This is a genomic window from Pseudomonas sp. LBUM1664, from assembly GCF_059695895.1.
Genome location: NZ_CP166791.1, coordinates 284403 through 511630, shown reverse-complemented (window position 1 = coordinate 511630; position 227228 = coordinate 284403). Strand labels below are relative to the sequence as shown.

Below are 227228 nucleotides of genomic sequence, written 5' to 3'. Positions count from 1 at the left end.
GACCGGAGTCTGGCCGGTGTGGAAGCTGTGGGACTTGGCCCAGCCCAGGCCGAAGCGGATGCTCAGGCTGCCCATTTTCGCCGCCGCATCGACTGCGCCCGGGTCTTCGGTAACGTAGAGGCCCGGGATGCCGATTTTGCCGGCGACGCGCACCACCCCCATCAACGAGTTGAGTACAGTGGCCGGGGCTTCGTGCTTGGCGCCTTCATGGCCGTGACCACGGGCTTCGAAGCCCACGGCGTCGACGGCGCAGTCGACTTCCGGTTCGCCCAACAGCTCGGCGATCTGTTCGTGCAGTGGGGTGTCCTTGGACAGGTCGGCGATTTCAAAACCCTGGGCCTTGGCGTGGGCCAGGCGGATCGGGTTGACGTCGCCGATGATGACCACCGCCGCACCCAGCAGGCGAGCAGAGGCGGCAGCCGCCAGGCCAACCGGGCCGGCACCGGCGATGTACACGGTGCTACCAGGGCCCACGCCAGCGGTGACGGCGCCGTGGTAGCCGGTAGGCAGGATGTCGGACAGGCAGGTCAGGTCGCGGATTTTTTCCATGGCCTTGTCGCGGTCCGGCAGCTTCAGCAGGTTGAAGTCCGCGTACGGCACCAGCACGTATTCGGCCTGGCCACCGGTCCAGTCGCCCATGTCCACGTAACCGTAGGCACCGCCGGCACGGGCCGGGTTGACGGTCAGGCAAACGCCGGTGTGTTGCTCCTTGCAGGAACGGCAGCGCCCGCAAGCCACGTTGAACGGCACCGACACCAGGTCACCGATTTTCAGGTTCTCGACGTCGCTGCCCTTTTCGATCACTTCACCGGTGATTTCGTGGCCCAGGACCAGACCAGTCTGGGCGGTGGTACGGCCGCGCACCATGTGCTGGTCGGAGCCGCAGATGTTGGTGGAAACCACGCGCAGGATGACACCGTGCTCAATCTTCCTGCCGCGCGGGTCCTGCATTTTGGGATAGTCGATTTTCTGTACTTCGACCTTGCCGTTGCCGAGATACACGACACCACGATTACCAGACATGCTTTCACCTCGCTGTTGTTTTTATGAAACTGCGTTGCCCAGGCAGGCAGCGCGTTGAGTGCTCGGGTTAGTGCTTGTGTCTTGTGTCTTGTTTCTTTGTTGTCTGTAAGTGCCTGCTCGCGATGTCGTTCTAAAGAACGACAGTACGATTGGCGTTCAGAAATACCCTTCTTTCAATGTGATACCCCACGGCCCGGGCCAGGGTGAGCCCTTCGATATCCCGCCCCTTGGCGATCAGGTCTTCGGGGTAGTGGCTGTGGTCCACCACTTCCACGCCCTGGGCGATGATCGGGCCTTCGTCCAGGTCGTTGTTGATGTAGTGCGCCGTGGCACCCACCAGCTTCACGCCTTTGTTGTAGGCCTGGTGATACGGCTTGGCGCCCTTGAAGCCCGGCAGCAGGGAGTGGTGGATGTTGATCGCCTTGCCGTCGAGCTTGCGGCACAGCTCCGGCGACAGCACCTGCATGTAGCGGGCGAGGATCACCAACTCCGCGCCCGTGTCTTCGATCACCTGCCACACCTGCCGCTCCTGGGCCGGTTTGTCGTTTGGGTCCAGGGGGAAATAGTAGTAGGGAATCTGGTGCCAGTCGGCCAGCGGCTTGAGGTCCGGGTGGTTGGACACCACGGCCACCACGTCCATGGACAACTGGCCGATGCGCTGGCGGTAGAGCAAGTCGTTGAGGCAGTGATCGGCCTTGGACACCATGATCACGACTTTGGGCCGGTAGTTGGGCGCGGTCAGTTCGAAGACCATGCCAAAGGCCTCGGCACGCCCGGCCAGGCCCGCGCGAAAGTTCTGCTCGTCAAAGCCTTCGGGCTGGCGGAATTCCACGCGAATGAAAAAACGCCCCGAGAGCCGGTCGTCGAAGGAATGGTGCTCGGTGACGTAGCAGCCCTGCTCGAACAGAAAGCGGGTCACCGCGTCCACCGTGCCGAGCACGCTGGGGCAGTCGGCAGTCAAGATCCATGTGTCTGGGGCGCGGCTCATTGCGGTGACTCCTGTTCAAATTTAACTGGGCAATCGAAGACCAGTGAACCCCTGTGGCGAGGGAGCTTGCTCCCGCTCGACTGCGCAGCAGTCGCCTAATCTTAGGGCTGCTTCGCAACCCAGCGGGAGCAAGCTCCCTCGCCACAAGAGCCGGGCTCGGCTATGGGCCTTGTGTTTCAGGCCTGCACGCTCAAGCCATATTCAGCCGCCGCATCCTGCAACCACAGCCACCAGTAATCGGAGAAGCTGCGGCGGATCACCAGTTCCCAGGTGTCTTCGCCGGTGTGGCGGATCACCAGTTGCGACTTGGCGAACACCGTGCCCACGGCCTTGCCCACCGGGAAGTTACTTGGGTGTACATCGTAGCTGGTGGATTTCATCAGCACGTCGCGCACGTTGGGCCCGGACAGTTCGAGGATCTGCTGACCGCCGCTGACGTTGACGATCTGGATGTGCAGATCGCCCAAGGCTTCGCGCAGGTTTTTCTCGGCGGCAAACTCTTCACCTCCCGGAACAACCAGCAACCACTCGTCTGGGCCGAGCCATTGCAGGCTGGTTTCACCCTTGACGATGACGGCCAGCGCGCCCGGCAGTTCCAGGCCCAGGGCCTTGTGCACGCCGGCGGCGAACGCCGGGTCGTGACCATCGCCACGAAGGGTCAGGTGGCCCAGGAGTTTTTTCTCGCGCACGGTCACACCGGCATTCTTGCGGCCCTTGCCGGCCAGGCTTGCGAGGTCGGCATGGTGCAGCGACGACTCGGCCTTGGCCCCGGTGGTTGGGCGTTGTGGGTACACGTTGACTGCGGTCATATGGAGCACCTGTCTTGAATTCTGCTTTGACCTGGCGATGCGTGGGGCTGTGGGAGCATGGCTTGCCCGCGATGAACGATAACGCGGTCTAACGGCTACCGTGTCGCCTGCATCGCGAGCAAGCTTTGCTCCCACACGCCCCGATCCACAGGGCCCAGGTATTAAATATTCTGCCGATCCCCCTTCGGATCGAAGAACACCGAAGAAACAATCTCTGCCTCAATCACGCTGCCGTCGGCCAGCGGCGCGAAGACTCGCTCGCCCAGGCGCTTGAGGCCGCCCTTGACCACGCCCATGGCAAATGAATAGCCCAGGGAGTTATGGGCGTAGCTGGAAGTCACATGGCCAACCATGGTCATCGGGATCGCCTGCTTGGTGTTGAACACCAACTGCGCGCCTTCTGGCAGCCAGACATTCGGGTCGATCGGCTTGAGGCCCACCAGTTGCTTGCGCTCTTCACGCACACAATCTTCGCGGTTCATGCCACGCCAGCCGATCCACGAGAACGGTTTGGTACGGCCTACGCACCAGCCCATGTTCAAGTCGTCGGGGGTCATCGAGCCATCGGTGTCCTGACCGACGATGATGAAACCCTTCTCGGCCCGCAGCACGTGCATGGTTTCGGTGCCGTACGGGGTCAGGTTGTACTGCTTGCCGGCCTCGACGATCTGCTCGAGCACGCCCATGGCGTAGTCGGCCTGCACGTTGATTTCGTACGACAGCTCACCGGTGAACGAGATACGGAACACCCGCGCCGGCACGCCGCCCACAGAGCCTTCTTTCCAGGTCATGAACGGGAAGCCGTCCTTGTCCAGGTCGATGTCGGTGACTTCGCTCAGCAGCTTGCGGCTGTTGGGCCCCGACAGGGTCATGGTCGCCCAGTGGTCGGTGACCGAGGTGAAGTACACCTTCAGGTCCGGCCATTCGGTCTGCTGATAGATCTCCAGCCATTGCAGCACGCGCGCCGCGCCGCCAGTGGTGGTGGTCATCAGGAAGTGGTTGTCCGCCAGACACGCCGTCACGCCGTCGTCGAACACCATGCCGTCTTCTTTGCACATCAGGCCGTAACGGGCCTTGCCCACATCGAGCTTGGTCCAGGCGTTGCTGTAGATACGGTTAAGGAACTCGCGGGCATCCGGGCCCTGGATATCGATCTTGCCCAGGGTGGAAGCATCCAGCAAACCGACGCTGTCGCGCACGGCTTTGCATTCGCGCTTGACCGCCGCGTGCAGGTCTTCGCCATTCTTGGGAAAGTACCAAGGACGCTTCCACTGGCCGACGTCTTCGAATTCAGCGCCGTTTTTCACATGCCAGGCATGCAGCGCGGTGAAGCGCACCGGTTCGAAGATGTGCCCGCAGTGCCGGCCCGCCACCGCGCCGAAGGTCACCGGCGTGTAGTTCGGACGGAACATGGTGGTGCCCATCTGCGCGATGCTCACGTTCAGCGAACGGGCCGCGATGGCCAGGCCGTTGACGTTGCCCAGCTTGCCCTGATCGGTGCCGAAGCCCAGCGCGGTGTAGCGCTTGACGTGTTCCACCGACTCGAAGCCTTCACGGGTGGCGAGCTCGATGGCGGCGGCGGTGACGTCGTTTTGCAGGTCGACAAATTGCTTCGGCGCCCGTGCAGTGGTTTTTTCGTGAGGCACCTGGAACAGCGCCAACGTCGGTTCTTCATGACGGCTCAGGGCTTTGGGCAACACACCCTCCACCGCTTTGAAGCCGGCTTCGCTGGCCGCGCGCACGCCGCCCTCGAAACCATCGGCCAAAGTATCGCCGAGGCTGTAGACGCCATTCACGCCACCCACACACACGCGCTTCTGCGGCGCTTCGCCCGGTACGAAACCGAGAATATCTTCACGCCAGATCGGCTTGCCGCCCAAGTGCGAAGCCAGGTGAACCACCGGGCTGTAGCCGCCGGAGCTGGCCACCAGGTCGCAGTCCAGCCATTCGCCGGGGCTGGTGACTTTGTGGGCCTTGACGTCAATGGCGGCGATGCGCGCCGCTGTGACGCGCTTGCTGCCACGGGCCTCGATCACGGCGCTGCCGGTAAGAATGCGGATGCCTTTGGCGCGCGCCTCTTCCACCAGCGCACCGCGCGGGTTGCTGCGGGCATCGGCGATGGCGACCACTTGCAGGCTGGCGTCGAGCCAGTCCAGGGCCACGCGATAGGCGTGGTCGTTATTGGTGGTCAGCACCAGTTTCTTGCCCGGCGCCACGCCGTAGCGGCGCACGTAGGTGGATACCGCGCCGGCCAGCATGTTGCCCGGCACGTCGTTGTTGCCGTAGACCAGCGGCCGCTCACAGGCGCCGGTCGCCAGCACCACGCGCTTGGCGCGGACCCGGTTGATGCGCTGGCGGACCTGGCCAATCGGCGCACGGTCCCCGAGGTGGTCGGTGAGGCGCTCGTGAATGGTCAAGAAGTTATGATCGTGATAACCGTTCACCGTGGCGCGAGGCAGCAGCAGCACCTCTGGCATCGACTTGAGTTCAGCGACAACAGCGGCGACCCATTCGGTCGCCGGCTTGCCGTCCAGGCTTTCGCGGGAATCGAGCAGGCTGCCGCCGAACTCTTCCTGCTCGTCCGCCAGTATCACCCGCGCACCGCTGCGGCCAGCCGCCAATGCAGCGGCCAGCCCCGCAGGGCCAGCGCCGACAATCAGCACGTCGCAGTGACGGTTCATGTAGTCGTAGGTGTCCGGATCGTTCTCGGTCGGCGAGCGACCCAGGCCTGCGGCCTTGCGGATGTACTTTTCGTAGGTCATCCAGAACGATTGCGGGTACATAAAGGTTTTGTAGTAGAAACCCGGCGGCATCAGCTTGCCGCCGACCTTGCCGAGAATGCCCATCATGTCGTTGTTCACGGTCGGCCAGCCGTTGGTGCTGGTGGCGACCAAACCTTGATACAGCGCCTGTTGCGTGGCGCGCACGTTCGGGATTTGCGTGGCTTCGGTGGCGCCGATCTGCAGCACCGCGTTCGGCTCTTCGCTGCCGGCGGCGAAAATGCCACGCGGGCGGGAATACTTGAAGCTGCGACCAATGATGTCGACGCCGTTGGCCAGCAGCGCGGCGGCCAGGGAATCGCCTTCGAAGCCTTTGTAGGTCTGGCCGTTGAAGGTAAAGCTCAGCACTTTGTTGCGGTCGATCCGTCCGCCGTTGGACAGGCGATTGATCTGGCTCATACCTTCTCTCCCAGAGCCTGTGCGGCCGCTTTCGGACTGTCAGCCTTGTCGGTGAATTGCGGCTTTTGGCCGATCTTGTAGGTTTCGAGAATCTCGTAGGTCAGCGTGTCGCGGGTGGCGTTGAAGTATTGGCGGCAACCGGCGGCGTGAATCCACAGCTCGTGGTGCAGGCCGCGCGGGTTGTCGCGAAAGAACATGTAGTCGCCCCACTGCTCGTCTGTGCAGGCGTTCGGGTCCAGCGGACGCGGGATGTGCGCCTGGCCGGATGCATGGAATTCCTCTTCGGAGCGCAGCTCGCCGCAGTGAGGACAGAAGATATGCAACATAGGGATTTCTCCTGTTAGTGGGCGACAGCGGCAGCGCCGTGTTCGTCGATCAGAGCACCGTTGTGGAAACGGTCGATGGAAAACGGCGCGGCCAATGGGTGCATTTCACCCTTGGCCAGGCTTGCGGCAAACACGTTGCCCGAGCCCGGGGTGGCCTTGAAGCCGCCGGTGCCCCAACCGCAGTTGAAGAACATGTTCGGTACCGGCGTCTTGGAGATGATCGGGCAGGCGTCCGGCGTGGTGTCGACGATGCCGCCCCACTGGCGGTTCATGCGCACCCTTGAGAGCACCGGGAACATCTCGACGATGGCCTGGATGGTGTGTTCGATCACCGGGTACGAGCCGCGCTGGCCGTAGCCGTTGTAACCGTCGATACCGGCACCGATCACCAGGTCGCCCTTGTCGGACTGGCTGATGTAGCCGTGCACGGCGTTGGACATGATCACACTGTCGATAATCGGCTTGATCGGCTCGGACACCAGCGCTTGCAGCGGATGGGATTCGATCGGCAGGCGAAAACCCGCGAGCTTGGCCATGTGCCCGGAGTTACCGGCGGTCACCACACCGACGCGCTTGGCGCCGATGAAGCCTTTGTTGGTTTCCACGCCGATGCACACGCCGTTTTCCTTACGGAAACCGATCACTTCGGTCTGCTGGATCAGGTCCACGCCCAGGGCGTCGGCGGCACGGGCAAAGCCCCAGGCCACGGCATCGTGACGGGCCACGCCGCCGCGACGCTGGACGGTGGCACCCATCACCGGGTAGCGGGTGTTTTTTGAGCAATCGAGGTACGGAATTTCGTCGGCCACTTGCTTGGCGTTGAGCAATTCGCCGTCCACGCCGTTGAGGCGGTTGGCGCTGACCCGACGCTCGGAATCACGGATGTCCTGCAGGGTGTGGCACAGGTTGTAGACGCCACGCTGGGAGAACATCACGTTGTAGTTCAGGTCCTGGGACAGGCCTTCCCACAGCTTCATCGCATGTTCGTACAGGTGGGCCGATTCGTCCCACAGGTAGTTGGAGCGCACGATGGTGGTGTTGCGCGCGGTGTTACCGCCGCCCAGCCAGCCCTTCTCGACCACGGCCACGTTGGTGATGCCGTGTTCCTTGGCCAGGTAATAGGCGGTCGCCAGACCGTGTCCGCCACCGCCGACGATGACCACGTCGTAGACCTTTTTCGGGGTCGGCGTGCGCCACATCCGCTGCCAGTTTTCGTGATGGCTGAGAGAGTGTTTGAAGAGGCCGAAGCCCGAATAGCGTTGCATAGTCATTACTCCAAAACCGACTCAGCGATAAACCGGGAAGTCCGCGCACAGAGCTGCCACTTGCTGGGCGACATTGGCCTCGACATCGGCGTCGCCGAGGTTGTCGAGGATGTCGCAGATCCAGCCGGCCAACGTGACGCACTGGGTGACCTTGAAGCCGCGGGTGGTCACCGCTGGGGTGCCGATGCGCAAGCCCGAGGTCACGAACGGCGATTGCGGGTCGTTCGGCACGGCGTTCTTGTTGACGGTGATGTGGGCGCGGCCCAGGGCGGCGTCGGCGTCCTTGCCGGTCAGGCCCTGACGGATCAGGCTGACCAGGAACAGGTGGTTGTCGGTACCGCCGGACACTACATCGTAGCCGCGCTTGATGAACACGCCAGCCATGGCCTGGGCGTTATCGATCACTTGCTGCTGATAGGCCTTGAAGCCTGGTTCCTGCGCTTCCTTGAAGCACACTGCTTTGCCGGCGATTACGTGCATCAGCGGGCCGCCCTGGGCACCCGGGAACACCGCGGAGTTGAGTTTTTTCTCGATCTCTTCGTTGGCCTTGGCCAGGATCAGACCGCCACGGGGGCCGCGCAGGGTTTTGTGGGTGGTGGTGGTGACCACGTCGGCGTAAGGCAGCGGATTCGGATACAGACCGGCGGCGACCAGACCGGCAACGTGGGCCATGTCAACGAACAGCAGGGCACCGACCTTGTCGGCGATCTGGCGGAAGCGTGGGAAATCGAGGGTTTTGGAGTAAGCCGAGAAGCCGGCAACGATCATTTTCGGCTTGTGCTCGACCGCCAGGCGCTCGACTTCGTCGTAGTCGATCAGGCCGGTGGTGGTGTCGATGCCATATTGCACCGCGTTGTAGAGCTTGCCCGAGGACGACACCTTGGCACCGTGGGTCAGGTGACCGCCGTGGGCCAGGCTCATGCCCAGGAGGGTATCGCCGGCCTGCAGCAAGGCCAGGTACACCGCGCTGTTGGCCGAAGACCCGGAGTGCGGCTGGACGTTGGCGTAATCGGCGCCGAACAGTTGCTTGGCGCGCTCGATGGCCAGGGCTTCGACTTTGTCGACGTGCTCGCAGCCACCGTAGTAGCGCTTGCCCGGATAGCCTTCGGCGTACTTGTTGGTCAGGCCGCTGCCCTGGGCCTGCATCACACGCTTGCTGGTGTAGTTCTCTGACGCAATCAGCTCGATGTGATCTTCCTGGCGTTGCTCTTCGGCGTTCATCGCCGCCAGCAGTGCATCGTCGTAACCCTGGATCTGGTCTTGCTTGCTGAACATCGCGTCTCTCCCAGCGGCGGCGGTGCGCCTTTCGTCTCGGTGAGGCACTGACCATTCGGTCGTGCCCTTTGGATGCGATGGTATGGCCGGCGCAGGCAGGTCAAATGCCTATGGACGCCACGCAAAGGTGCGTTTACGACATGCGTTCAAAGAGTCGGGGAGCAAGGCCTGCGGGATAGCACCGTGGGAGCAAAGCTTGCTCGCGATCCAGGCACCTCGGTTCATGGGAGAGCGCGTCGCTTTCATCGCGGGCAAGCCTTGCTCCCACAGGCTTTGTTCCCAAAATGCTGCTCCTACAGGGTTATGCGGCGATCTGGCGAACCGCGAGCAATATCAGGAAATGCGCGGGATAAAGGCTGTAGGCCCAGCGCCGCATCGCCGGGGGTTGAATGCGACCGACCTGTCGCAAAAGCAGCATCCCCAACAATGGCGCAAACAGACAAGCCAGCAATCCCCACAACGCCACCGCATTCCCCAGCCATGCCGCGCCATACAGCACCCGCCATTGATTGGCCGCCAGGCACACCAGCCCCGGCAACAACGCGAAATACCCTGGCCGGCGAAACACCAGCAACATCGCCAGCGGCAGCAGCACGCCGAAAAAACCAAACATCAACCGCGACGAAAACAGCGCCGCCAGCAGCAACGCCCCCACCGCCAGGCATCGCGCTTCCAGGGTCGGTGTCTGCCAACTGCGCGCCACCAGCAACCCCAGGGCCAGGGTCGGCAACACATTCAAGGTGGCGGGCTGGGGAAAAAATAGCCGGTAGGGAATTTCGCTCACGGCGCTGAACAACAGCAACCAGCCCAGATACCGCCAAGGGCTGGCGCTGGCCCCGGTGCGCGCCAGATTCGCCGCCATCGCCAGGCAGAACCACGGGAACGCCAGGCGACCCGGTACGTACAGCCAATCAACGGAGAAACCGACATATCGCAGATGATCGAGCACCATCGCCAACAGAGCCAGCCACTTGAGCAGGTCCAGGGCACCGTCGCGCCGGCTCATGTTTCCAGCGGCTCGATGACTTTGTCGCTTTCTGACAGAAACATCCGGTGTGTTCCCTCGCTAATCTTGGGTAAAGTGCGCACCACTATCGACCACGGCGTTGTGGACCCAAACACGCCGAACCATGGAACTCCCCACCCGGGAATTCCGCCAGGGAACTCTTTACCCAGGACTCTCTACTTAAGGAGCAAGGCCATGACCGACAAGAGTCAACAGTTCGCCAGCGACAATTATTCCGGCATTTGCCCCGAAGCCTGGGCCGCCATGGAAGAGGCCAACCAGGGCCACCAACGCGCCTACGGCGACGATCAGTGGACCCACCGCGCGGCGGATGATTTCCGTGCCTTGTTCGAAACCGACTGCGAAGTGTTCTTTGCGTTCAACGGCACCGCGGCCAACTCCCTGGCGCTGTCCTCACTGTGCCAGAGTTATCACAGCGTGATCTGCTCGGAAACCGCCCACGTCGAAACCGACGAATGCGGCGCACCGGAGTTCTTTTCCAACGGTTCCAAGCTGTTGGTGGCACGCACCGAAAACGGCAAGCTGACCCCCGAGTCGATCCGCGAAATCGCCCTCAAGCGCCAGGACATCCACTACCCCAAGCCGCGGGTTGTCACCCTGACCCAGGCCACGGAAGTCGGCAGCGTCTATACGCCGGAAGAAATTCGCGCCATCAGCGTTACCTGCAAGGAGCTGGGGCTGAACCTGCACATGGACGGCGCGCGGTTTTCCAACGCCTGCGCCTTCCTCGGCTGCTCCCCGGCGGACCTGACCTGGAAAGCCGGCGTGGATGTGTTGTGCTTCGGCGGTACGAAAAACGGCATGGCGGTGGGTGAAGCAATCCTGTTCTTCAACCACGACCTGGCCGTAGACTTCGACTACCGCTGCAAACAGGCCGGGCAACTGGCCTCAAAAATGCGCTTCCTCTCCGCGCCCTGGGTCGGCCTGTTGCAGAACGCCGCCTGGCTCAAACACGCCCGCCACGCCAACCACTGCGCCCAATTGCTGGCCCAGCTGGTCAGCGACATTCCTGGCGTGGAACTGATGTTCCCGGTCCAGGCCAACGGCGTGTTCCTGCAACTCTCGGAACCGGCCATCGCCGCCCTCACCGCCCGCGGCTGGCGCTTCTACACCTTCATCGGCAAGGGCGGCGCACGGTTCATGTGCTCATGGGACACCGAAGAAGAGCGCGTGCGGGAGTTGGCGGCGGATATCCGGGACGTGATGGCAGGCTAGAAAAGCCGAACCCAGGTCTGTCATGCCCCTGTGGTGAAAGGAGCTAACTGTGGGAGCAAAACTTGCTCCCACAGTAGGTGCTCACCGATACAGAAAGATCAAAACTCGATCCGCACATCCCCCTTCGGCACGCTGCAGCACGACAGGATGTAACCCTCGGCCTCGTCGTCTTCGGTGATCCCGCCGTTGTGCTCCATTTCCACCTCGCCACCCAATTTCAAGACCTTGCAGGTTCCGCAGATGCCCATGCCGCAGGCCTTGGGGATCATCAGGCCAAGCTTGGCAGCGGCGGCGTGTACGGTTTCTCCCGGTGCGACGCGGATGCTCTTGCCCGTGGCGGTGAATTCCACCAGGTGCAAGTCCGCCGCGTCGACCTCGGGGGCGTCCGCGGCTTGTTCGGCCTGTTCCACAGCGTCGGCGCGGGCTTCAGGTGGCGTGGCGCCGAAGGATTCCTCGTGATAGCGCTTCATGTCGAAGCCATTAGCCTCCAGCAAGCGCTTGACGGCGTTCATGTACGGCGTCGGGCCGCAGCAGAACACTTCGCGCTCCAGGAAGTCTGGCGCCATCAGCTCCAGCATCTTGTGGTTCAGGTAGCCGCGATAACCGGCCCAAGGCTCGCCCAGGCCATGCTTTTCGCAGATCAGGTGCAGGCTGAAGTTGTCGATCCGCGACGCCATGTGTTCCAGCTCGCGGTGGTAGATGATGTCTTTGGGCGAGCGGGCGCTGTGGATGAACACCATGTCGACATTGGCGTTGGTGTCGTAATACCAGCGAGCCATGGACATCACCGGAGTAATGCCGACGCCACCGCTGAGGTAAAGCACCTTGGGGCTTGAGAAGTCGATGGCGTTGAACAACCCCACCGGCCCGTGCACCGCCAGCTCCTGGCCTTCGTGCAGGGTGTCGTGCAACCAGTTGGAAACCTTGCCCCCCGGTACGCGCTTGATGGTCACCGAAAAACTGTAGGGCACCGACGGCGAGCTGGAGATGGTGTAGGAGCGCATGACCGGCTGGCCTTCGATTTCCAACTCCAGGGTCACGAACTGCCCCGGCTTGAAAAAGAACATGATCGGTTGGTCGGCCATGAAGCAGAAGGTGCGCACATCCCAGGTTTCCTGGATGACTTTGACGCAACGTACGATATGTCGGCCATTGGCCCAGGTCTGGGTGGTGACCGGGTTCAGGAAATTATTGGACATGCTGATCTCCACGGCCGACTGTCGGCCTTCATGATGGCGATTGTGCGCAGGCGCCAGAACCGTCATTTACCTATCTGCGACATTCACATGCTTATCGCGACCAGCCCCCAACTACCGGGCCTTGCGCGTCGGGAACAGATTGGGCCATGTCGCCCATGGATAAGGTTGCGCCCCTGCGCGGGCCCACACTCGCCCCAACAGATAAACAAAGTTTTCTGCCTTGCGTAGCAACAACCGATTAGTCATTTTTCGCCGGCCACAAAGATGGCCATGAGGATAAAACGATGGACGTCACCACCACCCTGAGCCTGGGCGATCCGCTGGAACCCGCACGCAAGGCCACCGCACAGATGCTACAGGAGCGCGAGCGTACGTTCTCGCTGCCTCAACCGTTCTACAGCGACGAGCGTCTGTTCGATATCGACATGCAGGAAATCTTCCAGAAGGAATGGTTGATCGCCGGCATGACCTGCGAGATCCCGGCCAAGGGCAACTACCTGACCCTGCAGGTCGGCAAGAACCCGATCATCGTGATCCGCGGCGCCGACGGCGTGGTGCATGCCTTTCATAACGTTTGCCGCCACCGCGGTTCACGGCTGTGCACCAGCGACAAGGGCAAGGTCGCCAAACTGGTTTGCCATTACCACCAGTGGACCTACGAACTGGACGGTCGCCTGCTGTTCGCCGGCACCGAAATGGGCGCCGACTTCGACATGAAGCAGTACGGCTTGAAACCCGTGAACGTGAAGACCGCCGGCGGCTACATCTTCATCAGCCTGGCAGAGAACCCTCCGGCCATTGATGACTTCCTGTCGACCCTGACCCACTACATGGAACCCTACGACATGGAAAACACCAAGGTGGCGGTTCAAACCACCTTGATGGAAAAAGCCAACTGGAAACTGGTGCTGGAAAACAACCGCGAGTGCTATCACTGCGGCGGCTCGCACCCCGAATTGCTCAAGACCCTGCTGGAATGGGACGACGTCACCGACCCGCGGGCTGATCAGGCGTTCAAGGACCACGTAGCCGCTTCCGCCGCCGCTTGGGAAGCCGAGAAGATCCCTTACGCCCACACCAGTTTCGGCCTGCGTAACCGCATCGTGCGCATGCCGCTGCTCAAGGGCACCGTGTCGATGACCATGGACGGCAAGCAAGGCTGCGCCAAACTGATGGGCCGCATCAAGAACCCGGACCTGGGCTCGATGCGCATCCTGCACCTGCCACACTCGTGGAACCACTGCATGGGCGACCACATCATCGTGTTCACCGTGTGGCCAGTCAGCGCCCAGGAGACCATGGTCACCACCAAGTGGCTGGTGCACAAGGACGCGGTCGAAGGCGTGGACTACGACGTGGAGCGCATGCGCAAGGTCTGGGACGCCACCAACGACCAGGACCGTCGCCTGGCCGAAGAGAACCAGCGCGGCATCAACTCCACCGCGTACCAGCCGGGCCCGTACTCCAAGACCTATGAGTTCGGCGTGGTGAACTTCGTGGACTGGTACAGCGAGCGCATGCTCAACAACCTGGGGGCCGAACCTGCGTTGTACCTCAAGGGCGTTCCGGTCCAGGGCTGATAGCTAAAAGCATCGCGAGCAGGCTCGCTCCCACAGGAGATCTTTGGCGCACCGAAGATCAAATGTGGGAGCGAGCCTGCTCGCGATGGCGGTTTCATATTCACCCAACTACTGTGAAGACCACCGCACCGACCCATCCTCCCCATAAAACGTCTCGACTATCTCCTCCCCCACCAGCCGCACCTTCACATACCCGTTCAACACCCGCTCCGGATACACCTCATCCCCCGCCAGTTGGGTTTCCGACCACAACACCCGGACATGCCCGTTCAGTTCGCTGGTGGTGCCGTAGGGAATCGCCCCATGCCCGGCGCAACGCGCATGCAACCCGCCTTGAGGCGCGTAGCAGATGCCATTGTGCAGGTGGCCCCAATACCAATAATCGGGCTCACGCCCCAAGGCGTCGCAGACGGGTTGGTAGAGCGCAGTCTTGTTGTGCCCGGAAATGTCGAAGCCCTGGTGGTGACTGAGCACCATCAGTTTCTTGCGCTTGGGCAGGCTTTTCATCCAATCGATCTGTTGCGTGTTGAGCGTGCCGTCCATGTACAGGTTCATGGCGTCCGAGGCGTAGGCGCTGTCGAGGCCGATCACCAGCCAGTCGTCGTTGTACAAGGCAAAGTAACTGGTGCCTTGCTGCACCGGAAAACGCTTGGCCAATTCCTTGAAATAGCCGTGGGCGCCGCTGTACATCTCGTGGTTGGAATTGAGGGTGAACGAACCCTGCTTGCCCTGAGGCCAGCCAACCATGTCGACGTCTTCCTGGGAATGGGTCCCGGCGTAATACACATCACCCAAATGAATGGTGAAGTCCGCCTGTGCCAATTGCATCTGATTGGCCACGGCCACCGCCGGTGCGTGGCTGTCGAATGGCCCGGTGCCCCAGTCGCCGGCGATGGCCAGCACCACGTCGTTGTCCATTTTTACCAGTGCCGGGTTGGTCGCAAATGGTGCGTGGTGGCGCAGGTTCTCGATCCACTTGAGCAGCGCCTCGCTCCATAACAAATCCAGCAGTTCCCATTTGCGGCAGCCCAGCAAGGTGCCGTCCTTGAGCACCCGGGTCGGCAGTTCGTCCTCGCTTTGCGGCAAGGGCGTGGCGTTGCCGATCTTCAGGATCGACAGGCCGTGGGCCAGTTCCCACGGCACGGCCGGTTCGTCGTCCGGCAGGTCGCCGTGCTTGATGACGTGCTGCGCCTGGTCGTGGCCCCGTTGCAACAGCTTGACGATGGCCTGGAACTCTTCGGGCTCCAGCTCGTTGACCAGCTTTTTCCAGGACATTTCCAGCCGCGTGACGAGCCCGTGCAGGCGGACCTTGACCTTGTCGAACTCATGCTCCCAATGGTGCAGTAATGACATGTGAACGCTCCTTCGCAGTGCCCTGGGCTACAGGGTTTTCATGAATTCGATCAGGGCCCGTTTGTCGACGTCCGACAGCTGCGTGCCATACAGGTGGCCGCCGTTGTGGTTGCCTTCCAGACGGGTGTCGTATTTGAAATCCGCCGACGCCTTCATCTGCGCGCCGCGAGTGATAAAGCCGACCTTCTCCTGGTCGTAGATGTCGGAGCCGGTGTAGAACACTTGCGGACGTTGCTCCGGCGGTTGCAGCAGATCCCACAGGGTCGGCACCGAGCCGTTGTGCAGGTACGGCGCACGCAGCCAGATGCCGTCGGTGGGGGTGTTGCTGTAGCTCTGGGTCTTGCGGTAGGCGTTGAAGTCGAACGGCGGTTTCTTGAAGCCGTGGAAGGCCGTCACCAGGCCGGTGGTGAAGGAGTTCAAGCGATGGGGATCGGTGCCCAACTGGTCGATGTTGGTGGTGACCTGGCCCGTGTCGGTGCGGCCGAAGTCGTGGCAACCGGCGCAGTTCTTCTCCCAGATCGGTTTGCCCTGGGCGACTTTCGCCTGGTCCAGGGCGAACGGCCAGGTCGGCGCCTTATGGCCCAACAGCCAGTTGGTGACCCGGTTGAAACTCGGTGGCAACACCGATTGCGGCGTCGCGCCCACGGCCATGGCGGCGGCGTAGTTACGTTCATGGATGTCGTTGTTATTGCCGTCCCAGTGCAGGTACAGGGATTCACGAGGTTTCTGGTTCCAGACCTGTGGCAAGTCCACGGTGCCGATGGTGGAGTCATCCGGGAAGCCGAACACCACCATTTTGGTCGGGTTGAAGGTGTCAGTCCGCCCCGGGCCCTGGGCCGGGCGCAGTTTCTGCCAGGCGTAGGCCTGTTTCTGCTTGAGCAGCGCGCTCTTGGCCATCGGGATGATCAGGTAGCGGTTGTACAGCTTTTCAAAGAAGCCCAGCTGGAACTTGCTGTTGATCGCCGCCATCACCGCGTCGGGGGTGAATTTCGGGTCGCTGGCACAATCGTAGGCGAACCACTGGAAGGCCTGCAGTTGCAAAGTGTTGGCCGGCGCGGTGGCGACCGGAACCGCTACGTCACTGGCGTTGGCCCGGTAGGAGCCGGTGTGGCACAGGGCACAGTTAGGCTCCACGGTGGGATAGCCGAGTTGCCGCTTGGCCATGCCGATGGGCAAGTCGTTGCCGTTTTCATAGAGAAAACCGAACACTTCGTAGCCACCGGGCTTGGGCAGTTTTTCCGGACACATCTGTGGCAGTACGGCAAACAGGTAGTACGGGATTCGCGCCTCAATGCCCAGGCCGATGGCGGCGTATTTGTAATGGTCTTCGTCGGAAGCGAAATCCGGCTGCGGCACTTCTCGAATCATCTGATACCAGGTCTGGTAGCCGATGAAACCCAGCAGTAACACCACGACCAGCGTGCCGACCTTGAAACTGTGACTTTGCCAGCGCCGCGCCCAGCCTTCGCGCCACTCCCGCCAACCGGCGCAGAGCAACGCCAGTGGACGATTGGCCACCGGGCTGCCCAGGTACAGCAGCACGCCCAGTATCAGGAACATGCTCAGGTCGCCCATCAACATCGGTACGAACAACTGGCCCTGGTTGTTGGTGTTAATCAGGTAGATCCAGAACGCTACCGCCACCAGCCGCGACAGCACACACAACCACGAATGCACCACGAAGCGCGGCGCGTTGAAGCCCGAGGGCATGTAGAACAGGCTGATGCCCACCAGCAACATGCCGGTGTTTTCCAGCCAGGGATCGGACAGCACGGGCGGCAGACCGAGCATGGACGTCAGCAACGCCGGCGCAAACAGCGCCGGAATCGCGAAGACCATGTTCATGACAATGCCCACCCAGATGATGCGTTGGAACCAGCGGATGTAAGTGTTCATGGCATCCTTTTTCCTTATTCCTGACTCAGAGCAACGCTTTTGTGGCGAGGGAGCTTGCTCCCGCTGGGCCGCGTAGCGGCCCCAGGCTTCAAAAGCGACGACTGCTTCGCAGCCGAGCGGGAGCAAGCTCCCTCGCCACGGGTTAGTTGCTGTTTCAGCCGAGCGCGGTTTTCTCCAGGTGTTCGAGGATGATCGGGTACACATCCACCACCGCATCCTTGCCGAAGATGCAGTCGATGTGGCCGTAGCCCGGCACCTCGTGGCGGCTGAACAGTTGCGGGCCATGCAGGTCGCACAGCCGCTCGTAGGTCTTGAGGGTGCTTTGTGGCAGGTAGCACTGGTTGTCGGCGCCGCTGATGAAGCAGATCGGCAACTTCAGTCGGTCGAAATGCGGCATGTAGACGTCGTTGCCCTTGAAGTCCACCAGGTGCCCCTTGCGCACGATCAGCGCCAGGTGCTCGAAGGTGTGCATGTTCGACTCGCCGAACAACTCATGCAGGTTGTCGTGCAGGGTTTCGTTGAGGGTGTCGTGGCGGTACAGCGACGCGTACATGAAGGTGATGCGATGGCAGACCGGGTTGGTGCAGTAGCCCTGGGCCTCGATCCGGGCATAGCCGTTGAGGGCCTTGTCATAGAGTTTGTTGAACCAGTTTTCCTTGGTGTCGGCGTAGGCGGTAAGGGATTTGATGCCGATGGCGTCGAGCATCCCCGGCAGGTGCAGGCCGGCCTTCAAACCGGTTGCGGTGGCCACCACCGTATCGGCGGCGATCTGCGAGCAGACCACCGAGCGCACCCCTTGCAACCCTGCCAGCATCGACATGAAGAAGGTCGTCGCGCCGTAGCAATGCACCACGCACTGCACGTCACGGGCCAGGGTCGCCTGCTGGATCTGCTCGATGGCGGCCTTGAAGTCGTACTCGGCCACTTGGTCGCCGTTCCATTCATGCTTGCTGGCCGGCAGCAGAATACTGACCCGTAAGTCCAGCAGCCAGACGTCGTACTCGTGCTTGCACAGGTACTCCAGCAGATTGGTCTGGATGGTGTCGGTGGAGAAAATATTCGAGCCCACGCCCAGGCCATGCACCAGCATCACCGGGCCTTTGCTGCCCGCCTGGTACCGGGTCAGGCGCAGCTCGACGTTGTCTTCGGTCGGGAAGAAATGCACGGTCGGCGCCGGGGCATCCAGCGGCCGCTTGCTGCGGGGCGGCGCGTCGGGATTGAAGTAGACATCGCCGGCGAACACCCCGCCATAACTCTCCCACAAGATGCCGGCGAAGAACTTGCCGAACCGCGCCAGCGCCTCCACGCGCTCACGCTCGTTGCGCGCGTTGAGCACTTTCATGGTGGTCATTTGCTTGGCGAAGTCGGCGGGCAAAATGTGCATCACCCCCGAGCCGATCACCGCGCCGGTCTTGTCCGGCCCGCGATAAAGCGTGACATACAGGGTGCTGGTGTCGGGCCAGATGTTCAGCACACCGTCGTCCTCGGGCACGGTCTTGAAGGCGCTGAAGTAATAGTCGCTGCCGTCTACGGCAGTCAGTTTCATGTCGTAGTTCATGTGCCGCACGCCGACCTGTTCCTGGAATTGCTCGAACAGGTTGAACACCCCATTGCTGGCGACCAGCGGATCAGGCGAGAGCAACGGCGCGTCCAGGGTGCCCACCAGGGTCGCGGCGTGTTCCGGCTCTTTGATCAGCCGGTTGAGGTCGGCGGCGGTGATGGTCAGGGTGAACTCGATGGGCGAGTTGTCGGCCTTACCGAGCTTGGCCGCCGCTTCGTAAAGGGCGAGGTCGGTGCCCTGGGCCTGGGTGAAGGCCGTGGAAAAGTAGCCTTTCATGGTTTCGGTGAACTGCACGCCGAGGGTCGGCACCGCCACCGGTTTACTCGGGGCCGAGGGCAGCGTGTAATCGATCAGCCAACCACGATCGGCCGCCAGCAGCCCCATGTTGCGCTCGCTCACCGCCGAGATGGTCAACAGCGGGTTGACCGCCAGGGAGGTCGGGATCACCGCACCGTCGGTCACGTACAGGCCCGGGTAGACATCCGCACCGCTGGCACCACTGAACACCTGGCCCTTGTGGTTGACCACACCTTGCGTCGCGTCTTCCCCCATCACGCAACCGCCCAACGGGTGGACCGAAACGATGCTGTGTTTGAGCAACTTGGTCCAGATCGGATTCTCGACCCAGATCCCGCCCAGCGCCTTGGTGCTCTGGTGCAGGCGTTCATTGCCCAGGGTGACGTTTTCCTGCTCACCCACGCCGGGCCAGTCGATGCGCAACTGGTCCTTGCTGTCGAGCACCATGCGGCCCTTGCCGTTGTCGTGGCTCATGATCAGGTAGGTCTGCATGTTATGCAGCGCACCGTAGTAGGGGCCGCGCAGGAAACTCTCGGCTTCGCGCCCCTTGTACTTGAGGCTGGCACCGAAGCCGGTGTCAGTGGGCACGCCGATCATCCCGGCGAATGCCGCCATGCTCGGAACCATGGCCCTGCCGAGGGCGCCGGGAATCGAACCTTCCTCGATGACCATGCGGCTACGCCAGTCGCCCTCGGTGCGCATGTCGATGATCGAGGTGATGCACGGCCCCACCGGTTCCAGCTCCTTGGCCGAATGAGCGCCGAAACCGATGCCATTGATGGTCTGGTCGCAGCTGTGGCCGAACCCGAGGATGTCGCCGTTACCGCTCATGTGCTCGCCCAATTGGTTGGACATCGACAGGCCCTTGTCCCGGGAACGCAGCAGGATTTCGGTGGAGCCCAAAGTGCCGGCGGACACCACCACGATGTCGGCCCGCACAAACAGGGTCGGCGCCGAGAACAACTCGCGGCCGCTGTCCAGGTACTGGAAGTGCACGATCCAGCCGTCGCCGTCGCGCTCCAGATGCCGCACCTGGGCCTGGCAGAAAATTTCCGCGCCGTGGTTCCAGGCATCTGGCAGGTAATTCATCAGCGTGGTGTTCTTGGCCTTGTTGTTACAACCCGAGACGCAATCGCCGCAGCCGTTGCACGGCAATTGCTCGACGCCGACGTGGTTGAGGTTGTTGGGCAGTTTGTCGAACGTCACGTTGATCGGCGGCTTGTAGAAATGCGCACCTTGCTTGAGGTAATCGGCCGACTTTTTATGGGCGTCGAGCTTGGGCAAGTTCGGCTCCGAGGCCGGATAAGGGTTGGGCTTGAGCATTTCCCGGGCCCGCGCATAGCCTTCCTTGAGCAGCGTGTCGCGGTGATCACGCACCGCTTGCGGCCAGCGTGGGTCCTCGAACACACCGGGCTCCGGCTCCAGTGAAACGTTGGCATTGATTAGCGAGGTGCCACCCAGGCCGCAACCGACCACCACGTTCTGCTGGGCGTTGACGTGCAGGTCGAACAGCCCGGTGCGCGAACCGATGTGGCCATCCGGGTCATGCACCTGCAACTCCTCGGTGGCAGCCAACAGGGTGTTGGGGTACTCGCCGGGCTGCATCTCCCGGCCACGCTCCAGCAGACACACCTTGCGCCCGGCCCGGGACAGGCGCGAAGCGGCAATGCCACCGCCGTAGCCGGAACCGATGACGATCACGTCGTAATGCTCCTTGATTTCACTGATGGGGGTCGCGATCCGCGTCATGTTCAAGTCCTCTCAGGCAGATGGGGCAACTCTGCGGTTGCCTGCAAATCAACAGGCGCACGAACGCCTGGCCACTATCCCGTACGGGTTCGAGCGGCAGTCAACGGTGTTACGGGAAAACTCAGGCGCTATAGGCGAGCACGCTGATTGGCAGCGCGGCGATGGATGCGTTTGGGCAACAACGTTGGAGGCGTCGGGACGCACGTCACAGATGAAATTGGATGTGAGCGAGGGGGCGAGCTATCCATCATGCGTTCTCCCTGAACCTGACATGGATAAAGTGGCGATGTCCTTGTGCCATTGGAGTGAAGACAGGTGACAGACCCTCGTCAAGGCAGCGACTTAGAACTGTATGAAATTTGATCTATCGCGATTTGCGCTATGCCGGCTGTGGCTTGCAGCGTTTGGCGAACAAGTTATCCACATGACCACCCACAGCAAATGGGGACAAGTGTGTGCATGTCCGGCATGTTTCCAGCGGCAAAGTGAATAAAAACCGTGACTTATGAACAATCACGGTTTTTCCGGCCTATCGGTTGTTTTTTGATCAAACGCCTGCAAGCCTTGCCTGGCATGGCGTTTGGAGGAGAGCGAACACCTTATCCACAGAAGCACCAACAGTGTTTGGGGGTAATTCTGACGAATCTGTGGAAAACCGTCCCAGCACCGTGTCAATCAGGGTTTTGGGGGAGTTTCTTAGATAAAAACCGCGAATTGATCATTTAATGATCAACACCCTGAAGGCACCGCTGCGTATGGCTTGTAGCGGAGAGCGAACATCTTATCCACAGAAGCGCCAACAAAGATTGGGGGCAAGTTCGGTTGAAAATTCACAGAAAAAGCCAATAAAAACCGATAGTTAGTTTGATCATTTTTTGAGCGCAGGCCTGAAAGGCTTTATACGCGCGGGGTGTAGCGAGGGGCGAACAGGTTATCCACAGGCGCACGCACAGGGATTGTGGGTAAACACACATCCTCTGTGGGAGCGAGCAATCTTAGGACTAACGAACCACCCCTTCCTCAATCAGCAACTTGAGAATCGCCTCGGCCCCCGCCTCAGGGCTCACGCCCTTGAGCACCTGCCCGCCTCCGCCGCTGGCCTTGGCCGTGGCGGCTTTCATACGGTCGGCGCCGCTCTTGGCCTTGATCACTTTCAAGCGTTTGGGTCGTGGCTTGGCCGGTTGCAGGGTGGCCACCGCCAGCAAGGTGTCGTCGATCACTTGGACCTCTTCAGCCTGCAATGCCCCACGCCGGGCTGGGCCGTAGGCGCTTTGCCGGGGTTTAGGCGCGGCGTTATCCACCGTTGCCAGAAACGGCAAGCGTACTTTGAGGCGACGCCGTTGGCCGCGGGGCAAGGCTTGCAGCACCAGGGCCACGCCGCTGTCGATGGATTCGACCTGGGCCAGCCCCACCACCAACGGCCAGCCGAGGTTTTCCGCCAGCAGGAACGGCAGCATCCCTGAGCCCTCGCCGGTTTCCGCCTGGCTGCCGGTGAGCACCACTTGGGCACCGGCATCGCGCAGGTAATCGGTCAGGGCCGGCAGTGCGTCGGCCCCGATGGGGTTTTCCAATACATGGAGTTCGTCCAGGCCCATGCCCAAGTACGCGCGTAGAGCCGGTTCAGCGACATCACCGGCATGCAGCACTTGCAGGTCGTTGCCAGCCAGTTGCAGGCCCAGCTCCACGGCCCGGGCATCCTGCTCCGCGCGCCGAGGTCGACCGGAAGTGGGGTGGGCGCCGATGGACACGAGGCTGATCACTTGGGTACTCATAAACTTATCCTTTGCTTAAGCCGCATCGCGCTTGGCTTCGTTGCGGTAAGCCTCTACCGCCGCGATCAAGGCCTGGAGAATCGCCGCGCTGTCGCCGATCACCGACAGGTCCGCCCGTTTGATCATGTCGCACCCCGGGTCGAGGTTGATCGCCACCACCTTGTCGCAGGCACCGATGCCTTGCAGGTGCTGGATCGCCCCGGAAATCCCCACGGCCACGTAGACCCGTGCCGTAACCCAGGTGCCGCTGGCGCCGACCTGACGGTCCCGGGCCATGAAGCCGTCGTCCACCGCCACCCGCGAAGCGCCTTCGGTGGCGCCCAGGGCCGCAGCGGTCTGGTGGAAAAGTGCCCAGTCCTTGACCCCGTTGCCGCCGGAGAAAATGAATTCGGCCTCAGCCATTGGAATCGCGCCCGGGTCCACTGCCACGGCACCCAAGTCTTCGATGCGCGACAAGCTGCGGGCCACGCTTGTGGATAACTCCACCGGCAAGGCTTCGTGGCGGGTTTCGCTGACCGGCTCGGCGCATTCGGCCGCCGCCAGGATCAACCGCGCCAAGGGTCGGGCCAGGTCTTGCAGGCCGGCACCGGCACGGCCAATGCACGCCTCGTCCTTGACCTGCCAGACCCGCGTGGCCGGGCGTTCGCCCAGGGCCGCGGCAAAGCGTCGACCCAGTTCACCGCCACCGCTGCGACTGTCCGGCAGCAGCCAATGACGCGGGTTGAACTGGTTATCCACAGCCCGCAGGCCCTGGACCCGTTGCTCCGGTGCATAACCGTTGAATTCGTCACCGTCCAGCACCAGCAAACGGTCGACACCCGCCGTGGCGAAGGCATTTTCCTTGTGCTCGCCGAACACCACCGCCAGCACCGCGCCTTCCGGACCCGCAAGCTGATGGGCCAGGCCCAGCAGATCGCGGTCGTGGCTGCTGAGGCGGCCACCGACCATGTCCGGCACCACACTGATGTAGAACGCCGGTTGCAGCACCTGGTGCAACGGCAACTGCACTTCAGCGGCGGCGGTGCGTTTGGTCGCGCCGCCCTGCTGGGCACCGCTGCGGTCGATGCGCTTGATGCCGTTGGGGCCGATGAAACCCACACCGTGGACATTCTTGCGAATGACGCCGTTAGGCCCCATCCAGCTGTGCTGTACCGGTTGCATGGCCGCGTGCAGCGGGTGCAAGCGGTTGCGGGCGATCCACTCGGCGCGAGGGTCGCGGCGGATAACGTCGCTCATTAATGCACCTCCGCAGGTTCACGTTTGGCCGGGGTCGCGGTTTTGCTCGGGGCCGCGTCTTCGAGCAGGGCGTCGGCCACCAGTTCAGCGATGTCCTTAACCAACGGCCGGGGTTCAACCACGCCTTCGAGCATGGCGGTGCACTGTGGACAACCTACTGCCACCACCTCGGCACCGGTTTCACGGATGTCCTCCATGCGCATGTCAGGGATGCGCTGCTTGCCCGGGATGTCGGTGATCGGCGCACCGCCGCCACCGCCGCAGCAACGGGAGCGGAAGCCGGAACGCTGCATTTCCTTGACCTCGATGCCCAACGCACGCAGCACCTGGCGCGGCGCCTCGTATTCTCCGTTGTAGCGGCCCAGGTAGCAGGGGTCGTGATAGGTCACGCTGTCGCCCTTGTGCTGGCCGAGGTTCAGGGCACCGGCGTCGATGACTTCAGCCAGGTAGGTGCTGTGATGCTGCACCCGATAGTTGCCATCGAAAGCGCCGTATTCGTTTTTCAGCACGTGGAAGCTGTGGGGGTCGCAGGTGACGATGCGGTTGAAACTGTATTTGGCCAGGGTCTGGATATTGCGCTTGGCCAACAGCTGGAACGTCGCTTCGTCACCCAGGCGCCGGGCCACGTCGCCGCTGTCGCGCTCTTCGAGACCGAGCACGGCGAAGTCGATTTTCGCCGCCTTGAGCACTTTGACGAAGGCGCGCAGGGTCCGCTGGTTGCGCATGTCGAAAGCACCGTCGCCGACCCAGAACAGCACGTCGGTGGATTTCTTCTCGCTGAGCAAATTCAAGTTCAGGTCCGCCGCCCAGTTCATCCGCCCGCCCGGGGCGAAACCGCCAGGGTTGTCGGTGGCGATGAGGTTTTCCAGCACCTCGGCGCCCTTGTTCGGCGTGGCGCCTTTTTCCAGGGTCAGGTGCCGGCGCATGTCGACGATGGCATCGACGTGCTCGATCATCATCGGGCATTCCTCGACGCAAGCCCGACAAGTGGTGCACGACCACAGCGTCTCGGCGTCCACCAGGCCGCTGACGATCGGCTGATGGGGGTTGCCAGCATGTTCGCCCACAGGTTTGCCCCCGCCGTTAATAGATGGATAGGGGCTACCGGCAAATTTCGCATCGGTGCCGCCGGCCAGGCCGACGACCATGTCCTGGATGAGTTTTTTCGGGTTCAGCGGCTGGCCAGCAGCAAAGGCCGGACACGCAGCTTCGCACTTGCCGCACTGCACGCAAGCGTCGAAGCCGAGCAGTTGGTTCCAGGTAAAATCCTTGGGTTTCTCCACGCCCAGCGGCGCGGTGGGGTCGTTCAGGTCCAGTGGTTTCAGCCCGGTGGAGCGGCCGCCGCCAAAGCGCTCGGCACGACGGTGCCAGGCCAGGTGCAGGGCACCGGCAAAGGCGTGTTTCATCGGCCCGCCCCAGGTCATGCCGAAGAACATCTCCGACACACCCCAGAACACGCCCAGGCCCAACAGTGCTACCAGCACCCAGCCGCCGAAGTCAGCCGGCAAGATCCCGGCCACCGGCAAGGTCACCAGGAAAAAGCTGATGGAGAATGCGAACAGGCTCTTGGGCAGGCGCATCCACGGGCCTTTGGACAGGCGTGACGGCGGGTTGCGGCGACGCAGGGCGATGAAAATCGCACCGCTGAACATCAGCAGTGTGGCGAACAGCAAGGCATAGCCCAGGATGCGGTTCTGCAGGCCGAAGCCGTGCACCAGGATCGCCAGCACCGCCGCCAGCACAAAGCCGCCCGCCGTGGCGACGTGGGTGTTGGCGATGTATTTGTCCCGCGCTACCACATGGTGCAAATCCACCATGTAGCGCTTGGGGATGGCGAAAAGGCCGCCGATCAGGTCGACTTTTGACGGTCGGCCCCGGCGCCACATGTTCACCCGCCGCAAGGCGCCAAGGGCAGCAAGGCCCATGGCGGCAAACAGCAGGATGGGAAGAAGGGTGTTGAACATAGGTGAAGCTCCCAAAGACCTCAGGTCTTGCAGGCACAGAAACCTGGATGTCTTGCTCGATTCCTGTGGGAGCAAGGCTTGCCCGCGATGCAGTCAACTTGGTCAGTCAGATGCTGCGCGTCACATTTGTCGCGGGCAAGCCTTGCTCCCACAGGGTTATCCACAAGCCGTTAGAAATCCTTGCACAGCCGCAGGGCGTCGTAGATCGCGGCGTGGGTATTACGCTGCGCCACGCAGTCGCCGATGCGGAACAGCAGATAGCCATCACCGCTCTGCTCCAGGCACGGTTGGGGCTTGATCGCGAACAGGGCTTCGACGTCGATCTGGCCCTTGTTGCGCGAACCCTCCTTGAGCGCGTAGTAGATTTCTTCGTCGGGCCGCACGCCGTTTTCCACCACCACCTGATCCACCACGCGCTCTTCCTTGGCACCGGTGTATTCGTTCTCCAGCACCGCTACCAGCTTGTCGCCTTCGCGGTAGACCTTCTCCAGCATCATGTCCCCAGTCATGATCACTTCCTTGGGGTACATGCTGCGGTAGTAGGTGGGGAACGAGGTCCCGCCAATGGCAACGCCTGGCTTGATGTCGTCGGTGACAATTTCGACCTGGCTGCCCTTGTCGGCGAGGAAGTCGGCCACCGACATCCCGGTGAACTCACAAATGGTGTCGTAGACCAGCACGTTCTTGCCCGGCGCAACCTTGCCGTCGAGCACATCCCAGCTGCTGACCACCAGCCCTTCGGCGGCGCCCCAGTGCTCGTTCTGCTCCAGGTTCGGATGCCCGCCAACGGCCAGCACCACCACGTCCGGACGCAGGTCCATGATGGTTGCAGCATCAGCCGCCACGCCCAGGCGCAGGTCGACTTTCAGCCGCGCCAGCTCCAGTTGGAACCAGCGGGTGATACCGGCGATCTGGTCCCGTTGCGGGGCTTTCGAGGCGGTGGTGATCTGCCCGCCGATAAATTCTTTTTTCTCGAACAGGGTCACGTCGTGCCCACGTTCGGCGGCCACGCGCGCCGCTTCCATCCCGGCCGGGCCGGCACCGACCACCACCACCTTGCGCTTGGGCCCCGTGGATTTCTCGATGATGTGCGGCACGCCCATGTATTCACGGGACGTCGCGGCGTTCTGGATGCACAGCACGTCCAGGCCCTGATACTGACGGTCGATGCAGTAGTTGGCACCGACGCACTGCTTGATCTGGTCGATCTGGCCCATCTTGATCTTGGCGATCAAGTGCGGATCGGCGATGTGGGCGCGGGTCATGCCGACCATGTCGACGTAACCGCCCTCCAGGATCCGCGTGGCCTGGTTCGGGTCTTTGATGTTCTGCGCGTGCAGCACCGGAACCTTGACCACTTCCTTGATACCGGCGGCCAGATGCAGGAACGGCTCCGGTGGATAACTCATGTTCGGGATGACATTGGCCAGGGTGTTGTGGGTGTCGCAACCCGAGCCCACCACGCCGATGAAATCCAGCATGCCGGTGTCGTCGTAGTACTTGGCGATCTGCTTCATGTCCTCGTGGGACAAACCGTCTGGGTGGAACTCGTCACCGCAGATGCGCATGCCCACGCAGAAATCGTCACCCACTTCAGCGCGCACGGCTTTGAGGACTTCCAGGCCGAACTTCATCCGGCCTTCGAAGCTGCCGCCCCATTCGTCGGTACGCTTGTTGACCCGCGGGCTCCAGAACTGGTCGATCATGTGCTGGTGCACGGCAGACAGCTCGACGCCGTCCAGGCCACCGGCCTTGGCACGCTTGGCAGCGCTGGCGTAGTTGCCGATCACCCGCCAGATTTCTTCCGGCTCGATGGTTTTGCAGGTGGCGCGGTGCACCGGCTCACGCACGCCGGACGGTGACATCAGGGTTGGCCAGTTGAAGCCGTCCCAGCGCGAGCGACGGCCCATGTGGGTAATCTGGATCATGATCTTGGCGCCATGCTTGTGCATGGCGTCGGCCAGGTTCTGGAAGTGCGGGATGATCCGGTCGGTGGACAGGTTCACCGAACTCCACCATTCCTGCGGGCTGTCGATGGCAACCACCGACGAGCCACCGCAGATCGCCAGGCCGATGCCGCCCTTGGCCTTCTCTTCGTAATACTTCACGTACCGGTCGGTGGTCATGCCGCCGTCGGTGGCGTATACCTCGGCGTGGGCCGTGCTGAGTACGCGGTTGCGGATGGTCAGTTTGCCGATCTGGATCGGCTGGAACATTGCTTCAAAAGCCATGGCGCGATCCTCGACTTACAACGGCTTGACGATGAACAGGCCGTCGTCGTGGCCTTCTTCGGAACCGCCGTAGACCTGCTCGGCCACCGTGCGGATCGCACTGCCGCGGGCGGCGAGGATCTGGTCCATGGCGCCGGCGAACCAGCCGGTGAACATGTAGTCGACTTTACGCCCGACCTTGCCGTAGACGTAGACGAATGCCGAGTGTTCGAGCTTGACGCTGGCGGTGCCTTTGTCGAGGTCGATGTCCTGGATTTTGAACAGGCCCCAGCCGCGCTGCGACAGGCGCTTCATGTAGTGCTCGAACACCGCGACACCTTCCAGCCCGTGGCATTCGGCTTCTTTTTCACACCAGTGCCAGGCGGATTTGTAGCCAGCCTTGTAGAGGATCTCGGCGTAGACGTCAGCGCCCAGCACTTCTTCGATGCCCATGTGGTTATTGACGAAGAAGTGACGCGGCACGTAGAGCATCGGCAGGGCGTCGGAGGTCCAGACACCGGTTTCGCTGTCGACTTCGATAGGCAGTTGAGGGGCGATTTTGGCCATGGAAACTTGACTCCGGAAATTCGTGGTATTGCCCGCGGCGCAGAGGGCCGCGGGTCAAGGACTCAGTGATGCGGCGGCGTTTATTCGCCCCAGACGTCCTTCAGGACGTTGACCCAGTTTTCGCCCATGATCTTGCGCACCACCCGCTCAGGATGGCCGCGCTTGAGCAGCGTCTCGGTGAGGTTCGGGAACTCGCCCACGGTGCGGATGCCCAGGGGGTTGATGATCTTGCCGAAGCTGGTCAGACGACGGGCATAGCCCTTGTCGTGGGTCAGCATTTCGAAGAAGTCCTGGCCGTGCCCCTGGGTGAAATCGGTGCCGATGCCGATGGCGTCTTCACCGACGATGTTCATGGTGTATTCGATGGCTTCGGCGTAGTCGTCGATGGTCGAATCGATGCCCTTGGCCAGGAACGGCGCGAACATCGTCACGCCGACGAAACCGCCATGGTCGGCGATAAATTTCAGCTCTTCATCGGACTTGTTGCGCGGGTGTTCTTTCAGGCCGGACGGCAGGCAATGGGAATAGCAGACCGGTTTCTTCGACTCGAGGATGACCTCTTCGGAAGTCTTGGAGCCGACGTGGGACAGGTCGCACATGATGCCGACCCGGTTCATCTCGGCCACCACTTCGCGACCGAAGCCCGACAGGCCGCCGTCGCGCTCGTAGCAGCCGGTGCCCACCAGGTTCTGGGTGTTGTAGCACATCTGCACCACACCGACGCCCAGCTGCTTGAAGATCTCGACATAGCCGAGTTGGTCTTCGAAAGCGTGGGCATTCTGGAAGCCGAAGATGATGCCGGTCTTGCCTTGTTCTTTGGCGCGACGGATGTCGGCGGTGGTTTTCACCGGGATCACCAGGTCGCTGTTCTCGCGGATCAGTTTCTGGCTGGCCACGATGTTGTTGATGGTGGCCTGGAAACCTTCCCACACCGACACGGTGCAGTTGGCTGCGGTCAGGCCGCCCTTGCGCATGTCTTCGAACAGGTCGCGGTTCCACTTGGCAATGATCAGCCCGTCGATAACGATGCTGTCGGCGTGCAATTGCGCTGGGCTCATCAGGCAGTCCCCTTTTGTCAGCGATTCATGCGCCGAATCGTGTGCCGGCGCTTTGGGGCCAGCATATGCCTGAGGGCCGTGGCGACCGGGTGCAAAAACGACAGGGGAATTGCCGAAAGCGTCAATCACAGGTAAAGGACTGTGACTGGCCCACCCTACCCGTCTGTTCTTTACCCGGCGCTTGCGCCAGAATCCGCCATTACTGGCTTTCACTGGACTCGAGCGGCGGCGCAATGAAATCAATACTCCTGGCTTTGGCACTGATCAGCACCGTCGCACACGCGACCCAAGACACCGAACAAAACCCCTGCGACGCCGTGGAAAACGACGTCCAGACCCTGGCCTGCTCGGTCTACGGCAAAAACGCCGCCGAACAATTGCTCAGCGAAAACCTGCAGGGCCTCAACGAACGCCTGCAAACCCGCTACGCCAGTGACAAAGCCCAACTCAACGACATCACCACCAAGATCAAGACCGCCCAACAACTGTGGCAAAAACAGCGGGACGCCGACTGCGCCATCGCAGCCTTCCCGGCCAAACCCGGCAGCGAGGCCTACAAAATCGCCGAAAACGACTGCATGGCCCAGATGAGCGATGATCGATCGGAGTTTTTGGAGTCGATTGGGCAGGAGTGATGCGTCAGAAACCGCTTAGCACGGTAAGCTGCACGCACCACCGGTAAAGGGATTCACATGAAAATCTGCGGCATCGAAATCAAAGGCAGCGAAGCGATCATCGCCGTTGCCTCGCTGGATCAACAGGCGTTGAGCCACGTCGCGCTGAATACCAAGAAAATTGCCCTGGACGACGATGACGAAGCCGTCAACGTCAAGGCCTTTGCTGCCCAGGTGCGGGCGTTTGTGGCGGATAACGGTATCGAACGCATTGCCATCAAGAAGCGCAGCAAGAAAGGCGAGTTCGCCGGCGGGCCGACCACGTTCAAGATCGAAGGGGTTTTCCAGTTGCTGGAGGGCTGCGAGGTGACACTGCTGTCGCCGCAGACCATCAATGCACAGAACAAGAAACACGACTTCGCCCTACCGGCGACGCTGAACAAGTATCAGCATGAGGCGTATAAGGCGGCGTGTTCGGCGTTGGTGAAGAAATAAGCCCGACACAACATCCTAAGCAAAGCAGATCTCTGTGGGAGCGGGCTTGCTCGCGAAAGCGGAATTTCAGTCAACACTGATGTTGGATGTTAAGTCGCATTCGCGAGCAAGCCCGCTCCCACATTTGCCTTGTGTGTAGCCTGAAATCTTCTGTCAAACCACCTCCCGCCCATCCCCCTGCCGCCGCCGATCCTCTCGCGGGCAGCGCGCAAACCGTGCCCGATAACTGCGGGTGAAGTACGACGGTGATTCAAAGCCGCAGGCGATGCTCACTTCCAACACGCTCATGTCGGTTTGACGCAGCAGTTGCCGGGCTTTTTCCAGGCGCAGGCGCAGGTAGAAGTTGCTGGGGGTGTCGTTCAGGTGCAGGCGAAACAGGCGTTCGAGCTGGCGCCGCGTGACGTTGATGGACTCGGCCAGGGCCAAGGTGCTCAGGGGCGGTTCGCTGTGGGTTTCCATCTCGCCGATGACGTGCACCAGCTTCTTGTTGCGAATGCCGTAACGGCTGGCGATTTCCATGCGCTGGTGGTCTTTGCGCGGGCGGATGCGGCCGAGCACGAATTGTTCGCTGACCTGAATCGCCAGTTCGGCGCCGTGGGCCTGACCGATCAGATCCAGCATCAGGTCGATGGAAGCCGTGCCACCGGCGCAAGTGATGCGACGGCGGTCGATTTCGAACAGCTCCTGGGTCACGCTCAGTTGTGGATAAGACTCCTTGAACGCCTCGATCGCTTCCCAATGCAGGGTCACACGGTGTCCTTCCAGCAGCCCCGCCTCGGCCAGGACCACGCTGCCGGTGTCGATCCCGCCCAGGGTCACGCCTTCGTTGTCCAGCCGGTGCAGCCAGCGCTCCAATGCTGGGGTGGCGAACTTCAGCGGTTCGAACCCCGCCACCACCCAGGCCGTGGCGCCCTTCTTCAGCGGCTCAAGGGTCGCATCGGCGTTGACCGACATGCCATTGCTCGCCAGTACCGCCCCGCCATCGGCGCTCAACACATGCCAGCGGTACAACTCGCCGCGAAAGCGATTGGCGACCCGCAATGGCTCGATCGCCGAAATGAAACCGATGGCCGAAAAACCCGGCATCAACAAGAAGTAGAAATCCTGGGACATGGAGCGCACTCGGTTGGCGGGTCGCGTGCGGACCTTGATACCCCAGTTGCAAGGGCCGTTCAAGAGGACAGGTCGCTGCAGTGCAAGAGCGAGTCGCCGCAGTGCGCTTTGCCAAAGACCCGGCTGCGTAACTTGGCATCACCGGCGCGTAGATGCCGGACCCCATAACAATGATCTGCCGAGGACCCCGCCATGAAACGATTGATCAACTACTGCGTTCTTGCATTGAGCGGTACCACCTTCCTGGGCTCCGCCGCCATGGCGACCGAGCCCGCTACGTGCCAGAACGTGCGCCTGGGCGTGGTCAACTGGACCGACGTCATCGCCACCAGCGCGCTGACCCAGGTGATGCTCGACGGCCTCGGCTACAAGACCAAACAGACCAGTGCCTCCCAGCAGATTATCTTCGCCGGCATCCGCGACCAGCGCCTGGACATGTTCCTGGGCTACTGGAACCCGCTGATGACCCAGACCCTCACCCCGTTCGTTGAGGCCAAGCAGGTGAAGGTGCTGGAACAGCCAAGCCTCAAGGATGCCCGCGCCACCCTGGCCGTACCGACTTACCTGGCTGACAAGGGCCTGAAGACGTTCGCCGATATCGCCAAGTTCGAGAAGGAACTGGGCGGCAAGATCTATGGCATCGAGCCTGGCTCCGGCGCCAATACCCAGATCAAAGCGATGATCGCCAAGAACCAGTTCGGCCTGGGCAAGTTCCAGCTGGTGGAGTCCAGCGAGGCCGGCATGCTCGCGGCCGTTGATCGCGCCGTGCGGCGCAAGGAAGCCGTGGTGTTTTTCGGCTGGGCACCGCACCCGATGAACATCAACGTGCAAATGACCTACCTCACCGGCAGCGAAGACGCCCTCGGCCCGAACGAAGGCATGGCCACGGTGTGGACCGTCACCGCGCCGGACTACGCCCAGCAATGCCCGAACGTCAGCCGCCTACTGAGCAACCTGACCTTCAGCGCCGAAGACGAGAGCCGGATGATGCAGCCGCTGCTGGATCACAAGGATCCGCTCGAATCGGCCCGGCAATGGCTCAAGGACCATCCGCAAGACAAGCAGCGCTGGCTCGAAGGCGTGACCACCTTCGATGGCAAACCAGCCGCCGACAACCTGCAACTGACCAGCCACTGAACAAACGTTATCCCTCTGCGCAGCGCCAAGCGACTGCGCAGTGACTCACCTCGCCTGAAGGAACCCGCACCATGAACCACGACGTCATCATCACCTGCGCACTCACCGGTGCTGGCGACACGAGCGCCAAGAGCCCTCACGTACCGGTCACCCCGAAACAGATCGCCGCGGCCGCCGTCGAGGCCGCCAAGGCCGGGGCCACGGTGGTCCATTGCCACGTTCGCGACCCGCTGACCGGCAAGTTCAGCCGCGACGTGGCGCTGTACCGCGAGGTGATGGAGCGTATCCGTGAGGCGGACGTGGACATCATCGTCAACCTCACCGCCGGCATGGGCGGCGACCTGGAGATCGGTGGCGGCGAACACCCGATGGCGTTCGGTCCCAACACCGACCTGGTGGGCCCGCTGACCCGCCTGGCCCACGTCGAAGCGCTGTTGCCGGAAATCTGCACCCTGGATTGCGGCACCCTGAACTTCGGCGACGGCGACGCTATTTACGTCTCCACCCCGGCGCAACTGCGGGCGGGAGCCAAGCGCATCACCGAGCTGGGGGTCAAGGCCGAACTGGAAATCTTCGACACCGGTCACCTGTGGTTCGCCAAGCAACTGATCAAGGAAGGCCTGCTGGACAACCCACTGTTCCAGCTGTGCCTGGGCATTCCGTGGGGGGCGCCGGCCGACACCACCACCATGAAAGCCATGGTCGACAACCTGCCGGCAGACGCCGTGTGGGCCGGTTTCGGCATCGGCCGCATGCAAATGCCAATGGCCGCCCAGGCCGTGCTGCTGGGGGGCAACGTACGGGTCGGGCTGGAAGACAACCTGTGGCTGGACAGGGGCGTACTCGCCACCAATGGCCAACTGGTGGAACGCGCCGGCGAAATCCTCAGCCGCCTCGGGGCACGCGTGCTTACCCCGGCTGAGGGCCGCAAGAAAATGGGCCTGACCCAACGCGGCTGACCAGACACCTCCCCCTTGCTCCCACAGGGGATCTTCACTCTTTTCAGGAAATCACCATGAGCTTTATCACCGACATCAAAACCTTCGCCGCCCTGGGCAGCGGTGTGATCGGCAGCGGCTGGGTCAGCCGGGCCCTGGCCCATGGCCTGGACGTCGTGGCCTGGGACCCGGCGCCGGGTGCCGAGTCGGCGTTGCGCAAGCGCGTCGCCAACGCCTGGGGCGCCTTGGAGAAACAAGGCCTGGCACCCGGTGCCTCGCAGGACCGGCTACGCTTTGTCGCGACCATCGAAGAATGCGTGCGCGACGCCGACTTCATCCAGGAAAGCGCCCCCGAGCGCCTGGAGCTGAAACTCGAACTGCACAGCCAGATCAGCGCCGCCGCCAAGCCGAACGCGCTGATCGGCTCCAGCACTTCAGGGCTGCTGCCGAGCGAGTTCTACGAAGGTTCCATCCACCCGGAACGCTGCGTGGTCGGGCACCCGTTCAACCCGGTTTACCTGTTGCCGCTGGTGGAAGTGGTGGGCGGCAAAAACACCGCGCCCGAAGCAGTGCAGGCAGCGATGCAGGTGTACCAATCCCTCGGCATGCGGCCGCTGCACGTGCGCAAGGAAGTGCCCGGTTTCATCGCCGATCGGCTGCTCGAAGCCCTGTGGCGCGAGGCGCTGCACCTGGTCAACGACGGCGTGGCCACCACTGGCGAAATCGATGACGCCATCCGCTTTGGCGCGGGATTGCGCTGGTCGTTCATGGGCACGTTCCTGACGTACACCCTGGCCGGCGGCGATGCCGGAATGCGCCACTTCATGGCCCAGTTCGGCCCGGCGCTGCAACTGCCTTGGACCTACCTGCCGGCGCCGGAGCTGACCGAGAAACTGATCGACGACGTGGTGGACGGCACGCGTGAACAACTGGGCAACCACAGCATTTCGGCCCTGGAGCGCTATCGTGATGATTGCCTGCTGGCGGTGCTGGCGGCGGTGAAGGCCACCAAGGCCAAGCATGGAATGGCCTTCACCGAATAGTCCCCTGTGGGGGCGGGCTTGCTCGCGAAGAGGCCGGTACATCCGCTAAATATCTTGCGGCAGATACACCGCCTTCGCGAGCAAGCCCGCTCCCACATGAATCCCAATCTTCAGTTGGATTGTCATCATGCCCACCCTCACCACCTACCAAACCCGCATCCTCCCCGAATGGGTCGATTACAACGGCCATCTACGCGATGCCTTTTACCTGCTGATATTCAGCTACGCCACCGACGCCCTGATGGACGGGCTCGGCATGGACAGCCAGAACCGCGAAGCCAGTGGCCACTCGCTGTTCACCCTCGAACTGCACCTTAATTACCTGCACGAAGTGAAGCTCGACGCCGAGGTAGAGGTGCACACACAAATCATCGGCCATGACTCCAAACGCCTGCACCTCTACCACAGCCTGCACCTGTCAGGCGGGGACAAAGCGCTCGCGGGCAATGAACAAATGCTGCTGCACGTCGACCTGGCCGGCCCGCGTTCGACACCCTTCACCGAGCAAACCCTGGGCAAGCTCAGCGCACTGATCGAGGAGCAATCCGACCTGCCGCCACCGGCGTACATCGGTCGAGTCATCGCACTGCCATAAACGATCAGCAATCACGCGAGCAAAAAAATCCCCGATCAAGCCGTGACAGGATCGGGGCAGGTTGCGTGACTGGAGGAGCTGTCGCGCGAGGGTGACCAAACCATCGTGATTCAGCTTGAGGCCAGTGTGCCCAGTCCTCGCCTGTTCGAGTTAGCCGAAAACGACCTGTTCATAGGTATCCGGGCCATTGCGACAATTTGCCCTTGCCGCCGCTGCGGGTGGCTACCAGAATCGAGTCACGACCCCAATCCCTGAACAAGGAAAAGCGTCATGATGCACGCCGAATTGATCGACCAGGAAGACCTGTTGGGCCAGCTCAAGGCCCTGGGACTGCAGATACCCAGCGGCTCCACCGCCGAGCAGGCCTGCCAGTGTGCAGTGCGGGGATTGGACCAGGCCCGCGCCAATGAACTGCGCCTGATGGTCAAGAACATGTACACCAGCAGTGCGACCATCCTGCCGGCCGTGCGCCGGGCGATAGATAAGCAATTGTTACCGGCATTGGCGCAATACCAACAGAACCATAGCGCCTGATTGATCCCTTTCGCGAGCAAGCCCGCTCCCACATTTGACCGAGTTCTACCGTGAGAATACGGTCGAATGTGGGAGCGGGCTTGCTCGCGAATACAGGCGCCTCGGTCTAGAGCCTTACACTGGCAAACGTCGACTCATTACGCGCCTGGCTCAACGCCGACAGCGGGCCGGACAGCGGCGACAGCACCAAGGCCTGTGGCAGCGGCATCATCGCCACCTGTTGCGTGGTGTTGGAGCCTACGCGCTCGTCGCGCGGTGGAATGCCGAAGTATTCGCGGTAGCACTTGGAGAAGTGCGGCGTGGAGACGAAACCGCACACCGACGCCACTTCGATGATCGACATCGGCGTCTGCTTGAGCAGTTGCCGCGCACGAATCAGCCGCAACTTGAGGTAATAGCGCGACGGCGAGCAGTGCAGGTACTTCTGGAACAGGCGCTCCAGCTGACGCCGGGACACGGCGACGTACACCGCCAATTCGTCCAGGTCGATCGGCTCTTCGAGGTTGGCTTCCATCAGCGCCACGATTTCCTGCAACTTCGGCTGGTTGGTGCCGAGCATGTGCTTGAGCGGCACGCGCTGGTGATCCTGCTCGTTGCGGATGCGCTCATAGACAAACATTTCGGAGATCGCCGCCGACAGTTCACGACCGTGATCGCGGCTGATCAGGTGCAGCATCATGTCCAGCGGCGCGGTGCCGCCGGAGCTGGTGAAGCGGTTGCGGTCGAGGGTGAACAAGCGAGTGCTCATCGATACCCGCGGGAAAGCTTCCTGCATCGCCGCCAGGCATTCCCAGTGCACACTGCAATCGAAACCGTCCAGCAGGCCGGCGCACGCCAGGGCCCAGCTGCCAGTACAAACCGCGCCGAGGCGACGGGACTGACGGGCCTGGCCTTGCAGCCACGACACGTGTTCACGGGTGACGGTGCGCTGGATGCCGATGCCGCCACAGACGATGACGGTGTCCAGTGCCGGTGCTTTGTGCATGGAGGCGTCCGGGGTGATCTGCAAACCGTCACTGGCCCAGACCTGCCCACCATCGACGGTGAGGGTGGTCCAGCGATACAGCTCGCGGCCGGACAGCTGGTTGGCCATGCGCAGCGGTTCTACCGCGGACGCCAGGGAAATCAGCGTGAAATTGTCCAACAGCAAAAAGCCGATGGATTGAGGCGCACGGTTCTGGGGCTGGGCCCCGGAGTTGGACGTCGTCATCGCGGTATCTCCTCACACAAAGCGGGTGATGGCCTCAGGCGGAGGCTCTTGTTATTGCCATCGTTCTCTTGCGTGAGACGGGGCTTTATCGGGATAGAGCAATTGCCATGCCTAAAATTGAATGCGCGTTCAATAACTCCTGAAAACGACATCGCAGCCTGTCTATATAAGGCGCACATCGAGTACGGGTTATAAGCCTCATCAATGGCGGCAGGCACTTGCCACAGCGGTCTGTGAGCAGATCGGTAGCACTTGTGGGAACAGGGCTTCGGCGCTTGCGCAACGGGTATCACCACAGGCGCGGATGACGGACGGTAGGGCGGCATACCGCAGTTGAAGCGAGCACAGGCGTCTTGTCTGTTTGCGACGCGCTAAAAGGTGGCGCGTTTACCCGTTGGTGTTCATTTAGTGAGCAGTGATCGTTCCCACGCTCTGCGTAGGAATGCAGCCCGGCCTCAGCACTCCACCGCACTGACCGCCAACCCACCCCGCGATGTCTCTTTATATTTGTCATGCATGTCGGCGCCGGTATCGCGCATGGTGCGGATCACCCGGTCCAGCGAGATGAAATGCTGGCCATCACCGCGCAGCGCCATTTGTGCGGCATTGATGGCTTTCACCGCAGCAATCGCGTTGCGCTCGATGCACGGCACCTGCACCAGGCCGCCCACCGGGTCGCAAGTCAGGCCGAGGTTATGTTCCAGGCCGATTTCCGCCGCGTTGCACAGCTGCTCCGGCGTGGCGCCAAGAATTTCCGCCAAACCGGCCGCCGCCATGGCGCAGGCTGAACCGACTTCGCCCTGGCAACCGACTTCGGCGCCGGAGATCGATGCATTCTTTTTGCACAGGATCCCCACCGCCGCCGCCCCGAGGAAATAATCCACTACGTTGGCGTCGGTGACCGCTTCGCTGAATTTCATGAAGTAATGCAGCACCGCCGGAATGATCCCCGCCGCGCCATTGGTCGGCGCCGTGACCATGCGCCCACCGGCGGCGTTTTCTTCATTGACCGCCAGGGCGAACAGGTTGACCCACTCCATGGCGCTCAGGGTCGAGCCAATGACATTCGGCTTGTTCAGCTCTTGCAGGCTGCGGTGCAATTTGGCCGCACGCCGGCGCACATTCAAACCGCCAGGCAGGATGCCTTCATGCTTGAGGCCGTGCTCGACGCAATCCTGCATCGCCCGCCAAAGTTTCATCAGGCCACTGCGGATCTCCTCTTCCGGGCGCCAGACCTTTTCGTTGGCCATCATCAATTCGGCCACCCGCAGGTGGTGGGTGCGACACAGTTCGAGCAGTTCTTCAGCGCTGGAGAAATCGTAAGGCAGCTCGGTGCGATCCAGGTCCACCACGCCGCTGGACGCCTGGGCCTGATCGACGACGAAGCCACCGCCAACCGAATAATAGGTGTCACGGTGCAACTCACCGTTGTCGCCCTCGGCCACCAGCGTCATTGCGTTGGGATGGAACGGCAGGTTTTCATCGATCAGGCGCATGTCCCGGGACCACAGGAAAGGCACCGGCAAGCGACCGTCCAGCAGCAGAGTCTGGGTTTCGCGCAACAGCTCGATGCGGGTGCCAATCTGCGAAGGGTCGATTGCGTCCGGCCACTCGCCCATCAAGCCCATGATTACGGCGTTGTCGCTGCCGTGGCCGATGCCGGTGGCCGACAGGGAGCCAAACAACTGCACCTCGACCCGGCGCACATCGTGCAGCAGCGCTTTTTGTCGCAGGGCTTCAACGAACAGCGCCGCGGCGCGCATGGGCCCCACGGTATGAGAACTGGACGGGCCGATACCGATTTTGAACAGGTCGAACACGCTGATTGCCATTGCCGAGAACCTCCAGAACGAGCACATCCGGGCGCAGGAGCGCCCGGTGACGGAGCTGCTACGCTCAACGCCGGGATGGCCGCATCATCGGGCTTTTGCCCTGGCGTTCGACGTCTGACACCGACGCAATCATGCCCACCAGCGCCGCCCGGTTCTTACCCCGGTTTTACGCCGTTTTTTTGCGTATCAGGGGCCTGCCAAGGGCGGAAAAAATCTGTAAACGACGTCACCGACACTGGATGCGACCCTCCCTGTACTGGATACGACCCACCCTGTAGGCGTCAGATTTGCACTGGTACATGATCAGTTACGGCTCGTTTGCAAGGCCGCGTGTCAGAAGAGTGCCCACGCGCCACCAACCGCAACATCCATAAGCGCGGTTGTCCTGACCGGACACTGCCGATAAAACACCAGGAGTCCACCCATGAAAGGTTCCACGCCGTTGTTGTTGGCCGCCATGTTGAGTCTTCCAATGCTGGCCAACGCTGCAGAACCCGAACAATGCAGCACCGTTAACTTCTCCGATGTCGGCTGGACCGACATCACCGTGACCACGGCCACGACCAGCGTGGTACTCGACGCCCTGGGCTACAAGACCAAGACCACCATGATTTCCGTACCGGTGACCTACAAGTCCCTGGCCGACGGCAAGAACATGGACGTGTTCCTCGGCAACTGGATGCCGACCATGGAAAACGACATCAAGGCCTATCGCGAAGCGGGCACCGTGGAAACCCTGCGCGCCAACCTGGAGAACGCCAAGTACACCCTGGCGGTCCCCGAAGCCTTGTATGAAAAAGGTCTCAAGGATTTCGCCGACATTGCCAAGTTCAAGAAGGAATTGGACGGCAAGATCTACGGTATCGAACCGGGTAACGATGGCAACCGCCTGATCCAGAGCATGATCGACAAGAACGCCTTCGGCCTCAAGGACGCCGGCTTCAAGGTCGTCGAGTCCAGCGAAGCCGGCATGCTGTCGCAGGTCGATCGCGCCCAGCGGCGCAGCACCGCCGTGGTGTTCCTGGGCTGGGAACCGCACCCGATGAACACCCGCTTCAAGATGAAGTACCTCACCGGGGGTGACGACTACTTCGGCCCGAACTTCGGTCAGGCAACCATCTACACCAACACCCGCAAGGGCTACGCCCAGGAATGCAGCAACGTTGGTCAGTTGCTGAAAAACCTGGTGTTCACCCTGGACATGGAGAGCACGCTGATGGGCAACGTGCTCGACGACAAGATGAAGCCTGACGCCGCCGCCAAGGCGTGGCTGAAGAAAAACCCACAGGTGCTCGATACCTGGCTCGCTGGCGTGACCACCATTGACGGTAAACCAGGCCTGGAGGCCGTGAAAGCCAAGCTCGCCCAATAATTGCTTATGCCGGGCGGGTTCGCCCGCCCGGGCTGTTTATCCCTTGCATGCGGACGTTCACTACCATGCTCATTGATCAGAAAATACCCTTGGGCCAGTACATAGCGGGCTTCGTCGAATGGTTGACGCAACACGGCGCCAACACCTTCGACGCGATCGCCTTGTTTCTGGAAACGATGATTCACGGCGTGACGTTTGCGCTGACCTGGTTCAACCCGCTGGCCCTGATCGGCCTCATTGCCCTGCTGGCTCATTTCATCCAGCGCAAATGGGGCCTGACCGTCTTCGTCATCGCGTCCTTTCTGCTGATCCTGAACCTGGGTTACTGGCAGGAAACCATGGAAACCCTCGCCCAGGTGCTGTTCGCCACCCTGGTCTGCGTTTTGATCGGCGTGCCGCTGGGCATTGTTGCCGCGCACAAGCCGATGTTCTACACCCTGATGCGTCCGGTGCTCGATCTGATGCAGACCGTGCCGACCTTCGTGTACCTCATTCCTACCCTGACCCTTTTCGGTCTGGGTGTAGTCCCAGGTCTGATCTCCACGGTGGTGTTCGCGATTGCCGCGCCCATCCGCCTGACCTACCTGGGCATCCGCGACGTTCCAGACGAACTGATGGACGCCGGCAAAGCCTTCGGCTGCTCCCGTCGCCAGCTGCTGTCGCGCATCGAACTGCCCCATGCGATGCCCAGCATCGCGGCCGGTATCACCCAGTGCATCATGCTGTCGTTGTCGATGGTGGTCATCGCGGCGCTGGTGGGTGCCGACGGCCTGGGTAAACCCGTGGTCAACGCACTGAACACCGCCGATATCGCCCTGGGCTTCGAAGCGGGCCTGGCGATCGTACTGTTGGCGATCATGCTCGACCGAATCTGCAAACAACCCGACGCCAAAGTAGGGGGTGACGCATGAGCATAATCCGCTTCGACCAGGTCGACGTGATCTTCTCCAGGGATCCACGCGAAGCCCTCAAATTGCTTGACCAAGGCATGACCCGCAACGAAATCCTGAAGAAAACCGGGCAAATCGTCGGTGTGGAAAAAGCCAGCCTGGACATCGAGAAAGGCGAAATCTGCGTGTTGATGGGCCTTTCCGGCTCCGGCAAATCCAGCCTGCTGCGCTGCATCAATGGCCTGAACACCGTGAGTCGCGGCAAGTTGTTCGTCGAGCACGAAGGCCGGCAGATCGACATTGCTTCCTGCACACCCGCCGAGCTGAAGATGATGCGCACCAAACGCATCGCCATGGTGTTCCAGAAGTTCGCCCTGATGCCCTGGTTGACGGTGCGCGAGAACATCAGCTTCGGCCTGGAAATGCAGGGCCGCCCGGAAAAGGAACGACGCAAGCTGGTCGACGAAAAGCTTGAGTTGGTGGGCCTGACCCAGTGGCGCAACAAGAAACCCGACGAGTTGTCCGGCGGTATGCAGCAACGGGTCGGCCTGGCCCGCGCCCTGGCGATGGACGCCGACATCCTGTTGATGGACGAACCCTTCTCGGCCCTTGACCCGCTGATCCGCCAGGGCCTGCAGGACGAACTGCTGGAACTGCAACGCAAGCTGAGCAAAACCATCGTGTTCGTCAGCCACGACCTCGATGAAGCCCTGAAGCTGGGCAGCCGCATCGCGATCATGAAAGACGGCCGGATCATCCAGTACAGCAAGCCGGAACAAATCGTGTTGAACCCGGCGGATGACTACGTGCGCACCTTCGTCGCCCACACCAACCCGCTCAACGTACTCTGCGGCCGCAGCCTGATGCGCACCCTGGACAACTGCAAGCGCGTCAACGGTTCGGTGTGCCTGGACCCGGGCGGCGATTCCTGGCTCGACCTGGCCGAAGGCAACACCATCAAGGGCGCCCGGCAGAACGGCGCGGCGCTGGACCTGCAAAACTGGGTGCCGGGCCAAGCCGTCGAAGACCTGGGCCGTCGCCCGACCCTGGTGGACTCCAACATCGGCATGCGCGACGCCTTGCAGATTCGCTACCAGACCGGCAACAAACTGGTGCTTCACGATAACCAGGAGGTCGTCGGGATTCTGGGCGACAGTGAGCTGTACCACGCACTGCTCGGCAAGAACCTGGGCTAAGCCAACGCCAACAAAAACGCCGCGATCATCTCGCGGCGTTTTTGTTTGTGCGGGGTATCAAATTTGAAGAACTGTCCAGCAGGCTTGGAATGCTGACAACCGTGGCGAGGGAGCTTGCTCCCGCTCGGCTGCGCAGCAGTCGTAAACACAAACACCTCGGTATCCTGAAGCTATGCGATGCCAGGTTTTGGGGTCGCTTCGCAACCCAGCGGGAGCAAGCTCCCTCGCCACAAGAGCTGCGATTTCAACCAATCGGTAAGTGGGGCAGCCAACCGACGAGTGTTATAAATACATCCCGAAAAGCCCTCGCCCTGCACCGCGGGGATATCACGCCTTCTCAGCGTAGAAAATTTCGGTAAACAGCGACGTCTTTGTCGCAGAACTTATTCTTTGTTGATTGAACGTTCAATCAAAACAAAATAGACTGGCCTTCGTTCCGATAGACGAAATTCGTCCGCCGGATGGCCTAAGGAGATGTGCTAGATGCCCAAGGTCGGTATGCAACCCATCCGCCGCCAGCAATTGATCGAAGCCACGTTGCAAGCGGTCGATCAGGTCGGAATGGGGGACGCCAGCATTGCGCTGATCGCCCGTTTGGCCGGTGTCTCCAACGGCATCATCAGTCACTACTTTCAGGACAAGAACGGCCTGATTGCGGCCACGGCCCAGTATCTGATGAGAGTCCTGAGCGAGAACGTCACCGCGCGCCGTCAGGCGCTCAAGGACGCAAGCCCGCGGGCTCACCTGCAGGTGATTATCGAAGGCAACTTCGACGCCAGCCAAGTCAATGGCCCGGCAATGAAAACCTGGCTGGCCTTCTGGGCCACCAGCATGCATCACCCGTCTTTGCACAGGTTGCAGCGGATCAACGATCACCGTCTGTATTCCAACCTGTGTTGCCAGTTCCGCCGCATGTTGCCCCTCGATGAGGCCCGCAGCGCGGCACGGGGCCTGGCCGCTTTGATTGACGGTTTGTGGCTGCGCGGAGCGCTGTCGGGAGACGCGTTCGATACCGCCCAGGCGCACCGGATCGCTTACGAATACATGGATTTCCAATTGGCCAAATCAGGAATGTCAGAGCACACAGAACCGCTCGGCACCTGAACCGTCACCGACCTGCGTAGTCAGCTGTAAAGGACACGCCCGGTGGTTAAGCCAACCACTCATGCACTTGCGAGGACTTTATGGCCCGTTTCGAACTGCAAAAACTCTACATCGATGGCGCGTACAGCGATGCCAGCGGCGACGCCACTTTCGAAGCCATCAACCCTGCCAACGGTGAAGTGCTCGCCCAGGTGCAGCGAGCAACGAAAGAGGACGTCGAACGCGCGGTGGTCAGCGCCGAAAAAGGTCAGAAAGCCTGGGCCGCCATGACCGCCATGGAGCGCTCGCGCATCCTGCGCCGCGCCGTGGACATCCTGCGCGAGCGCAACGATGAGCTGGCGGCCCTGGAAACCCTGGACACCGGCAAGGCCTACTCCGAAACCCGCTACGTCGACATCGTCACCGGCGCCGACGTGCTGGAATACTACGCCGGCCTGGTGCCTGCCATCGAAGGCGAGCAAGTTCCGCTGCGCACCACTTCGTTCGTCTACACCCGCCGCGAGCCCCTGGGCGTGGTGGCCGGTATCGGCGCGTGGAACTACCCGATCCAGATCGCCCTGTGGAAATCCGCACCGGCCCTGGCGGCCGGTAACGCGATGATCTTCAAACCGAGCGAAGTCACCTCGCTGACCACCCTGAAACTGGCCGAGATCTACACCGAAGCCGGCGTTCCAGCGGGCGTGTTCAACGTACTGACCGGCAGCGGCCGGGAAGTCGGCACCTGGCTGACCGAGCACCCGCGCATCGAGAAAATCTCCTTTACCGGCGGCACCGACACCGGCAAGAAGGTCATGGCCAGCGCGTCGAGCTCTTCGCTCAAGGACGTGACCATGGAGTTGGGCGGCAAGTCGCCGCTGATCATCTTCGACGACGCTGACCTGGATCGCGCCGCCGACACCGCGATGATGGCCAACTTCTACAGCTCAGGCCAGGTCTGCACCAACGGCACTCGCGTATTCGTGCCGAGCCCTCTTAAGGCCGCGTTCGAAGCCAAGATCGCCGAGCGCGTAGCGCGGATCCGCATCGGCAATCCAGAAGACGAAAACACCAACTTCGGCCCGCTGGTGAGCTTCGCCCACATGGAAAGCGTGTTGGGCTACATCGAGAAAGGCAAGGCCGAGGGCGCGCGTTTGCTGTGCGGCGGCAGTCGCCTGACCGACGGTGAATTGGCCAAGGGCGCGTTCGTCGCCCCGACCGTGTTCACCGACTGCACGGACGAGATGACCATCGTGCGTGAAGAAATCTTCGGCCCGGTGATGAGCATCCTCACCTATGACACTGAAGAAGAAGTGATCCGCCGCGCCAATGACACCGACTTCGGCCTGGCCGCCGGCATCGTGACCCGCGACCTGAACCGCGCCCACCGCGTGATTCACCAGCTCGAAGCCGGCATCTGCTGGATCAACGCCTGGGGCGAATCCGCGGCCCAAATGCCGGTCGGCGGCTACAAGCAATCGGGCGTGGGCCGTGAGAACGGCATCAGCTCGCTGAACAACTTCACACGCATCAAATCGGTACAGGTCGAACTGGGCGATTACGCCTCGGTGTTCTAAGCCGGCGTCGCCTCTGAAGCCGCCATCGCGAGCAGGCTCGCTCCCACAGGAGCCCGCATTCCAATGTGGGAGCGAGCCTGCTCGCGATCGAGTGCAAAGCACTCGCCAGGCCTGACCACCATCAAAAGAGGGTGCATTTCATGTCCCAAGAATTCGATTACATCATCATTGGTGCCGGCTCGGCCGGTAATACCCTGGCGACCCGCCTGACCGAAGACGAAGGCGTCACCGTCCTGCTGCTCGAAGCCGGTGGCCCGGATTATCGCCTGGACTTCCGCACACAAATGCCCGCTGCCCTGGCGTTCCCGCTGCAGGGCCGTCGCTATAACTGGGCCTACGAGACCGACCCGGAGCCGCACATGGACGGCCGCCGCATGGAATGCGGGCGCGGCAAGGGCCTGGGCGGTTCTTCGCTGATCAATGGCATGTGCTACATCCGCGGCAACGCCCTGGACTACGACAACTGGGCCAAGCTGCCAGGCCTGGAAGACTGGACCTATCTGGACTGCCTTCCGTATTTTCGTAAAGCCGAAACCCGCGACATCGGCCCGAACGACTACCACGGTGGCGACGGTCCGGTCAGCGTGACCACGCCCAAGGCCGGCAACAACCCGCTGTTCCACGCCATGGTCGAAGCCGGCGTGCAGGCCGGTTATCCGCAAACCTGCGACCTCAACGGCTACCAGCAGGAAGGTTTCGGCCCAATGGACCGCACCGTGACGCCGAACGGCCGTCGTGCCAGTACCGCTCGCGGTTACCTGGACGTGGCCAAGAAGCGCTCGACGTTGACCATCGTCACCCACGCCCTGACCGACAAGATCGTGTTCGAAGGCAAACGCGCGGTCGGCGTGCGTTACCTGGTGGGTGCTGCTGATGAGCGCATCGAGGCCCGTGCCCGCAAAGAAGTGCTGCTGTGCTCCGGTGCCATCGCCTCGCCGCAGATCCTGCAACGCTCCGGCGTCGGCCCGGCCAAACTGCTGGAAAGCCTCGACATCCCGGTGGTCCACGACCTGCCGGGCGTCGGTGAAAACCTGCAGGATCACCTGGAGCTGTATCTGCAATACGCCTGCACCCAGCCGGTGTCCCTGTACCCGTCGCTGCTTTGGTACAACCAGCCAGCCATCGGTGCCGAGTGGCTGTTCAACGGCACCGGCATCGGCGCCAGCAACCAGTTCGAAGCCGGCGGTTTCATCCGCACCCGCCCGGATTTCGATTGGCCGAACATCCAGTATCACTTCCTGCCAGTGGCGATTAACTACAACGGCAGCAATGGCGTGAAAGAACACGGTTTCCAGGCGCACATGGGCTCCATGCGCTCGCCAAGCCGTGGCCGGATCCAGGCCAAGTCCAAGGACCCGCGCCAGTACCCGAGCATCCTGTTCAACTACATGGCGACCGAACAGGACTGGCAGGAGTTTCGCGACGGCATCCGCCTGACCCGCGAGATCATGCAGCAGCCGGCGCTGGACCCATTCCGTGGTCGTGAGATCAGCCCGGGTATCGAGGTGCAGACTGATGAGCAGTTGGACCAGTTCATCCGCGAGCACGCCGAAACCGCCTTCCACCCATCCTGCTCGTGCAAGATGGGCACCGACGACATGGCGGTGGTGGACAGCGAAGGCCGCGTGCATGGCATGCAAGGCCTGCGAGTGGTTGATGCCTCGATCATGCCGATCATCACCACCGGCAACCTGAACGCGCCGACGATCATGATGGCCGAGAAAATCGCCGACAAAATCCGCGGCCGCCAGCCCCTGCCACGCAGCACCGCACCGTACTACGTGGCCGGCGACGCGCCAGTGCGCGGCAAGCCCATGCGCGAAGTGGGGCCTATGGCTCAGTAAGACGCTACACCGCCATCGCGAGAAAGCTCGCTCCCACAGGGGATCTGCGGCGGACACAGATTGTGTGTTCGATAAGATCAACTGTGGGAGCGAGCCTGCTCGCGATAGCGTCCGCCCAGGCACCCCAGTATTCCTTTTCTACCTTGATCCCTCCCTCGCCCCGGCCTAATCTAGTGCCGCCGCGCCAATGTTCCCTCGCCGCACGTCGCTGCACCGCCACTCCATCCAAGGAGGTTTCATGTTCGATTTCCACCCCCAGCTCAAGCAGCGTTTTGCTGCCTTGCGCACGGGCGCTGAATTCTTTTCCCTGCGTTACGTGCGCGAGTCCAGCCAGCATTTGTCGGTACGCAAAAATGTCGCCGAGCCGCCCAGCCTGAGCCGCGACGAAGGGGTGATGCTCACCGTGCGGGTCAACGGCGTCGAGGCCTATGCGGCCACTAACGATTTGTCCCAGGCCGGCCTGCAAGCGGCGCTGGAGCGGGCCGGGCAACAAGCCCGCAAGCTTGGGCCTCATGCCCTGCTCGACCTGCGCGAGCAAGCGGTGTCCAGCGATCGAGCCGATTACTTCTCACCTCATTTCGATCAAGCCTTCGCGTCCCTGAGCGATTGCTACCAATTGCTCGGCGACGAATCGGCCTCGGTGCCCCAGGACGAGCGTCTGGTGAACTGGCAAGTCAGCATCGGCCTGACCCAGGTCGAGCAGATCTACCTCAACAGCGCCGGCGCCGAATTGCGCCAGGCCCAGCGTTTTATCTACCCGGCCCTGGATGTCACCGCCTTCGATGGTCACGACAGCCAGACCCGCACCCTGGGCCGCGAGAACTTCGGCCAGCAGGGTGGCTTCGATGTGATCAGCCGCTGCGGTCTGGTAGGCGCCGCGCCGAACATCGCCGACCAGGCCCTGCAGCTGCTGATGGCCCCGAACACCCCGCAAGGTCCGCGGGACCTGTTGCTGATGCCCGACCAGATGATGCTGCAAATTCACGAGTCCATCGGCCATCCGCTGGAGCTGGATCGCATCCTGGGGGACGAGCGCAATTACGCCGGCACCAGTTTCGTCAAGGCCAGCGACTTCGGGCACCTGCAATACGGTTCCAGCCTGTTGAACGTGACCTTCGACCCAGACATTCCCGAGGAGCTGGCCAGCTACAGCCATGACGACGACGGCACCGCCGCCAGCAAGCAGTTTCTGATTCGTGAAGGCCTGTTGCTGCGCCCGCTGGGCGGTGCGCTGTCGCAGTTTCGCGCAGGCATGGACGGTGTTGCCAACAGCCGCGCCTGCGGCTGGAACCGCCCGCCCATCGACCGTATGGCGAACCTGAACATTGAGCCGGGCGACCAATCCGTGGAGCAACTGATCAAGGGCATCGAGCACGGCGTGCTGATGCGCACCAACCGCTCCTGGTCCATCGACGATGCCCGCAACAAATTCCAGTTTGGCTGCGAGTGGGGTCAACTGATCGAAAACGGCGAGCTCAAAGGCGTGGTGAAAAACCCGAACTACCGAGGGATTTCCGCGCAGTTCTGGAAGAGCCTGCGCGCCGTGGGCGACGCCGGCACCTCCCAGGTCCTGGGCACGCCGAACTGTGGCAAGGGCGAACCGAACCAGGTCATCCGCGTCGGCCATGCGTCGCCGGCGTGCGTGTTCAGCAATGTTGATGTGTTTGGGGGAGACGCCTGATGAGCACCGTCGATAATCAGGCCGGGGCGTTCCAGACGTTGGTCGACTGGCTGCGCAATGCACTGCGCCAGCCCGAGCAGTTCACCCTCGGCTACGCCGCCGAGTCCTCGGCTTTCGTACGTTTCAACCATGGCAAAGTCCGGCAGGCCGGGCAGGTGCAACAGGCCAATGTCAGTTTCAAGCTGATCAACGATGGGCGCCACGCTGATTTGCAGATCACCTTGTCGGGCGAGGCCAAAACGGACGTCCAACGCCTCGCCGAAGGCCTGCAACAGCTGCGAGAAACCTTGCCGCTGCTGCCCCTCGATCCGTACCTGCTGCTCAACCACAACCACTGGCAGAGCAACAACGTGCAGGCTCATCCACTGCCGGAAACCGAACAGGCCGTGGCTGAAATCACCCGCGCCGCCGAAGGTCTGGACTTGGTGGGGTTCTATGCCGCCGGGCCCATCAGCCGTGGTTTTGCCAGTTCGTTGGGGGCGTTCGGCTGGCATCAGGCCAACAGCTTCAACTTCGATTTCAGCCTGTTCCATGAAAACGGTCAGGCCGTAAAAGCCAGCTACGCCGGGCATGAGTGGAGCAGCGAAGGCTTTGCCCGCCGCTTCGAACAGGCCCGCCAGCAACTGGCGTTCCTGGGCCGGCCGTTGCGTACGCTGCCGCCCGGCGAGTACCGCGCCTACCTGGCGCCGGCCGCGCTGGAAGAGATCATGGGGATGCTCAGCTGGGGCGGGTTCTCGGCGCGGGCAATCGCCAGCAAGCAAAGCCCATTGCAGAAGTTTTACGCCAGCGAAGCCTGCTTCAGCCCCAACGTGTGGCTGAGTGAGCAGGTCAGTGGCTCCTTGAGCCCGGCGTTTTCCGACGAAGGTTATCCGCGCGATGACCTGGCGCTGATCGCCAAAGGCACGGCCAATGCGCGGCTGATCAACTCCCGCAGCGCCGCCGAATACGGCCTCACTGCCAACGGCGCCAGCAGCGACGAGTACCCCACGGCGCTGGTCATGAACGAAGGCCTCCTGGAGCAGAACGACATCCTCCAGAGCCTCGGCACCGGGCTGTATATCAGCAACCTCTGGTACCTGAACTACTCGGACCAACCCGCTGCACGCCTGACTGGCATGACCCGTTTCGCCACCTTCTGGGTCGAGAACGGGCAGATCCAGGCGCCGGTCAGTACCATGCGCTTCGACGACAGTGTCTACAGCCTGCTCGGCGCGCAGCTCGAAGGCCTGACCCGGGAGCGCGAACTTCTGCTCTCGGCCAGCACCTACAGCCAGCGCGCCACGGCCTCAATGTTGTTGCCAGGGGCACTGGTCAAGCGTTTGACCTTGACCCTGTAAAAAGCATCGCGGGCAAGCCTTGCTCCCACAGAATGTCCACCGGTCTGTGTGGGAGCAAGGCTTGCCCGCGATGCAGCCACCACAGACACCCCTGACACAAAAAAAAGAGGTCCCATGCCCAACCGCGCACCGTTCGACGCCGTCACCGCCCGCTGGCTCCCATGGGTCGTGGCGATTGCCTTCTTCATGCAATCCCTGGACGGGACCATCCTCAACACCGCACTGCCCGCCATGGCCAATGACCTGGCAGAAAACCCGCTGCGCATGCAGGGCGTGATCATTGCCTACATGCTCACCGTGGCGTTGCTGATCCCGGCCTCGGGCTGGATCGCCGACCGCTTCGGCACCAAGAAAATTTTCTTCGGCGCGATCCTCTTGTTCAGCTTCGGCTCGCTGCTGTGCGCCTTGTCCAGCTCGTTGAGCATGCTGATCGGCGCACGGGTGATCCAGGGCCTGGGCGGTGCGCTGATGATCCCGGTCGGCAGGCTGGTGGTGCTGCGGACCTACCCGCGCTCGGAGCTGGTGCGGATCATGGGGTTCATCACCATCCCCGGCCTGCTCGGCCCGCTGATCGGCCCAACCATGGGCGGCTGGATGGTGCAATACCTGACCTGGCACTGGATCTTCCTCATCAACCTGCCCGTGGGGGTGATTGGCTGTTATGCCGTGTGGAAGTTCATCCCGGACCTGCGCGGCAGTGAGCGCACCCGGTTCGATGGCTTGGGCTTCTTGCTGTTCGGTTCGGCGATGGTGCTGATCACCATCGCCATGGAAGGCCTGGGTGAACTGCACCTGCCGCACTTGCGGGTGATGTTGCTGCTGTTCGGCGGCATGGCCTGCCTGGCCGCTTATTGGCTGCGGGCCGGGCACGTCGAGAACCCGCTGTTCGCGCCGTCGCTGTTCAAGACCCGGACCTTCGCCGTGGGCATTCTGGGCAACCTGTTCGCCCGCCTGGGCAGCGGCGCACTGCCGTTCCTGGTGCCGTTACTGCTGCAAGTGGCCCTGGGTTATTCACCGTCCCAGGCCGGGATGAGCATGCTGCCCCTGGCGGCGGCGGCCATGTTCGCCAAGTCCGTGGCCCGGCCGCTGATCGAACGCCTGGGCTATCGCATCGTCCTGACCGCCAACACGTTGGCCCTGGGCCTGATGCTGGCAAGCATGGGCCTGGTCAGCGAACAGACCCCGTACTGGCTGCTGCTGGCCCACCTGGCGGTGCTGGGGGCGGTCAACTCGTTGCAATTCACCGCGATGAACGCCGTGACCCTGATCGACCTGGACGACGCCAGCGCCAGCAGCGGCAACAGCCTGCTGTCGGTGGTGGCACAACTGTCCCTGAGCCTCGGCGTGGCCTGCGCCGGCGCCCTGCTCGGCGGCTTCACCGCCCAGGTTGGGAACGACGGGGTGGACACGGTGTTGGGCGCGTTCCAGTTGACGTTCGTGACGGTGGGGATCATGGCGATGCTGGCGGCGACGATTTTTTCCCAGTTGTCGAAGGAGGACGGGCGGCGCGCCAAGCGGCCGGATGAGCATATCGAGCATTAGAGACGCTTAGATCCACGTGGCGAGGGAGCTTGCTCCCTCGCCACAACAGCTCGTCCAGAACTTTCGAAGAAAGTGGCACGAGGCTGCTACACTGCGCGACATTTTGTTTTGCAGGCCAGTCCCGTGACCACCATTGCCACCGCTTTTAATACTTTGCCGCTGTCCGCCGCCATGCTGGCTAACCTCGAATCACTCGGTTATGCCCAGATGACGCCGATCCAGGCGCAAAGCTTGCCGGTGATCCTCAAGGGCATGGACCTGATCGCCCAGGCCAAGACCGGCAGCGGCAAGACCGCGGCTTTCGGCATTGGCCTGCTGAACCCGATCAACCCGCGCTTTTTCGGCTGCCAGGCACTGGTGATGTGTCCGACCCGCGAGCTGGCCGACCAGGTCGCCAAGGAAATCCGTCGCCTGGCCCGTGCCGAAGACAACATCAAGGTCCTGACCCTGTGCGGCGGCGTGTCGTTCGGCCCGCAGATCGCTTCCCTCGAGCACGGCGCCCACATCATCGTCGGTACGCCGGGGCGCATCCAGCAGCACCTGCGCAAGGGCTCACTGGTGCTCGACGGCCTCAACACGCTGATCCTCGACGAAGCCGACCGCATGCTCGACATGGGTTTCTACGACGCCATCGAAGACATCATCCAGCAGACCCCGGAACGCCGCCAGACGTTGCTGTTTTCCGCTACCTACCCGGTGGGCATCAAACAGCTGTCGTCCAAGTTCATGCGCAACCCGCAGCAAGTCAAAGCCGAGGCGTTTCACTCCGACGCGCAGATCGAGCAACGCTTCTACGAGATCTCCCCCGAAGAGCGCATGGAGGCGGTGGTCAAGGTGCTGGCGCATTTCCGCCCGGCCTCCTGCGTGGCGTTCTGCTTCACCAAGCAGCAAGTCCAGGAAACCGTCGATCACCTGACGTCTAAAGGCATCTCCGCTGTCGGCCTGCATGGCGACCTGGAACAGCGCGACCGTGACCAGGTGCTGGCAATGTTCGCCAACCGAAGCACCTCGGTGCTGGTGGCCACCGACGTGGCGGCCCGCGGCCTGGACATCGACGCGCTGGACATGGTGATCAACGTCGAACTGGCCCGGGACTCGGAAATCCATATCCACCGTGTCGGCCGTACCGGGCGCGCCGGTGAAAAAGGCGTCGCCATCAGCTTGGTGGCGCCGTCCGAGGCTCACCGCGCCCAGGCCATCGAGCAACTGCAGAAGTCGCCGCTGAGCTGGGACCAGTTGGACAACCTCACGCCGCAAAGCGGCGGCCCGCTGTTGCCGGTCATGAGCACCCTGTGCATCGGTGCCGGCCGCAAGGACAAAGTTCGCCCCGGCGACATTCTTGGCGCCCTGACCGGCGAGGCCGGCATCCCCGGTGCCCAGGTCGGCAAGATCGCGATTTTCGATTTCCAGGCCTATGTGGCCGTGGAGCGCGGGATCGCCAAACAGGCGCTGCAACGCCTGAACGATGGCAAGATCAAGGGACGGTCGTTGCGGGTGCGCATCCTGTAACCGATCACCTAAAAAAGAGAGATCAAACTGTGGGAGCGAGCCTGCTCGCGATGGCGGACTGTCAGACAACATCAATGTTGAATGTGCCGGCCTCATCGCGAGCAGGCTCGCTCCCACAATGGGTTTTGTGCTGACACATTAGAGGACACCGTTTTGCGCTCTACCGAAGTCGTGATCATTGGCGCTGGCGCCGCAGGGTTGATGTGCGCGCTGACCGCCGCGGGGCGCGGGCGGCAAGTGATGTTGCTGGACCACGCCAACAAGGCCGGCAAGAAAATCCTCATGTCCGGTGGTGGGCGCTGCAATTTCACCAATATGTACACCGAACCTGGCAATTTCCTCTCGCAGAACCCGCACTTCTGCAAATCGGCGCTGGCCCGCTACACCCAGTGGGATTTCATTGCCCTGGTGGCCAAGCACGGCGTGCCCTATCACGAGAAAAAGCTCGGCCAGTTGTTCTGCGATAATAAGTCCAGCGACATTCTTGGCCTGTTGCTGGATGAATGCGACCAGGCCGGCGTCAGCCTGCACCTGGACACCTCGATCCAACAGATCGAAAAAACCGAGGGCGGCTACCTGTTGCAAACCACCCTCGGGGCCATCACCTGCCAATCCCTGGTGATCGCCACGGGCGGGCTGTCGATTCCAACCCTGGGCGCTACCGGTTTCGGCTATCAAGTGGCCAAGCAATTCGGCCACCAACTGCTGCCGACCCGCGCCGGGTTGGTGCCGTTCACCATCACCGATCAGCTCAAGGCACTGTGCACCGAACTTTCGGGCACTTCGGTGGATTGTCTGGTGAGCTGCAACGACCAGAGCTTTCGCGAAAACATCCTGTTCACCCACCGCGGCCTCAGCGGCCCGGCGATCTTGCAGATTTCGTCGTTCTGGGAGTCGGGGGATGCGGTGCAAATCAACCTGCTGCCGGACCACGACGTGCCAGCCTGGTTGCAACAGCAACAGGCCGAACGCCCCAACAGCGAACTGAAAACCCTGCTGGGCGAGTTGTTCACCAAGAAAATGGCCACCCTGCTGGCCGATACCTGGTTCACCTCCAAACCCATGAAGCAATACACCCACGCGGAACTGGCGGACATTGCCGAGAAACTGGCGAGCTGGAACGTCGTCCCGGCCGGCACCGAAGGCTACCGCACCGCCGAAGTCACCCTGGGCGGCGTCGACACTCGGGAAGTTTCCTCCAAGACCATGGAATCACTGAAAAGCCCCGGGCTGTATTTCATTGGTGAAGTGCTGGACGTCACCGGGCATCTGGGCGGCTTCAACTTTCAGTGGGCCTGGGCTTCCGGCTACGCAGCCGCGCAATACGTCTAACCCAGCTCCCACAGTAGGTTGGTGGTGCATTTCGGAACATTTTTTGCGCTCAGATGTGATCGCCGCCATTGCGTCGGCGTCATTAGTGCCTCAATTTAGCGTCATCGCCCGTCAGGCCCGTGCACTTCATGTCATCGACCTCGTTTAGCCAGTCTCTGCGGCGCCTGTGGGCGCTGGATAAATTCAGTTATAGCGTGCGGGTGTTCATCGCCCTGACCGGAAGCATGGGGCTGTGCTGGTATCTGGATGAGATGGCGCTGCTGATCCCCCTCTTCCTGGGCATCATCGCCAGCGCCCTGGCCGAGACCGATGACACTTGGCAGGGGCGCCTCAACGCGCTGGCCGTGACCCTGGTGTGCTTCACCGTCGCGGCGCTGTCGGTGGAATTGCTGTTCCCCTATCCCGTCCTGTTCATCATCGCCCTGGCCTTGGCGAGCTTCGGCTTGACCATGCTCGGCGCCCTGGGCGAGCGCTATGGCGCGATTGCCTCGGCCACGTTGATCCTCTCGGTCTACACCGTGATCGGTGTGGACCAGCGCGGTGGTGCGCTCACCGATTTCTGGCATGAACCCCTGCTACTGGTGGCCGGTGCGGCGTGGTACGGCTTGCTCTCGGTGCTGTGGCAAGCGCTGTTTTCCAACCAACCGGTGCAGCAGAGCCTGGCGCGGCTGTTCCGCGAGCTGGGGCGTTACCTGAAACTCAAATCGTCGCTGTTGGAGCCCATCCGCCACCTGGACGTCGAAGCCCGACGCCTGGAACTGGCCCAACAGAACGGCCGTGTGGTCGCGGCGCTCAACGCGGCGAAGGAAATCATCCTGCACCGCGTGGGCAACGGGCGACCGGGATCGAAAGTCAGCCGATACCTGAAGCTGTACTTCCTTGCCCAGGACATCCACGAACGCGCCAGTTCTTCCCATTACCCCTACAACGCACTGGCCGAGGCCTTCTTCCACAGCGACGTGCTGTTCCGCTGCCAGCGCCTGCTGCGCCAGCAAGGCAAGGCCTGCCAGGCGCTGGCCGAATCGATCCAGTTGCGCCAGCCGTTCGTCTATGGCGACAGCTTCGCCGAGGCATTGAATGACCTGCACGCCTCCCTCGAACACTTGCGCATCCAAAGCAACCCGGCCTGGCGCGGCTTACTGCGTTCGTTGCGGGCATTGTCGGCGAATCTTGGCACCCTCGACCGCTTGCTCAGCGATGCGAGCAACCCCGACGCCCTGGCCGACGCCACCGACAGCAGCCTGCTGGACCGCTCGCCGCGCAACCTCAAGGATGTCTGGGTACGCTTGCGCACGCAGCTTACGCCCACCTCGCTGCTGTTCCGCCATGCCCTGCGCCTGCCACTGGCCCTGAGCGTGGGTTACGCCATGGTGCATATGATCCACCCGTCCCAAGGTTACTGGATCATCCTCACCACGCTGTTCGTTTGCCAACCCAATTACGGCGCCACCCGACGCAAGCTCGGCCAGCGGATCATCGGCACCGCCATCGGCCTGACAGTGGCCTGGGCGTTGTTCGATCTGTTTCCCAATCCGCTGGTGCAATCGTGCTTCGCCATTGCCGCCGGGGTGGTGTTCTTTACCAATCGCACAACCCGCTACACCCTGGCCACCGCCGCGATCACCATCATGGTGCTGTTCTGTTTCAACCAAGTGGGCGACGGCTACGGGCTGCTACTTCCGCGCCTGTTCGATACTTTGCTTGGCAGCCTGATTGCGGGGCTTGCCGTATTCCTGTTCCTGCCCGATTGGCAAGGCCGTCGACTGAACAAGGTGCTGGCCAACACGCTGACCTGCAACAGCATTTACCTGCGACAGATCATGCAGCAATACGCTGCGGGCAAGCGTGATGACCTGGCCTATCGGCTGGCCCGACGTAACGCCCACAACGCCGACGCCGCGCTGTCCACCACCCTGGCAAACATGCTGATGGAGCCGGGGCATTTCCGTAAGGAAGCCGATGTGGGGTTCCGTTTCCTGGTGTTGTCCCACACCCTGCTCAGCTACCTGTCAGGCCTGGGCGCCCACCGCGGTACCGAGCTGCCGGTGGAAGTACGCGAGTACCTGATCGACGGCGCGGGAGTGAAACTGGCCACGAGTCTGGACGAAATCGCCCAGGGCCTGGCGAGCAAACAATCGATCGCGATTCAGAGTGACGAAGAAGAAGCCTTGGCCAATGAACTGGAGCAGATGCCCGATGAAATCGACGAAGGCCAACGACTGGTGCAGACACAACTGGCGTTGATCTGCCGGCAACTGGGGCCGTTGCGCACGTTGGCGGCGCATTTGATCAAGGATACAAGCGAGGCTTGAGGGCCGTAGCGTTCAGGCCCTACATCCCATGCGCCTTCAGCAACCGCGCATAACTCCCATCCGCCTTCATCGCCGCAATCTCCCGATCGAACCCCGCCACGATCTGCTCATGCTCCGGATTCTTCAGGCTGACCAGAATGTGCAGGCTGTTTTCGCTCAATGGCTTGGGCAGGAACTCTACGGCGTTGCGCACCTTGGGCGATTCCCGAGCCAGGTAATAGCGGGCGACGTATTCATCTTCCAGGGTTAATTTCACGCGGTTGGCGGCGAGCATGCGTACGGCCATCGCGAAGTTATGCACAGGGACTTTCTGCATTTGCCCGTCTTCATCAAACGCCTTGGAGTAGGCGTAACCGCGAACCACGGCAATGGGATAGGCATACAACTGATGCAGGTCGTCGAACTGGATCGGTGCGTCCTTGCGCTTGATGAAGCGCACGCGGTTGAGCAGGTACTCCGCCGAGAACTGGCCCACATGGGTGCGCTCCTCGCTGTACCAGGCGTTGACCAGTACGTCATAACGGCCCTCGCTGATGCCCAGCATCGCCCGGGCCCAGGGCACTTGCTCGAAGTCACTGGCATAACCGGCCCGCGCCAGGGCGGTGCTGACAATATCGGTCGCCAAGCCACCATTGACCAGCGTCGAGTCGGTAAAAGGCGGCCAGCCATCGGCAACCAGGCGCAGTTTCTGCGCGCAGGCGTTGTGGCTCAGCAACAGCAACCCGATCAAAGCAAGAGCTCGATGCAATCGCGGCATGCTAAACATCCTTAAAGGGTGCAAAGCCCGGTGTGTTTTTTGCCGGCACTCAAGGGATATCCCCAGACATCCGGTCCTAACATTAGCTCATGGAAACCGCTGCACAGCACTGGATCGAAGATTACACAAAGAAGACAACGCCGCGACAAAGGAATGATGGCATTTTGGCCTTTGTCACAGATTTTTCGGTCGACGGAGAAAGAGACTTCCGCAGACAGCCCGCTTAATATCGGCATCAGGTTCTTCAGGAAATTCAAAAATGGATATCGATTGGGTCTGCAAACACCACAGTGACCTGAGCAAGGAACAGCTGTATGCCATTCTCAAGTTGCGCGCCGAAGTGTTCGTCGTCGAGCAGAACTGCGCCTACCCGGACGTCGACGGCCTGGATCTGGAGGGCGACACCTGCCATTTGATGGCCTGGCAAGACAATCACTTGGTGGCCTACCTTCGTTTGCTCGACCCGCACTCGCATAACAGTGACGTGGTGATCGGTCGCGTGGTCATCGCGCCGCAAGCACGGGGCAAAGGGTTGGGTCACACGCTGATGGAACAGGGCCTCAAGCAGGCCGAGAAGCACTGGCCCGGTACGTCGATCTCATTGTCGGCGCAAGCGCATCTGCGGGGGTATTACGGGCGGTACGGGTTTGAGGCGGTGGGTGTGGAATATATGGAGGATGGGATTCCACACATTGGCATGCATCGCCCGTAGGAGCTTCCGAAGGCTGCGATCTTTTGATCTTTCGCTTGGGACTCAACTGTCCCGGAAAAGATCGCAGCCTCGTTGCACTCGGCAGCTCCTACGGATATTCCAACACCGCTTTGATCCGCTGCAAGTTCGCCTCGATCCACCCCCGATCAATCGCCCCCCAATCGCGAATCCGATAACCCCCGGCATGGTTGCGAGCGCCCTCTTGCTGCTCGAACTCACACACGATATCCAGGTCCGCCAATGCTGCAACGGTGTCCTGGGCGGTGCGCCGCGGCATGCCGGTAGCCTCGGTGAGCGCCGGGACGTTGCTGGCCACGCCGCTGTCGATCAGGTAAGCCACATATAAACGACGATAGAAGCTGCTTTTGGTCTTGCTGACATCCATTCAGTCATTCCTTGTATTGTTGCAGATCCCGCCAGGTCAGGTACACCCGCAGGTCGAATTCCAACTGGTGATAGCCCGTCAGCATGTGCTCGCAGAGTTGGTAGAACGCCTTGTTGTGGTCTGATTCCTTGAAGTGGGCCAGTTCGTGCACCACGATCATTTTCAGAAACTCAGGCGCCGCGTCCTTGAACAGCGAAGCGATGCGGATTTCTTTCTTGGCCTTGAGCTTACCGCCCTGCACCCGTGAAACCGCCGTGTGCAGGCCGAGGGCACGGTGGGTCAGGTCCAGGCGGTTGTCGAACAGCACCTTGTCGATGGCCGGTGCGTTACGCAGGTACTGTTGCTTGAGCTCCAGTGCATAGCCGTACAGGGCTTTGTCGCTCTGGACCGGATGCCGGCCGGGATAGCGCTGGTGCAGGTAATCGCCCAACCGATCCTGGGCAATCAATTGCTGCACTTGTGCTTGCAGGGCGGCGGGATAGGCCTGGAGGTATTTGAGCGCGGTCATCGTTCGGTAACACAGTCACAAAAGACAGCCAGTGTAGCGAATTCAGGCCTGCACCGCGCTCCAGTCGAAAGGCTTGGCGAAGGCATTGGTGTCTTCGGCCACCAAGGGTCGCGCTACGAGGAACCCCTGCACATACTCACAGCCATGGGCCTTGAGCCACTGATATTGCTCCGGTGTCTCGACCCCTTCGGCGATCACTCGCAAGCCCAACTGTGTGCACAAATCGATCACCGAGGCGGCCAGCGCTGCATCCCGGTGCGAATCTGGCAGGCGGGCGATCAAATGTCGGTCGAGTTTGAGGGTATCGAGTTCAAGGTCGCGCAGATGCGCCAGTGAGCACGGCCCGGAACCGAAATCATCCAGCGCCACCCGTACCCCGAGGTGACGCAGCAGCCGCAGTTGCTTATGGGTTTCGTCGGGGTTGCGCATTAACGCATCCTCGGTCACCTCGACCTCCAGTTGCCGGGGCTTCAAGGCATGGCGCTCCAAGACCTGGCGCAATTCGGTCACCAGGTTAGGCATGCCGAACTGGGTGCTGCTCAGGCTCACCCCCAGCACCAGATCATCAGCAAATATCCGTTCCCAGACTTTGCGCTGGGCCGCGCTGCGATGATAAATCCAGCTGCCCAACCGGCTGATTAACCGTGCCTCCTCCAGCAACGGCAGGAACAGCCCCGGTGGCACATCGCCGACACTCGGGTGCTGCCAGCGCAACAGCGCCTCGAACCCACGGATTCGCCCATCGCTGATGCTCACCTGGGGTTGATAGACCATATTGAAGTCACGGTTCTCGATGGCCGAGCGCACGCTTTCTTCAAGCATCAGCCGTGAACGGGCTCGACCGTTCATTTCGTGATCATAAAAACGGTACTGCTGACGGCCGGCCCGCTTGGCTTCGTACATCGCAATGTCGGACGCCCGCAGCAAACCATCAAGATTGGCACCGCAGTCCGGATACGTCGCAATGCCGATACTGGCCCCCAGCGCCACGTCCATGCCTTCGATCTGCTGGCAGAGCGAAACCCGCTCGATGAGTTTCTCGGCAATCTTGGCCGCTTGCTCCGGGAGTTCCAGGTCCAGCAGGGCCGTGAACTCGTCACCGCCGAGCCGCGCCAGGATGTCGAACGGGCGCAGGCACGCCTTCAGCTGTTCCGACACCCAGCGCAATACCCGGTCTCCGGCGTCATGGCCCAGCGAGTCATTGACCCGCTTGAAGCCGTCGAGGTCCAGGTACAGCAGCACCCAGTTGCTTTCCAGCCGTTCGCTGCGCATCAGCAGGTTTTCTGCGGTCTGATAAAACCCCCTGCGGTTGAGCAAACCGGTCAGCGGGTCAGTGACGGCCTGGTATTCGAGTTGCTGGTGCAGGTGGCGAACCACCGACATGTCCTGAAGTGTCACCACCATGGCCTTCTGCTCCGAGGGCAGCGGCGCACAGGACAACGCCACCGACACCTGCTGGCCCGGCGCGGTGCGCAGCACAGCATCGTGCAAACGCCAGGTTTCGCCACGGCAATAAGCGGTATGGATAGCAGAATTGGCCCACTCGGGGATGTGCGGTTTCTGCAGGAAATCCAGGAACGGCCTTCCCTGCAACTGCTCAGCGGTGGCATTGAGCAGACGGCAGGTAGAAGGGTTCGCGAAGCGGATACAACCGTTCTCATCCACCACGAGGATCCCTTCAGCGGCGTTGTCCAGCACCGAGGCGTTGAAGGCCCTGGCGGCTTCCAGGTCCTGGCTCAGACGCTGCAAGGCCCGGCGATTGCGCTGATGCTCCAGCAACGCATGGACCTTGGGCTTGAGGATCTGCGGATCGAAGGGTTTGAACAGGTAATCCACGGCGCCACTGGCGTAGCCCTTGATCACCGCATCCTGGGATTGCTCATTGGCGGTCAGGAAAATGATCGGCGTAAGCCGCGTGCGCTGGCTGCCGCGCATCAGGCGCGCCACTTCGAAACCGTCCATGTCGGGCATCTGAACATCCAGCAAAACCAGATCGATGTCGTGTTCGAGCAGCAGATTAAGGGCCTCGATGCCCGAGGCCGCGGTCATGACTTTCCAATCCTGACGCTGCAACAACGCTCTCATGCTGAGCAGGTTTTCAGGGTAATCATCAACAATCAAAAGGACGGAACTATCTTCGCCAAGCGTTGGTTGCGCGCATTCCATGCTGCTTCTCTTATCGGGGCGCCACGTCCGTTTTGCGGCGCAAAGCGGACAAATACTGTGATCTCACTCTAGACCGGGATTGCAAAAAGCAGTAGGTGTCATCGCGCCATCATCAGACAAAGCCCGAAATAGCCGACTAACGGTCACCCACCTCGGGCACAGAAACTGCAACGACACCAACGTCGGGCAATTGACGTCAATCATCCGACGTTCGGACATCAAAATGTCTCCCTCTTGCGCTATCAATACGTTCGCAAAGCGCGAGCTAGAGCCTCTTGCTGGACGTTAATTATTTTTACCCCCTCTATAAGGAGCTGATCATGATCGATCTCGCCACCTGGAACTTGAGCATTCCCGAAGGCAGCCCTCCGGCGACCATCGCAACCTCTCAACTGGTGAATGGGTTCAAGGACCAATACTTCAACTCCGAATCCGGCACCCTGTTCTTCTGGACACCCGTGACCGGCGCCACGACTGACAACGCCATTTATCCGCGCAGCGAACTGCGGGAAACCTACAGCGACGGCACCCAGCACAATTGGTTGTACTCAGCGGCGGACAACAAACTGCGCGCGACCCTGACCGTCAACCAGGTGCCCAGCACCGGCAAGATCGTGATTGGCCAGATCCACGCCAAAAACAGCACAAGCCCCATGGTGAAACTGGAATACCAGTACAAAACCTACAGCTCTACCGGCAACATCGTCGCCAAGGTCCGCATGAAGCCCGACGACGAATCGGGCCAGGTCATCACCATCGCCACGGGGGTGAAACTTGATCAGTCCTTCTCTTATCTGATTCACCTCAGCCCTGCCGGCGCCCTGACCATTAACGCGGCCGGTTACGAGTGGGCCACCACTGTCGGCACCACCTGGAGCGACAAGCCGCTCTATTTCAAGGCGGGCGTGTACGTGCAGGACAACACCGGCTACACCAGCGAAGGTGGGAAAGTGACGTTCAGCCTGCTGGATATCGATCACAACCTTTGATCCGCTTCAAGGCGCCTCAGCAGCATGGAACGCTGCTTGCCCTGGCGTCTGAACGTCTTTGGCATGCGCCTCTCATGTGCCATCGAAAGCGGTAAAGCGACAGCTGTCATATCGCCATCGTTCAAAAAAAAATCGCACTTACCGACTAACGGTCGACCATCTCGGGCACCAAAGCGGCAAACACAACTCTGACGGACTGTTGACGCCAGCCCTCCGCCGGATGAACGCGAAAAAGTTCGATCCCGCCCCCTCTTGGCGTCTGCGAAAGCGCGTCCTAGAGCCTCCGGCTGTGGCGTGAATCATTTCTTCTGTACAGAAAGGATCCGAACATGGTCGATCTTGCAACTTGGAACCTGAGCATTCCCGAAGGCAGTCCGCCGAAAACCATCGAAACGCCTCGGCTGCTGGATGGATTCAAGGATAAATATTTCAATTCCGAAGGCAGCACGGTGTATTTCTGGTCACCGGTCACCGGCACCAAGACTGAAAACGCGATCTATCCGCGCAGCGAATTGCGAGAGACCTACAAAGACGGCACCTTGCGCAACTGGCTGTATCCCGATGCCGACAATCAATTGAGTGCAACCCTGGTCGTCAACCAGGTACCCAGCAGCGGCAAGATAGTGATCGGTCAGATTCATGCCAAGGACAGCAGCAAACCCATGGTGAAACTGGAGTACCAGTACAAGGATGCCAGCGACACCGGCAACATCGTCGCCAAGGTCCGCATGCACCCCGATGACGATGAGGGTCGGGTTATCACCGTCGCCACCGGCGTGAAACTTGATAAGTCCTTCAGTTACCGGCTCCACCTTGATCGTACCGGCGACCTGGGTATTACTGCGGCGGGTAATAGCTGGTACACCACCGTCAGCGCCAAATGGAAGGTCAAGCCGCTGTACTTCAAGGCTGGGGTGTACGTGCAAGACAACAGCGGCTATTCCAGCGAAGGCGGGAAAGTGACGTTCAGCAAGCTGGATATTGATCACAACACTTAAAAAGTGCTTCCGAAAATCTCGTAGGAATTCACCCACCGTGGCGAGGGAGCTTGCTCCCGCTGGGCTGCGAAGCAGCCCTCTCTTTTCGTTAGACCTGCCGCATGCCCCGGTTTTACGGCGGCTGCGCCACCGAGCGGGAGCAAGTACCCTCGCCACAGGGGGTTGTGGACGTCCTACAGGTCGGTTGTTGCCCCCAAAATCCCCTCCTATAGTTGGGTCCGTCTGCTGGCTTTGGTCAGCGGCAGGGTTTCGCAGCCCTAGTGAGTTAGAATCATATCCGTCAAAAATCGACATAGGCAATTCTTGCCTACGTTTGGCTTTTTATGGCGGCTGTGTGTGGGAGACCTTCGGGTCTGCCGAGTTCCTAACTCCTCGGTCTGCGAACCCGCACACGGCTGCCACCCAATTTGTTTCGCAGCAAACGGTGGCAAATACTTTTCTTGAGTTAGAGATTTGTCATGAAAACCGAACAATTGCTCAGCCGCTTCACCCCAATCGCCACCACCCAACCCATCCTGTTCATCGACAGCACAGCCCCACTGACCGAACTCCACGCTTGCGCCAGCGAGCGCCTGCATGCCACCCTCGATTACCTGACGCTCATGGCCTGTGCCACTTTGCGCGATTCGGCCGAAAACGACGTCAACACCATCACCAACATCGCCCGGATCATGGTTCAGGACATTTCCGATATATTTGGGGTGATTGAGCAGCGTGGGCTTGAGATGGGCCGTTGATATCAGATGCCCATCGTCTGGCTGCACCCGACCATTTAAGATACCCGCATCATCGACAGTCCCCATCTAAGGAAAACGCCGCTAAGAGCGGCGTTTCTCTTGAGCTTCATTGATGAGCCAAAAATTAAAAGCTTCCAGTTCAAAGTTAAATGAAAAGCATCGTCGCAATTTGCGTAACTTTGGTAATGGTATTTGGCGCTTAAATGTTTTTGTCGATGAAAGCGGCTATCTTCTCCTTTTTTTGGAATCCGAGCATAGAGGCTAAGAGTTGGCCGTTTTTGAATATTGCCAGATTCGGCACGGCATCAATCTGATAATATTTCGGGGTCTGATTAATGTCGATGCTCATCCAGTAGACATCCAGTCTTCCAGCATACTCTGAAGCGATTTTCGAGATACTAGGATCCATAAGTTGGCATGGACCGCACCACGGAGCCGTAAAGAAGACCAACACCGGAAGTTGGGACTGAAGCACTTTAGCTTCGAAATCATCATCAAGAGTGTATTTAAAATACCGACATATAGACCTCTATATCATATCGAACGGATATAGAAAAGGACGGATTTTAATTTATACAAATCAGCCCTCTTTTTCACAGAGTCTAGACCGCGCCCACCTCAAACACACCTGTAAGAACTAACAGTTCTTTAGATATTTTCGCGATAGAAAACCCGCCTCCAGCGAAAAAATGATCACCGGCATCAGCTCGCTATGTATATTTTTATCCTCCCATAATTACAAAAAAGCATAAAAAACTGTCGGATTTTACAGGTGAAAAAACCAGCACCTGTAGCTACCCTCATTAGACCAACATAATGAAACTGGGACCCCCCATTGCTTTTCACTTTATTTGTAACCCGACCCGCTGGCACTATGGCGCTATACACGGGCTATTTTTGAAATGGAGAACCTCATGAACGACGAAGAACTGACGCGAAAACTTGCCGCGTTACGAGCACAGCTAAACGACTTAGAAGCATCGGAAAAACCGGCGCTTGAAGAAGAATAAAGAATAGTAGAAGGCAAGCGGCGACTAACAGACCTCATACCCTCTTATACCTTGAAATACCTCGATAATAATTCGACAGAAGAAGATGAAGCAAAATTATTGATATCTGACTATAAAGCTGTGCGGGACGCCTACCAAATCCACGTTAATAATTTTCATAAAAAAAACGATGAACTCGCACAAAAAATCACCTCAATCGAACAACAACTCATCAAAATTTATGGCCACAGGCAAAAGCAGCCCAGCGCTCATGGTTAGTCAGCCCCATATAAAAACCCGCTTCACGCGGGTTTTTATATCTCTCAACGCGGGATACTTAATTTACTTAACGTTCACCTCACCTTTCAAATATCGCCGGTACATCGCTTCCAACAAGATCGGCTTGATCTTCGAAGCATTACCCGCAGTCCCAAACGCTTCATAACGAACATACACACTTCACACCAATGGCTTGCGCCTGAACCGAGGCGCAACCGAGTCATACAATGCGGCAAGCCGTCCAGCATCCCACTCCACCTGCATGCCCTTTAACAGCTCCCCCCCGATACAATGTCCATTGATGACTGGATAAGGGGACGAATTTATTAGTTTTGAGCAGCTTGGTCCTACTCATCATGCTCCACCAGCTCCGCGAGAGACATGAGGTCAATCCGCCTGTCGACGATTTCCAACGTCATCCCAAGCATCAACACGACCCGAAACAGGGTGTAAACCGCCATGTGTTCACCGGCCTCAAGACCAATAATCGTTTTACGGTTGCAGTTCGCTTTGTCGGCAAGCCGCTGTTGGCTATAGCCCTTCGCACGACGTAGCCTACGTATTCTCTCGCCAAGGTTTAGGATGATCAAAATGTTACCCATAGCGGACTTTTAAGGTGATCAATTTGATTATGTCCCTTATAGCGGACATTTCCACAGCACGTCTGCCAACCCCCAGGCAAATCCCGCGCATAAAAAAACCCGCACCACTCTGCGGGTTTTTTTGACACTTGAAGTTTAGTTAACCTTAGCGTTCAACTCACCTTTCAGATACCGCTGATACATCGCTTCCAACGAGATCGGCTTGATCTTCGAAGCATTACCAGCCGTCCCAAACGCCTCATAACGCGCAATACACACATCACGCATGGCCGTCACGGTCGCGCCGAAGAACTTACGCGGATCGAATTCGCTCGGGTTGGTGGCCATCAGGCGGCGCATAGCGCCGGTGGAGGCCAGGCGCAGGTCGGTGTCGATGTTGACCTTGCGCACGCCGTACTTGATGCCTTCGACGATTTCTTCAACCGGCACGCCGTAGGTTTCTTTGATGTCGCCGCCGTACTGGTTGATGATCGCCAGCCACTCTTGCGGAACCGAGGACGAGCCGTGCATCACCAGGTGGGTGTTGGGGATGCGCTTGTGGATTTCCTTGATGCGGTCGATGGCCAGCACGTCGCCGGTGGGCGGCTTAGTGAACTTGTAGGCGCCGTGGCTGGTGCCGATGGCGATGGCCAAGGCGTCGACCTGGGTTTTCTTGACGAAGTCGGCGGCTTCTTCCGGGTCGGTCAGCATCTGGCTGTGGTCCAGCACGCCTTCGGCGCCGATACCGTCTTCTTCACCGGCCATGCCGGTTTCCAGCGAGCCCAGGCAACCCAGTTCGCCTTCTACCGAAACGCCGCAGGCGTGGGCCATGGCGACGGTCTGTTGGGTGACGCGCACGTTGTATTCGTAGTCGGTCGGGGTCTTGCCGTCTTCGCCCAGGGAGCCGTCCATCATGACCGAGCTGAAGCCCAGTTGGATGGAACGCTGGCAGACGTCAGGGCTGGTGCCGTGGTCCTGGTGCATGCACACCGGGATATGCGGGAATTCTTCGATCGCCGCCAGAATCAGGTGACGCAGGAACGGCGCACCAGCGTATTTGCGGGCGCCGGCCGAAGCCTGGACGATCACCGGGGAGTCAGTCTTGTCAGCGGCTTCCATGATGGCGCGCATCTGCTCAAGGTTGTTGACGTTAAAGGCTGGGACGCCGTAGCCGAACTCGGCTGCGTGGTCCAGCATCTGACGCATGCTGATAAGTGCCATTGTGTGTGTCTCTCCCGGTCGAGGGTCGTTAATCGTGCCAGCCTGCCGGAGCGGCGGCGGCTATTCAAGTCATTGCGGATCGGGGGAGGCCCCGGTCTGCTTGTTCGGTGTTGCAAAAATCTTATGTCTTGCACAAATCCACATTGGATCTCTGTGAATCAAATCAATCCTGTTACTGCGCCTTACAGCCGCGGCCAATCAAGTCATTGGTGGCGACCCAGTACACCAGGCCTTCCTCGCCCTGGACGTGAAACGCCAGCATGTCATTGCTGTACAGCGAGCCCGATGCGCCCAGCTCTTGCTTCAGACGATAAACCTGATCGGCACCGCCGAGGCGCACATCGACTTCCTTGCGCGAGGCATCGGTGTAGCGCCAGAGCACTTTGGCCTCGCTGTCGCAGGTCCAGGTCGTCCAACCGCTCACCGGCTCGGACGAGTGCAACATATTCAACTGCGCACAACCGGCCAGCAATGCCAACGCCACAACGGCGATCAAGCCTTTCATCCGTATTCCTCGACCGACGGCGCACGCCGCCAGCCATGAGTTAAAGAGTCAGACCCGTCAAGGACAACCATGTTCCTTGGCCGGGGTTTGCGTCTCGTATTTGTCCTGGCCGTCCGGCCCCAAGCGCTTGTTCAGCACCGGGTTGGTCTCGGCCTGCCATTGGGCCTGGTAGCAGCCGTCTTCCGGCGTCGGTGTCGAGGGCTCCGGTGCCGTGGCCTTCGGGCTGCCAGAGCAGGCCGCCAGCATCGTAGTGGCCATTAGCAACGTGAACGTCTTGACCATCAGCACACTCCTTTGCCTGATCAACTAGCCTTACGCCTTGGCCCGGCTTTCCAGCACTTCCACGGCTGGCAGCACTTTGCCTTCGACGAATTCGAGGAACGCGCCACCACCGGTAGAAATGTAGGAGATCTGGTCGGCCACGCCATATTTGTCGATGGCCGCCAGGGTGTCTCCGCCGCCAGCGATAGAGAATGCACTGCTCTCGGCGATGGCCTGGGCCAATACCTTGGTGCCGTTGCCGAACTGGTCGAACTCGAACACACCGACCGGACCGTTCCACAGGATAGTCTGGGAAGATTTCAACAATTGGGCAAAGTTGGCTGCAGTTTGCGGGCCAATGTCGAGGATCATGTCGTCCTCAGCCACGTCGGCGATCAGCTTGACGGTAGCGACAGCGCTTTCAGCGAATTCCTTGGCAACGACGACGTCCACCGGCAACGGTACGCTGACCTTGGCGGCGATTTCCCGGGCAGTGTCCAGCAAGTCTGGCTCATACAGGGATTTACCGACCGGGTAACCGGCAGCGGCGAGGAAGGTGTTGGCGATGCCGCCACCGACGATCAACTGGTTGCAGACCTGGCTCAGGCTGTTGAGCACGTCGAGCTTGGTGGACACCTTGGAGCCGGCAACAATGGCCGCCATCGGCTGGGCCGGGGCGCCCAGGGCCTTGCCCAGCGCATCCAGCTCGGCGGCCAGCAGCGGGCCGGCGGCGGCAACTTTGGCGAACTTCGCCACGCCGTGAGTCGAACCCTCGGCACGGTGGGCGGTGCCGAAAGCGTCCATCACGAACACGTCGCACAGGGCTGCGTATTGCTGGGCCAGTTCGTCGGCGTTCTTTTTCTCGCCCTTATTGAAGCGCACGTTTTCGAACAGCACAACATCGCCGGCCTTCACGTCTACGCCACCCAGGTAGTCAGCCACCAGCGGCACGTCACGGCCCAGGGCGCGGCTCAAGTAATCGGCCACGGGCTTGAGGCTGTTCTCCGCCGAGAACTCGCCTTCGGTCGGACGGCCCAAGTGGGAGCAGACCATCACGGCCGCGCCTTTTTCCAGGGCCAGCTTGATGGTCGGCAGCGAAGCCAGGATGCGCGCGTCGCTGGTGACAACGCCGTCCTTGACGGGAACGTTGAGGTCTTCGCGGATCAGTACGCGCTTACCTTGCAGATCGAGGTCGGACATCTTCAACACGGTCATGGGTCGCAATTCCTGGGTAACTGTTTAGAGAGCAGGTTTGTTAGAAGCAGAAAGCAAAGTCGCTGTTTGCAGATAATGTTCAGCAACGTCCAGCATTCGGTTGGCAAAACCCCATTCATTGTCGAACCAGGCCAGGATGTTCACAAGGCGCGGGCCGGACACACGGGTCTGGCTGGCATCGACAATGGCCGAATGCGGGTCATGGTTAAAATCACAACTGGCATGAGGCAACTCGGTGTAAGCCAGAAGGCCTTTGAGCGGGCCACTGGTAGCGGCTTCGCGCAGGATCCGGTTGACCTCGGTGGCGTCGGTATCGCTCACGGTCTGCATCGTAATATCGAGGCAAGACACGTTGACCGTCGGCACCCGCACGGCTTTGGCCTGAATTCGCCCCGCAAGTTCCGGCAGCAGCCGCTCAATGCCGCGTGCCAGACCAGTGGACACCGGGATCACCGACTGGAACGCCGAACGGGTGCGGCGCAAATCTTCGTGGTGATAGGCGTCGATCACCGGCTGATCGTTCATCGCCGAGTGGATGGTGGTGATCGACACGTATTCCAGGCCAATGGCCTGGTCGAGCAGGCGCAACAGCGGCACGCCGCAGTTGGTGGTGCAGGACGCATTGGACACCAGCAGTTCGTCGCCGGTCAGGCAATCCTGGTTCACGCCGTAGACGATGGTGGCGTCCACATCCGCTTCGCTGGCCATCGGCTGGGAGAACAGCACCCGTGGCGCACCGGCCGCGATAAAACGCTGGCCGTCTTCGCGGGTGTGGTAGGCGCCGGAGCATTCGAGCACCAGATCGACGTCCAGGGACGCCCAATCAATGCCTTCGGGGGTGGCACTGCGCAGGACTTTCACGCAATCACCATTAATGTGCAGACAATCGCCCTCGACCCGCACTTCACCGGGAAACCGGCCGTGGGTGGAGTCAAAGCGTGTCAGGTATTCGATGCTGGCCATGTCGGCCAAGTCGTTGATGGCCACAATCTCGAACCCGGCCCTGGCCCCTCGTTCAAACAGCGCACGCAAGACGCAACGACCAATCCGGCCGTAGCCGTTGAGTGCAACTTTGTAGGGACGCGGTTGGGGCATGGGGTTCTCGATTACCGTGGTCAATCCTTCAGTCCAGTATTGCCTGAACCATCGCCTTCGCGAGCAAGCCCGCTCCCACATAGGATTGCGTTCCAATGTGGGAGCGGGCTTGCTCGCGAAGGCGACAGCTCAAATAACGCAACGTTGGATCAGTCTTCCAGCAGCTCTTCAGCCTGACCCAGAATGTTTTCCAGGGTAAAGCCAAACTCCTCGAACAGCGCCGGCGCAGGCGCCGATTCGCCGTAGGTGGTCATGCCGATCACGCGGCCTTCCAGACCCACGTACTTGTACCAGTAATCGGCGTGAGCGGCCTCGATGGCGATCCGGGCGCTGACCTGCAGCGGCAATACCGCCTGCTTGTAGCCGGCGTCCTGGGCGTCGAACACGCTGGTGCAAGGCATGGACACAACGCGCACGTTGCGGCCCTGCTCGGTCAGTTTGTCGTAAGCCTGGACGGCCAGGCCCACTTCGGAACCGGTGGCGATCAGGATCAGTTCGGGCTCGCCGATGCAGTCCTTGAGCACGTAGCCGCCACGGGTGATGTCGTCGATCTGGTCGGCGTCGCGGTTTTGGTGCTGCAGATTCTGGCGGGAAAAGATCAGCGCCGATGGGCCGTCGTTGCGCTCGATGGCGTATTTCCAGGCCACCGCCGATTCCACGGCGTCGCATGGGCGCCAGGTGTCCAGGTTCGGCGTGCAGCGCAGGCTCGCCAGTTGCTCGATCGGCTGGTGAGTCGGGCCGTCTTCGCCCAGGCCGATGGAGTCGTGGGTAAACACGAAGAGCACGCGTTTTTTCATCAGGGCCGACATGCGTACTGCGTTGCGGGCGTATTCCATGAACATCAGGAAAGTGGCGCCGTAAGGCACCAGGCCACCGTGCAAAGCCACGCCGTTCATGATCGCGCTCATGCCGAACTCGCGAACGCCGTAGTACATGTAGTTGCCGCTGGCGTCTTCAGCGCTGACGCCTTTGCAGCCTTTCCACAGGGTCAGGTTGGAACCGGCCAGGTCGGCCGAACCGCCCAGCAGTTCCGGCAGCAGCGGGCCGAAGGCGTTCAGGGTGTTCTGGCTGGCCTTGCGGCTGGCGATGGTTTCGCCTTTGGCCGCGACTTCAGCGATGTAAGCCGAGGCTTTTTCGGCGAAATCGGCTGGCAGCTCACCGCTGAGGCGACGGACCAGTTCATTGGCCAGCGCCGGGAACTCGGCGGAGTAGGCCGCGAAACGCTGGTCCCACTCGGCTTCGACCGCACGGCCTTTTTCCTTGGCATCCCACTCGGCATAGATGTCGGCCGGGATTTCGAACGGACCGTGGTTCCACTTCAGCGCAGCACGGGTCAGGGCGATTTCCTCGGCACCCAGTGGCGCGCCGTGGCAGTCTTCCTTGCCTTGCTTGTTGGGCGAACCGAAACCGATGGTGGTCTTGCAGCAGATCAGGGTCGGCTGCGCGCTCTTGCGGGCGGTCTCGATGGCGGTCTTGATTTCTTCCGGGTCGTGGCCGTCAACGTTGCGAATCACCAGCCAGTTGTAGGCTTCGAAGCGCTTGGGGGTGTCGTCGGTGAACCAGCCTTCGACTTCGCCATCGATGGAGATGCCGTTGTCGTCGTAGAAAGCGATCAGCTTGTCCAGGCCCAAGGTGCCGGCCAGGGAAGCGACTTCATGGGAAATGCCTTCCATCATGCAGCCATCACCGAGGAACACGTAGGTGTGGTGATCGACGACGTTATGGCCTGGGCGGTTGAACTGCGCGGCCAGGACTTTTTCCGCCAGGGCAAAGCCCACGGCGTTGGCCAGGCCTTGGCCCAGCGGGCCGGTAGTGGTTTCCACGCCTGGGGTGTAGCCGTATTCCGGGTGGCCCGGGGTGCGGCTGTGCAGTTGGCGGAAGTTTTTCAGGTCATCGATCGACAGGTCGTAACCGGTCAGGTGCAGCAGCGAGTAGATCAACATCGAGCCATGGCCGTTGGACAGCACGAAGCGGTCACGGTCGGCGAACGACGGGTTGCTCGGGCTGTGCTTGAGGTAGTCGCGCCAAAGCACCTCGGCGATATCCGCCATACCCATGGGGGCACCGGGATGGCCGCTGTTGGCTTTCTGCACGGCATCCATGCTGAGGGCACGAATGGCATTGGCACGCTCACGACGGCTGGGCATCGCTGATCTCCTGCGGGTATTGAAACGAGAATGAATAAAACGAAACTGAAAAAAGGCGAGCATTTTCCCTCACCCACCCGCCTCGGGGCAATGAAAGATAGTCATCCAGAGGCGTTTTTCCGGTGGATAAAGTCGCATTCGCCAGGTGAAACCTTTCCGCTGATGGATTGTAGAGTTAAGCACGTCCCGGGAAGTGCCATTTATCGAGCAATATCAAAACTTTTTGATATTGACCTTGCGATGATCCAGACCCCTCACTAGACTGCGGCCCTATGAACTTACGCGTGCCTTCCATTCGCCATGACGATTGCGATGAGCTGGCGGCCCTTTGCAAGGCCGGCGGCGATCCGTTGCGGCTCAATGTATTGCGCGCCCTGGCCAACGATTCGTTCGGCGTGCTGGAACTGGCGCAGATCTTCGGCATCGGCCAGTCTGGCATGAGCCACCACCTCAAGGTCCTGGCCCAGGCCGACCTGGTGGCAACGCGCCGTGAAGGCAACGCGATTTTCTATCGCCGCGCCCTGCCCCACACCGACCTGTTGGGCGGCAAGCTGCACGCCGCGCTGTTGGAAGAAGTGGACGAGCTGAACCTGCCGACCGACGTGCAGGCTCGCATCGCCCAGGTACACGGGCAGCGAGCCGCCGCCAGCCAGGACTTTTTCGCACGGGTGGCCGAGAAATTTCGCGCCCAGCAAGACCTGATCGCCGGATTGCCGCAATACCGTGAAAGCGTCGTGGCGCTGCTCGATAAATTGAGCTTCGAGCACACCGCCACGGCCATCGAAGTCGGTCCCGGCGACGGCGCTTTTCTGCCGGAACTGGCGCGACGCTTCAGCCAGGTGACGGCGCTGGACAACAGCCCGGCCATGCTCGAACTGGCACGTCAGCTGTGCGAACGTGAAGCGCTGGCTAATGTCAGCCTGCAGCTGGCCGATGCCTTGGATGGCCTGCATCTGCAGGCCGATTGTGTTGTATTGAACATGGTGCTTCACCATTTTGCTGCACCGGCCGATGCGCTCAGGCACATGGCCGGCCTGCTGCAACCAGGCGGTAGCCTATTGGTGACAGAGTTATGCAGCCACAACCAGAGTTGGGCCAAGGAGGCCTGCGGTGATCTCTGGTTGGGGTTTGAACAGGACGATCTGGCCCGTTGGGCCATCGCTGCGGGCCTCGTGCCCGGGGAAAGCCTCTATGTAGGCTTACGTAATGGTTTCCAGATTCAGGTCCGCCATTTTCAGCGACCGGCTGGCGACACTCACCATCGGTAACTTGTAGGAAAACATCGAGATGAGCGAATACTCCCTTTTCACCTCCGAGTCCGTGTCTGAAGGGCATCCGGACAAAATCGCCGACCAGATTTCTGATGCGGTGCTGGACGCCATCATTGCTGAAGACAAGTTCGCCCGTGTGGCGTGCGAGACTCTGGTGAAAACGGGCGTGGCGATCATCGCCGGCGAAGTCACCACTTCGGCCTGGGTCGATCTGGAACAGATCGTTCGCGACGTCATCCTGGGCATCGGCTACAACAGCTCCGACGTCGGCTTCGACGGCGCGACCTGCGGCGTGATGAACATCATCGGCAAGCAATCTCCCGACATCAACCAAGGCGTTGACCGTGCCAAGCCTGAAGACCAGGGCGCCGGCGACCAGGGCCTTATGTTCGGCTACGCCAGCAACGAAACCGACGTGCTGATGCCAGCACCGATCACCTTCTCGCACCAACTGGTTCAGCGTCAGGCTGAAGCCCGTAAATCCGGTCTGCTGCCTTGGCTGCGCCCGGACGCCAAGTCGCAAGTGACTTGCCGTTACGAAGGCGGCAAGGTTGTCGGTATCGACGCCGTTGTGCTGTCGACCCAACATAACCCGGATGTGTCCTACAAAGACCTGCGCGAAGGCGTGATGGAGCTGATCGTCAAGCACGTACTGCCTGCCGAGTTGCTGTCCAAGGACACCCAGTTCCACATCAACCCGACCGGCCAGTTCATCATCGGTGGCCCGGTGGGCGACTGCGGCCTGACCGGTCGCAAGATCATCGTCGACAGCTACGGCGGCATGGCCCGTCACGGCGGCGGCGCGTTCTCCGGCAAGGACCCATCCAAGGTTGACCGTTCGGCGGCCTATGCCGGTCGTTATGTCGCCAAGAACATCGTGGCCGCCGGCCTGGCCGAGCGTTGCGAGATCCAGGTTTCCTACGCCATCGGCGTCGCCCAGCCTACATCGATTTCGCTGAACACCTTCGGCACCGGCAAGATCAGCGATGACAAGATCATCAAGCTGGTCCGTGATGTGTTCGACCTGCGTCCGTACGCCATCACCACCATGCTCGACCTGCTGCACCCGATGTACCAGGAAACTGCAGCCTACGGCCACTTCGGTCGTACGCCAGAGACCAAGACTGTCGGTGGCGATACCTTCACCACCTTCACCTGGGAAAAAACCGACCGCGCCGACGCCCTGCGCGCCGCTGCCGGCCTGTAATACCCGCCGTCATGAAAAAGCCCCTGGCGACTGGGTCGTCAGGGGCTTTTTTGTACCTGGTGTTCCCATTCAGGTAACTGAAGCCATCCAAGGCTCTTGGGCTTGGAATTTATCTGTGGGAGCAAGGCTTGCCCGCGATACAGGGACATCCATCGAATTCAAGTCCGTCGCCCCACCAACAAAAACGAAGCCGCACTGGCCAACAGCCCCGCACACATCCGATTGAACAAACGCTTGCCACTGGGCCGGGCAAACAGCCGCCGTGCATAAACACCCATGTAGCAATACAACCCGATGGCAATGCACTCCAGCGCCAGGAACAGGCCGCCCAGTACAGCGAACTGCTGGGTGATGATGCCGGTGCGGTCGACGAACTGAGGCAGAAACGCGGTAAACAACAGGATCGCCTTCGGATTGCCGATTGCCACCAGAAACTCCTGGCGCGCCAGGCTGGTCATGCTCATCGAAGTGACCGCCACTTCGCTTGCGCCCTCTGGTTGCGCCCGCCACAACTGCACGGCGAGGTAGAACAGATAACCGGCACCGACCAGCTTGATCCCCAGGAACAAAAGCTCCGAGGTGTGCAGCACAGCCGTCAGCCCCACCGCCGCCAGGGCAATCATGATCGCAAATGCCAGCAGCCGCCCGATACCGCCGCTGCACGCCCGGACGAAGCCATAACGTGAAGCGTTGCTGATGGACAGCAGGTTATTGGGCCCCGGTGCCATGTTCAGCGCAAAACAGGCCGGAATGAAAACAGCGAGTGTCGTCAGGTCCATCGCGTGCACGCCTGGCAGAGTGGATTGAAGATCCATTCTGCACCGCCCCATGAGGGGTTCAAGGGACAGTTGCGCGGCCATATCACGCTGGACTGTACCGCCGCGACTTTGCCATCAGGCTTCGCAAAATCCGGTAACGCTCCGGGCCTCGCAGCTTCTGCGACAGTGACTAGCCTTCAAGCACACCACCAAGCAAGGATGCTTCGATGCTGCCGTTATTGCGTGCACTCGCCTGTTTAATATTCATCGCCCCCCCTGTCATAGCCGCGCCCTGCCCCGATTGGCCTACCGAGCGTGCCCAGGCCGAGATCAGCGCGCTGCAACAGCGAATCGACACGTGGGACGACAGTTATCATCGCCTCGGCCAGTCGCTGGTGGCCGATGAGCTTTACGATCAGTCCCGCACCCAACTGGGCCAATGGCGCAACTGCTTTGGCCTCGAGGCGCCGGGCGGCCCGTTGCGCACAGCCGGCGGGAAGGTGCCACACCCTGTGGCCCATACGGGGCTGAATAAACTGAAAGATGCTGACGCTGTGCGGGCCTGGCTAAGCGGTCGGGAGGACGTCTGGGCTCAACCGAAAGTCGATGGCGTGGCGGTGACCCTGGTCTATCACAAGGGTCACCTGCATCAGGCGATCAGCCGCGGTGATGGTGTTCAAGGACACGATTGGACCTGGGCTGCGCGCAAAATCAACGCGATCCCTCAACAACTGCGCCAGCCTTTGGACCTGACCGTCCAGGGCGAGTTGTACTGGCGGTTGATTGCCCATGTCCAGGCCAGCCACGGCAGTCTCAACGCTCGGGCAACCGTGGCGGGTCTGATGGCGCGCACGAACCTGACGGCGCAGGAGGCATCGAATATCGGCCTCTTTGTCTGGGACTGGCCTGAAGGGCCGGACACCCTGCCCGAAAGGATGACCGCGCTGAGTGAGCAGGGCTTCGCTGACACCCTCGACTACAACCAGCCTGTCCAGGCCTTGGTTGATGCCGAGCACTGGCGCGACCACTGGTATCGCACCCCACTGCCATTCGCCAGCGACGGGATCGTCCTGCGCCAGAGCCGCCGCCCACCCGCCGACCGCTGGCAGGCCCGGGCGCCGTTCTGGAGCGTGGCCTGGAAATACCCGTATGCCCAGGCCCTGGCCGAGGTGCGCAAGGTGCGCTTCAAGATCGGTCGAACCGGGCGCATCGCGCCCGTGCTGGAACTGGAACCGGTCATGCTCGACGACCGGCGGATTCGTCGGGTGAGCGTCAGCTCCCTCAAGCGTTGGGAGGAAATGGACATCCGCCCCGGCGACCGGGTCGCCATCAGCCTGGCCGGGCTGACCATTCCACGCCTCGACAGTGTTGTGCTGCGCAGTGTCGAGCGCCAAGACGTCAATGCACCCGCCGCGGCCGATTATCACTTCCTGAGTTGCTGGCAACCGACCCCCGGCTGCGAAAGCCAGTTCCTCGCGCGCCTGAACTGGCTCAGCGGCAAGCACGGGCTCGCCCTGCCCCATGTGGGCCCGGGCACCTGGGAAAAACTCCTGGCCGCCGGTCGACTCGACGGACTGCTGGATTGGTTGACCCTCGATGCCGCCGAGCTTGCTAACATTGCCGGCTTCGGCGAACGCAGCAGCGCCCGCCTGCTCGCCAGCTTGCACAGCGCCCGGCAACGCCCTTTCGGACAATGGCTCAAGGCCCTTGGCCTGCCGCCCTCCGGTGAGGCCAGGCTAGAGGGGCCGTGGCAGACGCTGGCAGGGCGCAACACCGAACAATGGCAAGCCGAAGCTGGCATCGGACCGGGACGCGCCGCGCAACTGAGCGCTTTTTTTCGCGACCCGCAAGTGCTGGCTTTGAGCGATGTATTACGCACTGCCGGGGTCGACGGTTTTTGACGCAAGCCCCGTGCAGTTGAACCCAAGGGGCAAACCTGCGTTCCAACAGCGCATCTGTACCGACCGCCCGCGAGTTTTTTACGGAGTTGCTATGAATTTCCTGTCACCTGTTGCCCTGCTGGTCTTATGCAGTGCCATGGCCGCCCCGTTGATGGCGGACGAGCAAGCGCCGGAGCTCACCGGCTGCGCGGCCAAGCGCCAAGGCATCATCAATCAGATCGAACTGGCCAAGAGCCGCGGCAATCAAGACCAGCAGGCCGGTCTAGAGACCGCGCTGAACGAAGTCACCACCCATTGCACCGACGCCTCCTTGCGCAAGGAGCGTGAAAACAAGGTGCTCGACGCCAAGCATGAAGTCAGCGAGCGTCAGGCCGACCTGGAAAAGGCCATGAAAAAAGGCGACCCGGAGCGGATCAACAAGCGCAAGGACAAACTGGCGGCCTCTCGCAAGGAGCTGCAGGAAGCGGTGGATGAGCTGGATAAGTAAGCTGCAAGCAGCAAGTTTCAAGCGGCAAGCTCAAAGCTCCACACTTGCAGCTTGCAGCTAAAAACTTGCAGCTGCTTCACATTCAATGATCCCGAAACTCTTTATGACAGGCGCTGCATGCATCTTCGACCTTCTGCACCGCTGGCCCCAGGTAGCTGGCTTTGTAGGGCTGGACATTGCTGGCGGTCACCAATTCACCGGTGGCGGCTTCAAGACTGCGGGCCAGCTCTTGGAAGCGCGCCTGTTTTTGCCAGACGTCCTCCCGGGCACTGGTGTGGTCTTCTTCGCGCACCTGAGGAAAATGTTTCCACGGCTCATGGGACAGCTGATCGAGTTTTACCGCGCCCTCGGCGAAGCGAGCACCCTCGAACGGAACACGGCCGCGCAACATGCCGCCCAACTCTTCGTTGGTCTTGAGCATCTGCTTGAAAATCGCCTTGCGCTGGCCCAGGGGAGAATTGGGATCGACGCCGCCACAGGCGGACAACATCAGGCAGGCCAGCACTGCCATGGAAAATCGTTTTACAAACATCTTGGCCTCGGGACAGGAAACGGCGGTTAGTATCCTCGGCTCATCGGCAAACACCAATGGCCCTATTAACAATACGGGTTGTTTGAGCGCCTGACAGCGTTCAAATGACTGCAAAGGAAATCTTCATGAACAGCCGCTTCAAGACCTGGCACAAAGGCCTGGCGTTGACCCTGCCCCTGATCGCACTGCTGGCCGGCTGCAATCGCGGCGAAAAGGTCGAAGCACCCAAGACCCATGCCGTCGCCACTTATGTCAGTGCGCCGTGGGAAGCCTTGCCGTCGGTGTCCGACGAAGACCTGCTGGCCGGTTTCGGTTCCTGGCGCAGCGCGTGCACCCGGCTCAAGGCTGACGCGACCTGGGGCCCGACCTGCGCGGCAGCGGTCAATGTGCCGCCGACCGCCCTGGATGTGCGCAATTTCCTGCGACAGAACCTGGACGTCTATGGCCTGCGCTCCGGAGACAACAGCCCCAACGGTCTGATTACCGGTTACTACGAACCGGTCTATCCCGGCAGTCTCACCCAGACCACCAGCGCAAACGTGCCGGTGTACGGCGTGCCGGAAGACATGATCATTGTGTCGTTGGACAGCATCTACCCCGAGCTCAAGGGCAAACGCCTGCGCGGTCGCCTCGAAGGCCGGGTGCTCAAGCCCTACGACGATGCAGCCACCATCGAAACCAAAGGCGTGAAGGCGCCAGTGATCGCCTGGCTGACGGACCCGATGAACCTGCAATTTCTGCAAATCCAGGGCTCGGGTCGTATTCGACTCGATGACGGCCGCCAGTTGCGCATCGGCTATGCCGACCAGAACGGCCACCCGTATCGCCCCATCGGGCGCTGGCTGGTTGAACAGGGTGAGCTGAAGAAAGAAGACGTGACCATGGGCGCCATCAGTGCCTGGGCCAAGGCCAACCCGAACCGGATTCCCGAGTTGTTGGGTAGCAACCCCAGCTACGTGTTTTTCAACCGCAACCCCGACAGCAACGAAGGCCCACGGGGCTCGCTGAATGTGCCGCTGACCGCAGGCTACAGCGTGGCGGTGGACCGCAAGGTGATTCCGCTGGGCAGCCTGTTGTGGCTATCCACGACGCGCCCCGACGGCAGCGCACTGAACCGACCGGTTGCCGCCCAGGACACCGGCGGCGCAATTGCCGGCGAAGTTCGGGCCGACCTGTTCTGGGGCACGGGTGAGGCCGCAGGACAACTGGCCGGGGACATGAAGCAGCAGGGACAGATCTGGATGCTGTGGCCCAAAGGCATGGCGTTGCCGCAAGTACCGCAGGTGGCGAATGCGGTCACCGCCAATTGATCATTCCCACGCTCGCGTGGGAATGCCTCTGGGGACGCTCTGCGTTGCGTCAGATCGAAACGAAGAAGAAACTCAAGATCAGCCCCACCCCCACGAACCACACCAGCGAACGCAGGGTCGCCCAGTCCGCCAGGTAGCAGATGATGTACAGCAGGCGACTGGTGATGAACAGCACCGCCAGCACGTTGATGGTCACCAGCTCGGCATTGCCGGCCAGGTGCGCAACGATCACCGCGGCGGCGAAAGCCGGGGTAATTTCAAAGCTGTTGAGCTGCGCGGCGTAGGCGCGTCTCGGCAACCCCTCGAGTGTTTCCAGAAAGGCTCGGGGGTCGTGGTTGTGCCGCAACCCGAATTTGCCGCCACCGAACTTGGCAATGGCGATGCACAGGTAAGGCAGGCAGATGGCAATCAAAATACACCACAGGGCAACCGTCATGACGCAGTTCCTTCTTTGAGTTTTATAGAAAATCGAGCATCAGGGTGCAGGTCAAAATTTCATCACCAGCATGCCCGTCAGCACCAGCCCGCAGGCTAAGAGCCGCGGCCGGCCAAAAGGTTCTTTCAAGTAGCGCATGCCGAACAGCACCACCAGGATCACGCTGATCTCCCGCAGCGCCGCTGCTTCGGCGATCGAGCCCAGTTGCATCGCCCACAGCACCAGAGCGTAGCTGAACAATACGCAGAATCCGACCGCCAGCCCCAGCCGCCACTGCTCGCGCCAGAACAGCAGGAACGCCGGCCGCCTGCTCACCAGTGCCAGTAAAGGGAACGGCCAGGCACTGAGCAGCGTAACCCAGACCAGGTAATCCAGCGGATGGGACCAGCGCCGTAGCGCATGGCCATCGATAAAGGTGTAACAGCCGATGCACAGACCAATCAGCGCCACCACCGGCAACATCGACCACGGCAACCGCTCGCCACCACCGCCCTGCCACAGCAGGCAAAGCATGCCGAACGGGATCAACAAAATGCCGATGATCTGGTGGGTCGTCAGTACTTCGCCGGCGAAGATCAACGTCAGCGCCAGCACCACCAGCGGTGACAGGCCGCGCATCAGTGGATAGACCAGCCCCAGGTCACCGACCCGATAAGCCTGGATCAGCAAATAGCGATACAGCAGCTCAAACACCGCCGACGCCACGATCCATGGCCAGATCTCCATCGGCGGCAGTGCTACGAAGCCCAGCACCACAGCGGCGAACAGCAACGCGACACTGTCCATGCACGCCACCACCAACAAACGCTCACCGCTGAACTTGATCAGCGTATTCCACGCCGCATGCAACAACGCCGCGACCAACACCAAAGCCGTTGCAAGCACGGCACGCTCCTTTTTCAGCCCCGCCCCACAGGTCAGCGGGCGATGAATTGATTCGCGATCCATCAGCAGCTGTTTATACTGCAAGCAACCACGCCGCACTCAGTTGCGCATACACCCATTCCAATAATTGCGCTGCTGCCCCGTTTCATTCGAATCGAGGCACCGGCCTGCGTATGCCTGATCAGAGCGTCAAGACTACAGACAGAGACCTTGCGCATGCCACTCGCTTTGCTTGCTTTGGCCGTCGCCGCTTTCGGCATCGGCACGACTGAATTCGTCATCATGGGGCTGTTGCCCGATGTCGCCCGCGACCTGGCCGTGAGCATTCCCCAGGCCGGGCTGCTGATTACCGGCTATGCCCTGGGCGTGGTGTTCGGTGCGCCGATCCTGGCGATCGGCACCGCCAACATGCCGCGCAAGGCGACGCTGCTGGGCATGACGCTGATGTTCATTCTTGGCAACGTGCTTTGCGCCCTAGCACCCAATTACGTCACGCTGATGGCCGCGCGGGTCATCACCGCGTTGTGCCACGGGGCGTTTTTTGGCATCGGTTCGGTGGTGGCGGCCGGGCTGGTGGCGCCGAACAAACGAGCCCAGGCCATTGCGATGATGTTCACCGGCCTGACCCTGGCCAATGTGTTGGGCGTGCCGTTGGGTACCGCGCTGGGTCAATACGCCGGCTGGCGCTCGACCTTCTGGGCGGTATCGGTCATCGGGATCATCGCCGCCATCGCCCAGTGGGTGTGGCTGCCCAAGGAAATCCCCATGGACAAGGCCAACCTGGCCAGCGAGTTCAAAGTGCTGGGCAAGGCCAACGTACTGCTGGCCCTGGGCATGAGCGTGCTGGCATCTACCAGTCTGTTCAGCGTGTTCACCTACATCGCGCCGATCCTGCAGGACATCACCGGTGTCAGCCCCCATGGCATCACCCTCATGCTGCTGTTGTTCGGTGTCGGCCTGACGGCCGGCAGCTTCCTCGGCGGTCGCCTGGCCGACCGACGCCTGTTGCCATCACTGGTGGGCATGGCCCTGGCCGTGGTGCTGGTGCTGGCCGCGTTCAGCCAGACCAGCCAGTCGGTGATTCCGGCGGCGATTACCCTGGTGCTGTGGGGCATCTTCGCGTTTGCCCTGTGCCCGATCCTGCAATTGTTGATCATCGACCAGGCCCACGAGGCGCCGAACCTCGGCTCGACCCTGAACCAGAGCGCGTTCAACCTTGGCAACGCGGCCGGCGCCTGGATCGGCGGCCTGGTGGTGGCCAGTGGCGCCGACCTGGCCGACCTGCCGTGGACCGGCGCCCTGGTGGGCGGGCTGACCGTGTTGACGGCGCTGTACTTTATTTATCGTCAGCGTCGCCAGGGCGCTCTGGTGGGTGTGGCTGACTAGGCGTACCGGTCTCGCTGCGCACCTGTGCGTGGCTGAGCAGTGCAAAGATGAAGCTGCCACCGATGATGTTCCCCGCCAGGGTCGGCGCGGCGAACACCATCCAGAAATCCCCCCACGACAGTTGGCCGGCAAACACCAGGTAGGACACTTCGGCCGAGCCGACGACGATGTGGGTGAAATCCCCGAGCGCCATCAGGTAAGTGATGAGGATGATGATCCACATCTTGGCGCTTTCCATGGACGGGATCATCCAGACCATGGTGGCAATCATCCAGCCGGAAATAATGCCCTTGGCAAACATCTGGCCGGTGTCGTTTTCCATGACCTTGCGGCCGATCTCCAGGAAGGCCAGGTCGGTGCGCTGGTCGAAAATCGGCAGGTGCAGCATCACATAGGCCACCAGCAACGTGCCGCACAGGTTGCCCACCAGCACGACCGTCCATAGCCGCAACAGCCGGCCGAAGTTACCCAGCGTGGGTTTGCTCATGATCGGCAGCACAGCGGTGAGGGTGTTTTCGGTGAACAGTTGCTGGCGGGCGAGGATCACCGCGAGAAAGCCTGCGCAGTAGCCGAAACTGGCGATGACCTTGAAGCCTTCGTGGTCCGGCAGCCGGGAATTGAGCAACCCCATCGCCATCAGCGACAGGCCCATGGTCAACCCGGCCGCCAGCGCCGACCACCAGAGGGCGGCAACACTGCGCTCCAGTTCCTGATTGCCCTGGGTGCGGATGATTTCATGCAGCACCGCAGCCCGCGGCGGCTGGTTGCGGTTGACGTCTTGCTTCTCCTGAGCCGAAAGGTCAGGGGTCTTGCCTTCTTCGTGGGTGTCCATACAGTTCCTGAACCGGTGGCGTGATGTACCTACGACACGCGCGCCTCGGAGCTGTTCAGTAGCAGCCCGATGTTCATTGGGACCTTGAACCGTCATCGCGAGCAGGCTTGCTCTCACAGGGAGGATTAGCGATGAACGCAAAATCTTGTAAACACCCCGGAAAAATGTGGGAGCGAGCCTGCTCGCAATGGCTGCGCCGCCGATCTCACTTGCTGGCTATGTCGTCCTGGAACTGATCCTTGACGTACCTGATCTCGGTCCGGCCGTGGGGCGCAGGCAGGCCGTCTTCCCCGAGATTGACGAAGACCATTTTCTCCACGGTCAGGATGCTTTTGCGGGTGATTTTGTTGCGCACTTCGCAGGTCAGGGTGATGGAGGTGCGGCCAAACTCGGTGGCGGTGATGCCCAGCTCGATGATGTCGCCCTGGCGCGAGGCGCTGACGAAATTGATTTCGGAGATGTATTTGGTGACCACACGCTGGTTACCGAGTTGGACAATGGCGTAGATCGCCGCTTCTTCGTCGATCCAGCGCAACAAGCTGCCGCCAAACAGCGTGCCATTGGGGTTGAGGTCTTCGGGCTTGACCCATTTGCGGGTGTGGAAATTCATGTTCACTCCTGGGGGGGCAGCTTCAAGTTTTAAGCTTCAAGCGGCAAGAAAGAGCTGTTCAGCTTTTACCTTGCAGCTTGCAGCTTGTCCCCTGCCCCTTGCAACTACCCGCTCAAAGCCAGTTATAATCGCCTCGCTTTTCCGGTCCCCGCTTTGGACCGTTCCCGCCACCTGTCCGAGGGGCGCTGCAGCAGGCTCGACCTGTCAGGCTCGGATGGGGCGTTGTTTGTACGGGTTTGCCCGCACGGACACTAAACGCACAACGGCGCCCATTCGCATACATTACGAATGGAGGCTCTTCATGAGCGCTGTTATCACGCCTGCAGATTTTACCGATTACAAAGTCGCCGACATGTCCCTGGCCGCCTGGGGCCGTCGCGAAATCATCATTGCCGAATCCGAAATGCCGGCCCTGATGGGTCTGCGTCGCAAGTACGCCGGCGAGCAACCGCTCAAGGGCGCGAAGATCCTCGGCTGCATCCACATGACCATCCAGACCGCCGTGCTGATCGAAACCCTGGCTGCCCTGGGTGCCGAAGTGCGCTGGTCGTCCTGCAACATCTTCTCGACTCAGGATCAGGCCGCTGCCGCGATCGCCGCTGCCGGTGTCCCGGTATTCGCCTGGAAAGGCGAGACTGAACAAGAGTACGAGTGGTGCCTGGAGCAAACCATCCTCAAGGATGGCCAGCCATGGGACACCAACATGATCCTCGACGACGGCGGCGACCTGACCGAGCTGCTGCACAAGAAATACCCGGCCGTACTGGACAAGGTCCACGGCGTGACCGAAGAAACCACCACCGGCGTACACCGCCTGCTGGACATGCTGGCCAAGGGCGAGCTGAAGATCCCGGCCATCAACGTCAACGACTCGGTGACCAAGAGCAAGAACGACAACAAGTACGGCTGCCGTCACAGCCTCAACGACGCTATCAAGCGCGGCACCGACCACCTGCTGTCGGGCAAGCAGGCACTGGTGATCGGCTACGGTGACGTGGGCAAGGGTTCGTCCCAGTCCCTGCGTCAGGAAGGCATGATCGTCAAGGTCTCCGAAGTCGACCCGATCTGCGCCATGCAAGCCTGCATGGACGGTTTCGAACTGGTTTCGCCGTTCATCGACGGGATCAACGACGGCACCGAAGCAAGCATCGACAAGGCACTGCTGGGCAAGATCGACCTGATCGTGACCACCACCGGCAACGTCAATGTTTGCGACGCGAACATGCTCAAGGCCCTGAAAAAGCGCGCCGTGGTCTGCAACATCGGTCACTTCGACAATGAAATCGACACCGCTTTCATGCGCAAGAACTGGGCATGGGAAGAAGTGAAGCCACAGGTGCACAAGGTTCACCGCACCGGTACCGGCAGCTTCGACCCACAGAACGACGACTACCTGATCCTGCTGGCCGAAGGCCGCCTGGTTAACCTGGGCAACGCCACCGGCCACCCGAGCCGCATCATGGACGGTTCGTTCGCCAACCAGGTCCTGGCCCAGATCTTCCTGTTCGGCCAGAAATACGCCGACCTGTCGCCGGCCCAGAAAGCCGAGCGCCTGACCGTGGAAGTACTGCCCAAGAAACTCGACGAAGAAGTGGCCCTGGAAATGGTCCGCGGTTTCGGCGGCGTGGTCACCCAGTTGACCAAGCAACAGGCTGACTACATCGGCGTCACCGTCGAAGGCCCGTTCAAGCCGCACGCTTACCGCTACTGATCGGCGCTGCCTCCTTGGGGGAACGGACCTGTGGGAGCGAGCCTGCTCGCGATGCAGACACCTTGATCTGACTGTCGGACCGAGGTGATGCTAATCGCGAGCAGGCTCGCTCCCACATAAGCCCGCTCCCACAAGGGATATGCAAGCCTTACCGGCCTACGAGTTTCCAAGGATATGACCATGTCCCAAGAACGTCGCTACAGCTTCGAGTTCTTCCCAACGAAGACCGATGCTGGGCATGAAAAGCTGATCGCCACTGCCCGTCAGTTGGCGAGCTACAACCCCGACTTCTTCTCCTGCACCTATGGCGCCGGCGGTTCGACCCGTGACCGCACGATGAACACCGTGTTGCAGCTCGAAAACGAAGTCAAAGTCCCGGCCGCTCCGCACCTGTCCTGCGTAGGCGACAGCAAGGATGACCTGCGCAGCCTGCTGGCCCACTACAAGGGTGCGGGCATCAAGCGCATCGTTGCCCTGCGCGGTGACCTGCCCTCGGGCATGGGCATGGCCAGCGGCGAGTTGCGTCACGCTAACGACCTGGTGAGCTTCATTCGCGAAGAAACCGGCGAGCACTTCCATATCGAAGTCGCCGCGTATCCGGAAATGCACCCTCAGGCACGCAACTTCGAAGACGATCTGCTCAACTTCGTGCGCAAGGCCAACGCCGGCGCCAATAGCGCGATCACCCAGTACTTCTTCAACGCCGACAGCTATTTCTACTTCGTCGAGCGCGTACGCAAGATGGGCGTCGACATTCCTGTCGTGCCGGGGATCATGCCGATCACCAACTACAGCAAATTGGCGCGCTTCTCCGACGCTTGCGGTGCGGAAATCCCACGCTGGATCCGTAAACAGCTGGAAGCCTACGGTGACGATACGTCCAGCATCCAAAGCTTCGGCGAGGAAGTCATCACGCAAATGTGTGAGCGTTTGTTGCAGGGCGGCGCACCGGGCCTGCATTTCTATACCCTTAACCAGGCCGAACCCAGCCTCGCGGTATGGAACAATCTCAAGCTACCGCGTTAATGACTTAATGCGGTGGTACAAAAAAGGCCTTGGCGAAAACCAAGGCCTTTTTTTCTACCAGGACATCAGGAGGATTGCAGTAGATGCCTATTGGTCACAGGTCTACGACCCCACAACTCATTTATCTGGTCTACGGGGCCGAGACTTATCACCAGGAAGCGCTCTTCAGCATCGCCAGCGCCTTGGCCGGCCTGCGCGAGACCCCGGGTGAAGCCCTGGATATCCAGGTGTTCACTGACAATCACGCGCCCTACGACGGACTGCCCGTGCGGTTGCGTGCCCTGGACGAGCAGACCCGCCAGGCCTGGATCGAGCCCCACGGGTATCACTTTCGTGCCAAGCATGTGGTGATGCAAAAGGTGCTCGAAGAGGCTGAACTGGCGTTGCTGATCGACACCGATACGTTCTTCCATTGCTCGCCCCTCGAACTGTTCCGCCGCGTTCAGCCAGGCACGTTGCTGTGCAATGCCTTCGGCCTGAGGTATGGCGCCAACCAGGACGCGGGGCTTTACCTGACCCTGGCCGACATCCTGCGCCAGCGGCAACTGGCAGACGACGACATGCCCTTGCTGAACTCGGGTGTCATTGGCCTCAACTGTGCGGATGCGGCGGTTCTGGATCGCTCGATCGCCCTGATGGATGAGTTATATCCCCTGGCCAAAGGAGCCTACACCCTGGAAGAGTTCTGCCTGTCAGTGGCGGCCTATCGCTCGGTGCAAGTGCGCGAATGCCCGGACCTGATCCACCACTATTGGAGCCGTAAACAGCTGTTCCGTGCCAAGACCAAGGCCTGGCTCGACAAACACCATGCCGCGCCCATATGCCAACAGGCCCTGGATGAAACCGGACAAGTCACCGCGATCCTGCCCCGACCGCCCACCTTGCAGCGCCTGGCCTATAAGTTCATCACCCTGGCGTTGCCTGGCCACAAACGGCAATTCATGCGCGAGATCCTCTACGGCTGCTACCGCCACACCAACCAGTTCGATCAGGCCTGTGCCCCGGTCTGGTGGGAAAAGGCCCTGGAGAACGTCGAGCACCGCCTGAAAAAGCCATTGGAAGACCATGAACTCAAGCGCTGGCTCAACCATCCGGTGATTCGCCTGGTGCTGGGCGAGCGTCGCGAAGCCATCTATCAGCACCTAATGCAGGCAAAAGGCAACTAAGCCGCGGGCCAGAGCGCTCTAGCTATTTGATGAGCTCTCGTCGTAACCTCAAGCCATGCCTGTCATTGCCCAGTTACTGACCGCCCTTCTTCTCTTGTGCCTGAGCATGGTTGCCCAGGCCGAGAAGTTGCGCATTGTCACCGAACCCTGGGCGCCCTATGTCTATGAAGAGAACGGCAGGCTCCTGGGCCTGGACTACGAAACCACGGCCATTGTGTTCAAACGCCTGGGCATCGATGTGGAATGGCAGTTCCTGCCTTGGAAGCGTTGTTTGGCGATGCTGGAACAGGGGCTGGCGGACGGTGCACTGGACATTTTTCACAGCAACGAGCGCGACGCCGTGCTGCTCTACCCCAGCGAACCGCTGTCGGAAGTGGAGTTCGTGATGTTCTACGCGAACGCCCGCCCCCATCCGTTTCGCACCCTGGATGACCTGGGCGGCCTGACTGTCGGCACCTCTCCCGGTTATCTGTATAGCCAGGCCTTCAGTGAGTCGACCTTGTTCAAGCGTGAAACGGCACCCACCCACGAAGCCAACTTCGGCAAGTTGCAACTGGGCCGGATCGACCTGCTTATCACCGACCGTCGGGTGGGCCGGCATGTACTCAAGCAAATGCAGTTGGGCGACCAGATCACCGAAAACCCCACAGTGGTGAGCCGTCAAAGCCAATACCTGGCCGTGCGCCGTCGCGCCGGGATGGATTTGCTGGTGCAACGCTTCGCCGCCGAACTCAAGCGTTTCAAGCGTGAACCGGCCTATGCCGAACTGAGCGCCCGTTATGGCGCCAGCCCGTTGGCAACACTGAAATAAACCGTTGAGCAGCAGGAAAGCGGCGCAAGGCGTTTGCTCTGTTATACTCCGGCCTTCCCGCCAGGCTCACGCCCGGACGCCCGGTCTTGCAAAAGGCATCCCGACACCGCTACAGCGCAGCTTCCAGCCCGCGCGAGCCTTGTCCGGACCTACCTTTCAGACTCGGCAGGACCGGACGGGATGACATCTTTTTATTGAACGTCATTCGCGCCAGGCAAGACTATCCCATTGGGCCAGGCCCTCACTAAAACAGGATTACTCATGTCCTTTGCTTCCCTCGGTCTCTCCGAGGCTTTAGTCCGCGCCATCGAAGCCGCCGGCTACACCCAGCCTACCCCGGTGCAACAGCGGGCCATTCCCGCCGTGTTGCAAGGTCGCGATCTGATGGTCGCGGCGCAGACAGGTACTGGTAAAACCGGCGGTTTCGCCCTCCCGATCCTGGAGCGGTTGTTCCCTAACGGTCACCCAGACAAATCCCAGCGTCACGGCCCGCGCCAACCTCGCGTGCTGGTCCTGACCCCAACCCGCGAACTGGCCGCCCAGGTGCACGAGAGCTTCAAGATCTACGCTCGTGACCTTAAATTCGTCAGTGCCTGCATTTTCGGCGGCGTCGGCATGAACCCTCAGGTCCAGGCCATGTCCCGTGGTGTCGACGTGCTGGTGGCTTGCCCCGGGCGCCTGCTCGATCTGGCCGGCCAGGGCAGCGTCGACTTGTCCCACGTTGAAATCCTCGTGCTGGACGAAGCCGACCGCATGCTCGACATGGGCTTCGTCCATGACGTGAAAAAAGTCCTGGCCCGCCTGCCCGCCAAGCGCCAGAACCTGCTGTTTTCGGCGACGTTCTCCAAAGACATCACCGACCTGGCCGGCAAGCTGCTGCACAACCCGGAACGCATCGAAGTCACGCCGCCGAACACCACGGTCGAGCGCATCGAACAGCGCGTATTCCGCCTGCCAGCCAGCCACAAACGCGCCTTGCTGGCACACCTGATCACCGCCGGTGCCTGGGAACAGGTCCTGGTGTTCACCCGCACCAAGCACGGCGCCAACCGCCTGGCCGAGTACCTGGACAAGCATGGCCTGCCGGCCGTGGCGATCCATGGCAACAAGAGCCAGAACGCTCGCACCAAGGCCCTGGCCGACTTCAAGGCCGGCGAAGTGCGCATCCTGGTCGCCACCGACATCGCCGCCCGCGGCCTGGACATCGACCAGTTGCCCCACGTGGTCAACTTCGAGCTGCCGAACGTCGATGAAGACTACGTGCACCGTATCGGCCGTACCGGCCGGGCCGGTCGTTCGGGTGAAGCGATCTCGCTGGTCGCGCCGGACGAAGAAAAGCTGCTCAAAAGCATCGAACGCATGACCAAGCAGAAAATTGCCGACGGCGACCTGATGGGTTTCGATGCCAGCACCATCGAGGCCGAGAAGCCTGAAGTACGTGAACGTCCGGACGTGCGCAACCCGCGCAACGCCCGTGGTCCGCGCGGCGACGGCCCGAATGGCACCGGCGGTGGCGGCGGTCGCAAGGACAAAGGCAAAGACAAGGGCAAGGAAAAATCGGCCAGCAATAGCAATGGTCGCGGCGAACGCCCAGCCCGTGAGCAAAAGCCTCGCGAAGGTACGCCGGCCCGTGAACAGCAGCGTCCGGCACCTCGCGCCGCATCTGATCGCGCCCCGGATGAGTTCCTGGACGACGATGTCGATAACTTCGGTAACCGCGTCGACTACGTGCCGCAGCAAAAACCGGCCCAAGGTCGCGGCCGCCGTCCGGGTGCTCCGGCACAAGGTACGGGGGCAGGTACGGGGGCAGGCGCAGGCGCTCCGCGCAGCGGCCAGCCACAGGGTCGCCAGAACGGTCCGCGCAACAGCAACGGCTCGTCCACCGGCACCCCGCCGGCCAAACGCAGCGGCCCGCGCAACGGCGCCCCTCGTGACGGCCAGGCCCGCCGCGAAGACACCCGCCCTCGCCGTCCGGCCCGTGAAGACCAGCCTCTTCAGGAGCCTGCAGTGCAGAATCCCCGTAGCAACCAGCCGCAGCCGAAGATCATGCACAAGGAATCGAAAGCCGATCGCTTCCCGACGCCTGAGCAACTGGATCAACTGCCGAGCCGTCCACGGGGCGAGAAACCAGCGTTGCTGACTCGCAATCGCTGATCGTTTCGCCGCAATAAAAAATGCCCCTGATCTTGCGATCAGGGGCATTTTTTTGTCAGGCGCGAAGCTTACTTCGCTTTGACACCTTCAAAGGTCACGTACAGTTCAACGGCGTCAGACTGTGGGCCCAGCTCTTTCTGCTTGCCGAAGTCGGAACGCTTGATGCTGGTAGTGCCCTCGAAGCCAGCACGATAGCCGCCCCATGGATCCTTGCCTTCACCCAGGAAAGTGGCCTTGACCACGATCGGCTTGGTCACACCCAGCAGGGTCAGGTTGCCGGTTACGTCGGCAGTTTCTTTGCCATCGGCATTTTTGCCAGTGGCCTTGACGCTGGTAGAGACGAACTTGGCTTCGGCGAATTTGCTGACGTCCAGGAAGTCCCCGCTGGCGATGTGCTTGTCACGCTCGGCGTGGTTGGTGAACACACTGGCGGTACGTACGTTGAACTCGATCTTGCTGTCTTCAGGCTTGGCGGCGTCGAAGCTGAACTTACCGTCGATATCCTTGAAGGTACCGGTGATGTAGCTGTAGCCCAGGTGGCTGATCTTGAAGTCGACGAAGGCGTGCTGGCCTTCCTTGTCGACCACGTAGTCAGCAGCCATGGCCTGGCCGGCCGACAGCAGAGCGGAACCGATTGCCAGAGCGGCGAGCGTCTTTTTCAACATGCTTTCTATTCCTTTGGAGTCGAGGTTGAACATCAGGCTTGGCGCCCCAGCATTCGCTTGAGGGTCGCGTCACGGTCGATAAAGTGGTGTTTCAATGCTGCCAACGCATGAAGGCCGGAGAAAATAACCAGCGCCCACGCCAGGTAAAGGTGAATCTGGCCGGCGACGTCTGCCTGATCGGGCAGTCCGGACACCAGCGCGGGGACTTCAAACAGACCAAACACCGGAATCCCGACACCGTCTGCGGTGGAAATCAGGTAACCGGCAACCATCACGGCGAACAGCCCGAGATACAGCGCGCCATGACCGAGCTTGGCGCTGACACGCGTCAGACGCCCGTAAGTCTCCAGGGTCGGAGGCGGCGGGCTGACAAAACGCCAGATCACCCGCAGCAACATGACCGCCAGCAATACCAGGCCGATGCTCTTATGCAGGTCCGGCGCGTCTTTGCGCCAGCTGCTGTAGTAGTCCAGGCCGACCATCCACAGGCCCAGCGCGAACAGCCCGTACACCACCAGCGCAACGCCCCAGTGCAAAACGATGCTGACCCAGCCATAGCGAGAAGAAGAGTTGCGTAGCTGCATTGCTCATATCCTGTGAAAACTGCGACCAAGACTAGCGAGTTATCTATCGATTTAAAGCGGAAATTTTCGCTTTGAAATATCGAGAAATACGATCATCAGTCTGGATGGGGTGGGTTAAGGAAAGATTAAAGGGGAAACGATGGGGGATGGCGAGGGGGTCAGGCAGCCTTTGGGTGCCTGTATGGGCCTCATCGCCAGCAGGCTCGCTCCCACAGGAGACCGCGTGGGGCCACCCCGCCGCCCAACATGTTTTTGCCATGCACTATATATGTATCGCCATTTCCGCTTTTACCCTTGATCAAATGAGCGTTCAACGACTCATAGAACGAGGTGAAAACATGGCTGTTCCTTACACTCCATTTCGAACCAGTGGCTCGCCGTTGCTGCCATCCAATCAAACAATGTCGCCGGGGCAGTACCTTCAGTCTCCAAGCGGACGATTTCGATTGATATTGCAGGATGATGGGAATTTGATCATTAAGGATGGCGAGGCTGTCGTCTAGGTTGCAGATGGCAATCAACGTTATAGCTCAACCTTGCATCCAAAAAGAATGCGGGAGCCCCTGCAATTTGTAATTGCCAATAGTGGCTTTCTTTACGATCCAGCGAGAAGGCGTGTATGGATTGCTGAAAGTACTCATAGTAGAGACAAATCACTTTGGTATAACGCTTGTATGACGATGCAGGATGACGGCAATTTGGTCATCTATGACAGACGGACCGGAAGTCTTTGCTGGGCCCGCTTTGGATTTGTTCCTGGCCGTTTTCCTAAGCCAAAGCGGGTCAAGGTCATATTTGAAGATGTGCCGATTCACACATGGAAATTTTCATTAGGACCTCTCTAACACCATTCACGACTCAGATATAAAAGCGCCGAATAGAAAAGCATCAATTGACTGAACACTCAGGCTTGTACGGATCCATTCGGCACTTATATGCCAGTTGAGGGTCATTTTTTGGAATCATCGGAATCGTTAAAGGATCTCTGCAATCGCCAACTACGCAACCAGACAGTGTGGTCAACATTATTATTGCTGCTAGTAATTTCATATGCTCTCCATTTTTTGAAGAGACTAGAGCGCAATACTTGGTGCGATCTATCATTTCCTTCCGACTCTTTTGTGGGAAGCATCTGATATATCGCTGATACGTGTAGGAGCAAGATCGGAGATCTGTGCAGCTTCAAGGCTCTACGCAAGCAAAACCAAATGCCTCATACCTGATAGATGAGCAAAAAAAAGCGCGGCCCGTGGGTCGCGCTTTTTTTTACGCCTGAACGTTACTGAGCCTCGGCCTCAGTGGTCGCCGCCGGCTTGGCCGCTGGCTTCTTCGCCGGTTCAGCCTTTTTCACCGGGGCCTTGGCCGGGGCTTTTTTGGCCGGGGTCTTGGCGGCCGGTTTCTTCGCCGGTGCCTTCTTGGCAGGCCCGGCTTTTACCGGCGCCACAGGCTTGGGCGCTTCCACCGGCGCAGGTGCCGGGGTTGGTACTGGAACAGGCGCCGGTGTTGGCGGAGCTACCGGTTCCGGAGCCTTGGTCGGTTCCGGCTTCTTATCGTCATCCGAGCCACCAAACAGGTTAGTAAAGAAGTTGCCCTTCTTCGCCGCCACCGCGCCGGCAGCTGCGGCCGTTGCCGCCGGAACGACCTTGGCCGGTTCAAACGACTTGCCCGCCGCCAGGTCTTCAACCTGGCTGGCCGCCCGCTGACCGCTGCGCAATGCGCCTTCCAGGGTGCCTGGATACAAGGTGTCGGTATGTTCGCCGGCAAAGGCTACACGCTGCAACGGCCGTTCCCACAGACGCCAGTACTTGCTGATCTGGCCCGGACCAAAGGCCAGGTACGCGCCGCCCATGGACGGGTCGGTACTGTAGCGGCGAATCTCATAACCGGTGAACGCCCCACGAGCCTGTGGATAAAACGCGTGCAAGCGGATCAACACCTGATCGACCATCTGCTTGTCGCCAAAGGCCTGCATCACCCGGGCGTTGTCGCCGGACAGGTTGATGACCACGTTGGCGCCGCCCTTCATGGCCGGCTCGATCCACATCATGCCCAGGCCGGCGTTACTGTAGATCTCGCCCGACATGCGCGCCTTGCTGTCCCAGACCGGCGTCTTGAACTTGAGCATGATCTGGTCGCGCCAACCGTAGTTGGTGCCCTTGATCGCGCCTTGGTGCTGGGCGTCCAGGGCCGGGGTCAACTGGATATTGTTCAGCGCCCGCAGTGGCACCGCCAGCACGACGTAATCAGCCTGATAGCCGACGCTGCCGACCTTGACGGTCACACCGTCCTTGTCCTGGGAAATGGCCGACACGGGCGAACTGGTCTTGATGGTCTTCAGCTGCTTGACGAAAGCCTGGGCCAGTACCGGGCTGCCACCCAGCAGGCGGGAGGCGCGCAGGTCGCGGTCGGACACACCACGATAGACCCGGGTCTGCTGTGCGAAATACAGCAACGACAGACGCGACGGTTCGTCATAGTGAGTGCGAATCTCCTGGTTCACCAGCTGCCGCGCGGTGGCTGGCAGTTGCAGACGGTCGAGCCAGTTGGCCACGGAGATCTGATCCAGCGAGTGCAACGTGTTGTTGGCCGCCGGGTTCTGCGGGTCTTCAATGGAACGCGCCAGGTCGTCCAGGGTGGTTTCGTAGCGCTTGAGGGCTTCGGCGGTGGCCGGCTGTTTGGTCGCCAGGTCAGCGGCGGTGAAATAGGTGCCGTCGATCAGATAGCTTGGGGTGCGCACGAATTCCGGGGCCGGCGTGGTACTCAGCTTGAAGGTCGAGACGTATTTGTTCAGCACCGGCTGAGTCTTTTCGTTGCCGATCCACTCACTGGTGGCCATGCCCGAGCGACCGCCCAGGCTCGGTTTGGCTTCCAGCAGCGTCACGGTCCAGCCTTTGTTCTGCAGCTCATAGGCCGCTGTGAGCCCCGCCAGGCCACCGCCGATGACGATAGCCGTCGGTTGCTTGTCCTTGGCCAGCGCCGAAACGCTGAACAGCCCTATCATCACCAGCGCACAGGCGCGCAGCCAACCAGCAGACATTCAACGAACTCCGGAGTAAACGTAGGTAACTTCAGTTTTTCGAGCCAGGCGGCCCTGAGAACGGCGAAGAATACGTCAGCCATCAAAGCGCCGCCAGCGGCGTCTATCGCCTCGTTCAAAGTAGGCGCAACGACACAATGGGTTGTCCACGGGGCCGTCATTGCATAGGCTTGCGCGATTGTTTTGCCCGCGCCCGCCGCGAGCCGCCTCGAGGAGACTGTTAATGGGCCTGAATAACCAGTGGATGCAACGCGACCTCGCGGTGCTGTGGCATCCCTGCACCCAGATGAAAGACCACGAACAGCTGCCGCTGATCCCCATCAAGCGCGGCGAAGGCGTATGGCTGGAAGACTTCGAAGGCAAGCGCTACCTCGATGCCGTCAGTTCCTGGTGGGTCAACGTGTTTGGCCATGCCAACCCGCGCATCAACCAGCGGATCAAGGATCAGGTCGATCAGTTGGAGCATGTGATTCTGGCCGGCTTCAGCCATCAGCCAGTGATCGAACTGTCCGAGCGCCTGGTAAAGATGACGCCCGCGGGCCTGACCCGGTGCTTCTACGCCGATAACGGCTCGTCCTGCATCGAAGTGGCGATGAAGATGAGCTTTCATTACTGGATCAATCGCGGCCAGCCCAATAAAAAGCGCTTCGTCACCCTGAGCAACAGCTACCACGGCGAAACCATCGCCGCGATGTCGGTGGGCGACGTGCCGTTGTTCACTGAAACCTACAAGGCGCTGCTGCTGGACACGCTCAAAGTGCCCAGCCCCGACTGCTACCACCGCCCCGAAGGCATGGGTTGGGAAGAGCATTCGCGCACTATGTTCGCCGCCATGGAACAGACCCTCGCCGAACACCACGACACCGTGGCCGCGGTGATTGTCGAGCCGCTGATCCAGGGCGCTGGCGGCATGCGCATGTATCACCCGGTGTACCTCAAGCTGCTGCGCGAGGCTTGCGACCGCTACGGCGTGCACCTGATCCACGACGAAATCGCCGTCGGCTTCGGCCGTACCGGGACGATGTTCGCCTGTGAACAGGCCGGCATCACACCGGACTTCCTCTGCCTTTCCAAGGCCCTGACCGGCGGTTACCTGCCGCTGGCGGCGTGCGTGACCACCGACGAGGTCTACAGCGCGTTCTACGACGACTACCCGACCCTGCGCGCCTTCCTGCACTCCCACAGCTACACAGGCAACCCCCTGGCCTGCGCGGCGGCCCTGGCGACGCTGGATATCTTCGAAGAAGACAACGTCATCGAAAACAACAAAGCCCTGGCCCAGCGCATGGCGAGCGCAACCGCGCACCTGGCCGATCACCCGAACGTGGCCGAAGTGCGTCAGACCGGCATGGTGCTGGCCATCGAAATGGTCAAGGACAAGGCGAGCAAAACCGCTTACCCATGGCAGGAGCGTCGCGGCCTGAGCGTGTTCCTGCATGCCCTGGAGCGCGGCGCGTTGCTGCGACCGCTGGGCAGCGTGGTGTATTTCCTGCCGCCTTATGTCATCACACCCGAGCAGATCGACTTCCTGGCCGAAGTGGCCAGCGAAGGCATCGACATCGCCACCCAGAACAAGGTCAGCGTGGCCGTGCCGAAGGATTTTCATCCGGGTTTTCGCGACCCGGGCTAGCCCCTGGGCCACCGCCATCGCGGGCAAGCCTTGCTCCCACAGTTGATCCACGTACTCCTGTGGGAGTAAGGCTTGCCCGCGATGAGGTCATCAGCGCCAACCCCAATCTTTTTTCTTGCAGAGATTCCACATGAGACTGTCCCGCTTCTTCATCGACGCCCCCCTGAGCCTCGGCGACCACGAGTTGCCTGAAGCGCAGGCCCACTACATCGGTCGTGTGCTGCGCATGGCCGAAGGCGATGCGGTGCAGGTGTTCGACGGCTCCGGCCTGGAGTTTCGCGGCACCCTGGCAGAAGTCGGCAAGAAACGCGTGCGGGTGCAGCTGGACGAGCAATTCGCCGGGCAGGTTGAATCACCGCTGGGCATTCACCTCGGCCAGGGCTTGTCCCGAGGCGAGCGCATGGACTGGGCGATCCAGAAAGCCACGGAACTGGGGGTCAGCGAGATCACACCGATTTTCAGTGAGCGCTGCGAAGTGCGCCTCAAGGACGAACGCGCCGACAAGCGCCTGTTGCACTGGCGCCAGGTGGCGATCAGCGCCTGCGAGCAGTGCGGGCGCTCGACAGTGCCGGTGATTCACCCACCGTTGCTGCTGGCCGACTGGCTGAAGCAGACCGACGCCGAGCTCAAACTGGTGCTGCACCCGGTGGCCGAACCGCTGGTCAGCCACGCCAAGCCCTCGACACTGGCGTTCCTGATCGGCCCGGAGGGCGGTTTGTCGGACGCCGAAGTCGAGCAGGCCAAGACCGCCGGCTACCACGCCGCCCGCCTCGGCCCGCGCGTGCTGCGCACCGAAACCGCGCCGGTGGTGGCATTGGCCGTGGCGCAGCAGTTGTGGGGGGATTTTTAAAGTCGAATGTAGAACTCATGTGGGAGCGAGCAGGCTCGCTCCCACAGCAGAGCAACGGTGCTCATGAGTTAGAGCACATAAAACAAAATCGCCACGAAGTGCAGCAGGCTGCCGGCGATCACAAACAGATGCCAGATGCCGTGGGCATGACGCAGCCGGTGGTCCAAGGCGAAAAAGATGATGCCCACGGTGTACAACACACCCCCCGTGGCCAGCCAGGTGAACCCGGTACTGCCCAGGGCCGCCAATAATGGCTTGATCGCCACCAGCACGATCCAGCCCATCACGGCGTAGATCACAATCGACAAGATCCGCGCTTCGGAACGCGGTTTGATCTCTTGCAAGATCCCGATCAGCGCCAGCCCCCAGACGGTTCCGAACAGGCTCCAGCCCCACGGCCCGCGCAGGGTTACCAGGCAGAACGGGGTATAGCTGCCGGCAATCAGCAGGTAGATCGAAAAGTGATCGACCTTCTGCATGATTTCTTTCTTGCGCCCGCGCACGCTGTGGTAAACCGTCGAAGCGCTGTACAGCACCAGCAAGGTGAACCCGTAGATCGCCACGCTGACGATCTTCCACGGATCGCCGGCCATCCCGGCAATCACCAGCAACCACACCGCACCGATAAACGCTGCGACCGCCCCCACCAGGTGAGTCCAGGCGTTGAGTCGTTCCCCGTGATACATCCAATCCCACCTCATATTCCGAAACAGATGCCAAGGCTCAGGCCTGGCGCTTCAAAGTGCAATGTTTTGCTATCTGTGGGAGCAAGCTTTGCTCCCACACCACAGGGCAGCATCCCATGGTGGATTGGGGCACAATCGGGTCATACAAATAAGAGTCCGCCCCATGCTGATCGACGAAGAATTGACCCTGAAAAAACTCGAGGTGTTCCTGGCCTTCATGCGCACCGGCAACCTCGCGCGGGCAGCGGCCGAGTTGCAGACCAGCAATGTCAGCGTGCACCGGGCCATTCACTCCCTGGAAAGTGCCTTGCGTTGCCCGTTGTTCAAGCACGAAGGCCGCAACCTCACGCCGCTGGAAAGCGCTTATGTGCTGGAAGAGCGGGCGCAGAAGCTGATTCAGGACGTGGTCGAAAGTGTGCGCCTGACCCGCGAAGCCGCCGGGTTCTCCGCAGAGCGTTTCAAGCTGGGCTCGCTGTACTCGCTGACGGTCAAGACCGTGCCGCAGTTGATCATGGGCCTGAAAATTCGCCGCAGCGAACTCAATATCGACCTGATCATGGGCTCCAACATCGACCTGTTGTACAAGCTCAAGAATATGGAAGTCGATGCCATCCTCGTCTCGCTGGACGACAGCGTCAACGACCCGGACTGCGAGCACATCGCGCTGTTTTCCGATGACATCTTCCTCGCCACGCCAGCGGACTCGCCCTTTGCCCAACGGACCGAAGTCGATCTGGCCGAGGTGCGCGACGAGACGTTTATCACCTTGACCCAAGGTTTTGCCACGCATCAGGACGGTATTCGGGTGTTCAAGCAGGCGGGGTTCGAGCCGAAGGTGGCAATGCAGGTCAACGACATCTTTACCCTGCTGAGCATGGTCAGTTCCGGGGTGGGCTATGCATTGCTGCCAGGAAGGATTGCGGCGGTGTATGAAAACCGGGTGAAACTGATCCCCTTGCAGGAACGGTATCGGTTGCAGCAGCACATCGGCGTGGTGTTTCTGAAGGCCAAGGAGCGCGATCCGAATTTGCTGGCGTTGCTTGCCGAATGCCGGATGTACGCTAATCGCCAGGCCACCTCATGATCGTTCCCACGCAGAGCATGGGAACGGTCAGTCAAGACTGAGACCTACCCCATCAACCCCCGCATGATCAGGAACAACAACGAAGGGCCCAGCAAACACCCCAGCGCCGTATAGAACGCCGCCGTCAGGCAGCCATACGGCACCAGCTTCGGATCCGTCGCCGCCAGGCCACCGGCCACGCCGCTGGAGGTGCCCATCAATCCGCCAAAGATCACCGCACTGCGCGGATTGTTGAGGCCAATCAGCGGCGCCACGAAGGGTGTCGCCACCATCACCAGGATCGCCTTGATCAGCCCTGCGGCAATGGACAGCGCCATCACCTCGGAACTGGCGCCAATCGCCGCGCCGGTGACCGGCCCGACGATGTAGGTCACCGCCCCGGCACCGATGGTGGTCAGGCTCACCGCGTCAGTGTAACCGAAGGCCATTGCGACCCCGACACCGGCGATGAACGAGGTGCCAACCCCGACAAACAATGCCAATACCCCAACGAAACCAGCGCGCTTGAGCTCCTCGATACTCACGCCGAATGCCGTAGCAACAATGGCAAAGTCCCGCAACATGGCGCCGCCCAGCAACCCAATCCCCGAGAGCAGTGGAATGTCCACCACCCCCTTCTGCCCACCGGTCATCGCACCACCGATGTACGACAGCACCAGCCCCAGCAGAATTGCGATGGCCGAGCCGTGCAGGCGACCCTTGGTGAAGGTGTCGCTGATCCAGTACGACACCCACATGGTGATGCCGACAATCGCAAAACCACTGATCAGGCCGTAGCCGGTAATCACTTTCATCATTGATTCGTACATGGCGATCACCCGACCGTCTTCACGGAAACATCGGCTTCAGGCCCTTTGTTGCCGATGCGCACCAGCACCGGCACCAACGCAAAGGCAATCACCACTGCCAAGGTCCCGGCCAGAATCGCCATCGGCCCACCTTTGAGCGCGCCATAAACGTTTTGCTGGGCCGCCATGGCGACCACGATCGGAATGTAAACCGCGCTCCAGAACTCCACGCCCGCCTCGGACTTACCCTTGAGCAGGCCGCGTTTGCTCAGATAGCTGCCCAGGCCGATCAACAGCAGCATGGCAATGCCGACGCCGCCGACGTTGGCCGGAACGCCGATCAATTTGCCCAGTAGCTCACCGATAAAAATACCCGCCAGGGTACAGAAGGCTAGAAATGCCACACCGTAAATAATCATTGTTGTAGTCCTCAAAGTGCATCGTCGAAGTTGTTGTTTTTGTGCTTCGCCAGCTTGAGTCGGTGGTCTAGGGTTGGCGGCTTCCCTCCTCACGCAACAGCGCCTGCAAGGTATCGAGCCGCGCACCGTCGAAGGCAATGACGGTGCCCTGCTCGAACACCCGGCGCGCCAGCCCGGTCAGTACCGCACCGGGTGGCAGTTCGATCTGCAGACGTACGCCACGCTCGTAAGCGCTTTGCACGGTGCCGCGCCAATCGACGACGCGGCACATGTTGAAGGCCAGGTCGTCGCGCAAGGCCTCGGTGTTAATCACTGGTCGGGCACGGCTGCCGCTGAGATAACCCAAGGCAGGCGCTTTCAACGGCACCTCGGCAAACGCTTGGGCCAATGTCCGGGCCGGTGTCTCCAGCAGCGGGCAATGGGACGGCACGCTCACCGCCAGCCGACACGCCTTCCCGGCCCCCAGGCTTCGGGCTTTTTGGGCGACGATGCTCATGGCCTCGTCGCTGCCGGCAATGACCACCTGGTTATCGGCATTGATGTTGGCCAGGTAGACCGGCGTTGTGTCGCTGTGCACCTGCACCAGCACATCTTCCACGGCCGCCAGGTCCAGGCCGAGGATGGCTGTCATGCCGTAGCCGTTGGGGTAGGCCTGCTGCATCAACTCTCCCCGCAGGCTCACCAGCCGCAACGCATCTTCGAAGCCCAGCGCACCGGCCACCACCGCCGCCGGATACGCGCCGATGGACAGCCCCGCCACGTAGTCCGGCGGCGGCGCCTGCTCCAGCAATTGACGAGACGCCGCCACGCCGGCGATCAACAAACACAGTTGCACCGCACGGGTCGATTGCAACGCTTGGGCGCTGTCCAGTTGCAGTACGTCTTCACCGAGCACATCACCCGCCTCGCCCAGGACTTGCGGCGCCAGGCCATGGAGCATGCCCGCTCGCTGCGCACCCTGGCCGGGGAACACCAACAGGCTGCTCACGCCACCTGCTCCAGCGTCAGTTGCCATGGGTCTATCACCAAGCGAGCCTGGAGATTGTCCTTGAGCAACACCCGACGCGCCGAACCGGCCCACTCGCGCAGGGCAACGGCGCCGCAGGGCGTTTGCAGCTGCATGTCCACGGCACACACCGAACCGTCCAGTTGCGCCAGCAAATCCCTGGCCTGAGCGCGATCCAGCGGTTGCGGCGTGCGCAGGATCAAATCCAGGTCGCTGCGCTCATGCAGCGCCTCGACGCCACTGGCAAGTTCGAACCCGGCGCTGCCGCTCACGCCCCAGACCCAACCGCTGGCATCCAGCAGAGCCCGAAGCTCGGCCAAGGCGCGCAAGGCCGGCAAGTCACGGCGGGATTCGATGTGGCAGAGATCTTCCGGGCGCACCCGGCGCTGGATCGCGGACACCGACATCGACGTGGCGTAACGTTGTTCCCGGGACGCACCTCGCACGCCCACCGCAACTTGCCCCGGCGCGGCCATCGCCCGCCGCACCACCACCGGTTGCCCGAGGCTGAGGAGCTCAGCGGCCCATGACGGCGCATCCGCCGGCAATGGCTGCGGGGTCAGCCCCCAGAGCAAGTCATGGGCGAGCAACACGCTCACCACTGTGCTCTCAGCAATTGGCGAACGGTGCTGGAGGCGGCTCGATGGGTCGCGCCCAGGCGGCTGCTCAAGTTCCGAGGTGCGCCGGCAACATCGTTGATCGCCTGTTGCAAGGCGTCGGTCACCCGCGCCAGATCGGTCACCGTTGGCTGTTCAATCTGCTCCACCGACAAGGTTTCCCACAACAGCCCCAGACTGGCGAAGCTGTCGATGTCATAGGCCATCGGCGGCACGCTGGCGGCCAGGGCCTCAAGCTCTTCGACACTGCGTAACGTCACCCGCGCCGCCGAAGCCTTGCCCATGGCGTGAACCATCACGCCCGGGTCGCGCAAAGCAATCAGCCGGTTGGCCTGGTAGCCGTGGGCCAGGAACGCCCCGGACATCGCCTTGCCCACCAGCAAACCGATCACCGGATGCCCGGCCAAACGGGCGCGGGCATAGCTGTCTGCCGCGCCGGCCAGCGCCTGATGAATGCCAAGCGCTTCTTCGCGTCGGCCGTAAGCTTGGCTCGGCACATCGACGATGGCGATCAACGGACGCTTGTTGGCCGCATCGCGGTCGGCTTCGATGGCGTCATCCACCGCTTTGGCCAGGCCCCAGCCTTCCAGCAAACCGACTTCGCCGTTGCGAGCCCGCGGGAAACGGCTATCGGGATCGGCGACGACGGCCAACAGGCGTACGCTTTGCTCCCCCAGTTTGATGTCAGCCACTTTCAGCGAAGCAGGCAATCCTTCCAACGGTTTGGCGCCACCGCTCAAGGCCTCGAACCAGTGCAAGCCTCTCAATGAATACGCACTCATGAACGTTCTCCCTGGTACAACTGGCGAACCGCCGCCGGTTCGATTTGCACCTCAGTGTCCAATCGAGCCAGGCGTTGCAGGAACAGCTCGGCCTGGCCGCTGCGGTGTTCGGCGGGCACGCCCAGGTGCAGCAACTGGCTGACCTGTTGGCGGATCTGCGTCACATCATCGGCCGCATAACGATCCACCAATCCCGTGGCGAAACGCTGCTCGCCGCCGGTCAGGCTCCAGATGAACGGTCGGTCGCGGGAGTCGTACTCGTCGATCCCTGCTTCCTGCTCGATCACTTGCGGGCCATTCAGGCCCAGCCGCGCTTCCTGGGTCACCAGCAGATAGCTGCACAACCCGGCGGCGATGGACATGCCGCCAAAGCATCCGACGCTGCCAGCCACCACGCCGACCACCGGCTGGTACTGGCGCAGGTCGACAATCGCCGAATGAATCTCGGCAATCGCCGCCAGCCCGAGGTTGGCCTCCTGCAAACGCACACCGCCGGTTTCCAGCAGCAGTACGGCGCGGGTTGGAATGCCGTTACGGTTATCTTCGGCGGCCAGTTCCAGCGCACCGGCAATCTTCGCCCCACCGACTTCGCCGAGGCTGCCACCCTGGAACGCACCTTCAATGGCGGCGATCACCACCGGCAGGCCATCGAGGCTGCCCTTGGCGATCACCACGCCGTCGTCACTTTGCGGCACCACGCCCTGGCGCAGCAGCCAGGGCGACATGATCCGCTGGAACGGGTCGAGCAGTTCACAGAACGAGCCGTCATCGAGCAAGGCTTTCGCCCGTTGCCGGGCGCCCAGTTCGACGAAACTGTGTTTATTGAGCAGCGCGGTACTGTCAGTCATGACCGATCTCCTCAAAGCCTTGCTCCAGGCGCAACCGCACCACGCCAGGGGTGGCGCCAAAATCGTGGATGTCGATTGCCATTGCAGGCGGTGTCTGGCCGTCGAACATGCGGGCAAACAGATGCAGCCAGCGTTGTTCGCTGCCGTTGACCGAGGTCTGCACCTGGATCGTCAGCTTGCCCGCCAGCCCCGGTTCGATCAGCACTTCCAGATCGCCCGAGCCGACGCAGCCCACCAGCGCCCGGCCCCGTGGCGGCTGCCCGGCGGGAAATTCAAAGGATAAGGTTTCCATCAGCACACTCCAGGGCAAAGGCCATCGCCGCGCTCGATGCGATCGAGGAACAGGCAGGCGGCGAGCAGATCGGCGGCGCCGCCGGGCGAGGCGTTCAAGGCAATCAGTTGTAGGTCGAGCCGGTGCAACTGGCGACGGCCAGCCAGGCTGGCACTGCCACCCGCGTCGAGCACCGCTTTGGCGCCGTGCTGCATGGCCTGCAGGCCTCGTTCGCCGGCGCGGTAGAGCACGCAGGTGTCGGCCAGGGTAGTCATAATGGCCAGCAAGGCATCGAGCCGGGCGTTCTGCTCACCCACACCCGCCGCGCGGCTACGTTTGAGTTGCGGCAGGGCAAGGCCGGTTACCGCCGGGAACGCCAGCTGCGCCTCTTCCCGGGCGCCGCGCACGCCGTAGCGTTGCGCCACTTGGGCGCCATGGCTCAAGGGTTGAGGGGCGTAGCGGTCGTTGAGCAAGGCCAGGCGTGCGGCTCTTAATGCGACGGCGCCTGGAGCACTGGATTCAGATTCCAGCGCCGCGGCAGCGACCAACAGGCCCAAGGCCCAAATCGCACCGCGGTGAGTGTTCACACCGCCCGTGGTGACGAGCATCGCCTCTTCACCCTCGCGGCCAATCCGCCCCAGGGCTTCGCGCAGGGGCAGGCCAATGTCGCCGCAATCAATGGCGGCTTGCGCCATTTCCTTGAAGGCCGGCCACAACGACAGCGCCGAGGCGTGCATCAGGCCCAGGTGCAAATCGGTATGAGCGCCGTTGCCGCGTCGGTCCACCAGGGCCGGTTTGGGGGACAGGTCGGCTTCGTCGATCAGCGCGTCCACCGCCATATCGGCCAAGCGATCGGCCAGAGACAAGCTTTTAGGTTGCAGGTTGAAGGCGTGCATTTACCAACTCCTGAACTTGGCGGGCGGGTTGTAGAGGCCACCGGACCATTCCACCAGATCGGCCACGCTCTTGGCGGCGAGCAACTCGCGGGTGGCGTCGGTGCGGCGAATGCCGAGGTCTTCAGGCAAGGCGATCAACCCTTCGCGGCGCATGCGCGCGGTGTCTTTCGGGTTGTGACGCAAGCCGATGGCGGTGACCCCGGCCACGGCTGCGATCATCGCCTGGCGTTCTTCCAGTGAGCGGGCCTTGTACAGGTAGGCGATGCCTTCTTCGGTGAGCAGGTGGGTGACGTCGTCGCCGTAAATCATGATCGGCGCCAGGGGCATGCCGGCTTTTTTCGCCACATCCACCGCGTCGAGGGTTTCGACGAAGGTCGGTTTGCCGCCCTCCTGGAAGGTCTCGACCATCTGCACCACCAGTTTCTTGCCACGCTCGAGCAGCGGCACCTCGCCGTCGCCGTGGCGCATGTCGAGCCAGGCCGGTGTGCCGTGACGGCGACCGCGCGGGTCGTGGCCCATGTTCGGTGCACCGCCGAAGCCGGCCAGTCGACCACGGGTGACGGTGGAGGAATGACCGTCGCCGTCCACTTGCAAGGTGGCGCCAATGAACAGGTCCACCGCGTATTGCCCGGCCAGTTGGCAGACCATGCGGTTGGAGCGCAGCGACCCGTCGCGACCGGTGAAGAACACGTCGGGCCGAGCAGCGATGTAGTTTTCCATGCCCAGTTCGGTGCCAAAGCAATGCACGCTTTCGACCCAACCGCTTTCGATGGCCGGAATCAGGGTGGGATGGGGGTTGAGGGTCCAGTTACGGCAGATCTTGCCCTTCAGGCCGAGGGATTCACCGTAGGTCGGCAGGATCAACTCGATGGCCGCGGTGTTGAAGCCAATGCCGTGATTGAGGGACTGGACGTTGTGCTTCTCGTAGATCCCGCGAATCGCCATCATCGCCATCAACACGTGCACGGGTTTGATATGGCGCGGGTCGCGGGTGAACAGCGGTTCGATGTAGAACGGCTTATCGGCCACCACCACGAAATCCACCCAGGACGCCGGGATGTCCACGCGCGGCAGGTCGCTGACGTCGTCCACCAACTGGTTGACCTGAACAATGACGATGCCATCGCTGAAAGCCGCCGGCTCGATCAGAGCGGGGGTGTCTTCGGTGCTGGGGCCGGTGTAGATATTGCCGGCGCGGTCGGCCATGAAACCGGCCGAGAGCACCACGTTAGGGATCAGGTCCACCACCAGACGGGCGTAAAGTTCGATGTAGGTGTGGATCGCACCGACTTCCAGCAGGCCATCTTCCAGCAATTGGCTGATGCGCAGGCTCTGGGTGCCGGCGAAGGAAAAGTCCAGCTTGCGGGCGATACCGCGCTCGAACAGGTCCAAGTGCTCGGACCGGCCGACGCTGGGCATGATCATGTGCAAATCGTGCAGCTTCGAAGGGTCGGCTTTCGCCAGGGAGCGGGAAAGAAAGTCCGCCTGCTTCTGGTTATTGCCTTCCAACACCACACGGTCGCCGGGCAGGATCAACGCCTCCAGCGCCGCAACGATCTTGTCGGTGGGCAACACCACGCCGTCGGCAAACCCCTTCACCAACGCAAGACGCCGCTGCTTTTCGCAGCGCCGCCGTGTCCATCGCGAGTCGGGGGATATTGTTGTTGTCATGACCACTCCACGGGTTCGCTGTCGTGGGGGTCACATTAGGAGTGTTGTGGGGAGGGCATCAATCAAGCTCAGTGATGAACTGTTACGGTTAGGGTAATAGTCTGCGAACACGGGCACATTGTGGGAGCGAGCCTGCTCGCGATGCGGTGGGTCAGCCAGCACCTATGTTGACTGACACTCTGCCATCGCGAGCGCTCCCACAAGGGTATGTAGTTGGATTCGAATTCTGTGGCGAGGGGATTTATCCCCTCGCCACAAGAACGCGTTCGACTTTAGCGCGGGTCGACAATGTCCAGCGCCCGATTTGCCAGCAACTCGCTGAGCTCGATCATCTGCTGGATGCCCAGGGCAAAATGCCGGGGCGAACCTTCAAGGTCGAAAGCCAGTTCGTTGAGCATGACATTGGCGGATGCGAGAGTTTCGCTGAGGTTGGCAAGGAGGCATTCGTTGTCGAGGCCATCCACGACGGCGAACAATTGGCCTGAGGGTTGTTTCTTTTTGTCTTGAGGTTTGGGATCGAGATAAAAGCTGAGCGCGCGTTCAGCGGCTTCATCGAGCTTCTGCGGGTCGAGACCGGCGTGGGCTGATGTGTTGTCAGGCTCAGGGGGATTGGGTGTAACTTTGAACATAGGTGACGCTCCGTTTACTGGTTGGAGCTGCCACGTTCGTTTCCAAGCGAATGGGTGGCAGCCGTACGCAGGTTGGAAAACCGGGGTAAACGAGCCCGGCAGACCCGAAGGCCTCCCGCGCACAGCCGCCATAACGAAAGCAAGGTCAAAAAACGACCGCCAGCATACGTTATGAAGGGCGCTTTTGCGCCGTCTACTTCGGGTTTCCAAGCCCGATCGCTGTATTTGCAGCGACGGGAAAAGGTTAGCGATAGCCCTTCCCACCCGGCAACCGCCAGAGCTCGTCGGAAAAATCTGCTTGAGTCAGGAAGTTTGTCCGACCATTCCCACACACCTGGTCGGCTGTCAGGCCGCCATCGCGAGCAAGCTCGCTCCCACACAGGTTTTGGTCGTTTATATGATCAGCGTCCACCGCCAATCTTGTGGGAGCAAAGCTTGCTCGCGATAGCGGTGGGTCTGCTTGCATCAATGCTGAATGTGCCGCCGTCTTCGCGAGCAAGCTTTGCTCCCACAGGTCCTGCTCAAACAAGTCTGAAGGGTGTACAGCCGCAAGAGCCAGGCCGGCTGTCAGGCCGCCTCGCGACGGACGTTGATCTCGGCGCCCCGTTAACCACGATGGCCGAACGCAGGTATTGCGTAGTGGGCATCCCGGCATGGATGCCGGGATAGCCGCGCAGGGCCATGGATGGCCCTTCGCGGCGGGCCCACGGAGCAATGCCTGCGTTCGGGCACACCGAGCCTAGGCGAGGTGCCGAGTGGTGGGGCAGAAGCGTTTTGCTTACTTTTGCGCTTCTCAAAAGTGAGCCGCCGTCAGGGCGGAACCCTAAGTAGCCGTTACCGCAGCAATGGATATGTACCCGGTCAACAAAATCCCGGCCGGCTGTCAGGCCGCCATCGCGAGCAGGCTCGCTCCCACAGTTTGATCGAAGTACAACCGGGAGAAACAGGTCGGCTATACGGTCGCCTCGCGGGCAAGCTCGCCCCCACATTGCAACTTCGTATGTCTCAGGGTTTGTGGTACTGAACCAACCCCGCGGCCACCACCAACTCCTCCAACGCCAACAAATCCGGCACTTTCGCCACATGCTCCCCCACCTGCACCGCCGCCTGTTCCAGCCCGCACAGCGGCACATCGACATAGCTCAGCTGAGCATCGAGCTTGTAGGAACGCGGGATGCCCTGCACCAGCAGCGCGATGAAGCGCAACTCCGGGCGCCCACCCAAGGCGTTAAGCACGACGATGTGCACGCGCTCGCCGATCACGGTTTTCTGGCCGCAAGCCGACTCGAAGCTCAGCAGCGGGACTTGCCGTTCGCGCCAGCTCACCCAGCCCAACAGCCACGGTGGGGTGTCCATATCGAACGTGCTGCTCTGATAATCGATCAGCTCGGCCACCGCCACGTTGGGCAAAATCAGGTGGCGGTCGGCCAAGGGCAGCAGCAGCCCGGTGAGGTGGCTGGTGCGATGCTCATGCATGGATTTTGCTCCAGTGGGCAATGCTGTCGAGCAGTACCGATTCCTGATACGGCTTGCCGAGGTAGTCGTTGACGCCGATGGCCATCGCACGGTCGCGGTGTTTCTGGCCGGTGCGGGAGGTGATCATGATGATCGGCATCTGCGCCAGACGCGGGTCCTGGCGCACTTGCATCGCCACTTCGAAGCCGTCCATGCGCGGCATCTCGATGTCCAGCAGCATCAGGTCTGGAGCGTGTTCGGCCAGCAACGCCATGGCATCCACGCCGTCCTTGGCGGTCAGTACGTGCATGCCATGGCGTTCCAGCAAGCGGCTGGTGACCTTGCGGACCGTCACCGAGTCGTCCACCACCAGCACCAGCAACGGCCGCTGATGTTCGCCCTCGCCTTCAGCCGGTGCCGGGCGACGCGGAGCCTGGCTGGGCAAGGCACGGATCGGCGCCAGCAGGTCGAGAATCAGCACCACCCGGCCGTCCCCCAGGATGGTCGCCCCGGACAGGCCCTGCACCGCCGAGAATTGCGGGCCGAGGCTCTTGACCACGATCTCGCGGGTCCCGGCGGTGGCGTCCACTTGCACCGCGATATGCCGCTCGTTGCACTGCATCAGCAGCACCGGCAAGGGTTGGTTCTGGCCCAATAGTTTGGGGCGGGCGCAGGTTTTCAGCAGCTCGCCCAGGTAGCACAGCTCGTAACGCTGCCCGGCGTAGGTGTAGGTCGGCGGATCAAGCTGGTAATGGCCGTCCAGCTCGGCGGGCAATACCCGAACGATGCTTTCGATGGTGTTCAACGGGATCGCGTAATGGTCTTCGTGACACTGCACCATCAACGCCCGGTTGACCGCCACGGTGAACGGCAGGCGAATGCGAAAATGCACACCCTGGCCCGGAGTGGAGTCGATGACCATGCTGCCGCCCAATTGCCGCACTTCTTCGTGGACCACGTCCATGCCGACGCCACGGCCGGAGATCTGGGTGATTTTTTCGGCGGTGGAAAACCCCGGCTGCAAAATGAACTGCAACACGTCACGGTCGCTCATGTCGGTGTCCGGCGCCAGCAAGCCACGCTTGATCGCCTTGCGTCGCACCGAATCCAGCGGCACGCCGGCGCCGTCATCGCGGATGTCGAAAATGATGTCGCCACCTTCCCGGGACAGGTCGAGGCTGATGCGTCCCCGTGCCGGTTTGCCAGCGGCGATGCGCACGTCGGCGGGCTCCAGGCCGTGGTCGACGGCGTTGCGCAGCATATGCTCCAGAGGCGCGGCCATGCGCTCCAGCACGTTGCGGTCCATCTCGCCTTCGGCATTGTCGACCACGAACTCCACGTCCTTGCCCAGCTCCTGCGCCACTTGCCGCACGATGCGTTTGAGGCGCGGCAGCATGCGCTCGAACGGCACCATGCGCGTGCGCATCAGGCCTTCCTGGAGTTCGGTGTTGATACGCCCCTGCTGTTGCAGCAGGTTCTCTGCGTCGTGATTGCTGTGCTCGAGGGTTTCCTTGAGATCGAGCAGGTCCGAGGCGGACTCGAACAACGCCCGGGACAACTGCTGCAATTGGGAATGACGGTCCATTTCCAGCGGGTCGAACTCTTCGTAACCCAGGCGCTCGGCCTCCACTTGCTGGCGACTGAGAATCCGCCCCTGGGTTTCGGTGTCCAGGCGTCGCAACTGGTCACGCATACGCTCGATGGTGGTTTCCATCTCGCTCAGGGCCACGCGCGCGTCGTTGACCTGCTGTTCGATGCGCCCACGGAAGATCGACGTTTCCCCGGCCAGGTTCACCAGGTCATCGAGCAGCTCGGCGGAGACCTTGACCATGTCCGCACCGTCATTCGGCACACCGGGCTCGGCTCTGGCGGGCGCCGGTGTCAGGGGTACAGGCGGGGCCGGAACCACTTCCGGCGCTGAGACGGCTTGGGGCGTCTCGCGGTCCTGCGGATGATTCACCGCCTGGATCTGTACGATCAACCGGTCAGCCAGCGGGCACGGTTGCCCGGCACGCACCGCGTCGAGCATCTGCGCCAGTCGGTCATGGCTGCTTTGCAACAAGGTGAACAGCGCCGGGGTCGGTTGCAGCAGGCCCGCCGACAGGCCTTCATAAAGGTTTTCCAACTCATGGGCCAGGTCGCCGATGGGCACGATTTCCACCATCCGCGCGCCGCCCTTGAGGGTGTGCAGATCCCGCAAAAGGGTTTCCACAGCCTGGCGGTTCGACGGTTCGTCCTGCCAGCGCAGCAGCGCCGCGCCGGAGCTATCAAGGATGTCGAAGCCCTCTTCGAGGAAAATTTCCAGCAGCTCGGGATCATGCCCGGCTGCATCGCTGGGGGTCGCCCCGGTCGCCTCGATTGCGTTCGGCTTGTCCTGACGGAAACGGCGAATGGCATCGATCAGCGCAACGGGATCGCCCAACGGTTGGCGCTGCTGCAACTGCCCGAGCAACAGGTCGAGGCGCTCGTGGCTGCTGTTGAGCAACTGCTCCAGTTCCTCGCTGTAGCTGTAGCGGCGATCCACCAGACCCTCATAAAGGTTTTCCAGCTCCTGGGCCAGGTCGCTCACCGGCCGGACATCAGCCATCCGCGCACCGCCCTTGAGGGTGTGCAAATCACGCTGCAACGAAGACAGTGGCGCTCCGTTGTCCGGGTCGTCCAGCCAGCGTTGCAGCGCCTGAGCGGCGCTTTCGAGGATGTCCTGGGCCTCTTCGAGAAAGATCGAGGCGATGTCCTCGTCCACTGAAGTATCGGCGGGGGCGGTGCGTTCGAGTTCAGCCGTCGCGTTGCCCAGTTCGCGGATGCTCAGGGTGCGGCTGCCGTCGCTGCGAATCAGACCCGTGGCCGCCGGGTCGAGGCTGGCCTCAAGCAAGCGACGCAGGGCCTGCACCCGCTCAGGCTGCGGATGCACATGCTGCCCGGCCGCCAGTTCATCGAGCATGTCGATCAGGGCTTCGTGGGCACGCTTGGCCTCCTGAAAAAATTCATCGCTGACCGCCAGGCTGCTTTCTTCCACCGCGCCATAGAGGTCAAGCAAGGCTTCGCAGAGTTCGTCGACCGGGTGCAAATCGGCCAGGTGCGCGCCTTCGCCCAGGGTGGTCAGCTCATCCAGCAACGCACTCAGTTCCTGGCCTTCAGGATGCTGCTGCCAACGCTGCAACAGACTTTCAGCGTCCAGCAGGATGTCCATGCCCTGGGCCAGGAAGTTGTTGATCAGTTGCGGATCGTGCTTGGTCCGCAACCCCTTGTCCGGCGCGCTGAGGACTGCTTGCAGGCGCTCGGCCAGCAGGGTTTGGGCTCGTTGGATCAGATCCTCGGCGCCCGGGATCGGCGCCAGCGGCTCGCTGTGCAACTGACGCAAGCCCAGGCGCAACAAGCCTTCGGCCTCCAGCAGCAGTTCGACCTCATCCAGGTCGAGGGTGATCAGGTGCACCTTGTATTCCCGGGCCAGTTGATCCATCGCACCGGCCAGCTCGGCAATCGGCAAAACGCCGGCCATGGATGCGCTGCCCTTGAGGGTGTGCAGGGCCCGTTGCAATTCGTCGCTAGCCTGCAACGGCAGGTGTTCGGCGGCCTGTTCGAGAAAGCGATTGAGGCTGGCGAGATGGCCCTGGGCTTCGTTGTCGAAGATCTTCAGCAGCAGCGGATCGAGGGCGGCCACGTCTTGCTCGTCTTCATCTTCCTCGGCGCTGCCCTTGGCAAGGGCATGGGCGCGGGCGGCCAGACGGTCGACGTCGTCGCGCTGACGCTGGCAATTGGCAGCGAACTCGGCCACCAGGGCCGGCAGCAATTGCACCGTGCTTTCTATCAACTGCCGGACCGAAGTACCCGGCTCGACGCTGCGTTCCAATACCCGGTTGAGCAGGTTTTCCACAGCCCAGGCCAGTTCACCCAGCACCAGCGCCCGGACCATCCGGCCGCTGCCCTTGAGGGTGTGGAAGGCCCGGCGCAGTTCGCTCAGGGCGCCGTGGTCGTCGGGGTGAGCGCTCCAGCGCGGCAGGTACTCGCGCAGGACGTCCAGCACTTCATCGGTTTCTTCGAGAAAGACCTCGCGCAACTCATCGTCCACCGGGCTTTCATCCACCGGCGGCGGCAGCAGGCTACCCGGCGTGCTCCTGGCCGGCGGGTTGACCGCCGAGACCGGGCTGGCCAGCACTTGGGCCAGCGACTGCACAGTTTGCGGGTCATCCAGCTCCTGCAAGTCCTGCATCACCCGGGCTTCGTTGGGGCTCAGCACATCGTCGAGCAACGGTACACGGGCTGCGTCGGGGAAATAACCGAGCTCACCCAGGCTCTGCTCGACCACGTCCAGCAAGGGTTCACCCGGCGTTTGCGGGTCTTCGCTCAAACGCTCCAGGTAGTATTCAAGACCGGTGATCACGTCGGCCAGGTGGTCGAGTTCTTCCCAACCTGGCTGGGCCTGGTCCAGCAGCAGATGTTCGCGGATGAAACTGTTGCACGCCTCCACCAGGCTGGCGGCACGGCTCAAGGGGATCATGGCCAGCGCGCCACGAACCTGGGTCAGCAGCGCCGGCAAGGCCTGCAAATGCTCGCTGTCCCAGTCGGCATCGATGTAATCGACGATCATGTCCTTGGCCTGTTGCAAGCAGGTGTGGGCTTCCTTGATGACGATCTGGTGGATCTGGGTCAGGTCGGTGGTGGGCAGGCGGCTTTCTTCGCGGCTCTCGGGCTCGACGGTGCCGACCATGCCGGCCAGGGTCGCCTCGACGTAAAGCAAGGCACCGGCGACGTCCATGAGGGTCGCATCATCAGGCTCGCGCTGGCCTTGGGCGAGGCTCAGGACCACTGCCAGTTGATCGATGATGACCTTGCGCGGCTGGCCAAAGCCGAGCACTGCCAAGGTGTCGGCGATCTGCCGCAGGGGCGCCAGCAAGCTGTCCAGTTCCGAGGCGTGCTGACGGTCGCTGCGCACGAACAGGTCCAGCCGTTCCTTGACCCGTACCAGCTCTTCGCAGAGCGCTGTGAGTACCGAGCGCATGGCATCGCGGTCGGGCCCGGCCAGGCGCGCACGTTCTTCGTCGACCATGGCGCTGTCGGGCAGCGCATCGTCCAGTGAGTAGCGTTCTTTCATGATCTGCATCTGCCCGCTGGGATGTTCGGCCTTGGCAATATAGAACAACAAGCTCTTGAGCAGTTGCGGCGGTGCCGGTTGGTTGATGCCTTGCATGCCCTGGTCCAACAGCCGCTTGAGTTCCTTGTCGGCTTGCTTGAACAGGCTGCGCAGCGCCGGGCTGTTGGCGATGCGCCCCTCGCGCATGCCTTCGACCAACGCCGAAGCCACCTGCCACAACGCATTGAGCGGCGCCCCGGCGCACAGCCCTTCCAGGCGAAGAAAGACCTTGGCCAGGTAACCGAGGTGGGTCGCGTCGTCCTGTTCGCGCAACAGGCCCACCAGGGCCATTTGCAGGGTCTGGCGCAGTTTACGCAAGGTGTTTGGCAAATCCGGCGGTTCGAGCCGTTTCAAGGCCACGTCACTGAGCAACGCGATATCCGGCAGCTCAGGACTGAACAGGCTGGTCTCCGACAACAGGCCCTCGCCCCGGGCACTGCGCAGGTCGTTGATCAGTGGCAACACCACCAGCGGTAAATCGCGGCGGGCACCTTGTATGCGGTCCAGGTAGATCGGCAGCTGTCCCAGGGCCTGCCTCAACAGGCTGATGGCTTCGTCGCGGTGGGCGATGCGGTTGTCCTGCAGGGCGGCGCACAGTTGCTCCATCTCTTCGGCCAGCAACGCCGCGCCATAGAACTCGACCATCTGCAGGCCGCCGTGCACCTGATGAATGCAGGCCAGGCATTGCCCGAGCGCATCCGACGCCTGCGGATCGTCCACCAGGCGGTTGAGGGCCTGATGGGCGTGCTTCAGCGTTTCGGCAATCTCGCCCTTGACCCATTCCAGGGCCACATAGTCGTGCCGATCACCCATAACCACTCCAAATCAACAATCATTGCCGAGGGCACAAAGCACCCCTGTGGGAGCAAGGCTTGCCCGCGATGAGGACGATGCGGTCCTTCCGCGACCGAGATGCCTGTTTCGCGAGCAAGCTTTGCTCCCACAACCCCCTCGCCACCGATAAGCTCCTGCACACACGCGCCCATCTACTCCTTGTCCTCATCAACAGCAGCCGCTGCTGCCGGCAAGGTAAAACCCGACACCGAGCGGCGCAGCTGGCTGGCCATTTTCGCCAGGTTGCCGATGCTTTCGGCGGTGGCGGTGGAGCCAGACGAGGTCTGCGTGGTGATCTGCTGGATCACGTTCATGGTCAGCGAAATCTGCCCTGCCGAGGTGGTCTGTTGCTGCGCTGCGTTGGAAATACTCTGGATCAACGCCGCCAGGGTCTTGGACACGCCTTCGATTTCTTCCAGGGCCACACCGGCATCCTGGGCCAGTCGTGCGCCGCGCACCACTTCGGTGGTGGTCTGTTCCATGGAAATCACCGCTTCGTTGGTGTCGGCCTGGATCGCCCGCACCAGGGTCTCGATCTGCCGGGTCGCCGCCGAGGAGCGCTCCGCCAGCCGCTGCACTTCATCGGCCACCACCGCGAACCCGCGCCCGGCATCACCGGCCATGGACGCCTGGATGGCGGCGTTGAGGGCCAGGATGTTGGTCTGGTCGGCGATGTCGTCGATCAGGCTTACAATATCGCCAATCTCCTGGGAAGACTCACCCAGACGCTTGATGCGCTTGGCGGTGTCCTGGATTTGCTCGCGAATGTTGTCCATGCCATGAATGGTGTTGTGCACCACCTCGTTGCCCTTGTTGGCGATTTCCACCGAGCGTTCGGCCACAGCCGACGACTCGGCGGCATTGGCCGATACCTGGTCGATGGACTGGGCCATTTCATTAATTGAAGTCGAAGCTTCGCTGATCTGCTGGGCCTGATGCTCGGAAGCCTGGGCCAGGTGCATGGCGGTGGCCTGGGTTTCCTGCACCGCGGCGGCGACCTGGCCGGCGGTGAGGTTGATGGTCGTCACCAGGTCGCGCAGTTGATCCACTGAGTAATTGATGGAATCGGCAATGGTGCCGGTGAAATCTTCGGTGACCGAGGCGGTGACGGTCAGGTCGCCGTCGGCCAGGTCTTCGATTTCGTCCAAAAGACGCATGATCGCATTCTGGTTGCGCTCGTTCTTTTCCGCGGTTTCGCGCAGTTGGCGGTTGGTTTCGCGGACCATCACCAGCCCGATCAGGATGATCGACATCAGCGCCAGCAGCCCCAGTACATAGCCACCGATGGTGTTAACCGAGCGCCCGCCGGCCAGGTTTTCGAAGGCCGTGGCCAGGTGCGAGGCTTCGTCCAGCAGGGTTTGCGACAGGTTGAAGATGTTGCCTGCCGATTCGCGGACCTTGAACAGCTCCGGCGAGGTTTCAAGGATTTCGTCCACCGAGCCCGAGACAAACTCGAAGAGCTCGCTGATTTCGCCCAGGCGCGCCCGGGCATCGCGGTCCTGGACCTGGGATATCTTCAGGGCCGGGTCACCTTGCACCATGCCATTGAGCACCTGACCGAAGCGCGCAGCGTCACGACCAAAGGTATCGGCGGCCTGGCTGGCGTTTTCGTCGCCCGCCAGCACGGTGTTTACCGCGCCGAGAATCCGTTCGGCCAACAGCGACTGGCGCTGGGCCATGGCCACCTGGGCGGCGGGCGCGCCGCGCTGCAGCAAGATTTCGACGACTTTTTCGTATTCGACCTGCAACTGCGGCACGGTTTCGGCCAAAGTCGCCGCCACCTGATGCAGCGACAGCACGGTCTGCTCACTGGACAGGATGGCATCGGTGTTCTTGAGCAGGCGCTCCCAGTCCAACTGCACGGCGCGCATTTGCGGGCGCAGGGTAGCGGGTGCCGGTGGCAGACCGGTCACCGGGTCGCCCTGCTTCAGGTAACTCCAGCGCTGGGCAAAATCGTTGCGCGCGTCGCTCAGCAACTTGAACGCCGCAGGCTTGCCAGCGGCGGCCTCGGTGGCGTTCTTGGCGATGCGCTGGGACAGCACCCGCAACTCACCGGCGTGGCCGATGTACTGCTTGTCGTAGGTGGACTGGGTGTTGAGGTAAGCGAAATTGGCGAACAGCAGCACGATGAAGACAATCAATGCGACGAACAGCACGACGATCTGCGAACGACTGCGCGACGCTTCCAGTGGCTTGCCTGTTTTTACTTTGATCATCGGTTCTCGCCTGTACTGCCCAATCCAACTCACTGCTGTTAACTGTAAGCAAGCCTTTGTAGTGCAGCCTGCTCAATCAGTGTGGCTCTGTGGGAGCAAGGCTTGCCCGCGATGAGAACAACCCGGTTTCTCGCCAACCAAGGCGCCGCCATCGCGAGCAAGCTTTGCTCCCACTGGCTCGCTCCCACAGGGGCCTGCATCTCGTTAAATCGCCACATCCATAAACCCCGGTGACCGCGTCAATGCAAACGGGCTGAACACCTGCCACTGCCGCTCGCCAGGAAACCGGCCTTTGACGAAGGCCGACTCCGGGCCATCCAGCTCGTCCATCAACGTTGGTTCCAGGCTGTCCTGGGCGAAATGCTGCAGCCCCAGGACTTCATCCACCAGCAACCCGGTGAACACCTCGTCGTGATCCACCACCAGCACCCGCCGCTGCTTGCGCACTGTCGACAGCTCATGGCCGAAGAAACCGCACAGATCCATCAATGGCAACAATCGCCCGCGCAGGTTAGCCACTCCGCGCACCCATGGCTTGACCCCGGGCAAATGCGTGTGACGCGGTTCGTGCAGCACTTCGCTGACTTCCCCCATGGGCGCCACGTACCAGCGTTCGCCCAAGCGAAAACCGATGCCGCTCCAGCTGTCGCGGTGGGTCGGTTGGGACGGCAGGTCCGCCCCCAGCAGCCGGCAGCGCCGATCGATCTGCAGCAGCAGCTCGAATGCGGTCAGAGAATGGCTCATGGCCGCGCCGTCAACCCGCCAGCACGTTGTTCAGGGTCTTGATCAGGGTTTCTTCGTCCACCGGCTTGGTCAGGTAGTCCTTCGCGCCCTGGCGCGTGCCCCAGACTTTGTCGGTTTCCTGATCCTTGGTGGTGATGATGATCACCGGGATGTGGCCGGTGTCCGGGTCCTTGGTCAACTGGCGAGTGGCCTGGAAACCGTTGAGGCCAGGCATGACGATGTCCATCAGCACCGCGTCGGGTTTTTCCAGGCGGGCCAGGGCCACGCCGTCGGCGCCGTTTTCGGCCTTCAGGACCTGATGGCCATGCTTTTCGAGCATGCCGGTCAGTTTGTACATTTCGGTCGGCGAATCATCGACGATCAGAATTCGTGCCATGGTGTTCCCCATTTTTGTTGACCCCAGGCCCGGTGGCCGAGCGTCATTAATTTGCCTGGTGCGGCTGGACAGCGGCAAAGCCCGGAACATGGGCCTGTATCGCGCCCAGCAGTTCTTCCTTGCTGAAAGGCTTGGTCAAAAACTGATCGGAACCGACGATGCGTCCCTTGGCCTTGTCGAACAGCCCGTCCCGGGACGACAGCATGATCACCGGCGTGGCCTTGAACGCGCTGTTGTTCTTGATCAGGGCGCAGGTCTGGTAACCATCCAGACGCGGCATCATGATGTCGACAAAAATAATGCCCGGATGATGGTCGGCAATCTTGGCCAGGGCATCGAAGCCGTCGATGGCCGTGATCACCTCGCAACCCACGTTGCGCAGTAAGGTCTCGGCGGTGCGGCGGATGGTCTTCGAGTCGTCGATGACCATGACCTTCAAGGCACTGGGTTGCTGCTGCATAAGGTGCTCTGCCATTGCCACTGCGAACCGATTTTTAACGCGTCAGGGTGATCGACAGCGCAAACCCTTGATGTTCAAGGCCCGCGCGTCACATGGCAGCCTTTTTAGCACAGTCTCCATCGCCGATCTATCGGCCGGGCGGCGCGGTGGTTTTTCCTTGACCGCGAATCCCCCGGGCGCCACTCTGACGCCACTTTTTCACGCCATCTGTGCCCATCAAATTTTCGAGGAACCAAGCCATGAGCGTACGCGTCGGCATTGTCATGGACCCTATCGCCAGCATTTCCTACAAAAAGGATAGCTCGCTGGCCATGCTGCTGGCCGCTCAGAAGCGCGGCTGGGAGCTGTTCTATATGGAGCAGCGCGACCTCTATCAGGCCGAAGGCCAGGCGCGGGCGCGGATGAAGCCGCTGAAAGTCTTCGCCAACCCCGAAAAATGGTTCGAACTGGGCAATGAAAGCGATGCGCCGCTGAGCGACCTGGACGTGATCCTGATGCGCAAGGATCCGCCGTTCGACATGGAGTTCGTGTACTCCACCTACCTGCTGGAGCAAGCCGAAAACGCCGGTGTGCTAGTGGTCAACAAGCCCCAGAGCCTGCGCGACTGCAACGAAAAACTGTTCGCCACGCTGTTCCCGCAGTGCACACCGCCCACCATCGTCAGCCGGCGCCCGGACGTGTTGCGTGAATTTGCCGACCATCACGGTGACGTGATCCTCAAGCCACTGGACGGCATGGGCGGTTCCTCGATCTTCCGTCACACCGCCGGGCACCCAAACCTGTCGGTGATCCTGGAAACCCTGACCTTGCACGGCAAGCAGCAGATCATGATCCAGGGTTACCTGCCGGCCATCATCGATGGCGACAAGCGCATCCTGATGATCGACGGCGAACCGGTGGACTATTGCCTGGCGCGTATCCCGGCGGCTGGCGAAACCCGGGGCAACCTGGCGGCCGGCGGTCGTGGCGAGGCGCGCCCGCTGACCGAGAAAGACCGCTGGATCGCCGCCCAGGTCGGCCCGACCCTGCGCGAGAAAGGCCTGCTGTTCGTGGGCCTGGACGTGATCGGCGAGCACTTGACGGAAATCAACGTCACCAGCCCGACCTGCATCCGCGAGATCGACAACGCCTTTGGCACTGACATCGGCGCGATGCTGATGGATGCCATCGAGAAGCAGCTGCACGCTAAAAGCTTCAAGCGGCAAGTTTGATGCAGCTTGTCGCTTGCGGCTTGAGGCTTGAAGCTAAAAACCAACATTGCGTTATCATGCCCGGCCTGTGAAACCCGCGATGTTGGTTTTTTTGCCATGACACTCCCGTCCGATCTGCCCCTAGAACTCGCCCACCGTGGTGTGCGCCCGGCTGATCGTCTCGGTTTTACCCTGTTCCTGGCGGCGCTTATCCACCTGGCCCTGCTGCTGGGCATCGGGTTTGCCACGGTCGACCCCAAGCAGATCAGCCAGACCCTGGAAATCACCCTGGCCACCTTCAAGAGCGAAACAAAGCCTGCGAAGGCGGACTTCCTGGCCCAGGAAAACCAGCAGGGCAGTGGCACCCTGGAAAAAAAGGCGATTCCAAAGACCACCGAGATCGCACCATTCCAGGACAACACGGTGCAGAAAGTCAGCCCGCCACCGTCGGCCAAGCCCGAAGTGCAGGAGACAGCGCCCAAAGCAGCCGTGACCACGGTGGCGCCAAAGGCGAAAAAGGCCCCGGTCAAGGAAGAGGTCAAGCCCGACCCCAAGCCCAAGGCCCCGGCGCCCACCTTCGACAGCTCCCAGTTATCCAGCGACATCGCCAGCTTGGAAGCCGAACTGGCCCAGGAACAACAACTCTATGCCAAACGCCCGCGTATCCACCGCCTGAGCGCTGCCTCGACCATGCGCGACAAGGGCGCCTGGTACAAGGATGAGTGGCGCAAGAAGGTCGAGCGCATCGGCAACCTCAATTACCCCGACGAAGCCCGGCGCAAACAGATCTACGGCAACCTGCGACTAATGGTCTCGATCAACCGCGACGGCTCGTTGTATGAAGTGCTGGTGCTGGAATCCTCCGGCCAGCCGCTGCTGGACCAGGCGGCCCAGCGGATCGTGCGCCTGGCCGCACCGTTCGCGCCGTTTACCGGGGATCTGTCGGACATCGACCGCCTGGAAATCATCCGCACCTGGAAGTTTGCCCGCGGCGACCGCCTCTCCAGTAACTGACCCACCGTCAACCCCTTGTGGGAGTGGGCTTGCTCGCGAAGACGGCGGTCCTGTCACAAAAGATCTATCGGATGTACCGCCCCCTTCGCGAGCAAGCCCGCTCCCACATTGGATCGCTGTCATTGGCCGGATCAAGGCATTTGCTGCACATCCCCAGCTTGTCAGTTCGCCCCTGCGCCGCCACACTAGTACCTATGAAAAACGTCAGCCCCACCTACCTCAAGCATCACTTCCTGATTGCCATGCCGCACATGGCCGATCCGAACTTTGCCCATACCTTGACCTACATCGTCGAGCACACGGCCAATGGGGCCATGGGGCTGGTGATCAATCGCCCGCAGGAGCTGAACCTGGCGGACATTCTTGAGCAGTTGCGCCCCGACGTCGAACCGCCAGTTCTGTGCCAGCACGTACCGATTTTCATCGGCGGCCCGGTGCAGACCGACCGCGGTTTTGTACTCCATCCCTCGGGGCCGACCTACCAGGCCACCGTGGACCTGGACGGCGTGTCGCTGTCCACGTCCCAGGACGTGCTGTTTGCCATCGCCGACGGCGTCGGTCCGCAAAGGAGCCTGATCGCCCTCGGCTATGCCGGCTGGGAAGCCGGGCAGTTGGAAGCCGAACTGGCTGACAACGCCTGGCTGACCTGCCCGTTCGACGCCGACATCCTGTTCAACACCAGCAGCGAACTGCGCCTGGAAGCGGCCGCCAGTCGGTTGGGGGTCAACCTCAATCTGCTCACCAGCCAGGCAGGACACGCCTGATGGCGCTGCGCTTGCTGCTGGGCTTCGACTACGGCACCAAACAGATCGGCGTGGCGGTTGGCCAAGTCATCACCGGCCAGGCCCGTGAATTGTGCACATTGAAGGCGCAGAACGGTATTCCCGACTGGAATCAGGTCGAAGCGCTGATCAAGGAGTGGAAACCCGACGCCGTGGTGGTCGGCCTGCCGCTGAACATGGACGGCACGCCAAGCGACATGTGCGCCCGCGCCGAAAAGTTCGCCCGCAGGCTCAACGGCCGCTACAACCTGCCCTTCTATACCCATGATGAGCGCCTGACCACGTTCGAAGCCAAGGGCGAGCGCTTGATGCGCGGCGGGCAGAAAGGCAGTTACCGCGACAACCCGGTGGACGCCATCGCCGCCGCCCTGCTGTTGCAAGGCTGGCTCGACGCCAACGCCGCCTTGTTTGAAACCTGATTTTTTGAGAGCGCCGCCAAGGCGCTTTCTTTTAGCGATAAACCGGGCCGCTCACCACCGGCCCGGGAACCTGAAGGAGCCAGCATGAGCCTGCCCAATCCTGCGGAACTGATTCGCCAGATGGCGATCCGCCTTGACACCTATCTGGCCAAACGGGGCATCAGCGAACCGCGCTACATCGGTATTCGCACCGGCGGCGTCTGGGTCGCCCAGGCCTTGCTCGAGGAACTGGGCAGCCAATCGCCACTGGGCACCCTGGACGTGTCCTTCTACCGCGACGACTTCAGCCAGAACGGCCTGCACCCGCAAGTGCGCCCCTCGGCCCTGCCGTTCGAGATCGAAGGCCAGCACCTGGTCCTGGTCGATGACGTGCTGATGAGCGGCCGGACCATCCGCGCCGCCATGAACGAACTGTTTGACTACGGCCGTCCGGCCAGCGTGACGCTGGTGTGTCTGCTGGACCTGGACGCCGCCGAGCTGCCGATCCGTCCGAACGTGGTCGGTGCGACGCTGACGCTGGCCGCCCACGAGCGGGTCAAGCTCTCTGGCCCGTCGCCGCTGCAACTCGAACTGCAAGACCTTGCCCTTTAACTGCCCTTGTAAGAGTCCATTGCGATGACGCCTCTCGAAACCAAGCGCCCGCTGCAGCTCAACGATCAGGGCCAGCTGCGGCACTTCCTGTCCCTCGACGGCCTGCGCCGCGAATTGCTGACAGAAATCCTCGACACTGCCGACTCGTTCCTCGAAGTCGGCGCCCGGGCAGTGAAGAAAGTCCCGTTGCTGCGCGGCAAGACCGTGTGCAACGTGTTCTTCGAAAACTCCACCCGCACCCGCACCACCTTCGAACTGGCCGCCCAACGGCTGTCGGCGGACGTGATCACCCTGAACGTGTCCACCTCTTCGGCGAGCAAGGGCGAAACCCTGCTCGACACCCTGCGCAACCTCGAAGCCATGGCCGCCGACATGTTCGTCGTGCGTCACGGTGACTCCGGAGCGGCGCACTTCATTGCCGAACATGTGTGCCCGCAAGTGGCGATCATCAACGGCGGCGACGGCCGTCACGCCCACCCAACCCAGGGCATGTTGGACATGCTGACCATCCGTCGGCACAAGGGCAGCTTCGAGAACCTGTCGGTGGCCATCGTCGGCGACATCCTGCACTCGCGGGTGGCCCGCTCGAACATGCTGGCCCTCAAGACCCTCGGCTGCCCGGATATCCGCGTGATCGCACCGAAAACCCTGCTGCCCATCGGCGTCGAGCAATACGGGGTGAAGGTCTACACCGACATGACCGAAGGCCTTAAAGACTTGGACGTGGTGATCATGCTGCGTCTGCAACGCGAACGCATGACCGGTGGCCTGCTGCCCAGCGAAGGCGAGTTCTACCGCCTGTTCGGCCTGACCACCGCCCGCCTGGCCGGGGCCAAGCCAGACGCCATCGTCATGCACCCCGGGCCGATCAACCGCGGAGTGGAGATCGAATCGGCGGTGGCCGACGGCCCACACTCGGTGATTCTCAATCAGGTGACCTACGGCATCGCCATCCGTATGGCCGTGCTGTCCATGGCCATGAGCGGGCAAACGGCCCAGCGCCAATTCGACCAGGAGAACGCCCAGTGAAGCTCAGCATTCTCGGCGCACGCGTGATCGATCCAGCCAGTGGCCTGGATCAAGTAACCGACATCCATATCGATGCCTGCAAAATCGTCGCCCTTGGCGCTGCTCCGGCCGGCTTTGTGGCCGTCGAGACCCTCGACGCCCAAGGCCTGGTAGCGGCTCCCGGGCTGGTGGACCTGAACGTCGCCCTGCGTGAACCCGGTTACAGTCGCAAAGGCAGCATCATCAGCGAAACCCGGGCCGCCGCCGCCGGTGGCGTGACCAGCCTGTGCTGCCCCCCGCAGACCAAACCGGTGCTGGACACCTCGGCCGTGGCCGAACTGATCCTCGACCGCGCCCGCGAGGCCGGCAACACCAAGGTTTTCCCTATCGGCGCGTTGAGCAAAGGCCTCGACGGCGAGCAGCTGGCAGAGCTCATTGCGCTGCGCGACGCCGGTTGCGTGGCGTTCGGCAATGGCCTGAACAGTTTTCGCAACACCCGCACCCTGTGCCGTGCCCTGGAATACGCGGCGACATTCGGCCTGACGGTCATCTTCAACTCACAAGATCATGATCTGGCCGAGGGTGGCCTGGCCCACGAAGGCCCGACCGCCAGTTTCCTCGGCCTGCCGGGCATTCCGGAAACCGCCGAGACCGTGGCCCTGGCCCGGGACCTGTTGCTGGTGGAGCAAAGCGGCGTACGCGCGCATTTCAGCCAACTGACCAGTGCACGCGGCGCGGCGCTGATCGCCCAGGCTCAGGCGCGCGGCCTGCCAGTCACCGCCGATGTGGCGCTGTACCAACTGATCCTGACCGACGAAGCGTTGATCGACTTCAACAGCGTCTATCACGTCCAGCCGCCGCTGCGTACCCGCGCCGACCGCGATGGCTTGCGTGAGGCAGTGAAGTCCGGGGTGATCTCGGCCATCTCCAGCCATCACCAACCCCACGAGCGCGATGCCAAACTGGCACCGTTCGGCGCCACAGAACCGGGCATCAGCAGCGTCGAACTGTTGCTGCCACTGGCCCTGACGCTGGTGGAAGACGGTTTGCTGGACCTGCCGACCTTGCTGGCACGCCTGAGCGCCGGCCCAGCCCAGGCGCTGCAACTACCGGCTGGGAAACTGGTGGTTGGCGCGGCAGCGGACCTGGTGCTATTCGACCCCGCCGCCTCCACCGTGGCCGGCGAAGCCTGGCGTTCCAAGGGCGACAACTGCCCCTTCCTGGGCCATAGCTTGCCCGGCATGGTGCGCTACACCCTGATGGATGGGCGGATCACTCACCAGGCCTGATACCGAGTCGCTCTTATCGCGAGCAGGCTCGCTCCCACATTGGATTTGAGGTGTTCACACATAATGTGTCACTGAAAATCCTGTGGGAGCGAGCCTGCTCGCGATGTAGGCGACTCGGTCCGGCTGATTTACTGAAAAGCCCCGCGATTCTGCGCATTACGAATCGAAACCTGGTCGTTCAGCGTCCAGAAGTCATAGAGCACCCCCAGGAAAAACACCCCGCCGGTCAGCAGGTAAATGATCCCACTGAGCCACTTGCCCTGATACATGCGGTGCACGCCCAACACCCCGAGGAACGTCAGCAGGATCCACGCCACGGTGTATTCGATGGGACCTGGGGTAAAACGCAGGTCCGCTTCGCGATCCATGGCCGGGATCAGGAACAGATCGATCAACCAACCGATGCCCAACAGGCCGAAGGTGAAAAACCAGATCGTGCCGGTAACCGGCTTGCCGTAATAAAAACGGTGGGCGCCGGTGAAACCGAAAATCCAGAGCAGATACCCGATGGCTTTACTGTGGGTATCGTGGGTGGCGTCCTGCTGATAGCTGTTCATGAATGACCTCTTTTGCCTCGATAGATAAATTTTTTGGGACTTTTTGTGACTTTTTCGTGTCTCGCCGACAAGCGGTCCTGGGCGACTCGATCCCGGGAAAGCCCCGTGATATGGGGCTTGTGTCGGACAATCGGGTCGGTTTGTCGCAATTACAAGGGTTTTAAGCAGGGTTTCGAATCGACAAACGGCCTCGGAAGGACAAAAAAAGCTGTTATAAAGTTGCGCGCTAACCTTTAAGAGCCCTGCCGAATGCGTCCATTTTTCAAGTCATGGCTAACCATTTGCCTATTATTGCCACTGGCCGCCCACGCCACCAATCGTGAGCAACGTCTTCCCAACGTCAACGGCTACACCTCGAAATCCCATGTTTCTGCTCCTTCGAGCAAAAACAAGCCAAGCGTCCAACGCTTGAGCACTGCCAACAGCAAGCTGGTTCCGCCGATGGCGACCAAGCAAAGCAGTAACGTGTTGAGCCGTGCCGTGAATGTCCTGGGCACACCTTACCGTTGGGGCGGCAGCAGCCCAAGTAAAGGTTTCGATTGCAGCGGGCTGGTGAAGTACGCCTTCAACGACGCCACCTTCGATTTGCCGCGCACCTCCAACGCCATGGCCGCCGGTCACGGCGAGAAAGTCGATCGCAAGGACCTCAAGCCCGGCGACCTGATTTTCTTCAAGCTCAAGAGCCGCCGGGTCAACCACGTGGCCATTTACCTGGGCAACGACCGCTTCATCCATGCCCCGCGCCGTGGCAAGTCGGTGACCATCGACACCTTGAACAAACCGTACTGGGACAGCCACTACGTGGTTGCCAAGCGCGTGTTGCCGAAAGAGCCGAGTGGGATGCGGGTGGTTCAGCGCTGATCCAAAGTGTGCATGGCCTCTGTGGCGAGGGGATTTATCCCCTCGCCACAGGTCACGCCGCTTACCCCTCTAGAAATTATCCGGCGTACGCGCCCTCTCCCGGGCATGTTCGCGGCTGATCAGCCCCTTGCTCAGCAAATCCTTCAAACACATGTCCAGTGTCTGCATCCCCAGCGAACCGCCGGTCTGGATCGATGAGTACATCTGCGCCACTTTGTCTTCGCGGATCAGGTTTCGGATGGCCGAGGTGCCGAGCATGATCTCGTGCGCGGCGATCCGCCCGCCGCCGACTTTCTTCACCAGCGTCTGGGATATCACCGCCTGCAGTGACTCCGACAGCATCGAACGGACCATGGACTTTTCGTCGCCGGGAAACACATCCACCACGCGGTCGATGGTCTTGGCCGCCGACGTGGTGTGCAGCGTGCCAAACACCAGGTGGCCGGTTTCGGCAGCGGTCAGCGCCAGGCGGATAGTCTCCAGGTCACGCATCTCCCCTACCAGGATCACATCCGGGTCTTCGCGCAGGGCCGAGCGCAGGGCCGTGGAGAAGCTTTGGGTGTCGCGGTGCACTTCGCGCTGGTTGATCAGGCATTTGCGCGGTTCGTGAACGAATTCGATGGGGTCCTCGATGGTGAGGATGTGATGGTGCTTGTGGCTGTTGAGGTAATCGATCATCGCCGCCAGGGTCGTGGACTTGCCTGAGCCGGTCGGCCCGGTCACCAGCACCAGCCCGCGTGGCGACTCGGTCACTTTACGAAATACCTCGCCCATCCCCAGGTCTTCCATGGTCAGGACTTTCGACGGAATGGTCCGGAACACCGCACCCGCGCCGCGATTCTGGTTGAAGGCGTTGACCCGAAACCGCGCCACGCCCGGCACGTCGAAGGAAAAGTCGGTTTCCAGAAACTTCTCGTAATCTACTCGTTGCCGGTCGTTCATGATGTCGTAGATCAGTTCATGGACCTGCTTATGGTCCAGCGCTGGCAGGTTGATCCGCCGTACATCGCCATCGACGCGGATCATCGGCGGCAGCCCGGCGGACAGGTGCAGGTCCGACGCCCCCTGTTTGGCGCTGAAGGCCAGCAGTTCAGTGATATCCATAGCGCTCCTCAATTCCAGTAGAATGCCGCGAACCTCAGACCCGCTGGCGCTTCTTTATGTCCACGATAGCAGACAACATAGCCCTGGTAGTTTCACGGATCCGCGCTGCGGAGCAGGCCGCCCAGCGCGCCGAACACAGTGTCCAGCTGCTGGCCGTCAGCAAGACCAAGCCCGCCCAGGCCCTGCGCGAAGCTTATGCCGCCGGCCTGCGGGACTTCGGCGAGAACTACCTGCAGGAGGCGCTGGGTAAACAGCTCGAACTGACCGACCTGCCCTTGATCTGGCACTTCATCGGCCCCATTCAATCGAACAAGACGCGTGCTATCGCCGAACATTTCGACTGGGTGCATTCCGTGGATCGTTTGAAAATTGCACAACGCCTGTCCGAGCAGCGCCCGGCCGAGTTGCCGCCGCTGAACATCTGCATCCAGGTCAATGTCAGCGGTGAGGCCAGCAAGTCCGGCTGCACCCCGGCGGACCTGCCCGCCCTGGCCAGCGCCATCTGCGCTCTGCCGCGCCTGAAGCTGCGTGGGTTGATGGCGATTCCCGAGCCGACCGAAGATCGCACCGCCCAGGATGCTGCCTTCGCGGCTGTGCAACGTCTACAAGCCAGCCTGGACCTGCCACTGGACACACTTTCCATGGGTATGAGCCACGACCTTGAGTCGGCCATTGCCCAGGGCGCCACTTGGGTACGGATCGGCACAGCCTTGTTTGGCGCCCGTGACTACGGTCAATCGTGAAGCATGGCCAATTCATCTCTCTATAAGGACCTGTCATGAGCAACACGCGTATTGCCTTCATCGGCGCCGGCAACATGGCCGCCAGCCTGATCGGCGGCCTGCGGGCCAAGGGTCTGGACGCTTCGCAGATCCGCGCCAGCGATCCGGGTGAAGAGGCCCGCACCCGGGTGAGCGCCGAGCACGGCATCGAAACCTTCGCCGACAACGCCCAAGCCATCGACGGCGCGGACGTCATCGTGCTGGCGGTCAAGCCGCAAGCGATGAAAACCGTGTGCCAAGCCCTTCGCCCAAGCCTCAAGCCCCATCAACTGGTGGTCTCGATTGCCGCCGGCATCACCTGCGCCAGCATGAACAACTGGCTTGGCGCCCAGCCGATCGTGCGTTGCATGCCCAATACACCGGCGCTGTTGCGCCAGGGCGTCAGCGGGCTGTTCGCCACCGCACAAGTGAGCGCTGCACAACGCCAGCACGCCGAGGAACTGCTGTCGGCCGTGGGCCTGGCGCTGTGGCTGGAGACCGAGCAGCAACTGGACGCCGTCACCGCCGTATCCGGCTCGGGCCCGGCGTACTTCTTCCTGCTGATCGAAGCCATGACCGCTGCTGGCGAGAAGCTCGGCCTGCCCCGGGAAATCGCCGCCAAGCTGACATTGCAAACCGCCCTCGGCGCCGCGCACATGGCGGTGTCCAGCGACGTCGATGCGGCTGAGCTGCGTCGTCGCGTGACCTCGCCGGCCGGCACTACCGAAGCGGCCATCAAATCGTTCCAGGCCGGGGGCTTCGAAGCCCTGGTGGAAAAAGCACTCGGCGCCGCCGCGCACCGCTCGGCCGAAATGGCCGAACAACTGGGCCAATAAGGAGCCATTCATGATTGGATTGAACACTGCAGCGGTCTACGTGCTGCAAACCCTCGGCAGCCTGTACCTGCTGATTGTGCTGCTGCGCTTCGTGCTGCAACTGGTGCGCGCCAACTTCTATAACCCGCTGTGCCAGTTCATCGTCAAGGCCACCCAGCCGCTGCTCAAGCCACTGCGCCGGATCATCCCGAGCCTGTTCGGCCTGGACATGTCGTCGCTGGTGCTGGCGATCCTTGTGCAACTGGCGCTGATGGCCCTGACCCTGCTGCTGACCTACGGCACCACCGGCAACCCGCTGCAACTGCTGATCTGGTCGATCATTGGCGTGACCGCGCTGTTCCTGAAGATTTTCTTCTTCGCCCTGATCATCAGCGTGATCCTGTCGTGGGTCGCTCCGGGCAGCCACAACCCCGGGGCCGAACTGGTAAACCAGATCTGTGAACCGGCCCTGGCCCCGTTCCGCCGCATCGTGCCGAACCTCGGCGGCCTGGATATCTCGCCGATCCTGGCATTCATGGTGCTCAAGCTGATCGACATGCTGGTGATCAACAATCTGGCGGCCATGACCATGATGCCGGAAATCCTGCGCCTGCTGATCTGAGCCAGGTGAGCTACTTTCGCTGGGACGGCGACGACCTGATTCTGGAATGTCACCTGCAACCGGCAGCCCGCAGCGACGAGTTCGCCGGGCTGCACGGTGATCGCCTGAAGATCCGCCTCACCGCCCCGCCGGTCGAGGGCAAGGCCAACGCCTATCTGATGGCGTTCCTGGCCAAGGCGTTCGGCGTGTCCAAGAGCCAGGTCAGCTTGATCAGCGGCGAGTTGAACCGGCAGAAGCGGGTGCGGATTCATTCGCCGAAGAAACTGCCGGAGCTGCCCGACCTGGTCCCCCGTCAGTGATCGTTCCCACGCTCCGCGTGGGAACGATCAATCAGCCCCGCCCTTTGCTTGCCGCTTGCCACAGCGGTCTTTAGACTTACGCCTCATTTCAACGAGAGCAGGGTCGATGCCAACTGCCTTTCCCCCCGATTCCGTTGGTCTGGTGACGCCGCAAATGGCGCATTTCAGCGAGCCCCTGGCCCTGGCCTGCGGTCGTTCGTTGCCAGCCTATGACCTGATCTATGAAACCTACGGCACGCTCAATGCCACGGCGAGCAATGCCGTGCTGATTTGCCACGCCTTGTCGGGGCATCACCACGCCGCCGGTTACCACAGCGTCGACGACCGCAAGCCCGGCTGGTGGGACAGCTGCATCGGCCCGGGCAAGCCAATCGACACCGACAAGTTCTTCGTGGTCAGCCTGAACAACCTTGGTGGCTGCAACGGCTCTACCGGCCCCAGCAGCATCAACCCGGACACCGGCAAGCCATTCGGCGCCGATTTTCCGGTGCTGACCGTCGAAGACTGGGTCCATAGCCAGGCTCACCTGGCCGACCGCCTCGGTATCGGCCAGTGGGCAGCGGTGATCGGCGGCAGCCTGGGCGGCATGCAGGCGCTGCAATGGACCATCACCTACCCGGACCGCGTGCGCCATTGCCTGGCAATCGCCTCGGCCCCCAAGCTGTCAGCGCAGAACATCGCCTTCAACGAAGTGGCGCGCCAGGCGATTCTTACCGACCCCGAGTTCCACGGCGGTTCGTTCCAGGAGCACGGTGTGATTCCCAAGCGCGGGCTGATGCTGGCACGGATGGTCGGCCACATCACGTACCTGTCCGACGACTCCATGGGCGAGAAATTCGGCCGTGGCCTCAAGAGTGAGAAGCTTAACTACGACTTCCACAGCGTCGAGTTCCAGGTGGAAAGTTACCTGCGTTACCAAGGTGAGGAGTTCTCCGGGCGCTTCGATGCCAACACGTACCTGCTGATGACCAAGGCGCTGGACTACTTCGATCCGGCAGCGAACTTCGACGATAACCTGGCCAAAACCTTCGCCAACGCCACCGCCAAGTTCTGCGTGATGTCGTTCACCACCGACTGGCGCTTCTCCCCGGCCCGCTCCCGGGAGCTGGTGGACGCACTGATGGCCGCGCGCAAGGACGTCTGCTACCTGGAAATCGACGCGCCCCAGGGCCACGACGCCTTTTTGATCCCGATCCCGCGCTACCTGCAGGCGTTCGGCAACTACATGAACCGTATAACGCTGTGAGGACGCCATGAGAGCCGATCTGGAAATCATCCAGGAATGGATCCCCGCCGGCAGCCGCGTGCTCGACCTGGGCTGCGGCGACGGAGAACTGCTGACCTGGCTGCGGGACAACAAACACGTCACCGGCTATGGCCTGGAAAACGACCCGGACAACATCGCCGAGTGCGTGGCCAAAGGCATCAACGTCATCGAGCAGGACCTGGACAAGGGCCTGGGCAACTTCGCCAGCAACAGCTTCGACGTCGTGGTCATGACCCAGGCCCTGCAAGCGGTGCATTACCCGGACAAGATCCTCGACGAAATGCTGCGGGTCGGGCGCCAGTGCATCATCACCTTCCCCAACTTCGGGCACTGGCGCTGCCGCTGGTACCTGGCGAGCAAGGGGCGCATGCCAGTGTCGGAGTTCCTGCCCTACACCTGGTACAACACGCCGAACATCCACTTCTGCACCTTCGCGGATTTCGAGGCGCTGTGCCGCGAACGCGAAGCCAAGGTTATCGATCGTCTGGCGGTGGACCAGCAGCACCGCCACGGGTGGGCCAGCAAGCTATGGCCTAATCTGTTAGGTGAAATAGGCATCTATCGGGTCAGCAGCCCAGGCCTTGCCGACTATCAGGTCGCGGTGTGAAACCCGGCCTTACCAGGAGCACAACATGAAACGTCTAGGTTTGTTTCTCATCACCGCGTGCCTGAGCCTCGGCGCCATGGCCGCCGATGTCATCAAGGGCGAGCGCAAGGAAGTGTTCGGTGACGTCACCGTGCACTACAACACCTTCAATTCGACGTTCCTGACGCCGGACATCGCCAAGGCCGCCGAGCTGATCCGCAGCAAGAACCAGGGCGTGATCAACGTTTCGGTGCTCAAGGCCGGCAAACCGTTGAGCGCCCAGGTCAGCGGCACGGTGAAAGACCTCACCAGCCAGAGCGTCCCGCTGAAATTCAAGCAGGTGACCGAGCAAGGTGCGATCTACTACATCGCCCAGTACCCGGTGGACCAGCAGGAAGTCCGCACCTTCGAGATCAAGGTGCAGACAGGCGACAAGACCAGCACCATCAACTTCAACCAGGAGCTGTTCCCGGGCCAATGATGAACCTTACTCAACTCGTATTGGCCAGCCACAACGCCGGCAAGCTCAAGGAACTCCAGGCCATGCTCGGCGGGTCGGTGCAGTTGCGCTCGATTGGCGAGTTCAGCCAGGTGGAGCCTGAAGAAACCGGCCTGTCGTTCGTCGAAAATGCCATCCTCAAGGCCCGCAATGCCGCGCGCATTAGCGGCCTGCCGGCGTTGGCGGACGACTCCGGGTTGGCGGTGGACTTCCTTGGCGGTGCGCCGGGCATCTATTCGGCCCGCTACGCTGACGGCAAAGGTGACGCGGCGAACAACGCCAAGCTGCTCGAGGCCCTCAGAGACGTGCCGGAAGCCGAGCGCGGCGCGCAGTTCGTTTGTGTGCTGGCCCTGGTCCGTCATGCCGACGACCCGCTGCCGATCCTGTGTGAAGGCTTGTGGCACGGGCGCATTCTCACCGAGGCCAGCGGCGAGCAGGGTTTCGGCTACGACCCGCTGTTCTGGGTGCCGGAGCGCAACTGCTCAAGCGCCGAGCTGGGCCCGGTGGAAAAAAACCAGTTGAGCCACCGCGCCCGCGCCATGGCCCTGCTGCGTCAACGCCTGGGCCTGCAATGATTGATGAGCCCCCCGCACCTCTGATTCATGGCGGTGCACAAACGCCTCGGGCGCCGCTGCCGGTGCTGCCGCCCCTGGCGTTGTACATCCACATCCCGTGGTGCGTACGCAAATGCCCGTATTGCGATTTCAACTCCCACACCGCCAGCCCGCAGCTGCCGGAAGAGGAATACGTCGACGCCTTGCTGGCCGATCTCGACCAGGATTTGCACGCGGTTTACGGCCGGGAACTGAGCTCGATTTTCTTCGGCGGCGGCACCCCAAGCCTGTTCAGCGCCCAGGCCCTGGGGCGGTTGCTCAAGGGGGTCGAGGCGCGGATACCCTTCGCCCGTGACATTGAAATCACCCTGGAAGCCAACCCCGGCACCTTCGAGCAGGAGAAGTTCGTCGCTTACCGGGCACTGGGCATCAATCGACTGTCCATCGGCATCCAGAGTTTCCAGCAGGCGAAGCTTGAGGCCCTGGGCCGCATTCACAACGGTGACGAAGCCGTGCGCGCCGCAGGCATGGCCCGGCAGGCCGGGTTCGATAACTTCAACCTGGACCTGATGCACGGCTTGCCCGACCAGTCCCTCGACGACGCCTTGAGCGATCTGCGCCAGGCCATCGCGTTGAAGCCGACCCACCTGTCCTGGTATCAACTGACGCTGGAGCCGAACACGGTGTTCTGGAACCAGCCGCCGACGTTGCCGGAAGACGACACGCTGTGGGACATCCAGGAAGCGGGGCAAGCGCTGCTGGCCGAGCACGGCTACGCCCAATACGAAGTCTCGGCCTATGCTCAACCCGGCCGGCCGGCGCGGCATAACCTCAATTACTGGAGTTTCGGCGACTTCATCGGCATCGGCGCCGGCGCCCACGGCAAGCTCAGCCATCCGGACGGGCGCATCGTGCGCACCTGGAAGACCCGCCTGCCCAAGGACTACCTCAACCCGGCCAAACGCTTCCTGGCCGGCGAGAAAACCCTGGCCAATGAGGAGCTGCCCTTTGAGTTCCTGATGAACGCCCTGCGCCTGACCGAAGGTGTCGAGGCGCGGCTGTACCCGGAGCGCACCGGGCTGCCCCTGCAAAGCCTGGCCGAAGGCCGGCGCGAGGCCGAACAAAGCGGGTTGTTGCGGGTCGAACCGTCACGTCTGGCCGCCACCGAGCGCGGACAGCTGTTTCTCAACGACTTGCTGCAGAAATTTTTGAGCTAATCACCCAAACAAGGAAATCGAATGGATCTGGTACTCGACCTGCTCGCCACCGTGTCCCGCTGGAGCCGCAGCAACCTGTCGGAAATCTCCCTGGCATTGGTAGGCTGCCTGCTGGTGCTGTTTGGCGCAGACATCAAGAGCTGGGTCGAACAACGCCTGGGCAGCATCGCCGGCGCCCTGCGCGTCCCGCTGATCGCCCTGCTGTGCATGATCGGCAGCGGCGCGGCCCTGATCTACGCCACTCCATGGGTCGTCCGGGGCTTGAGCCAGTTCAACAACTACAGCCTGGCGCCGGTGTTGTTGGTGGTGCTGGTGTTGATTGGCGTGGTTGCGGATCGCCGCTGAACCCGGCTACACCACAAAACAAATGTGGGAGAGGGCTTCTGTGGGAGCAAAGCCCTACTCCCACAGTTTTTATTGCGTGGTGCTTACGCCAACTTCTCGAACTTCAAATCCCAAACCCCATGCCCAAGCCGTTCGCCACGGCGTTCGAACTTGGTGATCGGCCGTTCGGCCGGGCGTGGCACGCACTTGCCGTCTTCGGCGAGGTTACGATAGCCCGGCGCGACGTTCATCACTTCCAGCATGTATTCGGCGTAGGGTTCCCAGTCGGTAGCCATGTGCAACACACCGCCGACCTTTAACTTGCTGCGCACCAGTTCAGCGAACGAAGCCTGGACGATACGGCGCTTGTGGTGGCGGCTCTTGTGCCATGGATCCGGGAAGAACAGCATCAGCCGGTCGAGGCTGTTGTCGGCCACACAGCGGTTGAGCACTTCGATGGCGTCGCAATCGTAGACCCGCAGGTTGGTCAGCCCTTGGGTCAGCACGCCATTGAGCAGCGCACCGACGCCCGGACGGTGTACTTCCACGCCGATGAAATCCTGTTCCGGCGCCGCGGCGGCCATTTCCAGCAGCGAGTGGCCCATGCCGAAGCCGATTTCCAGCGAGCGCGGTGCCGAGCGGCCGAACACCTGGTCAAAATCCACCGGCGCATCGGCCAGGGGCAGGACGAACCGCGGCGCCCCCTGGTCCAGGCCGCGCTGCTGGCCTTCAGTCATACGCCCGGCGCGCATCACAAAACTCTTGATGCGGCGGTGTTGGCGCTCTTCGCCTTCTTCCGGCAGGACAGGCGTGTCGTTCGATTCAGTCATCAATGGCTCTTACTTGATCAGACCATCCAGCGGCGAGGAGGCGCTGGCGTAAAGTTTTTTCGGCATGCGGCCGGCGAGGTACGCCAGGCGACCGGCGACAATGGCGTGCTTCATGGCCTCGGCCATCAGGATCGGTTGCTGGGCGTGGGCGATGGCGGAGTTCATCAGCACCGCTTCGCAACCCAGCTCCATGGCGATGGTGGCGTCGGATGCGGTACCGACACCGGCATCCACCAGCACCGGGATCTTGGCTTCTTCGAGAATGATCTGCAGGTTGTACGGGTTGCAGATCCCCAGCCCCGTGCCGATCAGGCCGGCCAGCGGCATCACCGCGATGCAGCCGATTTCCGCCAATTGACGGGCGATGATCGGGTCGTCGCTGGTGTACACCATCACGTCGAAGCCTTCCTTGACCAGGGTTTCAGCGGCCTTGAGGGTTTCGATCACGTTGGGGAACAGGGTTTTCTGGTCAGCCAGCACTTCCAGCTTCACCAGGTTGTGGCCGTCGAGCAGCTCACGGGCCAGGCGGCAGGTGCGCACGGCCTCAATGGCGTCGAAGCAGCCGGCGGTGTTCGGCAAGATGGTGTAGCGATCCGGCGGCAGGATATCCAGCAGGTTCGGTTCGCCCGGGTTCTGGCCGATGTTGGTCCGGCGTACGGCAACGGTCACGATTTCGGCGCCCGAGGCTTCGATGGCCAGGCGGGTTTCTTCCATGTCGCGGTATTTGCCGGTGCCTACCAGCAAGCGCGACTGGTAGGTACGACCGGCCAGGACGAAGGGCTTGTCGCTACGAACGATGCTCATGGGAAATCCTCTGTTGGGGTGAGGTTCTTGCGAAATGCTGTGAAGCCTGGGGTATTAGCCGCCGCCAATGGCGTGCACGACTTCCACCTGATCACCCTCATTAAGGGCAGTGTCGGCGTGCTGGCTGCGCGGGACGATATCCAGATTGCGTTCCACCGCGACGCGGCGTCCGGTCAGTTCCAGACGGGTCAGCAGGGCCGCAACGGTTTCACCATCGGGCAGTTCAAGGGGTTCGCCGTTCAACTGAATGCGCATGCCGGACGCCGCCATCATTTTTAGGGGCTGGCATTCTAGCCCGATCAGTCTGGGCGACCCAAGCCATTCGTCATGAAATGGACCGGCCAGTCAGCCCAGCCGCCAGGCGGCAAGCCCCAGGCACAGCCAGCCAATCAGGAATGCAACACCGCCAATCGGCGTGATGATGCCCAGCTTGCTGATGCCGGTGAGGGTCAGCAGGTACAGGCTGCCGGAGAACAACAGGATGCCGATCACAAATGAAATCCCGGCCCACGTGACGATGCGACCGGGAATGTGCGTGGCCAGCAGCGCGACGCCCAGCAACGCCAGGGTGTGCACCAGTTGGTAGGTGACGCCGGTGTGGAAAATCGCCAGGTAATCGGCGCTCAGGCGGTTTTTCAGGCCATGGGCGGCGAACGCCCCGAGTGCCACGCCTGTGAAGCCGAAAAAAGCAGCCAACATCAGAAAGCTACGCAGCATGAGAACTCCAATCAGACTCGGTGGACAGGGTCTGTATAATGGCCCGCTCGACGGGTTCGGCCAAGCCATCTCTATGCTGCGTTTATTGTTTCGACGTTTCGTTAAAGCCCTACTCTGGTTTGCCGTCGGCAGCGTTGTGCTGGTGCTGCTGTTTCGCGTGGTGCCGCCGCCGTTCACGGCGCTGATGATCGAGCGCAAGGTTGAGTCCTGGTTCGGCGGCGAGCCGATCGACCTGCAGCGAAACTGGCAACCGTGGGATCAGATCTCCGATAACCTCAAGGTCGCGGTGATCGCCGGCGAAGACCAGAAATTCCCTGAGCATTGGGGCTTCGACATCGGCGCGATCCAGGCTGCGTTTGCCCACAACGAGCGCGGCGGTTCAATTCGCGGCGCCAGCACCCTCAGCCAACAAGTGTCCAAGAACCTGTTCCTGTGGTCCGGCCGCAGCTGGCTGCGCAAGGGGCTCGAAGCCTGGTTCACCGCGCTGATCGAAGTGCTCTGGCCCAAACAGCGGATTCTTGAGGTGTACCTCAACAGCGTCGAGTGGGACGACGGCGTGTTCGGGGCCGAAGCAGCGGCGCGACATCACTTTCGCGTAGGCGCCGACGCCTTGTCCCGGCAACAGGCAAGTCTGCTAGCAGCTGTACTGCCCAACCCTCGGGTGTGGAGTGCCAGCCGGCCGAGTCCTTACGTGCTGCGACGGGCGAGCTGGATCCGGCAGCAGATGAGCCAGTTGGGGGGCGATAGTTATTTGCTGGAGCTCAATCATTCCCGGCGGGCGCCCTGGGCCCAATAGCCGGAACACCACACCCCTAATGAGGGAGCGAGCCTGCTCGCGATGGCAATAGATCATTCGACATCATCATCGACTGACCCGACGCTATCGCGAGCAGGCTCGCTCCCACAGGGGGGCGTCGAATTCAACATTGGGTACAAACAAAAACGCCCCGATCATCGCTGATCGGGGCGTTTTTTATTGGCAGTGACGCGGTCAGGCCGCAATCGACAACTTGAGCTTGTTCATCGCGCTTTTCTCAAGCTGACGAATCCGCTCGGCCGACACGTTGTACTTCTGCGCCAGGTCGTGCAGCGTGGCTTTTTCCTCGGCCAGCCAGCGCTGGTAAAGGATGTCACGACTGCGCTCGTCCAGCACTTCCAGGGCTTCGTGCAGGTTGGTGTTGGAGTTGTCGCTCCAGTCGGCGTCTTCCAGTTGACGCGCCGGGTCGTACCGGTGGTCTTCCAGGTAGTTGGCCGGCGATTGGAAAGCGCTGTCGTCGTCCGCTTCCGCAGCCGGGTCGAAGGCCATGTCATGGCCAGTCAGGCGACTTTCCATCTCACGCACTTCCCGAGGCTCTACGCCCAGGCTTTCTGCCACACGATGGACTTCTTCATTGTTCAGCCAGGCCAGACGTTTCTTCTGGCTGCGCAGGTTGAAGAACAGCTTGCGCTGGGCCTTGGTGGTCGCGACTTTCACGATGCGCCAGTTGCGCAGGATGAACTCGTGGATTTCCGCCTTGATCCAGTGCACTGCAAACGACACCAGACGCACACCCATTTCAGGGTTGAAACGCTTGACCGCTTTCATCAGGCCGACGTTGCCTTCCTGGATCAGGTCGGCCTGGGCCAGCCCGTAGCCGGAATAGCTGCGGGCGATATGTACAACAAAACGCAGGTGGGCGAGCACCATCTGCCGAGCCGCCTCAAGATCCTGCTCATAATAGAGACTCTCGGCCAGTTCACGCTCCTGCTCAGGCGTCAGCAATGGAATGCTGTTCACCGTGTGCACATAGGCCTCCAGGTTCGCACCCGGGACCAGAGCATAAGCAGGTTGCAAAGAAGTGGTCATACGAAAAAACCTCCGACTCACATAACTCGTGCAGTTCAGCACTGCGAAAATTGACCGGGAACCGTAGGACAAGTTCCCACAAAAAAAGAAAGGTCAATACGCGTAAAAAACACTATTTTGGCGCAAGCTCACGCAAGTGGCGTGCTACCGCAATCCATGCACCGATATAACCCAACAGCACCGCACCAAGCAAGAGCGACAGACCGTCGGCGACTGGCACGCCGGCCAGCGCAAAATCACTGCCGTACAAACCGGCCAGCCCCACCACCGCATCGTTCAGCCAGTCCAGGCCAAACGCCAATACACCCCAGGACAGAATCCCGGCACCGAAACCATACAGCGCCCCCATATAGAGGAAGGGTCTGCGTACATAACTGTCCGTGCCGCCGACGAGTTTAATCACTTCTATCTCGGTGCGGCGGTTTTCAATATGAAGACGAATGGTATTGCCTATCACCAAAAGTAATGCAGAAACCAGAAGCACCGTCAGACCGAAGACAAACCGGTCACCGAGCTTGAGTATCGCCGCAAGACGCTCGACCCAGACTAGATCAAGTTGCGCCTGCTGTACCTTCGGCAATTCGGAAAGTCTTTGTCTTAATGCTTCAAGGGTCGGCTTATCGACTTCATTCGGCGTCACCAGCACCACGCCCGGCAACGGGTTTTGCGGCAGCTCCTTGAGGGCTTCGCCCAGGCCAGACTGCTGCTGGAACTCCTCAAGGGCCTGCTCGCGACTGATGTATTCGGCATCGGCCACGCCCGGCATGGCCTTGATCTGCTCACGCAACGCCTGGCCTTCGCCCGACGTCGCGTCCAGCTGCAGGTACAAGGAAATCTGCGCCGCACGCTGCCAGGAGCCACCGAGGCGCTCCACATTGTTTAGCAGTAATGACAGGCCCATGGGCAAACTCAGGGCCACCGCCATCACCATGCAGGTAAAGAAGCTGCCGATTGGCTGCTTGCCCAGGCGCCGCAGGCTGTCCAGCAGGCTGGCGCGATGGCTTTCGATCCAGGCGCGAAACAACGTAGCGAAATCCGGGCCGTCATCATCGTGGCGCTTTTTCTTTTGCGGCTGCGGGTCAGAGGCTTTCGGGGCCACGCGTTCGGCCACTTTCGGGCTGCGAGTCGCACTCATACGCCAGCCTCCCCGTCACCGATCAATCGACCGCGTTGCAAGGTGAGCATGCGGTGACGCATGCGCGCGATCAACGCCAGGTCGTGACTGGCAATCAGCACACTGGTGCCCAAACGGTTGATGTCTTCGAATACGCCCATGATTTCCGCCGCCAGACGCGGGTCGAGGTTACCGGTGGGTTCGTCCGCCAGCAGCAAGGCTGGGCGGTGGACGATGGCGCGGGCGATGCCGACGCGCTGTTGCTGACCGGTGGACAGGTCGCCCGGGTACAGGTCGGTCTTGTCCGACAGGGCCACACGCTCCAGGGCCGAATCCACGCGCTTGTTGATCTCGGCCTTGGACAGGCCAAGGATCTGCAACGGCAACGCCACGTTGTTGAACACGGTGCGATCGAACAGCAACTGGTGATTCTGGAACACTACGCCGATCTGCCGTCGCAGGTAGGGGATCTGGGCATTGCTGATGGTGCTCAGGTCCTGGCCGGCCAGCAGCAGTTTGCCGGTGGTGGGCCGCTCCATCGCCAGCAGCAGGCGCAGCAAGGTACTTTTGCCAGCACCGGAATGGCCGGTGACAAACAGAAACTCGCCGCGACGGACCCGAAAGCTCAGCTCATGCAAGCCGACGTGACCGTTCGGATAGCGCTTACCGACCTGTTCGAAACGAATCATGAATGCTCCCGCTCGGCAAACAATGCCTGGACAAAGGGCTCGGCTTCAAAGGTACGTAAGTCGTCGATGCCTTCACCCACGCCGACGTAGCGAATGGGCAAGCCAAACTGCTTGGCCAGGGCGAAAATCACCCCGCCCTTGGCGGTGCCGTCGAGTTTGGTCAGGGCCAGCCCGGTCAGTTCGACGGTCTGGTTGAACTGCTTGGTCTGGTTGATGGCGTTCTGACCGGTACCGGCGTCCAGCACCAACAGCACTTCGTGAGGCGCGTCGGCATCGAGCTTGCCGATCACCCGGCGAACCTTCTTCAATTCTTCCATCAGGTTGTCTTTGGTGTGCAGGCGACCGGCCGTGTCGGCGATCAGCACATCAATGCCACGGGCCTTGGCCGCCTGCACCGCGTCGAAGATCACCGAAGCGGAGTCGGCACCGGTGTGCTGGGCGATCACCGGGATCTTGTTGCGCTCGCCCCACACTTGCAGTTGCTCGACCGCGGCAGCACGGAAGGTGTCGCCGGCGGCAAGCATCACCTTCTTGCCATCGAGTTGCAGTTTCTTGGCCAGCTTGCCGATGGTGGTGGTCTTGCCAGCGCCGTTGACGCCCACGACCAGAATCACGAACGGTTTGTTCTGCGAGGCGATCACCAGCGGCTGCTCCACCGGCCTGAGCATGTTAGTCAGTTCGCCCTGCAAGGATTTGTACAGCGCATCGGCATCGGTCAGTTGCTTGCGCGCGACCTTCTGAGTCAGGCTCTGGATGATCACCGACGTGGCCTCGACACCAACATCGGCGGTCAGCAGGCGGGTTTCGATGTCTTCCAGCAATTGGTCATCGATGACTTTCTTGCCCAGGAACAGGCTGGCCATGCCTTCGCCGATGCTGGCGCTGGTCTTGGACAGACCTTGCTTGAGGCGGGCGAAGAAACCGACCTTGTTTTCCTCGGCAACGGGTTCAGGCGCGACGAGGGCTGGCGCTTCAATAGGTACCGGTTCTGGTTCAGCGGCGGATTGGGCAGCGGCAGGCGCAACGAAAGCAGCGGGAGCTTCAGCGATCGGCTCTGGCGCTGCGACAGATTGCGTCGGCGCCGGAATCGGCGGGGTGACATGCGGTGCCTGTGCGTCCTCGACCAGCGCTACCGGCTCTTCCGCCACCGGCAAGGTCAGCCACGGTGTTGGCTCGACGGGCGGGGTCGACGGCCGTTCAGCCACCGGTTCGGCGACGGGCTCAGATTCGGGCTCGACCGGTTGCAGCACCGGCTCGGCAAGCTGCAGGACAATCGGCGCAGCCTCTTCTTCAACGACCGCCTCGGCGGCGGGCTCAGGCAGCGTTTGCGGCTGTTCGACGACGGTTTCCTGCGGCTTCTTGCGCAGCCATCCGAACAGGCCTTTTTTCTCGCCAGCCGCAGCTGGGGTCTTCTTGTCGTCGTTGGAACCAAACATGGAGGACGGCTATCTCACGGTAGCGACGCGCCACGGGGCGCCTCGGTGATAAATATTCGATGCTGAACAGACTGCGTTTCAGGCAGCTTGTTCACGCGCAACAGATTATCGAAATGTCCCCAGGACACCTCACAGTCGATTTTTTCGAAGGACTGGCACGGCATCGTCGGCGAAAACGCAGGGATCAACGAACAAACCCGATGTTTCTCCGGGGAACCCAAACTGCCCTGGGCCGACAAAAGGCCCGATAGGCGTGGCCGCCAGTAAAACGGACCGTTATCCTAGCACCCTCTTGCCCGCCGACGCTAAGACCTAGCGGGCAGCCCAACAGGTTTAAACACGAATGAATGCTCTTGCCCGCCGCGTTGCAGGCCTGCTGTTCAGCACAGTTTGTCTGCCCTTTTCAGCCTTGGCTGCCGACCCACAACCCACCCATGAATTTACCCTCGACAACGGCCTGAAGGTCGTGGTGCGCGAAGACCATCGTGCGCCGGTGGTGGTGTCCCAGGTCTGGTACAAGGTTGGTTCCAGCTATGAAACGCCGGGCCAGACCGGTTTGTCCCACGCCTTGGAACACATGATGTTCAAGGGCAGCGAAAAAGTCGGCCCCGGCGAAGCGTCGCTGATCCTGCGCGACCTTGGCGCCGAGGAAAACGCCTTCACCAGCGATGACTTCACCGCTTACTACCAGGTGCTGGCCCGGGATCGCCTGGGTGTTGCCTTCGAACTGGAAGCCGACCGCATGGCCAGCCTGCGCCTGCCGCCGGAGGAGTTCAGCCGCGAGATTGAGGTGATCAAGGAAGAGCGCCGCATGCGCACCGACGACAAGCCAATGTCCAAGGCCTACGAACGCTTCAAGGCCATGGCTTACCCGGCCAGCGGCTACCACACACCGACCATCGGCTGGATGGCCGATTTGGAGCGGATGAAAGTCGAGGAGCTGCGCCACTGGTACGAATCCTGGTACGCGCCGAACAACGCGACCCTGGTGGTGGTCGGCGACGTGACGCCGGACGAGGTCAAGACCCTGGCCCAGCGCTACTTCGGCCCGGTTGCCCGGCGCGCTGTGCCGACCGCGAAAATCCCCCTGGAGCTGGCCGAACCTGGCGAGCGCCAGATCACTTTGCATGTGCAGACGCAACTGCCAAGCGTGATGCTGGCCTTCAACGTGCCGAGCATCGCCACTGCGACGGACAAAGGTTCGGTCAACGCCCTGCGGTTGATCTCGGCCTTGCTGGACGGCGGCTACAGCGGCCGGATCCCGACCCAGCTGGAGCGCGGCGAAGAGCTGGTATCCGGCGGCTCGTCGAACTACGACGCCTACACCCGTGGCGACTCGCTGTTCACCTTGTCGGCGACGCCCAACACCCAGAAAAACAAAACCATGGCCCAGGCCGAGGCCGGTCTGTGGCGCTTGCTTGAGCAGTTGAAAACCACCGCTCCGACCGCCGCCGAACTGGAGCGCGTCCGTGCCCAGGTCATCGCTGGCCTGGTGTATGAGCGCGACTCGATCACCAGCCAGGCCACCGCCATCGGCCAGCTGGAAACCGTCGGTTTGTCCTGGAAACTGATGGACACCGAACTCGCCGACCTGCAAAGCGTGACCCCGCAAGATATCCAGAAGGCAGCCCAGCTGTATTTCACCCGCTCGCGCCTGAGCGTTGCGCATGTCCTGCCCGAGGAGAAAGCTCATGAGTGAGCGCAAATCATCGCGCCTGGCGCTGATCGGCCTGGTGTTCATCGCCCTGGCCGGGGCCCTGGCCTTCTATCTGTCCCCCACCACGGGTGTCACCGCCAGTCAGGCGTTGGATAACGCCAAGTCCGGCAACAAGCTGCAATCGCTGGCAGAACTGGACGGCAAAGCCCCCAGCCACCGCCGGCTCGATGTGCAAACCTGGAAAACCGCCGACGGCGCCAAGGTGTTGTTCGTCGAAGCCCGTGAGTTGCCGATGTTCGACCTGCGCCTGACCTTCGCCGCTGGCAGCAGCCAGGACGGCGATGCACCCGGTCTGGCGCTGCTGACCAACGCCATGCTTAACGAGGGCGTGGCTGGCAAAGATGTGGGGGCCATCGCCGAAGGCTTCGAAAGCCTCGGCGCGGACTTCGGCAACGGCGCCCTGCGGGACATGGCCCTGACTTCGCTACGCAGCCTCAGCGCGGCGGACAAGCGTGAGCCGGCACTGAAACTGTTCGCCGAAGTCGTCGGCAAGCCGACCTTCCCCGCCGACTCCTTCGCCCGTATCAAGAACCAGATGCTTGCCGGTTTCGAATACCAGAAACAGAACCCTGGCAAACTGGCGGGCCTGGAACTGATGAAGCGCCTGTACGGCGACCATCCGTACGCCCATTCCAGCGACGGCACCGCACAAAGCATTCCACCGATCACACTGGCGCAGATCCGGGCCTTCCATGCCAAGGCCTATGCCGCCGGCAACGCGGTGATTGCGTTGGTGGGGGACCTGTCCCGCGCTGAAGCCGAAGCGATTGCCAGCCAGGTGTCCGCCGCGCTGCCCAAAGGCCCGGCCCTGGCGAAAACCCCGGCGCCAGTGGAACCCAAGGCAAGCATCAGCCACATCGAATTTGCGTCCAAGCAGACCAACCTGATGCTGGCGCAACTGGGCATCGACCGGGACGATCCGGACTATGTGGCCGTGTCTCTGGGCAATCAGATTCTCGGCGGCAGTGGTTTCGGCACGCGGCTGATGACTGAGGTACGGGAAAAGCGCGGCCTGACTTATGGCGTGTATTCCGGCTTTACACCGATGCAGGCCCGCGGTCCGTTCATGATCAACCTGCAAACCCGTGCAGAGATGAGCGAAGGCACACTGAAACTGGTGCAGGACGTGTTCGCCGACTATCTAAAGAACGGCCCCACCCAGAAAGAGCTCGATGACGCCAAGCGTGAGCTGGCCGGCAGCTTCCCTTTGTCCACCGCCAGCAACGAGGACATCGTCGGCCAACTCGGCGCCATGGGTTTCTATGACCTGCCGCTGAGCTACCTGGAAGACTTCATGCGTCAGTCCCAGGCGCTGACCGTGGATCAGGTCAAGGCCGCGCTGAACAAACACCTGAGCACGGACAAAATGGTCATCGTCACCGCCGGCCCGACCGTGCCGCAAAAGCCGCTACCGGCCCCCACTGACAAACCTGCCGAGCAACCGCTCGGGGTTCCGGAGCACTAATGGCCCGCCCATCGAATTCCAGCAAGAAACCCGTCCACAACGGTGTAAACCAGTTGCGCATCATCGGCGGCCAATGGCGCAGCCGGCGCCTGAGCTTCCCCGACGCCCCGGGCCTGCGCCCGACGCCGGACCGAGTGCGCGAAACCCTGTTCAACTGGCTCGCGCCCTACGTGGCAGGCGCCCGGGTCCTCGACCCGTTCGCCGGCAGCGGCGCATTGTTTCTCGAGGCGTTGTCCCGTGGCGCCGCCATGGGCCAGGCGCTGGATGCCAGCAACCTGGCGGTCTCCAGCCTGAAAGAACACCTGGGCACCCTGCACTGCACAGTCGGCCAGGTACAGACGGCCGACGCGCTGCGCTACCTGGACAGCCAACCGGCAACCCCTTTCGACCTGGTGTTCCTCGACCCGCCGTTCAATCAAAACCTGCTGCCAGCGGTGTGCGCCTTGCTCGAAGAGCGTCAATGGCTGGCCGCAGACGCCTGGGTTTACACTGAAAGCGAGACCGCCCCATCCACGCTGGGCTTGCCGGGCAATTGGCGTCTGCATCGCGAGCAGAAATCCGGGCGGGTGTACTACGCATTGTGGCAACGTATGGCAGAGGCCGCTGACTGAACAGCTGGCCACTGCATCGAGAGTCATTGTGTCCTCTGTGCCTGAACCTTTTGTCCCCGCCCTGGGCCTTGGCAATCCACACCTGCAAACCTTGTGGGGCCCCCTGTGGCGTAAAACCCTGCACATCGCTCGCGAACGCGAGCGCCTGTGGCTTGAAGACGGTGACTTCCTCGACCTCGACTGGCACGGCCCCCACAGCGCCGATGCGCCACTGGTGCTGGTGCTTCACGGGTTGACCGGTTCTTCCAACTCGCCTTACGTGGCCGGCCTGCAACAAGCCCTCTGCAGCCAGGGTTGGGCCAGTGTCGCGCTGAACTGGCGCGGCTGCTCGGGCGAGCCGAACCTGTTGCCCCGCAGCTATCACTCGGGGGCCAGCGAAGACCTGGCCGCCGCCATTGCCCACCTTCGAGCCCGACGACCTTTGGCGCCGCTGTTTGCGGTGGGTTATTCACTGGGTGGCAACGTGCTGCTCAAGCACCTGGGAGAAACCGGCAGCGACAGCCAGTTGCAGGGCGCGGTGGCGGTCTCGGTGCCGTTTCGCCTCGACCAGTGCGCCGACCGCATCGGGCAGGGCTTTTCCAAGGTTTACCAGGCGCATTTCATGCGTGAAATGGTGGCCTACATCCGCAACAAACAACGCCAGTTCCAGCACGACGGACGCCACGAAGGCCTGGCGACCCTGGCGGCGCTGGGCTCGTTGGAAAACATGCGCACCTTCTGGGACTTCGATGGCCGGGTGACGGCACCGTTGCACGGTTTCTCGGACGCGGCGGACTACTACCGCCGCGCCTCCAGCCGTTATTTCATGGGCGAGATCACCACGCCGACCCTGGTCATCCAGGCCGCCGACGATCCTTTTGTATTTCCCCACAGCGTGCCCGAACCCGACGAGTTATCGGCATCTACCCAACTGGAGCTGCATGCGAAAGGCGGGCATGTAGGATTTGTCGACGGGACTTTTCGGCATCCGGGGTATTACCTGGAACGGCGCATCCCCACCTGGCTGACCGGCCTGGGCCAAACATAAACTCATCGTGGTGAGGGGATTTCTCCCCTCGCCACAAAGGTGACGGCTATTGGCCCTTCGCCACGCCCCGCTGCGGATCATTGATCCACTCGCTCCACGAACCCGCGTACAACCGCCCCAGCGGATACCCCGCCAGGCACAAGGCAAACAGGTTATGGCACGCCGTCACGCCGGAGCCACAATAGGCCACCAGTTCGGTCGGCGAACGGTTCTCCAGTTTTTCGGCGAAACGCTGCTTAAGCTGATCGGCCGGCAAGAAGCGCCCATCACCGCCCAGGTTGTCGGTGAATGCTGCGCACTGCGCCCCCGGAATGTGTCCGGCGATCGGGTCGATGGGTTCTACTTCGCCCTTGAAGCGCGGCAACGCCCGGGCATCCAGCAACGTCATGTCCGGTTGGCCGAGGCGTTGTTGTAGCGCTTGCGCACTGAGCAGCAAGGCCGCGTCCGGCGAACCGCTGAAAGTCCCGCGATGGCTCTGCGGCGGATCGAGGCTCAGGGGCAAACCGGCGGCATGCCAGGCCTTGAGCCCACCGTCGAGGAGATACACACCTTCGCGCTTGCCCAGCCATACCAGCAACCACCAGGCCCGGGCGGCATAAGCACCGGGACCGTCGTCATACAGCACAATGTCGCTGTCGTTGCCGATACCCCAGGCCTGGAAGCGCTCTATCAAGGCCTCAGGCTCCGGCAGCGGATGGCGTCCGGTCACGCCCTTGGTCACCGGGCCGCTGAAGTCCCGCTCGAGGTCCGCGAACGACGCATCGGCGATATGACCCTCGGCGTAACTGCGCTGACCGTAATCCGGGTCCTCCAGGGCGAAACGACAATCGAGTATGACCAGCCCGGGCTGTGATCGCCTCTGCTCAAGGGCTTGGGGGCTGATGAGTTGCGCAATGGGCATGGTGAGCTCCTGTGGCTAAATCGAGGGTCCAATCCTACTGCCCTTCCTCCAGGGTCTGGGCCAGCGGGACATAAAACTCTTTGAACAGCGCGTCCACCGCTTCGCGGGACTGATCGGTGACGAAACCGGCTTCCAGCACCAGGACCTGATACACACCACGCTTGACGGCCTGCTCACTCAGGTGACTGAAGTTTTCCCGCGTGGTGCACAGAAATCGCACCCAGGACGTGAGGATGATCCAGGCATTGAGGGTCAGGGACTCGATCTGCACCCGGTCCATCTTCAGGATGCCGGCGGCGACGAAGCCCTCATAGATCGCGGTGCCGTGAATCAGGCTGCGCTGGGAAAACCGTCGATAGCGCGCCGCAAGGTCAGGGTCGCTGTCGAGCAAATGTTCCAGGTCCCGGTGCAGGAAGCGGTAGCGCCACATCGCCGACAGCAGTTTCTGCAGATAGAAGCGCTTGTCCTCCACTGTGGCCGCTCGGCCCTGGGGCGGGCGCAGGAAACTGTCCACCAGGTTTTCGTATTCACTGAACAGCACGGCGATGATCGCCTGCTTGTTGGGGAAGTGGTAGTAGAGGTTGCCCGGCGACATATCCATATGGGCGGCAATGTGGTTGGTGCTAACGCTGCGCTCACCCTGCTGGTTGAACAGCTCGAGGCTGTTCTGCACGATGCGCTCGCTGGTTTTCATTCGTGGGGCCATGATTTGGGCTTTAATTCTACGAAGGCATTGAACGACATCTTACGACCTATCGGTCACAGGACATACCCATAGCCCGTTGCGGATGCCATTTGACTTTATAGAGCATAAGCTCTAGAAAACACCCACACTAATTATATCCGGTGCCCGACAATGCCTGCCGACGTTGCTTACCTGCACGAGTCCCAACAGCACCTGGACAAACTGCAATCGCTCTTCGAGGCCCAGCGCCAGGCCTACGCTATCCATCCGATGCCACCGGCCGAACAGCGCCGACAATGGCTAAAGGCACTGCGCGAAGTATTGAGCAACGAACGACAAGCCTTGATCGACGCCATCAGCCAGGATTTCAGCCACCGCAGCGCAGACGAAACACTGCTCGCCGAGCTGATGCCGAGCCTGCACGGCATCCATTATGCCAGTCGGCACCTCAAGGGCTGGATGAAACCCTCCCGGCGCAAGGTGGGCATGGCCTTCCAGCCGGCGTCGGCCAAAGTGGTCTATCAGCCGTTGGGTGTGGTTGGGGTCATCGTGCCTTGGAACTACCCGCTTTTCCTGGCCATCGGGCCATTGGTAGGGGCGTTGTCGGCCGGCAACCGGGTGATGCTCAAGCTCAGCGAGTCGACCCCGGCTACCGGGTTGCTGCTCAAGCAATTGCTGGCCCGGGTCTTTCCCCAGGACCTGGTCTGCGTGGTGCTCGGCGAGGCTGAGGTCGGCATGGCGTTTTCCAGGTTACCGTTCGATCACCTGTTGTTCACCGGCGCCACCAGCATCGGCAAGCACGTGATGCGTGCCGCCGCCGAAAACCTGACCCCGGTCACCCTCGAGCTGGGTGGAAAATCACCGGCCATCGTGTCCGTCGACGTGCCCCTCAAGGACGCCGCCGAACGCATTGCCTTCGGCAAAACCATGAATGCCGGGCAAACCTGTGTCGCCCCAGACTACGTGCTGGTGCCGCAGAACCGCGTGGGCAAATTCGTTGAAGCGTATCGCGAGGCGGTTCGCGGGTTTTATCCGACCCTGGCTGACAATCCGGACTACACCGCCATCATCAACGAACGACAACTGGCGCGGCTCAACGGCTACATCAGTGATGCCACCAGCAAGGGTGCGCTCTTGATCGAGCTGTTCGATCAAAGCCAGGGGCGGCGCATGGCCCACAGCCTGTTGCTCAACGTCAATGATGAGATGACCGTCATGCAGGACGAAATCTTCGGCCCGCTGCTGCCCATCGTGCCTTACGAGAATCTGGACCAGGCACTTGCCTACATCAATCAGCGACCTCGTCCGCTCGCGCTCTACTACTTTGGCTACAACAAAGCCGAACAGAATCGCGTACTCCACGAAACCCATTCCGGCGGTGTCTGCCTGAACGACACGCTGTTGCACGTTGCCCAGGACGACTTGCCGTTCGGCGGTATTGGGGCCTCGGGGATGGGGCATTACCACGGGCATGAGGGCTTCCTGACCTTCAGCAAGGCCAAGGGTGTGCTGACCAAACAGCGATTCAACGCCGCGAAACTGATTTATCCGCCCTACGGCAAGCCTCTTCAGAAGTTGATCCAGAAGCTGTTTGTCCGTTAACGAGCGTCTTCCCGGGTAATAACAATAATGAACCCAAGCCTCACCGACCCACCTGCCTTGTCACGGCGTGGCCTGCTGAAGTTCAGCCTCGGCGCCAGCGCCTTCCTGGCCACCGTAGGGCTAGGGGCGAGCCTGAGCGGTTGCTCGCCAAGCCAACCGGCCAGCGGCCTGGTGGCCTTGCGTGACGGCGATCTGCCGTTTTTACGCGCCGTCATTCCGGTAATGCTGGAGGGCGCCGTGGCGGTCGAAAAGATCCCCGCTGCCGCTGACGCCACCCTGCGAAGCCTGGACACCGGGCTGGCTCATCTGTCCCCGTCCATGCTCAAGCTCACGCGCCAACTGTTCGACGTGCTCACGCTGGGCGTTACCCGCGGGCCGCTGACCGGGGTCTGGGGGCCGTGGGAAAACGCCAGCGCCGATGACATCCGCCAGTTTCTCAATCGGTGGGAAAACAGCTCGCTGGATCTGCTGCGTCAAGGCCACAGCTCGTTGCTGCAACTGGTGATGATGGCGTGGTACAGCCGGGCCGAGGCCTGGGCGCATTGCGGGTACCCGGGGCCGCCGACGGTTTGAAACCGAGTTGGCCCATTCGCGGGCAAGCCTTGCTCCCACAGGTACCAGGCTAGCCCTGTGGGAGCAAAGCTTGCTCGCGATGGCTGACTCATGTTCATCCCCTCATGCAGATCACAACAAGAGAGTCCAAAACATGCCCCTCCCCGATCCCTTCCTCGAAGGTCTGGCCCGTGGCTGGACCACCTACAACGGCGCGCATCTGACCCAGGACCTGACCCTTGAAGCAGATGTGGCAATCATCGGCAGCGGCGCCGGCGGGGGCACCACGGCAGAAATTCTCAGCGCTGCCGGTTACAACGTATTGCTGATCGAGGAAGGCCCGCTCAAGACCAGCAACGACTTCAAGCTCCTCGAGGACCAGGCCTACACCAGCCTGTATCAGGAAGGTCTCGGGCGCATGAGCAAGGACGGCGCCATCACCATTCTCCAGGGCCGGGCGGTAGGCGGCACAACGCTGATCAACTGGACCTCCAGCTTCCGCACACCCGCGCAAACCCTTGACCACTGGGCCACCGAGCACAACGTCAAGGGCCACAGCCCCACCGAGATGGCGCCCTGGTTCGAACAGATGGAAAAACGCCTGGGGGTGGCACCGTGGTTGATTGCGCCCAATGCCAACAACGACGTGATCCGCAAAGGTTGCGAACAATTGGGCTACAACTGGCACGTCATCCCGCGCAATGTGCGCGGCTGCTGGAACCTGGGCTATTGCGGCATGGGCTGCCCGACCAACGCCAAGCAGTCGATGCTGGTCACCACCATCCCGGCCACGCTGGATAAGGGTGGCGTGCTGCTCTACCTGGCCCGGGCCGAACGCTTGACGATCAACAACGATGCGATCGTCGACCTGCAATGCCTGGCCATGGACGAGCGTTGCGTAACGCCGACCGGACGGCGCGTCACGGTCAAGGCGCGGCACTACGTGTTGGCGGGCGGCGGCATCAACAGCCCGGCCTTGCTGCTGCGCTCCGATGCGCCGGACCCTCACGAACGGCTGGGCAAGCGCACCTTCCTGCATCTGGTAAACATGTCGGCCGGACAGTTCGACGAGGTCATCAACCCGTTCTACGGCGCGCCGCAATCGATTTATTCGGATCATTTTCAATGGCAGGACGGCGTCACCGGCAAAATGTCCTACAAGCTCGAAGTCCCGCCCTTGCACCCAGCCCTGGCCGCCACGCTGCTGGGCGGGTTCGGCACCGAGAACGCCCTGCACATGGCACAATTGCCCCATACCCATGCCATGTTGGCGCTGCTGCGCGACGGTTTTCATCCGGACAGCCCCGGCGGCAACGTCGAGTTACGCAGCGACGGCACGCCCGTGCTCGACTATGCAGTTTCGCCCTATGCCTGGGACGGTTTGCGCCGGGCGTTTCACAGCATGGCCGAGATTCAGTTCGCCGGCGGCGCCAGGGCGGTCATGCCGATGCACAGCGATGCCCGCTACGTGAATACCCTGGCCGAAGCCCGTACGCTGATCGACGGGCTGGACCTTGCCTTGTACCGCACGCGCCTGGGCAGCGCCCACGTGATGGGTGGCTGCGCCATGGGCGAAGATCCGAAAACCGCCGTCACCGACAGCCTCGGCCGCCATCATCAACTGAGTAACCTTTCGATCCATGACGGCTCGCTGTTCCCCACCAGCATCGGCGCCAATCCGCAGTTATCGGTGTACGGGCTGACGGCACAATTGGCGACTTCCCTGGCCGAGCGTCTGAAAAACTCATGAATATCCAGATTATTCGCACCGTCTATAGTGCTTTCTTATCCCACTGCCGACTTGGCCGACCGAGAAGGCTGCGATACCATCCGAGTCCCCAACGGACACCCGCCAGGACGACGCGATGAACCGAGTGTTGTACCCAGGTACCTTCGACCCTATTACCAAGGGTCATGGCGATCTGGTCGAACGCGCCTCGCGCCTGTTCGACCATGTGATCATTGCCGTCGCCGCCAGCCCGAAGAAAAACCCGCTGTTCCCGCTGGAGCAACGTGTGGAACTGGCCCGCGAGGTCACCAAGCATCTGCCCAACGTGGAGGTGGTCGGTTTCTCGACACTGCTGGCGCATTTTGCCAAGGAGAAGAACGCCAATGTGTTCCTGCGCGGCCTGCGTGCGGTCTCGGACTTCGAGTACGAGTTCCAGCTGGCCAACATGAATCGCCAGTTGGCACCGGACGTCGAAAGCCTTTTTCTGACGCCGTCGGAGCGCTATTCCTTCATCTCTTCGACCCTGGTGCGGGAAATCGCGGCCCTGGGCGGCGACATCACCAAATTCGTCCATCCGGCCGTGGCCGATGCACTGACCCTGCGCTTCAAGAAATAACCCGCTGGCTGCGACCCGCTTCGCAGCACAGCGCAGTCCATCGCAGCCGCGTGCACTGCGCGCACCAATGCGGCACAATTGCGCACATACGTTTTCAGATGCCCGGGCCAAGCGCCCCGGCAGGAGCCTGCATGTCCCTGATCATCACCGACGATTGCATCAATTGCGACGTCTGCGAACCCGAGTGCCCGAACGCAGCCATTTCCCAAGGCGAAGAGATCTACGTCATCGACCCGAACCTGTGCACCCAGTGCGTCGGCCATTACGACGAACCCCAGTGCCAGCAGGTCTGCCCGGTGGATTGCATCCCCCTGGACGAAGCCCATCCGGAAACTGAAGAACAGTTGATGACGAAATATCGCAAGATTACTGGCAAGGTTTGAGCCAGATAATTTTGTAGCGCTTTTGCGGGCCCTATCGCGAGCAGGCTCGCTCCCAAACGGGATTTTGCTTAAGACACAAATTTTGTGAACACAGCAGATCCCTGTGGGAGCGAGCCTGCTCGCGATGAGGCCATCAGCCACAGCCCAAAACCAACTGCCTCACTCCTCCTGCTCAAACCCCTCCCCAGTACACCCCAGGCACCGCACAAACGTGGCTTTCGCCGGGTCCACCACCAGCGCCTTTCCCGCATCGCCAACACCGCCACCCAACGCGGTAAAGGGTAACGACACCACAAACACCCCAGCCCCGATCACAGTGGCGACGAGCAGCAGCGGGCGGGCGATCAGCAGGTCGCCCATCATGGCGTAGGCGGGCGGATTCTGGATGGTGTAGCGTGGGTCGCCGCTGCCGTTGTTCGCCAAGGCAGGCAAGCCGACACTCAGCAGCAGCGCTAGAAAGACAGGTTGCAGCAGTTTCATGGGGACGATCCTTCGGCTAGGCAGTATGACTACTGACTATAGACCGTAGGACAGATCAGCTCTGGCAGCGTGGACACCAGACACTGGCGCGCTGGCCCAGGCGGACTTCCCGCAGCCCCGTGCCACAGACCTTACACAGTTCCCCGCCCCGGCCGTACACGAACAGTTCCTGCTGGAAGTAACCAGGCTGACCATCACCCCCGATGAAATCCCGCAGCGTGGTACCGCCGCGCTCGATGGCGTGGGCAAGGATGCGTTTGATCTCGATCGCCAGCTTCAGGTAACGCGCCCGGGAAATGCCTCCGGCTTCCCGACGCGGGTCGATGCCGGCGGCAAACAACGCTTCGGTCGCATAGATATTGCCCACACCCACCACCACCGCGTTGTCCATGATGAACGGCTTGACCGCCATCGAACGCCCGCGCGAGAGCTGGAACAACCGCTCACCGTCGAACAGATCGGTCAGCGGCTCCGGTCCGAGGCGAATCAGTAGTTCGTGGTTGAGCGGGTCGAGGCTCCAAAGCATCGCTCCGAAACGTCGAGGATCGGTGTAGCGCAAGGCCAAGCCAGATTCCAGCTCGATGTCCACATGCTCGTGCTTGGCGGCCGGCATCCCGACTTCCACCAGCCGCAGGTTGCCGGACATGCCCAAATGGCTGATCAAGGTGCCGACTTCGGCATTGATCAACAGGTACTTGGCCCGTCGCTCTACCAGCACGATGCGCTGCCCCGACAGTCGCACGTCGAGATCTTCCGGGATCGGCCAGCGCAGACGGCGATCGCGCACCACCACGCGACTGACACGCTGCCCTTCAAGGTGTGGAGCAATTCCGCGGCGGGTGGTTTCGACTTCCGGCAATTCTGGCATGAGGCTCTCGAGTCAGGCGAGCCCGGCACTCAACGAGTGGCGAGGTCGCGAATTTCCTGTTTCTGGGTCTGGAAGTCGTATTCCGACAAACCGATGTAATCAAGCACCAGGTTCCCGACACTATCCCATTCGTGATCTTCGGCCTGATTGCCCAGCACCCGATGGGACGCACAAATGTTCTCGGACATCTTCAGGATCGCCAGCAGGTTTTTCAGCGGGCTGTTGTTGCGTGAAGAGTCGTCGCTGAAAACTGCCAGGGCGTTGTGGTGATTGGCGATGGCCTGGCTGACGTGGTCCGGCAGGCGCCAGGATTTGGAAGTGTAGTAACCGACCACCGCATGGTTGGTGTTGAACACGCGGTTCTCGGTGTCCACCACCCGGCATTCGGTACTGGCACTGGCATAGGCCTCCTCCAGCACGCCCATGTAGTTGGGGAACTGTTTAAGCATCAACGGCACGCCGCAATCATGGAACAGCCCCAGTGCATAAGCTTCGTCGCCATTCTCCAGGCCGACGCGCTTGGCCAGGGTCAGGCAGGTCATCGCCACATCCTGAGCCGTATCCCAGAAGCGGTTCAACGTGACGATGGCGTCATCGTGCAACTCACCCTTGATCGACTGCGCGTTGATCAGGTTGATGATCGAACGGCTGCCCAGCAGGTTCACCGCACGCTGGATCGAGGTGATCTTGTTGCGCAGGCCGTAATACGGCGAGTTGACGATTTTGAGCAAGGCACCCGAGAGGCCCGGGTCCTGGGAGATCAGCTTGGCAATGGTCTCCAGGTCCGGGTCGGGCATGTACTGCTCCATCTGCAAATCCACCATGATCTGCGGCTGGGGTGGCACGCTGATGCCTTGCAGGGACTGTTGGATCTGTTCGGCGGAAAGCTCTTTGGACATGAGTACACACTCCGGGTCAGGCGCGGATTCTAACCTTTAAAGATGGATCCGATACACCGCTGGGCCACCTATCGTCCTTCAAGCCCGCCCATCACTGCAACACGGTATACTCCCGCTCTTTTTTCCGGAGCGACGTCATGTCCCTGCCTAGCCTGCGCCTCAAAGCCAACGCCGACCGTCGCCTGCGCGCCGGCCACCTGTGGGTCTACAGTAACGAAATCGATGTGGCTGCCACCCCGCTGCACGGTTTCAAGGCCGGCGACCAGGCCATCCTCGAAGCCGCCGGTGGCAAGCCGCTGGGCATCGTCGCAATGAGCCCCAATAACCTGATCTGCGCGCGCCTGCTGTCGCGTGACGTGAAGCTGGTGCTGGACAAATCCCTGCTGGTGCATCGCCTCAACGTGGCGCTGTCGTTGCGTGAGCGACTGTTCGACAAGCCGTTCTATCGCCTGGTCTACGGTGATTCCGACCTGTTGCCGGGCCTGGTGGTCGACCGTTTCGGCGACATTCTTGTGGTGCAGATCGCTTCCGCCACCATGGAAGCTCATAAAGAAGACGTGATTGCTGCGCTGACCCAAGTGCTCAAGCCTAGCGGCATTCTGTTCAAGAATGACTCTGCCGCGCGCGACGCCGAAGGCCTGAACCGCTACGTCGAGACCGTGTTCGGCCTCGTACCGGAATGGGTCGCCCTGGAAGAGAACGGCGTGAAATTCGAAGCACCGGTCATGGAAGGCCAGAAAACCGGCTGGTTCTACGACCACCGCATGAACCGCGCCCGACTGGCACCGTACGCCAAGGGCAAGCGCGTCCTGGACCTGTTCAGCTACATCGGCGGCTGGGGCGTGCAAGCGGCGGCGTTCGGTGCCAGCGAAGTATTCTGCGTCGACGCTTCAGCCTTCGCCCTCGACGGTGTCGAACGCAACGCCGCGTTGAACGGCTTCGCCGAGAAGCTGACCTGCATTGAAGGCGACGTGTTCGAAGCCCTGAAAGAACTCAAGGCCAGCGAAGAGCGTTTCGACGTGATCGTTGCCGACCCACCGGCCTTTATCAAGCGCAAGAAAGACCTGAAAAACGGTGAAGGCGCCTATCGCCGTCTCAACGAACAAGCCATGCGCCTGCTCAGCAAGGACGGCATCCTGGTCAGCGCTTCGTGCTCGATGCACCTGCCCGAGGACGACCTGCAAAACATCCTGCTGACCAGCGCCCGTCACCTGGACCGCAACATTCAGCTGCTCGAACGCGGCGGTCAGGGGCCGGACCATCCGGTGCACCCGGCCATTGCCGAAACCCGCTACATCAAGAGCATTACCTGCCGGCTGTTACCCAACAGCTGAGTCCTTGGCGGGACCGGAGCCGCGGCTCTGTGTCCCGCACACTGATATATAACCGACATCGCCTTCGCAGCCCCGGCTGCGATTTTTTTTGCGTGTCTGAAAAGTTACCAAGTGCTGAAGCCAATACTGAGACCTCCCCATTTTGTATGAACTCTCCCACATTATTACTGGAGCCTTCCTACTCAATATCCGCTTGCCAAGTATTCATTACAAACTATGATTGAGTTGTCACATCGCAAGTGACAACCATTAGAAAACACAACACTTATTCAAACAAAGGAGCTGTATCATGAAAGCAATCAATCTGGAAGCTAATAAAATCGCAAACCTGGCAGGCCTGATTGTTCCAAAAAGCCGCTAAGTAAGTAAAAGATGGCGCTGAGGAATGCCGGCACCTCAGCCCCATCTAGACTCTTCGCCCAGCGGAACCCTTTTTCATGCATATAAACCCGTGCCTTTTCATACTTGCGCGCCCGCCGCACCAAGTCGTATGGAACTATGAACGCCATACTCAATTCGAACTCGGACTTAATTATTCAACACGACTGGCGCAACTTATAAACGACCCGTCACAATTTGACACTTGCAACCCCATCGATGTCGACTTACTGAACGCCGACATATTGATGATCGCTTCAAAAGAACCCATTACTTGGAAATGGGACGAACTGTCGAAAATATTTCACATCGGCACAAAAAACATTCCTTGCGCACGTGTTCCCCAAGATGTGGATGAATGGGCAACCCTGTATCTACAACATTGCGATGAAGTACTTTCGTCACCGACGCCTCTTGCCAGGATAAAGCCGTGCCCGATCGCGCGGATCGCCCTTTCCCGCCCGTTGCTCGACCTACAGGACGTTTCGCTGGCGCAGACGCTTGTCAGTCGAAGCACTTCTCGCTCCTTCAGCGAACACGCCATTTCAATCGAGCAGGTCGGCACCCTCTTGTACCTGACCCTGGGTTACCTGGACGAACGTTCGTGCGCTCATATGGCCAATCATCCCGAAGCCCTGGGCGGGCGACGCAGCAGCCCCTCGGGCGGTGGTCTGAATGCCTGCGAAGGCTATCTTTACGTGCGCAACGTCACGGGGCTGGAAGCGGGCATCTACGCCTATCACCCGGATGAACATGCCTTGAGCCTCATCCGGCCGCTACCGGATGAACCCCTGGGCCAACTGTTATGCGGCCAGCACTTCATTAATCCGTTGCCATTCGGGCTGTTCATCACCTCGCGCTTCGACAAACTCTGGTGGAAGTACGAACACTCCCGCGCCTACCGGATGGCTTTTGTCGAAACGGGACATGTTTCCCAGGCCTTCCTGATGGTTTCGACCGCCCTGGGCCTCAATACCTGGCTGACCGGTGCGCTGGCCGACCGTCAAGTGGAAGAACTTCTTGGCCTTGAAGGGGCACCCGAGCAACCGTTGTTTTTTGTCGGCTGTGGCCATGGTGACGGACAAGCACATTGCAAAGAGCTGATGGCGCTGGTCAATCACCCGGCCGCTGCACCATGACCGGCTCAACCTTTACCCAAACGCCTCGTTACACCTTGGGCGACTGGGATCACAAGGCTGTAGTGCGCGTCCGGAAAAACGACTATCGCCTGCCCGACGACCTGGAGCAGCAACTGTCGAGTCGGGACTGGTTTCCCCCGGCCTTCATTCCCTATATCGAACATCCGCTGATCGACAAGGCGGGGCGCTCCACTGCCCAGCGCCTGGCGGCCAATCACCTGGTGTATTTCCTCGACTACACCACGTTGCTCGAACACCGGATCGTCAATCGCTCCGTGGAAACCATCGTCCATGGCGAACTTGCCATGCCGATCCCCCAACAGATGAAAACCGCTGCCCTGCAGCTCTATACCGACGAGGGCTATCACGCACTTTTTTCCAATGAAGTGGCCGAACAGATCGCCGCCCTATATGACATCCGCGACCGCCAGCCCCCCAGGCGCATCGGCCGGCTGCTGGACGTGATCGACGCCTCAAGCCCATCGAATCGCCCCCTGGCGTGGTTTCTGCTGGGGTTCGTCTCCGAAACGATCATCGCCAAAGAGCTGCTGGCCATTACCCAAGACACCCTGGTTTCCACGGTGTACCGGATGCTCAGGAACCATCTCGAGGACGAGGCACGCCACAGCCGCTACTTCAGCGAGGTGTTCCAATATCTGTGGTCCGTCCTGGGCTCAACGCAACGTGACCTGGCCGCAAGGATGCTGCTGGAGATCATCGGCCTTTACTTCGAGCCAGACATGCCCTGGCTGATGCGCAGCCTCGACAGCGTCGGCTTCGACGAACACGCCTCCCTCCAGATCGCGGCCGACCTCCTGCAACCGGGCGCCCATGTCCGACGGGTGCGCTCAGGTGCGGTATCGACCTTCGCGGCCATGAAGAAGACGAGTTTCTTCGACAACCACCACAACCGGCAGCTTTTCTCCCAAGCGGGGTTTATCGATGGCTGACACCCAAGACCTTCCGGATACCCGTAAACCAGCCGCTGTCGGCTTATTGCTGACGCTGACCTTGCTCGGCGTGTTCCCGATCGATGTCGTGCTGCCCTCGTTTCCGGCACTGTCCGAGCACTTTGGACGCTCATCGTCCGATATCGCGCTGTCTGTCAGCCTGTTCGCGGTGGGTATCGCCCTTTCGCAGCTGCTGATCGGCCCACTCTCCGATGCCATCGGGCGAAAAAATCTGCTGCTGATCGGCATCACCGTGTCAGCCATCGGAGCAACCGGTTGCGTGCTCGCCAACGATTATTGGTCCTTTCTGTTTTTTCGTGTCATCCAGGCCTTGGGATGCGGTTGTTTCGTGTTGTCTCAGGCGTTGATCCAAGACCTGTTTACGGGCCTGGAACAGCAGCGTCTGCGTATCTTCCTGGTCACCTGCGGCGGTATTTTCATTTCCGTTTCGCCCTTGGCCGGCACCGGCCTGCAAAGCTGGACGGGCTGGCGTGGCAGCTTCCTGGTGTTCATCGCCCTGGCAGTCGGTGTGTTTGTGAGCGCGTGTCTTTTACTCAAACCTTCTCCGGCGGGCAGCCAACGCAGGCGTCTGGATTTCATCGCGTCCTATCGAAAGGTCTGCAGTGACTTCAGCTTCATGGCCTATTGGTTGACGTCGGCGCTCGCTTTTTCCTGCCATTTCTCTTTTATCGTCATTTCGCCACTGGTTTTCATCGACCAGTTGCAGCTCTCGCCCGAGGCTTTTTCGCTGGCATTGCTGGGCTACGGACTGGCCTATATCGGTGGGGGAGCGGTCGCGACCGTGCTGAGCAACCGAATCGACTCACAGACGCAAATCATCACCGGCCTGTGCCTGATCCTGGCGGCGGGTGTATTGATGCTGGGGCTATCCAGCCACCTTGGCTTGTCGGTCACCACCCTGTTGCTGCCCATGATCGTGTGCACCGCAGGCACTACCATTGCCCGTGCGGCGGCCCACACCCGGGCAATGAATATATTTCCCGAACAAGCCGGTACGTCGGCCTCGGCTGGCAGCGTATTGATCTTCATCGTCGGCGGCTTGACCAGCGCCGCAATCAGCCTCACCTCGCTGGACCTGCAAATGATGCTGGCCCTCTGCCTAATATTGCTCAGCCTGCTGGGGCTGGTGCTCAATGCCCTGGTCCGGCAACGCTACAGGAGGCTGTTGGCAGGCTGAACGTTGCCAGTCGTCATCCCGAGCGCGACATTGGTATCCGATCAGCGCTTTGCGTCATTTCATCCTGACGCCAGCGGTGTAGAATCGCGACATTCATCGCCATTCATCCCCCGGCGGGTTTATGAGCTCATGCTGAGGCGCGCAGTGATCCTGCAAAGTCATCGGCCACTTCCGGACACACGGCCAATCCCGGGTGCTCCAGACGTCAACAGAAGCTCACTTCCCCATTGATACCTGATAAGTACCTGATTAGCCGCCCGGAGTGCTCCATGCCTGATTACCGCTCGAAAACATCCACCCATGGCCGCAACATGGCCGGCGCCCGTGCATTGTGGCGCGCCACGGGGATGAAGGATGACGACTTCAAGAAGCCGATCATCGCCATTGCCAACTCCTTCACCCAGTTCGTACCAGGCCACGTTCACCTCAAGGACCTGGGCCAACTGGTTGCCCGGGAAATCGAACGCGTCGGCGGCGTTGCAAAAGAATTCAACACCATCGCCGTGGACGACGGCATCGCCATGGGCCACGACGGCATGCTCTATTCGCTGCCCAGCCGCGAGATCATCGCCGACTCCGTCGAATACATGGTCAACGCCCACTGCGCCGACGCCATCGTGTGCATTTCCAACTGCGACAAGATCACCCCCGGCATGCTCATGGCCGCCCTGCGCCTGAACATCCCGGTGATCTTCGTTTCCGGCGGCCCGATGGAAGCTGGCAAGACCAAGCTCGCCAGCCATGGCCTGGACCTGGTGGACGCCATGGTAATTGCCGCCGACGCCAGCGCCTCTGACGAGAAGGTTGCCGAGTACGAGCGCAGTGCCTGCCCGACCTGCGGTTCGTGCTCCGGCATGTTCACCGCCAACTCGATGAACTGCCTGACCGAAGCCCTAGGCCTGGCCCTGCCGGGCAACGGTTCCACCCTCGCCACCCACAGCGATCGCGAACAGCTGTTCCTGCAGGCCGGCCGGACCATCGTCGAGCTGTGCAAGCGCTACTACGGTGAAAACGACGAATCGGTGTTGCCGCGCAACGTCGCCAACTTCAAGGCGTTCGAAAACGCCATGACCCTGGACATCGCCATGGGCGGTTCCACCAACACCATCCTGCATTTGCTGGCCGCAGCCCAGGAAGCCGAGATCGATTTCGACCTGCGCGACATCGACCGCCTGTCCCGCCACGTGCCGCAACTGTGCAAGGTCGCGCCGAATATCCAGAAGTACCACATGGAAGATGTGCACCGCGCCGGCGGGATCTTCAGCATCCTCGGTTCCCTGGCCCGTGGCGGCTTGTTGCACACCGACCTGCCGACCGTGCACAGCAAGACCATGGCCGAGGCCATCGCCAAGTGGGACATCACCCAGACCACCGACGAAGCCGTGCATCATTTCTTCAAGGCCGGCCCGGCAGGCATTCCGACGCAAACCGCGTTCAGCCAGTCGACTCGCTGGGAAACCCTGGACGACGACCGTGAAAACGGCTGCATCCGCAGCGTCGAGCACGCGTACTCCCAAGAAGGCGGCCTGGCCGTGCTGTACGGCAACATCGCCCTGGACGGCTGCGTGGTGAAAACCGCAGGCGTCGACGAATCGATCCATGTGTTCGAAGGCAACGCCAAGATTTTCGAAAGCCAGGACAGCGCCGTGCGCGGGATCCTCGCCGACGAAGTGAAGGCCGGCGATATCGTGATCATTCGCTACGAAGGCCCGAAAGGCGGCCCGGGCATGCAGGAAATGCTCTACCCCACGTCCTACCTGAAGTCCAAAGGCCTGGGCAAAGCCTGTGCACTGCTGACCGACGGCCGTTTCTCTGGCGGCACCTCGGGCCTGTCCATTGGCCACGCCTCGCCGGAAGCCGCCGCTGGCGGCGCCATCGGTCTGGTGCAAGACGGCGATAAGGTGCTGATCGACATTCCGAACCGCTCGATCAACCTGTTGGTCAGTGATGAAGAACTGGCCGCGCGCCGCGCCGAGCAGGACAAAAAGGGCTGGAAACCGGTGGAAGTGCGTCCGCGCAAAGTCACCACCGCACTCAAGGCCTACGCCCTGCTCGCCACCAGCGCCGACAAGGGTGCGGTGCGTAACAAGGCGATGCTCGACGGCTTGTAAGCGTCCATAGCCGCAATAAAAATGCCCCTGTAGGAGCTGCCGCAGGCTGCGATCTTTTTCGTACCGCTTGAATTTCAAGCGAAAGATCAAAAGATCGCAGGCTTCGTCAGCTCCTACTGGATATCTTCTGGCTTGACGATTACCCAGTTCTTGTCCGCCGTCACCGGCAGCCCTTCCTTGGCCTGGGCGGCGGCGTGCTTGGCCATCATGCCGTTAAGCTGGGTCATGTATTTGTCCTTGCGGTTGACCCACAGGTGGATGCCGCCCTTGGCCACGTCCACGTCGTGGAACAGCATGTAGCCATCGCTGCTCGGCGTGTCGCCAGCCACCAGCACCGGTTTTTTCCATTCATCAATGTATGTCAGGATCGCCGCATGCTTGCCGGCCATCCAGGTAGCCGGGGTCCACAGATAAGGCGTGTATTCCAGGCCCAGGTTGGCTTTCTCGTCATATTTGCCGGCGGTGATCTGCTTGCGTGCAGTGGTCAATTCGCCCGTTTTGCGATCTTTGAGCAGCGTGGTCACGCCGATGACGTTTTGCGGCTTGAGGTTGTAGCCGTACTTCGGATCAGAGGCGACCATGCGCACCAGCTCTTCGGAAGCTGCGGTCATGACATAGACCTCGATGCCGTTTTCCATCAGTTTGTTGTACAGCTCGGCCTGGCCGGTGAAGACTTTAGGTGGGTTGACGTTGTAATCGACCACCTTGTCGCCGTCGTAATAGGTGGTGGGTACCGGCTTGCCGGAAGCCATCAGCTCGTCGACATAGCCCTTGAGTTCCTTGAGGGTGAAGCCGGAAAACACTTGGGCGACCCAGGGATAGCAAACCATGTCGTCCACTTCACACAGGCGATAGTAATAGCTGAACAGACTTTCCTTGTGGTCGGCCGTGTCCTTGAACGGCATCAGCTTCAAGGACGGGTCCAGGGTTTCACGGGTGATGAGGCCCTTGTTTTCCATGAACGGCAGCAACGACTCTTCAAGATCGTAGCGGTAACTGGTGTTGTCCATGTCGAACACCGCGAAGTTACCTTTGTTGGCGTTGGCCGCGATCATCGCGTCCAGCGCCTTGGCCTGCTCCGCCGGCCAGTGTTTGAGTTCCGTGGCAAGAGCCTGACCGGCGAGGCTCAGGCCCAAGGCGACAGCGAGAAGGTGAGGTACAAGCTTCATCGGCATTTCTCCCAAGTTCAAAGAACTCGACGCTAACAAATGCTTGTGACAATCCTCGCCTATGGGCGACCGCTTGCGTCTTGATCACGCCAGCGGCATTCCCGAGAGCGTCAGCGCCTTATTCCAAAAGCGACAGTTAACATGCTTTTTTAGTATTAATTCATTAGATATCAAGCTGTTAGGCTCCCCGGCTCGCAGTCGCAGCTTCAGGCGACTGGCACAAGCCTTATCGGAGCTCTTTTGATGAATCTGCCGCTGATCCTCAATCTGCTGGTGTTCCTCGCCCTGCTGTTCGGCCTGACGAAAACTCGTCACGGCACCTGGAGCCTGGCCAAGAAAGTACTGCTGGCACTGGTGCTGGGCGTGGTGTTCGGCACCGCCCTGCACACGATTTATGGCGCCGGCAACCCGGTGCTCAAGGCCTCGATCGGCTGGTTCGACCTGGTGGGCAACGGCTACGTGCAGTTGCTGCAAATGATCGTGATCCCACTGGTCTTCGCCTCGATTCTCAGCGCCGTGGCCCGCCTGCATGACGCCTCGTCCCTGGGCAAGATCAGCTTCCTGACCATCGGCACACTGCTGTTCACCACCGCTATCGCCGCCCTGATCGGCATCGGCCTGACCAACCTGTTCGGCCTCACCGCCGAGGGCCTGGTGGCCGGCACCCAGGAACTGGCGCGCCTGCAGGTGATCCAGAGCGACTACGCCAGCAAGGTCGCCGACCTGAATATCCCGCAATTGCTGCTTTCGTTTATTCCGCAGAACCCGTTTGCCGACCTGGCCCGGGCCAAGCCGACCTCGATCATCAGCGTGGTGATTTTCGCGGCGTTCCTGGGTGTCGCGGCGCTGCAACTGCTCAAGGATGATGCGCAGAAAGGCCAGAAAGTGATCAACACCATCGACACCCTGCAAAGCTGGGTGACACGCCTGGTGCGCCTGGTGATGAAACTGACCCCGTACGGCGTGTTGGCGCTGATGACCAAGGTGGTGGCCGGTTCCAACCTGCAAGACATCATCAAGCTCGGCAGTTTTGTCGTGGTGTCGTACCTGGGGCTGGGCCTGATGTTCGTGGTCCACGGCCTGCTGGTATCCGCCGCCGGGATCAACCCGCTACGTTTCTTCCGCAAGATCTGGCCGGTGCTGACTTTCGCCTTCACCAGCCGCTCCAGCGCCGCGACCATCCCGCTGAGCATCGAAGCCCAGACCAGCCGGCTCGGTATTCCGCGGGCCATTGCCAGCTTCAGCGCATCGTTCGGCGCCACCATCGGCCAGAACGGTTGCGCCGGCCTCTATCCGGCCATGCTGGCGGTGATGGTCGCGCCAACGGTAGGCATCAACCCGCTGGACCCGGTGTGGATCGCGACGCTGGTAGCGATTGTGACCTTGAGTTCGGCCGGCGTGGCCGGTGTCGGTGGCGGCGCGACGTTTGCCGCGTTGATCGTGCTGCCGGCCATGGGCTTGCCGGTTTCGCTGGTGGCGCTGCTGATTTCCGTCGAGCCACTGATCGACATGGGCCGCACGGCGCTGAACGTCAGCGGCTCGATCACCGCCGGCGCCATCACCAGCCAGGTGATGCAGCAGACCGACAAGGCGTTGCTGGATGCCGAGGAACATGGGGAATTGGCGCACGCTTGATTGCCTGATACCTGTGGGAGCAAAGCTTGCTCGCGAAGAACGGTGATACGGTTCGACTGAAGCACCGCGTCGTCTGAATCGCGAGCAAGCTTTGCTCCCACGTGGATTAACGCTTTTCCCACACCTCAAAGCTGTAAGCCGGTTTGTCCCCTTCGGCCGGATTCGGCTGGTTCGACACCAACGTCCATTGTTTGGAATCAAACGCCGGAAACCACGCATCCCCTTCCGGGCTCAGCGCCACGCGGGTCAGGTACAACCGGTCCGCCTGTTCCAGGGCCTGGGCGTACAGTTGGGCACCGCCGATCAACATCAGTTCATCGACCCCCTGCTCCAGCGCCCACGCCTCGGCCCGCGCCACCGCTGCCTCCAGCGTGGAGAAAACTTCCGCGCCGTCCAGCACCAGGTCCGGCTGGCGACTGACCACAATGTTCAGGCGCCCCGGCAGCGGCCGACCGAGGGAATCCCAGGTCTTGCGGCCCATGATGATCGGCTTGCCCAGGGTGGTGGCCTTGAAGTATTTGAAATCCCCCGGCAAGTGCCAGGGCATGCTGTTGTCGACGCCGATCACACGGTTTTCACCGAGGGCTGCGATCAGGCTTAAAGGGAGTGTTTTTTTCATGGCTGCGAGGATACCAGAGGCTCGAGCGGTTATGCTCAACCCTCATTTGAGCGACGGAAGCGCCCGTGACTGAACTGCAAAACCTCTGGTTGACCGAGACCGTACGCCTGCGTGAAGAGCACGCCGGCCCGCTCGAGGACCTGGAAGCCAATCGCCTGGCCCGCGCGGCTGGAGGCGATTTATCCACCCGCATCCGCCATCGCGCCCGTTGGCTGGCCGAGCGCGATGGTCTCACCGAAGCCCTGCGCCACTGGCTGCAAGGGGCCCGCCTGGCGCTGATGGTACTGGCGGTGCTCGCCCTCATCAGCGGCGCCGGCCTGGGGCTTGCCGCCCTCGGCGACGGTCAAACGCCCGTCAACGTGTTCTGGGCCTTGGGCAGTCTTTTGGGGCTGAACCTGATCCTGCTCATCGGCTGGGCCCTGGGCTTGATATTCGCCGGTGAACTCCTTTGCGGTGACCAAGGCGCCACACTGGGGCGCTTGTGGCTGTGGCTCAGCGAGAAACTCGCACGCGATGCCAAGGCCGCCCAACTGGCGCCAGCGCTTGTGCTGTTGCTGCAACGGCACAAGCTCAATCGCTGGGCCGTCGGCGTGCTGGTCAACGGTTTATGGCTGCTGGCGATGCTCAGCGCGCTGGTCATCGTGCTGATGCTGATGGCAACCCGGCGCTATGGCTTTGTGTGGGAAACCACCATTCTCGGCGGCGAGACCTTCGTCGCCATGACCCAGGCCCTTGGCGCGCTGCCCGCCCTGCTGGGGTTCAGTGTGCCGACCGTGGAGATGATCCGCGCCAGCGGCGACGGCGCCCTGAACATCGAAATCGCCCGTCAGGCCTGGGCCGCCTGGTTAGTGGGCGTGGTGCTGGTCTATGGCGTGCTGCCGCGACTGTGCCTGGCGCTGTTATGCCTGTGGCGCTGGCAGCGCGGCCGCGCCACGCTGCGCCTGGACTTGAACCTGCCGGGCTACGCCCAACTGCGCGAACGACTGATGCCCAGCAGCGAACGCCTGGGCGTCAACGACGCCGCGCCCGCGCAGTTGCATCAAATCGACAGTGCTGTCGGTGCGATGGAAAGCGACGGCGCGCTGCTGGTGGCGATAGAGCTGGACGAACGCCCCTGGCCGCCGAAACTGCCGGACACCGTGAAAAATGCCGGCATCCTCGACAGCCGGGAGTCTCGCCACAAACTCCTCGAACAACTGTCGCGCTTTCCTCCAGCGCGACTGGCGATTGCCTGCGACCCACGGCGCTCACCGGACCGCGGCAGCCTGGCGTTGATCGCCGAGCTGGCCCGCAGCGCCAGCGCCACTCGCGTCTGGCTATTGCAGGCACCGCCCGGTGAAGCACTGGATGCCGAGCGCCTGGGCGACTGGCACACCGCGCTGCAACGGTTGCAATTGCCCTTCGCCGACTGCGCGCCATTGAACTGGCTGGAGACCGGCCATGACTAAACCCATGAAGCCGCTGAAACTGGCGGTCGTCGGCCACACCAATGTGGGCAAGACTTCCCTGTTGCGCACCCTGACCCGGGACGTCGGCTTCGGCGAGGTGTCCCACCGTCCGAGCACGACCCGGCACGTTGAAGGTGCGCGCTTGTCGGTGGACGGCGAAGCATTGCTGGAGCTCTACGACACGCCGGGCCTGGAAGACGCCATCGCCCTGCTCGATTACCTCGAACGCCTGGAGCGCCCCGGTGAACGCCTGGACGGGCCGGCGCGCCTGGCCCGTTTCCTCGAGGGCAGCGAGGCGCGGCAACGCTTCGAACAGGAAGCCAAGGTACTGCGGCAACTGCTCGCCAGCGATGCCGGACTTTACGTGATTGATGCCCGAGAGCCGGTGCTGGCCAAATACCGCGATGAACTGGAGGTCCTCGCCAGTTGCGGCAAACCGCTGCTGCCGGTGTTGAATTTCGTCAGCAGCACCCAGCACCGCGAACCCGACTGGCGCGAAGCCCTGGCGCGGTTGGGGCTGCACGCCCTGGTACGCTTTGACAGCGTCGCTCCGCCCGAGGACGGCGAACGACGCCTGTATGAAAGCCTCGCGCTGTTGCTGGAAAGTTCCCGTGGGCAACTGGAACGACTGATCACCGATCAACAGGCTCAACGCCTGGCCCGCCAGCAGAGCGCGACGCGATTGATCGCCGAGTTGCTGATCGATTGCGCCGCCTGCCGACGCAGCGTGGCCAGCGATACCGAGCTGGAGCGCCAGGCCATCAGCGAGCTGCGCAACGCGGTGCGCCAGCGCGAACAATGCTGCGTCGAGGCCCTGCTCAAGCTTTACGCCTTCCGCTCCCAAGACGCTGCCGCCAGTGATCTGCCGCTACTCGACGGACGCTGGGGCGATGACCTGTTCAACCCCGAAACCCTCAAGCAATTGGGCGTGCGCGTCGGAGGCGGGATCGCGGCGGGCGCGGCAGCCGGTGCTGGTGTGGATTTGCTGGTGGGCGGCCTGACCCTCGGCGCCGCCGCCCTGGCCGGAGCCATTGCCGGCGGCGCCCTGCAAACCGCCCGCAGCTATGGCAACCGGCTGATGGGCAAACTCAAGGGCCAGCGCGAGCTGACGGTGGACGACAGCGTGCTGCGCCTGTTGGCCCTGCGCCAACGACAATTGCTGCAAGCCCTCAACCAGCGCGGCCATGCGGCGATGGACAGCATCCGCATCGCCACGCCCCAGGACAAGACCTGGCGCGAAAGCAAACTGCCCGAAGCCCTGAACAAGGCACGGGCGTATCCGCAGTGGTCATCGCTCAATCCCCAGGCGCGGTTGAGCCAGGCGGATCGGCAAGAACAGATCGAGCGGTTGGCCGAGCAGCTCTGAATGTGGCAAGGCACACAAAACTCTGTGGCAGGGGATTTGTGGGAGCCCCTCGCCACAAGAGCAGTCTGTCCGGTAGAAATCAGTCGTCGATCAACGCCCTGAGCGCCGCCGCCGCTTCAGGTAATTCCAGCTCACTGAACACTTGTACGCCATGGCGCTTGAGCAAGGCAGCCGTCACGCCTTCGCCAAAAACTTTCACACCACTGAACGTCCCGTCGTAGGTCAGCAGATTGCCGCACGACGGGCTGTTGGCCTTGAGCACGGCGATCCGAATAGCGTGTTCACGCACCCGCTCCAACGCTTGAGACGCGCCAGACAGGAACTGCGCACTGACGTCTTCACCCTCGGTGGTGATCACCGTCGCCTGGCCATCGAGCACTTGCCCACCCTGCCCGCCGGGAATTTCCGCCGCCGCCCGGGGCGTGGGCAAGCCGCCGGCGACTTCCGGACACAACGGCACGACCCGACCTTCGTCGACCCATTGCTCAAGCTGATCGAACGGCCCGCTGGCACCGCCGTCGTAGCGTACGCGGTGCCCGAGCAGACAGCGGCTGACCAGGATTTTTTCCATGCTCAGAACAACTCGTTGCCGCGGCGCCGGAACCAGCCGGTCAAGGACAGGCGATCGCGCGTGGCAGGCAGGACTTCATGGGGTATTTCCCCCGACAGGAACACCACCAGGCAGCCGCCGGTGGGCACCACGTCATGCTCCACGCCGTCGTCCAGGTACATGCGCAACTGGCCGCCATGTTCCGGCAACCAGCCGTCGTTGAGGTAAAGCACCGCCGACACCATGCGCCGGTCGTCATCGCGAAAACGGTCGACGTGCTTGAGGTAAAACGCCCCGGGCGGGTACAGGGCGAAGTGGCTTTCGAAATCTTCCAGGCCCAGGAAAAGCCCGCGGTTCATCGCCTCGCGCAGGCTGTCCATCAACCCCAGGTAACGGTCGCAGGCTTGCGCCTGACCTGGCTCGATCCACTGGATGCGATCACCGCGAATCCCTTCACGAATTTCCGAAAACGGCCCGCGCCCGACGGCCGCTGGAGCCAGTTCACCCTCGACCGCGCGCTGGCGACATTCGGCGGCCAGCGCGCGGGTCAGCGCATCTGGCAGGAAAATGTTCTGCTGCGACCAGCCGCGCTCGGCCAGGTCGTCGACGATACGTAACAGCAACGGGTGATCAGAAGGTATTTGCATGGCGCGCATAGTATTCCTGTGCCTGCAAAACCGACAGCGCCGCGCAGCGGGTTTGCGACGCCAGAGAGCGCCGTCGAACGAACTTGATACGAATTCTCGACAAGACCCCACACCCCACGGAGAATAGTCGGCTGCTGACAGGAGTCCCTATGCGCCGTTTGCTTTTCTCACTGTTGATGTTCTGTGTATTGCCCGCCTGGGCAGACAGCTACGACCAGTTGTACAAGGTCGCCGGCTGGCCGGAACAGCGGGCGCATTTCAATGACGCCTTGAGCGCCGCGCAGCAGCGTTACCAGAACAGCCTGCCGCCGGCAGTGTTCCAGGCGCTGGTAAACAACAGCAATCAACGTTTCGCCCCCCAGGCCATGGACCAGCGGGCCGAGGCGCAAATGCGCAAGAACCTACGCGACCCGAACCCGGCCCTGACCTTTTTCCAGTCGCCCCTGGGCCGCAAAGTCGTAGCGGCCGAGCTGCTGGCAACCCGTCGCGATCAACTGGCGAAAAACGCCAAGGGCTTGCCGAAGATGCAAGCCAGCGACAACCGCCTGTTGATCATCGGCCACCTGGCCCAGGCCCTGCCCGCCCGCGAGGCCGGTGCCGAAGTCAGCCTGGCGATTGCCGGTGTGGCGGCCGACAGCCTGAGCTCGATGATTCCCGGCTTGCTCGGTGGCGGCCAGGCCCAGGGCATGCTGAACGGCCAGCGCCAGCGGCTGATGGAGCAGATCGGCACTGACCTGAACAACACGCTGCTGTACGTCTACCGCGACCTGACGGATACCGAGCTGGAAGAATTTTCCACCTTCGCCGAATCGACCGAGGGCCAGGCTTATTATCAAGCGGCTCTGGCGGCGATTCGGGCGGGGTTGGCGGTGGGGCAGAACCTTGGGCAGTAGATCTTCAGCGCCTGTTGCACCGCCATCGCGAGCCTGCTCGCGATAGCAATGACAAAGTCACCGCCGGACCCGGCTCATCCGCTTCTCCAGAAACCCAAACATCTCCTGCCGCATCGCCAGGGTTTCATTCGCCAGATGATGCCGGCCTTCGGGCAGCATCAGCACCTGCGGCCGGTCGAACTTGCCGCGCAGCACTTGCAGGTTATGCACCCAATCCACCGTCATGTCCGCCTGCCCCTGCACAATCAAGGGCCGGCGCGGGCTGCTTGGAGCGGCTTCGATGTGCTTGATCCATTGCGCCAACGCACCGACCCACGCGGTAGGCAGGCGTAGCGGTTGCAGCGGGTCGGCTTGCAGGAACGGCAGAAAGGCCGGGTCGTTGGAGTTCTCGCTGAAGCGCCGGGCAATGCCAGTCACGAAGGGTTTGAGCAGGTAATAGCTCAGGCGCGACCAGCCCCAGGCCCGGGGCCGCACCAGGGGCGACAGCAGAATCACCTGGCCCTGGGCCGGGCTGTGTGCGCCCTGGTTGAGCACGTGATCAACCACAATGGCCCCGCCGGTGCTTTGCCCACAAAGATGCCAGGGTTGCGGCAAGTCCAGCGTCCCGGCTTCGGCCAGCAGGCCTTGCAACGTGGCCTGGTACTCGCCGAAATCATGGATGCTGGCGCGTTCACCGCTGGACAGGCCGTGGCCCGGCAGGTCGCAGGCGATCACCGCGAATTTCTGCTCCAGCGCCCATTCGATCAAGTGCCGGTACAGCCCCATATGATCGTAGAAACCATGGAACACGAACATCGTCGCCACAGCTTTTTCCGGCCACCAGACCTGACTGACCAACTCATACCCGTTTATCTCGAAACGCCCCAATCCCTTGCGCAAGGTACGCTGGGGGAAGTCCAGCCCATAGAACCGCTGATAGGCCTGTGCTTGCTCCGACAGGGGTTGCCATTGAGCCAGAGGTTGCAGGCTGGCACGCAGGTGATCGGGGTCGAAAGTGGCAGGCATCAGTATTTCCAGGCAAAAGCGCAGTGGGCGAAACAGACTTTGTAAGCCTGTGATATTCATCTGTCGCGGCAGGCATGGCAAGCTACGCGGTCTCAGAGGATCGACTCCATGCGCCCGTCCCACCGCACGACCTTGCTTGCCAGTCTGCTAGCCCTCGGATGCGCCGTCGTGTTGTGGTTCGCCTACGACTGGTTCCAGGGGCGTTTTCTGCGGGCGTTCAGCCAACACACGGCAGTGTTTTCCGGCGATTCTCTGCGCCTGCCGGCGGAGCTGGCCGGCCCTGGCGCAATCCGCCTGGTGCATTTCTGGGACCCGGCCTGCCCGTGCAACGTCGGCAATCAGCAACACCTTTCCGAGCTGGTCGATAAATATGTACCGCAAGGCGTCGAGTTTTATGCGGTACAAAAGACCGGTAGCCAGGGTCGGTTGCCGGCCACACTGAGCAGTCTCAAACCCCTTGCCGCGCTGCCTGGTTCGAGCCAGATACCCGCCAGCCCGGCCGTGGCGATCTGGGATCGCAGTGGCAAACTGGCGTATTTCGGCCCCTACAGCGAAGGCCTGACCTGCAATTCGAGCAACAGCTTCATCGAGCCGATCCTCGAGGCATTGAGCGTCGGCCGGGCGGTCAATGCTACCCACACGCTGGCCGTGGGTTGTTATTGCCCGTGGTCGATTTCAAACTGATAAACCCAGTCATCGCTGGACTTCTCCTGGGTGGCCGCTCAAACGTTAGAGCACTTACTCATTATTAGAGCGCTTGCTCAAAGTCACGCTCGCCGCTGAACCGTTTGTCGGATCCAATTTGCCCCGAAGGACGCCAACGCCGTCCCTTCACGGCTTCCTCCCCATAGAACGCGGGCCGTGCAGGGTTGCCGAGGTTTTGTGACCGTTTAGCTGAATCGATTAACAGCGGCCGGCCAACATGAACTTTTTTTTAATCTCTTCTCTAAACCTCGTGACAGCAGAACGTTGATTTCCCAACGCGGTCGCGCGGCGGCGCTCTATCGAGGAAGTTTTACACGCCTTTTCATCTTCAACTTGTCGACCCTCCTAAACAAACAAGAATGGAATCGTCAGTGATGCAAAAGCTGCTATGCGCTGTACTTTCCACTCCCCTTAAGGAAGATGCTCTCAACGTCGAGGCGTTTGCCCAAAGTGTGGCCCCGCTCATGATCGACGTACTGCTGCGCGGCGAGACCGGCACTGGCAAAGATACCCTGGCAGAGAAAATCCATCGGATGTCCGGCTGCTCCGGCAGATTCGTTGCCATCAACTGCGCCGCCATTCCCGAAACCTTGGCGGAGAGTCAGCTCTTCGGCGCCAATACCGGCGCGTTTACCGGGGTCAACCAAAATCGCGCGGGGTTCGTCGAAGCCGCGCATAACGGCACGCTGTATCTGGACGAAATCGACAGCATGCCGTTGGCGCTGCAAGCCAAACTGCTGCGTGTCCTGGAATCCAGAACGGTCCAGCGGCTGGGCTCGACCCAGAACATCCCGGTGAACATGCGAGTTATTGCCTCCGCCCAATGTCCGCTGGGGGAAATGGTCGAACGCGGTGAATTTCGCCGGGACCTTTATTTCCGCCTGAACATCATCAGCCTCAAGCTGCCCCCGTTGCGCAGCAGGAAGGAGCGCATCGTGCCACTGTTCCAGTCGCTGGTGCGCCGGGAGGCCCTGGCGCTTGATCGGCCCTATGTTGCACCGTCGCCGGAACTGTTGCGCCAGCTGCTCGGCTACGCCTGGCCTGGCAACATCCGCGAGCTGCAGTCCGCCGCCAAGCGATACGTGCTGGGCCTGCCGGCCCTGCCTCGCGCCGAACAACTGGAAGACTGTAGTTCTTCAACCCTCAAGTTGAAGGAGCATCTGCAGCAGTTCGAAAAAATCCTCATCGAGGACTGCATGCGCCGTCACCATCATTGCATCGACAAGGTCATCGCCGAACTGGGTATCGCCCGGCGCACGCTGTATTACCGGATGAAGTGCCTCCAAATATCGACGAGTTAAGTGGATCGGTGTGGAACCGTTTACGCACCTCCTGCCACTTAACCGTCGAGACGCTCACAGATCGTCTCGCCATTCCACAATCCGGAGATACGACTATGAGTTTTGGTGGAGCTTCTCTCGCGGCCTCCACGGCGGCCATGCAGCAGATGGACGCTACCTCGGCGGCGATGACAACCATGAAATCCGAATTCGACCAAAAGAAACTGGTCGCCGATACCATGAATGCAATCTCGGCAGGATCGATGGACACCGCAACCAAAGCCATCACCGCCATGGGGGAGGCATCGAAAAACATACGATTCTGACCACCCCGCTTCAGACCCCGCTCCGGCGGGGTAACCTCAAGCGCGATGAGAGGAGGGCCTATGCACATCGACTTGCTGAACAGCCTCCGTACTCCCAGAGACCTGCCGCATGACGACCCAACGTTGAGCCAAGCCCCGATCCCGCAAGGCCTGGCAAGCTTGGTCGTCGAGCATCTGACGCATCATGCGGCCAGTGACCGGTTGAGGGAGTCGCTCGCCCAGTGGGGTAGTGAACACGGCACGGCGGGGGGACAGTCCCAACGCGGTTGGCTGAGCCCGCAGAGCTTGACCGCAAAGGCTGAAAACCCTTTAAGCCTGGTGCTTGCAGACATTCTGGAAGAGATCAACGGCGGTACCGGCCCTAATCTCGACGTCGATATCGATGATGCCTATTCCAATGAAGATTTGTTTCACGATCTGGCGCTGATGTTCGCTCATCGCCGGCAGCCCATCGGCGATAACGATGTCGGCAGCCAAAGCGATTTCGGCAGCGCGAACAACCCCTTCGGCGGCGCGCTATTCGGCGCCTGGGAGATGGCGGGCGACCACGCCGCGCTGCGCGATCGTCATAACGCGAGCCTGTTGCTACTGCTCAAACTCATCGCGGTTTTGGGCCGCAGGAAACTGTTGACGCTGCTGGACGTCGGCGAAGATGACGGCCAGGCGCGTTATGAGCAAGACGACCAGGACCTGCTGTTCGAGATCGCAGGATTCATGGATCAACACCCCGCGCGATATCCCCCACCTGAGACCCTCAACGGGGAACTGTGGACATGGACGGACCGTATTGCCCGCGGCAAATGGCTGGATGCTCGCGAAACACGGTTGTTCCAATTCGCCCTGGAACAACTGGACTTCGCACTGGCCCGTCTGGCCGGCCAGCACGCCTCGATGGGGCGGTGCGCCAAACGTAGCCGGGAAGAAATCGAGTTTCACCTGAGCGTCACCGGTAGCGCTCGCAACGTCTTGAGGCTGATGTGCGCCTGAAGGCATCCGCCCTTTGAAATGGCCCTTTGAAATCGGAGAGACCCCATGGAAATACAAGCCATCGACGCCAGCAACCTCGCCTCCACCTCCGCAAAAGCGACTCCCAAGCCGCAAGCGAGCGCCGAGTCCAGTGATGTCAGTTGGTTCAACGCGCAAATGCGTGACAAGCCACCCTTACCGGACAGCGAGAACAATGTCGCGGCGAAAATCATCGATTCGTTGTCGAGCCGCTCCGGTGAACTGCAGCGGCTCGATGATCGCGCCAACCGGGACATGCTCAAGGCCATCCGCACCGCCGATCCCAAAGATATGCTGCAGTCGAACCGGTCCTTGTCATCCTTCCACCTGGAAAGCCTGATGACCGCGAAGATGGTCAGCAAAGGCTCCCAGGCGATCGAGAAGCTCACTAATCTTCAGTAGAGGGAAAGCCGGTCATGTTCATGCGCGCATTCTCTACACTGTTGCTGTGCCTGCTGCTCACCGGCTGCGACGAACGGGCGGCGCTGCATAGCCGCCTCTCCGAGCAGGATGCCAACGAAGTGATCGCTGAACTGGCGGACAAGAGCATTGAGGCGAGCAAGCAGGTCGACAAAGACGGGCTGACGGTGCTGGTCGAGCCTGCCGACATGAACAGCGCCGTTCACGTGCTCGAAGCCGCCGGCCTGCCTCGTCGCTCCCGTTCCAGCCTGGGTGAGATTTTCCGCAAGGAGGGGGTCATTTCCACGCCGATGGAAGAGCGTGCCCGCTACATCTATGCGCTGTCCCAGGAACTCGAATCGACGCTTTCACACATTGACGGAGTGGTGCTCGCCCGCGTCCATGTGGTTCTACCGGAACGGGTGGCCCCGGGTGAGCCGGTCCAGCCCGCATCGGCTTCGGTATTTATCAAACACACCAATGCCCTGGATCCCGACAGCATCACGCCGCGAGTGCGCAACCTGGTCGCCAGCGGTATCCCCGGCATGGCCGACGCCGCCCAGAACACTGGCAAGTTATCGGTGATATTCGTTCCCACTGCGCCGTATCAGGAACGGCGCAAGATGGCGTATTTCGGACCGTTCCTCATGCAGGCCGACGACGTCGGCTATTGGAGGGCGGTGACCGTGGCGGCAAGCATCACATTGCTGGCCGTCCTGATGGGCGCCTTGTACGGCCTTTATAGGCTATGGCGCAAAGGTGTGTTGGCGCTGCCTCGATTTTTTGATCAGAAGTTCGCCAAACCCACGGGTACGCCCACCTCACAGCCGAGCAGCACAGTGCCCCCTCTATTTGCAGTGAAAAGCCCGGGCGCCAAGCCGGATAGCAGTGGGACCGCCGCATGACTGCGGCGCTTGAGTGGGTTCGCTGGTGGAGCCACCCATGGCGCGAAGCACACAGTGACTGGCATTCGCCGGCGCTTTGCCGGCTGACCGCGTCACACATCGACGCCCTTGCCCGGGGGCACCATGCCGCGCTGGCACGCAGTTTCGGTATATCGCCTTGCACACCACCACGCCCCAACCCGGCGGTGCAGTCGCTGCTCTGTGGCGCCCCCCGGACCTTGACCCTTGCCTGCGAATTGGTGGCGAACACTTGCTCACCGTTAACAGTAACGGATGCGCTTTCGACGCAGGATCGAGCATGGTGCGAGCGCACCGCCAAAGCGCTGCGCCCAGGGCACTGGCTCGAACAAGGTCAGGATCCGCTCGCATTGCTGCGCGCCTGGCTGGGCGAGCCGACCTGGCAACGTGCGCGCCTGGCGTTCCCACGCAACACAATCATTGCCATCGAATGTCTGCCCGCCCCACAACCACCAGCCTCCAAGCTCAACACGCTGTGGCAGTCCGCGTGCTGGAAAGCCGAGCAAAGCCTGGCAACCCTCGCCCCTATCGAAACGGAGATTCACGATGTTCGCTCGGCGTTCGCTTGAACTGCGCCCCGATGGCCAGGGCCTGCTGCAGCCCTATATCGCGCGCGAAACCCTGGTCGACTGTGCCCGTGCGCAAATCGTTATTGAACAGGCTCAGGCACAGGCCGCGCAGCTGCTTGAACGCGCCTTTGAAGAGGGCGACGCGGTGGTGCTCGAGGCTCAAGCTCAATTCTGGGCGAAAGCCGAAACGTTGCTCGCAGCGTGGGAAGCCCAGCGCCAAGCCATGTGGGAGCGAATCGAGACGAGTGCTGCGCATTTGGTCAACGAGGCCCTGAGGACGCTTTTGGACGATGTCCCGGATCAGGCGCGCATCGATGCGCTCGTACGCCAGCTTGCGTGTCGTCAGAACGACCCGGTCAGTGCCACCCTTCGCTGTCATCCCGAGGACCTGGCAAGCCTGACGCAAAGCCTGGGCGCAGGTGGCGGGCGCCCTTGGACGCCGGTGGCCGACGCCGACATGGCTCTGCACCAACTGAAGCTGGAAACACCTGGCGGCACGTTCCTGCTCGACTGGCCCACCGCCGTCGAGGCGTTACGCCTGCCCGAACCGCAGCCGTAACCAGGCATCATTTTTTCCCTCACTTTCGCGGAACCGTCGCCGGCGTATCCACCACTCACACCGTGAATACGCCTAGCCTAGAGGAACCGTTTATGTCTTCTATCGATGCCGTCCAGCGCCGCCTCGACACCTACTTCCAGCGCGCAACCGACAACGTCAACAACGCGGCAATGAACGCTGCAGACAGTCAGTCGCTCGACGATATGCACTCCTTTCTCACCAGCATGAACGGCATGTCAGTCGCGGTGAACGCAGCCACTCAACAAACCACTGCCCATCACAACCTCGCCAAGGCGATTATCGATGCAATGCCATGAGCTGCGAGCACAGCTCACCCGCTGGAGCACCGGTGCCGACGAGCCAGAGCGCTTCACCCTTGTCATCGACGATGGCGAGGCGACCTTCAGCAAGCTCGAAGGCGGTCTGCTGACATCGGTCGAGCTGACTCCCCCTGTGGCCAATGAGGTGTCTCTGGAAGACATTCTTCGGCTGGCGCACCCAAGCCTCTCACGCTTTCCCGGTGCGCTGGCCCGTTCGCCGCAAGACGGTCGGTTATGGCTGGTGGCGCAACTGGCACTGGACTGGCACATCGACGACCTGATCGAGATGCTCGAAGCGCTGCTCAACCAACGCGACACCTGGCAATCGATCCTCAATAGAGACCAACGTGCCGTTGCGGCGCCTGCGGCGCGACGCCCCTCGCACTCTCACCTCCTCGGAACAGGAATCCGCCATGCCTAACAGGTGGCTTGCACCGTACCGCTTGATGACCGAAGGCACGGTACACCTTCGCCAGTTGATCGCACACCACTGGAGCAAACCTTCGCTGATCGCGCTCGCGTTGACCGGCACGCTTGGCTTGGGTATGCCGACACAGGCGGCAGTGCCGACCGACTGGAAGAATACGCCTTACGCCTATGACGCCCAGAGCACGCCCCTGGCCAAGGTACTCGGCGACTTCGCCAATACCTTCGCGGTGCAACTGGTGATTGACGGCACCGTGAAAGGCACCGTCGAGGGCCGGATGCGCGCCGAAAGCCCCCAGGCGTTCCTCGACAGGCTCGGCCTGGAAAATCGCTTCCAGTGGTTCATGTACGGCAGCAGCTTGTACATCAGTCCTCTGCAAAACCAGGATTCCACGCGCCTGGAAGTGTCCGCCGATGCCGTGCCGGACATGAAACAGGCCTTGACCGATATCGGCCTGCTGGACCCGCGTTTCGGCTGGGGTGAATTGCCCGACGAAGGCGTGGTACTGGTCTCCGGCCCGGAGCGATACGTGCGTCTGGTGGCGCAGTTTGCCGAAGCGCGCAAAACACCCGAAGAGAAGCAGCAAGTGATCAGTTTCCCGCTGCGCTACGCCACCGCCGCCGACCGGAACGTCAAATACCGGGGCGAAACGCTGGTCATTCCCGGGGTCGCCAGCATTCTGAGAGGCCTGCTGGAAACCCGCAGCTCCGCTTCGGGAGGCATGCAAACGGCTTCGCCTCAGGCGTCGTTCCAGAACATGCAGACCCAGCAGTCCATGGCCATGGGCAATATCGAACAGTTGGCATTGAGCGGCATGGGCCGCCCGAACATGAACCGTGTGCAGCCCGGTGGGAGCGGCGGTGGAGGCGGCCGGGGCAAGATCCGCGTCGAAGCCGACGTACGCAATAATGCGGTGCTCATCTACGACGCGCCCAAGCGGCGGGAAATCTACACCCCGCTGATTCACGACATGGATGTACCGCGCAAGCTGGTGGAAATCGATGCGATCATCCTGGACATCGACCGTACCCAGCTGGCCGAACTGGCCTCGAACTGGAACGTCGAGAGCGGCGATCTGATTGGCGGGGCCTCGATGCTTCGCCCCGGCGCCAGTTCGACAGTGTTCATTCAGGATTACGGCGATTTTTCTGCGCAACTGCGGGCCCTGGAGGGGCGTGGCCTGGCCTCGGTGGTGGCGAACCCATCGGTATTGACCCTGGAAAACCAGCCGGCAGTCATCGACTTCAGCCGTACAGAGTACATCTCCGCCATCGGCGAGCGCGTGGCCAACATCGAGCCCATCACGGCGGGTACCAGCTTGCAGGTAGTGCCCCACGCCATCGAGACCGGGGGCCGCAATCAGATCCAAATGTCCCTGGACATTGAAGACGGGCGCATCGAAGCCTCAGCGGTCGGACAGCAGACGCCCAGCGTGCGGCGGGGAGTCGTCAGCACTCAGGCCGTAATGGGTGAAAGCCGGTCGTTGGTAGTGGGCGGTTTTCATACTGAAGAAACTGGCGACAACCTCGAACGGGTGCCGTGGCTGGGTCGCATCCCACTGATCGGCCCGCTGCTGTTTTCTTCGACCACGCGCGAGACCAGCCGCCGGGAACGGGTATTCATCCTGACGCCACGCCTGATCGGTGACCAGGTCGACCCGGCCCGCTATATCTCCGCCCTTGACCGCGAACAGGTCGACAGCGCCATGGCACGCCTGGAAGACCGTCGCAACGGCACCCGCCCCATCGGTCGTATAGAGGTCAGCGACGTGCTTGCCCAACTCGCAGACGGCAATATTCCGGCCACGTTCAAACAGGCCGCATCGATTCCTTACTCGCCCGACACACTTTGCGCGTTGCAACCCGGATTGTCGCTGGACGCGGCACGGGCTCAATGGTTCGCAGGCCCTGATTACGGAATCGCCGTGGGCGTGGTACGCAACGACGCACAGCAGCGGCTGCGTGTCGACGAGGCGAGCTGCGGCAGCCGCTGGACCATGGCAGCTTCCACCTGGCCGAAGGCGTGGCTTGAACCCGGCGAGGAAACAGAAGTGTTTGTGGTCATGAAACAACCCGCTCGCGTGCCAGGCGGCGGGCGTCCCTCTCTTCTGCAAACCCATACGAGGACCGCGCCATGAGTCGCACGCCACTGCTGCTCGTTGTATTGCTGAGTCTGCCCGTGTTCGCCGGCTGTGCGAGCCGCTCGGGCTGTCAGGGCGACGCCTGTGACCGCGCCGAACCCGACAACGCGCGGCTGGTGATTTGGTGGTCGCCCGGTATGCGCGGCGGCCTTGGCTCCCCAGAACACCCGCTCGACCATACGGTCGTGCCATTGGAGAACTGAAACGGTATGTCTTTTTCGGTACACAGCGTAAGCACGCGCCAGGCCTTCCAAAAGAACATCATCGCCGGCATCGCGACGTATTGGGAAATAGCCCCCGGCATTGAGTTCAGCTTACGGCGCGAGCCTCACAGTGTGGGGCTCGCCTTACAAATACACAGCCAGGCACTGCGCGCGAACCAAATCCAGAGTGCACTCGAACGGCGCTTCGCCCATCCGAATGATTACGCTCAGCTGTATGTATTTCTTGATCCGCAGCGAGCGCTCGTGGTTTGGCACGCGCTGCCGGACTCGCCGATATCGTCTGAACTGCTCGATGAAATTCAGTCCCGGCAGCTGTCACTGTTGGGCCTGGAGGACCTCGACGACCACTCACCCACTTATTGAGGAAGGTTTTCCATGACCGTCGCACCGCTAGCCCAGCGCTTGATCTCGGCCCTCGCAGAACACCTGCATGCGGACTTGCAGTTGGAGGGTGGTGTGTGCGCGCTGTATGACAAGGACAACCGCGAAGCCGTGATAATTGAGCTGCCCGATCACAGCGACGTGGCCATCCTCCATTGCTCGATTGATGTGCCCCAGGCGCCCGACCTGCACAAGCGCTTACTGGAACTCAACTTTCGATTGGACGTGCTCGGCGGCAGTTGGCTGGCCCTGGACGATAAAGGCTGCGTTCGCTTGTGTGCACATTGCCCATTGTCGATGCTCGACGAGGCGCGGTTCTGCCATTGGATCGTGGGCTTCGTCGCCCAAGTCGCCGATGTGCGTACGCACAGGATGGCGCCCGCAACGCCCGACGGCCCACGTCCGGCCGCCCTCAACATGAGCCGCACTCGACTGGGTTAAGCGGCCATGGCGCATGCGTAGGCCTGCCGACAAATGCACATCGGCCCCGGGCAAGCGCCACGGGGCCGATGTGTATCGTGGGACCTTAACGAAGTTTCATCGCTTCTCCGCCCTCCTGCATGACTTTCCTTGCGCTGTCCATGAAGCCTTTGGTGACCTCCGTAACCGTATCGCTCATCAACTTGCTCATATCGGCCGCGCTCTTGATACGCAACATCGTTCCCTGGCGCTCCTCCATATCCATCTGGAGCCGGAACTGGCCCTCCATCAACTGTCGTTGCCGCGCTTCCATATCGTTCATGAACGATTGCGCAGAGCGAGGCGCCGAAGAAGGGCTGGACGCATCCGTATCGCCAGGCGGTTGAGTGTCGCCCGGATGAGCCGTGGGGCTTGCTTGCCGCGCTCTGGTGCGACCGCGCTGATGCATGGCAGGTGGCGCCGAGGACGAACGTCCCCGTCCATGCAGGCTTTGGCTACCGTGGCGCTGTTGCGCCTCACGGGGCTGCTGGCTCAATGAGGCCGAGTTCGATGGCTGGCTGTCGATGCCATGCAAGGCACCTGCGCCCCTTATGGGGCTTCTTATGGGGCTTGAGTCATTCGGCATGGGAAGATCCTCCAATGGGTCATCACGAGTCGATTTCTGCGTCGTGGGCAATATCGGCAGGCCGGCATCGCCCGGACGAGTCCGGCTTACCACCTGAGTGGCGCCCGCGTGTGCATCAGTTCCATCCCACGACCTCAGCGCAGGTTCAATTCCGGAATCTCAATCACCTCCCCTTTGGACTCGTCGTCCAGCTCGCGCAACACCCGATAAATGTGCGCAACTGCCTGGAGCGTTTCGCGGGGAATATAGCGACCGACCTCCTCGCGGTAGATCGTTCGCGCCAGCCAGATGCACTGAATAACCGGAACGCGCGCAGCCTTGGCTCGCTCGATCAGCGCACGGGCCTCGGCATCGACGCCTTTGACGATTAGCTGCGGCAGCGCATTTTCCTCAGGCCGATACAGTAGCGCGACGGCAAAGTGGGTGGGATTGACCACCAGCATGTCGGCGTCTTCCACCGGCTTGGCCTCTTTGCTGGCCGGCTGGTCAACCAATTGCCGGGCCAGGCTGCGGCGATGCATTTTGACGTGCGGGTCGCCTTCCATTTCCTTGAACTCTTTACGCACCTCTTCCTCGCTCATGCGCAGGCGCTTGGCGAAGAAGTATTTCTGCAGACCGAAGTCGAGAATCGCCAACACCAGCAATACGCCCAGGCATATGTGCATGATGTGCCGGAACAGGCTGGCCAGCCCGTGCCAATAGGTTTGCAGGTCGCCGTTGACCAGACTGATCAACGACCCGAGTGCAGGCATGGTCACCAGATAAAGCACGGTCGCGATGAACACCGCTTTCACCAACCCCATGAACAGGTTGATCAGCGCCTGGCCGGAAAACATTTGCTTGGCCTGATTCATTGGGTTCAGTCGGTTAGGGTCAGGCTGAAGGGCCTCGGGAGCGAACAGGAAGCCGAACTGTATCCAACCGGCCACCAGACGCGTGACAATTGCCAGCCCCACTGTCATCAATGTAAAACTGAGCAGCACGCCACCGGCATGCGCCAAGGTTTCCTCAAAGGCACGCACGAACCCGACATCCAGCCGGTGCAGCGGGAACGCCACCATTTCTCCCAACGTCTGCATACTGTCGTCGGCCAGCGTCAATGCCACCTCGGTGATTGCAGTGAGCACCAGCAGACTGCTCAAGTCCTGGCTCTGACCGACCTGGCCTTTGCTGCGCGCGTCGCGAATCTTCTTCGGCGTCGCGCTTTTGGTCTTTTCGCCACTGTCTTCGCTCATGAGCGAAGCCCTCCTTCAGGGCGCCTGCAGCAGCAGGTGAAGCAGGTGCCGGATTTCCGCATATCGGCCGAGACGGCCGGTCATCGCGTCCCACAACGTGGGCAAGTAGAAAAGCAGGAAGCCCAGGCCAATCAGGCTCTTGGCCGGCATGGCGAGGATAAATACCTGCAGTTGCGGGCTGTACAGGCTAAGCAGCGCCAGACTGAACTCCACCAGCAACAGCAAGCCAATGAACGGTGCCGCGTATAGCATCATGTGCATGAACATCTCGGCGATCAGCCCAAGAAACACACCGAAGCCATCCGCCCCAGGTAATGGAAACCAAACGGTGGGCGACCACACCAGGTAGCTGTCCCAGATCACCTGCGTCAACGTGCCAATGCCCAGGGTGGCGACCAACAGCAAGATCGTCATCTCTTTGAACAGGTGGCCCAAGGGCGTGGTATCGGCGCCTAGCGCCGGGTTCAACTGGCCGCCGATGAGGGCGCCGCGCTGGTTGTCCAGCAAAGCGCCCACCGATTCGTACAACCAGAACGGCATCGCCAGCAACACCCCGAGCAAGAAGCCCAGCACCAACTCCTTGAACATCAACCCGCCCAGCGACAGCCAGTTGACCTTGGCGTCGATCAGCGCCTGGCGAATGCCGGGCGCCGGCAACATGCTCAAGGCAAACACAATGGCATGGCGCGGCAAGCCTCGCAGATGTTGGAAACAGAAGACCGGAACCAAGTAAGCAACCGGATAAATGCGCGCCATGCCGAGCGCTATCGACAACAGTAGGTCGAAATAGGGAACGAAAGCCGAGGCCGTCATCAGGTGTTGGCCATCATTTCGAATGCCCGGCGCAGCAATCCCAGCAACTGCACGCCGATCCAACGGCCCGTTACCAGCAAGGTCAGCCCGACCGCCACCAGCTTGATACCGAAGGGCAAGGTCTGGTCCTGGATCTGCATCAATGCCTGCACCAGCGAGGTCAGCACGCCGACGATCACGGCCACGATCAACGGCGGCGCGGAGAGCAACACCACGAGCAACATGCCTTCCTTAAATAACGTCAGCGCGTCCATCGCACGTCCTCAAAGATAGGAATAGAAAAGGCTGTCGAGCAACTGCGTCCAACCCTGCACGAGGACAAAAACCAGCAACTTGAGCGGCAACGAAATAGTCATGGGCGCGACCATCTGCATGCCGAGCGCCAGCAGCAGGTTGGACACGATCAGATCGATGACAATGAACGGGATATAGATCAGAAATCCCATCTGAAAGCCTGCCTCAAGTTCCGACAGCATGAACGCCGGGATGAGCAGCATCAGGTCGTCGCGACTGGCCTGCTCGGCGCGCTCCTTGGGCCACATCCGCTTGGTGTTTTCCAACAGGTGGGCGAGGATGTCCGGGTTGGTGTTACGCGACATGAAGGCCTGCAACGGTTTGATCGCGTTCAGAGCAGAACCTTGCAACGCCTCGGTATTGCTAAAATCCAGCGGCCGCTCTTTCAGCTCTTCGGCGATGTTGTGGCCGACCGGCGCCATGATGAACAGCGTCGCGGCCAGCGCAATGGCATACAGCGCCATGTTGGGCGGCACCTGCTGCACGCCGATGGCGTTACGGGTGATCGTCAATACGATGGCCACCTTGAGAAAGGCACTGCAGATGATCAGTAACAGTGGGACTAACGAAATCCCACCGATGAACAGCGCCAGCAGAAAGGGGTCAACCCCCTGGAAGCTCATCCAGCCACATCCACGCGGGCGATTTGCAGACCCAACCGGCCATCGATCTCGACCAGTTCGCCATGGGCCAGGGCACGTTCGCCATAGAACAGCGACCCCGCCCCCGGGGCCACACCTTGCACTTGCAGCACGGCGCCGGGCGCCAGATTGCGTAACTCGCCCAAGGACAGGCTCAAGTGACCGCAGCGTACCGTGAGCGCCAGCGGCAGGTCCTCGAAGCGCTCGGTGATATCGGCATCGGCCTGTTTCGCCATCGGCGCCTCCCCGGTTTCAGCATCGGCATGGACAGACGCCGGGTGATCGGCCGCCTCGGGTGCTTGAGTATCGGGTTCGTAACGGGCGGTATCGTCCCAATCGGGCGTCAGAATGTCGGTGTCGGCGGTGGTGCTCATAACGGTCTCCTCAAGAGCGAGTACGGTCAGACGCAACGGCGCGGCATGGCTTTGCACTTGCACCTGCAAACAATGCCGGCCCAAGTGAATCAGCCCCTGGCCGGACGAGTCGAACAAGGGTGTTTCAGGTATCAATACGTCACCGGGGCGCAGCGCCGCCAACTGCCCGGCAGTCAGCGCCAGATGCCCCGCCAGCAACGGAACACGCAGCGCAAAGTGTTCGATCCACGGCGCTGTTCGCCGCTGCCAGGGAGCGGCGCGGAGCAGCCCCAGCAAGGTCGACCCCGCAATATCCAGATGGCTGACGACGCATGCAGCCCCCAACCGCGCCTCGAGCCGGCAGGCAACGCCAGGAAACCCAGGCCCGGCCACCGGTTTGAGAAAGCCAAACGCCGTGCGCAGGGACTCGCTCAGGGTTTGATGAAACAGTGACCAGAACCACTCGTCATCCGGTCCAGGTTCGGCAGGCAATACCACCGGGCATTCACCGAACAGGCTGAGCACCGCGCCGGGCTCGTTCAGGGTAAAAACGCCATGTGCGCACTCCAGCACGCACGGTGCTCCGTCAGTTGGGCCACTGCCCAAGGTCAGCTCCAGCAGCCCCGTCTCGCCCGCCACCTCAAAGGGCAAACCGACGCCGATTCCTAATAGCTGCCGGGCGGTGGCGTCCTCGACGCAGACAGGCGGCAGCGACAATGCACGTACTGTCATGTCGCACTTCCCTCTTTTTCGCGTGCCACGCGCACGGTTACCGGTTGGCCCAAGCTCTGCGTCAACGCGTCTTCGAGACGGCCGGATTGACTCGACAACCGCGCCTGCGCCTCGTCACTTTCGCCGCTAAGGCCGATGTCCCAGCCAGCCGCCCCGCTTAACCGCTGTGCCGACACCCTGATACGGCCCAGATGCGGAAGATGCAGCAGCAGGTCCAGTTGCTGCTCGAGCGTGGCGTGCAAACGTGGCGTGAGCTGATCGACAAACGCCTCCACTTCGCCGCTCTCCAGGCTCACCAGACCCGATAAAGAACCGGTACCTGCGGTGTCATCCTGCGAGCCGCCCTGTGGCGCATCGACCCATTGGCGAAACCAGTAACCATCACCGCGCTCAGCCGTCACGTCGGGGTCGCGTCCGGTTCCAGGCGAGGGCTCGCGCACCGCCGGCCGCACCGCCCGGCTCACCTGTGCGGGCGGTTGCTCATACGCCCCAAGCGGGTGCCGAACGGGGGCAACCGAGGGGTCGTAACGCGGCGTTGGTTCACGGCGTACGGTGCGCTCATTCATCGCAAGGGGTCTCCGTCAGGCGCTCCATCAACACCTTGAGCTTTTCCAGATCACGTCGACGCCCTCGTAACCGCTGCTGGGCAGCGTCAGTGTTGCGCGCCTGGTGCGCCTGTTCATCATCCAGCGCCTGCAATGCACGCGCTTGCTCGGCCAGCTCACCTATCAAGCGACGTTCTTGCGCACTCCAGGCATTCAACTCGCACACACTCACCGCACGTCCACGGTGCTCGCAGTACAGCGCCTCGCGCTGCGCCGCCTGCCGTTCACATGCCGCCTGCCACTGCGCCCGCGCGGCAACAACTGCCGCTTCCCGCTCGCGCAAAAGGTCGCGCTGCTGACGCCAGACCCGTTCGGCTTGCGCTTCGCGGTGTCGGCGTACGGGCGCAAGGGCGTTTAGATCAGCTCGGGACATAGGCGGTCAGTTGCTGGAGATGATCAAGCGTGGACGCAAATAGCTCCGGCTCACGCAGGTCCTGGCGCAGAAACGCGTCCAGGGCACCGCGCGACTCCACCGCCAGGTCGGTCAAGGGGTCGGCGCCAGCCTGATATTCGCCCAAGCGCAGCATCAGCTCGATTTGCTCATAGGCCGACAACAGTCGACGCAGATTGATGCCCGCCCGCAGGTGCTCCGCCTCGGCAACATTGGCCAAGGTTCGCGACAGGCTGGCCAGCACGTCGATTGCCGGGTAGTGACCGCGCTCAGCGAGCTTTCGCGACAGCACGATGTGACCGTCGAGCAGCGAACGCACCTCGTCCGCCACCGGATCATTCATTGAATCCTGCTCGATGAGCACCGTATAAAAGGCGGTGATGGCCCCCTCGTTGGTCAGCCCGGCCCGCTCGACCAGGCGCGGCAGCAAGCTGTAGACCGACGGCGGCAAGCCGCCGCGACCCAACGGCTCGCCAGCGGCCAGGCCGATTTCACGTTGTGCCCGGGCGAACCGGGTCAGCGAATCGATGAGCAGCAGGACGCGCTGGCCCTGTGCACGAAAGCCTTCGGCCAATGCCGTGGCCGTGAACGCCGCACGGGCGCGTTCCATGCTGGAGCGGTCGGAGGTGGCGCAGACCAAGACCGCACGGGCACGTAGCTCATCATCGAGCTCATGATCGAGGAATTCGCGCAGTTCGCGCCCGCGCTCGCCGATCAGGCCGAAGACGATGACATCACAGTCAACGTTGCGGGCAATCTCCGCCAGCAGCGTGGTTTTGCCGCAACCGGCACCCGCGAACAACCCCACACGCTGGCCTTCGCCGAGGGTCAGCGGGCCGTCGATGGCCCGTACGCCGGTCGCCAAGGCGCGCTGAATGCGCGGCCGTGCGGTGGGCGCAGGTGCCTCGCCAATCACCACCGACGCTTGCAGCACTTGCGCATCGGCGAACGCACCCGCACCGCCGTCCACCAGGGGCCGGCCGAATCCATCCAGCACCTGGCCAAGCAACTCTGGCCCCACGTGTACCCGATGCGGCATGCCCAGCGGCTCCACCGCGGCGCCCACCCGGATGCCCTCCAGGCCACCCAGCGCACTAAGCAAGGCATCGTGCTGATCGAAGCCGACAATCTCGGCGAGCAACGGCTCGCGTGCGTCGCGCTCGACTCGGCACAGGTCGCCGATCTGTGCCCCAGGCAGTCGGCACTGCAACACAATGCCACTGACCCGCTGCACCCGCCCGCGTACCATGACCGGCGCGAACCGACGCAAGTGTGCCCGTTGCCCGGCTTCCCAAGCCTCAAGTCGCGCGATGGCCGCCTGCGTCATCACCACGTGACCTCGTAGCGTTGGTCGCCTTCGAAAGTGACTTTGCCGCTGTCGATTGCGGTCAAGCGCAGGCCATCAATCTGGTCGCCCAGGAACAACCGGCGCCCGTCGGACGTGACAACATGACCATGCTTGCCGCCCACAATCTGGGCGATCTGAAACGGCAACTGCGTCAGATGCTCCTTCACGTTGGCCGTGATCGCGACCGGCGTCTCGTAGCGGTCGTTGAAGCGCTCGATCAGTCGTTCGACCACCGCCATTCGCTGGCGCGGCAGCTCGCCCACCAACACGAGACGGTCGTTCTGGACCTCGACCCGCACACCGGCCTCCAAATCACGTTCCTGCAACATGCGATCAAGCTCCAGGCGGACCGCCTCGACATTGTCCAATACCACCTTGGTGCGTTTGAGCTGCTGGGCCGGGCTGCTCACTACGGTTTGCGCCGGCTGGCTGGTAAATGCCCAGGCACTGGAGGCGACGGTGATCACCGCCGCGGCGATCGCCAGGCGTTTGGGCCACGACGGCCGCGCCGCAAACTTCGGGGTTTCCCGACTCGCCCCCAGATGCGCGGCGTCATCCAGCACCGACTCTTGTGGCCAAGGCTGATCGGCCGGAGCCAGGCACAGCCAGACACCTGCCATGGCGAAAGGGCTATTGGCCTGTAATGGCTCGATCGGTGTCCAGGGCTGGCCTTGCACATCGCAAACCGCGCCCTCCAGCAGATCCAGCCTCCATTGCCCCTGCATCTGCCTCAGGCACACGTGACGAGCACAGATGCCCGGATCGTAAAGTGCCAGGTCGGCATCCTCCGCCGCCCCGATAACCCATTGCTCGCCTACCAGCGGCAATGCCGCACCTCGGTGCAGACCACTCAATACACGCAGCTCGAACATGGCCAATTCCTCAAGGGGCGACTGATGTTCGCCCTCAATCCGGTTGTACAGCAGGGCACTCGCGGCACCCGTTCTCTGTCACAGCCAGGCCGTCGAACGCACCTGGACTTCCACCCTGGCGCGCCAAGACAAGCCCGTCACGCGGCATCCTCCACCTGTAGTTGTTCCTGCTCGAGGTCAAAACGACCCAGTACGTTTACCTGGGCGTTGCTGTGCAACTCGCTGAAGGCGAGCACCGGCACGTGATTGAACTCGTCGCGCAATAAGTCACGCAGCGGTGCGCGCAGGTCTTGAGCCACCAACAGGACGGCCACGCGCCTGGCGCGCAACGGGAAGCCTTCGCGCAACTGCATCACCAAGGCGCGGGTATGGAGGCTTTCCAAAGCAAAAAAGGTTTCTGTTTGGGTCTGGCGCAGCGCGTCGCGCAACAGGCCTTCGGTTTCCGGCGTCAACAGCCACACGTGCAGGCCCTCTTCGTCGCGGTACTGGTGATAGATCTGCGACTTCAGGGCGATGCGCGCGTAGTCGGTCAACGCACCGACGTCACGCTCGTGCTGCCCATGCTCGATCAAAGACTCGGCAATCAGGCGCACCGCGCGCAGCGGAACGCCTTCGCCGGCCAGGCGCTGCAGCACCGCTGCGAAACGGGCCAATGGCATGGTTCTCTGCAGCTCCTGCACCAGCTCTGGCTGACCCGCTTCGAGCCAACTGAGGATCGATTTACTTTCCTGAAGACCCAGAAATTGCGGGCCCGTGGCAAACATCGCACGGCTCATCCGCTCCACCAGCAACTCGGCTGCAGACACCGCCTCAACGCGTTCGTCCGCCAGCAGCGGGTCGTCGGGCGTCAGCCATAGCCACTGATGCTCGTCACGTGCTTCGCTGCCGAACTGAGCATCGCGCGGTTCGAACGGCAGCGGTCCACGCGCGACGGCCACACGCTCACCGAACGTTGCCCGCAACATCGGGACCTCATGCACGCAGAACCGAAACTCGTCGTCCTCCAGCAGCGCGCTGTATTCGATCTCAAAGGGCGGCAAGGTCAGGCCAAAGCCGGCCACCAGTGCGTTGCGCTTTTTGCGGATCGCCTGGATGACCTCCTCGGTCGCCACGCGCCCTTCCACTGCCATGGAAAACTGCAAAAGATAGGCGCGGGTAGGGTCGAAACTGCGCAGATCTTCTGCGCCGTTGTGTTCGGGGGCCACGACCTCAGCCGGCTGGTCGTCCTGACGTGCCTGTCGTGCGCGCGAATACAGCTGAACGATGCCAGCGGTGCCGGTGATCAAGGCAATGACGATGAACACCAGCGTGGGCATGCCGGGCAAGGCGGCGAAGCCGAGCATCCCCACCGAAGCAATCACCCAGGCCTTGGGTTCGGCGGTCAACTGCTTGGCAATTTCCTTGCCGACGCTACTACCCGCCGGCTGTCCTTCCGGTGACACCCGGGTAATGATCATGCCAGCGGTGAGGGAGATCAGCAGTGCCGGAATTTGCGCGATCAGACCGTCACCGATGGTCAATACGCCGTACAAGTGCATCGATTCGGACGCGCCCATGTCGTGCTGCATCATACCGACCGAGAAACCGCCAATGAGGTTGATCACCACGATCACCAGGCCAGCGATGGCGTCGCCCTTGACGAACTTCATCGCCCCGTCCATCGCACCGAACAGTTGGCTTTCCTTGTTCAACTCCTCGCGACGACGTCGGGCTTCGCTGACATCGATCAAGTTCGCGCGCAAGTCGCTGTCGATGGACATTTGTTTGCCTGGCAGCGCATCCAAAGTGAAACGCGCCGCCACTTCAGCGACACGCTCAGACCCCTTGGTGATCACCAGGAAATTGACCACCGTCAGAATAAGGAAGATGACCAACCCGACCGCAAGGTTTCCACCCACCACAAAATTGCCGAACGCCTGGACGATATGACCGGCGTCGCCCTGGAGCAGGATCAAACGGGTGGTAGCCACCGACAACGCCAGCCGGAACAACGTGGTCAACAGCAGCACCGCCGGAAACGAGGAAAACGCCAACGGCCGTGGCAGGTACAGCGAGAGCACGATCAGCAGGCAAGAGATGCAGATGTTGACCGCGATCAGCACATCGACCACCGACGTCGGCAACGGCAGGATCAGCATGAACACAATGCCGAGTACCACGAACGCCCCAACCACTTCGATGCGCCGAACCGCGCCACTGGCCACTTTGTTCAACATTGCGATCATGAGTGCGCTCCGATGACCGGGGCGGCGGTCTGTCCTCGGGTCTCACCGCGGGAACGCTCATCAAGCAACACCAGCAGATTTTTCAGCGCGCTCTGCCGGCTTTTTCCATCACGCCAGAGCGCCAGCGGCAAGCGCTTGAGTACCGGATACAGACCGTTCAGAGAGACGAGTTGGTCCCGCTCCTGATCCCCGCCCAATTCACGCCCGATGCGGCGCACTTCCGCCGAAGACAGGCCACTGGTGGCGAACCCCAGCATGCGCTGAAGTAAAACCACGGCCGTGAGCTGGCTTGCCGGACAACTGTAGGCAAGGCGCTCCAGCAACTGGCGGCAACTGTGTAGAACACTGCTGAGTTGAGTCGAGGCGGCCAGGCCAATCAGTAGCGTGCGCAGCATGGCGGTGGGGCGCGAAGGCGTCTGCGCGGCGATGTCGTCAGCCAGCGCACGACGCATCATGTCCAGCCCCGACACGAACGCCGCTTCGCCGAACAGACCAAGCAACGCCTGCATCATGGTGGGCAATGACTGCTTGAGCACCACGGTGTCGTAATAGAGCCGGCGTACAGCCTGGCGCAGTTCGGGATCACCGCCCGAAGCACGCAGTGCCTCGGCGATGTTCATTCCCGCCTGAATCTGCGCCCCATAACGTTCGCGCAACAGCTGCAGGTAGTCTCGGGCACGCCTGGCTTCGACGAGACGACCTTGCACCTCGGCATCGCGCAACGCTTGCTGCAGGATAAGGTCAGTACGGGCCGGATCACCGCCGGTGGACTGCACCACTTCTTCAAGCACCGGCTCGCCACACAGCAACATGCCGGCCCGAGCGGCCATTGCGCCCAAGCTCTGCTTGCCTGGGTGGCCGAGTTGGTCGTACCACTCTTCCAACTGCTCATGCGTCTGGACCCGCGTTTGACCCACCTCGCTGCGGGCGTTGCGTATACGCCGCTGGCTCAGCGCTTTGGTATTGCGCTCGACATGATGGCTGAAGGTCATGCCGACCTCTTCCATCGAATTGGACTGCGCGGTCTGCAACGATTCCACAGGCCTACCCACGCCCACTACAGCCGAAGCAGCCTGGGCGAGATTGACGGCAATGCGCGTATTGGTCGGTGCTTCTACTTTCATGATGGCCACGAGCGGGGTTTCGGACGCTCAGTGGGTGGCGGCGATTCCCCATTGAGTTCCATCACCGGCCAGGCCCTCTCCTGAATAGGTTTGGAGGTAGCGGCATAACCACCCTTTTCGACGGCCCGCGCCGTGCAGATTATTGCATTGGCTCTCGTATCTGCTGCGCAGCGATTTGCACATTTAGCGTATGACAAATAAATAAAACCGTTATTTATCAATAATGTACATAAATGTATCAGGCTTGGCACATGTCCTGCTGATAGGGGTATGTCGACATATGGATCGACGCTATGGAATCTATTCAGAGGGATACATCAATGAGCAGTCTGAACCTCACGACACCCCCAAAGACCTCCCGACCAGGCGTCCGCACGCCAGGCATCGCCTTCGGCGAGGAGCGCAAACTGCGTCTATTTGTGCAAAAGCGTGTGCTCAATCAAGACGATGCCGACGACATCATCCAACTCACGTACCTGGAAGCCTGGCGTAATCAGGAGAAATTTAAAGGGCTGGCAAAGCCTGACACCTGGCTGTGCGGCATCGCCCTTAACCTGATCCGCAACCATTTTCGCCGCTTCTACGCGCAACCACCGTTGAGTCCGTTCGACGAAAGCGAGTTCAACGAGTCCAGTGCCGACATCGATCTGAGTGAACAGTGCGAACACCGTCGGCTGTTGGACCGAACGCTGTTGGCCATAGATGAGCTGCCAAAGAACATGCGCGATACGCTGTGGACCGCCGTGGACACCGAAAGCAGCTACCGCGATGCCGCCGAACGGCTAGGCGTACCCATCGGGACCGTGCGCTCAAGATTGTTTCGCGCGCGTGAACAACTCAAGCGAAGCGTCTACGGAGAAGTGCAGCCATGACCAGCATTCGTTTAAACAGCCGGCTCGACCTGCCACGCGGCGTGCGCCGTTACACGCCTGACGACTTGCCGGTGATGACAGATATCTTCAACGAAAGCGCTCTGGGGGGTACCAGTTCCCCCGTACTCAGAGCGTTTTCCCTGAAGGAAATGACCTTCTTCGTCGACTGTTTCGTCAAGGAAGGTGATCCGATATACGTGCTCGAACGCGCTGGTGAAGTCGTCGCCTGGTTGATTGTTAACCGCTTTAGTTGGGGCGCCCAGGCCTGCCGATTGACCGGCGAAGTGTCGATCTACGTGCGTAATGACCATATTGGCAGCGGCGTAGGCATTCGCCTCGGGCAAGCCGCGGTCGTGTTGGCCAAACGGTATGGCTTCGAGACGCTGGTGGCCTGGATCATTGAGCATAACGAGGCCAGCAAACGCGGCGTGCAAGGGCTGGGCGCGACGCAATGGGGCCGCTTTCCGGGCATTGCCCGGTTCGCTGACTCCCGTGCGGACGTCGTGCTCTATGGTCTGCAGCTGACGCCAAGCGACACTGCGCCCGCCACCCCCTCAACGCAAAGGCAAAACGCGGACGCCAGCCTGGCGTGAGCTTGCGGTTCGCCCGGTGGGTTGCCGGGCGAGCCGTATTTTGTCCAGTGGTCCGTGCGTATCACACCGATCGCGTCAGTCCACCGACCAGCACACCGCCAGCGCGTCCGGCCCCCTGAAGTTAGGGACATAGCGCCAGCGTATGGCGCCGGGGTCAACGGCCAATTGCAGCCCGGGGCAGCGTCGAAGGAGCGTATTCAATGCAATTTCCAATTCCTGCCTGGCCAGCGAGGCACCCAGGCAGTAGTGAGTGCCTTTGCCAAAAGACATGTGCGCACAGGCGGGGCGAGTGATGTCGAGCGTGTCAGGATTTGCACAAAGCACTTCGTCGCGATTGGCCGAGCCCACCACTGCAACCACCAGTTGCCCACGCTGCAAGCGCTGCCCGGCCAGTTCTGTGTCCCGGGTGACGAAGCGGATCATTGCCCGCTCCACTGACGAGTCATAGCGCAGCAACTCCTCGACCGCGTTGGGCATCAACGCTGGGTCGTCACACAACCGGGCCAGCGCCTTGGGGTGCTGCAAAAGCATGTGGAGGGCATTACCGATCATCGACGCCGACGTTTCGTGCCCGGCGATGATGAGCAGCGCGATCATGCTGCAAAGCTCACTTCGGCTGAGCATGGTGCCCTCTTCCTCGACCTGTGCCAGCGCTGAAATCAGATCGTCGGCCGGTTGTGCTCGACGCTGGTCTATCAATGCGAGCATGTAGGCGGCGAATTCGCTGTAACAACGTTGCAAGTCGCTCAAGTCCTGCCCAACCTGCCGAACGATCATCTGCGACCAGCGCCGAAAATCGTCACGGTCTTGCGCGGGGACGCCGAGCAATTGGGCGATGACGATGATCGATAAAGGGAATGCATATTGGCTCACCACGTCCATTCGCCCGCTCGGCCCCACCTGGTCCAGCAACGTTTCAGCGATCTGTTCAATACGTGGCCGCATGGCGTTTATCGCCTTCAACGTAAATGCCTTGTTCACCAGGCGACGCAATCTGCGGTGACTGTCGCCGTCGCGGTTGAGCATGTGGTCGTTAAGAAACGCGATGGATTGCTCGCCGCCGAGCATCGCCGCGAACTGCGCGCTGATCCGTGACGGGTCACGGGCGAAGCGATCACTGTCCAGCAGTACTTCCTCGACTTCCCGGGCACCGGTGACGTACCACATCGGCAGCTGCCCTTCGGGCTGGCTGAGGAACACCGGGGACGTCTGGCGCATCGCTGCGTAATGTCGATACGCCTCGTCGCGAAACGCGTCGCTGTTGAAATCAAGGGTGCGCTCGTAAGCCATGACACTCTCCAAAGGCATGAATCGGTGCTCCTGAGTGGCACCGCTTGCGGAAAAAATTCCATTGCAACGGCATTGAGTGACGCAATGAACCGTTTGCACGGCCACGGTCACTTAGGGAGAACACCCACCTTTCGCGGAGCTGACATGACGCGCGCACTTGCAATCCATGGCCAATGCGACCCTCGCTTCGAACCGGTCAAAGAGGCTTTTATCCAGCTGATGCAAAGTCCCTTCGAACGCGGCGCTGCCCTGTGCATTCAGATTGACGGCGAAACCGTTATCGACCTATGGGCTGGCATTGCCGGCCCAGAACCAGACTGCGATTGGCAGCGCGACACGCTCCTCAATCTGTTCTCCTGCACCAAACCCTTCACTGCAGTGGCGATCATGCAACTGGTAGGCGAAGGACGCCTGGACCTGGACACGCCGGTCTGCCACTACTGGCCGGCCTTCGCCAACGCCGGAAAAGCGCCGATCACCGTGCGCCAGGTGCTTTGCCACCGCGCCGGACTCCCGGCGCTACGCACGCCGCTGGCGCCTCAAACCCTGTACGACTGGAACACCATGACGGACCTGATCGCCGAGGAGCACCCTTGGGCCGCGGCCGGGGCACAGCAGACCTATTCGCCATTGCTGTTCGGCTGGATTCTTGGCGAATTGCTACGCCGGGTGGATGGCCTGACGCCAGCACAAAGCATCTGCGAACGGGTGGCGGTGCCACTCGGGCTGGATTTTCATCTCGGCCTGGACGACGCAGCCATCGCTCGATGCGCCTACATGGCGCGCACCAAAGACGAGATTGACGATGAAGCCTTTGGCCGAGTGCTGCAGTACGTGCTCAACGAGCCGACTGCCATGAGCGCACTGGCCTTCGCCAATCCGCCGATGGTGCTGGGGCGCAGTAACGAAGCCGGCTGGAAGCGCATGACCCAACCAGCGGCCAATGGCCACGGCAACGCACGCAGCCTGGCCGCGTTTTACGCCGGCCTGCTCGACGGACGGTTACTGGAGTCGCCGCTGCTCAACGAAATGCTGCGCGAACACAGTGCCGAATACGACCCGACCCTTCAGACCCCGACGCGTTTCGGCCTGGGCGTAATGCTCAACCAGCCGAACGTGGCAAACGGCAGCTATGGCATGGGACCCGAGGCGTTCGGCCACATGGGCGCCGGTGGCACCATCGGTTTTGCCGATCCTGAACGTGGGGTGGCGTTCGGCTTCGCCTGCAACACCATTGGCTCCTACGTCTTGATGGACCCACGCGCACGAGGGCTGGCCAATGTCGCGATGGGCTGTCTGTAAGCCCACTGGAGATCCGCCCGCCCGTGACAGGCGAGCGCTGGCTCACACGCCTGGCGGCACCACCGCGTCCGCCACCTGCGACTGCGCCGTACCGGTATCGGGCGAGGCGACCATTTGCTCTTCGCTACCGTCCGCACGGGGTCGCGCCGCTTTGGCGATCATGTCCGGTTGTGCCAGTAACCTGCGCGACGCTTCCATTGGCATCAGCAAGCGCCCGCTGGCCCGGCCACGCCCGGCGGGGTTAAGCATGCGCAACTCTCGTTCATGAACACCTGACAACATCGCCAGGTGCGCCAGGTCCACTGGCTGCGCCAAAGCGACCATCTGGAAATACGGCTGGTCGGCGATGGGCGCCAGGTTCACGCCATAGTCCGCGGGCGTATTCACCAACTGCGACAGCGCCAGCAGTCGCGGCACGTAATTCTGGGTTTCGCCGGGCAGCGACAGGTTCCAATAGTTGGTCGCCAGGCCGCGGGCGCGATTACGCGTGATGGCGTCGCGTACCCGTCCTTCCCCGGCATTGTAGGCGGCCAACGCCAGCAGCCAGTCGCCGTCGAAGTAATCATGCAGATAGGACAAGTAATCCAGGGCGGCCCGGGTGGATGACGGAATGTCGCGGCGCTCGTCGTAGTCGCCTCGCTGCTGCAATTGGTAACGGCGCCCCGTGGCGGGAATGAATTGCCAGAGGCCCAAGGCCTGGGCAGGCGATTGTGCGTTCGGATTGAACCCGCTCTCGATGGCCGGCAACAGAGCCAGTTCCAGCGGCATGTTGCGCTTGCTCAGTTCGCCAACGATGAAGTGCAAGTAACGACTGCCGGCGCGTCCGGTCTGGGTGAGAAAAGCCGGGCGCTGCATCAGCCAGCGGCGCTGCTCATCAATGCGCGCCACGCCCTTGGTCTTTGGTTGCAAGGAAAATCCCTGGCGCATGCGCGCCCAGAGGCTGCCGCCGCTTTGGGCCGATAACTCGCTGATCTGAACGATCGTGTCCGTAGGCGCCGGCTCAAGCCAGCGCAGTTGGGAACGGTAAGTCTCGTTGGCGAAAGGATCACCGATGGTCAGCTGCGGTTCGAGATGCTGGCATCCATACAGCAAGGTACCCATGGCCAGCATGGACAACCCTTTGGGGACGAATCGAAGGGCCGGCGAAGGTGCAAGTGATCGAGGCATGGGCGGTCAACCTTGAATGAGGTGGCGCCATTGGGTGGCAGATCACATGCCAGCGGTTCCACGCTGATCACCCGCCGCGCCGCCGGCAGGTTGGAACCGAAACGCCGTAGCTGTCACTCACCATGGGCTAGCAGGCGCTCGTCGGCGCCTGAATGACAATGCGAGGTCAATCATGGCGTCACCCACCTATTGCAAGCTGATCGATCAGCTTTGCGAACTCACGATGATTCCCACCCCGTCAGCGTTCTACGAACAGGCGAACCTGTCGGTCAAAGATGTCGACTTTTCCCTGAAACACACCCCAGGCGCGGGCGAGGGAGACGTTTTTATTTACTGCAGCTTCGGGCCGTTGCCTGAGGCGAATCGGGAGGCCGTCCTACAGCGTCTGCTGGAAACCAACCTGTATCTGCTGAGCGGGGCGTTCAGCCCTTCGTTGTCTTACAACCGCGACAGCGAACAGGTCATCCTGATCGGCCACGTGACGCTGGAAAGCCTCACGGCCGAGCGTCTGCTCGGGCTGCTGGGCGGTGCCGCCGACATGGCGCTCATTTGGCGAAATGGCTACTTCTTCGACGGCGCCAGCGCAAACCGCACCGCCAAAACCACCCAGCCGCACAATCCCATCAAGCGTAGCGCAGGGCTCAATAGCGCCTTGTCGCTCTAGGAGAGAACATCATGGCAGATCTATCAGTAAGTCAATCAAGCCTGGCGGCATTGAGACAGCAACAGGACGATCAGATCAGACCGGTTGAAACCAGCCTGAGCGAGCAGGTTCGCCCTTCCACCACTTCACTGGTGCCCTATCATTTCGCCGGTAAAGCAACCAATACGACGGCGGAAAAACTCTCAACCACGCAGAATCGCCTGACCGCAGATATCACCAAGCTCGGTAAAAAGAACCCCGAGCAAGACCCTATCGACTTTGCACGGGCGCATATGGCGCTGGAAGGCAAAGTATTGGGCTACGCGCCAGACACGAGCTACCAGGAGGTACGCCAGCATCTCGCCGAACTGGGCGGCACGCCCCACCCGATGCTGTCGGGCCAGGAAGAAACCGAGGCATTCACCAAGGATTTCAACGAGTACTTGAACAAGAGCGAGGGCGACAGGAAAGACGACGGCGGTTTCAAAGCCGTCTGGGACAAACACTGCGAGCGCATGGGTAATACCCTTGGCGCCTATCATTCGTTGTGCCAGGAAGTCATCGATAAAACCTCTGGGGAAGACGATCGCAAGCTACTGCAAAATAGCCATGAAGCCTTCCGCGGTTATGCGAAAGGCGTCATGCAGGCCATGACGCAAGACATGCCCACGCGCTTGAATACCTTTATGGAAAGCCGAATCGAGCATGCGCAGGGAGCAGCGAATAACACGAACCTTTCCCAGCCCGAACGAGAGCAGGCGACCGCCGAACTGGCCCAGTTGAGCAAGGTCCAGGAGGAGCTTGGCGAGTTCCTGAAAAAGGATGAAGGCAACCCTAGCGAACTGGCAAAGGCGACGAAGAAAAACGAAGCATTGGACACCGCGCTGAAGAACGTCGCACGCGAGGATTACGTCGCCGACCTCAAGACCCACAGTGGATTCCTGACGGGCCTGGCGGTATTTGCCGATGCGGGCATCCCGCAGGGCCTCGCCTCCTCAGGTCACTTCGGTGCCAGCACCGCGGCGATCGACGAGAAGCTGGCGGGTACACACCTCGCCGGACATTCTGCGGGAACATCGGCTGTCCTGGGTGCCGCCCATAAAGTGATCAGCGACAGCGCCCGCCCCATTATCCAGACCGTAGTCGACAAAACCGTCGGCAGTGGCCTGGAGAAGGTTGATCCGCTGTCGGTGTACCCCAAGGCCCTGCAAGACATCACGGTGGATGGACGCCGTGTCGCCAACCCGCAACGTGAAGCAATCGACCAGGCGCAGAAGGACAAGCGAACCGGTTTCCTGCAAAAACAGAACGCCAATAACTTTGGCACCATCAGCGGCGACTTCACCGGTTACCTCGCTTTCGGCTCGGCTCACGCGGTACGAGAAGCCCTGAATCAGTTCACGAACGTGAACGCCTCGGGCATCGCCGCCCGCAGCCTCGCCTCCGCCGTCGGTGGCGCCTTCATGGCCGGCGGTCAGGCAGTGGCCAAATACTCTCAAACCCACGGTGACGAGAAGATCCCAACCTACCGGGTCAAAAACGAAACTCGCGAATGGAAAGAACTCCTGCCCAAGGCATTTGCCGAATCAAGCAAAGTGCTCCCGACCAACATGACCAATATCAGTGATTATACCAACCGGATCGTTGGCGTAAGCGCAGGTATTACCATGCGTACCGCAGTGGGAGATGCCGCCGCGGTAGGGGAGGATGCTGAGACGCTGGAAAAAATGCAGCAGATCATCACGACCTTTTTCTCCTCGGGCCTGACCCTGCTTCCGTTCTTTGCCAACAGCGTGGCGGCACCGCTCGAAAACAAAGCGCTGAACGACGGTAAAGACGACCTGACCGCACGGGCAAACGTACCGTGGCAGAACATCACCAATCCAAACCGGGACGGCCTGCCCCACACCCAACCTGAAGGTTGGAGACGCAATATCGAAAATACCTATCACGTGACCCGTGGCGCTACTCAGCTTGTTCCGCAAGCCACTGTCGCGGGGCTCAACGTAGGTGCCGAATGGATTCAGAGCGTGGCAACGAGGCCTAAAAACCCCAGCCCTGGCGATGACATCCAACTGGTAGAACGAGGCGAAGCGCGGCCCCAGGGCGGGCCGTCCAACGAACCCGCGCCCACCTGATGAAACCGTCGAGCCGTCGCGTGGCGGCCCGATGACCAGCACTGATGCCTCCCTCCAACGCTGGCCGCAGGGATACTCCCTGTGGCCGGCCCTCGCGATACACTCCGACTCACATCCCTCCGCGCTTCGATGTCGACCAACGTGATGACAGCGCCGAACAACGATAGCCTTGCAACGCGCAGCGCGGACCTCGAAAGTCCAGGTACTGCCCGAGACTTTTGGCCGCCTATACGCTGGCCCGCGAAACGGCCTGGGGAAAATCCCTCCGAGGAACGATGCACAGGTACGCAGCGACGTGTTAAAGAAGTCATAAACAGCGAAGCCATGGAATCGCTGTCACTCAACAAGGAATCACATGAAACGCACCCTCATCGCCTTCCTGTCATTGGTCGTCACCGCCATCATCGTCGCGGGCGGCTACCTCTACAGCAAGCAGCCCACCCGCCAGGGCATAGTGCAGCTGCAGGGGCTCCAAGGCTCGGTGACCGTACGCTACGACGAACGCGGGGTACCCCATATCCGCGCCGAGAACGAAACCGACCTGTACCGCGCCTTGGGTTATGTCCACGCCCAAGATCGGTTGTTTCAAATGGAGATCATGCGCCGGCTTGCCCGTGGCGAACTGGCCGAGGTGCTGGGGCCGAAACTGCTCGACACCGACAAACTGATGCGCAGCCTGCGCATCCGCGAGCGCGCCGCGACCTATGTGACGGAGCAGGACCCTCAATCCCCGGCCTGGATCGCGATGCAGGCTTACCTGGACGGCATCAACCTCTACCAGGACAGCCACGCCAGACCCGTGGAGTTCGATGTACTGGGCATTCCCAAGCGCCCCTTCACCGTCGAAGACACCGTCAGCATTACCGGCTACATGGCTTACAGCTTCGCCGCCGCATTTCGCACCGAACCGTTGTTGACCTACGTGCGCGATCAACTGGGCGCCAACTACCTGAATATCTTCGACCTCGATTGGCAGCCACAGGGCGTGCTTACCGAGCGTCGCAAGACCGCCCTGCCACTGGCCGCCGCCGACTGGACAGACCTCAACGCCCTGGCCCGGCTGAGTGAACAGGCCCTGGCCGAGAACGGCCTGCCGCAGTTTGAAGGCAGCAACGCCTGGGCGGTTTCCGGCAACCGCACCCACAGCGGCAAGCCGTTGCTGGCGGGCGACCCGCATATCCGCTTTTCCGCGCCATCGGTGTGGTACGAGGCGCACCTGTCGGCGCCAGGTTTCGAACTCTACGGGCAATACCAGGCGCTGATGCCATTTGCGACGCTGGGCATGAACAAGGATTTCGGCTGGAGCATCACCATGTTCCAGAACGACGACCTGGACCTGATCGCCGAGAAGATCAACCCGGACAATCCCGAACAGGTCTGGTATCGCGGCCAATGGGTGGACATGACCCGCAGCGAACAACAGATCGCGGTCAAGGGCCAGGCCCCGGTGACCCTGGTGCTGCGCCAGTCGCCCCACGGTCCGATCGTCAACGATGCCCTGGGCGCTAACGCCGGCAAAACACCGATCGCCATGTGGTGGGGATTCCTGGAAAGCCGCAACCCGATCCTCGAAGCCTTCTACCAGCTCAACCGCGCCGACACCCTCGCCAAGGCACGCAGCGCGTCAGCCAAGATCCACGCACCTGGGCTGAATATCGTCTGGGCCAATGCCAAGGGCGATATCGGCTGGTGGGCGGCGGCGCAACTGCCCAAAAGGCCGGCCGGCGTGAAGCCCGGTTTCATACTCGATGGCAGCGCCCCAGAGGCGGAAAAGGAAGGCTTCTACCCTTTCAGCAATAACCCTCAGGAAGAGAACCCCGCGCGCGGCTACATTGTTTCGGCCAACTTCCAGCCAATGTCGCCCAGCGGTATTGAGATACCGGGCTACTACAACCTCGCCGACCGCGGCCAGCAACTCAACTTGCAGCTCAGCGACAAGCAGGCGAAGTGGGACCTAGAAACCACCCAGAAACTGCAACTGGGCACCACCACCGCCTACGGCCCGCGCTTGCTTGCGCCCTTACTGCCGGTGCTGCGTGAAGTGGTCAGCGACCCGCAGGAACGCAAATGGGTTGAACAACTGGCCCAATGGCAAGGCGACTATCCGCTGGACTCCACCAGCGCCACGCTGTTCAACCAGTTCCTGTTCAACCTGGCCGATGCGGCCCTGCACGATGAGCTGGGCGACGGGTTCTTCGAAACCGCACTGTCGACCCGGGTGATTGACGCGGCCCTTCCACGCCTGGCGGCATCAAAGGATTCGCCGTGGTGGGACGAGCGCTCGACACTGGGCACGCAAACCCGTGCCGACATCGTGAAAAAAGCCTGGGGCAACAGCCTGGCGCACCTGAGGGCTACCCTCGGTGACGATGCCACGCAGTGGCAATGGGGCAAGGCCCACACCCTGACCCACGGTCATCCGCTGGGCACGCAAAAGCCGCTGGACCGGATCTTCAACGTCGGCCCGTTTGCGGCGCCCGGCACCCATGAAGTGCCCAACAATCTCTCGGCCAAGATCGGCCCAGCCCCCTGGCCAGTGACCTATGGCCCTTCCACCCGGCGCATCATCGACTTCGCCGACCCGGCCCACAGCGTCACCATCAACCCCGTCGGCCAGAGCGGTGTGCCGTTCGACAAGCACTACGAGGATCAGGCCGAGGCGTACATCGAGGGGCTGTATCAGCAGGCGCACCTGGCCGAGGAAGAAGTGACGGCCAACACCCGTGGCACTCTGAAGCTGCTGCCGGCCCGGGCGACGCCCTGAGTCGAGCGGCGCGGCTGTTTTTTCATCGCCAGCAGGCTTGATCGCAATTGATGGTCAAGACTACAAGGGCTCAACCCCCTCCCCTCAATGGAGTCAACGCTATGTTCAACAATTGGTCCGAGCTGCTGCCCACCATCAAAAGTGCCTTTGGCGCCCTGGGCAAGAGCAACCCGAAAATGGTCAAGGCCTACATGGCCCTCGATGAAGCAGCGGCCGAAAACAACGTGCTCGATGCCAAGACTCGTGAGCTGATCTCCATCGCCGTGGCCATCACCACCCGCTGCGACGGTTGCATCGGCGTACACACCGACGCCGCCATCAAGGCCGGCGCCACCCGCGAAGAAATCGCCGCCACCCTGGCCACCGCGGTTTCGCTGAATGCCGGCGCGGCGTACATCTACTCCCTACGAGCGCTGGAGGCCCATGACGCGTTGAAGAAGTGAGAGACGCCCGAACTGTCGCGAGCAAGACATTCGGGATGCGGTAGACCATAGCTTTATGAGCGCCCAAAAAACCTGTGGGAGCGAGCAGGCTCGCTCCCACATTGGATCGGCGGCAACTTTAGACTGGCGCCGGCGCCCGGCGTACTTCCGGTTGTTTCCAGGAGTCCGCGGCGCTTTCTTCGATGGCTTGCTGGATCGCCCGCTTGCGGTTTTCTTCGGCGCGGCGGCTGAAGTACCAGACCAGGAAGGTCACCAGGGAAACAGCCAGCAGGATCAGGCTCGCCACGGCGTTGATCTCCGGTTTCACCCCCAGACGTACCGCCGAGAACACTTCCATCGGCAAGGTCGTGGAACCGGGTCCCGAGACGAAGCTCGCCAGCACCAGGTCATCCAGGGACAGCGCGAACGACATCATGCCCCCCGCTGCCAGTGACGGAGTGATCATCGGGATGGTGATCAGGAGGAACACCTTCCACGGTCGCGCACCAAGGTCCATGGCCGCCTCTTCGATGGACAGGTCCAGCTCACGCAAACGCGCCGAGACCACCACCGCCACATAGGCCGCGCAGAATGTGGTGTGGGCGATCCAGATCGTGACGATGCCACGCTCCTGAGGCCAGCCAATTATTTGCGCCATCGCCACGAACAGCAGCAACAGCGACAGACCGGTGATCACTTCCGGCATCACCAGCGGTGCGGTAACCAGGCCGCCGAACAGCGTGCGTCCCTTGAAACGGGTGATGCGGGTCAGCACAAAGGCCGCCAGCGTGCCCAGGGCCACCGCAGCAATCGCGGTGTAACAGGCAATCTCCAGCGAGCGCGCCACCGAGCCCATCAACTGACTGTTGTCCAACAGGCCGACGTACCACTTGATCGACCAGCCGCCCCACACCGTCACCAGTTTCGAGGCGTTGAACGAGTAAATCACCAGAATCAGCATTGGTGCATAGATGAACAACAGACCCAGCACCAGCATCAGGCTTGAAAAACTGAAGCGCTTCATTCCTTGCCCTCCATTTCTTTGGCCTGACTGCGGTTGAACAGGATGATGGGCACGATCAGGATCGCCAGCATCACCACCGCCAGGGCGGACGCCACCGGCCAGTCACGGTTATTGAAGAATTCCTGCCACAGCACTTTACCAATCATCAGGGTTTCCGGGCCGCCCAGCAGTTCCGGGATCACGAACTCACCCACCACCGGAATGAACACCAGCATGCAGCCTGCGATGATGCCGTTCTTGGACAGCGGCACGGTGATTTTCCAGAAGCTGTTGAAGGTGCTTGAGCCCAGGTCGGACGCAGCCTCCAGCAGGCTGGAGTCGTGTTTCACCAGGTTGGAGTACAACGGCAGGATCATGAACGGCAGGTACGAATAGACAACGCCGATGTACACCGCCAGGTTGGTGTTGAGGATCTGCAATGGTTCGCTGATCCAGCCCATGCTCATCAAAAAGCCGTTGAGCAGACCGTTGTTGCTGAGGATGCCCATCCACGCGTAGACGCGGATCAGGATCGCGGTCCAGGTCGGCATCATGATCAGCAGCACCAGCACCATCTGCATCTCTTTACGGGCGTTGGCGATGGCGTAGGCCATTGGATAACCGATCAGCAGGCACAGCACCGTGCTGATCAGGGCCATCTTCAGCGAGCCCAGGTAGGCGGCGATGTACAGCTCATCGTCACTGAGCATCACGTAGTTGCTGAAGTTGAGCAGCACCTGCAGCTTCTGGTCGACGTAGCTGTAGATCTCGGTGTATGGCGGAATGGCCACGTCGGCTTCAGCGAAGCTGATCTTCAGGACGATGAAGAACGGCAGCATGAAGAACAGGAACAGCCAGATGAAGGGCACCCCGATGACCAACTGACGGCCACCGGGCGTTATTCGGTCGAGTCGGCGTTTGAATTTGCGCATGTTCATGAGCGAAGCACCACGCCGCTGTCGTCTTCCCACCAGACGAACACCTGGTCACCCCAGGTCGGACGCTGGCCACGGCGCTCGGCGTTGGCGACAAACGATTGCACCAGCTTGCCACTCGGCAACTCGACGTAGAACACCGAATGGCCACCCAGGTAGGCGATGTCATGGACCTTGCCGCTGGACCAGTTGTTGTCACAGGTCGGCTGCTCGGCGGTGACCAGCAGTTTTTCCGGGCGGATGGCGTAGGTCACCGATTTGTCCTGCACCGAGGTGCTGATGCCGTGGCCCACGTAGATGTTGCGGTCCAGGTCCTTGCAGGTCAGCACCGCGTGACCTTCGGCGTCTTCCACCACTTCGGTCTCGAAGATATTGACGTTGCCGATAAACTCGCAGACCAATCGGCTGGTCGGGGTTTCGTAGATGTCGATCGGGCTGCCGATCTGGGCGATCCAGCCCAGGTGCATGATCGCGATGCGCTCGGCCATGGTCATGGCCTCTTCCTGATCGTGGGTCACCATGACGCAGGTTACGCCGACCCGCTCAATGATCTCGACAAGCTCAAGCTGCATTTGCGAACGCAGCTTCTTGTCCAGGGCACCCATCGGTTCGTCGAGCAGCAACAGCTTGGGCCGCTTGGCCAGGGAGCGGGCCAGGGCCACGCGTTGACGCTGGCCGCCGGAGAGCTGGTGCGGTTTGCGCTTGGCGTACTGGCTCATCTGCACCAGCTTGAGCATTTCGGCCACACGGGCGTCGATCTCGGTTTTCGAGATCTTGTCCTGTTGCAGGCCAAAGGCAATGTTCTGTGCCACGGTCATGTGGGGGAACAAGGCGTAGGACTGGAACATCATGTTGATCGGCCGCTCATAAGGCGGCATGTCGGTGATGTCCACACCGTCGAGGAAAATGCGCCCCTCCGTGGGCCGTTCGAAACCGGCCAGCATGCGCAGCAAGGTGGACTTGCCCGATCCCGAACCGCCGAGCAAGGCGAAGATCTCGCCTTTCTTGATTTCCAGGGACACATCGTCCACGGCAATCGTCTCGTCGAACTTCTTCGTGACCCGGTCGATTTTGACCAGCACCTGCTTGGGTGTCTGGTCGCCCTCGAGGGCTTTCTTATAGGCGCCGGAGGCAACTGCCATTTACGAAACTCCCACAAAATTTGCAGTTCGCCCCACGCGGACGAACCTTAGTTAGAACGCTTAACGCTATTTACCCGACTTGACCTTGGTCCAGCTGCGGGTCATGAGTCGTTGAATCTTGGGCGGCAACTCGGAGTTGACGTAAAGCTTGTCGACGACCGCTTGCGGTGGGTAAACCGCTTCGTCGGTGCGTACTTTCTGATCCATCAGTTCGCCAGCCTTGGGGTTGGGATTGGCGTAACCGACATAGTCGCTGACCTGAGCGATCACCTCAGGCTTGAGCACATAGTTGATGAACGCGTGGGCCTCTTTGACGTTGGTGGCGTCGCGCGGGATCGCCAGCATGTCGAACCAGAGATTGCCGCCTTCCTTGGGAATGACGTAGGCGATTTCGACGCCCTTGCCGGCTTCGCTGGCACGTTCGCGGGCCTGGAAGATGTCACCGGAGAAACCGGCGGCCACGCAGATCTCGCCATTGGCCAGATCGGAGATGTACTTGGAGGAATTGAAATAGGTCACGTAAGGCCGGATCTTGAGGAGCTGGGCCTCGGCCTTTTTGTAGTCTTCGGGGTTTTCGCTGTTGGGGTCCAGGCCCAGGTAGTTAAGCATCGCCGGGATCATCTCGTCGCCCGAATCGAGGAACGAAACGCCGCAGCTGGACAGCTTCTTGATGTTTTCGGGCTCAAACAACATGGCCCACGAATCGATCTTGTCGACGCCCAGGACAGCTTTGATTTTCTCGACGTTGTAGCCGATGCCGTTGGTGCCCCACAGGTACGGCACGGCGTACTGGTTGCCCGGGTCGTTCTTCTCCAGGCGCTTGAGCAGCGACGGGTCCAGGTTGGCGTAGTTGGGCAGCTGCGACTTGTCGAGCTTCTGGAATGCCCCGGCCTTGATCTGCTTGCCCAGGAAGTGGTTGGACGGCACGACCACGTCGTAACCGGTACGCCCAGCCAGCAGCTTGCCTTCCAGGGTCTCGTTGGAGTCGAAGACGTCATACACCGGCTTGATACCGGTGGCTTTTTCGAAGTCCGCCAGGGTGGTCTCGCCAATGTAGTCCGACCAGTTATAAATATGCACGGTGGAAGCAGCCTGGACACTGACGGCGAGCGTCAGACCAGCACCAACCAGCAAGGCGTTGCGTAACAAAGAAAAGACAGGCACGTGGAGGTCCTCTTAAATAGTTGGGCCCAAGTTGCCCCCGTTACCTGGCAGCGATGTGCCCTGCAACAAAACCGGCGCGCAACTTACCCTCGATAAACCGATCCAGCAAAACTTTTAGTTAGTTAATTGTTCCTGTTGCCGCCACCGCGATGACAGCGACAACAGGAGGGTGCCTCAGGCCGGCTTATTTACCGGATTTGATCTTGGTCCAGCTGCGGGTGACCAGGCGCAACGTGGCTGCATCCAGGTCGGTGATCGCATACAGCTGCTTTTTCACTTCATCCGTTGGATAGATGCTCGGATCGCCGGAAATGTCCTTGTCCACCAGCGGCGTGGCTGCCTTGTTGCCGTTCGGGAAGCGCACGGCGTTGGTGATTTCAGCCATGATTTCCGGCTGCATCAGGAAGTTCATGAATTTGTAGGCCGCCTCGACGTTATCAGCATCCTTGGGCATGGCGACCATGTCATAGAAAGTACCGGCACCTTCTTTTGGAATGACATAGCTGAGCTTGACCTTGTCGCCCGCTTCCTTGGCGCGCTCCTTGGATTGCTCCATGTCACCCGAGTAGCCCACTGCCACGCAGATGTTGCCGTTGGCCAGGTCCGAGATGTACTTGGAAGAGTGGAAGTAAGCGACCGAAGGGCGAATCTTCAGGAACAGGTCTTCAGCAGCCTTGAGGTCAGCCTTGTCCTTGCTGTCGGTCGGCTTGCCCAGGTAGTGCAGTGCCGCCGGGATCATCTCGGTCGGCGCGTCGAGGAAAGTCACGCCGCAGCTTTTAAGCTTGGCCATGTTTTCCGGCTTGAATACCACGTCCCAGGAGTCGATCTTGTCGATACCCAGTGCCGCCTTGACCTTTTCCGGGTTGTAACCGATGCCGATGGAACCCCACATGTAAGGGAATGCGTAGTTGTTGCCCTTGTCGCTGGCATCGCCGACAGCTTTGAGCAGGTCGGGATCCAGGTTCTTCCAGTTCGGCAGTTTGGACTTATCCAGTGCCTGATAGACCCCGGCCTTGATCTGCTTGGCCAGGAAGTTGTTCGACGGCACCACGATGTCATAACCGGATTTGCCGGCCAGAAGCTTAGCTTCCAGGGTTTCGTTGCCGTCGAACACGTCGTAGACCACTTTGATCCCCGACTCTTTCTCGAACTTGGCGACGGTGTCCGGGGCGATGTAGTCGGACCAGTTATAGACGTGCAGCACTTTGTCGTCCGCCTGAACGGCACCCGCCATTACGCCCATCAGGGACATGGCGAGGAGGGTCTTGCCAGCTATCTTCATACCTAATGTCTTCATGCCTAATGCCTTCATGAAAAATGCTCCAGTTATTCTTCTTGGCCGTCGTTCAGTAGCCGGCTCGCGGGCAACTTGAACAGCCGGTAGTCTGGCAAGTTACAGGGCAGGCTTTCAACACAAGCCCAGCCTTTTATTCACACTGGGCGAGGCCCATGCAGGTACCTCGCTCAGAGCCTAGCACTTAGCTTTGCAATGCACTGAGGGTCAGGTCCAGACACTGCCGGGCCTTGCTCACCAGTTCATCGATCTCGGCCTTGCTGATCACCAGCGGCGGCGCAATGATCATGGTGTCGCCCACGGCGCGCATGATCAGCCCGTTATCAAAGCAGAACTGCCGGCAGATCATGCCCACGCCCTTGCCTTCGTAGCGCTTGCGCGTGGCCTTGTCCTGAACCAGTTCGATCGCCCCCAGCAAACCGACACCGCGCACTTCACCCACCAGCGGATGATCGTTCAGTTCCCGCAAACGTTTCTGCAAATAGGGTGCCGTTTCTGCGTGGACGCGCTCGATGATCTTCTCGTCGCGCAGGATACGGATGTTTTCCAGGGCCACCGCAGCGGCCACCGGGTGACCGGAATAGGTAAACCCGTGGTTGAAGTCGCCGCCTTCGTTGAGCACCGCGACCACGTCGTCGCGTACGATCAGGCCGCCCATGGGGATATAGCCGGAGGTCAGGCCCTTGGCGATGGTCATCATGTGCGGTTTCAAACCGTAATAGTCGGTACCGAACCACTCACCGGTACGGCCGAAACCGCAGATCACTTCGTCGGCCACGAACAGGATGTCGTACTTGGCGAGGATTTCCTTCATGCGCGGCCAGTAGCTGTCCGGTGGCACGATCACGCCGCCCGCGCCCTGGATTGGTTCGGCAATGAAGGCGCCGACGTTGTCCACGCCGATCTCCAGGATTTTTTCTTCCAGCTGATTGGCCGCCCATACGCCGAACTCTTCTGGGCTCATGTCGCCGCCTTCGCCAAACCAGTACGGCTGGGCGATGTGGACAATGCCCGGAATCGGCAGGTCGCCCTGCTCGTGCATATACGTCATGCCGCCCAGGCTCGCACCGGCCACGGTCGAACCGTGATAACCGTTCTTGCGGCTGATGATGACTTTCTTGTTCGGCTGGCCCTTGATCGCCCAATAGTGACGGACCATACGCAGCATGGTGTCGTTGCCTTCGGAGCCGGAACCGGTGAAGAACACGTGGTTCATGCCTTCAGGCGCGATGTCGGCGATGGCTTTGGACAACTCCAGCACCGGCGGGTGGGCGGTCTGGAAGAACAAGTTGTAGTACGGCAGCTCGCGCATCTGTTGGCTGGCAGCATCGGCCAGTTCATCGCGGCCGTAACCGACGGCTACGCACCAGAGGCCGGCCATGCCGTCGAGGATTTTGTTGCCTTCACTGTCCCAAAGGTAGACGCCCTTGGCGTGGGTGATGATGCGCGGGCCTTTCTCTTTGAGCTGTTTGAAGTCGCTGAACGGAGCCAGGTGGTGATCGTTGCTCAGGGCTTGCCATTCACGGGTTTGCGGGTTGTTGCCGGTCATGCGAGTTCTCCTTTCATATCGGTGGGGGCGCAGCCGCCTGAAGCGGCTCCGCCCGGCGCTTCAGACGGCAAAGAGCAGGAATTCCCGCTCCCACGAACTGATGACGCGCTTGAAGTTTTCATGCTCGGCACGCTTGACCGCGACGTAGCCCGTGATGAATTTCTTGCCCAGGTACTTCTCGATGGTGACGCTGTTTTCCATCCGCTCCAACGCATCTTCGATGGTCAGCGGCAGGCGCAGGTTCCGACGTTCGTACCCGCGGCCCACCACTGGCGCGCTCGGGTTGATGCCTTCGACCATGCCGATGTAGCCGCACAAAAGGCTGGCGGCAATCGCCAGGTACGGGTTGGCGTCGGCACCCGGCAGGCGGTTTTCCACCCTGCGGTTCTGCGGCCCGGCATCCGGCACGCGCAGGCCCACGGTACGGTTCTCTTCGCCCCACTCCACGTTCACCGGCGCCGAGGTATCCGGCAGGAAGCGGCGGAACGAATTGACGTTGGGGGCGAACAGCGGCAACAGCTCGGGGATGAGCTTCTGCAGACCCCCAATGTGGTTCAGGAACAGCTCGCTCATGGTCCCGTCTTCATTGGAGAAGACGTTCTTGCCGGTTTCCTTGTCGGTGATGCTCTGGTGCAGGTGCATGGCACTGCCCGGCTCGCCGGTCATGGGTTTAGCCATGAAAGTGGCGGCCACGTTGTGCTTGAGCGCGGCTTCACGCATGGTCCGCTTGAACACCAGGATCTGGTCGGCCAGGGACAGGGCATCGCCGTGACGGAAGTTGATTTCCATCTGCGCCGTGCCGTCCTCGTGGATCAGGGTATCGAGGTCCAGCTCCTGCAATTCGCACCAGTCGTAGACGTCTTCGAACAGCGGGTCAAATTCGTTGGCCGCTTCAATGGAGAAAGACTGGCGACCGGTTTCCGGGCGGCCAGAGCGGCCAATAGGCGGTTGCAACGGGAAGTCCGGGTCGTCGCTGCGCTTGGTCAGGTAGAACTCCATTTCCGGCGCGACGATCGGCTGCCAGCCCTTGTCGGCGTAGAGCTTGAGCACTTTCTTGAGTACGTTGCGCGGCGACAGCTCAATGGGATTGCCCTGCTTGTCGTAGGCATCGTGGATGACCTGGGCGGTGGGCTCGACGGCCCAGGGCACAAGGAACACTGCGTTTTCGTCCGGGCGACATATCATGTCGATGTCGGCAGGATCGAGCAGTTCGTAATAGATATCGTCTTCGACATAGTCGCCCGTAACGGTCTGTAGCAGAACGCTCTCGGGCAGGCGCATGCCTTTCTCGGCAATGAACTTGTTGGTCGGCGAGATCTTGCCCCGGGTGATACCGGTCAGGTCGCCAATCATGCATTCGACTTCTGTGATCTTATGGTCTTTCAACCAATCGGTGAGCTGGTCGAGGTTGTTACTCATAAATGCCTCTAGGCGTGAGTTTCCTGGCTGCTAATTAGTAGTCAGGCGTTGTTTGACGCATCGGCGTCGCGTTGTGTTGCCCTTGCTCGGCAGGCATCGCCAAATGCCTGGAAAATCGCAAGGTGGTACGGATTCGAACTGACTGCCCATTCCGGGTGCCATTGCACACCTAAAGCAAAAGCCTTGCCTTGTACCACCGAGACCGCCTCGATCAGGCCATCCGGCGCCACGGCTTCAGCCCGCAGACCCGGCGCCAGGCGCTCGATGCCCTGGCTGTGGATCGAGTTGACTTCAATCACCTGAGGTAAGCCCAGGCCTGCAAGGATACCGCCAGGCTGGATATGCATGGCGTGGGCTGGGCCGTATTGGATGTCCACCGACTGAGCGTCGTCTTCACGATGATCGATAAAGGTTCCGACTTCATGAACTTTCTGATGCAGGCTGCCGCCAAAGGCTACGTTCATCTCCTGGAAACCGCGGCAGATGCCCAGCACCGGGACACCCGCATCGACAGCGGCGCGGAGCAGCGGCAGGGTGGTGGCATCGCGTGCAGGATCATGAGCGGTGCCCGGCGCGCTGGCGGGGCCCTGATAGTGAAAAGGTTCTACATTAGAAGGAGAGCCGGTAAAGAGAATGCCGTCCAGAGCGTCCAGAATATCGGACGGTGACAGCAGATCCGCCAAAGACGGGATCATCACTGGCAAACCCTTGGCGGCTGTCGCGACAGCCCGGGAATATTTGTCGCCACTGATGTGATAAGCATGCAGACCCATCTGCCTGGAGCAGGTGGTGACGCCGATTAACGGCAGGCGAGACATGAAGCACCCCGGTATTATTGCTGTTATGGGTTTGAATCGAGCTTAGCCTTGTTCATTTTTTTACACAACACTCCCGTAAAAAATACAACACGGCCCGCTCAAGCCTGCGGGCGCCAAGCCCCTTAAAGGGGAAAAAACGCCCCAAATTGCCTCAAAAAAGCCCCGCAGGTGCTTTTTTAGGGCAAAAAAGGCCCTGCTTGACTTCGGCATGCCGTTCGGGTTGACTGGCTTTCGAAGAGATCAATGATTGATATTTTTAACAACAAAGGTGTTGCATCATGTCGGTACCCCCGCGTGCCGTTCAGCTTAACGAAGCGAACGCGTTCCTTAAGGAACATCCTGAGGTTCTGTACGTTGACCTTCTGATTGCGGATATGAATGGTGTGGTGCGCGGCAAGCGCATCGAACGCACCAGCCTCCACAAGGTTTACGAGAAAGGCATCAACCTGCCGGCCTCTCTATTTGCTCTGGATATCAATGGCTCGACGGTGGAAAGCACCGGCCTGGGTCTGGACATCGGCGACGCCGACCGGATCTGCTATCCAATCCCTGACACCCTGTGCAATGAACCCTGGCAGAAGCGCCCTACCGCGCAACTGTTGATGACCATGCACGAACTTGAAGGTGAACCGTTCTTCGCCGACCCTCGCGAAGTCCTGCGCCAGGTCGTGACCAAGTTCGATGAACTGGGCCTGACCATCTGCGCCGCATTCGAGCTGGAGTTCTACCTGATCGACCAGGAGAACGTGAATGGACGTCCACAACCGCCCCGCTCGCCGATCTCCGGCAAACGCCCGCACTCGACACAGGTCTACCTGATCGACGACCTCGACGAATACGTCGATTGCCTCCAGGACATTCTGGAAGGGGCCAAGGAGCAAGGCATTCCAGCCGACGCCATCGTCAAGGAAAGTGCCCCGGCGCAGTTCGAAGTGAACCTGCACCACGTGGCCGACCCGATCAAGGCCTGCGACTACGCAGTACTGCTCAAGCGTCTGATCAAGAACATCGCCTACGACCATGAAATGGATACCACCTTCATGGCCAAGCCGTATCCGGGCCAGGCGGGCAACGGTCTGCACGTTCACATTTCGATCCTGGACAAAGATGGCAAAAATATTTTTGCCAGCGAGGATCCCGAGCAGAACGCCGCGCTGCGTCACGCGATCGGCGGTGTGCTCGAGACCCTGCCGGCGCAGATGGCTTTCCTCTGCCCGAACGTCAACTCCTACCGTCGTTTCGGCGCACAGTTCTACGTGCCGAACTCGCCGACCTGGGGCCTGGACAACCGCACCGTGGCCCTGCGCGTACCCACCGGCTCTGCCGATGCCGTGCGCCTGGAGCACCGTGTGGCCGGCGCCGATGCCAACCCGTATCTGCTGATGGCGGCAGTGCTGGCGGGCGTTCACCATGGCCTGGTCAACAAGATCGAGCCCGGTGCGCCAGTGGAAGGCAACAGCTACGAGCAGAACGAGCAAAGCCTGCCGAACAACCTGCGCGATGCACTGCGTGAGCTGGACGACAGCGAAGTCATGGCCAAGTACATCGATCCGAAATATATCGATATCTTCGTGGCCTGCAAGGAGAGCGAGCTGGAGGAGTTCGAACACTCCATCTCCGACCTTGAGTACAACTGGTACTTGCATACCGTGTAAGCGGTTGCCGTAAAAGATAACGCCGCAAGCCTTCGGGGCTGCGGCGTTTTTTTATGGTTTTTGAGTGAATGGCCGCCTTTGGCGGACCGCGAGCAAGCTCAGCTCCCACATTGGATCTTCGGTGGTCACCTAATCCAGGTTCATCACAGTTCCCTGTGGGAACAAGGCTTGCCCGCGATGACGGCCTGGCAGACAACACAGAAACCGGCTCGTACAATGCCCGGCAGCCCCGCAGGAGACACCCATGACGCGCATCGCCGCTCCACGTAAACCTCGCGCACGCAGCCAGGCCCGGATCGACTCGATTCTCGATGCCGCCCGTACGCTGCTTGCCGCCGAAGGCGTGGCCAGCCTGTCGATCTACAGCGTCGCCGAACGCGCCGGTATCCCGCCCTCCTCCGTGTATCACTTCTTCGCCAGCGTCCCGGCATTGCTCCAAGGGCTGACCGCCGACATCCACGCCGCCTTCCGTGCCTGCCTGCAGGTGCCGATCAATCATGAAGCCCTGAACCACTGGCACGACCTGTCGCGGTTGGTGGAGCAGCGCATGCTCACCCTCTACAGCCAGGACGCCGCCGCCCGCCAACTGATCCTGGCCCAGCATGGCCTGACCGAAGTCACCCAGGCCGACCGTCAGCACGACCTCGAGCTTGGCGACCTGATGCATAAGCTTTTCGCCCACCATTTCGAACTGCCGACCTTGCCCGCTGACGTCGACGTATTCGCCCTGGCCATGGAACTGGGCGACCGCGTCTACGCCCGCTCGGTGCAACAACACGGCCAGATCACCCCGCGCATGGCCGAAGAAGGCATGCGGGTGTTCGATGCGTACCTGGGGTTGTATCTGCCGCCGTATTTGCCCAAGCGTAAAACCATGACGCGATGATCGTTCCCACGCTCTTTATGGGAAACGAAAAGCCCCGAAAGGCTCGCGCCATCCGGGGCTGTGGGGTGAAGCATCGTTCACAACTTGGCGATAGACACCTCGGTGGATTTAACGAAGGCGATCACTTCGCTGCCAACCGCCAATTCCAACTCCTTGACCGAGCGGGTGGTGATGACCGAGGTGACGATGCCAGAGGCGGTTTGCACGTCGATTTCCGACAGTACGTCGCCTTCGACGATTTCCTTGATGGTGCCCTTGAACTGGTTGCGTACGTTGATGGCTTTGATAGTCATGGTGTCGATTCCTGTCTGGATGGAGTTATTGCGCCCAACGCAATTGCGTGGGCAAGGGTGAAACGGGTTCGGGTTCCGGCGGTTGACCGGGCAAGGACAGCACGCGGTTGAGGACTTCGGTTTCCAGGGTCGCCAGGCGATGGGAGCCGCGAACCCGTGGCCGTGGCAGGTCAATGAGCAGGTCGAGGCCGATCTGGCCATCCTCGATCAGAATCACCCGGTCGGCGATCGCCACCGCCTCGCTGACGTCGTGGGTCACCAGCAGCACGGTAAAACCGTGTTGTTGCCACAGACGCTCGATCAACTGCTGCATCTCGATGCGGGTCAGGGCGTCCAGGGCTCCCAAGGGCTCGTCGAGCAGCAGCAGACGCGGCTGATGGATCAGCGCGCGAGCCAGGGCCACTCGCTGTTTCTGTCCGCCGGACAGCGCCGCCGGCCATTCATTGGCACGATCGGCCAGGCCCACGGTGTCCAGTGCCTGCAACGCTTGCGACCGCCAGTGGCCTTTGAGCCCGAGGCCGACGTTGTCGATGACTTTTTTCCAGGGCAGCAGGCGCGCTTCCTGGAACATCAGCCGCGTGTCTTGCCGTGCAGCGCTCAACGGTGCCGAGCCGGCCAGCAATTGGCCGCCCGTGGGTTCATCGAGACCGGCCAGCAAACGCAGCAGCGTGCTTTTGCCGCAGCCGCTGCGCCCCACCACCGCCACGAATTGCCCGGCGGGGATGTGCAGGTCGATGTCGCGCAGCACCTGGCGCAAGCCAAAGGTTTTTGCCAACTTGCGCACCGCCAACGGAATGCCTCGCAGCAGGCGCGGGGGTTGTTGGGCGGTCATGCGGCACCTCCCTTGCTCACTTGATACGCCGGGTGCCAGCGCAGCCAGACCCGCTCGAGCCCGCGGGCGGCAAGATCGGCCAGTTTGCCCAGCACGGCGTACAACAAAATCGCCAACACCACCACATCGGTCTGCAGGAACTCCCGGGCATTCATCGCCAGGTAGCCGATGCCGGAACTGGCCGAGATGGTTTCCGCGACGATCAGCGTCAACCACATGAAGCCCAGCGCAAAACGCACGCCCACCAGGATCGAAGGCAAGGCACCGGGCAGAATCACCTGGCGAAACAGGCTGAAACCGGATAAGCCGTAACTGCGGGACATCTCCACCAGCGCCGGGTCGACATTGCGAATCCCGTGGTAGGTGTTGAGGTAGATCGGAAACAGCGTGCCCAGGGCTACCAGAAAAATCTTTGCCGACTCATCGATGCCGAACCACAGGATCACCAGCGGAATCAGCGCCAGGTGCGGCACGTTTCTGACCATTTGCACCGAACTGTCCAGCAGGCGCTCGCCCCATTTCGACAGCCCGGTGATGAAACCCAAGACCAGGCCGATGCCGCCGCCGATCAGGAAGCCGACCGCAGCCCGCCAACCGCTGATGGCCAGGTGCGTCCAGATCTCGCCGCTGCGCACCAGGCTCGCGCCGGCTTCGATCACTGCCACGGGCGCCGGTAAAATCCGGGTCGACAGCCAACCCGCCGACACCGACAGTTGCCACGCCGCCAGCAACAACAACGGCACCACCCAAGGCGCCAGGCTGTGGATAATTTTCTTCATGGCCGCCTCAGCTCTGGGACGCGGCTTTGGGAAGAATGTCGTTGGCGACCATTTCACCAAACGGGCTCACATAACCCTGGCTCTTGGGCAGTTCCGGGCGCTCCACGTCCAGATGCGGGAACAACAACTCGGCCACGCGATAGGACTCTTCCAGGTGTGGATAACCGGAGAAAATAAACGTGTCGATCCCAAGGTCGGCGTACTCCTTGACCCGCGCCGCCACGGTCGGGCCATCGCCTACCAAGGCGGTGCCGGCACCGCCGCGAACCAGGCCCACACCGGCCCACAGGTTGGGGCTGACTTCCAGCTTGTCGCGACGACCACCGTGCAGTGCGGCCATGCGTTGCTGGCCCACAGAGTCGAAACGCGCCAGGGAGGCCTGGGCACGGGCGATGGTTTCGTCGTCCAGGTGGGAGATCAACCGGTTGGCCGCTTGCCAGGCTTCGGCGTTGGTTTCACGCACGATCACATGCAGGCGAATGCCGAAGCGCACCGTGCGCCCGAGCTTCGCGGCTTTGGCCCGCACTTGTTCGATCTTTTGCGCCACGGCCGCCGGAGGCTCGCCCCAAGTCAGCACCATTTCCACCTGCTCGGCGGCCAGGTCCTGGGCCGCTTCCGACGAACCGCCGAAATACAGCGGCGGACGCGGTTGCTGGATCGGTGGATAGAGCAACTTGGCGCCCTTCACACTGATGTGTTCGCCGTCGTAATCCACGGTCTCGCCTTCCAGCACTCGGCGCCAGATGCGAGTGAATTCCACCGAGGCCTGATAGCGTTCGTCGTGGTTCAGGAACAGGCCATCGCCAGCCAGTTCGTCCGGATCACCGCCGGTCACCAGGTTGAACAGCGCCCGGCCGCCGGACAGCCGATCCAGGGTCGCGGCCTGACGCGCCGCCACCGTCGGGGAAATGATCCCGGGGCGCAGGGCAACCAAAAATTTCAGGCGCTGAGTCACCGGAATCAACGAAGCGGCCACCAGCCAGGAGTCCTCGCAGGAGCGTCCGGTGGGAATCAAAACGCCGCCAAAACCCAGTCGATCCGCCGCTTGGGCGATTTGTTGCAGGTAACCGTGATCGACGGCGCGGGCGCCTTCGGCGGTGCCAAGGTAATGGCCATCGCCGTGGGTAGGCAGGAACCAAAAAATATTGAGGCTCATGGAGTGGTCTCCTAAGGGATCGAATTACTGCGCGTTCGCAACGGCCGCCGGCGGCGTCCAGATCACGTCCTTGATGCTCAAGGGCTTGGGAATCAGCTTGAGCTGATAGAAACTGTCGGCAATTTTCTGCTGCGCCACCACCACCTCTGGCGTGAGGAACAACGCCCCGTAGCCTTGGCGTTTCACCGAGGTCAGGGTGATGTCCGCAGGCAGGCCGAGCAGCGGCGACACCTGCTTGGTCACGTCTTCAGGATTGGCCCTGGACCACTCGCCCACTGCACGCACTTCTTCCACCAGGGCCGTGATGACCTGAGGATGCTTTTGCGCATAGGGTTTGGTCGCGAGGTAGAACTGATGGTTGTCGACGATGCCCTTGCCGTCACGCAGGGTGCGCGCCTGCAGCTGTTGCTCGGCAGCGGCCTGGTACGGATCCCAGATTACCCAGGCATCGACACTGCCACGCTCGAACGCGGCGCGGGCGTCGGCTGGCGGCAAGAAAACGGTTTGGATGTCAGAGTATTTGAGGCCGGCATCTTCCAGCGCCCGCACCAGCAAATAGTGGACATTAGAGCCTTTGTTAAGCACGACTTTCTTGCCCTTGAGCTCTTGCACCGACTGGATCGGCGAACCCTTGGGCACCAGGATTGCCTCGCTGGTGGGTGCCGGTGGTTCGTAGGCGACGTAGAGCAGATCGGCGCCCGCAGCCTGAGCGAACACCGGCGGGGTTTCACCGGTCACGCCAAAATCAATGGAGCCTACGTTCAGGCCTTCGAGCAATTGCGGGCCGCCGGGGAACTCGGTCCATTGCACGTCGACGCCTTGGGCGGCGAGGCGTTTTTCCAACGAGCCCTTGGCCTTGAGCAGCACCAACGTGCCGTATTTCTGATAGCCGATCCGCAAGGTCTCGGCTTGAGCCTGGGTGATGGCGCCGAAGGACACAGCCGCAGCAAACAGAGCGACCAGCCCGCGACGCAAAATGACAGTGCGCATGGCGCCTCTCCTTTTTGCTGTGGGGTTTTGGCTGCACCTGCTTGGCCGTTGACGGCTGAGTAAGGTGAGTTAAATCAGTTAGGGTTCAAATGCTCCAGCGAGCACTCAACAAACGTTCGTTCAACACGCTTGGGTCCAACGGCTTGGGCCGACGGGCCATGGCGCTGAAAAACTGCTCCAGCGCTTCGTTCAGACGCTGTTGCAGTGCCGGCGTCAATTGGGCCTGGGCGCTGCCTTCGCCATAAGCGATCTGGCTGTCTTCGGCAAAAATGCCATGGAGCATTTCCTGGGCCTTGAGCGCCGACAACACCGGTTTGAGGGCGTAATCCACCGCCAGCATGTGGGCGATGCTGCCGCCAGTGGCCATGGGCAGCACCACCTTATGAGCCAGGGCGCGTTCAGGCAGCAGATCCAGCACAGTCTTGAGCGCGCCGGAAAATGACGCCTTGTACACCGGCGTGGCGATCAACAGGCCGTCGGCGTTTTCGATCTGCGCAAGCAGGTCGACCACCTTCGGGCTGTCGAAGCGGGCATGGAGCAGATCTTCGGCCGGGAAATCGCGCACCTGATAGCTCACCACTTCCACACCTTGCTGCTGCAACCAGCGTTGCGAGCGCTCCAGCAGCACCCCGGAACGGGAACGCTGGCTGGGACTACCACCGAGTGAGACGACCAACATGCCAACCATTCCTTAAATGTCACGTGCGATTCGCGGTGGGCGATCTCGCTGTATGGAACAAACCATAACAGGGGATTTATATATCTTTAAATCATATTTATTCATTTGGTTATGCGATATAGAGATATATAACCTGCCTTTTTCAAGGCAATAAAAAAGGCCGTCGAAACGGCCAAAACCCTTGGTGCAGAGAACCTTGTGGGAGCGAGCTTGCTCGCGCCCACAAGGGATTGCGTTTAGCGGTTAGGCTGAGGCGTGAGACGCAGGTAGGGCTTCACGGCGCGGTAGCCTTTGGGGAAACGGCGTTTGATTTCCTCTTCATCCTTGAGCGACGGCACAATCACCACTTCATCGCCGTCCTGCCAGTTGGCCGGGGTGGCGACTTTGTAGTTGTCGGTCAACTGCAAGGAGTCGATCACCCGCAGGATTTCGTTGAAATTGCGCCCGGTGCTGGCCGGGTAAGTGATGGTCAGGCGAATCTTCTTGTTCGGGTCGATCACGAACAGTGAGCGCACGGTCAAGGTATCGCTGGCGTTGGGGTGAATCAGGTCGTACAGGTCCGAGACCTTGCGGTCGGCGTCGGCCAGGATCGGGAAATTGACGACGGCGTTCTGGGTTTCGTTGATGTCCTCGATCCATTTGTGGTGCGAGTCCACCGGGTCCACGGAGAGGGCAATGGCCTTGACGCCGCGCTGGGCGAACTCATCCTTGAGCCTGGCGGTGAGACCCAGCTCGGTGGTGCACACGGGGGTGAAGTCCGCCGGGTGGGAAAACAGCACACCCCAGCTATCGCCGAGCCATTCATGGAAGCGAATCTTGCCGGCGCTGGAATCCTGTTCGAAGTCGGGGGCGATGTCGCCCAGTCTGAGGCTCATGATGTGGCTCCTGAATGAGGTCTTGTTGAATCCACTGTGCACGGGTTTTGAATGCTTTAAAAAGAATAAATATTGATTTATTTAGACCAATTAAGAATATTAAAAAACTGTTCACTGGTAGCAAGCCGCACACCACACCAAGATCGTAGGCGAGGTTTGTTAAGGCCTCAAGCTGCTTAAAAGGAGAAGGTTCGAGAAAGGCTACAGGGGTGGGCCTGACTCGAAAACGCAAAAGCCCCGCCCGGCGTGTTGCCGGGCGGGGCTTTTTTCGTTACGCGAACGCGTTTGCTTACAGCAGCGAGAACGCGTAGCTGACGATCAGACGGTTCTCATCCTGATCACGCTGACCTGGAATGTCGTTGCGCCAGGTAGCGTTTTTCCACATCACACCCACGTTCTTGAACTTACCTTCCGGCACAACGTAGCCCACGGTGATGTCACGCTCCCACTCGGACTTGTCACCGGTAGCGTTACCGATGTTGTCACCGCGCAGGTAGATGAGACCAGCGGTCAGGCCAGGTACACCCAGCTTGGCGAAGTCGTACGAGTAGCGACCCTGCCAAGTGCGTTCACCGGCACGGGCGAACTTGGTGATTTGCATGTCGGTAGTCAGGTAAGCCGACGAGCCGTCACCCTGGTTCAGCCAAGGGAAGTCGCTGTCGCCGTTGCTGACCTGATAACCGCCACCGAAGGTGTGACCGGCAACGGAGTACAGGAACAGGCCGCTGTACAGGTTGTTGTCGACCTTGCCCTTGGTGGTGGTGCCACCGTAGTAACCCGTGGTGTAGTAGGTGGAGTCATTGCCGTTGGCGCCGTCGCTGCGGCTGTTGAAATAACGCAGGTCGGACTTCAGTACGCCCGGGCCGATTGCCCAGTTGTGGGTCAGACCCAGGAAGTGTTGCTTGTAGAAGTCTTCCAGGTTGCCGTAGTAGTACTGGGCCGTCAGGTCCTTGGTGACCTTGTAGTCGCCGCCACCATAGATGAACTTGTTGCTGTCGCGACCGCTTGCGGTACGACCGTTCGCACCGGCAATGGACAACTCTTCGTTGTTGCTGGAGTTACGACCTTTGGCGTGCTCGATCTGGCCGCCAACGAGTGTCAGGTCCTTGATATCGTTCGAAGTAATCTGGCCGCCCTGGAAGGTTTGTGGCAGCAGACGACCATCGTTGGTCACGATCACCGGCAGTTTTGGCTGCAGGGTACCCAGCTTCAGTTCGGTCTGGGAGATCTTGGCTTTGGCGGTCAGGCCCAGGCTGGAGTAGTTATCCACTGCTTCGCCGTTGGACTTGCTTGGGAAGATCGTGCCGCCGTAGGAGTTGTTGGAAGCACCGTTAGTGCCGCCGCCCGAATCCAGTTTGATACCCAGCAGGCCGATGGCATCGAGACCGAAGCCGACAGTGCCTTGGGTGTAACCGGAAATGAAGCGCAGATCAAAAGCCTGACCCCACTCTTCAGCTTTGTTTGAGGTAGCAGCCGAATCACGGTTGTCCGTGTTGATGTAGAAATTACGCAGACCCAAGGTAGCCTTGCTGTCTTCGATAAAACCAGCGGCGCCTGCTTGCTGCGCCAAAACCCCAACGGCCACAGCCAGTGCCAAGGTGGACTTGTTCATGCTTCGCTCCTCTCGTTTTCTAATTCTTGTGTATCTTTGGTCCGGATCGAATGCCCGGATTCCGCGGATGCGCGATTAGCGCCAGACCGTGACTGACAAGTCAATCGTAACCATTTATGACTACGACCATGGTCTAACCTCCGCTATACCGGCCCGCAGGATAATAGATTCTTTATCATTCCAAAAAGAATTGTTTCAAAAGTTTTCAGCCCAATTGGAAATATAACTGCCAGCCGAGCGTCGTCAACCGTGACACGGCATATCGGCCGGACTGCGGATTACTGAATGACGATCTGTCGGGGCTTTCCCAGGGGGCAATAATTACGAAGCGCTGCGCCACTCTCAAATCTCCAATCACTGCGCGTTGGACTGCCGAAGGCTGCGATCTTGAAGGCTTTCTATCAGACGATTCATTGTCTGAAATCAAAAAGATCGCAGCCTGCGACAAGTCCTACGCAGGATGAAGCATTAGGCCTACAGGGATTTCTCGAAGATTTTCGAATTGCGCTGATAGTTGTACAGCGACGCCCGCGCCGCCGGCAGACGCTCGACGCTGCTGGGTTCGAAGCCTCGTTCGCGGAACCAATGGGCGGTGCGAGTGGTGAGTACGAACAGAGTCTTGAGCCCTTGGGCACGGGCGCGGGTTTCGATCCGCTCCAGCAGCTCATCACCGCGCCCGCCATGGCGGTATTCCGGATTCACCGCCAAGCAGGCCAGTTCCCCGGCGTCCGAATCAGCGATCTGGTACAGCGCGGCGCAGGCGATGATCATGCCTTCGCGCTCGACCACACTGAACTGCTCGATCTCGCGTTCCAGCACTTCGCGGGAACGGCGTACCAGAATCCCCTGCTCTTCCAGCGGACTGATCAGGTCCAGCAAGCCGCCGACATCTTCGATGGCCGCTTCGCGTACCACCTCGAATTGTTCCTGGGCCACCAGCGTACCGCTGCCATCGCGGGTGAACAGCTCGGCCAGCAATGCACCGTTTTCGGCGTAGCTGACGATGTGGCTGCGGGCTACGCCGCCACGGCAAGCCTGGGCCGCCGCATCCAGCAGTTCGGCCTGATAGTCGCTGCCCAGGCGTTGCATGTGGGCCGGGACCTGTTGCGGACGCAACTCGCGCACCAGCCGGCCGTCTTCGCCGATCAGCCCCTGTTCGGCACCGAACAGCAGCAGCTTGTCGGCCGCCAGATCGATGGCCGCCCGGGTGGCGACGTCTTCACAGGCGAGGTTGAAAATCTCCCCGGTGGGCGAATAGCCCAGCGGCGACAACAGCACGATGGAGCGCTCGTCCAGCAGGCGATTGATGCCCTTGCGATCAACCCGGCGTACTTCGCCGGTGTGGTGATAGTCCACGCCTTCCAGCACGCCGATGGGCCGCGCGGTAACCAGGTTGCCGCTGGCGACCCGCAGCCGTGAGCCCTGCATTGGCGAGGACGCCATGTCCATGGACAGACGCGCCTCGATGGCAATGCGCAATTGGCCGACAGCGTCGATCACGCATTCCAGGGTCGCGGCATCGGTGATGCGCATGCCGTGGTGGTAATGGGGCGTCAGGCCCCGTGCAGCAAGGCGGGTTTCGATCTGCGGGCGCGAACCGTGGACCAGCACCAGGCGCACGCCGAGGCTGTGCAGCAGCACCAGGTCATGGACGATGTTGCCGAAATTGGGGTGTTCCACCCCGTCGCCGGGCAGCATGACGATGAAGGTGCAATCGCGGTGGGCGTTGATATAAGGCGAAGCGTGACGAAGCCAATTGACGTATTCGGGCATGAACCTGGGCCTGTAAATAAATAACAGCCGAAAAAAGACGAAACAGAACGCACAGCGGGCTGGTGGTTATCGTCGGAACAGGCTTGGCGACACGCGCGCTCTCCTCATGAATACGGGCCCGGATGTGGGCAATTTAGCCGGCCGTGGCCGATGTCAGGCAGTAATGTCCGATCAATTGCCGCAACAACTGCACGGTAGGTTGCAAACGTGACATTTCAAGGTACTCGCCCGGCTGGTGGGCACAGGCGATATCGCCAGGGCCGAGCACCAGGGTTTCGCAGCCAAGGCGCTGAAGATAAGGCGCTTCGGTGCCGAACGCCACTGCTTCGGCGCGATAGCCGGTGAGTCGCTCGGCTACGCGCACCAATTCGGCGTCCTCGGCCTGCTCGAACGGCGGCACTTCGGGGAACAGCGGCGCATAGTCGATCTTGACTTGATGTCGCTCGGCGATGGGGTCGAGCTTCTGCTGGATCGCCGCCCGCAACACTTGCGGGTCCATGCCTGGCAGGGGTCGCAGGTCAAATTCCATGGAACACTGGCCGCAGATCCGGTTGGGGTTGTCGCCACCGTGAATGCAGCCGAAATTCAGGGTCGGCTGCGGCACGCTGAACTGCGGGTTACGGAATTCACGCTGCCATTGCAGGCGCAGGCCGCGCAGTTCGCCCATGGCGTCGTGCATGGCTTCGAGGGCGCTGTGGCCCAGGCTCGGGTCGGAGGAATGGCCGCTGCGCCCGAGAATGTCGATGCGCTCCATCATCACGCCTTTGTGCAGGCGAATGGGTCTGAGGCCGGTCGGCTCGCCGATCACCGCCGCGCGCCCCAACGGCCGCCCGGCATCGGCCAGGGCCCGGGCGCCGGCCATGGAGCTTTCTTCATCGCAGGTGGCGAGGATCAACAGCGGCTGCTTGAACGGCTGATCCAGCAGGGGCTTGACCGCTTCGATGGCCAGGGCGAAAAAACCCTTCATGTCGCAACTGCCCAGGCCCACCCAGCGGCCATCGACCTCTGTGAGTTTCAGCGGATCGGTCTGCCACAACGCACCGTCGTACGGCACCGTGTCGCTGTGTCCGGCCAGCACCAGGCCGCCGGGACCGCTGCCAAAACTGGCCAGCAGGTTGAATTTACCAGGGCTGACCTGCTGGATATCACAGGAAAACCCGAGGTCGCCGAGCCAGCCTGCCAACAGTTCGATCACGGCACTGTTGGACTGGTCTAGATTGGGCTGGGTACAGCTGACCGAAGGCGCGGCGATCAGGGCAGCGAACTGATCTTTCATGGATGGCAAAGGCATCGCTGACTCCGGGCTTACAAATTGATGTCCATCATAGAACCATCAAGCACCAGTAATAAACCGCCGCGGCGCGTAGGACGGATGAGTCCTGTACACTGCACGGCCTTGGCAGCCACACCTTCCCCCGGCTGCGCACCTGATCCCTGGATTTTCCGGCCATGCAGAAAGAAACCGAAATCAAACTCCGCGTCAGCCGCGAGACCCTGGCAGCCCTGCGCGAGCACCCGCTGCTGAAAAAACGCAACAAAAGTGGCTGGGAACGCCATGAACTGACGAACCAGTATTTCGATACCCCCGAGCGTGACCTGGCCCGGGCCAAGGTCGCCCTGCGCCTGCGTCGCGACGGTGAAGAGGTGATCCAGACCCTCAAGACCCGCGGCCAGAGCATCGCCGGCCTGTCCGAGCGCAACGAATACGACTGGCACCTGCCAAAAGCCAAGCTTGACCTGAAAAAACTCGACGGCGAATGCTGGCCAGAGGCCTTGGCCGAACTGGACAAAAAAACCCTCAAGGCCATCTTCACCACCGACTTCGTTCGTGAACGCGCCGAAATCGCCTGGGGTCGTGGCAAAAGCAAAGTGGTCATCGAAGCCGCGCTGGACCTGGGCTACGTCGTGGTCGGCAAGCAGAAGGAAGAAATCTGCGAGCTGGAGCTGGAGCTGCGCGAAGGCGAGCCCGCCGCTCTGCTGGAACTGGCCGCCGAGCTGGCCGCGACCCTGCCCTTGATGCCTTGCGACATCAGCAAGGCCGAGCGTGGCTATCGCCTGCATGACGCGAGCAGCTATGCCCTGAGCCTGCCGGCCCCGCAACTGACCGCCGAAATGCCGCTGGATGAAGCCTTCGCCGCGCTGAGCTGGCATTTGCTGGGCAGCAGCCAGCGCCTGGCCGAGCAATACCGTTTTAACGGCCACTGGCGTTTGTTGCAGGACTGGGTCGAAAACCTGGCCGAACTGCGCGCCCTGCTCAGCAGCCTCGGCCAAGCCGCACCGCGCCAATCGACGCACGACTTGCGCGCCACCCTGGACGCGTTGCTGGAAGACTGGCGCCCACTGGTCCAGGCCGGCCTGGACGACGAAGACGTACGCAAGGCGGCGCCGGAACAGTTCCTTGAAGAGCTGCAAGACCCGCGCTGGGGCCTGTTCTCCCTCAACACTTCACGTTGGTTGCTGGCCCGCAGTTGGACCGCCGAGCGCAACACCCGTGGCAATCGCCAGGGCGCGGCGCAGCTGGGCAGCTGGCTGCCGCGCCTGCTGGGCGAAGAATCTTCGTCCCTGCAGTTGCAGCGCTATCAGCAACAGCCGGAAGACCTGGCCGAGCAACTGCCGCGCATTGAACGCATCCAGGC

The 227228-nt window shown here is 61.3% G+C and carries 212 protein-coding genes, 1 pseudogene and 1 riboswitch (2 of these 214 cut by a window edge); of the genes and pseudogenes, 101 read left to right on the top strand and 112 right to left on the bottom strand.

Annotated elements, in window-relative coordinates; translation table 11 throughout:
• From fdhA to ACA047_RS02360, 8 genes are all read right to left on the bottom strand, one after another.
• A protein-coding gene (gene fdhA, locus ACA047_RS02395) for a formaldehyde dehydrogenase, glutathione-independent (RefSeq protein WP_497356379.1) crosses the window boundary here: on the bottom strand, positions 1-1023 show its 5' portion. 177 nt of this gene lie to the left of the window's left edge; only the first 1023 of its 1200 coding nucleotides appear in the window; its start codon is at positions 1021-1023; the stop codon falls past the left edge of the window.
• Positions 1024-1153: 130 nt separating this feature from the next.
• Positions 1154-2011 (bottom strand): formyltetrahydrofolate deformylase, encoded by an 858-nt coding sequence (purU, locus tag ACA047_RS02390; protein ID WP_497356377.1) that lies wholly within the window; start codon positions 2009-2011, stop codon positions 1154-1156.
• A gap of 176 nt (positions 2012-2187) precedes the next feature.
• Positions 2188-2820 (bottom strand): sarcosine oxidase subunit gamma, encoded by a 633-nt coding sequence (locus tag ACA047_RS02385; RefSeq protein WP_497356375.1) that lies wholly within the window; start codon positions 2818-2820, stop codon positions 2188-2190.
• A gap of 161 nt (positions 2821-2981) precedes the next feature.
• Entirely contained in the window at positions 2982-5999 is a 3018-nt protein-coding gene (locus ACA047_RS02380; protein WP_497356373.1) for a sarcosine oxidase subunit alpha, read from the bottom strand.
• Positions 5996-6325, bottom strand: a complete 330-nt coding sequence (locus tag ACA047_RS02375) for a sarcosine oxidase subunit delta (protein WP_497356371.1) — start codon at positions 6323-6325, stop codon at positions 5996-5998. Before ACA047_RS02375 ends, ACA047_RS02380 begins: the two co-directional genes overlap by 4 nt.
• A 14-nt stretch (positions 6326-6339) precedes the next feature.
• A complete protein-coding gene (locus tag ACA047_RS02370) occupies positions 6340-7590 on the bottom strand; it encodes a sarcosine oxidase subunit beta (RefSeq protein ID WP_003206307.1) in 1251 nt (416 codons plus the stop codon).
• Positions 7591-7611: 21 nt separating this feature from the next.
• Entirely contained in the window at positions 7612-8865 is a 1254-nt protein-coding gene (glyA, locus tag ACA047_RS02365; protein ID WP_497356369.1) for a serine hydroxymethyltransferase, read from the bottom strand.
• A gap of 301 nt (positions 8866-9166) precedes the next feature.
• A complete protein-coding gene (locus ACA047_RS02360; RefSeq protein WP_497356367.1) occupies positions 9167-9871 on the bottom strand; it encodes a TraX family protein in 705 nt (234 codons plus the stop codon).
• Positions 9872-10066: 195 nt separating this feature from the next.
• Here ACA047_RS02360 and ACA047_RS02355 point away from each other — a divergent pair, with 195 nt between their 5' ends.
• A complete protein-coding gene (locus tag ACA047_RS02355; RefSeq protein ID WP_497356365.1) occupies positions 10067-11107 on the top strand; it encodes a threonine aldolase family protein in 1041 nt (346 codons plus the stop codon).
• Between the two features lie 98 nt (positions 11108-11205).
• On the opposite strand, the gene gbcB is transcribed toward ACA047_RS02355, so the two are convergent.
• Positions 11206-12306 carry a glycine betaine monooxygenase reductase subunit gene (gene gbcB / locus ACA047_RS02350; RefSeq protein WP_497356363.1) on the bottom strand — a complete coding sequence of 367 codons (1101 nt, stop codon included), beginning with the start codon at positions 12304-12306 and terminating at the stop codon, positions 11206-11208.
• A gap of 284 nt (positions 12307-12590) precedes the next feature.
• Here gbcB and gbca point away from each other — a divergent pair, with 284 nt between their 5' ends.
• Positions 12591-13886, top strand: a complete 1296-nt coding sequence (gene gbca / locus ACA047_RS02345; RefSeq protein ID WP_497356361.1) for a glycine betaine monooxygenase oxygenase subunit — start codon at positions 12591-12593, stop codon at positions 13884-13886.
• A gap of 108 nt (positions 13887-13994) precedes the next feature.
• Here gbca and ACA047_RS02340 read toward each other — a convergent pair whose 3' ends face one another.
• The 9 genes from ACA047_RS02340 to ACA047_RS02300 all read right to left on the bottom strand — a co-directional run bounded on the left by ACA047_RS02340 (position 13995) and on the right by ACA047_RS02300 (position 29549).
• Entirely contained in the window at positions 13995-15239 is a 1245-nt protein-coding gene (locus ACA047_RS02340; protein WP_497356359.1) for a metallophosphoesterase, read from the bottom strand.
• A 27-nt stretch (positions 15240-15266) separates the two neighbouring features.
• The gene (locus tag ACA047_RS02335) at positions 15267-17135 is read right to left on the bottom strand and encodes a c-type cytochrome (RefSeq protein WP_497356357.1); all 1869 of its coding nucleotides are present in this window, start codon (positions 17133-17135) and stop codon (positions 15267-15269) included.
• A gap of 154 nt (positions 17136-17289) precedes the next feature.
• The gene (locus ACA047_RS02330) at positions 17290-20742 is read right to left on the bottom strand and encodes a GMC oxidoreductase (protein WP_497356355.1); all 3453 of its coding nucleotides are present in this window, start codon (positions 20740-20742) and stop codon (positions 17290-17292) included.
• Positions 20743-21743: 1001 nt separating this feature from the next.
• A complete protein-coding gene (gene etfB, locus ACA047_RS02325; RefSeq protein ID WP_497356353.1) occupies positions 21744-22514 on the bottom strand; it encodes an electron transfer flavoprotein subunit beta in 771 nt (256 codons plus the stop codon).
• Between the two features lie 15 nt (positions 22515-22529).
• The gene (gene etfA / locus ACA047_RS02320; RefSeq protein WP_497356351.1) at positions 22530-23750 is read right to left on the bottom strand and encodes an electron transfer flavoprotein subunit alpha; all 1221 of its coding nucleotides are present in this window, start codon (positions 23748-23750) and stop codon (positions 22530-22532) included.
• The gene (dgcB, locus tag ACA047_RS02315; protein WP_497356349.1) at positions 23750-25714 is read right to left on the bottom strand and encodes a dimethylglycine demethylation protein DgcB; all 1965 of its coding nucleotides are present in this window, start codon (positions 25712-25714) and stop codon (positions 23750-23752) included. Before dgcB ends, etfA begins: the two co-directional genes overlap by 1 nt.
• A gap of 170 nt (positions 25715-25884) precedes the next feature.
• Positions 25885-27945: a dimethylglycine demethylation protein DgcA gene (dgcA, locus tag ACA047_RS02310; RefSeq protein ID WP_497356347.1), complete on the bottom strand. Its 2061-nt coding sequence runs from the start codon at positions 27943-27945 to the stop codon at positions 25885-25887.
• Between the two features lie 15 nt (positions 27946-27960).
• A complete protein-coding gene (locus ACA047_RS02305; RefSeq protein ID WP_497356345.1) occupies positions 27961-28491 on the bottom strand; it encodes a DUF5943 domain-containing protein in 531 nt (176 codons plus the stop codon).
• Between the two features lie 80 nt (positions 28492-28571).
• Positions 28572-29549, bottom strand: a complete 978-nt coding sequence (locus ACA047_RS02300) for a dipeptidase (protein WP_497356343.1) — start codon at positions 29547-29549, stop codon at positions 28572-28574.
• A gap of 233 nt (positions 29550-29782) precedes the next feature.
• Here ACA047_RS02300 and ACA047_RS02295 point away from each other — a divergent pair, with 233 nt between their 5' ends.
• Both ACA047_RS02295 and ACA047_RS02290 read left to right on the top strand, forming a co-directional pair.
• A complete protein-coding gene (locus tag ACA047_RS02295; protein ID WP_497356341.1) occupies positions 29783-30184 on the top strand; it encodes a lysozyme inhibitor LprI family protein in 402 nt (133 codons plus the stop codon).
• Between the two features lie 57 nt (positions 30185-30241).
• Entirely contained in the window at positions 30242-30658 is a 417-nt protein-coding gene (locus ACA047_RS02290) for a DUF3010 family protein (protein ID WP_497356339.1), read from the top strand.
• A 153-nt stretch (positions 30659-30811) separates the two neighbouring features.
• Here the strand turns inward: ACA047_RS02290 and ACA047_RS02285 are convergent, their stop codons facing one another.
• The gene (locus tag ACA047_RS02285) at positions 30812-31771 is read right to left on the bottom strand and encodes a GlxA family transcriptional regulator (protein WP_497356337.1); all 960 of its coding nucleotides are present in this window, start codon (positions 31769-31771) and stop codon (positions 30812-30814) included.
• Between the two features lie 192 nt (positions 31772-31963).
• Here ACA047_RS02285 and ACA047_RS02280 point away from each other — a divergent pair, with 192 nt between their 5' ends.
• The 5 genes from ACA047_RS02280 to ACA047_RS02260 all read left to right on the top strand — a co-directional run bounded on the left by ACA047_RS02280 (position 31964) and on the right by ACA047_RS02260 (position 36018).
• Positions 31964-32908: a choline ABC transporter substrate-binding protein gene (locus ACA047_RS02280; protein ID WP_497356335.1), complete on the top strand. Its 945-nt coding sequence runs from the start codon at positions 31964-31966 to the stop codon at positions 32906-32908.
• A gap of 71 nt (positions 32909-32979) precedes the next feature.
• The gene (gene cdhC / locus ACA047_RS02275) at positions 32980-33867 is read left to right on the top strand and encodes a 3-dehydrocarnitine:acetyl-CoA trimethylamine transferase CdhC (protein ID WP_497356333.1); all 888 of its coding nucleotides are present in this window, start codon (positions 32980-32982) and stop codon (positions 33865-33867) included.
• Positions 33868-33923: 56 nt separating this feature from the next.
• Positions 33924-34889: an L-carnitine dehydrogenase gene (locus ACA047_RS02270; protein WP_497356331.1), complete on the top strand. Its 966-nt coding sequence runs from the start codon at positions 33924-33926 to the stop codon at positions 34887-34889.
• Positions 34890-35016: 127 nt separating this feature from the next.
• Positions 35017-35484, top strand: coding sequence for a thioesterase family protein (locus ACA047_RS02265; protein ID WP_497356329.1), 468 nt, complete (start codon positions 35017-35019; stop codon positions 35482-35484).
• A gap of 270 nt (positions 35485-35754) precedes the next feature.
• A complete protein-coding gene (locus tag ACA047_RS02260) occupies positions 35755-36018 on the top strand; it encodes a hypothetical protein (RefSeq protein WP_497356327.1) in 264 nt (87 codons plus the stop codon).
• A gap of 106 nt (positions 36019-36124) precedes the next feature.
• On the opposite strand, the gene gbdR is transcribed toward ACA047_RS02260, so the two are convergent.
• Complete coding sequence (gbdR, locus tag ACA047_RS02255; protein ID WP_013694424.1) at positions 36125-37228, bottom strand: choline metabolism transcriptional regulator GbdR; 1104 nt, start codon at positions 37226-37228, stop codon at positions 36125-36127.
• A 455-nt stretch (positions 37229-37683) separates the two neighbouring features.
• Positions 37684-39060 carry an L-serine ammonia-lyase gene (locus tag ACA047_RS02250; RefSeq protein WP_497356325.1) on the bottom strand — a complete coding sequence of 459 codons (1377 nt, stop codon included), beginning with the start codon at positions 39058-39060 and terminating at the stop codon, positions 37684-37686.
• Between the two features lie 424 nt (positions 39061-39484).
• Between ACA047_RS02250 and ACA047_RS02245 the strand changes: the two genes are divergently transcribed.
• The 12 genes from ACA047_RS02245 to yccS all read left to right on the top strand — a co-directional run bounded on the left by ACA047_RS02245 (position 39485) and on the right by yccS (position 56732).
• Entirely contained in the window at positions 39485-40432 is a 948-nt protein-coding gene (locus ACA047_RS02245; RefSeq protein ID WP_497356323.1) for a choline ABC transporter substrate-binding protein, read from the top strand.
• A 65-nt stretch (positions 40433-40497) separates the two neighbouring features.
• Positions 40498-41343 (top strand): choline ABC transporter permease subunit, encoded by an 846-nt coding sequence (choW, locus tag ACA047_RS02240; RefSeq protein WP_092333375.1) that lies wholly within the window; start codon positions 40498-40500, stop codon positions 41341-41343.
• Positions 41340-42518 carry a choline ABC transporter ATP-binding protein gene (gene choV, locus ACA047_RS02235; protein WP_497356321.1) on the top strand — a complete coding sequence of 393 codons (1179 nt, stop codon included), beginning with the start codon at positions 41340-41342 and terminating at the stop codon, positions 42516-42518. Before choW ends, choV begins: the two co-directional genes overlap by 4 nt.
• 483 nt (positions 42519-43001) lie before the next feature.
• The gene (gene betI / locus ACA047_RS02230; protein ID WP_497356319.1) at positions 43002-43622 is read left to right on the top strand and encodes a transcriptional regulator BetI; all 621 of its coding nucleotides are present in this window, start codon (positions 43002-43004) and stop codon (positions 43620-43622) included.
• 80 nt (positions 43623-43702) lie between these two features.
• Positions 43703-45175: a betaine-aldehyde dehydrogenase gene (gene betB / locus ACA047_RS02225; protein WP_497356317.1), complete on the top strand. Its 1473-nt coding sequence runs from the start codon at positions 43703-43705 to the stop codon at positions 45173-45175.
• 140 nt (positions 45176-45315) lie between these two features.
• A complete protein-coding gene (gene betA, locus ACA047_RS02220; RefSeq protein ID WP_497356315.1) occupies positions 45316-47019 on the top strand; it encodes a choline dehydrogenase in 1704 nt (567 codons plus the stop codon).
• A gap of 238 nt (positions 47020-47257) precedes the next feature.
• On the top strand, positions 47258-48700 hold the full coding sequence (locus ACA047_RS02215; protein WP_497356313.1) for a TldD/PmbA family protein: 1443 nt from the start codon (positions 47258-47260) through the stop codon (positions 48698-48700).
• The gene (locus ACA047_RS02210; protein ID WP_497356311.1) at positions 48700-50037 is read left to right on the top strand and encodes a TldD/PmbA family protein; all 1338 of its coding nucleotides are present in this window, start codon (positions 48700-48702) and stop codon (positions 50035-50037) included. The genes ACA047_RS02215 and ACA047_RS02210 overlap by 1 nt, the downstream gene beginning before the upstream one ends.
• A gap of 48 nt (positions 50038-50085) precedes the next feature.
• Entirely contained in the window at positions 50086-51579 is a 1494-nt protein-coding gene (gene mdtD / locus ACA047_RS02205; protein ID WP_497356309.1) for a multidrug transporter subunit MdtD, read from the top strand.
• Positions 51580-51750: 171 nt separating this feature from the next.
• Positions 51751-53088: an ATP-dependent RNA helicase DbpA gene (dbpA, locus tag ACA047_RS02200; protein WP_497360206.1), complete on the top strand. Its 1338-nt coding sequence runs from the start codon at positions 51751-51753 to the stop codon at positions 53086-53088.
• Between the two features lie 153 nt (positions 53089-53241).
• Positions 53242-54420 (top strand): BaiN/RdsA family NAD(P)/FAD-dependent oxidoreductase, encoded by a 1179-nt coding sequence (locus ACA047_RS02195; protein ID WP_497356307.1) that lies wholly within the window; start codon positions 53242-53244, stop codon positions 54418-54420.
• 128 nt (positions 54421-54548) lie between these two features.
• Positions 54549-56732 (top strand): YccS family putative transporter, encoded by a 2184-nt coding sequence (yccS, locus tag ACA047_RS02190; RefSeq protein ID WP_497356305.1) that lies wholly within the window; start codon positions 54549-54551, stop codon positions 56730-56732.
• Positions 56733-56751: 19 nt separating this feature from the next.
• On the opposite strand, the gene ACA047_RS02185 is transcribed toward yccS, so the two are convergent.
• Positions 56752-57489 carry a substrate-binding periplasmic protein gene (locus ACA047_RS02185; protein ID WP_497356303.1) on the bottom strand — a complete coding sequence of 246 codons (738 nt, stop codon included), beginning with the start codon at positions 57487-57489 and terminating at the stop codon, positions 56752-56754.
• Between the two features lie 259 nt (positions 57490-57748).
• Here ACA047_RS02185 and ACA047_RS02180 point away from each other — a divergent pair, with 259 nt between their 5' ends.
• On the top strand, positions 57749-58201 hold the full coding sequence (locus ACA047_RS02180; RefSeq protein WP_497356301.1) for a GNAT family N-acetyltransferase: 453 nt from the start codon (positions 57749-57751) through the stop codon (positions 58199-58201).
• 88 nt (positions 58202-58289) lie between these two features.
• Here the strand turns inward: ACA047_RS02180 and ACA047_RS02175 are convergent, their stop codons facing one another.
• The 3 genes from ACA047_RS02175 to ACA047_RS02165 are packed head-to-tail and all read right to left on the bottom strand — an operon-like array spanning position 58290 to position 61260.
• The gene (locus tag ACA047_RS02175) at positions 58290-58586 is read right to left on the bottom strand and encodes a winged helix-turn-helix domain-containing protein (protein ID WP_497356299.1); all 297 of its coding nucleotides are present in this window, start codon (positions 58584-58586) and stop codon (positions 58290-58292) included.
• A gap of 4 nt (positions 58587-58590) precedes the next feature.
• Positions 58591-59094, bottom strand: coding sequence for a YgjP-like metallopeptidase domain-containing protein (locus tag ACA047_RS02170; protein WP_497356297.1), 504 nt, complete (start codon positions 59092-59094; stop codon positions 58591-58593).
• A 42-nt stretch (positions 59095-59136) separates the two neighbouring features.
• Positions 59137-61260, bottom strand: coding sequence for a putative bifunctional diguanylate cyclase/phosphodiesterase (locus tag ACA047_RS02165; RefSeq protein ID WP_497356295.1), 2124 nt, complete (start codon positions 61258-61260; stop codon positions 59137-59139).
• Between the two features lie 320 nt (positions 61261-61580).
• Between ACA047_RS02165 and ACA047_RS02160 the strand changes: the two genes are divergently transcribed.
• From ACA047_RS02160 to ACA047_RS02150, 3 genes are all read left to right on the top strand, one after another.
• Positions 61581-62249 carry a polysaccharide lyase family 7 protein gene (locus tag ACA047_RS02160; protein WP_497356293.1) on the top strand — a complete coding sequence of 223 codons (669 nt, stop codon included), beginning with the start codon at positions 61581-61583 and terminating at the stop codon, positions 62247-62249.
• 329 nt (positions 62250-62578) lie between these two features.
• Positions 62579-63247, top strand: coding sequence for a polysaccharide lyase family 7 protein (locus ACA047_RS02155; protein ID WP_497356291.1), 669 nt, complete (start codon positions 62579-62581; stop codon positions 63245-63247).
• 458 nt (positions 63248-63705) lie between these two features.
• The gene (locus ACA047_RS02150; RefSeq protein WP_497356289.1) at positions 63706-63984 is read left to right on the top strand and encodes a fructose-bisphosphate aldolase; all 279 of its coding nucleotides are present in this window, start codon (positions 63706-63708) and stop codon (positions 63982-63984) included.
• A 199-nt stretch (positions 63985-64183) separates the two neighbouring features.
• Here the strand turns inward: ACA047_RS02150 and ACA047_RS02145 are convergent, their stop codons facing one another.
• From ACA047_RS02145 to tkt, 9 genes and pseudogenes are all read right to left on the bottom strand, one after another.
• On the bottom strand, positions 64184-64507 hold the full coding sequence (locus tag ACA047_RS02145; protein WP_497360204.1) for a thioredoxin family protein: 324 nt from the start codon (positions 64505-64507) through the stop codon (positions 64184-64186).
• 808 nt (positions 64508-65315) lie between these two features.
• A pseudogene (locus ACA047_RS02140) lies at positions 65316-65420 on the bottom strand (class II fructose-bisphosphate aldolase); the annotation flags it as partial.
• A 179-nt stretch (positions 65421-65599) separates the two neighbouring features.
• Complete coding sequence (locus ACA047_RS02135) at positions 65600-65854, bottom strand: helix-turn-helix transcriptional regulator (RefSeq protein ID WP_497356287.1); 255 nt, start codon at positions 65852-65854, stop codon at positions 65600-65602.
• Between the two features lie 135 nt (positions 65855-65989).
• Positions 65990-67054 carry a class II fructose-bisphosphate aldolase gene (gene fba, locus ACA047_RS02130; protein WP_003177554.1) on the bottom strand — a complete coding sequence of 355 codons (1065 nt, stop codon included), beginning with the start codon at positions 67052-67054 and terminating at the stop codon, positions 65990-65992.
• Positions 67055-67226: 172 nt separating this feature from the next.
• Complete coding sequence (locus ACA047_RS02125) at positions 67227-67559, bottom strand: MliC family protein (RefSeq protein ID WP_497356284.1); 333 nt, start codon at positions 67557-67559, stop codon at positions 67227-67229.
• Positions 67560-67616: 57 nt separating this feature from the next.
• Positions 67617-67841 (bottom strand): hypothetical protein, encoded by a 225-nt coding sequence (locus ACA047_RS02120; RefSeq protein ID WP_497356282.1) that lies wholly within the window; start codon positions 67839-67841, stop codon positions 67617-67619.
• A 30-nt stretch (positions 67842-67871) separates the two neighbouring features.
• On the bottom strand, positions 67872-69035 hold the full coding sequence (locus ACA047_RS02115) for a phosphoglycerate kinase (protein ID WP_497356280.1): 1164 nt from the start codon (positions 69033-69035) through the stop codon (positions 67872-67874).
• 24 nt (positions 69036-69059) lie between these two features.
• Positions 69060-70130, bottom strand: a complete 1071-nt coding sequence (epd, locus tag ACA047_RS02110) for an erythrose-4-phosphate dehydrogenase (RefSeq protein WP_497356278.1) — start codon at positions 70128-70130, stop codon at positions 69060-69062.
• A 149-nt stretch (positions 70131-70279) separates the two neighbouring features.
• Positions 70280-72277, bottom strand: a complete 1998-nt coding sequence (gene tkt, locus ACA047_RS02105; RefSeq protein ID WP_497356276.1) for a transketolase — start codon at positions 72275-72277, stop codon at positions 70280-70282.
• 30 nt (positions 72278-72307) lie between these two features.
• Here tkt and ACA047_RS02100 point away from each other — a divergent pair, with 30 nt between their 5' ends.
• From ACA047_RS02100 to metK, 3 genes are read left to right on the top strand one after another with little or no spacing between them, the layout of a single operon-like run.
• On the top strand, positions 72308-72538 hold the full coding sequence (locus tag ACA047_RS02100; RefSeq protein ID WP_497356274.1) for a hypothetical protein: 231 nt from the start codon (positions 72308-72310) through the stop codon (positions 72536-72538).
• 11 nt (positions 72539-72549) lie between these two features.
• Complete coding sequence (locus ACA047_RS02095) at positions 72550-73545, top strand: ArsR/SmtB family transcription factor (protein ID WP_497356272.1); 996 nt, start codon at positions 72550-72552, stop codon at positions 73543-73545.
• Between the two features lie 19 nt (positions 73546-73564).
• A complete protein-coding gene (metK, locus tag ACA047_RS02090) occupies positions 73565-74755 on the top strand; it encodes a methionine adenosyltransferase (RefSeq protein WP_497356270.1) in 1191 nt (396 codons plus the stop codon).
• A 158-nt stretch (positions 74756-74913) separates the two neighbouring features.
• Here the strand turns inward: metK and ACA047_RS02085 are convergent, their stop codons facing one another.
• Entirely contained in the window at positions 74914-75534 is a 621-nt protein-coding gene (locus ACA047_RS02085) for a LysE family translocator (RefSeq protein ID WP_497360202.1), read from the bottom strand.
• 206 nt (positions 75535-75740) lie between these two features.
• On the opposite strand from ACA047_RS02085, the gene ligB reads away from it, so the two are divergent.
• Complete coding sequence (ligB, locus tag ACA047_RS02080; RefSeq protein ID WP_497356268.1) at positions 75741-77414, top strand: NAD-dependent DNA ligase LigB; 1674 nt, start codon at positions 75741-75743, stop codon at positions 77412-77414.
• A 91-nt stretch (positions 77415-77505) separates the two neighbouring features.
• Complete coding sequence (locus ACA047_RS02075) at positions 77506-77901, top strand: DUF1090 domain-containing protein (RefSeq protein ID WP_497356266.1); 396 nt, start codon at positions 77506-77508, stop codon at positions 77899-77901.
• 82 nt (positions 77902-77983) lie between these two features.
• Here the strand turns inward: ACA047_RS02075 and ACA047_RS02070 are convergent, their stop codons facing one another.
• On the bottom strand, positions 77984-78433 hold the full coding sequence (locus tag ACA047_RS02070) for a c-type cytochrome (RefSeq protein ID WP_497356264.1): 450 nt from the start codon (positions 78431-78433) through the stop codon (positions 77984-77986).
• A 125-nt stretch (positions 78434-78558) separates the two neighbouring features.
• Between ACA047_RS02070 and mltA the strand changes: the two genes are divergently transcribed.
• Entirely contained in the window at positions 78559-79743 is a 1185-nt protein-coding gene (gene mltA / locus ACA047_RS02065; RefSeq protein WP_497356262.1) for a murein transglycosylase A, read from the top strand.
• 49 nt (positions 79744-79792) lie between these two features.
• Here the strand turns inward: mltA and ACA047_RS02060 are convergent, their stop codons facing one another.
• Both ACA047_RS02060 and ACA047_RS02055 read right to left on the bottom strand, forming a co-directional pair.
• Entirely contained in the window at positions 79793-80179 is a 387-nt protein-coding gene (locus ACA047_RS02060; protein ID WP_497356260.1) for an MAPEG family protein, read from the bottom strand.
• Positions 80180-80230: 51 nt separating this feature from the next.
• A complete protein-coding gene (locus ACA047_RS02055) occupies positions 80231-81064 on the bottom strand; it encodes an EamA family transporter (RefSeq protein ID WP_497356258.1) in 834 nt (277 codons plus the stop codon).
• Positions 81065-81280: 216 nt separating this feature from the next.
• Here ACA047_RS02055 and ACA047_RS02050 point away from each other — a divergent pair, with 216 nt between their 5' ends.
• A complete protein-coding gene (locus ACA047_RS02050) occupies positions 81281-82450 on the top strand; it encodes an MFS transporter (protein ID WP_497356256.1) in 1170 nt (389 codons plus the stop codon).
• On the opposite strand, the gene ACA047_RS02045 is transcribed toward ACA047_RS02050, so the two are convergent.
• Both ACA047_RS02045 and ACA047_RS02040 read right to left on the bottom strand, forming a co-directional pair.
• Positions 82401-83282, bottom strand: coding sequence for a formate/nitrite transporter family protein (locus tag ACA047_RS02045; protein ID WP_497356254.1), 882 nt, complete (start codon positions 83280-83282; stop codon positions 82401-82403). The genes ACA047_RS02050 and ACA047_RS02045 overlap by 50 nt on opposite strands.
• Positions 83283-83487: 205 nt before the next feature.
• Positions 83488-83892, bottom strand: a complete 405-nt coding sequence (locus ACA047_RS02040) for an acyl-CoA thioesterase (RefSeq protein WP_497356252.1) — start codon at positions 83890-83892, stop codon at positions 83488-83490.
• Between the two features lie 171 nt (positions 83893-84063).
• Positions 84064-84170, top strand: a riboswitch (S-adenosyl-L-homocysteine riboswitch).
• Positions 84171-84193: 23 nt separating this feature from the next.
• Here ACA047_RS02040 and ahcY point away from each other — a divergent pair.
• The 5 genes from ahcY (at position 84194) to rhlE2 (ending at position 90760) form a co-directional block, all read left to right on the top strand.
• Positions 84194-85603, top strand: coding sequence for an adenosylhomocysteinase (ahcY, locus tag ACA047_RS02035; protein ID WP_497356250.1), 1410 nt, complete (start codon positions 84194-84196; stop codon positions 85601-85603).
• 180 nt (positions 85604-85783) lie between these two features.
• Positions 85784-86629, top strand: a complete 846-nt coding sequence (gene metF / locus ACA047_RS02030) for a methylenetetrahydrofolate reductase [NAD(P)H] (RefSeq protein WP_497356248.1) — start codon at positions 85784-85786, stop codon at positions 86627-86629.
• 83 nt (positions 86630-86712) lie between these two features.
• Positions 86713-87795, top strand: coding sequence for a hypothetical protein (locus ACA047_RS02025; protein ID WP_497356246.1), 1083 nt, complete (start codon positions 86713-86715; stop codon positions 87793-87795).
• A gap of 55 nt (positions 87796-87850) precedes the next feature.
• Positions 87851-88606 carry a substrate-binding periplasmic protein gene (locus tag ACA047_RS02020; RefSeq protein WP_497356244.1) on the top strand — a complete coding sequence of 252 codons (756 nt, stop codon included), beginning with the start codon at positions 87851-87853 and terminating at the stop codon, positions 88604-88606.
• Between the two features lie 261 nt (positions 88607-88867).
• Complete coding sequence (rhlE2, locus tag ACA047_RS02015) at positions 88868-90760, top strand: RNA helicase RhlE2 (RefSeq protein ID WP_497356242.1); 1893 nt, start codon at positions 88868-88870, stop codon at positions 90758-90760.
• A 68-nt stretch (positions 90761-90828) separates the two neighbouring features.
• Here the strand turns inward: rhlE2 and ACA047_RS02010 are convergent, their stop codons facing one another.
• The 3 genes from ACA047_RS02010 to ACA047_RS02000 all read right to left on the bottom strand — a co-directional run bounded on the left by ACA047_RS02010 (position 90829) and on the right by ACA047_RS02000 (position 95046).
• Positions 90829-91425 carry a YceI family protein gene (locus tag ACA047_RS02010; RefSeq protein WP_497356240.1) on the bottom strand — a complete coding sequence of 199 codons (597 nt, stop codon included), beginning with the start codon at positions 91423-91425 and terminating at the stop codon, positions 90829-90831.
• Positions 91426-91457: 32 nt separating this feature from the next.
• On the bottom strand, positions 91458-92009 hold the full coding sequence (locus ACA047_RS02005) for a cytochrome b (RefSeq protein ID WP_497356238.1): 552 nt from the start codon (positions 92007-92009) through the stop codon (positions 91458-91460).
• 1279 nt (positions 92010-93288) lie between these two features.
• Complete coding sequence (locus ACA047_RS02000) at positions 93289-95046, bottom strand: flavin monoamine oxidase family protein (protein ID WP_497356236.1); 1758 nt, start codon at positions 95044-95046, stop codon at positions 93289-93291.
• A 223-nt stretch (positions 95047-95269) separates the two neighbouring features.
• Between ACA047_RS02000 and ACA047_RS01995 the strand changes: the two genes are divergently transcribed.
• A complete protein-coding gene (locus ACA047_RS01995; protein WP_497356234.1) occupies positions 95270-96676 on the top strand; it encodes an adenosylmethionine--8-amino-7-oxononanoate transaminase in 1407 nt (468 codons plus the stop codon).
• A 130-nt stretch (positions 96677-96806) separates the two neighbouring features.
• Positions 96807-97526: a 16S rRNA (uracil(1498)-N(3))-methyltransferase gene (locus tag ACA047_RS01990; RefSeq protein WP_497356232.1), complete on the top strand. Its 720-nt coding sequence runs from the start codon at positions 96807-96809 to the stop codon at positions 97524-97526.
• Between the two features lie 68 nt (positions 97527-97594).
• Here ACA047_RS01990 and trhA read toward each other — a convergent pair whose 3' ends face one another.
• Positions 97595-98212: a PAQR family membrane homeostasis protein TrhA gene (trhA, locus tag ACA047_RS01985; protein WP_497356230.1), complete on the bottom strand. Its 618-nt coding sequence runs from the start codon at positions 98210-98212 to the stop codon at positions 97595-97597.
• 163 nt (positions 98213-98375) lie between these two features.
• Here trhA and ACA047_RS01980 point away from each other — a divergent pair, with 163 nt between their 5' ends.
• Entirely contained in the window at positions 98376-99296 is a 921-nt protein-coding gene (locus tag ACA047_RS01980) for a LysR family transcriptional regulator (RefSeq protein ID WP_497356228.1), read from the top strand.
• Positions 99297-99340: 44 nt separating this feature from the next.
• Here ACA047_RS01980 and madM read toward each other — a convergent pair whose 3' ends face one another.
• The 16 genes from madM to pilG form a co-directional block, all read right to left on the bottom strand.
• Positions 99341-100105: a malonate transporter subunit MadM gene (madM, locus tag ACA047_RS01975; protein WP_497356226.1), complete on the bottom strand. Its 765-nt coding sequence runs from the start codon at positions 100103-100105 to the stop codon at positions 99341-99343.
• Between the two features lie 5 nt (positions 100106-100110).
• Complete coding sequence (gene madL, locus ACA047_RS01970; RefSeq protein ID WP_497356224.1) at positions 100111-100503, bottom strand: malonate transporter subunit MadL; 393 nt, start codon at positions 100501-100503, stop codon at positions 100111-100113.
• 67 nt (positions 100504-100570) lie between these two features.
• Complete coding sequence (gene mdcH, locus ACA047_RS01965) at positions 100571-101491, bottom strand: malonate decarboxylase subunit epsilon (protein ID WP_497356222.1); 921 nt, start codon at positions 101489-101491, stop codon at positions 100571-100573.
• Complete coding sequence (locus ACA047_RS01960; RefSeq protein ID WP_497356220.1) at positions 101488-102108, bottom strand: malonate decarboxylase holo-ACP synthase; 621 nt, start codon at positions 102106-102108, stop codon at positions 101488-101490. The genes mdcH and ACA047_RS01960 overlap by 4 nt, the downstream gene beginning before the upstream one ends.
• Positions 102105-102908: a biotin-independent malonate decarboxylase subunit gamma gene (gene mdcE, locus ACA047_RS01955; protein ID WP_497356218.1), complete on the bottom strand. Its 804-nt coding sequence runs from the start codon at positions 102906-102908 to the stop codon at positions 102105-102107. The genes ACA047_RS01960 and mdcE overlap by 4 nt, the downstream gene beginning before the upstream one ends.
• The gene (locus tag ACA047_RS01950; RefSeq protein WP_497356216.1) at positions 102905-103756 is read right to left on the bottom strand and encodes a biotin-independent malonate decarboxylase subunit beta; all 852 of its coding nucleotides are present in this window, start codon (positions 103754-103756) and stop codon (positions 102905-102907) included. Before ACA047_RS01950 ends, mdcE begins: the two co-directional genes overlap by 4 nt.
• A complete protein-coding gene (locus ACA047_RS01945; protein ID WP_497356214.1) occupies positions 103749-104048 on the bottom strand; it encodes a malonate decarboxylase subunit delta in 300 nt (99 codons plus the stop codon). The genes ACA047_RS01950 and ACA047_RS01945 overlap by 8 nt, the downstream gene beginning before the upstream one ends.
• Positions 104048-104923 (bottom strand): triphosphoribosyl-dephospho-CoA synthase, encoded by an 876-nt coding sequence (locus tag ACA047_RS01940; RefSeq protein ID WP_497356212.1) that lies wholly within the window; start codon positions 104921-104923, stop codon positions 104048-104050. The genes ACA047_RS01945 and ACA047_RS01940 overlap by 1 nt, the downstream gene beginning before the upstream one ends.
• Complete coding sequence (gene mdcA, locus ACA047_RS01935; RefSeq protein ID WP_497356210.1) at positions 104924-106594, bottom strand: malonate decarboxylase subunit alpha; 1671 nt, start codon at positions 106592-106594, stop codon at positions 104924-104926.
• 272 nt (positions 106595-106866) lie between these two features.
• Positions 106867-107223 (bottom strand): DUF6124 family protein, encoded by a 357-nt coding sequence (locus ACA047_RS01930; RefSeq protein ID WP_497356208.1) that lies wholly within the window; start codon positions 107221-107223, stop codon positions 106867-106869.
• Positions 107224-108228: 1005 nt separating this feature from the next.
• Positions 108229-108699, bottom strand: coding sequence for a chemotaxis protein CheW (locus tag ACA047_RS01925; RefSeq protein WP_497356206.1), 471 nt, complete (start codon positions 108697-108699; stop codon positions 108229-108231).
• Entirely contained in the window at positions 108692-114622 is a 5931-nt protein-coding gene (locus ACA047_RS01920) for an Hpt domain-containing protein (protein WP_497356204.1), read from the bottom strand. Before ACA047_RS01920 ends, ACA047_RS01925 begins: the two co-directional genes overlap by 8 nt.
• 173 nt (positions 114623-114795) lie before the next feature.
• Positions 114796-116859, bottom strand: coding sequence for a methyl-accepting chemotaxis protein (locus tag ACA047_RS01915; RefSeq protein WP_497356202.1), 2064 nt, complete (start codon positions 116857-116859; stop codon positions 114796-114798).
• Positions 116860-117063: 204 nt separating this feature from the next.
• Positions 117064-117603 (bottom strand): chemotaxis protein CheW, encoded by a 540-nt coding sequence (locus ACA047_RS01910; protein ID WP_497356200.1) that lies wholly within the window; start codon positions 117601-117603, stop codon positions 117064-117066.
• Between the two features lie 10 nt (positions 117604-117613).
• Complete coding sequence (gene pilH, locus ACA047_RS01905; RefSeq protein ID WP_497356198.1) at positions 117614-117979, bottom strand: twitching motility response regulator PilH; 366 nt, start codon at positions 117977-117979, stop codon at positions 117614-117616.
• Positions 117980-118025: 46 nt separating this feature from the next.
• Positions 118026-118439, bottom strand: a complete 414-nt coding sequence (gene pilG, locus ACA047_RS01900; protein ID WP_497356196.1) for a twitching motility response regulator PilG — start codon at positions 118437-118439, stop codon at positions 118026-118028.
• Positions 118440-118678: 239 nt separating this feature from the next.
• On the opposite strand from pilG, the gene gshB reads away from it, so the two are divergent.
• The 7 genes from gshB to ACA047_RS01865 all read left to right on the top strand — a co-directional run bounded on the left by gshB (position 118679) and on the right by ACA047_RS01865 (position 124732).
• Positions 118679-119650 (top strand): glutathione synthase, encoded by a 972-nt coding sequence (gene gshB, locus ACA047_RS01895; RefSeq protein ID WP_497356194.1) that lies wholly within the window; start codon positions 118679-118681, stop codon positions 119648-119650.
• A 96-nt stretch (positions 119651-119746) separates the two neighbouring features.
• Positions 119747-120643, top strand: coding sequence for an energy transducer TonB (locus ACA047_RS01890; protein WP_497356192.1), 897 nt, complete (start codon positions 119747-119749; stop codon positions 120641-120643).
• A 194-nt stretch (positions 120644-120837) separates the two neighbouring features.
• Positions 120838-121407, top strand: coding sequence for a YqgE/AlgH family protein (locus ACA047_RS01885; protein WP_497356190.1), 570 nt, complete (start codon positions 120838-120840; stop codon positions 121405-121407).
• Positions 121407-121844, top strand: coding sequence for a Holliday junction resolvase RuvX (ruvX, locus tag ACA047_RS01880; protein WP_497356188.1), 438 nt, complete (start codon positions 121407-121409; stop codon positions 121842-121844). The genes ACA047_RS01885 and ruvX overlap by 1 nt, the downstream gene beginning before the upstream one ends.
• Before the next feature lie 84 nt (positions 121845-121928).
• Entirely contained in the window at positions 121929-122435 is a 507-nt protein-coding gene (pyrR, locus tag ACA047_RS01875; RefSeq protein ID WP_497356186.1) for a bifunctional pyr operon transcriptional regulator/uracil phosphoribosyltransferase PyrR, read from the top strand.
• Between the two features lie 24 nt (positions 122436-122459).
• Positions 122460-123464: an aspartate carbamoyltransferase catalytic subunit gene (locus tag ACA047_RS01870; RefSeq protein WP_497356184.1), complete on the top strand. Its 1005-nt coding sequence runs from the start codon at positions 122460-122462 to the stop codon at positions 123462-123464.
• Complete coding sequence (locus tag ACA047_RS01865) at positions 123461-124732, top strand: dihydroorotase (protein ID WP_497356182.1); 1272 nt, start codon at positions 123461-123463, stop codon at positions 124730-124732. Before ACA047_RS01870 ends, ACA047_RS01865 begins: the two co-directional genes overlap by 4 nt.
• A 128-nt stretch (positions 124733-124860) precedes the next feature.
• On the opposite strand, the gene ACA047_RS01860 is transcribed toward ACA047_RS01865, so the two are convergent.
• Positions 124861-125289, bottom strand: a complete 429-nt coding sequence (locus tag ACA047_RS01860) for an NINE protein (RefSeq protein WP_497356180.1) — start codon at positions 125287-125289, stop codon at positions 124861-124863.
• Positions 125290-125538: 249 nt separating this feature from the next.
• Here ACA047_RS01860 and ACA047_RS01855 point away from each other — a divergent pair, with 249 nt between their 5' ends.
• On the top strand, positions 125539-126150 hold the full coding sequence (locus tag ACA047_RS01855; RefSeq protein ID WP_497356178.1) for a C40 family peptidase: 612 nt from the start codon (positions 125539-125541) through the stop codon (positions 126148-126150).
• Between the two features lie 69 nt (positions 126151-126219).
• Here ACA047_RS01855 and ACA047_RS01850 read toward each other — a convergent pair whose 3' ends face one another.
• The gene (locus tag ACA047_RS01850; protein ID WP_497356176.1) at positions 126220-127254 is read right to left on the bottom strand and encodes a type IV pilus twitching motility protein PilT; all 1035 of its coding nucleotides are present in this window, start codon (positions 127252-127254) and stop codon (positions 126220-126222) included.
• Between the two features lie 56 nt (positions 127255-127310).
• On the opposite strand from ACA047_RS01850, the gene ACA047_RS01845 reads away from it, so the two are divergent.
• From ACA047_RS01845 to ACA047_RS01800, 10 genes are all read left to right on the top strand, one after another.
• A complete protein-coding gene (locus tag ACA047_RS01845; RefSeq protein ID WP_497356174.1) occupies positions 127311-127997 on the top strand; it encodes a YggS family pyridoxal phosphate-dependent enzyme in 687 nt (228 codons plus the stop codon).
• Between the two features lie 35 nt (positions 127998-128032).
• Positions 128033-128851, top strand: coding sequence for a pyrroline-5-carboxylate reductase (gene proC, locus ACA047_RS01840; RefSeq protein ID WP_497356172.1), 819 nt, complete (start codon positions 128033-128035; stop codon positions 128849-128851).
• Positions 128852-128861: 10 nt separating this feature from the next.
• The gene (locus ACA047_RS01835; protein WP_210641784.1) at positions 128862-129452 is read left to right on the top strand and encodes a YggT family protein; all 591 of its coding nucleotides are present in this window, start codon (positions 128862-128864) and stop codon (positions 129450-129452) included.
• A gap of 5 nt (positions 129453-129457) precedes the next feature.
• Complete coding sequence (locus ACA047_RS01830) at positions 129458-129751, top strand: DUF167 domain-containing protein (protein WP_497356170.1); 294 nt, start codon at positions 129458-129460, stop codon at positions 129749-129751.
• Between the two features lie 106 nt (positions 129752-129857).
• Positions 129858-130997: a homoserine O-succinyltransferase MetX gene (gene metX / locus ACA047_RS01825; protein WP_497356168.1), complete on the top strand. Its 1140-nt coding sequence runs from the start codon at positions 129858-129860 to the stop codon at positions 130995-130997.
• Positions 130998-131004: 7 nt separating this feature from the next.
• Complete coding sequence (gene metW, locus ACA047_RS01820) at positions 131005-131625, top strand: methionine biosynthesis protein MetW (RefSeq protein ID WP_497356166.1); 621 nt, start codon at positions 131005-131007, stop codon at positions 131623-131625.
• 25 nt (positions 131626-131650) lie between these two features.
• Positions 131651-132085: a DUF4426 domain-containing protein gene (locus tag ACA047_RS01815; RefSeq protein WP_497356164.1), complete on the top strand. Its 435-nt coding sequence runs from the start codon at positions 131651-131653 to the stop codon at positions 132083-132085.
• A complete protein-coding gene (gene rdgB / locus ACA047_RS01810; protein WP_497356162.1) occupies positions 132082-132678 on the top strand; it encodes an RdgB/HAM1 family non-canonical purine NTP pyrophosphatase in 597 nt (198 codons plus the stop codon). The genes ACA047_RS01815 and rdgB overlap by 4 nt, the downstream gene beginning before the upstream one ends.
• Positions 132675-133874, top strand: a complete 1200-nt coding sequence (gene hemW / locus ACA047_RS01805) for a radical SAM family heme chaperone HemW (RefSeq protein ID WP_497356160.1) — start codon at positions 132675-132677, stop codon at positions 133872-133874. Before rdgB ends, hemW begins: the two co-directional genes overlap by 4 nt.
• Before the next feature lie 21 nt (positions 133875-133895).
• Positions 133896-134219, top strand: coding sequence for a DUF3392 domain-containing protein (locus tag ACA047_RS01800; RefSeq protein ID WP_497356158.1), 324 nt, complete (start codon positions 133896-133898; stop codon positions 134217-134219).
• Positions 134220-134302: 83 nt separating this feature from the next.
• Here the strand turns inward: ACA047_RS01800 and trmB are convergent, their stop codons facing one another.
• The 4 genes from trmB to ACA047_RS01780 all read right to left on the bottom strand — a co-directional run bounded on the left by trmB (position 134303) and on the right by ACA047_RS01780 (position 136549).
• Positions 134303-135028 (bottom strand): tRNA (guanosine(46)-N7)-methyltransferase TrmB, encoded by a 726-nt coding sequence (gene trmB, locus ACA047_RS01795; RefSeq protein WP_497356156.1) that lies wholly within the window; start codon positions 135026-135028, stop codon positions 134303-134305.
• Positions 135029-135037: 9 nt separating this feature from the next.
• Positions 135038-135832, bottom strand: a complete 795-nt coding sequence (locus tag ACA047_RS01790; RefSeq protein WP_003177480.1) for a thiazole synthase — start codon at positions 135830-135832, stop codon at positions 135038-135040.
• Positions 135833-135886: 54 nt separating this feature from the next.
• Entirely contained in the window at positions 135887-136087 is a 201-nt protein-coding gene (gene thiS, locus ACA047_RS01785) for a sulfur carrier protein ThiS (RefSeq protein WP_497356153.1), read from the bottom strand.
• Between the two features lie 90 nt (positions 136088-136177).
• Positions 136178-136549 carry a DUF423 domain-containing protein gene (locus tag ACA047_RS01780; protein ID WP_497356151.1) on the bottom strand — a complete coding sequence of 124 codons (372 nt, stop codon included), beginning with the start codon at positions 136547-136549 and terminating at the stop codon, positions 136178-136180.
• Between the two features lie 73 nt (positions 136550-136622).
• Here ACA047_RS01780 and mtgA point away from each other — a divergent pair, with 73 nt between their 5' ends.
• Positions 136623-137345 (top strand): monofunctional biosynthetic peptidoglycan transglycosylase, encoded by a 723-nt coding sequence (mtgA, locus tag ACA047_RS01775; RefSeq protein ID WP_497356149.1) that lies wholly within the window; start codon positions 136623-136625, stop codon positions 137343-137345.
• Between the two features lie 195 nt (positions 137346-137540).
• Here mtgA and rpoH read toward each other — a convergent pair whose 3' ends face one another.
• From rpoH to ftsY, 4 genes are all read right to left on the bottom strand, one after another.
• Positions 137541-138395, bottom strand: coding sequence for an RNA polymerase sigma factor RpoH (gene rpoH / locus ACA047_RS01770; protein WP_497356147.1), 855 nt, complete (start codon positions 138393-138395; stop codon positions 137541-137543).
• Between the two features lie 112 nt (positions 138396-138507).
• On the bottom strand, positions 138508-139530 hold the full coding sequence (gene ftsX, locus ACA047_RS01765; RefSeq protein ID WP_497356145.1) for a permease-like cell division protein FtsX: 1023 nt from the start codon (positions 139528-139530) through the stop codon (positions 138508-138510).
• Positions 139527-140198 carry a cell division ATP-binding protein FtsE gene (gene ftsE, locus ACA047_RS01760; protein ID WP_024778908.1) on the bottom strand — a complete coding sequence of 224 codons (672 nt, stop codon included), beginning with the start codon at positions 140196-140198 and terminating at the stop codon, positions 139527-139529. The genes ftsX and ftsE overlap by 4 nt, the downstream gene beginning before the upstream one ends.
• Positions 140195-141634 carry a signal recognition particle-docking protein FtsY gene (gene ftsY / locus ACA047_RS01755; RefSeq protein ID WP_497356142.1) on the bottom strand — a complete coding sequence of 480 codons (1440 nt, stop codon included), beginning with the start codon at positions 141632-141634 and terminating at the stop codon, positions 140195-140197. Before ftsY ends, ftsE begins: the two co-directional genes overlap by 4 nt.
• A 343-nt stretch (positions 141635-141977) precedes the next feature.
• Between ftsY and ACA047_RS01750 the strand changes: the two genes are divergently transcribed.
• From ACA047_RS01750 to ACA047_RS01735, 4 genes are read left to right on the top strand one after another with little or no spacing between them, the layout of a single operon-like run.
• The gene (locus ACA047_RS01750; protein WP_497356140.1) at positions 141978-143333 is read left to right on the top strand and encodes a M16 family metallopeptidase; all 1356 of its coding nucleotides are present in this window, start codon (positions 141978-141980) and stop codon (positions 143331-143333) included.
• On the top strand, positions 143326-144816 hold the full coding sequence (locus ACA047_RS01745) for a M16 family metallopeptidase (protein WP_497356138.1): 1491 nt from the start codon (positions 143326-143328) through the stop codon (positions 144814-144816). The genes ACA047_RS01750 and ACA047_RS01745 overlap by 8 nt, the downstream gene beginning before the upstream one ends.
• On the top strand, positions 144816-145427 hold the full coding sequence (gene rsmD / locus ACA047_RS01740) for a 16S rRNA (guanine(966)-N(2))-methyltransferase RsmD (protein WP_497356136.1): 612 nt from the start codon (positions 144816-144818) through the stop codon (positions 145425-145427). The genes ACA047_RS01745 and rsmD overlap by 1 nt, the downstream gene beginning before the upstream one ends.
• 28 nt (positions 145428-145455) lie before the next feature.
• Entirely contained in the window at positions 145456-146454 is a 999-nt protein-coding gene (locus ACA047_RS01735) for a hydrolase (RefSeq protein WP_497356134.1), read from the top strand.
• Positions 146455-146500: 46 nt separating this feature from the next.
• Here ACA047_RS01735 and ACA047_RS01730 read toward each other — a convergent pair whose 3' ends face one another.
• Together ACA047_RS01730 and ACA047_RS01725 are read right to left on the bottom strand one after the other, a co-directional pair.
• Entirely contained in the window at positions 146501-147355 is an 855-nt protein-coding gene (locus ACA047_RS01730; RefSeq protein WP_497356132.1) for a sulfurtransferase, read from the bottom strand.
• Positions 147356-147389: 34 nt separating this feature from the next.
• Complete coding sequence (locus ACA047_RS01725; RefSeq protein ID WP_497356130.1) at positions 147390-148061, bottom strand: TetR/AcrR family transcriptional regulator; 672 nt, start codon at positions 148059-148061, stop codon at positions 147390-147392.
• A gap of 150 nt (positions 148062-148211) precedes the next feature.
• On the opposite strand from ACA047_RS01725, the gene ACA047_RS01720 reads away from it, so the two are divergent.
• From ACA047_RS01720 to ACA047_RS01700, 5 genes are all read left to right on the top strand, one after another.
• Complete coding sequence (locus ACA047_RS01720; RefSeq protein ID WP_497356128.1) at positions 148212-149642, top strand: coniferyl aldehyde dehydrogenase; 1431 nt, start codon at positions 148212-148214, stop codon at positions 149640-149642.
• 27 nt (positions 149643-149669) lie between these two features.
• Positions 149670-150215 (top strand): twin-arginine translocation pathway signal protein, encoded by a 546-nt coding sequence (locus ACA047_RS01715; protein WP_497356126.1) that lies wholly within the window; start codon positions 149670-149672, stop codon positions 150213-150215.
• A 133-nt stretch (positions 150216-150348) separates the two neighbouring features.
• On the top strand, positions 150349-151944 hold the full coding sequence (locus tag ACA047_RS01710) for a GMC family oxidoreductase (RefSeq protein WP_497356124.1): 1596 nt from the start codon (positions 150349-150351) through the stop codon (positions 151942-151944).
• Between the two features lie 115 nt (positions 151945-152059).
• Positions 152060-152539 carry a pantetheine-phosphate adenylyltransferase gene (gene coaD / locus ACA047_RS01705; protein ID WP_007897855.1) on the top strand — a complete coding sequence of 160 codons (480 nt, stop codon included), beginning with the start codon at positions 152060-152062 and terminating at the stop codon, positions 152537-152539.
• A gap of 131 nt (positions 152540-152670) precedes the next feature.
• Positions 152671-152922 carry a YfhL family 4Fe-4S dicluster ferredoxin gene (locus tag ACA047_RS01700; protein ID WP_497356121.1) on the top strand — a complete coding sequence of 84 codons (252 nt, stop codon included), beginning with the start codon at positions 152671-152673 and terminating at the stop codon, positions 152920-152922.
• Positions 152923-153081: 159 nt separating this feature from the next.
• On the opposite strand, the gene ACA047_RS01695 is transcribed toward ACA047_RS01700, so the two are convergent.
• From ACA047_RS01695 to ACA047_RS01685, 3 genes are read right to left on the bottom strand one after another with little or no spacing between them, the layout of a single operon-like run.
• On the bottom strand, positions 153082-153402 hold the full coding sequence (locus ACA047_RS01695) for a multidrug transporter (protein ID WP_497356119.1): 321 nt from the start codon (positions 153400-153402) through the stop codon (positions 153082-153084).
• Between the two features lie 55 nt (positions 153403-153457).
• Positions 153458-154270 (bottom strand): bifunctional DNA-formamidopyrimidine glycosylase/DNA-(apurinic or apyrimidinic site) lyase, encoded by an 813-nt coding sequence (gene mutM / locus ACA047_RS01690; protein WP_497356117.1) that lies wholly within the window; start codon positions 154268-154270, stop codon positions 153458-153460.
• A 29-nt stretch (positions 154271-154299) separates the two neighbouring features.
• Entirely contained in the window at positions 154300-155115 is an 816-nt protein-coding gene (locus ACA047_RS01685) for an HDOD domain-containing protein (protein WP_497360200.1), read from the bottom strand.
• A 191-nt stretch (positions 155116-155306) separates the two neighbouring features.
• Between ACA047_RS01685 and ACA047_RS01680 the strand changes: the two genes are divergently transcribed.
• From ACA047_RS01680 to ilvD, 5 genes are all read left to right on the top strand, one after another.
• A complete protein-coding gene (locus ACA047_RS01680; RefSeq protein WP_497356115.1) occupies positions 155307-156503 on the top strand; it encodes a class I SAM-dependent rRNA methyltransferase in 1197 nt (398 codons plus the stop codon).
• 437 nt (positions 156504-156940) lie between these two features.
• A complete protein-coding gene (locus ACA047_RS01675; protein ID WP_497356113.1) occupies positions 156941-158020 on the top strand; it encodes a SagB family peptide dehydrogenase in 1080 nt (359 codons plus the stop codon).
• Positions 158017-158970: a diiron oxygenase gene (locus tag ACA047_RS01670; RefSeq protein ID WP_497356111.1), complete on the top strand. Its 954-nt coding sequence runs from the start codon at positions 158017-158019 to the stop codon at positions 158968-158970. Before ACA047_RS01675 ends, ACA047_RS01670 begins: the two co-directional genes overlap by 4 nt.
• Positions 158963-160168 (top strand): MFS transporter, encoded by a 1206-nt coding sequence (locus ACA047_RS01665; protein WP_497356109.1) that lies wholly within the window; start codon positions 158963-158965, stop codon positions 160166-160168. Before ACA047_RS01670 ends, ACA047_RS01665 begins: the two co-directional genes overlap by 8 nt.
• A gap of 269 nt (positions 160169-160437) precedes the next feature.
• The gene (gene ilvD / locus ACA047_RS01660) at positions 160438-162279 is read left to right on the top strand and encodes a dihydroxy-acid dehydratase (protein WP_497356107.1); all 1842 of its coding nucleotides are present in this window, start codon (positions 160438-160440) and stop codon (positions 162277-162279) included.
• Positions 162280-162392: 113 nt separating this feature from the next.
• Here the strand turns inward: ilvD and ACA047_RS01655 are convergent, their stop codons facing one another.
• The gene (locus tag ACA047_RS01655; RefSeq protein WP_497356105.1) at positions 162393-163448 is read right to left on the bottom strand and encodes an HAD family hydrolase; all 1056 of its coding nucleotides are present in this window, start codon (positions 163446-163448) and stop codon (positions 162393-162395) included.
• A gap of 243 nt (positions 163449-163691) precedes the next feature.
• On the opposite strand from ACA047_RS01655, the gene ACA047_RS01650 reads away from it, so the two are divergent.
• Positions 163692-165083 carry an L-cystine transporter gene (locus tag ACA047_RS01650; protein ID WP_497356103.1) on the top strand — a complete coding sequence of 464 codons (1392 nt, stop codon included), beginning with the start codon at positions 163692-163694 and terminating at the stop codon, positions 165081-165083.
• Between the two features lie 106 nt (positions 165084-165189).
• Here the strand turns inward: ACA047_RS01650 and ACA047_RS01645 are convergent, their stop codons facing one another.
• Positions 165190-165702, bottom strand: coding sequence for a dihydrofolate reductase (locus ACA047_RS01645; RefSeq protein ID WP_497356101.1), 513 nt, complete (start codon positions 165700-165702; stop codon positions 165190-165192).
• Positions 165703-165767: 65 nt separating this feature from the next.
• Between ACA047_RS01645 and ACA047_RS01640 the strand changes: the two genes are divergently transcribed.
• Positions 165768-167150 (top strand): DUF2868 domain-containing protein, encoded by a 1383-nt coding sequence (locus tag ACA047_RS01640; RefSeq protein ID WP_497356099.1) that lies wholly within the window; start codon positions 165768-165770, stop codon positions 167148-167150.
• Complete coding sequence (locus ACA047_RS01635) at positions 167143-168516, top strand: GTPase/DUF3482 domain-containing protein (RefSeq protein ID WP_497356097.1); 1374 nt, start codon at positions 167143-167145, stop codon at positions 168514-168516. Before ACA047_RS01640 ends, ACA047_RS01635 begins: the two co-directional genes overlap by 8 nt.
• A gap of 79 nt (positions 168517-168595) precedes the next feature.
• Here the strand turns inward: ACA047_RS01635 and ACA047_RS01630 are convergent, their stop codons facing one another.
• Both ACA047_RS01630 and ACA047_RS01625 read right to left on the bottom strand, forming a co-directional pair.
• Positions 168596-169087, bottom strand: a complete 492-nt coding sequence (locus ACA047_RS01630; RefSeq protein WP_497356095.1) for a 2-thiouracil desulfurase family protein — start codon at positions 169085-169087, stop codon at positions 168596-168598.
• Positions 169088-169089: 2 nt separating this feature from the next.
• Positions 169090-169722, bottom strand: a complete 633-nt coding sequence (locus ACA047_RS01625) for a 2OG-Fe(II) oxygenase (protein ID WP_497356093.1) — start codon at positions 169720-169722, stop codon at positions 169090-169092.
• 140 nt (positions 169723-169862) lie between these two features.
• Here ACA047_RS01625 and ACA047_RS01620 point away from each other — a divergent pair, with 140 nt between their 5' ends.
• Entirely contained in the window at positions 169863-170606 is a 744-nt protein-coding gene (locus ACA047_RS01620) for a hypothetical protein (protein WP_497356091.1), read from the top strand.
• A gap of 57 nt (positions 170607-170663) precedes the next feature.
• Here ACA047_RS01620 and bipL read toward each other — a convergent pair whose 3' ends face one another.
• Complete coding sequence (bipL, locus tag ACA047_RS01615) at positions 170664-171611, bottom strand: phospholipase BipL (RefSeq protein WP_497356089.1); 948 nt, start codon at positions 171609-171611, stop codon at positions 170664-170666.
• A 108-nt stretch (positions 171612-171719) separates the two neighbouring features.
• Here bipL and ACA047_RS01610 point away from each other — a divergent pair, with 108 nt between their 5' ends.
• From ACA047_RS01610 to ACA047_RS01545, 14 genes are all read left to right on the top strand, one after another.
• Positions 171720-172295 carry a DUF6436 domain-containing protein gene (locus ACA047_RS01610; RefSeq protein ID WP_497356087.1) on the top strand — a complete coding sequence of 192 codons (576 nt, stop codon included), beginning with the start codon at positions 171720-171722 and terminating at the stop codon, positions 172293-172295.
• Between the two features lie 395 nt (positions 172296-172690).
• Entirely contained in the window at positions 172691-173617 is a 927-nt protein-coding gene (locus tag ACA047_RS01605; RefSeq protein ID WP_497356085.1) for a sigma 54-interacting transcriptional regulator, read from the top strand.
• Positions 173593-173922, top strand: a complete 330-nt coding sequence (locus tag ACA047_RS01600; RefSeq protein WP_497356083.1) for a type III secretion system major pilin HrpA — start codon at positions 173593-173595, stop codon at positions 173920-173922. The genes ACA047_RS01605 and ACA047_RS01600 overlap by 25 nt, the downstream gene beginning before the upstream one ends.
• 60 nt (positions 173923-173982) lie before the next feature.
• On the top strand, positions 173983-174909 hold the full coding sequence (locus ACA047_RS01595; RefSeq protein WP_497356081.1) for a type III secretion protein: 927 nt from the start codon (positions 173983-173985) through the stop codon (positions 174907-174909).
• A 45-nt stretch (positions 174910-174954) separates the two neighbouring features.
• A complete protein-coding gene (gene sctI / locus ACA047_RS01590; protein ID WP_497356079.1) occupies positions 174955-175329 on the top strand; it encodes a type III secretion system inner rod subunit SctI in 375 nt (124 codons plus the stop codon).
• Positions 175330-175343: 14 nt separating this feature from the next.
• Positions 175344-176231 (top strand): type III secretion system inner membrane ring lipoprotein SctJ, encoded by an 888-nt coding sequence (sctJ, locus tag ACA047_RS01585; RefSeq protein ID WP_497356077.1) that lies wholly within the window; start codon positions 175344-175346, stop codon positions 176229-176231.
• Positions 176228-176818, top strand: coding sequence for a hypothetical protein (locus ACA047_RS01580; RefSeq protein ID WP_497356075.1), 591 nt, complete (start codon positions 176228-176230; stop codon positions 176816-176818). Before sctJ ends, ACA047_RS01580 begins: the two co-directional genes overlap by 4 nt.
• Entirely contained in the window at positions 176796-177377 is a 582-nt protein-coding gene (gene sctL, locus ACA047_RS01575) for a type III secretion system stator protein SctL (protein ID WP_497356073.1), read from the top strand. Before ACA047_RS01580 ends, sctL begins: the two co-directional genes overlap by 23 nt.
• A 92-nt stretch (positions 177378-177469) precedes the next feature.
• Positions 177470-177694 (top strand): serine kinase, encoded by a 225-nt coding sequence (locus tag ACA047_RS01570; protein ID WP_497356071.1) that lies wholly within the window; start codon positions 177470-177472, stop codon positions 177692-177694.
• Positions 177681-178118, top strand: a complete 438-nt coding sequence (locus ACA047_RS01565) for a type III secretion system chaperone (protein ID WP_497356069.1) — start codon at positions 177681-177683, stop codon at positions 178116-178118. Before ACA047_RS01570 ends, ACA047_RS01565 begins: the two co-directional genes overlap by 14 nt.
• Positions 178111-180261, top strand: a complete 2151-nt coding sequence (gene sctC / locus ACA047_RS01560; RefSeq protein ID WP_497356067.1) for a type III secretion system outer membrane ring subunit SctC — start codon at positions 178111-178113, stop codon at positions 180259-180261. Before ACA047_RS01565 ends, sctC begins: the two co-directional genes overlap by 8 nt.
• Positions 180258-180467 (top strand): HrpT family type III secretion system protein, encoded by a 210-nt coding sequence (hrpT, locus tag ACA047_RS01555; RefSeq protein ID WP_497356065.1) that lies wholly within the window; start codon positions 180258-180260, stop codon positions 180465-180467. The genes sctC and hrpT overlap by 4 nt, the downstream gene beginning before the upstream one ends.
• A 6-nt stretch (positions 180468-180473) precedes the next feature.
• A complete protein-coding gene (locus ACA047_RS01550; RefSeq protein ID WP_497356063.1) occupies positions 180474-180851 on the top strand; it encodes a hypothetical protein in 378 nt (125 codons plus the stop codon).
• A gap of 12 nt (positions 180852-180863) precedes the next feature.
• Positions 180864-181310: a type III secretion system chaperone gene (locus tag ACA047_RS01545; protein ID WP_497356061.1), complete on the top strand. Its 447-nt coding sequence runs from the start codon at positions 180864-180866 to the stop codon at positions 181308-181310.
• Between the two features lie 85 nt (positions 181311-181395).
• Here ACA047_RS01545 and ACA047_RS01540 read toward each other — a convergent pair whose 3' ends face one another.
• The 12 genes from ACA047_RS01540 to ACA047_RS01485 form a co-directional block, all read right to left on the bottom strand.
• Positions 181396-181611, bottom strand: coding sequence for a type III secretion system major pilin HrpA (locus ACA047_RS01540; RefSeq protein ID WP_497356059.1), 216 nt, complete (start codon positions 181609-181611; stop codon positions 181396-181398).
• 437 nt (positions 181612-182048) lie between these two features.
• Positions 182049-183149: a type III secretion system export apparatus subunit SctU gene (gene sctU, locus ACA047_RS01535; protein ID WP_497356057.1), complete on the bottom strand. Its 1101-nt coding sequence runs from the start codon at positions 183147-183149 to the stop codon at positions 182049-182051.
• Positions 183150-183164: 15 nt separating this feature from the next.
• Positions 183165-183962 (bottom strand): type III secretion system export apparatus subunit SctT, encoded by a 798-nt coding sequence (gene sctT / locus ACA047_RS01530; RefSeq protein ID WP_497356055.1) that lies wholly within the window; start codon positions 183960-183962, stop codon positions 183165-183167.
• Positions 183962-184216 carry a type III secretion system export apparatus subunit SctS gene (gene sctS / locus ACA047_RS01525; RefSeq protein WP_497356053.1) on the bottom strand — a complete coding sequence of 85 codons (255 nt, stop codon included), beginning with the start codon at positions 184214-184216 and terminating at the stop codon, positions 183962-183964. Before sctS ends, sctT begins: the two co-directional genes overlap by 1 nt.
• Before the next feature lie 9 nt (positions 184217-184225).
• On the bottom strand, positions 184226-184879 hold the full coding sequence (gene sctR, locus ACA047_RS01520; protein ID WP_497356051.1) for a type III secretion system export apparatus subunit SctR: 654 nt from the start codon (positions 184877-184879) through the stop codon (positions 184226-184228).
• Positions 184876-185982 (bottom strand): type III secretion system cytoplasmic ring protein SctQ, encoded by a 1107-nt coding sequence (gene sctQ / locus ACA047_RS01515; protein ID WP_497356049.1) that lies wholly within the window; start codon positions 185980-185982, stop codon positions 184876-184878. Before sctQ ends, sctR begins: the two co-directional genes overlap by 4 nt.
• Positions 185979-186548: a type III secretion protein gene (locus tag ACA047_RS01510; protein WP_497356047.1), complete on the bottom strand. Its 570-nt coding sequence runs from the start codon at positions 186546-186548 to the stop codon at positions 185979-185981. The genes sctQ and ACA047_RS01510 overlap by 4 nt, the downstream gene beginning before the upstream one ends.
• Positions 186541-186960: a hypothetical protein gene (locus tag ACA047_RS01505; RefSeq protein WP_497356045.1), complete on the bottom strand. Its 420-nt coding sequence runs from the start codon at positions 186958-186960 to the stop codon at positions 186541-186543. Before ACA047_RS01505 ends, ACA047_RS01510 begins: the two co-directional genes overlap by 8 nt.
• The gene (locus ACA047_RS01500) at positions 186947-188305 is read right to left on the bottom strand and encodes a FliI/YscN family ATPase (protein ID WP_497360198.1); all 1359 of its coding nucleotides are present in this window, start codon (positions 188303-188305) and stop codon (positions 186947-186949) included. Before ACA047_RS01500 ends, ACA047_RS01505 begins: the two co-directional genes overlap by 14 nt.
• Positions 188305-189198, bottom strand: a complete 894-nt coding sequence (locus ACA047_RS01495) for an FHA domain-containing protein (RefSeq protein WP_497356043.1) — start codon at positions 189196-189198, stop codon at positions 188305-188307. The genes ACA047_RS01500 and ACA047_RS01495 overlap by 1 nt, the downstream gene beginning before the upstream one ends.
• 137 nt (positions 189199-189335) lie before the next feature.
• On the bottom strand, positions 189336-191423 hold the full coding sequence (gene sctV, locus ACA047_RS01490) for a type III secretion system export apparatus subunit SctV (protein WP_497356041.1): 2088 nt from the start codon (positions 191421-191423) through the stop codon (positions 189336-189338).
• On the bottom strand, positions 191420-192547 hold the full coding sequence (locus ACA047_RS01485; protein ID WP_497356039.1) for a TyeA family type III secretion system gatekeeper subunit: 1128 nt from the start codon (positions 192545-192547) through the stop codon (positions 191420-191422). Before ACA047_RS01485 ends, sctV begins: the two co-directional genes overlap by 4 nt.
• A 320-nt stretch (positions 192548-192867) precedes the next feature.
• Here ACA047_RS01485 and ACA047_RS01480 point away from each other — a divergent pair, with 320 nt between their 5' ends.
• Both ACA047_RS01480 and ACA047_RS01475 read left to right on the top strand, forming a co-directional pair.
• A complete protein-coding gene (locus ACA047_RS01480) occupies positions 192868-193419 on the top strand; it encodes an RNA polymerase sigma factor (protein WP_497356037.1) in 552 nt (183 codons plus the stop codon).
• Positions 193416-194012 (top strand): GNAT family N-acetyltransferase, encoded by a 597-nt coding sequence (locus ACA047_RS01475; protein WP_497356035.1) that lies wholly within the window; start codon positions 193416-193418, stop codon positions 194010-194012. The genes ACA047_RS01480 and ACA047_RS01475 overlap by 4 nt, the downstream gene beginning before the upstream one ends.
• A 75-nt stretch (positions 194013-194087) precedes the next feature.
• Here ACA047_RS01475 and ACA047_RS01470 read toward each other — a convergent pair whose 3' ends face one another.
• On the bottom strand, positions 194088-195320 hold the full coding sequence (locus ACA047_RS01470) for a cytochrome P450 family protein (RefSeq protein WP_497356033.1): 1233 nt from the start codon (positions 195318-195320) through the stop codon (positions 194088-194090).
• A gap of 126 nt (positions 195321-195446) precedes the next feature.
• Here ACA047_RS01470 and ACA047_RS01465 point away from each other — a divergent pair, with 126 nt between their 5' ends.
• The gene (locus tag ACA047_RS01465) at positions 195447-196604 is read left to right on the top strand and encodes a serine hydrolase domain-containing protein (protein ID WP_497356031.1); all 1158 of its coding nucleotides are present in this window, start codon (positions 195447-195449) and stop codon (positions 196602-196604) included.
• Between the two features lie 42 nt (positions 196605-196646).
• Here ACA047_RS01465 and ACA047_RS01460 read toward each other — a convergent pair whose 3' ends face one another.
• Positions 196647-197771 carry a transglycosylase SLT domain-containing protein gene (locus ACA047_RS01460; protein WP_497356029.1) on the bottom strand — a complete coding sequence of 375 codons (1125 nt, stop codon included), beginning with the start codon at positions 197769-197771 and terminating at the stop codon, positions 196647-196649.
• A gap of 172 nt (positions 197772-197943) precedes the next feature.
• On the opposite strand from ACA047_RS01460, the gene ACA047_RS01455 reads away from it, so the two are divergent.
• The 4 genes from ACA047_RS01455 (at position 197944) to ACA047_RS01440 (ending at position 203759) form a co-directional block, all read left to right on the top strand.
• Positions 197944-198435: a CesT family type III secretion system chaperone gene (locus ACA047_RS01455; protein ID WP_497356027.1), complete on the top strand. Its 492-nt coding sequence runs from the start codon at positions 197944-197946 to the stop codon at positions 198433-198435.
• Positions 198436-198446: 11 nt separating this feature from the next.
• Complete coding sequence (locus tag ACA047_RS01450; protein WP_497356025.1) at positions 198447-200552, top strand: type III effector; 2106 nt, start codon at positions 198447-198449, stop codon at positions 200550-200552.
• 355 nt (positions 200553-200907) lie between these two features.
• Positions 200908-203316 (top strand): penicillin acylase family protein, encoded by a 2409-nt coding sequence (locus ACA047_RS01445; protein WP_497356023.1) that lies wholly within the window; start codon positions 200908-200910, stop codon positions 203314-203316.
• A gap of 101 nt (positions 203317-203417) precedes the next feature.
• Positions 203418-203759 (top strand): carboxymuconolactone decarboxylase family protein, encoded by a 342-nt coding sequence (locus ACA047_RS01440; RefSeq protein ID WP_014340738.1) that lies wholly within the window; start codon positions 203418-203420, stop codon positions 203757-203759.
• Between the two features lie 118 nt (positions 203760-203877).
• On the opposite strand, the gene ACA047_RS01435 is transcribed toward ACA047_RS01440, so the two are convergent.
• From ACA047_RS01435 to ACA047_RS01400, 8 genes are all read right to left on the bottom strand, one after another.
• Positions 203878-204762 (bottom strand): ABC transporter permease subunit, encoded by an 885-nt coding sequence (locus ACA047_RS01435; protein ID WP_497356021.1) that lies wholly within the window; start codon positions 204760-204762, stop codon positions 203878-203880.
• Positions 204759-205679 (bottom strand): ABC transporter permease subunit, encoded by a 921-nt coding sequence (locus tag ACA047_RS01430; protein ID WP_497356019.1) that lies wholly within the window; start codon positions 205677-205679, stop codon positions 204759-204761. The genes ACA047_RS01435 and ACA047_RS01430 overlap by 4 nt, the downstream gene beginning before the upstream one ends.
• The gene (locus ACA047_RS01425; protein WP_497356017.1) at positions 205676-206818 is read right to left on the bottom strand and encodes an ABC transporter ATP-binding protein; all 1143 of its coding nucleotides are present in this window, start codon (positions 206816-206818) and stop codon (positions 205676-205678) included. Before ACA047_RS01425 ends, ACA047_RS01430 begins: the two co-directional genes overlap by 4 nt.
• Positions 206819-206884: 66 nt before the next feature.
• The gene (locus tag ACA047_RS01420; RefSeq protein ID WP_497356015.1) at positions 206885-207982 is read right to left on the bottom strand and encodes a polyamine ABC transporter substrate-binding protein; all 1098 of its coding nucleotides are present in this window, start codon (positions 207980-207982) and stop codon (positions 206885-206887) included.
• A 184-nt stretch (positions 207983-208166) separates the two neighbouring features.
• On the bottom strand, positions 208167-209279 hold the full coding sequence (locus tag ACA047_RS01415; RefSeq protein ID WP_497356013.1) for a polyamine ABC transporter substrate-binding protein: 1113 nt from the start codon (positions 209277-209279) through the stop codon (positions 208167-208169).
• 181 nt (positions 209280-209460) lie between these two features.
• A complete protein-coding gene (locus tag ACA047_RS01410; RefSeq protein WP_497356011.1) occupies positions 209461-210825 on the bottom strand; it encodes an aspartate aminotransferase family protein in 1365 nt (454 codons plus the stop codon).
• Between the two features lie 60 nt (positions 210826-210885).
• Positions 210886-212244 carry a glutamine synthetase family protein gene (locus tag ACA047_RS01405; RefSeq protein WP_497356009.1) on the bottom strand — a complete coding sequence of 453 codons (1359 nt, stop codon included), beginning with the start codon at positions 212242-212244 and terminating at the stop codon, positions 210886-210888.
• A 41-nt stretch (positions 212245-212285) separates the two neighbouring features.
• Entirely contained in the window at positions 212286-213062 is a 777-nt protein-coding gene (locus ACA047_RS01400) for a gamma-glutamyl-gamma-aminobutyrate hydrolase family protein (RefSeq protein ID WP_497356007.1), read from the bottom strand.
• 278 nt (positions 213063-213340) lie between these two features.
• Between ACA047_RS01400 and ACA047_RS01395 the strand changes: the two genes are divergently transcribed.
• Together ACA047_RS01395 and ACA047_RS01390 are read left to right on the top strand one after the other, a co-directional pair.
• On the top strand, positions 213341-214717 hold the full coding sequence (locus tag ACA047_RS01395; protein ID WP_025216023.1) for a glutamine synthetase family protein: 1377 nt from the start codon (positions 213341-213343) through the stop codon (positions 214715-214717).
• Between the two features lie 244 nt (positions 214718-214961).
• Positions 214962-215603, top strand: a complete 642-nt coding sequence (locus tag ACA047_RS01390) for a TetR/AcrR family transcriptional regulator (RefSeq protein ID WP_497356005.1) — start codon at positions 214962-214964, stop codon at positions 215601-215603.
• Positions 215604-215680: 77 nt separating this feature from the next.
• On the opposite strand, the gene ACA047_RS01385 is transcribed toward ACA047_RS01390, so the two are convergent.
• From ACA047_RS01385 to argE, 10 genes are all read right to left on the bottom strand, one after another.
• Positions 215681-215896 (bottom strand): TOBE domain-containing protein, encoded by a 216-nt coding sequence (locus tag ACA047_RS01385; RefSeq protein WP_497356003.1) that lies wholly within the window; start codon positions 215894-215896, stop codon positions 215681-215683.
• A gap of 25 nt (positions 215897-215921) precedes the next feature.
• Positions 215922-216728, bottom strand: a complete 807-nt coding sequence (gene ssuB, locus ACA047_RS01380; protein WP_497356001.1) for an aliphatic sulfonates ABC transporter ATP-binding protein — start codon at positions 216726-216728, stop codon at positions 215922-215924.
• Positions 216725-217507, bottom strand: coding sequence for an aliphatic sulfonate ABC transporter permease SsuC (ssuC, locus tag ACA047_RS01375; RefSeq protein ID WP_497355999.1), 783 nt, complete (start codon positions 217505-217507; stop codon positions 216725-216727). The genes ssuB and ssuC overlap by 4 nt, the downstream gene beginning before the upstream one ends.
• 7 nt (positions 217508-217514) lie before the next feature.
• On the bottom strand, positions 217515-218663 hold the full coding sequence (ssuD, locus tag ACA047_RS01370; RefSeq protein WP_497355997.1) for an FMNH2-dependent alkanesulfonate monooxygenase: 1149 nt from the start codon (positions 218661-218663) through the stop codon (positions 217515-217517).
• A 24-nt stretch (positions 218664-218687) separates the two neighbouring features.
• Positions 218688-219653: a sulfonate ABC transporter substrate-binding protein gene (locus tag ACA047_RS01365; protein ID WP_497355995.1), complete on the bottom strand. Its 966-nt coding sequence runs from the start codon at positions 219651-219653 to the stop codon at positions 218688-218690.
• A gap of 85 nt (positions 219654-219738) precedes the next feature.
• On the bottom strand, positions 219739-220332 hold the full coding sequence (gene ssuE / locus ACA047_RS01360) for an NADPH-dependent FMN reductase (RefSeq protein WP_497355993.1): 594 nt from the start codon (positions 220330-220332) through the stop codon (positions 219739-219741).
• 236 nt (positions 220333-220568) lie between these two features.
• Positions 220569-221207 carry a peroxiredoxin gene (locus tag ACA047_RS01355; RefSeq protein ID WP_497355991.1) on the bottom strand — a complete coding sequence of 213 codons (639 nt, stop codon included), beginning with the start codon at positions 221205-221207 and terminating at the stop codon, positions 220569-220571.
• Positions 221208-221496: 289 nt separating this feature from the next.
• Positions 221497-222819 (bottom strand): OprD family porin, encoded by a 1323-nt coding sequence (locus tag ACA047_RS01350; protein WP_497355989.1) that lies wholly within the window; start codon positions 222817-222819, stop codon positions 221497-221499.
• A 474-nt stretch (positions 222820-223293) separates the two neighbouring features.
• The gene (gene argA, locus ACA047_RS01345) at positions 223294-224592 is read right to left on the bottom strand and encodes an amino-acid N-acetyltransferase (protein ID WP_045157255.1); all 1299 of its coding nucleotides are present in this window, start codon (positions 224590-224592) and stop codon (positions 223294-223296) included.
• Between the two features lie 133 nt (positions 224593-224725).
• Complete coding sequence (gene argE / locus ACA047_RS01340; protein ID WP_497355987.1) at positions 224726-225883, bottom strand: acetylornithine deacetylase; 1158 nt, start codon at positions 225881-225883, stop codon at positions 224726-224728.
• Between the two features lie 158 nt (positions 225884-226041).
• Here argE and ACA047_RS01335 point away from each other — a divergent pair, with 158 nt between their 5' ends.
• Positions 226042-227228, top strand: partial view of a CYTH domain-containing protein gene (locus ACA047_RS01335; protein WP_497355985.1) — the 5' portion only. 181 nt of this gene lie beyond the right edge of the window; 1187 of the gene's 1368 nt are visible here — the first part of the coding sequence; its start codon is at positions 226042-226044; its stop codon lies beyond the right edge, outside the window.

Excerpts from the sequence above, each read along its gene's own strand:
- ACA047_RS01365 (WP_497355995.1), bottom strand. The coding sequence starts at position 219,653 with ATGCGCACTGTCATTTTGCGTCGCGGGCTGGTCGCTCTGTTTGCTGCG.
- trhA (WP_497356230.1), bottom strand. The coding sequence starts at position 98,212 with ATGTATCACGGGGAACGACTCAACGCCTGGACTCACCTGGTGGGGGCG.
- ACA047_RS01725 (WP_497356130.1), bottom strand. The coding sequence starts at position 148,061 with ATGGCCCCACGAATGAAAACCAGCGAGCGCATCGTGCAGAACAGCCTC.
- metX (WP_497356168.1), top strand. The coding sequence starts at position 129,858 with ATGCCAACTGCCTTTCCCCCCGATTCCGTTGGTCTGGTGACGCCGCAA.
- ACA047_RS01850 (WP_497356176.1), bottom strand. The coding sequence starts at position 127,254 with ATGGATATCACTGAACTGCTGGCCTTCAGCGCCAAACAGGGGGCGTCG.
- choV (WP_497356321.1), top strand. The coding sequence starts at position 41,340 with ATGAGCATAATCCGCTTCGACCAGGTCGACGTGATCTTCTCCAGGGAT.
- ligB (WP_497356268.1), top strand. The coding sequence starts at position 75,741 with ATGCTGCCGTTATTGCGTGCACTCGCCTGTTTAATATTCATCGCCCCC.
- pyrR (WP_497356186.1), top strand. The coding sequence starts at position 121,929 with ATGAGCCTGCCCAATCCTGCGGAACTGATTCGCCAGATGGCGATCCGC.
- ssuE (WP_497355993.1), bottom strand. The coding sequence starts at position 220,332 with ATGTTGGTCGTCTCACTCGGTGGTAGTCCCAGCCAGCGTTCCCGTTCC.
- yccS (WP_497356305.1), top strand. The coding sequence starts at position 54,549 with ATGTCATCGACCTCGTTTAGCCAGTCTCTGCGGCGCCTGTGGGCGCTG.
- argA (WP_045157255.1), bottom strand. The coding sequence starts at position 224,592 with ATGCCCGAATACGTCAATTGGCTTCGTCACGCTTCGCCTTATATCAAC.
- ACA047_RS01695 (WP_497356119.1), bottom strand. The coding sequence starts at position 153,402 with ATGAAACTGCTGCAACCTGTCTTTCTAGCGCTGCTGCTGAGTGTCGGC.
- ACA047_RS02075 (WP_497356266.1), top strand. The coding sequence starts at position 77,506 with ATGAATTTCCTGTCACCTGTTGCCCTGCTGGTCTTATGCAGTGCCATG.
- ACA047_RS01465 (WP_497356031.1), top strand. The coding sequence starts at position 195,447 with ATGACGCGCGCACTTGCAATCCATGGCCAATGCGACCCTCGCTTCGAA.
- mtgA (WP_497356149.1), top strand. The coding sequence starts at position 136,623 with ATGCTGCGTTTATTGTTTCGACGTTTCGTTAAAGCCCTACTCTGGTTT.
- ACA047_RS02215 (WP_497356313.1), top strand. The coding sequence starts at position 47,258 with ATGTTCGATTTCCACCCCCAGCTCAAGCAGCGTTTTGCTGCCTTGCGC.
- glyA (WP_497356369.1), bottom strand. The coding sequence starts at position 8,865 with ATGTTCAGCAAGCAAGACCAGATCCAGGGTTACGACGATGCACTGCTG.
- dgcA (WP_497356347.1), bottom strand. The coding sequence starts at position 27,945 with ATGGCTTTTGAAGCAATGTTCCAGCCGATCCAGATCGGCAAACTGACC.
- ahcY (WP_497356250.1), top strand. The coding sequence starts at position 84,194 with ATGAGCGCTGTTATCACGCCTGCAGATTTTACCGATTACAAAGTCGCC.
- ACA047_RS02010 (WP_497356240.1), bottom strand. The coding sequence starts at position 91,425 with ATGTTGAAAAAGACGCTCGCCGCTCTGGCAATCGGTTCCGCTCTGCTG.
- ACA047_RS02210 (WP_497356311.1), top strand. The coding sequence starts at position 48,700 with ATGAGCACCGTCGATAATCAGGCCGGGGCGTTCCAGACGTTGGTCGAC.
- ACA047_RS02380 (WP_497356373.1), bottom strand. The coding sequence starts at position 5,999 with ATGAGCCAGATCAATCGCCTGTCCAACGGCGGACGGATCGACCGCAAC.
- ACA047_RS01845 (WP_497356174.1), top strand. The coding sequence starts at position 127,311 with ATGTCCACGATAGCAGACAACATAGCCCTGGTAGTTTCACGGATCCGC.
- ACA047_RS01510 (WP_497356047.1), bottom strand. The coding sequence starts at position 186,548 with ATGAATGAGCGCACCGTACGCCGTGAACCAACGCCGCGTTACGACCCC.
- ACA047_RS01500 (WP_497360198.1), bottom strand. The coding sequence starts at position 188,305 with ATGACGCAGGCGGCCATCGCGCGACTTGAGGCTTGGGAAGCCGGGCAA.
- ACA047_RS01920 (WP_497356204.1), bottom strand. The coding sequence starts at position 114,622 with ATGGGTGATCGGCACGACTATGTGGCCCTGGAATGGGTCAAGGGCGAG.
- ACA047_RS01980 (WP_497356228.1), top strand. The coding sequence starts at position 98,376 with ATGCTGATCGACGAAGAATTGACCCTGAAAAAACTCGAGGTGTTCCTG.
- rsmD (WP_497356136.1), top strand. The coding sequence starts at position 144,816 with ATGGCCCGCCCATCGAATTCCAGCAAGAAACCCGTCCACAACGGTGTA.
- ACA047_RS01390 (WP_497356005.1), top strand. The coding sequence starts at position 214,962 with ATGACGCGCATCGCCGCTCCACGTAAACCTCGCGCACGCAGCCAGGCC.
- ACA047_RS01930 (WP_497356208.1), bottom strand. The coding sequence starts at position 107,223 with ATGTTCAAAGTTACACCCAATCCCCCTGAGCCTGACAACACATCAGCC.
- ACA047_RS01995 (WP_497356234.1), top strand. The coding sequence starts at position 95,270 with ATGGGCCTGAATAACCAGTGGATGCAACGCGACCTCGCGGTGCTGTGG.
- ACA047_RS01990 (WP_497356232.1), top strand. The coding sequence starts at position 96,807 with ATGAGACTGTCCCGCTTCTTCATCGACGCCCCCCTGAGCCTCGGCGAC.
- ACA047_RS01415 (WP_497356013.1), bottom strand. The coding sequence starts at position 209,279 with ATGAAGACATTAGGTATGAAGATAGCTGGCAAGACCCTCCTCGCCATG.
- ACA047_RS02000 (WP_497356236.1), bottom strand. The coding sequence starts at position 95,046 with ATGTCTGCTGGTTGGCTGCGCGCCTGTGCGCTGGTGATGATAGGGCTG.
- ACA047_RS01815 (WP_497356164.1), top strand. The coding sequence starts at position 131,651 with ATGAAACGTCTAGGTTTGTTTCTCATCACCGCGTGCCTGAGCCTCGGC.
- ACA047_RS01580 (WP_497356075.1), top strand. The coding sequence starts at position 176,228 with ATGACTGCGGCGCTTGAGTGGGTTCGCTGGTGGAGCCACCCATGGCGC.
- ssuC (WP_497355999.1), bottom strand. The coding sequence starts at position 217,507 with ATGAAGAAAATTATCCACAGCCTGGCGCCTTGGGTGGTGCCGTTGTTG.
- ACA047_RS01355 (WP_497355991.1), bottom strand. The coding sequence starts at position 221,207 with ATGAGCCTCAGACTGGGCGACATCGCCCCCGACTTCGAACAGGATTCC.
- ACA047_RS01925 (WP_497356206.1), bottom strand. The coding sequence starts at position 108,699 with ATGCATGAGCATCGCACCAGCCACCTCACCGGGCTGCTGCTGCCCTTG.
- ACA047_RS02375 (WP_497356371.1), bottom strand. The coding sequence starts at position 6,325 with ATGTTGCATATCTTCTGTCCTCACTGCGGCGAGCTGCGCTCCGAAGAG.
- ACA047_RS02175 (WP_497356299.1), bottom strand. The coding sequence starts at position 58,586 with ATGGATGTCAGCAAGACCAAAAGCAGCTTCTATCGTCGTTTATATGTG.
- ACA047_RS01545 (WP_497356061.1), top strand. The coding sequence starts at position 180,864 with ATGACCGTCGCACCGCTAGCCCAGCGCTTGATCTCGGCCCTCGCAGAA.
- ACA047_RS01435 (WP_497356021.1), bottom strand. The coding sequence starts at position 204,762 with ATGAAGCGCTTCAGTTTTTCAAGCCTGATGCTGGTGCTGGGTCTGTTG.
- madM (WP_497356226.1), bottom strand. The coding sequence starts at position 100,105 with ATGTACGAATCAATGATGAAAGTGATTACCGGCTACGGCCTGATCAGT.
- ACA047_RS01400 (WP_497356007.1), bottom strand. The coding sequence starts at position 213,062 with ATGTCTCGCCTGCCGTTAATCGGCGTCACCACCTGCTCCAGGCAGATG.
- ACA047_RS01425 (WP_497356017.1), bottom strand. The coding sequence starts at position 206,818 with ATGGCAGTTGCCTCCGGCGCCTATAAGAAAGCCCTCGAGGGCGACCAG.
- ACA047_RS01780 (WP_497356151.1), bottom strand. The coding sequence starts at position 136,549 with ATGCTGCGTAGCTTTCTGATGTTGGCTGCTTTTTTCGGCTTCACAGGC.
- ACA047_RS01800 (WP_497356158.1), top strand. The coding sequence starts at position 133,896 with ATGGATCTGGTACTCGACCTGCTCGCCACCGTGTCCCGCTGGAGCCGC.
- metW (WP_497356166.1), top strand. The coding sequence starts at position 131,005 with ATGAGAGCCGATCTGGAAATCATCCAGGAATGGATCCCCGCCGGCAGC.
- betA (WP_497356315.1), top strand. The coding sequence starts at position 45,316 with ATGTCCCAAGAATTCGATTACATCATCATTGGTGCCGGCTCGGCCGGT.
- ACA047_RS01670 (WP_497356111.1), top strand. The coding sequence starts at position 158,017 with ATGACCGGCTCAACCTTTACCCAAACGCCTCGTTACACCTTGGGCGAC.
- ACA047_RS02135 (WP_497356287.1), bottom strand. The coding sequence starts at position 65,854 with ATGGGTAACATTTTGATCATCCTAAACCTTGGCGAGAGAATACGTAGG.
- ACA047_RS02155 (WP_497356291.1), top strand. The coding sequence starts at position 62,579 with ATGGTCGATCTTGCAACTTGGAACCTGAGCATTCCCGAAGGCAGTCCG.
- ACA047_RS01665 (WP_497356109.1), top strand. The coding sequence starts at position 158,963 with ATGGCTGACACCCAAGACCTTCCGGATACCCGTAAACCAGCCGCTGTC.
- ACA047_RS01675 (WP_497356113.1), top strand. The coding sequence starts at position 156,941 with ATGCATATAAACCCGTGCCTTTTCATACTTGCGCGCCCGCCGCACCAA.
- ACA047_RS01350 (WP_497355989.1), bottom strand. The coding sequence starts at position 222,819 with ATGAACAAGTCCACCTTGGCACTGGCTGTGGCCGTTGGGGTTTTGGCG.
- ACA047_RS02060 (WP_497356260.1), bottom strand. The coding sequence starts at position 80,179 with ATGACGGTTGCCCTGTGGTGTATTTTGATTGCCATCTGCCTGCCTTAC.
- ACA047_RS01550 (WP_497356063.1), top strand. The coding sequence starts at position 180,474 with ATGTCTTTTTCGGTACACAGCGTAAGCACGCGCCAGGCCTTCCAAAAG.
- ruvX (WP_497356188.1), top strand. The coding sequence starts at position 121,407 with ATGGCGCTGCGCTTGCTGCTGGGCTTCGACTACGGCACCAAACAGATC.
- ACA047_RS01595 (WP_497356081.1), top strand. The coding sequence starts at position 173,983 with ATGCACATCGACTTGCTGAACAGCCTCCGTACTCCCAGAGACCTGCCG.
- ACA047_RS01885 (WP_497356190.1), top strand. The coding sequence starts at position 120,838 with ATGAAAAACGTCAGCCCCACCTACCTCAAGCATCACTTCCTGATTGCC.
- ACA047_RS01540 (WP_497356059.1), bottom strand. The coding sequence starts at position 181,611 with ATGAACGATATGGAAGCGCGGCAACGACAGTTGATGGAGGGCCAGTTC.
- epd (WP_497356278.1), bottom strand. The coding sequence starts at position 70,130 with ATGCCCCAACCGCGTCCCTACAAAGTTGCACTCAACGGCTACGGCCGG.
- ACA047_RS01485 (WP_497356039.1), bottom strand. The coding sequence starts at position 192,547 with ATGAAAGTAGAAGCACCGACCAATACGCGCATTGCCGTCAATCTCGCC.
- sctL (WP_497356073.1), top strand. The coding sequence starts at position 176,796 with ATGTTCGCTCGGCGTTCGCTTGAACTGCGCCCCGATGGCCAGGGCCTG.
- sctJ (WP_497356077.1), top strand. The coding sequence starts at position 175,344 with ATGTTCATGCGCGCATTCTCTACACTGTTGCTGTGCCTGCTGCTCACC.
- ACA047_RS02295 (WP_497356341.1), top strand. The coding sequence starts at position 29,783 with ATGAAATCAATACTCCTGGCTTTGGCACTGATCAGCACCGTCGCACAC.
- dbpA (WP_497360206.1), top strand. The coding sequence starts at position 51,751 with ATGCTGGCTAACCTCGAATCACTCGGTTATGCCCAGATGACGCCGATC.
- etfA (WP_497356351.1), bottom strand. The coding sequence starts at position 23,750 with ATGAGCGACGTTATCCGCCGCGACCCTCGCGCCGAGTGGATCGCCCGC.
- ACA047_RS02280 (WP_497356335.1), top strand. The coding sequence starts at position 31,964 with ATGAAACGATTGATCAACTACTGCGTTCTTGCATTGAGCGGTACCACC.
- ACA047_RS02125 (WP_497356284.1), bottom strand. The coding sequence starts at position 67,559 with ATGAAAGGCTTGATCGCCGTTGTGGCGTTGGCATTGCTGGCCGGTTGT.
- ACA047_RS02070 (WP_497356264.1), bottom strand. The coding sequence starts at position 78,433 with ATGTTTGTAAAACGATTTTCCATGGCAGTGCTGGCCTGCCTGATGTTG.
- trmB (WP_497356156.1), bottom strand. The coding sequence starts at position 135,028 with ATGACTGAATCGAACGACACGCCTGTCCTGCCGGAAGAAGGCGAAGAG.
- ACA047_RS01610 (WP_497356087.1), top strand. The coding sequence starts at position 171,720 with ATGCGCCCGTCCCACCGCACGACCTTGCTTGCCAGTCTGCTAGCCCTC.
- ACA047_RS01750 (WP_497356140.1), top strand. The coding sequence starts at position 141,978 with ATGAATGCTCTTGCCCGCCGCGTTGCAGGCCTGCTGTTCAGCACAGTT.
- tkt (WP_497356276.1), bottom strand. The coding sequence starts at position 72,277 with ATGCCCAGCCGTCGTGAGCGTGCCAATGCCATTCGTGCCCTCAGCATG.
- metF (WP_497356248.1), top strand. The coding sequence starts at position 85,784 with ATGTCCCAAGAACGTCGCTACAGCTTCGAGTTCTTCCCAACGAAGACC.
- ACA047_RS02330 (WP_497356355.1), bottom strand. The coding sequence starts at position 20,742 with ATGACGCGGATCGCGACCCCCATCAGTGAAATCAAGGAGCATTACGAC.
- ACA047_RS02245 (WP_497356323.1), top strand. The coding sequence starts at position 39,485 with ATGAAAGGTTCCACGCCGTTGTTGTTGGCCGCCATGTTGAGTCTTCCA.
- rhlE2 (WP_497356242.1), top strand. The coding sequence starts at position 88,868 with ATGTCCTTTGCTTCCCTCGGTCTCTCCGAGGCTTTAGTCCGCGCCATC.
- betB (WP_497356317.1), top strand. The coding sequence starts at position 43,703 with ATGGCCCGTTTCGAACTGCAAAAACTCTACATCGATGGCGCGTACAGC.
- ACA047_RS01625 (WP_497356093.1), bottom strand. The coding sequence starts at position 169,722 with ATGCGCGCCATGCAAATACCTTCTGATCACCCGTTGCTGTTACGTATC.
- ACA047_RS01650 (WP_497356103.1), top strand. The coding sequence starts at position 163,692 with ATGAATCTGCCGCTGATCCTCAATCTGCTGGTGTTCCTCGCCCTGCTG.
- ACA047_RS01605 (WP_497356085.1), top strand. The coding sequence starts at position 172,691 with ATGCAAAAGCTGCTATGCGCTGTACTTTCCACTCCCCTTAAGGAAGAT.
- sctC (WP_497356067.1), top strand. The coding sequence starts at position 178,111 with ATGCCTAACAGGTGGCTTGCACCGTACCGCTTGATGACCGAAGGCACG.
- betI (WP_497356319.1), top strand. The coding sequence starts at position 43,002 with ATGCCCAAGGTCGGTATGCAACCCATCCGCCGCCAGCAATTGATCGAA.
- ACA047_RS02025 (WP_497356246.1), top strand. The coding sequence starts at position 86,713 with ATGCCTATTGGTCACAGGTCTACGACCCCACAACTCATTTATCTGGTC.
- ACA047_RS01410 (WP_497356011.1), bottom strand. The coding sequence starts at position 210,825 with ATGACCGGCAACAACCCGCAAACCCGTGAATGGCAAGCCCTGAGCAAC.
- ACA047_RS02160 (WP_497356293.1), top strand. The coding sequence starts at position 61,581 with ATGATCGATCTCGCCACCTGGAACTTGAGCATTCCCGAAGGCAGCCCT.
- ACA047_RS01645 (WP_497356101.1), bottom strand. The coding sequence starts at position 165,702 with ATGAAAAAAACACTCCCTTTAAGCCTGATCGCAGCCCTCGGTGAAAAC.
- etfB (WP_497356353.1), bottom strand. The coding sequence starts at position 22,514 with ATGAGTACCCAAGTGATCAGCCTCGTGTCCATCGGCGCCCACCCCACT.
- ACA047_RS02265 (WP_497356329.1), top strand. The coding sequence starts at position 35,017 with ATGCCCACCCTCACCACCTACCAAACCCGCATCCTCCCCGAATGGGTC.
- fba (WP_003177554.1), bottom strand. The coding sequence starts at position 67,054 with ATGGCACTTATCAGCATGCGTCAGATGCTGGACCACGCAGCCGAGTTC.
- purU (WP_497356377.1), bottom strand. The coding sequence starts at position 2,011 with ATGAGCCGCGCCCCAGACACATGGATCTTGACTGCCGACTGCCCCAGC.
- ACA047_RS02050 (WP_497356256.1), top strand. The coding sequence starts at position 81,281 with ATGCCACTCGCTTTGCTTGCTTTGGCCGTCGCCGCTTTCGGCATCGGC.
- ACA047_RS01470 (WP_497356033.1), bottom strand. The coding sequence starts at position 195,320 with ATGCCTTTGGAGAGTGTCATGGCTTACGAGCGCACCCTTGATTTCAAC.
- ACA047_RS02020 (WP_497356244.1), top strand. The coding sequence starts at position 87,851 with ATGCCTGTCATTGCCCAGTTACTGACCGCCCTTCTTCTCTTGTGCCTG.
- ACA047_RS01430 (WP_497356019.1), bottom strand. The coding sequence starts at position 205,679 with ATGAACATGCGCAAATTCAAACGCCGACTCGACCGAATAACGCCCGGT.
- sctS (WP_497356053.1), bottom strand. The coding sequence starts at position 184,216 with ATGGACGCGCTGACGTTATTTAAGGAAGGCATGTTGCTCGTGGTGTTG.
- ACA047_RS01505 (WP_497356045.1), bottom strand. The coding sequence starts at position 186,960 with ATGTCCCGAGCTGATCTAAACGCCCTTGCGCCCGTACGCCGACACCGC.
- hemW (WP_497356160.1), top strand. The coding sequence starts at position 132,675 with ATGATTGATGAGCCCCCCGCACCTCTGATTCATGGCGGTGCACAAACG.
- ilvD (WP_497356107.1), top strand. The coding sequence starts at position 160,438 with ATGCCTGATTACCGCTCGAAAACATCCACCCATGGCCGCAACATGGCC.
- ACA047_RS02285 (WP_497356337.1), bottom strand. The coding sequence starts at position 31,771 with ATGTCCCAGGATTTCTACTTCTTGTTGATGCCGGGTTTTTCGGCCATC.
- ACA047_RS01635 (WP_497356097.1), top strand. The coding sequence starts at position 167,143 with ATGACTAAACCCATGAAGCCGCTGAAACTGGCGGTCGTCGGCCACACC.
- ftsE (WP_024778908.1), bottom strand. The coding sequence starts at position 140,198 with ATGATTCGTTTCGAACAGGTCGGTAAGCGCTATCCGAACGGTCACGTC.
- argE (WP_497355987.1), bottom strand. The coding sequence starts at position 225,883 with ATGCCTTTGCCATCCATGAAAGATCAGTTCGCTGCCCTGATCGCCGCG.
- ACA047_RS01445 (WP_497356023.1), top strand. The coding sequence starts at position 200,908 with ATGAAACGCACCCTCATCGCCTTCCTGTCATTGGTCGTCACCGCCATC.
- ACA047_RS02185 (WP_497356303.1), bottom strand. The coding sequence starts at position 57,489 with ATGCCGCGATTGCATCGAGCTCTTGCTTTGATCGGGTTGCTGTTGCTG.
- ACA047_RS02385 (WP_497356375.1), bottom strand. The coding sequence starts at position 2,820 with ATGACCGCAGTCAACGTGTACCCACAACGCCCAACCACCGGGGCCAAG.
- ACA047_RS01475 (WP_497356035.1), top strand. The coding sequence starts at position 193,416 with ATGACCAGCATTCGTTTAAACAGCCGGCTCGACCTGCCACGCGGCGTG.
- ACA047_RS01405 (WP_497356009.1), bottom strand. The coding sequence starts at position 212,244 with ATGAGTAACAACCTCGACCAGCTCACCGATTGGTTGAAAGACCATAAG.
- ssuB (WP_497356001.1), bottom strand. The coding sequence starts at position 216,728 with ATGACCGCCCAACAACCCCCGCGCCTGCTGCGAGGCATTCCGTTGGCG.
- mutM (WP_497356117.1), bottom strand. The coding sequence starts at position 154,270 with ATGCCAGAATTGCCGGAAGTCGAAACCACCCGCCGCGGAATTGCTCCA.
- thiS (WP_497356153.1), bottom strand. The coding sequence starts at position 136,087 with ATGCGCATTCAGTTGAACGGCGAACCCCTTGAACTGCCCGATGGTGAA.
- ACA047_RS01910 (WP_497356200.1), bottom strand. The coding sequence starts at position 117,603 with ATGAGCCATTCTCTGACCGCATTCGAGCTGCTGCTGCAGATCGATCGG.
- ACA047_RS01450 (WP_497356025.1), top strand. The coding sequence starts at position 198,447 with ATGGCAGATCTATCAGTAAGTCAATCAAGCCTGGCGGCATTGAGACAG.
- ACA047_RS02290 (WP_497356339.1), top strand. The coding sequence starts at position 30,242 with ATGAAAATCTGCGGCATCGAAATCAAAGGCAGCGAAGCGATCATCGCC.
- coaD (WP_007897855.1), top strand. The coding sequence starts at position 152,060 with ATGAACCGAGTGTTGTACCCAGGTACCTTCGACCCTATTACCAAGGGT.
- ACA047_RS02150 (WP_497356289.1), top strand. The coding sequence starts at position 63,706 with ATGAAAACCGAACAATTGCTCAGCCGCTTCACCCCAATCGCCACCACC.
- ACA047_RS02095 (WP_497356272.1), top strand. The coding sequence starts at position 72,550 with ATGAACTTACGCGTGCCTTCCATTCGCCATGACGATTGCGATGAGCTG.
- ACA047_RS01715 (WP_497356126.1), top strand. The coding sequence starts at position 149,670 with ATGAACCCAAGCCTCACCGACCCACCTGCCTTGTCACGGCGTGGCCTG.
- gbcB (WP_497356363.1), bottom strand. The coding sequence starts at position 12,306 with ATGTCCAATAATTTCCTGAACCCGGTCACCACCCAGACCTGGGCCAAT.
- ACA047_RS01790 (WP_003177480.1), bottom strand. The coding sequence starts at position 135,832 with ATGAGCATCGTTCGTAGCGACAAGCCCTTCGTCCTGGCCGGTCGTACC.
- ACA047_RS01655 (WP_497356105.1), bottom strand. The coding sequence starts at position 163,448 with ATGAAGCTTGTACCTCACCTTCTCGCTGTCGCCTTGGGCCTGAGCCTC.
- hrpT (WP_497356065.1), top strand. The coding sequence starts at position 180,258 with ATGAGTCGCACGCCACTGCTGCTCGTTGTATTGCTGAGTCTGCCCGTG.
- ACA047_RS02085 (WP_497360202.1), bottom strand. The coding sequence starts at position 75,534 with ATGGACCTGACGACACTCGCTGTTTTCATTCCGGCCTGTTTTGCGCTG.
- ACA047_RS02355 (WP_497356365.1), top strand. The coding sequence starts at position 10,067 with ATGACCGACAAGAGTCAACAGTTCGCCAGCGACAATTATTCCGGCATT.
- ACA047_RS01495 (WP_497356043.1), bottom strand. The coding sequence starts at position 189,198 with ATGTTCGAGCTGCGTGTATTGAGTGGTCTGCACCGAGGTGCGGCATTG.
- ACA047_RS02115 (WP_497356280.1), bottom strand. The coding sequence starts at position 69,035 with ATGACCGTGTTGAAGATGTCCGACCTCGATCTGCAAGGTAAGCGCGTA.
- gbdR (WP_013694424.1), bottom strand. The coding sequence starts at position 37,228 with ATGACGACGTCCAACTCCGGGGCCCAGCCCCAGAACCGTGCGCCTCAA.
- ACA047_RS01835 (WP_210641784.1), top strand. The coding sequence starts at position 128,862 with ATGATTGGATTGAACACTGCAGCGGTCTACGTGCTGCAAACCCTCGGC.
- ACA047_RS02270 (WP_497356331.1), top strand. The coding sequence starts at position 33,924 with ATGAGCTTTATCACCGACATCAAAACCTTCGCCGCCCTGGGCAGCGGT.
- ACA047_RS02370 (WP_003206307.1), bottom strand. The coding sequence starts at position 7,590 with ATGCAACGCTATTCGGGCTTCGGCCTCTTCAAACACTCTCTCAGCCAT.
- ACA047_RS01745 (WP_497356138.1), top strand. The coding sequence starts at position 143,326 with ATGAGTGAGCGCAAATCATCGCGCCTGGCGCTGATCGGCCTGGTGTTC.
- ACA047_RS01950 (WP_497356216.1), bottom strand. The coding sequence starts at position 103,756 with ATGACTGACAGTACCGCGCTGCTCAATAAACACAGTTTCGTCGAACTG.
- ACA047_RS01460 (WP_497356029.1), bottom strand. The coding sequence starts at position 197,771 with ATGCCTCGATCACTTGCACCTTCGCCGGCCCTTCGATTCGTCCCCAAA.
- ACA047_RS02040 (WP_497356252.1), bottom strand. The coding sequence starts at position 83,892 with ATGAATTTCCACACCCGCAAATGGGTCAAGCCCGAAGACCTCAACCCC.
- ACA047_RS01870 (WP_497356184.1), top strand. The coding sequence starts at position 122,460 with ATGACGCCTCTCGAAACCAAGCGCCCGCTGCAGCTCAACGATCAGGGC.
- sctU (WP_497356057.1), bottom strand. The coding sequence starts at position 183,149 with ATGAGCGAAGACAGTGGCGAAAAGACCAAAAGCGCGACGCCGAAGAAG.
- ACA047_RS01940 (WP_497356212.1), bottom strand. The coding sequence starts at position 104,923 with ATGCACGCCTTCAACCTGCAACCTAAAAGCTTGTCTCTGGCCGATCGC.
- ACA047_RS01455 (WP_497356027.1), top strand. The coding sequence starts at position 197,944 with ATGGCGTCACCCACCTATTGCAAGCTGATCGATCAGCTTTGCGAACTC.
- ACA047_RS01945 (WP_497356214.1), bottom strand. The coding sequence starts at position 104,048 with ATGGAAACCTTATCCTTTGAATTTCCCGCCGGGCAGCCGCCACGGGGC.
- ACA047_RS01480 (WP_497356037.1), top strand. The coding sequence starts at position 192,868 with ATGAGCAGTCTGAACCTCACGACACCCCCAAAGACCTCCCGACCAGGC.
- ACA047_RS02335 (WP_497356357.1), bottom strand. The coding sequence starts at position 17,135 with ATGAACACTTACATCCGCTGGTTCCAACGCATCATCTGGGTGGGCATT.
- mdcA (WP_497356210.1), bottom strand. The coding sequence starts at position 106,594 with ATGACAACAACAATATCCCCCGACTCGCGATGGACACGGCGGCGCTGC.
- ACA047_RS02045 (WP_497356254.1), bottom strand. The coding sequence starts at position 83,282 with ATGGACACCCACGAAGAAGGCAAGACCCCTGACCTTTCGGCTCAGGAG.
- ACA047_RS02360 (WP_497356367.1), bottom strand. The coding sequence starts at position 9,871 with ATGAGCCGGCGCGACGGTGCCCTGGACCTGCTCAAGTGGCTGGCTCTG.
- proC (WP_497356172.1), top strand. The coding sequence starts at position 128,033 with ATGAGCAACACGCGTATTGCCTTCATCGGCGCCGGCAACATGGCCGCC.
- ACA047_RS01440 (WP_014340738.1), top strand. The coding sequence starts at position 203,418 with ATGTTCAACAATTGGTCCGAGCTGCTGCCCACCATCAAAAGTGCCTTT.
- gbca (WP_497356361.1), top strand. The coding sequence starts at position 12,591 with ATGGACGTCACCACCACCCTGAGCCTGGGCGATCCGCTGGAACCCGCA.
- mdcE (WP_497356218.1), bottom strand. The coding sequence starts at position 102,908 with ATGAGTGCGTATTCATTGAGAGGCTTGCACTGGTTCGAGGCCTTGAGC.
- ACA047_RS01890 (WP_497356192.1), top strand. The coding sequence starts at position 119,747 with ATGACACTCCCGTCCGATCTGCCCCTAGAACTCGCCCACCGTGGTGTG.
- ACA047_RS02120 (WP_497356282.1), bottom strand. The coding sequence starts at position 67,841 with ATGGTCAAGACGTTCACGTTGCTAATGGCCACTACGATGCTGGCGGCC.
- rpoH (WP_497356147.1), bottom strand. The coding sequence starts at position 138,395 with ATGACCACTTCTTTGCAACCTGCTTATGCTCTGGTCCCGGGTGCGAAC.
- pilH (WP_497356198.1), bottom strand. The coding sequence starts at position 117,979 with ATGGCACGAATTCTGATCGTCGATGATTCGCCGACCGAAATGTACAAA.
- ACA047_RS02340 (WP_497356359.1), bottom strand. The coding sequence starts at position 15,239 with ATGTCATTACTGCACCATTGGGAGCATGAGTTCGACAAGGTCAAGGTC.
- sctQ (WP_497356049.1), bottom strand. The coding sequence starts at position 185,982 with ATGACAGTACGTGCATTGTCGCTGCCGCCTGTCTGCGTCGAGGACGCC.
- ACA047_RS01710 (WP_497356124.1), top strand. The coding sequence starts at position 150,349 with ATGCCCCTCCCCGATCCCTTCCTCGAAGGTCTGGCCCGTGGCTGGACC.
- ACA047_RS01680 (WP_497356115.1), top strand. The coding sequence starts at position 155,307 with ATGTCCCTGCCTAGCCTGCGCCTCAAAGCCAACGCCGACCGTCGCCTG.
- madL (WP_497356224.1), bottom strand. The coding sequence starts at position 100,503 with ATGATTATTTACGGTGTGGCATTTCTAGCCTTCTGTACCCTGGCGGGT.
- sctI (WP_497356079.1), top strand. The coding sequence starts at position 174,955 with ATGGAAATACAAGCCATCGACGCCAGCAACCTCGCCTCCACCTCCGCA.
- sctR (WP_497356051.1), bottom strand. The coding sequence starts at position 184,879 with ATGAGCTTCCAGGGGGTTGACCCCTTTCTGCTGGCGCTGTTCATCGGT.
- sctV (WP_497356041.1), bottom strand. The coding sequence starts at position 191,423 with ATGATCGCAATGTTGAACAAAGTGGCCAGTGGCGCGGTTCGGCGCATC.
- ACA047_RS01570 (WP_497356071.1), top strand. The coding sequence starts at position 177,470 with ATGTCTTCTATCGATGCCGTCCAGCGCCGCCTCGACACCTACTTCCAG.
- ACA047_RS02165 (WP_497356295.1), bottom strand. The coding sequence starts at position 61,260 with ATGGAATGCGCGCAACCAACGCTTGGCGAAGATAGTTCCGTCCTTTTG.
- ACA047_RS01700 (WP_497356121.1), top strand. The coding sequence starts at position 152,671 with ATGTCCCTGATCATCACCGACGATTGCATCAATTGCGACGTCTGCGAA.
- ACA047_RS01720 (WP_497356128.1), top strand. The coding sequence starts at position 148,212 with ATGCCTGCCGACGTTGCTTACCTGCACGAGTCCCAACAGCACCTGGAC.
- ACA047_RS01730 (WP_497356132.1), bottom strand. The coding sequence starts at position 147,355 with ATGCCCATTGCGCAACTCATCAGCCCCCAAGCCCTTGAGCAGAGGCGA.
- dgcB (WP_497356349.1), bottom strand. The coding sequence starts at position 25,714 with ATGTTCAACACCCTTCTTCCCATCCTGCTGTTTGCCGCCATGGGCCTT.
- ACA047_RS02300 (WP_497356343.1), bottom strand. The coding sequence starts at position 29,549 with ATGAGCCCAGCGCAATTGCACGCCGACAGCATCGTTATCGACGGGCTG.
- metK (WP_497356270.1), top strand. The coding sequence starts at position 73,565 with ATGAGCGAATACTCCCTTTTCACCTCCGAGTCCGTGTCTGAAGGGCAT.
- ftsY (WP_497356142.1), bottom strand. The coding sequence starts at position 141,634 with ATGTTTGGTTCCAACGACGACAAGAAGACCCCAGCTGCGGCTGGCGAG.
- mltA (WP_497356262.1), top strand. The coding sequence starts at position 78,559 with ATGAACAGCCGCTTCAAGACCTGGCACAAAGGCCTGGCGTTGACCCTG.
- ACA047_RS01385 (WP_497356003.1), bottom strand. The coding sequence starts at position 215,896 with ATGACTATCAAAGCCATCAACGTACGCAACCAGTTCAAGGGCACCATC.
- pilG (WP_497356196.1), bottom strand. The coding sequence starts at position 118,439 with ATGCAGCAGCAACCCAGTGCCTTGAAGGTCATGGTCATCGACGACTCG.
- ssuD (WP_497355997.1), bottom strand. The coding sequence starts at position 218,663 with ATGAGCCTCAATATTTTTTGGTTCCTGCCTACCCACGGCGATGGCCAT.
- ACA047_RS01565 (WP_497356069.1), top strand. The coding sequence starts at position 177,681 with ATGCAATGCCATGAGCTGCGAGCACAGCTCACCCGCTGGAGCACCGGT.
- bipL (WP_497356089.1), bottom strand. The coding sequence starts at position 171,611 with ATGCCTGCCACTTTCGACCCCGATCACCTGCGTGCCAGCCTGCAACCT.
- ACA047_RS01620 (WP_497356091.1), top strand. The coding sequence starts at position 169,863 with ATGCGCCGTTTGCTTTTCTCACTGTTGATGTTCTGTGTATTGCCCGCC.
- cdhC (WP_497356333.1), top strand. The coding sequence starts at position 32,980 with ATGAACCACGACGTCATCATCACCTGCGCACTCACCGGTGCTGGCGAC.
- ACA047_RS02305 (WP_497356345.1), bottom strand. The coding sequence starts at position 28,491 with ATGGCCAAAATCGCCCCTCAACTGCCTATCGAAGTCGACAGCGAAACC.
- ACA047_RS02180 (WP_497356301.1), top strand. The coding sequence starts at position 57,749 with ATGGATATCGATTGGGTCTGCAAACACCACAGTGACCTGAGCAAGGAA.
- ACA047_RS02250 (WP_497356325.1), bottom strand. The coding sequence starts at position 39,060 with ATGGCAATCAGCGTGTTCGACCTGTTCAAAATCGGTATCGGCCCGTCC.
- sctT (WP_497356055.1), bottom strand. The coding sequence starts at position 183,962 with ATGACGGCCTCGGCTTTCGTTCCCTATTTCGACCTACTGTTGTCGATA.
- gshB (WP_497356194.1), top strand. The coding sequence starts at position 118,679 with ATGAGCGTACGCGTCGGCATTGTCATGGACCCTATCGCCAGCATTTCC.
- ACA047_RS02100 (WP_497356274.1), top strand. The coding sequence starts at position 72,308 with ATGAATAAAACGAAACTGAAAAAAGGCGAGCATTTTCCCTCACCCACC.
- ACA047_RS01860 (WP_497356180.1), bottom strand. The coding sequence starts at position 125,289 with ATGAACAGCTATCAGCAGGACGCCACCCACGATACCCACAGTAAAGCC.
- choW (WP_092333375.1), top strand. The coding sequence starts at position 40,498 with ATGCTCATTGATCAGAAAATACCCTTGGGCCAGTACATAGCGGGCTTC.
- ACA047_RS01915 (WP_497356202.1), bottom strand. The coding sequence starts at position 116,859 with ATGATCAAAGTAAAAACAGGCAAGCCACTGGAAGCGTCGCGCAGTCGT.
- ACA047_RS02005 (WP_497356238.1), bottom strand. The coding sequence starts at position 92,009 with ATGCAGCTACGCAACTCTTCTTCTCGCTATGGCTGGGTCAGCATCGTT.
- ACA047_RS01630 (WP_497356095.1), bottom strand. The coding sequence starts at position 169,087 with ATGGAAAAAATCCTGGTCAGCCGCTGTCTGCTCGGGCACCGCGTACGC.
- ACA047_RS02260 (WP_497356327.1), top strand. The coding sequence starts at position 35,755 with ATGATGCACGCCGAATTGATCGACCAGGAAGACCTGTTGGGCCAGCTC.
- ACA047_RS01395 (WP_025216023.1), top strand. The coding sequence starts at position 213,341 with ATGTCGGTACCCCCGCGTGCCGTTCAGCTTAACGAAGCGAACGCGTTC.
- rdgB (WP_497356162.1), top strand. The coding sequence starts at position 132,082 with ATGATGAACCTTACTCAACTCGTATTGGCCAGCCACAACGCCGGCAAG.
- ACA047_RS01855 (WP_497356178.1), top strand. The coding sequence starts at position 125,539 with ATGCGTCCATTTTTCAAGTCATGGCTAACCATTTGCCTATTATTGCCA.
- ftsX (WP_497356145.1), bottom strand. The coding sequence starts at position 139,530 with ATGAGTGCGACTCGCAGCCCGAAAGTGGCCGAACGCGTGGCCCCGAAA.
- ACA047_RS02170 (WP_497356297.1), bottom strand. The coding sequence starts at position 59,094 with ATGACCGCGCTCAAATACCTCCAGGCCTATCCCGCCGCCCTGCAAGCA.